General features: G+C 73.1%; 174 protein-coding genes (1 of these 174 only partly in view). 104 read left to right on the forward strand and 70 right to left on the reverse strand.

The window, feature by feature from the left end; translation table 11 throughout:
- The 5 genes from LBW97_RS17680 to LBW97_RS17700 form a co-directional block, all read left to right on the forward strand.
- On the forward strand, positions 1-435 hold the 3' portion of the coding sequence (locus LBW97_RS17680) for an NUDIX domain-containing protein (protein ID WP_224500674.1). 27 nt of this gene lie to the left of the window's left edge; only the last 435 of its 462 coding nucleotides appear in the window; its start codon lies off the left edge, out of view; its stop codon occupies positions 433-435.
- Positions 436-473: 38 nt separating this feature from the next.
- Positions 474-1,496, forward strand: coding sequence for an LLM class flavin-dependent oxidoreductase (locus tag LBW97_RS17685; protein WP_224500675.1), 1,023 nt, complete (start codon positions 474-476; stop codon positions 1,494-1,496).
- A 61-nt stretch (positions 1,497-1,557) separates the two neighbouring features.
- Positions 1,558-2,601 (forward strand): GGDEF domain-containing protein, encoded by a 1,044-nt coding sequence (locus tag LBW97_RS17690; protein WP_224500676.1) that lies wholly within the window; start codon positions 1,558-1,560, stop codon positions 2,599-2,601.
- 122 nt (positions 2,602-2,723) lie between these two features.
- Positions 2,724-3,257 carry a sigma-70 family RNA polymerase sigma factor gene (locus LBW97_RS17695; RefSeq protein WP_224500677.1) on the forward strand — a complete coding sequence of 178 codons (534 nt, stop codon included), beginning with the start codon at positions 2,724-2,726 and terminating at the stop codon, positions 3,255-3,257.
- A 218-nt stretch (positions 3,258-3,475) separates the two neighbouring features.
- On the forward strand, positions 3,476-3,946 hold the full coding sequence (locus LBW97_RS17700) for a hypothetical protein (protein ID WP_224500678.1): 471 nt from the start codon (positions 3,476-3,478) through the stop codon (positions 3,944-3,946).
- 64 nt (positions 3,947-4,010) lie between these two features.
- Here LBW97_RS17700 and LBW97_RS17705 read toward each other — a convergent pair whose 3' ends face one another.
- Both LBW97_RS17705 and LBW97_RS17710 read right to left on the reverse strand, forming a co-directional pair.
- Complete coding sequence (locus LBW97_RS17705) at positions 4,011-4,910, reverse strand: SMP-30/gluconolactonase/LRE family protein (RefSeq protein WP_224500679.1); 900 nt, start codon at positions 4,908-4,910, stop codon at positions 4,011-4,013.
- Between the two features lie 63 nt (positions 4,911-4,973).
- Positions 4,974-5,576 (reverse strand): restriction endonuclease, encoded by a 603-nt coding sequence (locus tag LBW97_RS17710; protein WP_224500680.1) that lies wholly within the window; start codon positions 5,574-5,576, stop codon positions 4,974-4,976.
- A 79-nt stretch (positions 5,577-5,655) separates the two neighbouring features.
- Here LBW97_RS17710 and LBW97_RS17715 point away from each other — a divergent pair, with 79 nt between their 5' ends.
- The 5 genes from LBW97_RS17715 (at position 5,656) to LBW97_RS17735 (ending at position 11,955) form a co-directional block, all read left to right on the forward strand.
- Positions 5,656-8,808 (forward strand): carboxyl transferase domain-containing protein, encoded by a 3,153-nt coding sequence (locus LBW97_RS17715; RefSeq protein WP_224500681.1) that lies wholly within the window; start codon positions 5,656-5,658, stop codon positions 8,806-8,808.
- A 93-nt stretch (positions 8,809-8,901) separates the two neighbouring features.
- A complete protein-coding gene (locus LBW97_RS17720) occupies positions 8,902-9,048 on the forward strand; it encodes a hypothetical protein (protein WP_224500682.1) in 147 nt (48 codons plus the stop codon).
- 173 nt (positions 9,049-9,221) lie between these two features.
- Entirely contained in the window at positions 9,222-10,268 is a 1,047-nt protein-coding gene (locus tag LBW97_RS17725) for a DUF3048 domain-containing protein (protein WP_224500683.1), read from the forward strand.
- Positions 10,269-10,277: 9 nt separating this feature from the next.
- Positions 10,278-11,228, forward strand: coding sequence for a D-2-hydroxyacid dehydrogenase family protein (locus LBW97_RS17730; RefSeq protein ID WP_224500684.1), 951 nt, complete (start codon positions 10,278-10,280; stop codon positions 11,226-11,228).
- 70 nt (positions 11,229-11,298) lie between these two features.
- Positions 11,299-11,955 carry a nuclease-related domain-containing protein gene (locus LBW97_RS17735; RefSeq protein ID WP_224500685.1) on the forward strand — a complete coding sequence of 219 codons (657 nt, stop codon included), beginning with the start codon at positions 11,299-11,301 and terminating at the stop codon, positions 11,953-11,955.
- Here the strand turns inward: LBW97_RS17735 and ilvA are convergent.
- Entirely contained in the window at positions 11,937-13,187 is a 1,251-nt protein-coding gene (ilvA, locus tag LBW97_RS17740) for a threonine ammonia-lyase IlvA (RefSeq protein WP_224500686.1), read from the reverse strand. The two genes, LBW97_RS17735 and ilvA, sit on opposite strands and share 19 nt — an antisense overlap.
- A gap of 42 nt (positions 13,188-13,229) precedes the next feature.
- Positions 13,230-13,664: an ATP-binding protein gene (locus tag LBW97_RS17745; protein WP_224500687.1), complete on the reverse strand. Its 435-nt coding sequence runs from the start codon at positions 13,662-13,664 to the stop codon at positions 13,230-13,232.
- A gap of 71 nt (positions 13,665-13,735) precedes the next feature.
- Between LBW97_RS17745 and LBW97_RS17750 the strand changes: the two genes are divergently transcribed.
- Positions 13,736-14,101, forward strand: coding sequence for an STAS domain-containing protein (locus LBW97_RS17750; RefSeq protein WP_224500688.1), 366 nt, complete (start codon positions 13,736-13,738; stop codon positions 14,099-14,101).
- Positions 14,102-14,110: 9 nt separating this feature from the next.
- Entirely contained in the window at positions 14,111-16,300 is a 2,190-nt protein-coding gene (locus LBW97_RS17755; RefSeq protein WP_224500689.1) for a SpoIIE family protein phosphatase, read from the forward strand.
- Between the two features lie 1,661 nt (positions 16,301-17,961).
- Here LBW97_RS17755 and LBW97_RS17760 read toward each other — a convergent pair.
- A complete protein-coding gene (locus LBW97_RS17760; RefSeq protein ID WP_224500690.1) occupies positions 17,962-18,294 on the reverse strand; it encodes a hypothetical protein in 333 nt (110 codons plus the stop codon).
- 110 nt (positions 18,295-18,404) lie between these two features.
- Positions 18,405-24,296 (reverse strand): DUF4011 domain-containing protein, encoded by a 5,892-nt coding sequence (locus LBW97_RS17765; RefSeq protein ID WP_224500691.1) that lies wholly within the window; start codon positions 24,294-24,296, stop codon positions 18,405-18,407.
- Between the two features lie 198 nt (positions 24,297-24,494).
- On the opposite strand from LBW97_RS17765, the gene LBW97_RS17770 reads away from it, so the two are divergent.
- The 4 genes from LBW97_RS17770 to LBW97_RS17785 all read left to right on the forward strand — a co-directional run bounded on the left by LBW97_RS17770 (position 24,495) and on the right by LBW97_RS17785 (position 27,399).
- A complete protein-coding gene (locus tag LBW97_RS17770) occupies positions 24,495-25,286 on the forward strand; it encodes an enoyl-CoA hydratase/isomerase family protein (protein ID WP_224500692.1) in 792 nt (263 codons plus the stop codon).
- A 224-nt stretch (positions 25,287-25,510) separates the two neighbouring features.
- Positions 25,511-25,729 (forward strand): hypothetical protein, encoded by a 219-nt coding sequence (locus tag LBW97_RS17775; RefSeq protein WP_224500693.1) that lies wholly within the window; start codon positions 25,511-25,513, stop codon positions 25,727-25,729.
- Positions 25,730-25,884: 155 nt separating this feature from the next.
- Positions 25,885-26,874 carry a ferritin-like domain-containing protein gene (locus LBW97_RS17780; RefSeq protein WP_224500694.1) on the forward strand — a complete coding sequence of 330 codons (990 nt, stop codon included), beginning with the start codon at positions 25,885-25,887 and terminating at the stop codon, positions 26,872-26,874.
- 114 nt (positions 26,875-26,988) lie between these two features.
- Positions 26,989-27,399 carry a hypothetical protein gene (locus LBW97_RS17785; RefSeq protein ID WP_224500695.1) on the forward strand — a complete coding sequence of 137 codons (411 nt, stop codon included), beginning with the start codon at positions 26,989-26,991 and terminating at the stop codon, positions 27,397-27,399.
- Between the two features lie 10 nt (positions 27,400-27,409).
- Here LBW97_RS17785 and LBW97_RS17790 read toward each other — a convergent pair whose 3' ends face one another.
- A complete protein-coding gene (locus LBW97_RS17790; RefSeq protein WP_224500696.1) occupies positions 27,410-27,691 on the reverse strand; it encodes a DUF427 domain-containing protein in 282 nt (93 codons plus the stop codon).
- 66 nt (positions 27,692-27,757) lie between these two features.
- Between LBW97_RS17790 and LBW97_RS17795 the strand changes: the two genes are divergently transcribed.
- On the forward strand, positions 27,758-27,922 hold the full coding sequence (locus tag LBW97_RS17795) for a hypothetical protein (protein ID WP_224500697.1): 165 nt from the start codon (positions 27,758-27,760) through the stop codon (positions 27,920-27,922).
- A 4-nt stretch (positions 27,923-27,926) separates the two neighbouring features.
- Here the strand turns inward: LBW97_RS17795 and LBW97_RS17800 are convergent, their stop codons facing one another.
- Positions 27,927-28,310 (reverse strand): PaaI family thioesterase, encoded by a 384-nt coding sequence (locus tag LBW97_RS17800; protein WP_224500698.1) that lies wholly within the window; start codon positions 28,308-28,310, stop codon positions 27,927-27,929.
- 164 nt (positions 28,311-28,474) lie between these two features.
- Between LBW97_RS17800 and LBW97_RS17805 the strand changes: the two genes are divergently transcribed.
- Positions 28,475-29,050 (forward strand): hypothetical protein, encoded by a 576-nt coding sequence (locus LBW97_RS17805; protein WP_224500699.1) that lies wholly within the window; start codon positions 28,475-28,477, stop codon positions 29,048-29,050.
- Positions 29,051-29,105: 55 nt separating this feature from the next.
- Here LBW97_RS17805 and LBW97_RS17810 read toward each other — a convergent pair whose 3' ends face one another.
- Positions 29,106-29,423 carry a hypothetical protein gene (locus tag LBW97_RS17810; protein WP_224500700.1) on the reverse strand — a complete coding sequence of 106 codons (318 nt, stop codon included), beginning with the start codon at positions 29,421-29,423 and terminating at the stop codon, positions 29,106-29,108.
- Complete coding sequence (locus LBW97_RS17815) at positions 29,420-29,866, reverse strand: GNAT family N-acetyltransferase (RefSeq protein WP_224500701.1); 447 nt, start codon at positions 29,864-29,866, stop codon at positions 29,420-29,422. Before LBW97_RS17815 ends, LBW97_RS17810 begins: the two co-directional genes overlap by 4 nt.
- A gap of 106 nt (positions 29,867-29,972) precedes the next feature.
- Here LBW97_RS17815 and LBW97_RS17820 point away from each other — a divergent pair, with 106 nt between their 5' ends.
- From LBW97_RS17820 to LBW97_RS17850, 7 genes are all read left to right on the forward strand, one after another.
- On the forward strand, positions 29,973-30,197 hold the full coding sequence (locus LBW97_RS17820) for a hypothetical protein (RefSeq protein ID WP_224500702.1): 225 nt from the start codon (positions 29,973-29,975) through the stop codon (positions 30,195-30,197).
- A gap of 90 nt (positions 30,198-30,287) precedes the next feature.
- The gene (locus LBW97_RS17825) at positions 30,288-31,307 is read left to right on the forward strand and encodes an iron ABC transporter substrate-binding protein (protein WP_224500703.1); all 1,020 of its coding nucleotides are present in this window, start codon (positions 30,288-30,290) and stop codon (positions 31,305-31,307) included.
- A gap of 206 nt (positions 31,308-31,513) precedes the next feature.
- Entirely contained in the window at positions 31,514-32,911 is a 1,398-nt protein-coding gene (locus LBW97_RS17830) for an iron ABC transporter permease (protein WP_224500704.1), read from the forward strand.
- Positions 32,908-33,966 (forward strand): ABC transporter ATP-binding protein, encoded by a 1,059-nt coding sequence (locus tag LBW97_RS17835; protein ID WP_224500705.1) that lies wholly within the window; start codon positions 32,908-32,910, stop codon positions 33,964-33,966. The genes LBW97_RS17830 and LBW97_RS17835 overlap by 4 nt, the downstream gene beginning before the upstream one ends.
- Before the next feature lie 55 nt (positions 33,967-34,021).
- Positions 34,022-34,813, forward strand: coding sequence for an aldolase/citrate lyase family protein (locus LBW97_RS17840; RefSeq protein ID WP_224500706.1), 792 nt, complete (start codon positions 34,022-34,024; stop codon positions 34,811-34,813).
- Entirely contained in the window at positions 34,810-35,661 is an 852-nt protein-coding gene (locus tag LBW97_RS17845; RefSeq protein ID WP_224500707.1) for an NAD(P)-dependent oxidoreductase, read from the forward strand. The genes LBW97_RS17840 and LBW97_RS17845 overlap by 4 nt, the downstream gene beginning before the upstream one ends.
- Positions 35,658-36,347, forward strand: coding sequence for a glycosyltransferase (locus LBW97_RS17850; RefSeq protein ID WP_224500708.1), 690 nt, complete (start codon positions 35,658-35,660; stop codon positions 36,345-36,347). The genes LBW97_RS17845 and LBW97_RS17850 overlap by 4 nt, the downstream gene beginning before the upstream one ends.
- An 8-nt stretch (positions 36,348-36,355) precedes the next feature.
- On the opposite strand, the gene LBW97_RS17855 is transcribed toward LBW97_RS17850, so the two are convergent.
- Genes LBW97_RS17855 through LBW97_RS17870 form a run of 4 tightly spaced genes read right to left on the reverse strand, consistent with a single transcriptional unit; the run spans position 36,356 to position 39,354 of the window.
- Positions 36,356-37,789, reverse strand: a complete 1,434-nt coding sequence (locus tag LBW97_RS17855; protein WP_224500709.1) for a glycosyltransferase family 39 protein — start codon at positions 37,787-37,789, stop codon at positions 36,356-36,358.
- Between the two features lie 41 nt (positions 37,790-37,830).
- A complete protein-coding gene (locus LBW97_RS17860; protein WP_224500710.1) occupies positions 37,831-38,346 on the reverse strand; it encodes a PGPGW domain-containing protein in 516 nt (171 codons plus the stop codon).
- A gap of 57 nt (positions 38,347-38,403) precedes the next feature.
- Positions 38,404-38,673 carry a DUF2277 domain-containing protein gene (locus tag LBW97_RS17865; RefSeq protein ID WP_224500711.1) on the reverse strand — a complete coding sequence of 90 codons (270 nt, stop codon included), beginning with the start codon at positions 38,671-38,673 and terminating at the stop codon, positions 38,404-38,406.
- 30 nt (positions 38,674-38,703) lie between these two features.
- Positions 38,704-39,354, reverse strand: a complete 651-nt coding sequence (locus tag LBW97_RS17870; RefSeq protein ID WP_224500712.1) for a hypothetical protein — start codon at positions 39,352-39,354, stop codon at positions 38,704-38,706.
- Between the two features lie 110 nt (positions 39,355-39,464).
- On the opposite strand from LBW97_RS17870, the gene LBW97_RS17875 reads away from it, so the two are divergent.
- The 8 genes from LBW97_RS17875 to LBW97_RS17910 all read left to right on the forward strand — a co-directional run bounded on the left by LBW97_RS17875 (position 39,465) and on the right by LBW97_RS17910 (position 47,284).
- The gene (locus LBW97_RS17875; RefSeq protein WP_224500713.1) at positions 39,465-39,854 is read left to right on the forward strand and encodes a hypothetical protein; all 390 of its coding nucleotides are present in this window, start codon (positions 39,465-39,467) and stop codon (positions 39,852-39,854) included.
- 81 nt (positions 39,855-39,935) lie between these two features.
- Positions 39,936-40,832: an SDR family oxidoreductase gene (locus LBW97_RS17880; protein ID WP_224500714.1), complete on the forward strand. Its 897-nt coding sequence runs from the start codon at positions 39,936-39,938 to the stop codon at positions 40,830-40,832.
- 124 nt (positions 40,833-40,956) lie between these two features.
- Positions 40,957-42,417 (forward strand): ethanolamine permease, encoded by a 1,461-nt coding sequence (eat, locus tag LBW97_RS17885; protein ID WP_224500715.1) that lies wholly within the window; start codon positions 40,957-40,959, stop codon positions 42,415-42,417.
- Entirely contained in the window at positions 42,414-43,826 is a 1,413-nt protein-coding gene (locus LBW97_RS17890) for an ethanolamine ammonia-lyase subunit EutB (RefSeq protein WP_224500716.1), read from the forward strand. Before eat ends, LBW97_RS17890 begins: the two co-directional genes overlap by 4 nt.
- Positions 43,823-44,557: an ethanolamine ammonia-lyase subunit EutC gene (gene eutC / locus LBW97_RS17895; RefSeq protein ID WP_224500717.1), complete on the forward strand. Its 735-nt coding sequence runs from the start codon at positions 43,823-43,825 to the stop codon at positions 44,555-44,557. Before LBW97_RS17890 ends, eutC begins: the two co-directional genes overlap by 4 nt.
- A gap of 115 nt (positions 44,558-44,672) precedes the next feature.
- A complete protein-coding gene (locus tag LBW97_RS17900; protein ID WP_224500718.1) occupies positions 44,673-45,080 on the forward strand; it encodes a YciI family protein in 408 nt (135 codons plus the stop codon).
- A gap of 4 nt (positions 45,081-45,084) precedes the next feature.
- On the forward strand, positions 45,085-46,233 hold the full coding sequence (locus LBW97_RS17905) for an RNA polymerase sigma factor (RefSeq protein WP_224500719.1): 1,149 nt from the start codon (positions 45,085-45,087) through the stop codon (positions 46,231-46,233).
- Between the two features lie 130 nt (positions 46,234-46,363).
- A complete protein-coding gene (locus LBW97_RS17910; protein WP_224500720.1) occupies positions 46,364-47,284 on the forward strand; it encodes a bacteriorhodopsin in 921 nt (306 codons plus the stop codon).
- Here LBW97_RS17910 and LBW97_RS17915 read toward each other — a convergent pair.
- Positions 47,271-47,819, reverse strand: coding sequence for a hypothetical protein (locus LBW97_RS17915; RefSeq protein ID WP_224500721.1), 549 nt, complete (start codon positions 47,817-47,819; stop codon positions 47,271-47,273). The two genes, LBW97_RS17910 and LBW97_RS17915, sit on opposite strands and share 14 nt — an antisense overlap.
- A gap of 80 nt (positions 47,820-47,899) precedes the next feature.
- On the reverse strand, positions 47,900-48,127 hold the full coding sequence (locus LBW97_RS17920; protein WP_224500722.1) for a hypothetical protein: 228 nt from the start codon (positions 48,125-48,127) through the stop codon (positions 47,900-47,902).
- A 20-nt stretch (positions 48,128-48,147) separates the two neighbouring features.
- Here LBW97_RS17920 and LBW97_RS17925 point away from each other — a divergent pair, with 20 nt between their 5' ends.
- Positions 48,148-48,777: a hypothetical protein gene (locus tag LBW97_RS17925; RefSeq protein WP_224500723.1), complete on the forward strand. Its 630-nt coding sequence runs from the start codon at positions 48,148-48,150 to the stop codon at positions 48,775-48,777.
- A 7-nt stretch (positions 48,778-48,784) separates the two neighbouring features.
- Here LBW97_RS17925 and cydC read toward each other — a convergent pair whose 3' ends face one another.
- From cydC to LBW97_RS17940, 3 genes are read right to left on the reverse strand one after another with little or no spacing between them, the layout of a single operon-like run.
- Positions 48,785-52,108, reverse strand: a complete 3,324-nt coding sequence (gene cydC, locus LBW97_RS17930) for a thiol reductant ABC exporter subunit CydC (RefSeq protein WP_224500724.1) — start codon at positions 52,106-52,108, stop codon at positions 48,785-48,787.
- Positions 52,105-53,124, reverse strand: coding sequence for a cytochrome d ubiquinol oxidase subunit II (cydB, locus tag LBW97_RS17935; protein ID WP_224500725.1), 1,020 nt, complete (start codon positions 53,122-53,124; stop codon positions 52,105-52,107). The genes cydC and cydB overlap by 4 nt, the downstream gene beginning before the upstream one ends.
- Positions 53,125-53,163: 39 nt before the next feature.
- Positions 53,164-54,720, reverse strand: coding sequence for a cytochrome ubiquinol oxidase subunit I (locus LBW97_RS17940; protein ID WP_224500726.1), 1,557 nt, complete (start codon positions 54,718-54,720; stop codon positions 53,164-53,166).
- 128 nt (positions 54,721-54,848) lie between these two features.
- On the opposite strand from LBW97_RS17940, the gene LBW97_RS17945 reads away from it, so the two are divergent.
- Together LBW97_RS17945 and LBW97_RS17950 are read left to right on the forward strand one after the other, a co-directional pair.
- Positions 54,849-55,202 carry a BlaI/MecI/CopY family transcriptional regulator gene (locus LBW97_RS17945; RefSeq protein ID WP_224500727.1) on the forward strand — a complete coding sequence of 118 codons (354 nt, stop codon included), beginning with the start codon at positions 54,849-54,851 and terminating at the stop codon, positions 55,200-55,202.
- A gap of 16 nt (positions 55,203-55,218) precedes the next feature.
- Entirely contained in the window at positions 55,219-56,142 is a 924-nt protein-coding gene (locus tag LBW97_RS17950) for a M56 family metallopeptidase (RefSeq protein ID WP_224500728.1), read from the forward strand.
- Here LBW97_RS17950 and LBW97_RS17955 read toward each other — a convergent pair.
- From LBW97_RS17955 to LBW97_RS17990, 8 genes are all read right to left on the reverse strand, one after another.
- Positions 56,128-56,493 (reverse strand): hypothetical protein, encoded by a 366-nt coding sequence (locus tag LBW97_RS17955; protein ID WP_224500729.1) that lies wholly within the window; start codon positions 56,491-56,493, stop codon positions 56,128-56,130. The two genes, LBW97_RS17950 and LBW97_RS17955, sit on opposite strands and share 15 nt — an antisense overlap.
- Positions 56,494-56,522: 29 nt before the next feature.
- Positions 56,523-57,140, reverse strand: coding sequence for an isoprenylcysteine carboxylmethyltransferase family protein (locus LBW97_RS17960; protein ID WP_224500730.1), 618 nt, complete (start codon positions 57,138-57,140; stop codon positions 56,523-56,525).
- Entirely contained in the window at positions 57,137-59,443 is a 2,307-nt protein-coding gene (locus LBW97_RS17965) for a cation-translocating P-type ATPase (RefSeq protein ID WP_224500731.1), read from the reverse strand. The genes LBW97_RS17960 and LBW97_RS17965 overlap by 4 nt, the downstream gene beginning before the upstream one ends.
- Positions 59,440-60,354 carry a hypothetical protein gene (locus LBW97_RS17970; protein WP_224500732.1) on the reverse strand — a complete coding sequence of 305 codons (915 nt, stop codon included), beginning with the start codon at positions 60,352-60,354 and terminating at the stop codon, positions 59,440-59,442. The genes LBW97_RS17965 and LBW97_RS17970 overlap by 4 nt, the downstream gene beginning before the upstream one ends.
- 13 nt (positions 60,355-60,367) lie before the next feature.
- Entirely contained in the window at positions 60,368-60,580 is a 213-nt protein-coding gene (locus LBW97_RS17975) for a heavy-metal-associated domain-containing protein (protein WP_308010506.1), read from the reverse strand.
- 37 nt (positions 60,581-60,617) lie between these two features.
- Positions 60,618-60,887, reverse strand: a complete 270-nt coding sequence (locus LBW97_RS17980) for a metal-sensitive transcriptional regulator (protein ID WP_208092307.1) — start codon at positions 60,885-60,887, stop codon at positions 60,618-60,620.
- A gap of 70 nt (positions 60,888-60,957) precedes the next feature.
- Positions 60,958-61,287, reverse strand: coding sequence for a helix-turn-helix domain-containing protein (locus LBW97_RS17985; RefSeq protein WP_224500734.1), 330 nt, complete (start codon positions 61,285-61,287; stop codon positions 60,958-60,960).
- An 81-nt stretch (positions 61,288-61,368) separates the two neighbouring features.
- Positions 61,369-61,854, reverse strand: coding sequence for an Hsp20/alpha crystallin family protein (locus LBW97_RS17990; protein WP_224500735.1), 486 nt, complete (start codon positions 61,852-61,854; stop codon positions 61,369-61,371).
- Between the two features lie 189 nt (positions 61,855-62,043).
- Between LBW97_RS17990 and LBW97_RS17995 the strand changes: the two genes are divergently transcribed.
- From LBW97_RS17995 to LBW97_RS18010, 4 genes are read left to right on the forward strand one after another with little or no spacing between them, the layout of a single operon-like run.
- Positions 62,044-62,481 (forward strand): STAS domain-containing protein, encoded by a 438-nt coding sequence (locus LBW97_RS17995; protein ID WP_224500736.1) that lies wholly within the window; start codon positions 62,044-62,046, stop codon positions 62,479-62,481.
- 47 nt (positions 62,482-62,528) lie between these two features.
- Positions 62,529-63,800 (forward strand): YibE/F family protein, encoded by a 1,272-nt coding sequence (locus LBW97_RS18000; RefSeq protein WP_224500737.1) that lies wholly within the window; start codon positions 62,529-62,531, stop codon positions 63,798-63,800.
- Positions 63,797-64,510: a class I SAM-dependent methyltransferase gene (locus LBW97_RS18005; RefSeq protein ID WP_224500738.1), complete on the forward strand. Its 714-nt coding sequence runs from the start codon at positions 63,797-63,799 to the stop codon at positions 64,508-64,510. Before LBW97_RS18000 ends, LBW97_RS18005 begins: the two co-directional genes overlap by 4 nt.
- Positions 64,507-64,851 (forward strand): TraR/DksA C4-type zinc finger protein, encoded by a 345-nt coding sequence (locus LBW97_RS18010; protein ID WP_224500739.1) that lies wholly within the window; start codon positions 64,507-64,509, stop codon positions 64,849-64,851. The genes LBW97_RS18005 and LBW97_RS18010 overlap by 4 nt, the downstream gene beginning before the upstream one ends.
- Positions 64,852-64,858: 7 nt before the next feature.
- On the opposite strand, the gene LBW97_RS18015 is transcribed toward LBW97_RS18010, so the two are convergent.
- Genes LBW97_RS18015 through LBW97_RS18025 form a run of 3 tightly spaced genes read right to left on the reverse strand, consistent with a single transcriptional unit; the run spans position 64,859 to position 67,954 of the window.
- Entirely contained in the window at positions 64,859-65,893 is a 1,035-nt protein-coding gene (locus LBW97_RS18015; protein WP_224500740.1) for a prenyltransferase, read from the reverse strand.
- 31 nt (positions 65,894-65,924) lie between these two features.
- The gene (locus tag LBW97_RS18020) at positions 65,925-66,707 is read right to left on the reverse strand and encodes a class I SAM-dependent methyltransferase (RefSeq protein WP_224500741.1); all 783 of its coding nucleotides are present in this window, start codon (positions 66,705-66,707) and stop codon (positions 65,925-65,927) included.
- Positions 66,701-67,954: a glycosyltransferase family 4 protein gene (locus LBW97_RS18025; protein WP_224500742.1), complete on the reverse strand. Its 1,254-nt coding sequence runs from the start codon at positions 67,952-67,954 to the stop codon at positions 66,701-66,703. The genes LBW97_RS18020 and LBW97_RS18025 overlap by 7 nt, the downstream gene beginning before the upstream one ends.
- Positions 67,955-68,038: 84 nt before the next feature.
- On the opposite strand from LBW97_RS18025, the gene LBW97_RS18030 reads away from it, so the two are divergent.
- The 3 genes from LBW97_RS18030 to LBW97_RS18040 all read left to right on the forward strand — a co-directional run bounded on the left by LBW97_RS18030 (position 68,039) and on the right by LBW97_RS18040 (position 70,288).
- On the forward strand, positions 68,039-68,332 hold the full coding sequence (locus LBW97_RS18030; RefSeq protein WP_224500743.1) for a Dabb family protein: 294 nt from the start codon (positions 68,039-68,041) through the stop codon (positions 68,330-68,332).
- Between the two features lie 34 nt (positions 68,333-68,366).
- The gene (locus tag LBW97_RS18035; RefSeq protein WP_224500744.1) at positions 68,367-69,113 is read left to right on the forward strand and encodes a hypothetical protein; all 747 of its coding nucleotides are present in this window, start codon (positions 68,367-68,369) and stop codon (positions 69,111-69,113) included.
- Between the two features lie 83 nt (positions 69,114-69,196).
- Entirely contained in the window at positions 69,197-70,288 is a 1,092-nt protein-coding gene (locus tag LBW97_RS18040; protein ID WP_224500745.1) for a DUF4192 domain-containing protein, read from the forward strand.
- A gap of 13 nt (positions 70,289-70,301) precedes the next feature.
- On the opposite strand, the gene LBW97_RS18045 is transcribed toward LBW97_RS18040, so the two are convergent.
- From LBW97_RS18045 to LBW97_RS18055, 3 genes are all read right to left on the reverse strand, one after another.
- Entirely contained in the window at positions 70,302-72,377 is a 2,076-nt protein-coding gene (locus LBW97_RS18045) for a S9 family peptidase (protein ID WP_224500746.1), read from the reverse strand.
- Between the two features lie 76 nt (positions 72,378-72,453).
- Positions 72,454-72,777, reverse strand: a complete 324-nt coding sequence (locus tag LBW97_RS18050; protein ID WP_224500747.1) for a hypothetical protein — start codon at positions 72,775-72,777, stop codon at positions 72,454-72,456.
- A gap of 16 nt (positions 72,778-72,793) precedes the next feature.
- Positions 72,794-73,519 carry a metal-dependent transcriptional regulator gene (locus LBW97_RS18055; protein ID WP_224500748.1) on the reverse strand — a complete coding sequence of 242 codons (726 nt, stop codon included), beginning with the start codon at positions 73,517-73,519 and terminating at the stop codon, positions 72,794-72,796.
- A gap of 153 nt (positions 73,520-73,672) precedes the next feature.
- On the opposite strand from LBW97_RS18055, the gene LBW97_RS18060 reads away from it, so the two are divergent.
- Together LBW97_RS18060 and LBW97_RS18065 are read left to right on the forward strand one after the other, a co-directional pair.
- The gene (locus LBW97_RS18060; protein ID WP_224500749.1) at positions 73,673-74,854 is read left to right on the forward strand and encodes an acetoin utilization protein AcuC; all 1,182 of its coding nucleotides are present in this window, start codon (positions 73,673-73,675) and stop codon (positions 74,852-74,854) included.
- A complete protein-coding gene (locus LBW97_RS18065) occupies positions 74,847-77,546 on the forward strand; it encodes a bifunctional GNAT family N-acetyltransferase/acetate--CoA ligase family protein (protein ID WP_224500750.1) in 2,700 nt (899 codons plus the stop codon). Before LBW97_RS18060 ends, LBW97_RS18065 begins: the two co-directional genes overlap by 8 nt.
- 93 nt (positions 77,547-77,639) lie before the next feature.
- On the opposite strand, the gene sigB is transcribed toward LBW97_RS18065, so the two are convergent.
- Both sigB and dtd read right to left on the reverse strand, forming a co-directional pair.
- Positions 77,640-78,626, reverse strand: a complete 987-nt coding sequence (gene sigB, locus LBW97_RS18070; protein ID WP_308010507.1) for an RNA polymerase sigma factor SigB — start codon at positions 78,624-78,626, stop codon at positions 77,640-77,642.
- A gap of 352 nt (positions 78,627-78,978) precedes the next feature.
- Positions 78,979-79,410 (reverse strand): D-aminoacyl-tRNA deacylase, encoded by a 432-nt coding sequence (gene dtd, locus LBW97_RS18075; protein WP_224500751.1) that lies wholly within the window; start codon positions 79,408-79,410, stop codon positions 78,979-78,981.
- A 178-nt stretch (positions 79,411-79,588) separates the two neighbouring features.
- On the opposite strand from dtd, the gene LBW97_RS18080 reads away from it, so the two are divergent.
- From LBW97_RS18080 to LBW97_RS18095, 4 genes are all read left to right on the forward strand, one after another.
- Positions 79,589-82,318, forward strand: a complete 2,730-nt coding sequence (locus tag LBW97_RS18080) for an endo-1,4-beta-xylanase (protein WP_224500752.1) — start codon at positions 79,589-79,591, stop codon at positions 82,316-82,318.
- A gap of 85 nt (positions 82,319-82,403) precedes the next feature.
- The gene (locus tag LBW97_RS18085) at positions 82,404-82,997 is read left to right on the forward strand and encodes an HhH-GPD-type base excision DNA repair protein (RefSeq protein ID WP_224500753.1); all 594 of its coding nucleotides are present in this window, start codon (positions 82,404-82,406) and stop codon (positions 82,995-82,997) included.
- A 94-nt stretch (positions 82,998-83,091) separates the two neighbouring features.
- The gene (locus LBW97_RS18090; protein ID WP_224500754.1) at positions 83,092-83,430 is read left to right on the forward strand and encodes a DUF3099 domain-containing protein; all 339 of its coding nucleotides are present in this window, start codon (positions 83,092-83,094) and stop codon (positions 83,428-83,430) included.
- Between the two features lie 136 nt (positions 83,431-83,566).
- Positions 83,567-83,794 (forward strand): DUF3039 domain-containing protein, encoded by a 228-nt coding sequence (locus tag LBW97_RS18095; RefSeq protein ID WP_224500755.1) that lies wholly within the window; start codon positions 83,567-83,569, stop codon positions 83,792-83,794.
- Positions 83,795-83,857: 63 nt separating this feature from the next.
- Here the strand turns inward: LBW97_RS18095 and LBW97_RS18100 are convergent, their stop codons facing one another.
- The 5 genes from LBW97_RS18100 to ppgK all read right to left on the reverse strand — a co-directional run bounded on the left by LBW97_RS18100 (position 83,858) and on the right by ppgK (position 90,411).
- Positions 83,858-84,925: a YihY/virulence factor BrkB family protein gene (locus tag LBW97_RS18100; protein WP_224500756.1), complete on the reverse strand. Its 1,068-nt coding sequence runs from the start codon at positions 84,923-84,925 to the stop codon at positions 83,858-83,860.
- A gap of 73 nt (positions 84,926-84,998) precedes the next feature.
- Positions 84,999-87,191: a VanW family protein gene (locus LBW97_RS18105; protein WP_224500757.1), complete on the reverse strand. Its 2,193-nt coding sequence runs from the start codon at positions 87,189-87,191 to the stop codon at positions 84,999-85,001.
- Positions 87,192-87,333: 142 nt separating this feature from the next.
- Positions 87,334-87,549: a hypothetical protein gene (locus tag LBW97_RS18110; protein WP_224500758.1), complete on the reverse strand. Its 216-nt coding sequence runs from the start codon at positions 87,547-87,549 to the stop codon at positions 87,334-87,336.
- A 497-nt stretch (positions 87,550-88,046) separates the two neighbouring features.
- Entirely contained in the window at positions 88,047-89,396 is a 1,350-nt protein-coding gene (locus tag LBW97_RS18115; protein WP_224500759.1) for an RNA polymerase sigma factor, read from the reverse strand.
- A gap of 271 nt (positions 89,397-89,667) precedes the next feature.
- Positions 89,668-90,411, reverse strand: a complete 744-nt coding sequence (ppgK, locus tag LBW97_RS18120) for a polyphosphate--glucose phosphotransferase (RefSeq protein WP_224500760.1) — start codon at positions 90,409-90,411, stop codon at positions 89,668-89,670.
- Positions 90,412-90,497: 86 nt separating this feature from the next.
- On the opposite strand from ppgK, the gene LBW97_RS18125 reads away from it, so the two are divergent.
- Positions 90,498-91,313, forward strand: coding sequence for an inositol monophosphatase family protein (locus LBW97_RS18125; RefSeq protein ID WP_224500761.1), 816 nt, complete (start codon positions 90,498-90,500; stop codon positions 91,311-91,313).
- 7 nt (positions 91,314-91,320) lie between these two features.
- On the opposite strand, the gene LBW97_RS18130 is transcribed toward LBW97_RS18125, so the two are convergent.
- On the reverse strand, positions 91,321-91,860 hold the full coding sequence (locus tag LBW97_RS18130) for a LytR C-terminal domain-containing protein (RefSeq protein WP_224500762.1): 540 nt from the start codon (positions 91,858-91,860) through the stop codon (positions 91,321-91,323).
- A gap of 65 nt (positions 91,861-91,925) precedes the next feature.
- Positions 91,926-92,972, reverse strand: a complete 1,047-nt coding sequence (locus LBW97_RS18135) for a phosphotransferase family protein (protein ID WP_224500763.1) — start codon at positions 92,970-92,972, stop codon at positions 91,926-91,928.
- 277 nt (positions 92,973-93,249) lie between these two features.
- Here LBW97_RS18135 and LBW97_RS18140 point away from each other — a divergent pair, with 277 nt between their 5' ends.
- From LBW97_RS18140 to LBW97_RS18165, 6 genes are all read left to right on the forward strand, one after another.
- Positions 93,250-93,549 carry a DUF4193 domain-containing protein gene (locus LBW97_RS18140; RefSeq protein ID WP_224500764.1) on the forward strand — a complete coding sequence of 100 codons (300 nt, stop codon included), beginning with the start codon at positions 93,250-93,252 and terminating at the stop codon, positions 93,547-93,549.
- 84 nt (positions 93,550-93,633) lie between these two features.
- A complete protein-coding gene (locus tag LBW97_RS18145) occupies positions 93,634-94,512 on the forward strand; it encodes a hypothetical protein (protein WP_224500765.1) in 879 nt (292 codons plus the stop codon).
- 107 nt (positions 94,513-94,619) lie between these two features.
- Positions 94,620-95,129 (forward strand): dUTP diphosphatase, encoded by a 510-nt coding sequence (gene dut, locus LBW97_RS18150; protein ID WP_224500766.1) that lies wholly within the window; start codon positions 94,620-94,622, stop codon positions 95,127-95,129.
- A 1-nt stretch (position 95,130) separates the two neighbouring features.
- Positions 95,131-95,838, forward strand: coding sequence for a DUF3710 domain-containing protein (locus tag LBW97_RS18155; protein ID WP_224500767.1), 708 nt, complete (start codon positions 95,131-95,133; stop codon positions 95,836-95,838).
- 64 nt (positions 95,839-95,902) lie between these two features.
- Complete coding sequence (locus LBW97_RS18160; RefSeq protein ID WP_224500768.1) at positions 95,903-96,280, forward strand: OB-fold nucleic acid binding domain-containing protein; 378 nt, start codon at positions 95,903-95,905, stop codon at positions 96,278-96,280.
- A gap of 46 nt (positions 96,281-96,326) precedes the next feature.
- Complete coding sequence (locus LBW97_RS18165) at positions 96,327-97,103, forward strand: DUF3159 domain-containing protein (protein ID WP_224500769.1); 777 nt, start codon at positions 96,327-96,329, stop codon at positions 97,101-97,103.
- Positions 97,104-97,166: 63 nt separating this feature from the next.
- Here the strand turns inward: LBW97_RS18165 and LBW97_RS18170 are convergent, their stop codons facing one another.
- Together LBW97_RS18170 and LBW97_RS18175 are read right to left on the reverse strand one after the other, a co-directional pair.
- Positions 97,167-97,847: a TrkA family potassium uptake protein gene (locus LBW97_RS18170; RefSeq protein ID WP_224500770.1), complete on the reverse strand. Its 681-nt coding sequence runs from the start codon at positions 97,845-97,847 to the stop codon at positions 97,167-97,169.
- Positions 97,847-98,515, reverse strand: coding sequence for a TrkA family potassium uptake protein (locus LBW97_RS18175; protein ID WP_224500771.1), 669 nt, complete (start codon positions 98,513-98,515; stop codon positions 97,847-97,849). Before LBW97_RS18175 ends, LBW97_RS18170 begins: the two co-directional genes overlap by 1 nt.
- Before the next feature lie 171 nt (positions 98,516-98,686).
- Here LBW97_RS18175 and LBW97_RS18180 point away from each other — a divergent pair, with 171 nt between their 5' ends.
- The 8 genes from LBW97_RS18180 (at position 98,687) to LBW97_RS18215 (ending at position 107,560) form a co-directional block, all read left to right on the forward strand.
- Complete coding sequence (locus LBW97_RS18180) at positions 98,687-100,726, forward strand: APC family permease (RefSeq protein ID WP_224500772.1); 2,040 nt, start codon at positions 98,687-98,689, stop codon at positions 100,724-100,726.
- On the forward strand, positions 100,719-102,050 hold the full coding sequence (locus LBW97_RS18185) for a class I SAM-dependent RNA methyltransferase (protein ID WP_255601424.1): 1,332 nt from the start codon (positions 100,719-100,721) through the stop codon (positions 102,048-102,050). Before LBW97_RS18180 ends, LBW97_RS18185 begins: the two co-directional genes overlap by 8 nt.
- Before the next feature lie 142 nt (positions 102,051-102,192).
- Positions 102,193-102,897 (forward strand): SGNH/GDSL hydrolase family protein, encoded by a 705-nt coding sequence (locus LBW97_RS18190; protein ID WP_224500774.1) that lies wholly within the window; start codon positions 102,193-102,195, stop codon positions 102,895-102,897.
- Positions 102,898-103,084: 187 nt separating this feature from the next.
- Positions 103,085-104,434: a L,D-transpeptidase family protein gene (locus tag LBW97_RS18195; RefSeq protein ID WP_224500775.1), complete on the forward strand. Its 1,350-nt coding sequence runs from the start codon at positions 103,085-103,087 to the stop codon at positions 104,432-104,434.
- A gap of 70 nt (positions 104,435-104,504) precedes the next feature.
- Entirely contained in the window at positions 104,505-104,735 is a 231-nt protein-coding gene (locus LBW97_RS18200) for a DUF4177 domain-containing protein (RefSeq protein WP_224500776.1), read from the forward strand.
- 53 nt (positions 104,736-104,788) lie between these two features.
- Entirely contained in the window at positions 104,789-105,157 is a 369-nt protein-coding gene (locus tag LBW97_RS18205) for a hypothetical protein (RefSeq protein ID WP_224500777.1), read from the forward strand.
- Between the two features lie 118 nt (positions 105,158-105,275).
- Complete coding sequence (dxs, locus tag LBW97_RS18210; RefSeq protein ID WP_224500778.1) at positions 105,276-107,192, forward strand: 1-deoxy-D-xylulose-5-phosphate synthase; 1,917 nt, start codon at positions 105,276-105,278, stop codon at positions 107,190-107,192.
- An 86-nt stretch (positions 107,193-107,278) separates the two neighbouring features.
- Complete coding sequence (locus LBW97_RS18215) at positions 107,279-107,560, forward strand: MTH1187 family thiamine-binding protein (RefSeq protein WP_224500779.1); 282 nt, start codon at positions 107,279-107,281, stop codon at positions 107,558-107,560.
- Between the two features lie 79 nt (positions 107,561-107,639).
- Here LBW97_RS18215 and LBW97_RS18220 read toward each other — a convergent pair whose 3' ends face one another.
- From LBW97_RS18220 to LBW97_RS18230, 3 genes are all read right to left on the reverse strand, one after another.
- Positions 107,640-108,047, reverse strand: coding sequence for a hypothetical protein (locus LBW97_RS18220; RefSeq protein ID WP_224500780.1), 408 nt, complete (start codon positions 108,045-108,047; stop codon positions 107,640-107,642).
- A gap of 310 nt (positions 108,048-108,357) precedes the next feature.
- Complete coding sequence (locus tag LBW97_RS18225; protein WP_224500781.1) at positions 108,358-110,442, reverse strand: 3-hydroxyacyl-CoA dehydrogenase NAD-binding domain-containing protein; 2,085 nt, start codon at positions 110,440-110,442, stop codon at positions 108,358-108,360.
- On the reverse strand, positions 110,439-111,644 hold the full coding sequence (locus tag LBW97_RS18230; protein WP_224500782.1) for a thiolase family protein: 1,206 nt from the start codon (positions 111,642-111,644) through the stop codon (positions 110,439-110,441). Before LBW97_RS18230 ends, LBW97_RS18225 begins: the two co-directional genes overlap by 4 nt.
- 220 nt (positions 111,645-111,864) lie before the next feature.
- On the opposite strand from LBW97_RS18230, the gene LBW97_RS18235 reads away from it, so the two are divergent.
- The 3 genes from LBW97_RS18235 (at position 111,865) to LBW97_RS18245 (ending at position 115,106) form a co-directional block, all read left to right on the forward strand.
- Entirely contained in the window at positions 111,865-112,950 is a 1,086-nt protein-coding gene (locus tag LBW97_RS18235) for a sugar ABC transporter substrate-binding protein (RefSeq protein ID WP_224500783.1), read from the forward strand.
- Positions 112,951-113,023: 73 nt separating this feature from the next.
- A complete protein-coding gene (locus LBW97_RS18240) occupies positions 113,024-113,824 on the forward strand; it encodes an ATP-binding cassette domain-containing protein (protein WP_224500784.1) in 801 nt (266 codons plus the stop codon).
- A 4-nt stretch (positions 113,825-113,828) separates the two neighbouring features.
- On the forward strand, positions 113,829-115,106 hold the full coding sequence (locus LBW97_RS18245; RefSeq protein ID WP_224500785.1) for a sugar ABC transporter permease: 1,278 nt from the start codon (positions 113,829-113,831) through the stop codon (positions 115,104-115,106).
- 141 nt (positions 115,107-115,247) lie between these two features.
- Here the strand turns inward: LBW97_RS18245 and LBW97_RS18250 are convergent, their stop codons facing one another.
- Complete coding sequence (locus tag LBW97_RS18250) at positions 115,248-116,486, reverse strand: ribonuclease D (protein WP_308010508.1); 1,239 nt, start codon at positions 116,484-116,486, stop codon at positions 115,248-115,250.
- A gap of 63 nt (positions 116,487-116,549) precedes the next feature.
- Complete coding sequence (locus LBW97_RS18255) at positions 116,550-117,173, reverse strand: DUF3000 domain-containing protein (RefSeq protein WP_224500786.1); 624 nt, start codon at positions 117,171-117,173, stop codon at positions 116,550-116,552.
- Between the two features lie 119 nt (positions 117,174-117,292).
- Between LBW97_RS18255 and hemE the strand changes: the two genes are divergently transcribed.
- The 4 genes from hemE to hemQ all read left to right on the forward strand — a co-directional run bounded on the left by hemE (position 117,293) and on the right by hemQ (position 121,668).
- A complete protein-coding gene (hemE, locus tag LBW97_RS18260) occupies positions 117,293-118,330 on the forward strand; it encodes a uroporphyrinogen decarboxylase (protein ID WP_224500851.1) in 1,038 nt (345 codons plus the stop codon).
- Complete coding sequence (gene hemG, locus LBW97_RS18265; RefSeq protein ID WP_224500787.1) at positions 118,327-119,691, forward strand: protoporphyrinogen oxidase; 1,365 nt, start codon at positions 118,327-118,329, stop codon at positions 119,689-119,691. Before hemE ends, hemG begins: the two co-directional genes overlap by 4 nt.
- A gap of 237 nt (positions 119,692-119,928) precedes the next feature.
- Positions 119,929-120,900 (forward strand): hypothetical protein, encoded by a 972-nt coding sequence (locus tag LBW97_RS18270; protein ID WP_224500788.1) that lies wholly within the window; start codon positions 119,929-119,931, stop codon positions 120,898-120,900.
- A 51-nt stretch (positions 120,901-120,951) separates the two neighbouring features.
- Positions 120,952-121,668 carry a hydrogen peroxide-dependent heme synthase gene (gene hemQ / locus LBW97_RS18275; RefSeq protein WP_224500789.1) on the forward strand — a complete coding sequence of 239 codons (717 nt, stop codon included), beginning with the start codon at positions 120,952-120,954 and terminating at the stop codon, positions 121,666-121,668.
- A 66-nt stretch (positions 121,669-121,734) separates the two neighbouring features.
- Here the strand turns inward: hemQ and msrB are convergent, their stop codons facing one another.
- Positions 121,735-122,151: a peptide-methionine (R)-S-oxide reductase MsrB gene (gene msrB, locus LBW97_RS18280; protein WP_224500790.1), complete on the reverse strand. Its 417-nt coding sequence runs from the start codon at positions 122,149-122,151 to the stop codon at positions 121,735-121,737.
- A gap of 133 nt (positions 122,152-122,284) precedes the next feature.
- On the opposite strand from msrB, the gene LBW97_RS18285 reads away from it, so the two are divergent.
- Positions 122,285-122,749, forward strand: coding sequence for a hypothetical protein (locus LBW97_RS18285; protein ID WP_224500791.1), 465 nt, complete (start codon positions 122,285-122,287; stop codon positions 122,747-122,749).
- 128 nt (positions 122,750-122,877) lie between these two features.
- Here LBW97_RS18285 and LBW97_RS18290 read toward each other — a convergent pair whose 3' ends face one another.
- Both LBW97_RS18290 and LBW97_RS18295 read right to left on the reverse strand, forming a co-directional pair.
- Complete coding sequence (locus LBW97_RS18290) at positions 122,878-123,081, reverse strand: cold-shock protein (RefSeq protein ID WP_014377016.1); 204 nt, start codon at positions 123,079-123,081, stop codon at positions 122,878-122,880.
- Positions 123,082-123,236: 155 nt separating this feature from the next.
- Positions 123,237-123,641 (reverse strand): hypothetical protein, encoded by a 405-nt coding sequence (locus LBW97_RS18295; RefSeq protein WP_224500792.1) that lies wholly within the window; start codon positions 123,639-123,641, stop codon positions 123,237-123,239.
- Between the two features lie 251 nt (positions 123,642-123,892).
- On the opposite strand from LBW97_RS18295, the gene LBW97_RS18300 reads away from it, so the two are divergent.
- On the forward strand, positions 123,893-124,141 hold the full coding sequence (locus LBW97_RS18300) for a hypothetical protein (RefSeq protein WP_224500793.1): 249 nt from the start codon (positions 123,893-123,895) through the stop codon (positions 124,139-124,141).
- 165 nt (positions 124,142-124,306) lie between these two features.
- Complete coding sequence (locus LBW97_RS18305) at positions 124,307-124,942, forward strand: PilZ domain-containing protein (RefSeq protein WP_224500794.1); 636 nt, start codon at positions 124,307-124,309, stop codon at positions 124,940-124,942.
- Between the two features lie 9 nt (positions 124,943-124,951).
- On the opposite strand, the gene LBW97_RS18310 is transcribed toward LBW97_RS18305, so the two are convergent.
- From LBW97_RS18310 to LBW97_RS18325, 4 genes are all read right to left on the reverse strand, one after another.
- Complete coding sequence (locus LBW97_RS18310) at positions 124,952-126,019, reverse strand: DNA polymerase domain-containing protein (RefSeq protein WP_224500795.1); 1,068 nt, start codon at positions 126,017-126,019, stop codon at positions 124,952-124,954.
- Positions 126,020-126,061: 42 nt separating this feature from the next.
- Positions 126,062-127,621, reverse strand: coding sequence for an alpha/beta hydrolase (locus LBW97_RS18315; RefSeq protein WP_224500796.1), 1,560 nt, complete (start codon positions 127,619-127,621; stop codon positions 126,062-126,064).
- Between the two features lie 84 nt (positions 127,622-127,705).
- A complete protein-coding gene (locus LBW97_RS18320) occupies positions 127,706-128,773 on the reverse strand; it encodes an ATP-dependent DNA ligase (RefSeq protein WP_224500797.1) in 1,068 nt (355 codons plus the stop codon).
- A 146-nt stretch (positions 128,774-128,919) separates the two neighbouring features.
- Positions 128,920-129,087 carry a hypothetical protein gene (locus LBW97_RS18325; RefSeq protein WP_224500798.1) on the reverse strand — a complete coding sequence of 56 codons (168 nt, stop codon included), beginning with the start codon at positions 129,085-129,087 and terminating at the stop codon, positions 128,920-128,922.
- On the opposite strand from LBW97_RS18325, the gene LBW97_RS18330 reads away from it, so the two are divergent.
- Positions 129,073-129,708 (forward strand): 1,4-alpha-glucan branching protein, encoded by a 636-nt coding sequence (locus tag LBW97_RS18330; protein WP_224500799.1) that lies wholly within the window; start codon positions 129,073-129,075, stop codon positions 129,706-129,708. The genes LBW97_RS18325 and LBW97_RS18330 overlap by 15 nt on opposite strands.
- A gap of 10 nt (positions 129,709-129,718) precedes the next feature.
- Here the strand turns inward: LBW97_RS18330 and LBW97_RS18335 are convergent, their stop codons facing one another.
- Entirely contained in the window at positions 129,719-130,459 is a 741-nt protein-coding gene (locus LBW97_RS18335; RefSeq protein WP_224500800.1) for a dihydrofolate reductase family protein, read from the reverse strand.
- A gap of 1 nt (position 130,460) precedes the next feature.
- Complete coding sequence (treZ, locus tag LBW97_RS18340; protein WP_224500801.1) at positions 130,461-132,215, reverse strand: malto-oligosyltrehalose trehalohydrolase; 1,755 nt, start codon at positions 132,213-132,215, stop codon at positions 130,461-130,463.
- 194 nt (positions 132,216-132,409) lie between these two features.
- On the opposite strand from treZ, the gene LBW97_RS18345 reads away from it, so the two are divergent.
- From LBW97_RS18345 to LBW97_RS18355, 3 genes are read left to right on the forward strand one after another with little or no spacing between them, the layout of a single operon-like run.
- Positions 132,410-133,426: an efflux RND transporter periplasmic adaptor subunit gene (locus LBW97_RS18345; protein ID WP_224500802.1), complete on the forward strand. Its 1,017-nt coding sequence runs from the start codon at positions 132,410-132,412 to the stop codon at positions 133,424-133,426.
- Entirely contained in the window at positions 133,423-134,151 is a 729-nt protein-coding gene (locus LBW97_RS18350) for an ABC transporter ATP-binding protein (protein WP_224500803.1), read from the forward strand. The genes LBW97_RS18345 and LBW97_RS18350 overlap by 4 nt, the downstream gene beginning before the upstream one ends.
- Complete coding sequence (locus tag LBW97_RS18355; protein ID WP_224500804.1) at positions 134,148-135,371, forward strand: ABC transporter permease; 1,224 nt, start codon at positions 134,148-134,150, stop codon at positions 135,369-135,371. The genes LBW97_RS18350 and LBW97_RS18355 overlap by 4 nt, the downstream gene beginning before the upstream one ends.
- Positions 135,372-135,476: 105 nt before the next feature.
- Here LBW97_RS18355 and treY read toward each other — a convergent pair whose 3' ends face one another.
- Positions 135,477-137,825, reverse strand: coding sequence for a malto-oligosyltrehalose synthase (gene treY, locus LBW97_RS18360; protein ID WP_224500805.1), 2,349 nt, complete (start codon positions 137,823-137,825; stop codon positions 135,477-135,479).
- Complete coding sequence (glgX, locus tag LBW97_RS18365) at positions 137,822-139,930, reverse strand: glycogen debranching protein GlgX (RefSeq protein WP_224500806.1); 2,109 nt, start codon at positions 139,928-139,930, stop codon at positions 137,822-137,824. The genes treY and glgX overlap by 4 nt, the downstream gene beginning before the upstream one ends.
- Positions 139,931-140,382: 452 nt before the next feature.
- Here glgX and uvrB point away from each other — a divergent pair, with 452 nt between their 5' ends.
- Complete coding sequence (gene uvrB, locus LBW97_RS18370; protein WP_224500807.1) at positions 140,383-142,500, forward strand: excinuclease ABC subunit UvrB; 2,118 nt, start codon at positions 140,383-140,385, stop codon at positions 142,498-142,500.
- Positions 142,501-142,549: 49 nt separating this feature from the next.
- Here uvrB and LBW97_RS18375 read toward each other — a convergent pair whose 3' ends face one another.
- Positions 142,550-143,611 (reverse strand): hypothetical protein, encoded by a 1,062-nt coding sequence (locus LBW97_RS18375; RefSeq protein WP_224500808.1) that lies wholly within the window; start codon positions 143,609-143,611, stop codon positions 142,550-142,552.
- 406 nt (positions 143,612-144,017) lie between these two features.
- Here LBW97_RS18375 and LBW97_RS18380 point away from each other — a divergent pair, with 406 nt between their 5' ends.
- From LBW97_RS18380 to LBW97_RS18405, 6 genes are all read left to right on the forward strand, one after another.
- Entirely contained in the window at positions 144,018-145,031 is a 1,014-nt protein-coding gene (locus LBW97_RS18380; RefSeq protein ID WP_224500809.1) for a TerC family protein, read from the forward strand.
- Positions 145,032-145,230: 199 nt separating this feature from the next.
- A complete protein-coding gene (locus LBW97_RS18385) occupies positions 145,231-145,806 on the forward strand; it encodes a TerD family protein (protein WP_224500810.1) in 576 nt (191 codons plus the stop codon).
- An 88-nt stretch (positions 145,807-145,894) separates the two neighbouring features.
- A complete protein-coding gene (locus LBW97_RS18390; protein ID WP_224500811.1) occupies positions 145,895-146,479 on the forward strand; it encodes a TerD family protein in 585 nt (194 codons plus the stop codon).
- A gap of 187 nt (positions 146,480-146,666) precedes the next feature.
- Positions 146,667-147,245: a TerD family protein gene (locus LBW97_RS18395; protein ID WP_224500812.1), complete on the forward strand. Its 579-nt coding sequence runs from the start codon at positions 146,667-146,669 to the stop codon at positions 147,243-147,245.
- Between the two features lie 78 nt (positions 147,246-147,323).
- Positions 147,324-148,502, forward strand: a complete 1,179-nt coding sequence (locus tag LBW97_RS18400) for a DUF475 domain-containing protein (protein WP_224500813.1) — start codon at positions 147,324-147,326, stop codon at positions 148,500-148,502.
- Positions 148,503-148,683: 181 nt separating this feature from the next.
- Positions 148,684-149,316 carry a hypothetical protein gene (locus LBW97_RS18405; protein ID WP_224500814.1) on the forward strand — a complete coding sequence of 211 codons (633 nt, stop codon included), beginning with the start codon at positions 148,684-148,686 and terminating at the stop codon, positions 149,314-149,316.
- Positions 149,317-149,352: 36 nt separating this feature from the next.
- Here LBW97_RS18405 and LBW97_RS18410 read toward each other — a convergent pair whose 3' ends face one another.
- Genes LBW97_RS18410 through LBW97_RS18430 form a run of 5 tightly spaced genes read right to left on the reverse strand, consistent with a single transcriptional unit; the run spans position 149,353 to position 155,121 of the window.
- Positions 149,353-150,768 (reverse strand): VWA domain-containing protein, encoded by a 1,416-nt coding sequence (locus LBW97_RS18410; protein WP_224500815.1) that lies wholly within the window; start codon positions 150,766-150,768, stop codon positions 149,353-149,355.
- Positions 150,769-150,795: 27 nt separating this feature from the next.
- The gene (locus LBW97_RS18415) at positions 150,796-151,644 is read right to left on the reverse strand and encodes a hypothetical protein (protein WP_224500816.1); all 849 of its coding nucleotides are present in this window, start codon (positions 151,642-151,644) and stop codon (positions 150,796-150,798) included.
- Positions 151,641-152,759, reverse strand: coding sequence for a cysteine protease StiP family protein (locus LBW97_RS18420; protein ID WP_224500817.1), 1,119 nt, complete (start codon positions 152,757-152,759; stop codon positions 151,641-151,643). The genes LBW97_RS18415 and LBW97_RS18420 overlap by 4 nt, the downstream gene beginning before the upstream one ends.
- Positions 152,756-154,024 (reverse strand): phosphoribosyltransferase family protein, encoded by a 1,269-nt coding sequence (locus LBW97_RS18425; RefSeq protein ID WP_224500818.1) that lies wholly within the window; start codon positions 154,022-154,024, stop codon positions 152,756-152,758. Before LBW97_RS18425 ends, LBW97_RS18420 begins: the two co-directional genes overlap by 4 nt.
- The gene (locus tag LBW97_RS18430) at positions 154,021-155,121 is read right to left on the reverse strand and encodes an HpcH/HpaI aldolase/citrate lyase family protein (protein WP_224500819.1); all 1,101 of its coding nucleotides are present in this window, start codon (positions 155,119-155,121) and stop codon (positions 154,021-154,023) included. The genes LBW97_RS18425 and LBW97_RS18430 overlap by 4 nt, the downstream gene beginning before the upstream one ends.
- A 425-nt stretch (positions 155,122-155,546) precedes the next feature.
- On the opposite strand from LBW97_RS18430, the gene LBW97_RS18435 reads away from it, so the two are divergent.
- The 6 genes from LBW97_RS18435 to LBW97_RS18460 all read left to right on the forward strand — a co-directional run bounded on the left by LBW97_RS18435 (position 155,547) and on the right by LBW97_RS18460 (position 162,910).
- Positions 155,547-156,767, forward strand: coding sequence for a toxic anion resistance protein (locus LBW97_RS18435; protein WP_224500820.1), 1,221 nt, complete (start codon positions 155,547-155,549; stop codon positions 156,765-156,767).
- 55 nt (positions 156,768-156,822) lie between these two features.
- Complete coding sequence (locus LBW97_RS18440) at positions 156,823-157,311, forward strand: hypothetical protein (protein ID WP_224500821.1); 489 nt, start codon at positions 156,823-156,825, stop codon at positions 157,309-157,311.
- A gap of 81 nt (positions 157,312-157,392) precedes the next feature.
- On the forward strand, positions 157,393-157,947 hold the full coding sequence (locus tag LBW97_RS18445; RefSeq protein ID WP_224500822.1) for a TerD family protein: 555 nt from the start codon (positions 157,393-157,395) through the stop codon (positions 157,945-157,947).
- A 176-nt stretch (positions 157,948-158,123) separates the two neighbouring features.
- Positions 158,124-159,020, forward strand: coding sequence for a hypothetical protein (locus LBW97_RS18450; RefSeq protein WP_224500823.1), 897 nt, complete (start codon positions 158,124-158,126; stop codon positions 159,018-159,020).
- Positions 159,021-159,069: 49 nt separating this feature from the next.
- Positions 159,070-161,028 (forward strand): S9 family peptidase, encoded by a 1,959-nt coding sequence (locus LBW97_RS18455; RefSeq protein WP_224500824.1) that lies wholly within the window; start codon positions 159,070-159,072, stop codon positions 161,026-161,028.
- Between the two features lie 295 nt (positions 161,029-161,323).
- Complete coding sequence (locus tag LBW97_RS18460; protein ID WP_224500825.1) at positions 161,324-162,910, forward strand: M28 family peptidase; 1,587 nt, start codon at positions 161,324-161,326, stop codon at positions 162,908-162,910.
- A 63-nt stretch (positions 162,911-162,973) separates the two neighbouring features.
- On the opposite strand, the gene LBW97_RS18465 is transcribed toward LBW97_RS18460, so the two are convergent.
- The gene (locus LBW97_RS18465; RefSeq protein ID WP_224500826.1) at positions 162,974-163,642 is read right to left on the reverse strand and encodes an MBL fold metallo-hydrolase; all 669 of its coding nucleotides are present in this window, start codon (positions 163,640-163,642) and stop codon (positions 162,974-162,976) included.
- 47 nt (positions 163,643-163,689) lie between these two features.
- Between LBW97_RS18465 and LBW97_RS18470 the strand changes: the two genes are divergently transcribed.
- The 13 genes from LBW97_RS18470 to LBW97_RS18530 all read left to right on the forward strand — a co-directional run bounded on the left by LBW97_RS18470 (position 163,690) and on the right by LBW97_RS18530 (position 179,841).
- Entirely contained in the window at positions 163,690-165,141 is a 1,452-nt protein-coding gene (locus tag LBW97_RS18470) for an amidase (RefSeq protein WP_224500827.1), read from the forward strand.
- 151 nt (positions 165,142-165,292) lie between these two features.
- Positions 165,293-168,190: an excinuclease ABC subunit UvrA gene (uvrA, locus tag LBW97_RS18475; RefSeq protein ID WP_224500828.1), complete on the forward strand. Its 2,898-nt coding sequence runs from the start codon at positions 165,293-165,295 to the stop codon at positions 168,188-168,190.
- A 182-nt stretch (positions 168,191-168,372) separates the two neighbouring features.
- Positions 168,373-168,681, forward strand: coding sequence for a hypothetical protein (locus LBW97_RS18480; RefSeq protein ID WP_224500829.1), 309 nt, complete (start codon positions 168,373-168,375; stop codon positions 168,679-168,681).
- A gap of 145 nt (positions 168,682-168,826) precedes the next feature.
- On the forward strand, positions 168,827-170,875 hold the full coding sequence (gene uvrC, locus LBW97_RS18485; RefSeq protein WP_224500830.1) for an excinuclease ABC subunit UvrC: 2,049 nt from the start codon (positions 168,827-168,829) through the stop codon (positions 170,873-170,875).
- Positions 170,876-170,889: 14 nt separating this feature from the next.
- Positions 170,890-171,846: an RNase adapter RapZ gene (rapZ, locus tag LBW97_RS18490; RefSeq protein WP_224500831.1), complete on the forward strand. Its 957-nt coding sequence runs from the start codon at positions 170,890-170,892 to the stop codon at positions 171,844-171,846.
- 38 nt (positions 171,847-171,884) lie between these two features.
- On the forward strand, positions 171,885-172,814 hold the full coding sequence (yvcK, locus tag LBW97_RS18495; RefSeq protein WP_224500832.1) for a uridine diphosphate-N-acetylglucosamine-binding protein YvcK: 930 nt from the start codon (positions 171,885-171,887) through the stop codon (positions 172,812-172,814).
- Positions 172,815-172,948: 134 nt separating this feature from the next.
- Complete coding sequence (gene whiA / locus LBW97_RS18500) at positions 172,949-173,929, forward strand: DNA-binding protein WhiA (RefSeq protein ID WP_224500833.1); 981 nt, start codon at positions 172,949-172,951, stop codon at positions 173,927-173,929.
- A 233-nt stretch (positions 173,930-174,162) separates the two neighbouring features.
- A complete protein-coding gene (gene gap, locus LBW97_RS18505) occupies positions 174,163-175,167 on the forward strand; it encodes a type I glyceraldehyde-3-phosphate dehydrogenase (RefSeq protein WP_224500834.1) in 1,005 nt (334 codons plus the stop codon).
- Entirely contained in the window at positions 175,167-176,360 is a 1,194-nt protein-coding gene (gene pgk / locus LBW97_RS18510) for a phosphoglycerate kinase (RefSeq protein WP_224500835.1), read from the forward strand. Before gap ends, pgk begins: the two co-directional genes overlap by 1 nt.
- Positions 176,361-176,371: 11 nt before the next feature.
- Positions 176,372-177,160, forward strand: coding sequence for a triose-phosphate isomerase (gene tpiA, locus LBW97_RS18515; RefSeq protein ID WP_224500836.1), 789 nt, complete (start codon positions 176,372-176,374; stop codon positions 177,158-177,160).
- Between the two features lie 48 nt (positions 177,161-177,208).
- Positions 177,209-178,984, forward strand: coding sequence for an ABC transporter substrate-binding protein (locus LBW97_RS18520; protein WP_224500837.1), 1,776 nt, complete (start codon positions 177,209-177,211; stop codon positions 178,982-178,984).
- A gap of 101 nt (positions 178,985-179,085) precedes the next feature.
- Positions 179,086-179,316, forward strand: a complete 231-nt coding sequence (secG, locus tag LBW97_RS18525) for a preprotein translocase subunit SecG (protein WP_224500838.1) — start codon at positions 179,086-179,088, stop codon at positions 179,314-179,316.
- A gap of 183 nt (positions 179,317-179,499) precedes the next feature.
- Positions 179,500-179,841, forward strand: a complete 342-nt coding sequence (locus tag LBW97_RS18530; protein WP_224500839.1) for an RNA polymerase-binding protein RbpA — start codon at positions 179,500-179,502, stop codon at positions 179,839-179,841.
- Between the two features lies 1 nt (position 179,842).
- Here LBW97_RS18530 and pgl read toward each other — a convergent pair whose 3' ends face one another.
- Genes pgl through zwf form a run of 3 tightly spaced genes read right to left on the reverse strand, consistent with a single transcriptional unit; the run spans position 179,843 to position 183,226 of the window.
- Complete coding sequence (gene pgl / locus LBW97_RS18535) at positions 179,843-180,655, reverse strand: 6-phosphogluconolactonase (RefSeq protein ID WP_224500840.1); 813 nt, start codon at positions 180,653-180,655, stop codon at positions 179,843-179,845.
- Complete coding sequence (locus LBW97_RS18540; RefSeq protein WP_224500841.1) at positions 180,652-181,680, reverse strand: glucose-6-phosphate dehydrogenase assembly protein OpcA; 1,029 nt, start codon at positions 181,678-181,680, stop codon at positions 180,652-180,654. Before LBW97_RS18540 ends, pgl begins: the two co-directional genes overlap by 4 nt.
- A gap of 25 nt (positions 181,681-181,705) precedes the next feature.
- Positions 181,706-183,226, reverse strand: a complete 1,521-nt coding sequence (gene zwf / locus LBW97_RS18545) for a glucose-6-phosphate dehydrogenase (protein ID WP_255601428.1) — start codon at positions 183,224-183,226, stop codon at positions 181,706-181,708.
- Positions 183,227-183,380 lie beyond the last annotated feature (154 nt).

Raw genomic sequence — 183,380 nt, forward strand, 5'->3', positions numbered from 1 at the left:
CTGCTCTACCGCCGCACCGAGAGCGGCGTCGAAGTCCTGCTCGGGCACATGGGCGGGCCGTTCTGGGCGAAGAAGGACGACGGCGCCTGGTCGATCCCCAAGGGTGAGCACGACCCGGACGAGGACGCCGAAGCCGCCGCCCGTCGCGAGTTCGCTGAGGAGATGGGCTCCCCGGCGCCGACCGACCTGCATCCGCTCGGCGAGGTGAAGGGCCGCAAGCTGCTGGCCGTCTGGGCAGGGGAGGGGGACCTGGACGCCGGCGCGATCACCAGCAACAGCTTCGAGCTGGAGTGGCCGCCGCGCTCGGGCCGGATGCAGAGCTTCCCCGAGATCGATCGCGCCGCCTGGTTCGACCTCGACACCGCCCGCGCGAAGCTGGTCAAGGCCCAGTTGCCGTTCCTCGACCGCCTGGCCGCCGCCTTGTCGGATTCCTGAGCGACCATGGCAGCTCCGCCGTCCCGAAGGAGCCGAGCATGCCCGCCGCTGGTACCCCGCTGGAGAAGCTCGGCTTCCTGACCATCGGCCTGTTCGACCCCGCCGACCCGCGCGCCGGCCACGAGAGCACCCTCGAGGTCATCGCCCTGGGCGAGCAGCTGGGCTTCGACAGCGCCTACCTCCGGCACCGGCACCTGCAGTCCGGCATCTCCTCACCGGTCGCCGTCCTCGCCGCCGCCACCCAGCGCACTTCCCGCATCGAGCTCGGTACCGCCGTCATCCCGCTCGGTTGGGAGAACCCGCTGCGGCTGGCCGAGGACCTGGCCACGGTCGACCTGCTCTCCGGCGGACGGCTCAACCCGGGCATCAGCGTCGGCCCGCCGATGCGCTGGGACGACGTCAAGGTGTCCCTGTATCCGGACACCGCCGACGTCGAGGACTTCAGCTACGAGCGCGTCGAGCGGCTGCTCCGGTTCGTCCGCGGCGAGCAGGCCGGCCCCGCCCGCGGGCGCCAGGGCATCGAGGAGTGGTCCGACCGGGTCGAGCCGCACTCGCCCGGGTTGCAGCACCGCCTCTGGTACGGCGGCGGCAGCACCCGGTCCGCGAAGTGGGCAGGCGAGCACGGCATGAACTTCCTGACCAGCAGCGTGGTGAGCGCGGAGAACGACTCCACCGACTTCGCCGAGATCCAGGCCGCGCAGATCCGCGCCTTCCGCGCCGCCTCCCCGAAGGGCGAGGCCGCTCGCGTCTCGCAGGGCCTCGTCGTCATCCCGACCGACTCGGCCACCCACGAGCAGCGGGCCCGGTACTCGGCCTACGTGGCGTCCCGTGCGGCGCGGGTCGGCACACCGCAGGGGCCGGGGCGGTTGCTGTTCGCCCCCGACCTGATCGGCACCTCGGAGCAGATCGCCGAGGCGCTCTACGCGCACGCCGGCTTCCGCGAGGTGCGCGAGGTGGTGTTCGCGCTGCCGTTCAGCTTCGAGCACGACGACTACGTGCAGATCCTCACCGACATCGCGACCCGCCTCGGGCCCGCGCTGGGCTGGGCACCCGCGGGGTGACGTCGGTCTCGCGAGGGTGCTGAGGGCTCACCCCGGTGGGTAGTGCCCGACGGTGCGAGCAGTGCGCCGGGTCAAGGAGCGGGCCCGATCGGCCGACCTCTTCCAGGTGAGCCGGTCAGCAGCGCCCGAGGTGGCGACGACGCGCGTCATGGCGCGCACGCTGTCCACCTTCTTCGCCTTCGGCGGGACCGCGGGCCTGTGCATCATCTCCAGCGCTCCGTCCGGTCCTCGGCGAACGGCGCTCCTCGCCCTGACCCTGACCGCGCTGGCGATGGCGGCGGTCGTCGGCCACTGGGGCGCCCGCTGGTCGCGCGATCACTTCCACCTGGCGGTGGGCTCGGCGACGACCCTGATCGTCACGGCGGTGCTCGTCGCGCCCGACCCGGTCAGCTCCCTGGCCGCGGCGGTGCTCATCGCCTTCGTCGTCGTCGACGCACACTCCTTCTTCCCCCAGTGGCAGGCGCTCGCGCACCTCGTGGCAGCCGTGGCCGGCGTCACCGTGGCCCTGCTGTTCTCCGACGTGGGCGTCGGGACCGCCCTGGGGCTCGACCTGGTGCTCATCGGGATCGGCATCGTCATCGAGCGGCTGGTCCGCCTCGCCTCGGCCGCCAACCTGGACCCGCTCACCGGGCTGGTCAACCGGCGCGGTTTCGACCAGGCCCTCGACGACCTCATCGGCACGGCCTCCCGGGCCGGCGAGCCGCTCTCCGCGGTGCTGATCGACGTCGACCACTTCAAGTCGGTCAACGACACCCACGGCCACGAGGCCGGGGACCGGGTGCTGCGACGGGTCGCCGAGGTGTGGCAGGGCGAGGTGCCGACCGCCGCGGTCATGGCCCGGCACGGCGGCGACGAGTTCTCGCTCCTGCTGCCCGGGGTGTTCGGTGCCGAGGCCCTCGCCCTGGCCCGGCGCGTGTGCGCGCTGCACCCCGACGTCTCGCTCTCCTGTGGCGTGGCCGAGCTTCGGGCCGGCTACAGCGCCTCGCAGCTGATGCGCAGCGCCGACCGCGCCCTCTACGACGCCAAGATCCTCGGCCGTGGCCGGGCGGAGCTCTTCGCAGGCGAGCGCCCGGCGGCCCAGCCGGACAACGCGCGCCACCGCTGACCGTCGAGGTCTGCGCAGGTCGATCGGGGGTGCAGGTCACGATCCGGTGTCATCGAGTTTGCGCAACTCAATAGCGCACCATCTAAACACGTGTGGTCCAAGCCAAGGATCGGTCCAACACAGTGGCCGAGTCCTTCCTCGTCGACAGAGTGGCCGACTACACGGCCCGCGCGCTGCACCTCGCCCGGCGGATCGTGGGTGATGACCGGATCGCCGAGGACGTCGTCCAGGAGGCTTTCTTCGCCTACTGGCGCAACCCGGCCGCCTTCGACGCCTCGCGCGCCGGCTTCGCGGCCTGGTTCCTGTCGATCGTCCATCACAAGGCCGTCGACGCCCTCCGTCGCGAGGTCTCGCTTCGCCGCCGGTCGGATGCGTTCGGCGAGCTCGAGAACGAGGTGTCACCACCCGACGTCGCTGACGTCGTGGTCGGCCGCATCGCGGACGCCCGCGTGCGCGCGGCCCTCGCGGACCTCCCGGCCGCCCAACGCGAGGCGCTCGTCCTCGCCTACTGGGGCGGCTACACGCAGCGGGAGATCGCCGAACGCACCGAGACACCGCTGGGCACGGTGAAGACCCGCACCCAGCTCGGGATGCGCCGATTGCAGGGCGCCCTCGGCTCGGTCGTGCCGGCTCCGCGGAGCCCGCTGCCTGCCTGACGGCTGTTCTTCCGCAGCACTCGTGGGCCGGATGGGACGACGCCGACGGCCTCCCGCCGTAGCGTCCGGGCGGAGCGCTCCCGCCGTGGCAGGTTCGCGGCAGTTGCCCGGCACAACCGTCCGGGCAGGAAGTGCTCCGGGGTCGATCCGGAGCGGTCGCACCCACGGGGAACTCCATGAGTCAGTCGTTGTCCAAGTCCGCTCTACCGTCGGAGCAGATGCCCTTCTACAAGCGGACGTGGGTCCTGGTCGTCGCCGGGCTCTTCATCGCGATCACCGCGATCAACGCGATCGGCGGCGACGAGAAGGAGTCGGCGAACGAGGCGGCCAGCACGTCGGCGGCTGCCACCACGACCGCCGCACCTACGACGCCGGCACCCACGACGCCGGCGCCGCTGGCCGCCGTCTCGCCGGTGCCCACGACCGCAGCGACGACGTCGGCCGCTCCCGTCGTCGACTTCGTGATGCCGAACCTCGTCGGCATCGACCTGCAGACCGCCCAGAACACGGTGCAGACCAACGGCGTCTTCTTCAGCGTCTCGCACGACCTGCTGGGCAGCCGGAACCAGGCGCTCGACTCGAACTGGATCGTCTGCGACCAGAACGTCGCGCCCGGCCAGCGGGTTACCGGCGACGTCGAGGGCGCCATCGACTTCGGCGTCGTCAAGCGCAACGAGGTCTGCCCGTGACGGACGCCGCTCCGACGAAGGGCCCGCCGGAACGCTCCGGCGGGCCCTTCGTCGGTTCAGCGGGTCACGGCAGTCCGGCGTGCGGGGCGGCGACCTCGGTGGACACCAGCACGGCCTCGCGCACCGGCGCCCGGGTGTGCTCGTAGAAGTCCGGCGCGCAGCACAGCAGCAGCGTCCGGCCGTCGTCGCCGCCCAGGGCGCAGGCGAAGACGCCCATGCCGGGGGGCGCTGCGATCTCGTCGACGATCCCGCCGCCGGGCGCCACCCGGACCACCCGGGAGTTCAGCCCGTCGGCCACCCAGATGTGCCCCTCGGCGTCCAGCGTGCAGCCGTCGGGGGCGACGACGACCTGACCGATGAGCTCCTCGACCGAACTGCCCACGGGTTCCGGCCCCAGCTCCGCCCACACGCGGCGGTTGCCCAGCGAGCCGTCCGGCGCGATGTCGAAGGCGGTGAAGCGGTTGCCCCACGTCTCGCCGACGATCAGCGTCCCGCCGTCCGGCGTGATCAACGAGCCGTTCGGGAAGCGCAGCCCCTCGGCGACGACGGTCACCGACCCGTCGAGGTCCACCCGCTTCACCGACGCCGGAGCGGGCGTGCCGCCGCCCATGAGGTCGAAGCCGAAGTCGCCGACGAACGCACGCCCCGAGGCGTCCACCACCATGTCGTTGAGGTGGCCGCCGCAGACCTCGGACAGATCCGCGTGCGTGGAGACCTCGCCGTCGGACACCCGCAGCAGCCGGTGGTCCTTCATCGAGACCACGAGCAGGGAGCCGTCGGGCAGCCAGCCCAGCCCCGAGGGCTGGTTCTCCACCTCTAGGACGACGGTCTCGCCGCCGCCGGGCTCGACCCGGCTGACGGTGTGCCGGTAGAAGTCCGACGCCCACCAGGCGCCCTCGTGCCACCGCGGCCCCTCGAAGTAGGAGCCGCCCTCGAGCACTGTCCGGAACTCTCGATCACCCATGGCCGGACCGTACGGCTCCTGGCGACTCCGGGGGAGTACCGGAAGCCCGACGGACCCGCGGTCTCAGCCCGGACGGCGCCGGTGTCTCTCCTGCGCCGCCCGGAAGTCCTTCCGGATCTGTTCCCAGGCGCTCAGTGGCTCCTCCGGGGCCGCAGCGCTCGTCGCAGTCCCCGGCGCAGGAGTTCGGTGGGCCTGTTGTGTCGGTCGTGGAGTGGTCGGTCGACGGAACGGGGCGGCAGTCTGTGTCGCGACCTCCCGGGCACGGGCGGCCTGGGCTTCCCGCAGCTCGACCCAGCTCAGGACGACGCGCGCTGCTTCGTTGACCGGAGACATCGCGCCATTCAGCGCGAACCGGAAGAGAGCGATCTCCATGTCGTCGGCGTACTCGATCGCCTGGCGGCTGAAGCCGAACCCGGAGAAGAAGAACAGCGCCTGGTCGTGGTTCCTACCGCGGGCGCCCACGAGACGTTGCAGCGCCGGCCGGCCGACGTTGTGCGCGTCGGTCTTGACCTGGCCCAGCGCCGTCTCGGCGCGTACGTCGATTCCGCCGTCAGCGCCCTGACCGGTGTCGCGAGCGTCGGCGTGGCCCCACCAGCGCATCCAGGCGGCTGCGTTCTTCTCGGCGCGCTGCCAGGTGTCGACCTGCGACGGCCGCGGTGCGGGCACGGGCACTCCTCGGGCGTGGGGACGTCGAGCGAAGAGTATGGGCACGGGCCCGGTGCACCGCGCGTGCGAGCATCGCCCGGTGGCCCGCTTGCTGATCGCCAACCGGGGCGAGATCGCCGTCCGCATCGCCCGCGCAGCGGCCGCCGAGGGGCTGGTCTCCGTCGCGGTCACCGCCGCCGACGAGCCGGATGCCCCGCATCTCGCGGCCGCCGACGAGACCTACGTCCTCCCCGGCAGCGGACCGGCCGCCTACCTCGACGCCGCGGCGATCGTGCAGGCCGCGGTCGCCACCGGCTGCGAGTACATCCACCCCGGCTACGGCTTCCTCTCCGAGAGCCCCGACCTCCCGCAGGCGTGCGAGGGCGCCGGGGTCGCGGTCGTGGGCCCCGGCGTCGCGACGCTCGCCGTCCTCGGGGACAAGGCGCGGGCCCGCGACGCGGCGGAGAAGGCCGGCGTGCCGGTCCTGCGCGCGGCGGACGAGGACGGAGTCGCCGCGCTGCTCGACGACGTCGGCGCGGTCATGCTCAAGGCGCGGTTCGGCGGGGGAGGGCGGGCCACCCGGATCCTCCGCCGGGGGGACGACGTCGTCGCCGCCGTCGCGGAGGTCGGCCACGAGGCGCAGGTCGCCTTCGGCAGCGCCGACCTGCTGGTCGAGCAGCTCGTCGAGCGCGCCCGCCACATCGAGGTGCAGCTGCTCGGCGACGCCCGGGGCGACGTCGTCGCGCTGGGGGACCGGGACTGCTCGCTGCAGCGCAATCGGCAGAAGGTCGTCGAGATCGCGCCCGCGCCGAACCTGCCCGACGACGTCCGCGCCCGAATGCACGACGCCGCCATCTCGCTCGCCCGGCACGTCGGGCTCCGCGGCCTGGCGACCGTGGAGTTCCTCGTCCCGGCCGACGATCCGCAGGCGTTCGTCTTCCTCGAGTGCAACCCCCGGCTGCAGGTCGAGCACACGGTCACCGAGGAGACACTCGGCCTCGACCTCGTCCGCTTGCAGTTGCGGGTCGCGGCCGGCGCGACGCTCGACGAGCTCGACCTCGTGACCACACCGCTGGGCTTCGCCGTCCAGGCCCGGGTCAACGCCGAGACCGTGACCGCCGACGGCGTCGTCCCGAGCGCCGGCACGATCACCGCGCTCGCGCTCCCCGGCGGGCCCGGCGTGCGGGTCGACACCGCCACCCGCCCCGGCGTGCAGCAGAGCCCGCGCTACGACTCCCTGCTGGCGAAGGTCGTCGTCTCCGAGCGGCGAGGGGGGCTCGATGCCGCGCTGCAGCACCTGCACCGGGCGCTCGGCGAGGTGCAGCTGGCCGGCGTCGCGACGAACACCGCCTTCCTCCGCGCGCTGCTCGCCCATCCCGAGGTCTCCCGCGCCACCACCACGTTCGTCGACGACCACCTCGCCGAGCTGGCCCAGACCGTCGAGCCACAGCCTGACGGCGAGGGGCTGCGCGCACCGGTTCCCGGCACCGTCGTCGCCGTGCAGGCGACCGCCGGGACGACGGTCCAGCCCGGGGGAGCGGTCGTCGTGCTCGAGGCGATGAAGATGGAGCACGTCGTCGCCCTGCCCGCCGGCGGCACCGTGCTCCGGGTCGCGGTGGCCGTGGGTGGCACGGTTGCCCAGGGCCAGCTGCTCGCCGATGTCGAGCACTTCGCCGCGGGGGAGCAGCAGGGAGCGACCGAGCTCGACCTCGACGCCGACCGTCCCGACCTCGCCGAGGTCCGCCGTCGCCACGAGATCGGCCTGGACGAGCACCGTCGCGAGGCGGTCGACCGCAGGCACGCCCAGGGGCGCCGCACTGCCCGCGAGAACCTCGCCGACCTCATCGACGAGGGCAGCTTCCTCGAGTACGGACCGCTGGTCTTCGCCGCGCAGGAGCGGCGCCGCAGCAGGGAGGAGCTGCAGCAGCGGACCCCGGCCGACGGCGTCATCGGCGGCCTGGCCGACATCAACGGCGGCGCGAGCGTCGTCGTCTCCTACGACTACACGGTCCTCGCCGGCACTCAGGGCATGCGCGGGCACCTGAAGAAGGACCGCCTCTTCGAACTCGCCGAGAAGCGCCGGCTGCCTGTGGTGCTCTTCGCCGAGGGTGGGGGAGGGCGGCCCGGCGACGTCGACATCCCGCTCGTCTCCGCGCTCGACACGCAGGCGTTCACCCTGTTCGGCCGGCTCTCCGGGCTGGTGCCCACCGTCGGCATCGCCAGCGGCCGCTGCTTCGCCGGCAACGCGGCGCTGCTCGGCACCTGCGACGTCGTCATCGCCACCGAGGACGCGAACATCGGCATGGGCGGCCCGGCGATGATCGAGGGCGGCGGCCTCGGCGTGGTCGCTCCCGAGGAGATCGGCCCGATCGACGTCCAGCACGCCAACGGCGTCGTCGATATCCGGGTGGCCGACGACGCCGCCGCCGTCGCCGCGGCCAAGCAGTACCTCTCGTACTTCCAGGGCCCGGTCGCCGACTGGACCGCACCGGACCAGCGGGCGCTGCGGCACCTCGTCCCGGAGAACCGCAAGCGCGTCTACGACATGCGCGCGGTGCTGCGGGCGTTGGCCGACGAGGACAGCGTGCTCGAGCTCCGCGACGGCTGGGGCGCCGGGATGATCACCGCGCTGGTCCGCGTGGAGGGCGCGCCGCTCGGCGTCATCGCGAACGTGCCGACGCACCTCGGCGGGGCCATCGACGCCGACGCCGCCGACAAGGCCGCCCGGTTCCTGCAGCTCTGCGACGCGCACGGGCTGCCGGTGCTCTCGCTCTGCGACACCCCGGGCTTCATGGTCGGCGTCGAGTCGGAGAAGACGGCGACCGTCCGCCACTTCTCCCGGCTCTTCGTCGTCGGGGCGAACCTGTCGGTGCCGATGGGGACGGTCGTCGTCCGCAAGGCCTACGGGCTCGGCGCGCAGGCGATGGCCGGCGGCAGCACCAAGGTCCCGCGGTTCACGATCGGCTGGCCGACCAGCGAGTTCGGCGCGATGGGACTGGAGGGCGCGGTGCGGCTCGGCATGCGCCGCGAACTGGCCGCGATCGAGGACGACGCCGAGCGGGCGGCCGCCTACGACGCCGCCGTCGCGTACGCCTACGAGAACGGGCGCGGGCTGAACGTCGCCGCGCACTGGGAGATCGACGACGTCGTCGACCCCGCCGAGACGCGCCGGTGGATCGGCACCCTCACCCGCGAGGCGGCCGAGACGCCCCGGCCGCCGGGGCGGGTCCGACCGCACGTCGACACCTGGTGAGCGTTGGCGCGAATGAGTGGTCGCCTGCGGACACGCGATTGACTTCCCGATCGTCGGGGCAGGAGAGAGGCCGACGATCGAAGGAGGAACACCATGGCAGGGATGCTCAGGAAGATGCTCGTGTCGGGGATCGCGGCGAAGGTGGTCCAGGAGGCCCGCAAGCCGCAGAACCAGGCGAAGATCAAGAAGGCCATCGCGGACTTCCAGAAGAGCCGCGGCGGCAACACCGGCCGTCGCTGATCTTCAGCTGACAGTCCAGCAGCGCCCCTCCCGGCATCCGGGAGGGGCGCTGCTGTCGTAGGGCGAGGTCACGCTCGGGCTCCGGACAGCCGATGACCCCTGCGGTGACGTCTGTGCGTCGCCCGAGGCCGCTCGCCGGGCGGACCCAGGCCAGCCGACGCAGGAGCCCGCCCGTGCACCGACCCCGCCGGACCCTCCGCGCCGCCGCTGCCGTGACCATCGCCGCCGGTCTCGCGCTGTCGACCGCGTGTGCCCCCAAGGCGACCGAGGCCGCGGCCCCGACGACGACGCCTGCACCGCCGCCCCCGCCGCCGACCTTCCCGTGGCCGCTGACCGGCGTGGAGACCACCGACCCGGTCGAGCGCCCGGCGTTGGCGGTGAAGATCGAGAACTCGCCCGAGTCGCGCCCGCAGTCCGGACTGAACGCCGCGGACATGGTGTGGGAAGAGGTCGTCGAGGGCGGCATCACCCGGTTCGTCGCCGTCTACCACTCCGAGCTGCCGCGGGAGATCGGCCCGATCCGCTCGGTCCGCCCCATGGACGCCGCCATCGCCGCGCCGCTGCGCGGCCTGTTCGCGTTCTCGGGTGGTCAGCAACCCTTCGTCTCGGCGGTCTCCGCCGCCGGCCTCCAGGTGGTGAGCCACGACGGCGGCGCCGGTGGCTTCTACCGGTTCGACGGCCGCTCCGCCCCGCACAACGTCTACGCCGATCCGGCGGACTTCGTCGCCCAGGCCGACCCCTCGCACACCGCGGACCCGATTCCGCAGTTCCGCATGGCCAGTTCCGCCGACCAGCCGAGCGCGCTGGGCACCGGCACCCCGGCCACCCTCCTCAAGCTGAAGCTCTCCGGCATGAGCAGCCCGACCTGGGCCTGGAACCCGGCGCAGCAGGCGTGGCTGCGCACCGAGGGCTCGGCGCCGGCGCTGCAGGCCGACGGCCAGCAGCTGAAGGCGACCAACGTCGTCGTGCTGCGGGTCGACATCGTGAACACCCGGTACACCGACCCGGCCGGCAACCCCGTGCCCGAGACCGACATGGTCGGCACCGGCGAGGCGCTCGTCGCCACCGGCGGACGCACCCTGCTGGCCACGTGGTCCAAGGCGTCCGACAGCGCCCCGGTCGTCCTCATCGACAGCCACGGCACGCCGATCCTGCTCGCGCCCGGCAACACCTGGGTCGAGCTGGTCCCCAACCGCACGGGATCGGTCACCGTCGGGTAGGACCAGGGCATGACCCGCATCGCCGTCCTGGACGACTACCAGTCCGTCGCCTCCGACTTCTGCGACTGGTCGCAGGTGCCGGGCGACGTCGAGGTCGTCGAGTTCCACGAACACCTGGGCGGTGAGGACGCCGTCGCCGCCGCGCTCCAGGGGTTCGACGTCGTCGTCGCGATGCGCGAGCGCACCGAGTTCCGGCGTGGCCTGCTGGAGCGGCTGCCGGACCTGAGGCTGCTGGTCACGACCGGCATGCGGAACAAGTCGATCGACGTGGAGGCGGCCGCCGAGCACGGCATCACCGTCTGCGGCACCGCCGCCAGCGCCGCGGCCACCGCCGAGCTGACCTGGGGGCTGATCCTCGCCGCGGTCCGGCACATCCCGCGCGAGGACGTCGGCATGCGGGCCGGCGGCTGGCAGCAGACGATCGGCGGTGACCTGGCCGGCGCACGGCTCGGCGTCATCGGGTTGGGGCGGCTCGGCAGCCGGGTGGCGACGGTCGGGCAGGCGTTCGGGATGGACGTCGTCGCCTGGAGCCAGAACCTCACCGACGAGCGCGCCGCCGAGGTGGGAGTGCGCCGGGTCGAGCGCGACGAGCTGTTCGCGAGCTCCGACGTCGTCACCGTGCACCTGCTGCTGTCCAAGCGGACCCGGGGGCTGATCGGGCCTGACGACCTCGCGCTGATGAAGCACACCGCCGTCCTGGTCAACACCAGCCGCGGACCGATCGTGCAGCAGCAGGCCCTGCTCGACGCCCTGACCGAGGGCCGGATCGCGGGGGCCGGCCTCGACGTCTACGACGAGGAGCCGCTGCCGGCGGACTCCCCGCTGCGGACGGCGCCGAACACCGTGCTCACCCCGCACCTGGGCTACGTCACCCGCGGCACCTACGAGGTCTTCTACGGCGAGGCGGTCGAGGACGTCGCCGCCTGGGCCAGCGGCAACCCGATCCGGGTGATCGCGTAGACCGCATGGCTCCTCGCCCGATGGAGGGGCAGCACTAGGTTGACACTCTGACATCCCCCACTCTCACTGAGTGACGACGATTCCGGTGCCGGCTGCGGACCTCGCCATGAACCGCCCGGGGGAGCAGGCCCGTCGGCAGGCCATGCTCGCGCGCGAGGCTGCGCCGGTCCGGTCGGTGCTCGCCCGGCTCGTGGGCGTGCACAACGAGGAACGAGCCTGGCGGATCGGCGCCGACGGCGAGGAGCTCGTCGCCCGGTCGCTGGCCCGGCTCGTCCGCAAGGCCCCTCGGTGGCGGGTGCTGCACTCCGTGCCCGTCGGTGACCGCGGGTCGGATATCGACCACGTCGTCATCGGTCCCGGTGGCGTCTTCACGCTCAACGCCAAGCACCACCCGGGCGCCCGGATCTGGGTCGCCGGGAACACGCTGATGGTCAACGGCGCGCGGCAGCCCTACGTCCGCAACTGCCGCCACGAGGCGGAGCGGGCGTCCCGACTCCTCACCGCGGCGTGCGGCTTCGACGTTCCGGCCACCGGCGTCGTCGTCCCGGTGCGGGTGGACCGGATCGACATCCGCGAGCGGCCGGCCGACGTGCAGGTCATGGACCGGCGTGCCCTGGTCCGGTGGCTCCGGCGACTGCCGGAGGTCCTCGACGACACCGCCGTCGAGGCCGTCCACGCGCAGGCGCGTCTGGCGTCGACCTGGGCGCCTCAGACCAGGAAGCGGTAGGCGGTCGACCCGGGCGCGACGAGCTGAATCTTGAGTGGGCTCGCCTCGATCCGCTCCATCAGCTCCGGCAGCCCGTCGGCGGAGCCGAGCTCGATGCCGGTCAGCGCCGCTCCGGTCTCCCGGTTGTCCCGCTTGATGTACTCGAACAGCACGATGTCGTCGTCCGGGCCGAGCACCTCGTCGAGGAACCGGCGCAGCGCCCCGGGCTCCTGCGGGAACTCCACCAGGAAGTAGTGCTTGAGCCCGCGGTGCACCAGCGAGCGCTCCACGACCTCCGCGTACCGGCTGACGTCGTTGTTGCCGCCGGACAGCAGGCACACCACTGTCTGGCCGGGCTCGACGCTCACGATCCCGCCGCTCAGCGCCGCGGTCGCCAGGGCACCCGCGGGCTCCGCGATCACGCCGTCGGCCTGGTACAGGTCGAGCATCTCGGTGCAGATCTGCCCCTCGGGCACGGCCAGCAGCTCTGCACCCGAGTCGCGCACCAGGGGATGGGTGACCGCGCCCACCCGCCGGACGGCGGCGCCGTCGACGAAGGTGTCGATCTCCGGCAGGTCCACCGGCTCCCCGGCCGCCAGGGCCGCGGCCATGCTGGCCGCGCCGGCCGGCTCCACGCCCACGAGGCGCGTGCCGGGGGAGTGCGCCCGCAGCCAGGTCGCGCAGCCGGCCAGCAGCCCGCCACCGCCCACCGGCAGGACGACGACGTCGGGCACGGACCCCAGCTGCTCGAGGATCTCCACCGCCACGGTCGCCTGCCCGGCCACCGTGGAGAGCGCGTCGAACGCCGGCACCAGCGTCGCGCCGGTGCCGGCCGCATGTGCCGCCGCCGCGGAGGCCGCCTCGTCGTAGGAGTCGCCGACGACCACCAGCTGCACCATGTCGCCGCCGAGCGCCGCGATCCGCTCGCGCTTCTGCCGCGGCGTCGTCCCCGGCACGAACACGTGCCCGTGCACCTGCAGCGCACGGCAGGCGTAGGCCACGCCCTGCCCGTGGTTGCCGGCGCTGGCGCACACCACGCCGGCGGCGCGCTCGGCCGGGCCCAGCCGGCTGATCGTGTTGTAGGCGCCACGGATCTTGTACGAGCGGCCGACCTGCAGGTCCTCGCGCTTCACCCACACGTCGGCGCCGGTGGACGCCGACAGTCGGGCGTTGCGCTGGAGCGGCGTCCGCTCGGCGACGCCGGCCAGCCGGTCCACCGCCGCGTGGACCTCGGCGTCGAAGGTCTCGGTCACGTGCTCATCGTCGACGACGGCCCCGTCGCCCGGAGACGCGGGTCAGTCGGAGTTCAGCAACCGCAGGTGCGGCTGCGGAGAGAGGCGCTTCTCCAGCGTCACCCGGTGGCGCCCGTCCTCGGCCTGCACGAACTGCAGCCGGTCGACCAGCGCCTGCATCAGGATCAGGCCGCGACCGCGGTCCGACAGGGGCGCCCGGTCGGAGGTGAGCGACGCCGGGTCGAACTCGAAGCCCTGTCCCTCGTCCAACACGCTGATCCGGCACAGGTCGTCGCTGATCGCGACGTCGACCTGGTACTCCTCCTGCTCGCCGGCGTGGTCGACCACGTTCGCGCACGCCTCGGTGAGCGCCAGCACGAGCTCCTCGATCCCGGTCTCGGCCACTCCGAGGTGCTCGAGAGCCTGCCGCAGCAGACCCCGCATGAGGGGCACGCTCTGGGCGTCTGTCGGCAACCGGACGCTGAACTCGAGGTTCACGCGGCTCACCTCCTCGGATCCGCGTGGCCTACCCTTCTCTCACCGGTTGGACGAGGGAGGGAGGCGGAACGGTGCTGTTCGACGTCGGACGTTCGACGGTCGCCGGACGTGCGGCCCTCACGGTACGGGGTGAGCTCGACCTGGCCACAGCCCCACAGCTGGCAGACGCCGCTGCGGCCCTGATGCAGTCCTCCCCGGAGGGCTTCGTCATCGACCTGAGCCCCACGAAGTTCCTCGACTCCTCCGGTGCGCGCACCCTCATGGTGATCGCCCGGGACGCCCGCGCGGCCGGCGTGCCGCTGCACGTCCTGGTGCCCCGCACCAACCGGCCGGTCCGCCTGCCCATCGACCTGCTCGACCTGGGCACCGCGGTGCCCCTGGTCGCCGCCGCCTCGGAGATCGGCTCGTCCGTCGCCCACAAGGACGCCGGCACGTAACGTCGCGGCGTGACCGCCCCCCGCGTCGACGAGGACGCCCTGCTCCGCTGCGCCGACGAGCCGATCGCGATTCCCGGGGCCGTCCAGCCGCACGGCGTGCTCCTGGCGGCGACCGAGCCCGACCTCGCCGTCGTCGTCTCCTCGGCCAACGCCGGAGCGGTGCTCGGCCGGTCCGGCGGCACCCTCGACGACTACCTCACCGCCGACGACGCTGCCCGGCTGCGCGAGGCGCTCGCCGGCGACCTCGCCGAGGTCAACCCGCTGCGGGTCACCGTGGCCGGCGCCGAGGTGGACCTCGTCCTGCACCGCGTCGACGGGCTCCTGATCACCGAGTGGGAGCTGGTGGCGGGCGCCGAGCAGGCCGGTGCGGCGTGGCACCGCCGGCTGCCCACCGTCCTGCAGCGGCTGTCGGCCAGCGCCACCCTCGAGGAGCTCAGCGAGGTGCTGGCCCGCGACGTCCGCACCCTCACCGGCTTCGACCGCGTGATGATCTACCGCTTCGACGACGCCTGGAACGGCGAGGTCATCGCCGAGGACCGCCGCGAGGACCTGGAGCCGTTCCTCGGACTGCACTACCCGGCCAGCGACATCCCCGCCCAGGCCCGCGCCCTCTACACGAGCAACTGGATGCGGATCATCCCGGACGCCGGCTACCAGCGGGTGCCGCTCGACCCGCCCATCAACCCGCTCACCGGCCGGCCGCTGGAGCTCTCGGGCTCGATCCTGCGCAGTGTCTCGCCGGTGCACCTGGAGTACCTGGCCAACATGGGCGTCGTCTCGTCGATGTCGGTCTCCCTGATCGACCGCGGCAAGCTGTGGGGCCTCATCTCCTGCCACCACTACGCCGGCCCGCACCGGCCCTCCTATCCCGACCGCCAGGCCGCGGAGTTCCTCGGCCGCACCGCCTCGCTGCTGCTGCCCACCCTGGCGGCGTCGGGTGAGACCGACGGCCTGGTCGAGGTGGCCCGGCGCACCGCGGAGCTGACCGCCGCCGTGGGCCGCACCCCCCGGGCGCTGGCGACCGCCCTGACCGAGGAGGACGTGACGGTCCTCGACCTGCTGCCCGCCGGCGGTGCCGCCGTCCGGCTCGACGGCCAGCTGCGGCTGCTCGGCACCACCCCGCCGGCCGAGCGGGTGCTGCCGCTGGTCCGCGCGCTGCTGGACGCCGGCATCGACGCCACCGACGCCGCCTCAACCCTGGTCCCCGACGCCGCCGACCTCGCGGAGAGCGCCAGCGGCGTGCTCGTCGTCCCCGTCGGCGGCGAGGACTTCCTCGCCTGGTTCCGGCCGGAGACGCTGCGCGAGGTCACCTGGGGCGGCAACCCGTACCAGTCGAAGACGGCGCAGACCGACGACGGCCCCCGGCTGAGCCCACGGCGCTCGTTCGACGCGTGGAGCGAGACGGTGCGGGAGACCTCGCGGCCGTGGCACGAGCACGAGGTCGCCGCCGCACGGACGCTGGCCGGCCACCTCGCCGCCGCGACGCTCAACCGCGCCTCCGAGGACAACCGGCTGGCCGGCGCCCTGCAGCGCACGCTGCTGCTCGAGGAGCTGCCGAAGGTGCCCGGCGTCGCGCTCGCCGCCCGCTACCGGGCGAGCGCGGACGACGTCGTCGGCGGGGACTGGTACGACCTGGTGCCGCTGCCCAGCGGCCGGCTCTCCATCGTGCTCGGCGACGTCGCCGGGCACGGCCTGGCCGCCGCAGCGGTCACCGCCCAGCTGCGGCACGCCCTGCGCGCGCACCTGCTCCGCGCCGCCGGCCCCGCCGCCGCCCTGGACGGGCTCAACGAGGTCATCGGCGCGCTGCTACCGGGGGAGATGGCGACCGTCGTCGTGGCCGAGCTCGACCCGGACAGCGGCGAGGTCGTTCTCGCCAGCGCCGGGCACCTGCCCGTGCTGCACGCCGGCTCCGTTGGTGCCGAGTACGTGATGGACGGCCGCGGTCCCGCGCTCGGAATCCTGGACGCGCCGTCCTATACCGAGACCCGGCTGACACTGGCCGGGGACGACCGGCTGCTGCTGTTCAGCGACGGACTGGTGGAGCGGGCGGCCGCGGGGCTCGCGGCCGGTCTCGACGCGCTGCGGGAGGCCGTCGGCACCGGGCCGACCGCTCCCGAGCAGCTCCTGGACGCCGTGCTCGGCGCCCTCAACCCCCCGAGCACCGACGACGTCACGCTGCTCGGGATCGCGCGGACCTGAGGGCCACGAGCGCTAGGGCACGGGCCACGAGCGCTGGGGCACGGGGGCGATAGGTGCGCTCTCGTCGCGGCGGACCGTGGTTCAGGACGTATTGCTAAGTGCGGGCTACAGGGCTGCGGTTGAGGACGCGCTTCGCGCTTCACGCTTCTACTCGAGGAGGCTATGTCCGTCCGAGAATGATGCTTAGGCACGCCTGCATCTCTGAGAGCACGTGATTGGCCTCTGATCGACTTGGCATCGCGCCGGCGCGATGCATGTAAGTGTTTCGTCGATCCACGATCTGGGCTTGATACGCCGACCGCTGAGCATCTGAGAGCACCCCGTGCTGCTTGAGCGTGGTCAAGTAGGCTCCTAGACTATTACCTGACTGAGCCCATCTCCGGAGTCTGATCAGCTCGCTTAGAGATGTATCGAGTGCGCGGGTGGTGTGGAGTAGGGCGAGGAGCCATCCGTTGTCGTTGGACAGCCGTCCAGCGCTCACAATTCGGTTGAACTCGCCGTATATGTCGGTCAGGAGGCTTGAGGCCGACAGAGTCTGGTGTGCTCCCACAATCACTCGGAGCGTGTCCACTCTACGACGGTAGGGCATCAGTTTCCTCGTTCAGCAGCTCCGGAAAAAATCCCGCGAAGGCGGCCGCTCGGAATGGTTTGTATGGATCGAATGTTCGGGACGGCTCTGTCCTGAGCGAAGCGAAGTTTCGGTGGAAAGCGAGCCTAAATGGCCCGTCAAGGATGGCTTCGGCAGACCTCTCGAGGCCCTCTTCGGGCTTTTCTAACCCGTAATCTAGTTCCGTCGCGTCGCGGATGGCGGTTTCGATATGGCGAAGCCATGTTGCTCGCGACAATTCGGAGGGAAGGTCTAATACCAATCCCAAGCTAGACTGGCTAAGGAACGGCTTGGATCGCACCGGTTTTCGGTCCCTTGAGTTCAGTTCGGCCGTCGTCCGGCGGGACGCTCGGTTGTCGCCTTTGAGTGGGGCCTTGGCCTTGATCCCCGGTGTCCAGCCTTGCGAGAAGCGGGAGTAATGCGCTGGCCGCAGTCCCTCGACCAGGTCCGCGCTGACCGCCCGTTCCGCGCTCGGACCCGATGGAAGCTGGTTAGCCCCCCGCTGGCCGAGTGGGTCGATATGGTCGATCAGCCCCGCCGTGCCCTCAATAGGTGCGAAGTGCGCCGCCTGGTGGTCGACGACGACTGCGAGTGACGTTCCCGCGGGCAGTGCCAGTCTCGATAGAAGGTAGCGGGCCGGGTGGTGTCGCCCTACGCCCCAACGGTCCTTCCCCGTGGCCAAGAAATATGCCGTCAGATGGCCTTGGTGCAGGGCTAGAAGATCGGGTCCGTCCAGCAGGAATGGGTGGTCGGGGTGAGGAACCTGCTGCGCGCTATTGGGCAGGCGACTTTGCAGCTGGCGTAGTGCATCCCTGCGTCCGCTCACTGCGCCAACGTACTGTCGGAAGATCACGTCTGGCACATACAGGCCTGGCGTGTTGCAGCGATAGCAAGTGCGCTTCGCCTACCTGACTCCCATGCGCCCCGAGGGCCAAGGTGGGTGCCCTCCGCGATCGGTACGGTGCACGGCGTGTGTCGGCCAGTGGTGCTCGGCGCCCTCAACCCGCCGAGCACCGACGACGTCACGCTGCTCGGGATCGCGCGGACCTGAGGGTCAGCCGCCCAGCTTGTGGACCTGGGCAGCGACCCAGCCGGACAGGCAGTACAGCGCCGCGTGCCCCTCGGGGGAGGCGTAGCCCTGCTCGAAGCGGATGGCCTCGAGCATCTCGGTGCTGTCGACGTCACCGCCGCGGAAGAAGCGGTCCATGAGCTGCCCGGAGTCGGTGGGGCTCACGAAGTAGCCCGCGATGCCCACGGCGACGTTGTCCGGGATGGTGAGGCTCACCGGCGCGTGCGCCATCGAGCCGCGGCGGTCGAGCAGCTGCTGGACCGCCGTCGTGATCTCCAGCTCGGTGGCCGGCAGCGTGCTTCGGCAGCTGATACGCATGGTGTCGCTCCCGAGTCGAGGTAGTCGTTTCCTGAAACTTACGGATACCGACCGGCCGGAATGAAGCCGGGCGGCGAGGCCGCGGGGTGAGGGCGCTCACCGCGGAGGCGTCAGACCGTCAGCAGTCCCGAACCCTGCTCGCTGAGCTGGCCGCTGTCCAGCGCGCTGCCCAGCGCCTTCTCCAGCACCGGAGTCACCGAGGGGGCGCGGCGCTTGTAGCCGAAGACCGCGGCGGTCGCCGTCAGCAGCTCGTCGCGGCGCATCCCCGCGGCGGCCCGGCACAGCGCGACCATGGCGTTCGCGATCTCCTCCGGCGCCACGTGCTCGATCGGCCGGTCGGTGCTGGAGACCTGCCGCCGGAAGCCGGTCCAGGTGTCGCGGTCGACGCCCTCGGGCCACAGCAGGTCGCCGTCCACGGCAGACGGTGGCAGCAGCGAGAGCAGCGTCTGCTTGCGGGCCTCGGTGACCCGGTTCAGCCCGAACGCGCCGACGGTGAGCTTCGCCAGCCGGTCGACGTGGATCGGCCCCTCGGCCTTGATCCCGGCCTGCAGCACCCGGCGGACGGCGCGGGCGGGCTTCGACGCGGGCAGCTCGTCCAGCACGCTCTTCTCGCCCGCGGTCTTCGGGATCCACGGCACGAACGGCGTCTCGCCCTCCAGCGCCACCGGTCCGGCCGGCTTCCGCGGGGCGGCCGGCTTCGGCGCCGGACGCGACGGGGTGGAGGGCACCGCCACCGACGCCGTCACCGCCGAGCGCAGCGCTGCGACGCCCTTGAACGACTCGACCGCGGCCGTGGGCAGCTGCAGCGGGGCGGCGACCGGACGGGACGGCGCCGGAGCGGCGTCCACGGCGGCGGCCAGCCGGTCGATCACCGGGGACGGGTCGGCGAGCCACGTCGGCAGCCAGACCCGCTCGACCACGGGCCAGCGGAGCATTCCGCCGAGCACCTCCACGGGCACGGCGTCCCGGTCGCCCACCGTGCCGCGGCGGGCCCACGCGGGACCGTCCAGCAGCACCGCCATCAGCGGCGTCTCCGGGTCGGCGGGCCGGGAGACCGAGAGGTCGACCCGGAACTCCGAGAGGCCCACGTCGGTGCGCACGACCAGACCGCGCTCGCGCAGGGCGGCGGCGATCTGCTCGCGGTGCCGGTCGACGACGGCGGCCGAGCGGGCCGACCGGGGCAGCACGTCGGTGCCCTGCTCGGCCATGTCGAGGTAGGCCCGCAGGTGCTTGATGCCGACCGAGGAGGTCTCCTCGGCGCGCAGCTGGTCGGGGTCGAAGGAGGAGAAGACGACGACCTGGCGGCGGGCGCGGGTGATCGCGACGTTCAGCCGCCGCTCGCCGCCCACCCGGTTCAGCGGGCCGAAGTTCAGCGGCAGGTTGCCCGAGGCGTCGGGGGAGAAGCCGGTGGAGAAGAAGATGACGTCGCGCTCGTCGCCCTGCACGTTCTCCAGGTTCTTGACGAACAGGCCCTCGCCGTCGGAGCGGTCGAGCGCTGCGGCCAGCCGGTCGTCGTCGGCGTCGCGCAGCAGCGCCTCGATGTAGGAGCGCTGCTGGGCGTTGAAGGTGACCACGCCGATCGAGGGCACGGTCGTGAGGCCCTCCCACTTGGGATGCGCGTCGAACCGGCGGCGGATCTCGGCGACGATCGCCTTCGCCTCGATCGGGTTGGTGCGCAGCAGCCGCCCCGCGCCGGACCGGTGGAACGTGCCCGGCACCCGGACCAGCGAGACGCCGCGGCCGTCGGGCTCCGCGGAGGCCCGCCCGTGCGTCGGCGCCGGGAAGGACGACAGCCGGTTCCCGTAGTACTGGGCGTTGGAGAACGCGATCAGCGACTCGTCCTGGCTGCGGTAGTGCCACGACAGCCAGTGCCGCGGCACCCGCGCCTGCACGCACTCGCTGAGGATCGACTCCTCGTCCTCGACGGCGGTCTCGACCTCGACCGCCTCGTCCGCGGTCGACGTCGTCGGCTCGAGGAACGACGTCGGGGGCATCTGCTTGGAGTCACCGACGACGACCGCGGCCTTCGCCCGGCCGAGCGCGCCCACGGCGTCGGCCACCCGGATCTGCGACGCCTCGTCGAAGACGACCAGGTCGAACTGGCCGGCGGCAGCGGGGAAGAAGCGGGCCACGGAGTCCGGCGAGACCAGCACGCACGGCATGACCGCTGTGATCAGCTCGCCGTACCGGGCGAGCAGCTGCCGCACGCCCAGCCCGCGACGCTGCTTGGCCAGCTCACGCTGCAGGGCGCCGACCTGGCCGGTCCCGATGGTCGCGTCGAAGGGGCGCGAGGTGAGCACCGAGGCCGGGAGAGCCGCCATCAGGTGCTCGCGCACGGCGTGCGACGCGGCGGTGAAGCGGTCGATCGCCGCGCCGTGCGCCTCGGCGTCGAAGGTGTCGAGCCCGGTGGCGTCCAGCCGCTCGGCGACCGACGCGATCGCCAGCCCGCGGTCGAGCGCGCGCACGGCGTCGTCGGCGGCGATCTCACCGGTGACCAGCAGCCGGCGGGCGTCGAACAGGCCCGCGTAGCGCAGCGGCTCGAGGGTGTCGAGGAAGGAGACCCACCGGCGCAGCGACATCAGCACGGTGCCTTCGGCGCCCCGCTCCGGCCGGGTCATCGACCAGCGCAGCGCGAAGCCGTCGTCCCCGGCCCAGGCCGCGAGCTGGTCCGCCGTGCTCCCGCACAGCTCCAGCAGGGTGACGACGGCGTCGCGCAGCCGGCCCACCGCGGTCGCCGCCTCGGGCGCGGCCGGCGTGCCCGCGACGATCAGCTTCCGCAGCGCCACGTGGAAGGCCGACCGGCCGTCGACGGCGGTGCCCGCGCGACGCAGCCAGGTGACCTCGCGCTCCAGCAGTGCGGGGTCGGTGAAGGGGTTCCAGCCCTCGGGCACCGAGAGGCCGGGCACCGAGTCGACCCGGGCGGCGATGCCCTGGACCGCCGTCTGCACCCGCCAGAGGTTCTCGACCAGCAGCGGCACGTCCTTCGGCCGCACCTTCGCGCCCGGACGCAGGCAGGAGGCGATCTCGTCACGCACGGCGATCAGCCGCTTGCGCCGGCCCCACCAGCCCGAGGCCGCCGCGGTCTGGGCCCGGACGTAGATGTCGCCCAGCGGCAGGGCGAGGGCCTCGGGGGTCGCGACGTCGAGGCCCGGGTGGCGGAAGGCGGTGAACGCCGCGACCTCGCCGATGATGGCGCCGGTCGCGGTGGTCCAGCGCCGGCTGAAGGTCTCGTCGAGGACGTCGAGTCCGACCGGCGGGCCGGACAACAGGTGCGCCAGGGCGTCGAGGTCCGACGGCGTGCGGGCGCGCCGCATGACGCCGCCGAGCTCGGCGAGAGCCGCGACCTCGCGCAGTGCGGCGTCGACCGCATTGGTGGCCTCGCGCGCCGCGGGGAGGTCGATCTCGGGGGAGTCGACGAACGCCCACGGGTGCCGTGGCGAGGGGCGGGTGAGGTCGGCGATGTCGGGCAGCAGCGCCAGCGCCCGCCGCACCGCCGTCAGCACCTCGGCCGGAGCGTTGGCCACGAACGGCAGCGGCATCGGCAGCGGCGCCACGTCGGTCCCGGCGGCGAGCTCGGCGGTGCGCGCCGAGTACAGGGACAGGCCGACGGCGTTCTCGTCGTGCAGCCGGTCGGCGTACCGGGCCAGCTGCCGCCGGGCCGACCGCAGGGTCTCGGACTCCGCGGCCAGACCCTGGTCGTCGACGGCGACGGCGTGCTCCATCGCGAGCCGGATCTGGGCGCGCACCATGGAGGCGCGGCTGCCCTTGTCGTGCAGGTCCAGGGCGAACATGCCCATGCCGACCGCGTCCAACCGCCGGGCGACGACGTCGAGCGCCGCGCGCTTCTCGGCGACGAACAGCACCCGCTTCCCGTCGGCGATCGCGCGGGTCAGCAGGTTGGTGATGGTCTGGGACTTGCCGGTGCCGGGCGGTCCCTCGAGCACGAAGGTGCGCCCGGCGCCCGCCTCCGCGATCGCCCGGAGCTGGGAGGCGTCGGCGGACACCGGCAGGTCGGCGGCCAGCGAGTCGAGGTCGACGGAGGCGGCGGAGCTCCGCGCGGGGTCGACGAAGGGCTCGGTCGGCTCGTGCACGAGGTGGTGCACCAGCGGGTTCGAGGCGAAGTCGGCCCAGTGCTCGTCGAGGTCCTTCCACAGCCGGAACTTGGCGAACTGCAGGATCGCCAGGTCCGCCGTCGCCTCGACCCGGTAGGGCAGGCCGTGGCCGACCAGCCCGACGCGCATCGCCTCCAGCGCGCCCTCCACGTCCAGCGCACCCTCGGCCGACTCCGCCAGCGACGGCACGGTGAGCCCGTGCACCTGGCGGAGCTTCTCCAGCAGGCAGTAGTTCGGAGTGCTTGAGCCCGACTCGTCCAGCGCCAGCCGGTAGGAGCCGGTGCGGCCGACCGCGGTGAGCACGACCGGGACCAGGACCAGCGGCGAGCGCAGCGGCCGGCCGTCGAGCTCCCACACCAACGAGCCCAGTGCCAGGTACAGGTTGTTGGCGCCGGTCTCCTCCTGCACGGTCTTCGCCCGGTAGGCGAGGTTGCGCAGGCGCGGGAGATAGCCGCCCGTGGTGACGTCGGCGTGCACCTCGCGCCGCTCCACGAGCAGGTCGGTCAGCTGCTCCGTGGGGAGTTCGGCGGCGGAGGTGAGCCCGCGCTCCTGCTGGACGGCGGCCAGCTGGTCGCCGGGGAGCAGGGTGAGCGGCGTGCCGTCCTGGACGAGGTTGTCGAGGATCGGCAGCGCGGTCGCGGGCAGCGTCAGGTGCAGTCCGGAGCGCTCGCTGTAGTTGATCAGCCGGTTGCGCAGGCTGAGGTCGAGCAGGGCGTTCTTCCACTGCTGCACCCGCGCCGGCGCCTCGGGGCGGGTCCCGGCCTGCGCGGTGGCGCCCACGGGGAAGGCGGCCACGCTGTGCTCGGCCGGCCGGTACTCGACCACCTGCAGGACGCCCTCGGGGGTCCGGGCGCGGGCCGGCAGCGGCACGATGCCGTCGCGACGGGCACGGTGGACGTCGGCGACGCCGACGATCCGGTCGAGCTCGCCGGTGAGCCAGCGCTCGTAGGCGGGGGTGTGCAGGTCGGCGACCGGCTCGCCCGTGCCGGTCAGGAGCGTGGTCTCGACCAGGCCGATCAGCCCGAGGTCGACGAGGTTCACCAGCGACGACGCGTCGGTCGTGGCGGCGCTCTCCGAGCTGCGCTCCTCCCGCCAGTAGCCGAGGAACGCGTGCCCGTCCGCGAGCCACAGCAGCGGCCGGATGCCGGCCTGCTCGCAGGCGGCCGCCAGCAGGACGACGGTGTCGAGCGGAGTGCCCACCCGCCAGGTGAGGACGTCGCCGGGGGAGCGCACCTGCTGGCCGAGGTCGGACCAGCTGGCGGGGGGCTCGGAGTGGCGGACGCCGCGGCGCTGCAGGGCCCGGGCGAGGGCCAGGACGACCTCGTCCACCCGCTCTGCGGTCGCCGAGTAGCCGACCATCGCGCCGCTGCCGGTGGTTTCCTCCAGCAGCTCCGACGCCGCGGCCACCAGTCCGGTGACGGCCGGGTGGTTGGGCATGACGTGGGCGGCCAGCATCTCCAGCGCCAGGGGCAGGGGAGTGGCCAGCCACTGGTTGGCGGCGAGCACCTGCACCGGGGTGGTCGCCTCGCCGATCAGCGTCTCGTCCAGCCAGGCCTCGACGTCGACGACGCCGGGGCGCTGCTCCTCGGCGTGCAGCATCGCGGCCGGGTCCATGACCAGGCCGATGTCGGTGAGCACCGTGGTGCGGCCGGCGTCGACGTCGGCCAGGAGCTCGACGGTCTGCGCGATCGCGCCCTCGGCGTCGCGGACCGACAGCCGGAGGGTGACCCCGCGCAGCGTCGCCTCGGAGGTCAGAGCCAGCCGGGAGACGACGGGGAGGCGGTTGTGGGCCAGCGCGTAGCTGAGCACGGGCGTGGCGGTGAGTTCGATGGAGACCGTCGCCGCCGGCGCGACGACGTCGCCGCGCTGGATGTCGGCAGTGCTCTCCATGTCACCTGTCTACCGGGTCGCACGGACTGGTCCTCCCATCGTCCCCGACGGGAGGGGCGGATGTGACGGGAGAGCATGATCGTTAGCGCGGATCACAGCTTCCCGGCACCCGGACGGTTCCGGTCCGGGCGGGTCCTGCCGATACGCCCGGACCGCCGGTTTGCCCCGTCCGCGGCGCGCGCGGAAGGGTGCCGGGGCATGAGGAACGCGCGACGGCACGAGTCGGGACTGCTGGTCGGGGACACGGAACACGTCAGGGTCCTGACCCTGGACCGCCCCGACCGGCGCAACGCGCTCTCGACCGCGCTGCAGGCCGACCTGGTCGAGGAGCTGCTCCGCGTGCCCGAGGACGGCGTGCGCGCGGTCGTGGTCACCGGCAACGGCCCGGCGTTCTGTGCCGGTTTCGACCTCTCCGAGATCCGCGCGGCCGACGAGCGGGGGGAGCCCTTCCGCCCGCCGATGGGCCGGGCCGGGCGGGCGGTGTTCGAGGTGGCGACAGAGGTTCCGGTTCCGCTGATCGCCGCGCTCAACGGCCCGGCGGTGGCGGGCGGGTTCGAGCTGGCCCTGGCGTGCGATCTCCGGGTGGCCTCGCCGGCGGTCCACTTCGCGCTGCCGGAGGCGGCGATCGGCATGGGCGCGAACTTCGGCTCGGTCGTGCTGCCCAAGCGGATTCCGATGGGCATCGCGCTGGAGCTGCTGTTCACCGGGGACCGGCTGCCCGTCGAGGAGGCGCAGCGGTGGGGGCTGATCAACCGGCTCGTGGAGCCCGAGGCGGTGCTGCCCACGGCGCTGGAGCTGGCGGAGCGGATCGCGGCGAACGCGCCGATCTCTGTCCGGCGGATGAAGGAGACGGCGGTCAAGGCGCTGGAGCTGCCGCTGTGGCAGGGGCTGCGGCTCGACGTCGGACCGAACCCCTACCTCAGCGAGGACCGCATGGAGGGGATCGCCGCCCGGCTGGAGAAGCGCAGCCCGCGCTGGACCGGCCGCTGATCGGCGCCATCCCGGGCGATGTGCACCGACGGCGCGTTCGGAGGTCCGGACCCCGCCGCGGACGCACATCGCCGGAGGCATTCGGTCGACCACAACGGAACTGCTCGGTTCTTTACGGTCGCGTAACGGCTCGTCACTCCAGCCATCACCCACTATCCGTCGGGTTGCCGAACTGCCAATGTCCCCCTCGTCCGCCCCAGCTCCGGGGCGCCGAGGAGGTCGTCATGAACTGTGCACACTGCGGGACCGGGCATCAGCGCGGCCGCTACTGCATCGGCTGCGGCAAGACCATGCCCCCGTCCACCCTGCTGCCCCGCCGCGTCCGGCTGGCGCCGCGCCCGTCCTACGAGATCACCGACGACATGACCCAGCCCGTGCTGCGGTTCGACGTCCGCCCGCGCCGCCCGGCCGTGCCTGAGCGGATGTCCGCCGACGCGAGCTGAGCTGTCCGTCCAGCGACGGCGCCGCCCCATCCGGGAACGGCGTCGTCGCTCATTCACCCTTCCGAGTGACGAGGCTCACTGCTAGCAATCTGCTTGCAGGAGTTAGCAGTCCGGATTTCGGGGCACATACGAGACCGTCAGGTCATCCCCAATCTTTGGAGCTGTTCTTCGTCATGACCGACAACAACAAGATCATCAACCAGCTGCGCGCCCTCGTCCTGCTCACGCAGACCGAGGAGCAGGTCGCACGGACGCGGATCTCCCAGGCACGTACCGACGCCGTCCGCCGCGAGCTCACGCAGAACGCCGACAACGCTGCGGCCCGGAGCCTCGAGATCACCGAGGCCCTGCGCTCGATCGGTGGCGTCCCGGACGTCCTCACCCCCGCCATCGGCCGGCTCTCCGCCGCGCTGAAGGCGACCTTCGAGCAGGCCTCGCCGATCGAGGAGGCGCTGCTGACCGACCTCCAGCTCGAGCACCAGCTGCTCGACCGCGCCACCTACCTGAAGGTGCTCGCCGACCAGGCGAAGCTGACCAAGGTGCGCTCGCTCGCCGAGAAGCTGATCACCGCGCACCAGGCCACCGTCGAGTGGCTGACCGTCGTGCTCGCCGAGGAGGCCCTGGGCGGCCCCGCCGCGCTGGTCGCCACCCCGGTGCAGAAGGTCGCCGGTGGCGTGGCCAAGGCCGTCAACGCCCCGGTCCGCTTCTGGGCCAACACGGTCAACAACGCCGTCGACACGGTGAAGCACGCCGGTGAGGAGACCTCCGACCGCCTCGCCGCCGTCACCGACCGCGCCGCCGCCCTGAGCGAGGCCGTGCGCGAGAGCCTCACCGCCGGCCGCAGCGCCACGCTGAAGCGCGCCGAGCAGGAGGCCGTCCGCGAGGGCAACAAGGATGTCGCCAAGGCCGCCAAGTCCGCCCGCGAGGAGCTCGGCGACGTCTCCGCCGACGAGCTGCCGATCAAGAACTACGACTCGCTCGGCGTGAACGACGCCGTCAAGGCGATCAAGGGCCTGACGACGGCGCACGACATCCGCGTGGTCATGCACTACGAGGAGGCCAACAAGAACCGGTCGAACGTGGCCAACGCCGCGCAGACCACGCTGGCCGGCCTCGCCAAGGAGGCCGTGGGCGTCGACAGCTGACACCCACGCTGACGCACGGAGGGCCCGCACCCCATGGGGGGTGCGGGCCCTCCGCGTCTGCGAGATAGGACTCCCCGGGTTTGCCACGCCGGGCCGGGCGGGGAAGCCTCGTCCATGAGCATCACACCCGAGGCCCTCGAGGCGGAGTTCTCGCTGACGACGGCCGCCACCCGGCTGGACTTCCTCAGTCGCCGCGACAACGGCGACACCGCGCTCAACACCGTCCGCGACGACGACGCCGACTCCTGGACGTCGCTGCTCCAGGACTCCACCCAGCTCGACGTGCACGAGTCGCTGGAGCTGCTCGCCCTCGGCGAGGTGATCGCGCGCAAGGCGCACGACAGCCAGCTCGTGGGCATCCGCGCCGCGCTGCGTGGTGGTGCGGACTGGGACGCCATCGCCGCCGCACTCGGCGTCGGCCCGCAGGAGGCCTGGGACTCCTACACCGAGTCGGTGGCCCGCCAGCTCGACGCCGACGCCGCAGCCTCGGCCCGGGAGCTCGCCGGCGCTCGTCCCGGCCGCTGAGCCGGCCGGCTCAGCTGACCTCGACGCCCTTCCAGAACGCCACCCGGCCGGCGATCTCCTTCGCGGCCGCCTTCGGCTCCGGATAGGTCCACGCCGCGTCCGCGTTCAGTCGACCGTCCACCTCCAGGCCGAAGTAGGACGCCGTCCCCTTCCACGGGCACACCGTGGACTTCTCCGACGGTCGCAGGACGCCCTCGCGGACGGAGTCGAGCGGGAAGTAGGCGTTGCCCTCGACGGTGACGATGTCGTCGGACTCGGCGATCACGGTGCCGTTCCACGTAGCGGTGGTCATGGACCGATGGTCCTCCCCGGAACGCGCACCCGCGCTCCGCCCCGCACGAGCAGTCAGGAGCACGACATGACCGACCACGGCCGAACTCCCGCACCCGAGGACGACGAGCCCGACAGCGCACCCTCCGAACGGAACACGCGCCGCGCGCGGGTGCTGATCCCAGCGGGCATCCTGCTGATCGCCGGGCTGCTCATCCTCTTCATGGTGCTGGTCAGCCAGCTGGGCCGCTGACGGCTCATCGCTCCAGGAGGGCGAACGTGGCGACGGCGTGCACGAGGGACTTCCCGTCCTGCTCGACGTCGGCCTCGCACACGGTGAGGTGCTCGCCGCGGGTGCGCAGTCGCGCCGTCACCTCGAGCCGCCCCGGCTTGCCCGGTCGCAGGTAGGTGACGGTCAGCTGACTGGTGGCCGGCACCTCGCCGTCGTCGGTCGTGGTGCGCACGGCCAACCCCATGGCGGTGTCCACGAGCGTCGCGAGGACCCCGCCGTGCAGCGTGCCGGCGGGGTTGAGGTGCTCGTCGGTGGCCTCGAACCCCAGCCGGGCCGAGCCGTCCTCGGCCGCCTCCGGTCGGGCGCCCAGTCGTTCCGCGAACCCGCCCGTGGCCATGTCGTCGCTCATCTGCGGCGCCTACCCGGGACGGCGCGCACGCACGCCTGACCTCGGCCGACGGCGGTTTCTGGCGGGCACGCGCGGCGGGTCTTCTGTGGATCGCTGTCCATAGCGACCGGCGATAGGACAGGATCCACCGGAACGATCGACTCCCCGCGATGTCAGGAGCCCCCATGAGCCACCCCGGACCCGGACCGGACATGAACCCGTCCGGCCAGCAGCCGGGTCAGCCCGGCCAACCCGCGCAGCCCTTCGGCCAGCAGGGTCAGCCCGGTCAGCCCTACCCGGGCGGGCAGCCCTACCCGGGCGGTCAGCCCGGTCAGCCCGGTCAGCCGTACCAGCAGTTCGACCAGCAGCCCGGTGCCTGGACCCCGCCCGGCGGCGCGAGCCCCACGGGAGAGCCGGCCAAGAAGAGCGGTCTCAAGAAGGCGCTGCCCATCGTCGGTGGCCTCGTCGTCGCCGGCGCGATCGGCGCGAGCGCGTTCAGCATGCTCGGCATGGGCGAGCCCGAGGTCGGCGACTGCGTGAAGGGCGGGTTCGGCGGCGTCGAGGTCGAGACCGTCGACTGCGGATCGGACGAGGCGGAGAACAAGGTCGTCGGCATCGACGAGGCGAAGATGACCTACGACGAGTTCATGTCGCCGGACCAGGAAGTCTGCACCGACTTCGCGAGCGCGATGTCGGCGCTCTGGTACGGCCCCGAGGACGACAACGCGGACGGCACCATCTACTGCGCCGAGCCGGTCTGATCGTCGCTGCTCTTCCGGGTGCCCCGTCGGTCGATCCGGCGGGGCACTCGTCGTCTCAGGCCTCGGGCAACCGGCCGAGCAGCACCCGGGCGACCGCGATGGCCGAGCGGTCCGGAGCAGCGGCGCCGGCGGTCGACCGGAGCCAGGCCGCGAGCGGGCCGGCGACGGCGGGGGAGAAGGCGGTGATCCACTCCGCCGTGCCGGCTCGCGCCTCGGCCACGTGCTCGGTGCCGCCGTCGGGTGCGTGCGCGATCACCTCCGGCCGGCTGGCGAGCAGCCCGCCTCCGCGCCAGTCGCCGGGCGTCGTGCGGGCGGCCAGTCGCTCCAGCCGGTCGGCCGCGGTGCGCAGGGTGCGCGCGTCCTCGGGGGTCACGCCGGCTCCCGCCGCATCGGCACGTGCGGAATGCCGTCCTCGAGGTAGCCGGGGCCGCTGCGCCGGAACCCGAAGCGGGCGTACCAGTCCTCCAGGTGGGCCTGTGCGCCGAGCGTGAGCGGCCCGTCCCCGTAGCTCTCCAGCGCGGTCTCGATCAGCCCCGCCGCGAGACCTCGACCGCGAGCGCCCACCGCGGTCGCCACCCGGCCGATCGCGCGCGAGGCGCCGTCGTCCAGGACCCGGATCGTCGCCAGCACCTCGCCGCCGTCCTCCCACCACAGGTGCTCGGTGGCCGGCTCCAGGTCGCGCCCGTCCAGTTCGGGATAGGGGCACTCCTGCTCGACGACGAAGACGTCGACCCGCAGACGGCACAGCCGGTAGACCTCGAAGGGCGAGAGGTCGGCGAACAGTGCACGCCGCAGGCTCGGCTCGGATGAGGTCATGCAGGAGTTCTAACCCAGGTGGTCCGGGCACCGTCGGCCGGGAGTCGGTGCGGTGAACACGGGTGGACGGACGGGTGCCACCGCTACGACGGGGTAGAGGCGGCGCATGTCGATGTCGAGCCCCCTGGAGCCGCACCTCGGACAGCCTGACGAGGGCATCCCCGCAGCCGACCCCGGGGCCGGGGCGCCGCCCCCGGCGGAGGGCTTCGGGGTCGGCGGCGAGGAGCCGGACCGCCCGGAGGAGACCGACGCCCCGACCCCGGCGGCGCAGGGGGAGACCCCGCCGTTCCGGACGCCGGACCCGCGTCAGCTGGGCCCTGCCGCCGACTGAGCGCCCCGCAGAACAGGGGGCCGTCGCGGCGGGTGGCGCGGGCCAGGCATGCTTAGGTGTGCCTTGCCTACTCCCAGGAGGATTGCCGACGTGACCAGGTCCGGGCGCGCGGCCGCCGGCGTCGTCTCCACCCTCGCCCTCGCCACGGCTCTGGCGGGGTGCGGTTCCGCCGGCTCGGACGCCGACACGCTCACCGTGTACAGCGCCCAGCACGAGAGCCTGGTCCGCACGATGCTGGAGGACTTCACCGAGGAGACCGGCATCGAGCTGGAGTTCCGCGACGCGAACGACTCCGAGCTGGCCAACCAGATCATCGAGGAGGGCGAGGCCTCGCCGGCCGACGTCTTCCTCACCGAGAACAGCCCCGCCATCGGCGTCCTGGACCGCGAGGGCCTGCTGGCCCCGCTGGACGAGGAGACGCTCGACCAGGTGGGGGAGGCCTACCGACCGTCGTCGGGCAACTGGGTCGGTTTCGCCGCCCGCTCCACGGCGCTCATCTACAACCCCTCGGAGATCGCAGAGGAGGAGCTCCCGGCCTCGATGCTCGACCTCGCCGGCCCGGAGTGGGAGGGGCGGGTCGCCATCGCCGCCGGCGGGGCCGACTTCCAGGCGATCGTCAGCGCGGTCCTGGCGCTCGAGGGCGAGGACGCCACCCGTGAGTGGCTCGCCGGCCTGCAGCGCAACGCCGAGATCTACGCCAGCAACACCGCGATCATGAAGGCCGTCGACGAGGGCGAGGTCCCCGTCGGCATCACGTACCACTACTACTGGTTCCGCGACCAGGCCGAGAACGGGCTGATCGGCGACGACGCCGAGCTGCACTACTTCGGCAACCAGGACCCGGGCGCCTTCGTCAGCGTCTCCGGTGCCGGAGTGCTCGCCTCCTCCGACAAGCAGGAGCAGGCACAGAAGCTCGTGGCCTACCTGACCGCGGCCAAGGCGCAGGAGCAGCTGGCCGGCAGCAAGGCCCTCGAGTACGCCGTCGGCACCGGCACCGCGTCCGCCGGGGACCTCCCGCCGCTGGAGGAGCTCGGTGCTCCCGTCGTCGATCCCGGTGGCCTCGACGCCCCGAAGGTCACCGAGCTGATGCAGGAAGCGGGCCTGCTCTGACCGCTCCCGTCCTCCGCCCCCCGGGCCCCGGGACCTCGGCTGCGCCCGAGTCCCGGGGCTCCGGCGCGCCCGCGGGACGACGGCGGCTGCGACGGGCCCCGGTCTCCCTGGCGCTGGCGGCGTGCGTCGCCGCGCTGGCCCTGCTGCCACTGGGCTACATCGCCGGGTACACCGTCGACGTCGGGTGGACCGGCATCCGCGAGCTCGTGCTGCGGCCGCGCGTCGGTGAGCTGCTGTGGAACACCACCCGCCTGGTGCTGGGCACGGTCGCGGTCTGCGCCGTGCTCGGCGTGGGCGCCGCCTGGCTGGTGGAGCGCTCCTCGGTGCCCGGCCGGAAGCTCTGGCACGTCCTGCTGGTCGCGCCGCTGGCCGTGCCGGCCTTCGTGAACAGCTACGCCTGGATCTCGCTGCTGCCCGGTCTGGACACCTACGCCGGTGCGCTGCTGGTCGTGTCGCTGTCCTACTTCCCGTTCGTCTACCTGCCCGCGGTGGCCGCCTTCCGCGGGCTGGACCCGGCGCTGGAGGAGACCGCCCGCGGGCTGGGGCTGTCGGGCTGGGCGGTGTTCCGGCGGGTGCAGCTCCCGCAGCTGCGGGTCGCGGTGCTCGGCGGCAGCCTCCTGGTCGCGCTGCACCTGCTCGCCGAGTTCGGCGCGCTGCAGATGCTGCGCTACCCGACCTTCACGACGGCCATCTACGACCAGTACCGCTCCACCTTCAACGGGCCGGGCGCCACCATGCTCGCCGGCGTGCTGGTGCTGCTGTGCCTGGTCCTGCTGCTCGCCGAGCTGCGGCTGCGCGGATCGCGCGGCTACGCCGGCAGCGGTCGTGGGGCCGCCCGGCCGGTCCGCCCGGTCGCGCTGCGCGGTCTCACCGTCCCGGCACTGCTCGCGCTCGCCGCCGTCGTCGGCCTGGCCCTGCTCGTCCCGCTCGGCAGCCTGGCGTACTGGCTGGGCAGCGGCGCCTCGGCCGGCCTCGACGGCGCGGACCTCGCCGCCACCACCGGCAGCACGCTGGCGCTGGCCGCCGCGGCGGCGGCGCTGACCACCGCCATGGCGCTGCCCGTCGGCTGGCTGGCCGTGCGGGCCCGCGGCCGGCTCGCCACGCTGCTGGAACGGGCCGCCTACGTGGGCAGCTCGGTACCGGGCATCGTCGTCGCCCTGGCGCTGGTGACCCTGAGCATCCGGGCCACGCCCTGGCTCTACCAGACCGTGCCGGTGCTGCTGGCCGCCTACGCGATCCTCTTCCTGCCCCGGGCGATCGTCACCGTGCGGGCCGCCGTCGAGCAGTCCCCGCCGCTGTACGACGACGTCGCCGCCTCGCTCGGCTCCTCCGGTGCGGACCGGCTGCGCCGGGTCACGCTGCCGCTGCTCGCCCCCGGCCTGGGCGCCGGGGCCGCGCTGGTCTTCCTGGCCGTGGTCACCGAGCTGACCGCGACCCTCCTGCTCGCACCCACGGGAACGGCCACTCTGGCCACCGCGTTCTGGTCGGCGAGCAGTGCCCTGGAGTACGGGGCTGCCGCTCCCTACGCCCTGGTGATGGTGCTGCTCTCGGCGCCTGCCACCGTGCTGCTCTCCCGCGACACCCGACGAGGTCTGACCCCATGAGCTCCCTGACCGTGACCGGCCTGACCAAGGCCTTCGGCGCCACCCAGGTCCTGGACGGCGTCGACCTGCACGTGCCCGCCGGCAGCCTGACGGCGCTGCTCGGGCCCTCGGGCTGCGGGAAGACGACGCTGCTGCGGCTGGTGGCGGGCTTCGACGACCCCGACCGCGGCGTGGTCGCGCTGGGCGACCGGATCGTGGTCGGTGCCGGCCGGGGCGTGCCGGCCCCGAAGCGGGGGATCGGCTTCGTGCCGCAGGAGGGCGGGCTGTTCCCGCACCTGAGCGTCACCGGCAACGTGACCTTCGGGCTGCCGCGGCGGCAGCGCGCCGACCGGGCGCGGGTGCGCGAGCTATTGGCCCTGGTGGGGCTGGACGGCGACCTGGCCGACCGGTCCCCGAACCAGCTCTCCGGCGGGCAGCAGCAGCGCGTCGCCCTGGCCCGGGCGCTGGCGCCCGAGCCCTCGATCGTGCTGCTCGACGAGCCGTTCTCCTCGCTCGACGCGGGCCTCCGCGAGGAGACCCGGCAGGCGGTCTCGGCGGCGCTGGCCGCGACGGGGGCGACCGCGGTGCTGGTCACCCACGACCAGGCCGAGGCGCTGTCGATGGCCGACCAGGTGGCGGTGCTGCGCGGCGGCCGGCTGGTCCAGCTCACCGACCCCCGGACGCTCTACCGGCGGCCGACCGACCTCGACGTGGCCGCGTTCGTCGGCGACGCCGTCGTGCTCGACGCCGACGTCCGGGACGGGGTCGCCTCCTGCGTGCTCGGCCGCCTCGCCGTGGCGGGGGAGCAGCCGGACGGCCCGGCGCGGATCCTGCTGCGGCCCGAGCAGCTGCGGCTGGTCACCCCCTCGCCGGCCGCCCTGACCGCCCGCGTCAGCGCCGTCGACTTCTACGGCCACGACTCCCGGGTTCGGCTGGACCTGCCCGGCGGCGGGAGCGTCGCCGCGCGGCTCGGCGGGCTCGACCTGCCCGCCGTGGGGGAGCAGGTCGCCATCGAGGTGACCGGCTCGGCGCTGGCCTTCCCCGCGACCGGGCCGGTGCCCGAACCCGCGCTCTGACGGCGCGCCGAACCCCACCGGGGGAGTTCGGTTAGGAAAGCCTAAGCTGCCCCGCATGGACCTGTTCCTCTTCACCGTCGACCCGGGGTGGGGCGCCGACGTCGTCGCCGCCGGGGCGGCCGGCATCGTCGTCGACTGGGAGCGCCGCGGAAAGGCGCGCCGGCAGGCGGGCGAGGGGACGCAGATCAACTTCGACACCCCCGAGGACCTCTCCGCCGTGCGCGCCGCCACACCTGGCCGCGTGGTGTGCCGGATCAACGGCGCCGGGCCGTGGACCGCGGACGAGGTCGACGACGCAGTCCGCCGCGGCGCCGACGAGATCCTGCTGCCGATGGTCCGCTCGGTCGAGGAGGTCGACCGGACGCTGGACGCCGTGGCCGGGCGCTGCGGGCTGGGGATCCTGATCGAGACGCAGGACGCCGTGGACCGGGCCGCCGAGCTCGCCGCGCGGCCGCTGTCCCGGATCTACGTGGGCCTCAACGACCTGCGCATCGACCGCCGCTCCACCGAGCTGTTCCGCCCGCTGGTCGACGGCACGGTCGAGCGGGTGCGGGCCGAGGTGCGGATGCCCTTCGGCGTCGGCGGGCTCACCCTCCCCGGCGGCGGCTTCCCGGTGCCCGGTGACCTGCTGGCCGCCGAGCTGGTCCGGCTGGGCACCGACTTCACCTTCCTGCGGCGGTCCTTCATCGCGGACATGGCCGGACGGGACCCCTTCGTCGAGGTGCCCCGGTTGCTCGCCGGCCTCGACGCGTTGCGGCTTGCCGGCGGACCGGCTGTCGCCGGTGCGCGCGCACGGTTCGTCGCTGCCGTCGAGGGGGCTGCAGACCGGGTGCCGGTCGGGGCGTGAGAGCCCTCGTGACCGGTGCCGGCGGCTTCGTCGGCCGGCACCTGGTGGCGCGGCTGGAGGCCGACGGCTGGCAGGTCACCGCGCTCACCCGGCACGAGGTGGACCTGGCCGACCCGGTCGCCGGTGCCGCCGCGGTCCGCGCCGCGGCCCCCGACGTCCTCTTCGGCCTCGTCGCCGGCCGGGCCAAGGCCACCCCGGCCGAGCGCGCGGCCACCACCGCGGTCAACACCACGCCGTGGCTGGTCGACGCGCTGCCCGACTCCTGCCGCGCCGTGGTCCGGCTGGGCTCCTCCACCGAGTACGCCGCCGCGCCGCACCCGCTGGCCGAGGACGCCGCGCTCGAGCCCCGCGGCTTCTTCGGCGCGACCAAGGCCGCGGGTTCCCTGCTCCTGCAGGCCGCAGCTGCCGAGCGCGGGGTCCGGGCCGCGGTCCTGCGCGCCTTCCAGGTCTACGGGCCGGGCGACCACGCCACCCGCCTGGTGCCCACCGTGCTGTCGGCGGCCCGCACCGGAGCCACCCTGCCGCTCCCGGCCCGGCTCAGCCGCCGGGACTGGGTGTGGGTCGGTGACGTCGTGGACGCCTGCGTGCGCGCCGCCGCCGACGACGACCTCCCGCCGGGGGTCGTGCTGAACATCGGCACCGGCGTGCAGACCAGCACCGAGGAGCTGGTGGCCACCGCCGAGCGGGTCACCGGCCGGTCGATCGCCACCGCGCCGGGTGCCCACCCCGGCCGCAGCTGGGACACCGAGGACTGGGTGTGCGACCCGGCCCGCGCGCGGAAGCTGCTCGGCTGGACGCCGACCGTGGACCTCGCCGAGGGGCTGGCACGGACGTGGGCGGCCGGATGACGTCCGGGCCGCGGATCGCCGTCGTCGTCCCGGTGTACGGCAACGAGGCGACCCTGGCCGAGCTCGCCGACCGGCTGGCGGCCGCCCTGGCCGGGCGCGACTGGCGGCTGCGGCTGGTCATCGACGCCTCGCCGGACGACAGCGCCACCGTGGCGCTGGCCCTGGCCGGCGACCGGCCGCACCTCTCGGTGACCGGGCTCACCGTCAACGGCGGGCAGCACGCCGCGATCGCCCAGGGGCTGGGCGACGAGCCCGACGCCGACGTGTGGGTGTGCCTGGACGCCGACCTGCAGGACCCGCCGGAGGCGGTGCCGGTCCTGCTCGACAGGCTCGCGGCCGGCGACGTGGAGGCGGTGTTCGCCGGACGACGGGGCAGCTACGAGTCTCCGCTGCGCCGGCTCACCGGTACTGCGCACCGCCGCGTGGCCGCACGGCTCACCGGGCTGCCACCGGACGCGGGTGCCTTCCTCGCGATGGGCCCCGCGGTGCGCGACGCGGTGGTGACAGCGGTGGGCGAGGGCGGCGCACCGAGCGTGGTCCTCGCCGTCGGACGGGCAGGCCGCCCGGTGACCAGCGTGCCGGTCGAGCGGGACCGCCGTCCGGTCGGGCGGTCGACGTGGACCGCGCGCGCGCGGGTGCGCCAGTCGGTGCAGTCGCTGTACTGGGCGTTCCGCTCGCGTCGCTGACCTGCGGGTCAGCGCGTCCAGAGCTGGACGACCAGCTGCGTCTTGCTGCCGACGAACTCGCGCTCCTGCGTGATCCGCAGGCCGGCGTCGAGCAGGATCCCGTCGTCGTCGGTGGGCACGGGCGCGCCGTCGATGACCCGGCGGACGAGCCAGACCCGGTCGGCGTCGGCCGGGGCGTCCTCGGGGGGCAGCACGACGTCGGGGCGCAGCTGCGGGGCCAGGACCCTCACGTAGTGGTCGAGGCCGAGGGCCGCCCGCTGGTCGGCGGCCACCACCGGCTCACCGCTGCGGTGCTCCTCGGCGAGCAGTCGGACGGCGTCGTCGGCGCGCTCCCGCGGCCCCCGGTCGGTCAGCGGCACGCAGGCGAGCAGGGAGCAACCCACGAGCACGACCGCCGCCGGCACCCGGGCGGCGCGGGGGAGCGCCATCGCGCCGGCCGCCGCCAGCACCGCGAGGCCGAGCAGGCCGGCGACGAGGTACCGCGGCAGGAACACCGGCCGGACCAGCTCGGCGGTCACCAGCAGCAGCAGCGGGACGACGACCCAGCAGGCGCCGACGACGCGCACCCTGGCGCCGCGGACGGCACCGACCACCGCAAGGCCGACGAGCACCCAGAGCATCGGCGTGCGCCCACCCGCCCACGCCTCCAGCGCCAGGCCGACCAGGCGGCCGTCGGTGTCGTTGAGGTGCTCGGCATTGCTCGACCCGGTGCCGTTGAGCACGGCCAGACCGACGAAGCCGACCGCGGGGAGCGCACCCAGGAACCCGGCGACGACCACCGGCAGGGCCCGGCGACCGCGGAGCAGCACCGCCGCGGTCACGAAGGCGGCGAGCACGGTGAGCGCGTACCAGTGCGCCAGGCCCATCCCGGCGCCCGCCAGGCCGAGGAGCAGCACCCCTCGCGGCGGCTCCTGCAGCCAGCGGACGAGGCCGAGCGCGGCACCGCCGGTCGCCAGGACCGCCAGCCCGTAGCTGCGCGCCTCGACCGACTGCTCGATCAGCAGCGGGCTGCAGGCGAGCAGCACCCCGGCCAGCACGCCCGTCGCGCGGCCGGCGAGGCGGCACACGGCGCGGGTGACCAGTGCGACCCCGCCGGCGGCGGCCAGGAGCGAGAGCACCCGCAACGACGTGTCCCCGCCCAGCCCGGGCAGCGCCATCCAGGCGTTGACGACGAGGTAGTAGGGAGCGTTGTAGGCCGGCGGGACGTTCGCCAGGTAGCTGGTGGTGCCCTGGCCGGAGCCGATCGCGGCGAGGACGTCGCCCAGCGGCCGGCGGGCCACCTCGGCGGTGAACAGCTCGTCGAACCACAGCCCGTGCCCGGGCAGGAGCAGGAGGACGCCGAACGCGACCAGCAGCAGGGACGGGAGCAGCTCCGCGGGCGACCAGCGGACCGGGCGGGGCGCGGACGGCGCGGGACGCTGCTCCACCGCCACCGTGCTCACGGGGTCAGGTTAGGCGACCCTCCCCGCCCGGTTCCCGCGGATCAGAACCCGAGGGCGGAGGTGGCCTTGTCGACCAGCTGGAAGTGACCGACCGCCCAGAAGGCGACGCCGGCCGCGGCCAGACCACCGATGGTGACCGCCAGCGAGCTCACCGGGTGCTGCTTGGCGTGCCGCCAGGCAGCCACGGCCTTCTGCTTGAAGACGGCGAAGAAGCGGCGGGCCCAGTCGAACTCCGTGGACCACACCCAGAGGCCGGCGAGCACCGGGGGAATGGTGAGCGGCCCGGGCAGCACGGTGAGCGCGATGCCCAGCATCACCAGGATCAGCCCGGCGGCGAAGACGCCGATCCGCCAGGCGATCGCGGTGCCGGGGTTGGCGTGCACCTTCTCGCGGAAGGACCCGGGCTTCAGCTCGCGCGGCTGCCCCAGCCCGTCGGTGCAGTGGGCGCAGACGGACGACCCGCTGCCACCGGTCGACCGGGGCTGCGGCGCGTCGGCGGCGCGGTTGCCGGTGACGCGGTACTCGGCCGGACGGGTGGTCTGCGGTGCTGGTGACATGCGTCGAGCACTACCCACCGCGCGGGGCGGTCATTCGGTCGCGCGCAACCCAATCCGTCAGGTGCCGTACCGCGCGGCGGCCCGGGCACGGGCCTTGGCGGCCTCCACCTCGCGGTCCTTCGGCGGGGCGGAGGTCACCAGCGACTCGAGCAACCGGGCCGATGCGGCGGTCACCTCGGCGACGGCACGGTCGAACGCCTCGGTGTTGGCCTGGGACGGCTTGACCGTCCCGCTGATCTTGCGGACGTACTGCAGCGCGGCGGCCTGGATCTCGTCGGACGCGGCGGGCGGCTCGAAGTTCGCGAGGGGGCGGATGTTGCGGCACATGCCCCGCAGCGTAGGAGCCGCCCGGCCGCTTCAGGCGAGATCGAAGCCCGCGCGGTCGATCTTGCGGTGGTAGCGCTCGCCGAGCTTGCCGCCCAGGATCGCGCCCAGGAGCGTGATCAGCAGGATCGCGACCAGCGTGATGATGCCCGCGGTGGTCGCGGTGCCCTCGTCGACGGGGATGCGCGGGAGGTTGAGCTGCTGCAGCACGTTGTACTGCGAGCCGAGGATCGCGCCGGCCGCGGCGAGCGCGAGCACGACGAGCAGGCCGATGATCCACACCGCGATGCCCTGGCGGGCGCCGTCGAAGCGCGCCATCCGGCCGGCGACGTACCCGCCGGCCAGGTAGGCCAGGAAGAGGATGACGAGGACGGCGATGCCGCCGCCGATGCCGATGCCGGTGGTCACCTCGTCCGCTGCCTGGTCGGCCGAGTCGATGCCCTGCGAGAGGCCCAGCGCGACGCCGGCCGCCGACAGCAGCGCGATGAGGATGACCGCCAGGCCGTTGGCCGACAGCCAGCCGAAGAAGGCGGCACCCCACTTGATCCCGCCGAAGCGGTCGTGCTGGGCGGTGACCGCGTCGCGGGCGGCGCCGCGGGTGACCGACGCGCCCTCGGTGGCGCCGGCACTGTGCGCGCCGACCGTCGCGTCGTGGTCGTGCCTGGTGTGGTCGTTCCCGGCCATGGTGGTTCCCTTCGTCCGAACGGAAGCCGCCTGTGTCCCCCCGGGCGGTGATCAGGTTGCATGCCCGAGGGGTCCGAGACGGAAACGAGGCCCGCCGGAAGGGTGAACGCGTGACGGTGCTGGTGGTGGACCTGGCCAACGTCGTGGGATCGCGCCCCGACGGGTGGTGGCGGGACCGGGCCGGTGCGGCGACCCGGCTGCTCGGGCGGCTGGCCGCGCTCCCCGTCGAGGTGCCGGGACCCGACGGCGGGGTGCTCCGGATCGCCTCGACGGTCGCCGTCGTGGAGGGTGCGGCCCGCGACGTGCCGGAGCCGGACGGCGTTCGCGTGGTTCGGGCGACGGGCAGCGGGGACGACGCGCTGGTCGCGGCCGTCGTCGAGCTGACCGCCGCGGGGGAGCAGGTGCTCGTGGTGACCGCCGACCGCGGGCTGCGGGCGCGGCTGCCCGACGGCGTGCGCTGCGCCGGTCCGGGTTGGTTGCGGGACCGGCTGGACGCGTGATCCCGCGGGCCACCGGGTAGCCCACCCCGGACACCGGACGACGTCGACGACGCCGTCCGCCCCCACTGGCGAGGAGAGCCCGTGCCGTTACCCGAGGGATCCGGACCCATCACCGCGCTGGTCACCGGCGCCTCGAGCGGGATCGGCCGCGCGACCGCCGTCCAGCTCGGCGAGCGGGGCGCCCGGGTGGTGCTCGTCGCCCGGGGGCGCGAGTCGCTGGAGGCCGCGGCCGTCGAGGTGCGGGCCGCCGGCGCCGCCGAGGTCGTCGTCTGTCCCGCCGACGTCCTGGACGACGACGCGATCTCCGCGGTCGTCCGGTCCACCGTGGAGCGGTTCGGCCGGCTCGACACGGTGGTCCACGCCGCGCAGGTGATGGCCTACGGCAAGGTCGAGGACGTGCCCAAGGACGTGTACGAGCGCGTCGTGGACACCGCCGTGCACGGCACTGCGACCGTGGCACGGCACGTGCTGCCGGTCTTCCGCCGCCAGGGCGCGGGTCACCTGGCCATCGTGAACTCGCTGCTGGGCAACGTCGCGACGCCGCTCATGGGCAGCTATGTCGCGGCCAAGTGGGGACAGCTCGGCCTGGCGCGGACGCTGCAGCTGGAGGTGCGCGACGTCCCCGGCATCTCGGTGTCGATCGTCCAGCCCGGCGGAGTGGACACCCCCATCTACATGCAGGGCGCGTCCTGGGCCGGCAGCACCGGCCGGCCGCCGCCGCCGGTCTACTCGCCGCAGCGGGTCGCCCGCCGGGTGCTCTCCACCCTGGACACCCCGGTGAGGGTGATCCAGGCCGGCATCTTCAACCCGGTGATCACCGCCGGGTTCCGGCTGCTGCCCGGTGTCTACGACCTGCTGGTCGGACCGCTGCTGCAGCGGATGGCGCTGGCGGACGACCAGGTCGGGCCGACCGAGGGCAACGTCTTCGAGTCCAAGCCCGAGGGCAACGCCACCGAGGGGCGCTGGCGCAGCATCTGAGCCGGCCCTGCGACGGTGGTGTGAACAGTCTGTTCCGTCCCGTCGCAGGGCGTTGTGCACCCGCCGGGGCAGGGCCAGGCTGGCCCCACCCGACCACGCGGGGGGCCCGACGGAGGGCCTGACGATGACCGCGGATCCAGGAGTTCGACCGGCACGTACCGGCACGCACCACGCCGGCGTCGAGGCCGAGGCGGTGGAGTCGGGCTACCTGCAGAAGCGGCAGCTGCGGACGGGGACCGCGGGCTGGGTGCTGCTCGCCGGCCTCGGGGTGGCCGCGGTCATCTCCGGTGACTACGCGGGGTGGAACTTCGGGCTGGCCGAGGGCGGCTTCGGCGGGCTGCTGATCGCCACCGTGCTCATGGCGGTGATGTACACGGCCATGGTGTTCGGCCTCGCCGAGCTGGGATCGGCGCTGCCGACGGCGGGTGGTGGCTACACCTTCGCCCGGCGGGCGCTGGGGCCCTGGGGCGGGTACGCCACCGGGGTCGCGGTCCTCATCGAGTACGCGATCGCGCCGGCGGCCATCGCCACCTTCATCGGCGCCTACGTCGAGTCGCTGGGGCTGTTCGGGATCACCGACGGCTGGTGGGTCTACCTCGCCGTCTACGCGCTCTTCATCGGCGTGCACCTCCTGGGCGTCGGCGAGGCGCTCAAGGTCATGCTGGTCATCGCCGCCATCGCCGTCGCCGGGCTGGTGCTCTACCTGGTCGGGGCGATCCCGGCCTTCGACTCCGGCAACCTGCTCGACATCGCGCCCACCGACGCCGCCGGTGCCTCGGACTTCCTGCCGTTCGGGCTGATGGGCGTGTGGGCTGCGTTCCCGTTCGCCATCTGGTTCTTCCTCGCCGTCGAGTGCGTGCCGCTGGCCTCGGAGGAGGCGCGGGACCCCGCCCGGGCGTTGCCGCGGGGGATCGTCGCGGCGATGGGCGTCCTCGTCGTCCTCGCCGTCCTCATGCTGGTGTTCACCGCCGGGGCCGGGGGCTCGCAGGCGATGTCGGCCAGCGGGAACCCGCCCGTGGAGGCGCTGCAGGTGGCCGGCTCGGGGCTGGCCGACGTCGTCAACTACGCCGGGCTGTTCGGCCTGGTCGCCAGCTTCTTCTCGATCATCTACGCCTACTCCCGGCAGACGTTCGCCCTGTCGCGGGCGGGCTACCTGCCGCGGGCGCTGTCGGTGACCAACGGCCGCAAGGCCCCGGTGCTGGCGCTGCTGGTGCCCGGCGCCATCGGGTTCGCCCTCTCCCTGACCGGCCAGGGCGCGATGCTGCTCAACATGGCCGTCTTCGGGGCGACGGTCTCCTACGTGCTGATGATGGTCAGCCACATCGTGCTGCGCCGTCGCGAGCCCGACCTGCCGCGGCCGTACCGGACGCCGGGCGGCACGGTCACGACCGGCATCGCCCTGGTCCTGGCCGCCGCGGCCGTCGTCGCCACCTTCCTGGTCGACGTCGAGGCCGCGCTCTGGACGCTGGCCGCCTACGCCGTCTTCCTCGGCTACTTCGCCCTCTACAGCCGGCACCACCTGGTCGCCTCCGCGCCCGAGGAGGAGTTCGAGCTGCTGGCGGCCGCCGACGAGGACGTGCGGTGATCCGGCGGACGACGCTGTCGGGGCGCACCTTCGAGTTCCCGTCGCTGGCCGACCTCCTGGCGAAGGCGACGCCGGCGCGCTCCGGTGACGTGCTCGCCGGGTGCGCGGCGGAGTCGGCCGCCCAGCGGGTGGCTGCGCAGCTGGTGCTGGCCGACCTGCCGCTGGCCACCTTCCTGGAGGAGCAGGTCGTCGGCTACGAGGAGGACGACGTCACCCGGCTGATCCTCGACACGCACGATGCGGCGGCCTTCGCGCCGGTCGCGTCGCTGACCGTGGGGGAGTTCCGCGACCGGCTGCTCGGCTGGGCGGCGACCGGCGACGAGGCGGCGATCTCCGGTCTCGCCCGGGGGCTGACTCCGGAGATGGTCGCGGCTGTGTCGAAGCTGATGCGCAACGCCGATCTGATCGCCGTCGGCCGCCGCACCCGGGTGGTCACCGGGCTGCGCTCGACCCTCGGGCTGCCCGGCAGGCTGGCCTCGCGACTGCAGCCCAACCATCCGACCGACGACCCGCTGGGCGTGACCGCGTCCATCGTCGACGGGCTGCTGCAGGGCTCGGGGGACGCGGTCATCGGCATCAACCCGGCGACCGACTCCCCGGCGCAGACGATCGCGCTGCTGGAGCTGGTCGACGCGGTGATCCGGCGCTACGACATCCCGACCCAGTCCTGCGTGCTGGCCCACGTGACGACGACGCTCCGGGCGCTGGAGCGGGGCGCGCCCGTGGACCTGGTGTTCCAGTCGGTCGCGGGCACGCAGGGGGCCAACCGCGGGTTCGGCGTGACCCTCGACCTGCTGGCCGAGGCGCGGGCCGGTGCGCTGGAGCTCGGCCGCGGCACGGTCGGGCGCAACGTCACGTACTTCGAGACCGGGCAGGGATCGGCGCTCTCGGCCGGCGCGCACCTCGGGGTCGACGGCCGGCCGGTGGACCAGCAGACGCTGGAGTGCCGGGCCTACGCGGTGGCCCGGCACTTCGAGCCGCTCCTGGTGAACACCGTCGTCGGTTTCATCGGGCCGGAGTACCTCTACGACGGCAAGCAGGTGGTCCGCGCGGGGCTGGAGGACCACTTCTGCGGCAAGCTGCTCGGCCTGCCGATGGGCGTGGATGTCTGCTACACCAACCACGCCGAGGTCGACGGCGACGACACCGACGCCCTGATGCTGCTGCTCGGGGCGGCGGGGTGCTCGTTCCTCATCGCCGTGCCGGGGTCCGACGACGTGATGCTGCACTACCAGTCGCTGTCGTTCTCCGACGTCCTCTCCGCCCGGCAGGTGCTCGGGCTGCGGCCGGCGCCGGAGTTCGAGGAGTGGCTGGCGCGGATGGACCTGCTCGAGGCCGACGGCCGGGTCCGGTCGCTCGCGCCTGACGCGCCGGCGGCTCGTGCACTGCTCGCGGCGGCGCAGTCGTGAGCGTCGTCGGCGACGACCCGTGGGCGGTGCTGCGGGGCGCCACCCGGGCGCGGGTGGCGCTCGGGCGGGCTGGGGACGGGCTGCCCACAGCGCGGGAGCTGGAGTTCCGGGCGGCGCACGCGGTCGCCCGCGACGCGGTGCACATGCCGCTGGAGCCCGACGTCGTCCGCGCGGCGCTGGGCGACCTCGACGTGGTGGAGGTGCACTCGGCTGCGGCGGATCGCGCGGAGTACCTGCAGCGCCCGGACCTCGGACGGCGACTCGCCCCGGGCACCGAGCTGCCCTCGGTCGGTGCGGACCTGGGCATCGTGATCGGCGACGGGCTCTCGCCGCGGGCGGTGCACGAGCACGCGGCGGGCACCGTGACCGCTCTGCTGGAGCGGCTGCCCGGCTGGTCGGTCGCGCCGGTGGTGCTGGCGCAGCAGGCGCGGGTCGGGCTGGGCGACGAGATCGGTGCCGCGCTGGGCGTGCGGGCGGTGGTGGTGCTGATCGGGGAGCGCCCGGGGCTGTCGTCGGCGGACTCGCTCGGGATCTACCTGACCTGGGACCCGCGTCCGGGGCGGGCGGACTCCGAGCGGAACTGCGTCTCGAACGTCCGGCCGCCGCACGGGCTCGCCTACGGGCAGGCGGCGGACACCGTGGCGGCGCTGCTGCGTGCGGCGCGCGAGCTCGGCGCCTCGGGGGTGGCGCTCAAGGACGAGGGGCCCGCGCTGACGTCGGGCGCCGACTGAGCAACGCGGCCGCGGCGCGCTGGAAAAGGTTCGGCGGGGATGTCGAGAACGGGCCGACGGTTCCGTCCCCGGTACGAGGCGGCCAGGATGGGCCGCACCGCACGAAGGAGATCCCATGGCCAAGTACCTGCTGCTCAAGCACTACCGCGGCGCACCGGCGGCGGTGAACGACGTCGCCATGGACCGGTGGACGCCGGAGGAGATCGACGCCCACATGGCCTACATGGACGACTTCGCGACGAAGCTCGGGGAGACCGGCGAGTTCGTCGACGGGCAGGCACTGCGGCCCGAGGGCGCGTGGGTCCGGTACGACGGCGAGGGGCGGCCGCCGGTCACCGACGGGCCGTTCCCCGAGACCAAGGACCTGATCGCCGGCTGGATGATCATCGACGTCGACTCCTGGGACCGGGCCGTCGAGCTGGCCGGCGAACTGTCCGCGGCCCCCGGGGCCGGTGGGAAGCCGATCCACGAGTGGCTGGAGGTCCGGCCCTTCTTCGACGCCCCTCCCACGTCCGGCGACTGATCGGGTGGACGAGCCGCGGCTGCGGCAGCTGATCCCCGAGGTGATCGGCGTCCTCGTCCGGCGCGGAGCTGATTTCGCGTCGGCCGAGGACGCCGTCCAGGAGGCGCTGGTCACCGCGATCCGGACCTGGCCGGAGGATCCGCCGCGGGACGCCAAGGGCTGGCTGGTGACCGTGTCCTGGCGCAAGCACCTGGACCTCCGGCGGTCCGAGTCCGCCCGCCAGGGCCGCGAGGTCGCCCTCGACCTGGAGCCGCCGCCCGGGCCGGTGCCGACCGTCGACGACACCCTGCGCCTGTACTTCCTGTGCGCGCACCCCTCGTTGACGCCCGCGTCGGCGGTGGCGCTCACGCTGCGCGCCGTCGGCGGCCTCACCACGCGGCAGATCGCCGAGGCCTACCTCGTGCCGGAGGCCACGATGGCTCAGCGCATCAGCCGGGCCAAGCGGCGCATCGCCCAGGTGCCGCTCGACCAGCCGGGCGACCTGCCCACGGTGCTGCGGGTGCTCTACCTGATCTACAACGAGGGGCACTCCGGAGAGGTCGACCTCGCCACCGAGGCGATCCGGGTGACCCGCCAGCTGGTGGGAGGGGCCGACGACCCCGAGGTCGCCGGGCTGCTCGCGCTCATGCTCCTGCACCACGCGCGCCGGGCCGCGCGCACCGACGCAGCGGGCCGGCTGGTCCCGCTCGCCGAGCAGGACCGGAGCCGGTGGGATCCCGCGCTGGTCGCCGAGGGCGTCGGGATCCTGCAGTCCGCCCTCGCCCGCGACCGGCTCGGCGAATACCAGGCCCAGGCGGCGATCGCCGCGCTGCACGCCGACGCGCGACGGTTCGAAGAGACCGACTGGGTGCAGATCGTGGAGTGGTACGACGAGCTCGTCGCGCTCACCGGCTCCGACGTGGCCCGGCTCAACCGGGCGGTCGCCGTCGGCGCGGCGGACGGCGCTCTTGCGGGGCTCGCCGCGCTGGCAGAGGTCGACCCGGCCATCCCGCGGCACACCGCCGCCTCGGCGTACCTGCACGAGCTGGCCGGGCAGCTCGCGGAGGCGGCCGACCTGTACGCGGCGGCGGCGCGGGCGGCCTCGAACCTGGCCGAGCGCGACCACCTCACCCGGCGGGCCGCCTGGCTGCGGCAGCGCACCGACCAGGGCTGATCCCGCCGTCCAGGTCAGGGCGGCCATCGGCGCCGCCCGCGACCCCCGACCGGACGGCGTCGCCGGTTGCGGCCGGGCGCCAGGGGTAGGGGCGGCGAGCCTCGTCGTCCCTTCCTTCCGCGGAGCCTCCATGGACACGCCCATGCCCGAGCTGCAGACCATGCCGCTCGGTCTCTACGACGTGGTGCAGCTGGCGCTGCTCGGCGCCTTCTTCGCACTGTTCGCCTACTTCGTGTACTCGTGGAACAGCTTGGACGAGGTGTCGCCGCGGTACCGGCCCTCGGTGCTCGCCGGGCTCTGCCTGTCGGGTGTCGCGATGCTGGCCTACGTCCTGCTCTACCAGGACTGGGACTCCGGCTTCCGGCTCGAGGGCGAGGTCTACGTCCCGAACGAGGAGGCGCGGAACACTCTCGGCACCCGGTACATCGACTGGTCGGTCACCGTTCCGCTGCTGACCGTCGAGCTGCTCGCCGTCTGCTCGGTGGCCGGCGCCGCCGCCCGGAGGCTGCGCTTCACCACGATGGCCGCGGCGTTCCTGATGATCGTGACCGGCTACATGGGGTCACAGGTGCTGTCGGAGGGCCGCGACACCACCGCGCTGGTGGTGTGGGGGCTGATCAGCACCGCGTTCTTCGTCTACCTGTACGTCGCGCTCATCGGCGCGGTCCGCGCCTCGCTGCCCACCATGGGCGCGGAGGCCGCGGCCAGCCTGCGCAACGCGACGATCGTGCTGCTCAGCAGCTTCGGGGTGTACCCCCTGGTCTACGCCGTGCCGGTGTTCGTCGACGTCACCCCGGCCTGGTTCACCGGGATGCAGGTCGGCTACTCGGTGGCCGACGTCGTGGCCAAGGTGGGCTTCGGGGTCCTGACCCACAAGGTGGCCAAGCTGCGCACGGCGGAGGACGTCGTCTCCGGCGTCGACACCCATCCGGAGGCGGTGTGGTCCGGCAACGTGCAGAAGAGCGAGGCGGTGCTACCCGCGGTGCGCGGGGCGTCGACCCCGGCCGGCGCGGGGCGCCGGCCGGGGGACGAAGGGGTCAGCGGGCGTTGATCCCGGCGGCCACCTCGCTGGGGCGCTGCTGCTCGCCGGCGTAGGAGCTGATCGCGACCAGCGTGCCGGTGAGCGCGGGGATGACCCACTGCAGGGTGTCCAGCTGCTGCTGGGCGGCGGCGACGTCGGCCTGCGCGACCTTGGTCCGCTTGCTCGGCTTCGTGCCCGACTTCGACGGCACACCGCCGGCGGCCGAGACGCGCGCGCCCAGGACCCGGCTGTAGGCGGTCGCGCCCAGGGCGGCCGCGGTGACCAGCGTCTTGAGGGCCGACATGCTGCCGACGCCCTGCTGCGCGGCGACCCGCTGCTTGTTGGCGCGCAGCTGGCCGACGCTGCCGATCAGGTGCGCACCGATGGCGGCGGCGTTGACCGGCGTCCAGCGGTCCCAGCCGGCGTTGGCGACCCGGCCGGTGGCCGAGTCCGATCCGGCTTCGCCCGCGGCGGCGTTCAGTGCGACTGCGTTGGCCAGCGTGCCGCCGAACCAGGCGGACAGGCCGAGGTCGTGCAACGAGCGGGACAGGGTGTTGCGAGCCATGAGGTCTCCTCGGCCGGGGATGGTCCCCGGTCCCTACCCCTCGTCGTCGAGCCCATGCCGATCGTGCACGACCGGACGGGTCAGCGACGGCGGAGCAGGCGGGCCAGACGGTGGTGGCGGCCGGCGGTGAGCTCGGCGGGAGGAGCCGGCTCCGGGGTGGCGGCCAGCGCCGCGTGCCGCTCGTGCAGCCGGCTGCGGACGTCGTCGGGTGTGTAGGCGCGGCGCTGCCGTTCGTTCCGGGCGAGGACCGCCCCTCCGGCTGCGACACCCGCGAGACCGGCAAGTCCGAACAGCTTCCAGAGGCGCACGGTCCGTAACGTAGCCGCTCGTGCCCGAGCTCTCGTTGGACGACTCGGTCGACCTCACCCGCACCGGCGACGTCTGGGTCTTCCGCGGCGCCTCCGTCGCCGACCGGGCCATCCAGACGCTGACCAACGCGCCGGTGAACCACGTCGGGATGGCCGTCGTCCTGGAGGACCTGCCGCCGCTGCTCTGGCACGCCGAGCTCGGCCGCTCGCTGCCCGACGTCTGGACCGGTCAGCACCAGCGCGGCGTGCAGCTGCACGACCTGCGCGACGCCGTCGTCACCTGGCGGCAGAAGTACGGGCAGCGGGCCTGGCTGCGGCAGCTGATCGGCCCGTCCGACGACGGCGGTGTGACCCCGGAGATGGAGGACGCCGTCCTGCGCACCATCGCCCGGATGGACGGCCGGCCGTTCCCGACCACCTCGAAGCTGGCGCGCGGCTGGGTCAACGGCCGGTTGCGGCGCGGGACCAGCACCGAGGCGATCTACTGCGCCGAGCTGGTCGCGGCCACCTACACCGCGATGGGACTGCTGCCCGCCGACCGCCCGCAGAACTGGTACGACCCCGGCAGCTTCTGGTCGGAGGACCACCTCGAGCTGCTGCAGGGCGCCCGGCTCGGCCCGGAGATCCCGGTGGACGTGGCGGCCGCCTAGAGGCGGCTCAGCCGATCCGGGCAGCCACCTTTCCGAGGCGGACGACGGTGTCGCCGGAGCGCTCCACGTCGTCGTCGTGGGTCACGCAGACGACCAGCCGCCCGGCCAGCGCCGTCCGGAGATCGCGCACCAGCGCGTCGGCCGTGGGGGCGTCGAGGTGCGCCGTCGGCTCGTCGAGCAGCACGACGTCGCGGTCGGCGAGCAGTGCCCGCGCCGCGGCCAGCCGGCGGCGCTCTCCGCCGGAGAGCGCGGTGCCGCCCGCGCCGACCTGGGTGTCGAGGCCGGCGGGGAGCGTGCCCAGCAGCCCGGCCAGGCCGGTGGCGGTCAGGGCCGCGTGCATGCGCGCCTCGCCGTCGGCCCCGGCGAGCTCGCCGCGGGGCGCGGCCAGCGCGAGGTTCGCGCGGATCGTCGAGGCGAAGACGTGCGCCTCCTGCGGCAGCCAGGCCATCCGGGCGCGCAGGCCCTCGCCCCGGAGCTGATCGGTGGGCAGCCCGTCCACGGTGTAGCTGCCCGACCGCGGCCGCAGCGACGCCATCAGCACCGCGAGGAACGTCGACTTCCCGGTGCCCGAGGGGCCGCGCAACACCAGCCAGCCGTCGCCGGCAGCGAGCGCGGCGTCGACACCGCGCAGCACGTCGGGGCCGCCGGGCCAGCCCGCGACGAGGCCCTCCGTCCGCAGGGACGAGATCGCGGCCGGAGCCGACAGCGGGGAGACCGGGTCGGCGGCGACCGGAGCCTCGATCACGGCATCCAGTCGGGCCTGCGCGTCGGCCAGGGCGCCGCGGCGTTGCAGCCCGCCGACCAGTCCGGCGAGGGGCTCGGTCAACGCCAGCGGCGCGAGCGCCAGGACCGCCAGCGACGGGCCGGTCAGACCGCCGGCGACCGCCACGGCGGTGCCGGCCACGGCGGCGAGCCCGGTGCCCAGCACGACGGCGCCGGTGCCCAGCGCGGCGGCCCGGACGCCGGTGCGCGCGGCGGCCGACTGCCGATCGGCCAGGGCGGCCAGGTCGGCGGCCGCGCGGGCGGCGAGACCGTGCGCGCGCAGATCCGGCAGCCCGTCCAGCACCGTCGCGGTGTCGCGCAGCGCGGTGATCCGCAGCGTGCTCTCGGTCCGGGCGGCGCCGGCGTCCACCCGGCGGTGGGCGAGCACCACCAGTGCGACGGTCGCCGCGAGCACCCCGCCCACGACGGCGCCAGCGGCCGGGTGCACCAGCACGAGGGCGCCGGCGGTCAGCACGGTGACGACCGCCGCGACCGAGATCGGCGGGCGCACCCGCACGGTCAGGTCCTGGACCACGCCCACGTCGCCGACCACTCGGGCCAGCGCCGAGCCGGGCGTGCGGTCGGCAGCCAGCCCCTGTCTGGCCAGCGCGCTCCACACCCGCACGCGCAGGGCGGCGGCCTGCCGGAACGCGGCGTCGTGGGAGACCAGTCGCTCCAGCCAGCGCAGCACCGCCCGGCCGATCCCGAAGAACCGCACGCCCGCGGTCGCGACGAGCAGCGTGAGCACCGGGGGCATCTCGGCCGCCCGCACGATCAGCCATCCCGAGACGGCGGTCAGCGCGATGCCGGCCGCCGAGGAGAGCGTGCCGGCGAGGACGGCCCGGCGCATCGAGCCGGCGACGGGCGCAGGGGAGGCTCCGGGCACGGGGAGTGCGGGAGCCGCGGCGACGGTCGCTGACACCGGGTGCGGGTCGTCCGCCGGCGCCCGGACGAGCGGGAGGTCGACGGTGCGGTCGGCCAGCGCCGCCAGCACCGGGTCGTGCGTGACCAGCACGACGGACACCGTGCCGCGCAGCCCGGCGAGGACGGCGGCGACCCGATCCCGGGCGGTGCCGTCGAGGTGCGCCGTGGGCTCGTCGAGCAGCAGCAGCGAGGCGCCGCGGCGCAGGCGCACCAGCGCCCGGGCCAGCGCCACCCGCTGCAGCTCGCCAGGGGACAGGGACTCCGGCGCCCGTCCCGCGAGGTCGTCGGCGCCGACCCGCACGAGGGCTTCGATCACGAACGCCTCGCCGGTGACCTCGTCCAGACCGGGCTCGGAGGCGGCGTGCCGGCGCAGCTCGTCGGCCACCGTGGCGCCGGTGGTGCGGGGGAACTGCGGCACGACCGCGACCTCGCCCACGCCGCGGACGGTGCCCCCGACCTGCGCGACGGGGTCGGTCAGCCCCGCCAGGGCGGCGAGCAGCGTGGACTTCCCGGAGCCGCTGGCTCCGCGCAGCACGAGCAGCTCGCCGGGCCGGACGACGAGGTCGGTGGGCGGGAGCGCTGCGACGCCTCGGCCGGGGTGGGCGACGGTCAGCCCGGAGACGACGACGTCGGCACCGCGGGGATCCTCGGCGGCGACCGCTCCCGCATCCGGCAACTCGGGGGCGGCGAGCACTGCCCGCGCCTCCGCGGCGGCCAGCGCCGCGTCCTCGGAGGCGTGGTGCGCGGAGCCGAGCGCCCGGAGCGGAGCGAAGGCCTCCGGAGCGAGCAGCAGCGCGGTGAGACCGACGGCGAGCGCCATGTACCCCTCGGCCAGCCGGACTCCGACGGTGACCGCGACCAGGGCCACCGACATCGTGGCGATCAGCTCGAGCACCAGTGAGGAGAGGAAGGCGACGCGGAGGGTGGCGAGCGTCCGGACGCGGTGGGTCTCACCGAGGGCGGCGAGCGCGGCGGTCTGCTCGGCGGCGCGGCCCAGCCCGACCAGGACGGGCAGCCCGCGGACCAGCTCGGCGACGTGCGCGGCGATCCGGTCCAGCGCCCGCGCGGAGTCCGCCGTCGCCGACTCGGTGTGCCGGCCGACCAGCACCATGAACACCGGGACCAGGGGCAGGGTGACCGCGACGAGCACCGCCGAGAGCAGGTCGGTGACGGCGAGCACCAGCAGCAGCGCGGGCGGCACGACGATCGTCTGCGCCAGCGCCGGGAGGTAGGTGGCCAGGGCCGGGCCGAGGTCGTGCAGCCGGGTGGTGGCGAGGACGGCGGCCGGTCCTGGCCCACCGGCAGTGGCGACGGCGGCGGGGGAGGTGGCCAGCCGGTCGAGCAGGTCGCGCCGGAGCCGGTCCTCCGCGCGGCGCGCGTCGCGTGCGGCCACCGTCTCGCCGGCGGCGCCGGCCGCCGAGCGGAGGGCCGCGCCGGACGCCGCGAGGACGAGCGGCACCGTCGGGGAGCCCTCGGCGAGTCCGGTCGCGCGGGCCACCCCGTGTGCCAGCCCGGCGGCGAGGAGCACCAGGCCGGCGGTCTGTGCCAGCGCGGCCAGCGCGGCGCGGACCAGAGCACCGACCAGCCCCGGCACACCGGCGAGCGCGCCGAGCGGGCCGCGACCGGCTGCCGTCGAGGTACTCACGCGTGCGCTGGTGCGGCCGGCTCCTCGTGCACCGGCTCGGCGGTCAGCCGCTTGCGGAACACCCAGTACGTCCACGCCTGGTATCCCAGCACGACCGGCAGCCCGACCGCGGCGGCCCAGGTCATGACCGTGAGCGTGTAGTCGCTCACGGAGGCTTCGGCGATGGTCAGGTCGAAGGCCGGGTCGATGGTGGAGGGCACCACGACGGGATACGCGGCGCCGAAGATGGTGGCCGCCGCGGCGACCAGCATCGCGCCCCAGGCGGCGAACGCCTGGCCCTCGCGGCCCACCCGGATCCGCGCCCAGGCAACCATCACCGAGAGCGCGGCGACCAGCCAGAGCACCGCCGTGACCGTCGTGCCGTACCGGAGGTGCGTGAGGCCCGCCCAGACGAGCAGCGGGATCGCGGCGACCGGCGTCCAGCGGACGGCGAACTGCCGGGCGCGGGTCCGGACGTCGCCGTCGACCTTGAGCGCCAGGAACAGCGCGCCGTGCACCAGCGAGAACCCGAGCACCGCGACAGCGCCGAGGAGGGCCGGCCAGCTGAGCCCGGAGAAGGCGCCGCCCACCCGGTTGCCGGCGTCGTCGATCGGCAGGCCCAGGGTGGTGGCCCCGAGCGCGGCGCCGATGCCCAGGGAGGCGATCAGCGACCCGGCGACGATCACCCGCGTCCACGTCGCGTCCCACTGCTCGGTGTGGTGCGAGTGCCGCCACTCGAAGGCCACGGCCCGGATGATCAGGCCGAAGAGCACCAGCACGAACGGCAGGTACAGCGAGGGCAGCCAGCTGGCGTACCAGCCGGGGAAGGCGGCGAACACCGCGCCGACGGCGGTGATCAGCCACACCTCGTTGCCGTCCCACAGCGGGCCGATGCTGCGCAGCATCAGATGCCGGTCGGCGGGCTTCCGACCGAGCACGGGCAGCAGGGCGGCGACGCCGAAGTCGAAGCCCTCCAGCAGCAGGAAGCCGATCCAGAGGAGGGCGACGGCGGCGAACCAGACGGTCTGCAGATCCATGGTGGCGGCTCCGGCGGGGTGGGTGGGGAGAAGCAGGTCTCAGTGGGCGAACTGGAGGACGTCGTCGTCGCGGTCGCGGCGTGGGGCGCCGTCGCCGGTGTCGTCGTCGGGCGGTTCGGGGCTGAAGCCGGGGGTGGCATGGCCGTCGCCGCTGGTCACTCCGCGGCGGACGAAGCGCACGATCAGCCAGAGCTCGACCACGGCCAGCGCGCCGTAGACCAGGGTCAGCCCGATCAGCGACGTCCAGACCTCGGCGGCGCTGATGCCGGGGGAGACCGCCTGGGCGGTGAAGAAGTAGACCTGGTCCTCGACCGCGACGTCGGGGTTCGGGTGGACGACGAAGGGCTGACGGCCCATCTCGGTGAAGATCCAGCCCGAGGCGTTGGCGACGAACGGTGCGCCGACGGCGAGCAGCGAGCCGTACACGCCGATCCGCGACGTCGGCACCCGCCCCCGGCGGGTCGACCAGAGCGCGTACGCCGCGACCGCGGCGGCGACGCCGCCCATGCCGATCATCAGCCGGAAGTTCCAGTAGGTGACGGCGAGCAGCGGTGTGTAGTCGATCGCCTCGCCCGCCTTGTTCCCGAACGACGGGTCGTCGGGGTAGGTCGCGCCGTAGACCTCCTCGTAGCGCTCCTGCAGCTCGTTGACCCCGGGGACGGCGCTGGAGAAGTCACCGTTGGCGAGATAGGAGAGCAGGTAGGGAACGGTGATCGAGTGCACGTCGTCGCACTCGTTGGACCCGAACTTGCCGAAGGCGAAGATCGAGAACGACGCCGGCGCCTCGGTCTCGCAGAGCGCCTCGGCCGAGCTCATCTTCAGCGGCTGCTGGTGGTACATCAGCTTGGCCTGGATGTCGCCGGTGACCGCGACGAGGACGAACGCGACCAGGGAGACCCAGCCGCCGAGGCGCACCGACTTCCGCCACACCTGGTGGTCGGGGTCGGTGGTCGAGGCCTCGGCGAGCTTCCGCTTGCGCAGGTGCCACAGGCCGATGCCGACCAGCAGGGAGCCGGCGACCATCAGCGCCCCGACGAGGGTGTGGGCGTAGGCGGCGAGCGCGGTGTTGTTGGTCAGGACGGCGAGGAAGTCGACCTGCAGCGGGCGACCGGTCTCGTCGTCGGTGACGACGCCGACCGGGTGCTGCATCCAGGAGTTCGCCGCGATGATGAAGTACGCGCTGACCCAGGAGCCGATGACCGCCGCCCAGAGTGCGGCCAGGTGCACCTTCTTCGGGATGCGGCCCCAGCCGAAGATCCACAGCCCCAGGAACGTGGACTCCAGGAAGAAGGCCAGCAGCGCCTCCAGCGCCAGCAACGAGCCGAACACGTCGCCCACGAAGCGGGAGTACTCGCTCCAGGCCAGGCCGAACTGGAACTCCTGGACCAGGCCGGTGGCCACGCCGAGGACGAAGTTGATGAGGAAGACGCGGCCCCAGAAGCGGGTCATCCGCAGCCACTCGGGCTTGTCGGTGCGCACCCACATCGTGTGCATGATCGCGACCAGGAGCCCCAGGCCGATGGTCAGCGGCACCATCAGGAAGTGGTAGACGGTGGTGATCCCGAACTGCCACCGGGCGATGTCCAGCACGTCCACGGGCCGGGCTCCTTCTCGTCGTCGGTGCGACCGTCGTACGATCGTCACGTTCTTTCTACGCCGCGTAGAAGACAAAGTTCTACAGCATGTAGAAGAGTGTCGTGTGATCCGGAGAACAGGAGGCCCCGATGGCATCGCTGGGGGAGCTGGAGCGCGCGCTCATGGAGCGGTTGTGGGCTGCCGACGGCCCGGTGGCGGCGACCCGACTGCGTGATGAGCTCGCCGACCGCGGCGTCGCGCTGACCACCGTGCACACGGTGCTGACCCGGCTGGAGCACAAGGGCTTCGTCCAGCACGACGACTCCCGCCCCCGGGGCTTCTCCGCCCGTGCCAGCCGGGCGGACCACGCCGCCGAGCTGATGCACGAGGTGCTCGGGCAGGCGGCCGACCGGCATGCCGTGCTGGCCCGCTTCGTCGGCAGCGTCAACGACGAGGAGGCCCGCCTGCTGCGCGAGCTGCTCGCCGGCGGCTCCACCGGCTGACCGACCGCCGCCTCCCATGCTGCCCGCCACCGCGGTCGCCCTCGCCGTCCTGGCCGCGCTGCTCGCGTGGCCGGTGCCGGCGCTGCTGGCCCGCGCGCACTGGCCCGGGCGGGATCCGCTGGTGGCGCTGGTCTGCTGGCAGGCCGTAGGTCTGGCCGGCGGGCTCTCGATCATCGGCGCGCTGCTGGTGCACGGGCTCGCCCCCTGGGGGCACTCGCTGCCGGAGGCGTGGTGGTCGTGGGTGCGCGACGAGCCGGCCGGTGACCCGGTGCGCGGTGACCACTGGGTCACGATGACCCTCGCCGCGGTGCTGGCGGTCGAACTGGTCGGCGTACTGGCCCTGTCGTGGTGGCGCACCGCCCGGGCCCGGCAGCGGCACCGGGAGCTGCTGGAGGTCGTCGTCCGGCCCGGCCCGCAGCCCGACGCGCGGCTGCTCGACCACCCGGCGCCGGTGGCCTTCTGCATCCCGGGCGCGCGTCCGCTGCTGGTGCTCTCCTCCGGCATGGTCGCCGAACTCGACGAGGGGCAGCTCGCGGCCGTCGTCGCGCACGAGCGGGCGCACCTGGCCGAGCACCACCACCTGCTGCTGCTGCCGTTCGTGGCGTGGAAGGCGGCGCTGCCGGTGCTTCCCGCGGCGGAGCGCGCCTACGGTTCGGTGCGGGAACTCGTCGAGATGCGGGCCGACGACGTCGCGCTCGGCTCGCTCTCCGGGGCGACGCCGCGGCGCACGCTGGCCGAGGCGATCGTCGCGGCGGCCGGCGGGACCGGGGGAGTGCCTTCAGGGGCGCTCGCCGTCTCCGGCGCCGGCGTGCGGGCCCGGGTGGTGCGGCTGCTCGAGCCGGCCGATCCGCTGCCCCGGAAGGCGCGCTGGGCCGCGCTCACCGGTGCGGTCCTGCTGCTGCTCCTACCGACGGCGCTGCTGCTGCTACCCGCGCTCTGAGGGCGCCATCGCAGGCCCGAGGACGGCGTAGGCCGCGGCCAGAGCGCCGGTGACCAGCGCGAACCGGCGGTACCGGGGGAAGGCCAGCACCGGCAGCATGCTGGCCGCGTGCAGGCCGTCGACCGCGGCGGCCACGCGGACGACCGCCGTCTCCGGCGCGGCGAGCACCAGAGCGTGCTGGGCGACCAGTCGGGCGCCGAGCACCCGGGCGATCCACAGACGTTCCCGCGGGAACGTCGGCGCGACGGCGGTGGTCACCGCGCCCGGGCGGGTGAGCAGTGCCGCACCGGCGAGCAGCCCGGCGCCGGCGAGGGCGCGGGTGAGATCCCGCCGCGCGGTGTCGTCGTCCATGGGTCGAGCATGCCCCGTCCCTTCCGGGATCACGATCGCTCCAGCGAGCCGCCGACGCGGCGACCGATTCCTGGCAGGAAGCGGCCGGTGCGTTCGGCATAGGCGGCATAGGTCTGTCCGTGCGCGAGGAGCAGGTAGGGCTCTTCCACGGCGCGCACCTGCAGCTGCACGGCGATGACCAGCGAGACCAGGGCGGCAGCACTGAGCCCGTTCGGCACCAGGAGAACCATGCCGAGCTGGGCCACCGCCATCGCGGTGAAGATCGGGTTGCGGACGTGGGCGAACACCCCGGTGGTGACCAGTTCGGTGCGTTCGCCGGGATCGACACCGACGCGCCAGGACGCTCCCATCCCCGCCTGTCCCGCCAGCGTCGCGATGAACCCGGCCAGAGCGAGGATCAGTCCGGCCGCGGCCATGACCGGTGTCTGGTCGACGGGCGCGACGCCCGCCACGGCCGACAGGGGCCCCGCCACCCCGAGGAGGATGGCGACGACGAACAGCACGCCGCCCCACCAGCCGGCGTCGGCGGGTGTGCCGGAGATGCCCCGGAACCCGGTGCTCCCGGTGCGACGGTGCTGCACCCACGACCGGACGCCGAACAGCACGACCAGTGCGCACACGTAGAGGACCAGTGCCACCGCGCTCATCGGAGGCGCCCGCCGGGCGTGGTGTGCGGTCCCTGCGACCTGGAAGCGGGCGCGCTGGTCGCCGCGTCGCGGTTCTCCGTCAGTGCCGCGAAGCCGCGCAGCCGCAGGCTGTTGGTCACCACGAACACCGAGCTGAACGCCATGGCCGCGCCCGCGATCATCGGGTTGAGCAGACCGGCCACGGCCAGCGGGATCGCCGCGACGTTGTAGGCGAAGGCCCAGAACAGGTTGCCCTTGATGACGGCGAGCGTCCGGCGGGACAGCCGGATCGCGTCGGCCGCCGCGCGCAGGTCGCCGCGCACCAGCGTCAGGTCGCTGGCCTGGATGGCGACGTCGGTGCCGGTCCCCATCGCCAGCCCGAGGTCGGCCTGGGCGAGCGCGGGGGCGTCGTTGACGCCGTCGCCGACCATCGCCACGACGCGGCCCTCGTCCTGCAGCCGCCGCACGACGTCGACCTTGTCCTGCGGCAACACCTCGGCGATCACCTCGTCGATGCCGACCTGGGCGGCGACCGCGCGTGCGGCGCGGGCGTTGTCGCCGGTGAGCAGGACCGGGGTGAGCCCGAGGTCGCGCAGCTGTCGGACGGCGGCCGCCGACGTCTCCTTGACCGCGTCGGCGACGACCAGCACTCCGCGCGCGGCGCCGTCCCAGCCGACCGCGATCGCGGTGCGGCCGGCCTGTTCGGCCTCGTCGGCGGCCCGGGTGAGCGCCTCCGGCAGGGAGAGTGACCAGTCGGCCAGCAGTCGCGGACGACCGACCACCACGGCCGCGCCGTCGACGACGCCCTGCACGCCGAGCCCTTCGACGTTGGTGAAGTCCTCGACCCCGGGCAGCGGGCCGCGCTCGGCAGCTGCCGCCGCGACCGCGCGGGCGATCGGGTGCTCCGACGCCGCCTCCAGTGCGCCGGCCAGCCGCAGCAGCTTCCCGGCGTCCTCTCCGTCGGCCGGGACCACGTCGAGCAGCGTCATGTGCCCGGTGGTGACGGTGCCCGTCTTGTCCAGGACGACGGTGTCGACCCGGCGGGTGCTCTCCAGCACCTCGGGGCCCTTGATCAGGATGCCGAGCTGCGCGCCACGGCCGGTGCCGACCATGAGCGCGGTCGGTGTGGCCAGCCCGAGGGCGCACGGGCAGGCGATGATCAGGACGGCGACCGCCGCGGTGAACGCGGCCGGCAGCCCCGCGCCGGCGCCGATCCAGAAGCCGAGGGTGGCCACGGCGAGCGCGAGCACCACCGGCACGAAGACGGCGGAGACGCGGTCGGCCAGCCGCTGCACGTCGGCCTTGCCGTTCTGGGCGTCCTCGACCAGCCGGGCCATCTGGGCCAGCTGCGTCTCGGTGCCCACGCGGGTGGCGCGCACCACCAGCCGGCCACCCGCGTTGACGGTGCCGCCGGTGACCGCGTCGCCCGGTCCGACCTCGACGGGCACCGACTCGCCGGTGAGCATCGAGGCGTCGACAGCGGAGGAGCCCTCGGTGACCTCGCCGTCGGCCGCGAGCTTCTCACCCGGCCGGACGACGAAGAGGTCGCCGGCCAGCAGCTGGTCCACCGGGACGCGCCGCTCCGTGCCGCCGCGCAGCACCGAGACCTCCTTGGCGCCGAGCTCCAGCAGTGCACGCAGCGCCGCCCCGGACCGGCGCTTGGACCGGGCCTCCGCGTAGCGGCCGGCCAGCAGGAACGTGGTCACGCCCGCTGCGGCCTCGAGGTAGATGTTCCCGGCGCCGTCGGAGCGGGCGACCGTGAACTCGAAGGGGTGCGTCATGCCGGGCTCGCCGGCGGTGCCCAGGAACAGCGCGTACAGCGACCAGCCGAACGCGGCGAGGGTGCCGAGCGAGACCAGGGTGTCCATGGTCGCGGCGCCGTGCCGCAGGTTCGTCCAGGCGGCGCGGTGGAACGGCAGCCCACCCCAGACGACGACCGGCGCGGCCAGGGTCAGCGAGAGCCACTGCCAGTACTGGAACTGCAGCGCCGGGACCATCGCCATCGCGATCACCGGCACGCTCAGCGCGAGCGACACCAGCAGCCGGGTGCGGAGCGCCGCGCTGGGATCGGCCTCCGGAGTGTCCTCCGGCTTCGGCGGCTCGGGGAGCGACGCGGTGTAGCCCGTCTTCTCGACGACGGCGATCAGCTCGTCGGTGGTGATCTCACCGGCGACGCTGACCCGCGCCTTCTCGGTGGCGTAGTTGACCGTGGCCGTCACACCGTCGAGCTTGTTGAGCTTCTTCTCCACGCGGGCGGCGCAGGACGCGCAGGTCATCCCCCCGATCAGCAGCTCGACATCGGTGGTGGTGCCGGCGGTGGTCATGAGCCGTGCTCCTCGTGCCCCTCGACGCTCACCGTGAACGCTGCTGTGCGGACGACGTCGCCGTGGCGGAAGTCGAGGAACAGTCGGTAGGTGCCCGCCGTCGGGGCGGTGGTGGCGAATCGGATGTGCGGGCCCGGCGCCGGCTGTCGTCCGTCGGAGGGCTCCACGGGGTGCACGTGCAGGTACGCCAGGTCGCCCTCGCGGAGCGCGACGAGGTGGCCGTAGGCACCCAGGTAGGGCTGGAGATCGGTGACCGGGACGCCGTCGCGGCTGACCGCCAGGGTCAGCTCGGACTCGGCACCCGGCGTGAGCTCGCCGTCGAGGACGACGGTGTAGCCGTCGACCTCGGCGACCGCCGACGGGGCGGGCAGCGGTCGCGGCTCGTAGGCGCCGGCGACGGCGAGATCCGCACCGAGGGTCCGGCTCGTCCCGTCGGCGGCCGGGGTGAAGTCGGCGAACAGCCGCCACGTACCAGGGTCCAGGGCGAGCGGCGCCCTCCAGACGCCGTCGGCGCCGAGCTCGGGGTGCACGTGCTGGTAACCGGTGAGGTCGCGGCGGACCGCGATCAGGTGCAGGTCGACGTCGTGGTCGCGGTCGTAGTCGGTGACCGCGTGCCCGTCGGGTCCGAGGACCTCGAAGGCGATCGGCGTGGCCGGGCCGGCCGGTGCCGTGCCCGCTGCGAGGGCCAGCGTGTAGCCGCCGTCGCTCACCTGGAGACCGCCGGGACCGGTGCCGGCCGCCTCGGCCCCTGCCTCGTCGTGACCGGCGTCGTGGCCACCCTCCGCGTGGCCGGCCATGGAGGTCTCGGGAGCGGTGCCCACGGGCCCGACCGCCGCGCCCACGCCGACGGCGGCGGCGAAGGTGGCGGCCAGGCCCAGCGCGAACGCGGCGATGCGGGTCGGGGTGTTCATGGCGCCGGCCGCATCAGCGGCCGCTCACCTCGTATCCGGCCTCTTCGACGGCGGCGCGGACGGCGGAGTCGTCGACCGGCTGCTCGCTGGTGACCGTCAGGCCGCCGGAGGCGAGGTCGACGTCGACAGCAGTGACCCCGGGAACCCCGGAGACCTCCTCGGTGACGGCGTTGACGCAGTGGCCGCAGGTCATGCCGGTCACGGTGTAGCTGGCGGTGCTGCTCACGTGAGTTCCTCTCGAGGGGGGGCGAACGGGGGAGTGGTCAGGAACGGACGAGCCGGGCGATGGCCTCGGTGGCCTCGCGCACCTTCTCCTCGGCCTCGCGGCCACCGGCCCGCGCCGCGTCGACGACGCAGTGGCTGAGGTGCTCCTCGAGCAGACCGAGGGAGACCGCCTGGAGGGCCTTGGTCATGGCCGAGACCTGGGTGAGGATGTCGATGCAGTACTTCTCGTCCTCGACCATGCGCTGCAGACCGCGAGCCTGACCCTCGATGCGGCGGAGCCGCTTGAGGTAGTCGTCCTTGCGGTGGATGTAGCCGTGCGCGTGGTCGTGGCCGGCGCACCCGTTCTCGTTCGTGTCCACGTCGAGGAACGATACCCCCCTAGGGTGTCTCGCGTCGACCCTCGAGCCGTGCCACATTGGCCAGCGCCGACGCGAGCTCGTCCTGCAGGCCGACGATGACCTCGGCCGAGGCGAGCGGATGCCCGTCGTCGAGCAGCACGCGCACCCGGGCGGCGAGCACGAGCTGCTGGCGGGAGTAGCGGCGGTGACCGCCCTGCGAGCGGTGCGGCTGAAGCACGCCCGAGCCGTCGAGGCTGCGCAGGAAGGCGGCCTGGACGCCGAGCAGTTCCGCGGCCTGGCTCATCGTCAGCGCCGGGTAGTCGGGGTCGTCGAGCCGGCGCAACGGATCGGCCGAGGGGTCGGTGTCCATGGCCGTGCTCCCGTCGTCGGAGGGGGGAAAGAAAAGGGGGCCGGGCCCGTGCGGGCCCGGCCCCTGTGGCGCGCGCGCCGGTCAGCTCTCGACCGCCGCCTGCTCGCCCTCGATCGTGCGGGCCTCGACGGCGGCCGGCGCGTCCGCGCGGGTCACCGTGATCTTGCGGGCCCGCGCCTTCTCGGCGACCGGGATGCTCACCGTCAGCACGCCGTCGTGGTAGCTGGCCTCGAGCCGGTCGGTGTCGAGACTGCGGCCGAGCACCAGCTGGCGGGTGTAGCTGCCGTAGGGGCGTTCGGCCGCCACCCACTCCGCGTTCTCCAGCTGCGGGATGGAGCGCTCGGCGCTGATCGTCAGCGTGGTGCCCTCGACCGACAGGTCGATCGAGCCCGGGTCGACGCCGGGGAGGTCGAAGTGGGCGACGAAGTTGTCGCCCACCTTGTACGCGTCCATCGGCATGCCCGAGAGGGCGCGAGCGGTGGTGGACCCGCTGCGGCCGGCGAGCTGGTCCAGCGCGCGGAACGCGGCGGACGTGGCGGCGAACGGGTCGTAAGCGGTCAGCATCATGGCTGGAACCTCCAGAGGATGAAGGAACGGTGTTCGCTGCCCGAGGTAGAACCTCTAATGGCGACTGGAGATTACCTCGTTGGCGCGGCCAGGTAAACGCGGCAGGAGAGAAAATGTTCCGGGCCTCCGGACCCGATCCCGTCGGCCCCCGCGTGCGTGAACCGGTGCACGCCGGGGCAGGAGGACGGCGTGGAGGAGACGACCGCCGCCCAGTCCCAGCCCTCCGGGAACGCACCCGGCTCCGAGCCGGACGTCACCCATGCCGTCGAGGGAGACACTGCCCGGCTCACCGTCAGCGGCGAGCTGACCGATGCCGCCCGCCGCCCCCTCGTGCGGACGCTCACCGACCTGCTGCTCGCCGAGCACGGGTTGCAGCGCATCGAGCTGCACCTGCGCGAGGTCGGGTTCATGAACTCGGCCGGCCTCGCCGTGCTGGTGCAGTTGCAGAAGATGGCGGTGCCGCGGGCGATCGAGATGATCCTGGTCGAGCCGCCGTCGACGGTGACCCGCCCGCTGCAGCTCACCGGTCTGTGGCACCGGTTCACCGTGGTGCAGGCCGACGGCGAGGTCACGGCCGAGGCGACCGGTGACGGCGGACCCCGAACCGGACCGGCCGACCACTCCTGAGCGGTGTCGCGGCGGTCCTCGGGTCGCCGGACTCCTAGCCTGACCCGGTGTCGTCTTCCGCTCACAACCACGGTCCCGACCCGGACGCCCCGCCGCCCACCGAGGAGGCACTGGGCCGTCGCCGTCGCGCGGTGTGGCTGATGCTGCTGCTCCTGGTCCCCGTCGGGCTGGCCACCGTGATCGGGCTGTTCGTGCTGTGGCCCGACGGCGAGCCGACCCGGGCCCAGCAGGCGGCCGCGGTCGCCCTGCCACCGGGCACGACCTATCCCGACGGGCAGGTGGTGTCGGTCGAGGAGTTCGACTGCAGCGTCGACCCCTCGGGCCCGTCGCAGACGTGCGCCACGGCGGTCGTGGAGGTCCTCGACGGCGACGGCGCCGGTGACTTCGTCCAGCTGGAGCTGGACGCCGTGGTCGTGGCCAACGGCGTGGCGGAGGGGGACACCCTCGTCCTCACCCGCGATCCCGCCGGGGAGGAGGGGACGACCTACGGCTTCTTCGACTACCAGCGAGACCTCCCGATCATCACGCTCGCCGTCGTCTTCGCGCTGGTGGTCGGCCTGGTGGCCAGGTGGCGGGGGCTGGCGTCGCTGGTGGGGCTGGCCTTCGCCTTCTTCGTCCTGCTGCAGTTCGTGCTGCCCGGGCTGCTCTCCGACGACTCCCCGGTGCTGGTCAGCCTCGTCGGCTCCGCGGCGATCATGTTCGTCGTCCTCTACCTGGCACACGGGTTCTCCGCCCGCACCACCACGGCCCTGGTGGGCACGCTCTTCGGGCTCGCGCTCGTGGCGCTCATGGGATCGATCGCCGTGGTCACGGCCCGGCTGACCGGGCTGACCGACGAGGAGACCGGGGCCCTGAACACCTTCGACCCGACGTTGAGCTTCTCCGGGCTGGTCCTCGCCGGCATCGTGGTCGCCGGGCTCGGCGTGCTTAACGACGTGACCATCACCCAGGCCTCGGCCATCTGGCAGCTGCACGAGGTCGACACCTCGATGACGTGGAAGGAGCTCTACACCCGCGGCATGGCCGTCGGCCGGGACCACATCGCGTCCACCGTCTACACGATCGTCTTCGCCTACGCCGGTGCGGCGCTCCCGCTGCTGCTGCTGTTCGAGCTCTACGACCAGCCCGGCTGGGTCGTGCTCACCAGCTCCGCGCTGGCCGAGGAGGTCATCCGCACCCTGGTCGGCGCCATCGCGCTCGTGCTCGCGGTGCCGGTCACGACCGCGGCCGGGGCGTTCTTCGCCAAGGCCGCCGACACCGAGGCCGGGGCGGCCACCGAGCGGAGCGTGTCTGCCCTGCGCGCTAGGTTCTCCCGATGACGATCGACCGGCTCCGTCCCGAGGCTCGCCCCGAGCTTGCGAGGGGGGAGGAGGACGGGGTCCTTTCGCTCCTCGCCGCCGCCCGAGCCGCCGAGGGCTTCATGCCCGACGACGAGGGGACCGCTCTCTACGAGGCCGCCCGCACCGTCGGCGTTCCCGGACCGCTGCTCGAGGTCGGCAGCTGGATGGGCCGGTCCGCCCTGTACCTGGCGGCCGCGGCGCGCGAGACCGGCCGGGTCGTCGTGACGGTCGACCACCACCGCGGTTCCGAGGAGCACCAGCCCGGCTGGGAGTACCACGACCCGTCGCTGGTCGACCCCGCCGTGGGCCGGATCGACACGCTGCCGAGGTTCCGCCGGACCGTCGCCCAGGCCGGCGCGGAGGACGTCGTGATCGCCGTCGTCACCCGCTCGGAGATCCTGGCCCCGCTCTGGACCTCGCCGCTCGCGCTGCTCTTCCTCGACGGCAGCCACACGGAGGAGTCCGCGCGCCGGGACCAGGACGCCTGGGTCGCCAAGCTCGCGGTCGGCGGCACGCTGGCCATCCACGACGTCTTCCCCGACCCGGCCGACGGCGGTCAGGCGCCCTACGGCGTCTACACCCGGGTGCTGGAGTCGGGCGAGTTCACCGAACTGCCCGGCGTCGGGTCGCTGCGGCTGCTGCGTCGCAGAAGGACCCCGTCCCACTCACCCCTCGCGAGCTCGGGGTGAGCCTCCGGACGGGGCCGCCCGATCCGCTCAGTGCGGAACGGGCCGCCGCGCTGGCCCAGATCGCGGCGCTGACCCGCATGTTCGACGAGGTCGTCGACGCCTCGAAGTCGTCCAACGCCGACGACGAGCACGATCCCGAGGGCGCGACGATCGCCTTCGAGCGGCAGCAGGTCGCCGCGCTGCTGGACCAGGCCCGCCGGCGGCTGGCCGACGTCGACGCCGCGGTCGCCGCCGTGGAGGGCGGCACCTACGGGCGCTGCGAGACCTGCGGCAGGCCCATCGCCCCCGAGCGGCTCGCTGCCCGGCCCACCGCGCGCACCTGCATCGACTGCGCCCGCTGAGCCGGGCTCACGGGATCTCGGCGGCCCTGGCCCGGGAGGCCGTGGGGTCGGGGAGCGTGGCAGGCGAGGCGAAGACGGCCGCCCCCGGTGTGGCCCCGGCGATCGCGTCCGCCGCCAGGATCACCGCGCCCGCCGTCCAGGTGGTGCACTCGATCGGCCAGCGGGTGTCGTCGGGGTAGACGAACCCGGTCCAATAGGCGCCGTCGTCGTGGCGCAGGTGCTGCATCGCGGCGAGCTGCTCGAGCGCCTCGTCCGGTCGTCCCGCCGCGGTCAGCGCGAGGGCCAGCTCGCAGGTCTCCGCGCCGGTCACCCACGGCCGGTCGGAGACGCACCGGATGCCCAGGCCCGGCACGACGAAGGTGTCCCAGGAGGCGGCGAGCCGGTCGTCGGCGGCGGCGCCGGAGAGCGCGCCGCCGAGCACCGGGTAGTACCAGTCCATCGAGAAGCGCGACCGGTCGCCGAACCGGTCGGGGTGCTCGCGCAGTGCGGTGCCGAGGTCGACGACGGCGAGTTCCCAGTCCGGCTGGGCCTCCCCGGTGAGCTCGGCCAGGGCCAGCCCGCAGCGCAGCGCCTGGAAGAGGCTGGCGTTGCCGGTGACCAGCGCGAGGTCGTCAGGTGTCCCGTCGGGCCGCAGCGCCCAGCTGATCGCCCCACCCGGCAGCTGCATCCGGGTGACCAAATCCAGCCCCCGGCGGACGACCGGCCACAGCTCGGCGACGAGCTCCTCGTCCCCGGCGACCAGCCAGGAGTGCCAGAGGCCGACGGCGAGGTAGCCGGCGTGGTTGCTCTCGACGGCGGGGGCGGTCTCCACCCCGTCGCGGTACTCGGCGGCCCAGCTGCCGTCGGCCCGCTGGCGACCGGCCAGCCAGCGGTAGGCCGCGGCGGCCCGCTGGTGCTCGGCGCCGACGTCGAGTGCCATGGCGGCCTCGACGGAGTCCCACGGGTCGAGCTGACCGCCGTCGAACCACGGCAGCGCACCGTCGGCGCCCTGCTGCGCGGCGATCCAGCCGACCGACTGCCGCAGCTGGTCCCCGGTGAGCACCCCGGGCAGCTCCGGGAGGAGCGCCGACCGGTCAGCCGGCTGCAGTGGACCGCTCCCGCGCCTCGGCGACGCCGAACGCCTCCGTCCGGAGGTCCTCCGCCGGCCCGGCGGGCTTGTCGGCGTAGACGACGAAGCTCTTGCCGATCAGCGGGTCGAGCACCTTCTCCGCGAGGCGGGTCACCAGCGGACGGGTGGTGAGGTCCCAGACCAGGAGCCGGTGGTAGGCGCGCACCAGCGCCGAGTCCTTCTCCACGCCGACGGCGCACTTCAGCCACCAGAACGGCGCGTGCAGCGCGTGCGCGTGGTGGCTCTTCCCCGGCGTGAGGCCGGCGGTGGCCAGCCGCGCGCGCAGCACGTCGCCGCGGTAGATGCGGATGTGCCCGCCCTCGTTGGCGTGGTACTCGTCCGACAGCGCCCAGCACACCCGCTCGGGGCCGTACCGGGGCACGGTCACCACGGCCCGGCCGCCGGGCTTGAGCACGCGGAAGATCTCGCGCATCGCGGTCGCGTCGTCGGGGATGTGCTCGAGCACCTCTGAGGCCATGACGCGGTCGACGCTGGCATCGGGGAAGGGCAGGTGCAGCAGGTCGCCGCGGACCACCTCGTACTGCGCACCGTCGGGGGCCTCGCCGGCCTCCGCGATCGCGCCGAGCCAGCGCTTCGTCGTCTCGACCTCCGACTGCCCCCAGTCGACGGCGACGATGCGGCCGCCGCGGCGGTAGGCCTCGAAGGCGTGCCGGCCCTCGCCACAGCCCAGGTCGAGGACGGTCATGCCGGGCCGGAGGTCCAGCAGGTCGTAATCGACGGTCAGCAAGGCCGCCCCTTCCGCTCGAGGGTTTCCGCGTACCAGTCGGCGGTGCGCTCGGCCGTGGCCCGCCAGGTGAACATCTCCAGGACCCGCCGGCGCCCGGCACGGCCCAGCTGCTCGGCCAGTGACGGCGAGTCGAGCACCAGCTGGAGCGCGGCGGTCAGCTCGCCGACGTCACCGGCCTTGACCCGGAGCCCGGCCTTGGTGCCGACCACCTCGGGCAGCGCGCCGGCGTCGGTGGTGACCAGCGGGGTCGCGCAGGCCATGGCCTCGATCGCGGGGAGCGAGAAGCCCTCGTACAGCGACGGGATGGCCATGACGGTGGCTCGCTGGATCAGGGACACGAGCTCGTCCTCGGGCACGGGGCCGGTGAACCGGACGGCGTCGCGCAGGCCCAGCCGCTCGAGTGCGGCCTGCGCCGGGCCGCCTGGCCGCGCCGTGCCGACGACGGTGAGCCGCACCTGCCGCTCGGTGCGCAGCTTGGCCAGCGCCTCCAGCAGGTGCACCAGCCCCTTGAGCGGGACGTCGGCGCTGGTGATCGCCAGGATCGAGTCGGTCTCGCGCGGCTGGTCGGCCGGCGGCGGGGTCAGCCGGTCGGGGTCGATGCCGACCGGGATGACCTGCATGCGCTCGGGGGGCAGTCCCATGTGCGTGGTGATGTCGCGGCGGGAGTTCTCCGAGACGGTGGTGACGCCGTCCAGCTGCTGCACCACCCGCGCCTGCATGCCGGTGAAGGCGTACCAGCGGCGCAGGGTGAGCCTCTTGCGGAGCGTGGGGGCGGCAGCCAGCTCCAGCTCGCGGTCGATCGCGATCGGGTGGTGCACGGTGGCGACCGTCGGGATGCCGGCCCTCGTCAGGCGCAGCAGCCCGTAGCCCAGCGACTGGTTGTCGTGGATGACGTCGAACTCGGCGCGGCGGGGGAGGAGGTGGCGGGCGGCGCGGAGGCTGAAGGTCAGCGGTTCGGGGAAGCCGGCGGTGCACATCGTGGCCCACTCGGCGACGTCCACCCAGTCGCGGAACTCCGACGGCCGCGGCGTGCGGAAGGGATCGGGCTCGCGGTACAGGTCCAGGCTCGGCACGGCGGTGAGCGGCACGCCGTCGTCCAGCTCCGGATAGGGCTGGCCGCTGAGCACCTCGACGCGGTGGCCGAGCTCCCTCAGCTCACGGGAGAGATTGCGGACGTAGACGCCCTGGCCGCCGCCGTGCGGCTTGCTCCGATAGGACAGGAGTGCGATGCGCAACGACCGTCCCATGGCAGCGGACTCTAGCCAGCCCGGTGCGGGGGACCGACGCCAGCCGGGCGGTGCCACCCGGTCGGGGCTGGCAGGGTGGGGGACATGATCCGTCACGTCGTGGTCTTCACCTGGTCCCCGGACGCCGACGCCGACCGGCGGGCGGCCACCCTCACCGCGCTGCGGAAGCTGCGCGAGGACGTCGGGGGCATGACCTCTCTGGTCGTGGGCGAGGACGCCGGCCTGACCGACGGCAACGCCGACGCGGTGCTGGTCGCCGAGTTCCCCGACGTGGAGGCCTTCCGCCGCTACGCCCAGGATCCCGTGCACCAGGCGGTCATCGCCGAGCACGTCCGGCCGATCCTGGCCGCCCGGAGCGCGGTGCAGTTCGAGGTCTGAGCGCGCGCCGCCGAGCGCGGTTAGCGTTCTCGGCATGTCGACTGCGCACCGCGTCCCCGGGCTGCTCGCCGCCGGGCTGATCTCCACCGCCCTGCTCGTCGGCTGCAGCGGCTCGGAGGAGGACGCGCCGGCTCCGGCCGCGTCGTCCTCGGCGGAGGAGACTCCCGAGGAGGCGGCGGAGTCCGACCTCGCCTCCGGACTCCTGCCGGCCGACGCCTTCGGGCCCGACTCCACCGTCGTCGCGATCTCGCCCGAGCAGTTGGGCCAGGCCGGGGGGCTCGCCGCGGCGGCCGAGGGGGCCGACATCCAGCCGGAGGAGTGCCGGGCCGCCGTCGAGGGGACCCAGCCGGACCTGGAGGCCTTCGAGGACGTCGCGGCGCAGAGCGCCAGCCTCGGGGCGGTGACGACCGTCGAGATGCTCGTCCGCGGCGGCCCGCTCGAGGACGTCGTTCCCCAGCTGGTGCAGGCCGCCGAGCGGTGCCCGCAGGCGCAGATCAGCATCCCGGGCCTCGGCCAGGCCGCCCTCACGTTCGAGAACCTGCCGGTCGACGACCTGGGTGACGGCGCGGCCCTGCTGCGCTACGCGGTGGTCGTCACCGGACCCGACGGCACGCAGACGTCGCTCCCCACGCTGGTCGGGGCGGTGGAGGACGGCGACCGGCTGCTCCTGCTGATCACGATCGTCGCCGACCCCGCGCAGCCGGGCGGGAGCGCCGACCCGGCCGCCTTCACCGCGCTCCTCGAGCAGGCCTACGAGACGCAGGCCGACGCGCTGGGCTGACCCGCTTCTCCACAGGGGGACGGAGCGTCCACAGATCACTGCGGAGCGCCCCGTCCGGGGCGCCGCGCGCACAGGGTCGGCGCATGGACACCCCGACCGCGCCCCCGACCGCCGACCGCCCCGAGGTGCGGCTCTCCGACCCCGGTGAGATCGCCGCAGCGCTGCCGCACCTGCTGGGCTTCCACCCACGGGAGTCGGTGGTGCTCGTCGGGCTGGGCGGGCCCTCCGGAGGACGGGTGGGGCTGACCGTGCGCGCGGACCTGCCCGCGCCGCACGACGCCGAGCCCGCCGCCGCGGTGCTGACACGGAGCCTGCGGACCGACCGGCCCGCCGCCGCGCTGGTGGTGGTCGTCTCGGAGGAGCCCGACGTGGTCGACCCGTGGGCCTGGGACGAGGAGTTCCCGGACGACGACCTCTGGGCCGAGGCGGCCCTGCCGCACCGGTCGGTGGTCCACGCCCTCGTCGTGAGCCTCGCCGCGGCCGACGTGCCGGTCCGCGACGTCCTGCTCGTGCGCGGCGGGCGGTGGTGGTCCTACGACTGCCCGCACGCGTGCTGCCTGCCCGGCGCCGGCACCCCGGTGCCCGGAGGGGTGAGCGCGCTGGCGGCCGCCGCGGTCACCACGGGGCAGGTCCTCGCGCGCGACCGGTCGGAGCTGGCGGCCCGGCTGAATGCACCGCCGGGCGCGCACGAGGGCATGCGAGCGGCCTGTCTCCGGGTGGCAGCCGAGCGGGCCGCGCGTGCTCGTGACGTCGGCTGGGCCGGGGTGGAGGACGAGTGCTGGACGGCGGTGGTCGCGGCGGTCGCCCGCTGCCGGCCGGAGCAGGCGCCGCTGTCCGACGACGAACTCGCCGGCGTCCTCTGGGCGCTGCGGCACATCCAGGTGCGCGACCGGGCGCTCTCCCTCGCCCTCGGGAACGACGCGGTCGCCGCAGAGATGCTCTGGACCGAGTGCACCCGCCGGGGAGTGACGCCGCTGGATGCCGCGCCGGCGACCCTCCTGGCCGTCAGCGTCTGGCTCCGTGGTGATGGCGCAACGGCCAACGTGGCGCTGGACATCGCACTGGACAGCGACCCCGACCACGGCCTCGCCCGGCTGCTGCGCCGGGGCCTGGACGCATGTCTGACGCCGGGCGACCTCCGGGAACTGGTCGCGCAGGCCGTCGGCCGCGGCTGATCCGGTGACGGCGTCAGAGGAGCGCCGGCCGCTGCCACTCCTCGCCCAGGACGTGCTCGGCCAGGAAGGCCAGCACCGCCTCGTACCAGACCTGGCTGTTCCCGGGCGTGAGCACCCAGTGGTTCTCGTCGGGGAAGTACAGGAACTTCGACGGCACCCCGCGCTTCTGCAGGGCGTACCAGAGCGCCAGGCCCTCGCCGATCGGCACTCGGTAGTCCTTGTCGCCGTGGATGACCAGCATCGGCGTGCGGATCGCATCGGCGAAGCGGTGCGGCGAGTTCTGCTCGTAGCGCTTCGGGTCGGTGAGCGGGTCGCCCCACTCCTTCTCCCAGTAGTAGGCCGCGTCGGTGGTGCCGAGGAAGCCCTCCAGGTTCCAGAGGCTGGCGTGGGTGACGATCGCCTTGAAGCGGTCGGTCTGGGTGGCGATCCAGTTGGCCATGTAGCCGCCGAAGGAGCCACCCATGGCGGCGGTGCGGGTCTCGTCGATCTCCGGGCGCTGCTCGGCCGCGTCCACCGCAGCCATCAGGTCGGTGTAGGGCGCCTCGCCCCACTCGCCCCAGCCGCGGCGCACGAAGTCCAGCCCGAAGCCCTGGGAGAGGGCGGGGTTGGGCAGCAGCACCGCGTATCCCCGTGCCGCGAGCACCCAGGGGCACCACCGCCAGGACCAGGAGTTCCAGCTCATCAGCGGGCCGCCGTGGACCCACAGCACCAGCGGAGCCGGGTTCTCGGCCGACGCGCCCTCGGGAAGCACCAGCCAGGACTGCACCTGCGCGCCGTCCGCCGCGGGAGTCGTGAGCTCCTGGAGGGTGCCGGGCAGCTCCGTGACCGTCGCCGGGCTGGGCAGCGGGGCCGGGTCCTGCATCGGCGCGGTCGGGTCCAGCCGGACGGGGACCGCCGGCGAGTCGTACGCCGAGCGCAGCGCGAACAGGGCACTGCCGTCCCGGGCGACCTGCAGATGGCTGTAGGCGCCGTCGCCGGTCAGCCGCACCGGCGCTCCGCCGTCGAGCTCCACCCGGAACAGCGCGTGCCGGCCCTCCTCGTCGGCGAGGAAGTAGACGGCGGTCCCGTCGGCGGCGAACTGCGGCGCGCTGGGCCACCGGTCGAAGTCCGGCGTGAGCTCGCACGCGGTGCCGTCGGCGACGTCGACCAGCAGCAGGGTGTAGTCCGGCGGCTCGGCGTAGGTCGACATCGACTCCCGCACGCACACCAGCCGGCTGCCGTCGGGGGAGAAGGCGGCTGCGTACACGTCGGCCAGCGGGTCGTCGACGAGCACGCGGGTCTCGCCGGTCGCCGTGTCGGTGACGACCAGGCGGCTGCGGCGGCCGGCGGGGCCGTCCGGCACGTCGTCCGCGCGGGCGAGGAGGCCCCCGTCGGGGGAGAGCGCGAGGTCGTCCCCGGCGCCGTTCGGCGGCAGCGCTTCCGGGGTCAGGTCGCGGAGCTCGACAGCGGCCGGTCGTGCCGGGTCCTCCTCGGCGGGCAGCTGCCCGGCCCAGAAGACGTGCGGCGCCGCGGGTCCCAGGTCGTGGTCCCAGTACCGCACCGGATAGGCCTCGTGCAGGATCGCCGTCACCCCGGCGTCGGCTCGCGCCTTGCGTCGCTCCTCGTCGGCGGCGGGCTCGGCGCCGCCGGGCAGGGTCGAGGAGACGACGACCACGTCACCGCTGTCGGAGGCCACGGCGAACGAGCCGATCCCGCCCGGCCGGGCGATCACCGGCCGCGCCTCGCCGCCGTCGGCCGGGAGCCGCCACAGCGCGGGCTTCGGTTCCTCGGCGGGCGCGGCACCCGGGTCGGGCCGGGCCGACGTGAACAGCAGCGAGCCGTCCGGGGCCCAGGCGGGGGAGGACTCACCGGGAGCGCTACGGGTCAGCCGCCGGGCGGGGCGCTGCCCGTCGGCGTCCAGCTCCCACAGCGCGGACTGCCACTTCTTGCCGTCGCGGTCCAGGGTGACCAGCGAGACGGCCAGCCGCCCGGTGGGCGAGAGCGCGAGCGCACCGATCCGCGGGATCGCGACGAACTCGGCCAGCCGGTGGAACGGGCTGGGCGCCGGCTCCGGGGACGGGTCGGCGGGTGCAGGCGCGGACGAGCTCACCGGGGCCTTCTCTCACGGGGGAGGGGGACGCGCCCACCGTAATGAGCCGTGCCGGTGCCCGCCCGGGAGCAGCGGGTCAGCGGCCCCGCCACGACCTTAGGAACTCCTCGACGGTCGACCGGTTCAGCTCCGCCCGTACGGCGGCCAGCAGGTCACCGGCCAGCATCGGCTCGCCGGCCGGCACGCGGAGCACCTCGGCGCCGTCGTCCCGCGCGGTCACCACCACGTCGTGCACCGAGGGTGCGGGCAGCAGCTGCCAGAAGAGCTCGTTCAGGAAGGCGCCGGCCACGCGGGCCAGGTGCGCAGGCCGCCCGCCCGGCCGCGGACGCAGCTCCGCGGTGAGGACGTCGGCGGCGCGGGGAGCGCCGTCGTCGTCCGGTCCCTGCTCCGTAGCGCCCACGCCCCGGCCCCCGCGATCAGAGCAGCGGAGCGGCCTCGAGCGGGGTCAGCTCGTCGTCGACCGCGCTCACGAACATGTGCTGGGCCACGCCGACGGGCAGCACGTAGCCGTCCAGGCTGACCGAGCCCTCCACCAGCTGGGCGGTCATCGTGACCCCCGGGCGCACGCCGTGGTCGGCGAGGGCGCGCAGCAGCTCGGCGTTCTCCTGCAGCTGCTCGCTGATCCGCCGGACCACCACGGGCCGGCCCTCCGCGCTGGCCGTCGTCGACAGCAGGGTCAGGGAGTCGAGGACGGCGGAGGTCTCGCCGCCCAGCGGCTCCTCGCCGCGCAGCGCTTCGAGGCCGGGGATCGGGTTCCCGAACGGGGACACCGTGGGATTGCCGAGCAGCGACAGCAGGCGGCGCTCGACCGCCTCGCTCATCACGTGCTCCCAGCGGCAGGCCTCCTCGTGGACGTCGGCGTAGTCCAGGCCGATCACGTCCACCAGCAGGCACTCGGCGAGGCGGTGCTTGCGCATGACGGCGGTGGCCACCTGGCGGCCCTCCTCGGAGAGCTGGAGGTGGCGGTCGCCCTCCACGGTGAGCAGACCGTCGCGCTCCATGCGGGCGACCGTCTGGCTGACCGTGGGGCCGCTCTGGTGGAGGCGCTCGGCGATGCGGGCGCGGAGGGGGGTGATCCCCTCCTCCTCCAGCTCGAAGATGGTCCGGAGGTACATCTCCGTGGTGTCGATGAGGTCGTTCACTCGCACTCCTCCGTGTCGGCGGACAGTCTACGGGGCCGAAGGCCTGTGACCGCGCCCTCGCAGAGTGGTCTCGGCGACCCGCGGCGCCATCGACGACCCGGTAGCGTCCGGCCCCGAGCGGGCGCGACGGGGCGCCGGCAGGGGAGGGGGCCCGTGAGCGACTCGATCAGCGTCGTCTGGGACGACGCGCTGCTGGGCTACACGATGGGCGGTGACCACCCGCTGCACCCGGTCCGTCTGGACCTGACCATGCGGCTGGCCGACAGCCTGGGCGTGCTCGCCAGCGACCGGCTGCGCGTCATGACCCCGACGCCGGCCGACACCGACCTGCTGACGCTGGTCCACGACCCCGCGTACCTGGAGGCGGTCCGCCGCGCGCCCTCCGACCCCACCGTGGGCCACGGGCTGGGCACCTCGGACAACCCGATCTTCGACGGCATGTACGACGCCGCGGCGCTGATCACCGGCGGCAGCGTGCTCGCCGCGCAGCAGGTGCACAGCGGAGCCGCGCAGCACGCGGTCAACATCTCCGGCGGGCTGCACCACGCGATGAAGGGGGCGGCGTCAGGCTTCTGCGTGTTCAACGACGCCGCCGTCGCGATCGCCTGGCTGCTCGGCCAGGGCTACGAGCGGATCGCCTACGTCGATCTCGACGTGCACCACGGCGACGGCGTGCAGACCGCGTTCTACGAGGACCCCCGGGTGCTCACGGTGAGCATCCACCAGACGCCGCTCACCCTGTGGCCGGGCACCGGCTATCCGGAGGAGACCGGCGACCCCGACAAGGCGCTGGGCAGCGCGGTGAACCTGGCGCTGCCCAACGGCACCGACGACTCCGCCTGGCTGCGCGCGTTCACCGCCGTGGTGCCGAGCGTGCTGAAGGCCTTCGAGCCGCAGATCATCGTCACGCAGTGCGGCTGCGACGCCCACCACGAGGACCCGCTCGCCGATCTCGCCCTCACCGTCGACGGCCAGCGGGCGAGCTACAAGGCCATGCACGAGCTCGCCCACCAGCTCTGCGACGGCCGGTGGATCGCCCTCGGCGGCGGCGGCTACGGGCTGGTGCGGTGCGTGCCGCGGGCCTGGACCCATCTGCTCGCCGAGGTCAGCGGCACCCCGCTCGATCCCGCGACCGAGATCCCCGAGTCGTGGCGCGACGACGTCGTCCGCCGCGGCCTGCGCACCCGGCCGCCCACGCACATGACCGAGGGCGGCTACACCGGCTTCTCGCGCTGGGACACCTTCACCGAGTCCCGCGTGGACCGGGCGATCATGCGCACCCGCCGCGCCGCCTTCCCCTACTTCGGCCTGGACCCGGACGACCCCCGTGACTGAACAGACCACTCCGCCCGCCGATGACGCCCCCACGCCGCCGCCGGGGTGGGAGGCCGACATCGTCGCCGCCGACGGCGGGACCGTGCACCTGCGGCCGATCTGCCCCGACGACGCCGAAGCGCTGACCGGGCTGATGGACCGCAGCAGCGACCAGACCCGCTACTACCGGTTCTTCGGGCCGATGAAGCGGCTCTCGGACAAGGACCTGCACCGGTTCACCCACGTCGACCACGACAAGCGCGTCGCCTTCGTCGTGCTGTTGGGCGACCAGCTCATCGCGGTCGGCCGCTACGACCGGTACCCCGGCACCGACGACGCCGAGGTCGCCTTCCTCGTCGAGGACGCCCACCAGGGCCGCGGCCTGGGCTCGGTGCTGCTCGAGCACCTCGCCGCGGCCGGCCGGGAGCGGGGCATCCGCCGCTTCGTCGCCGAGGTCCTGGCCCAGAACAGCAAGATGGTGCGGGTCTTCCGCGACGCCGGGTACAAGGCCGAGCGGTCCTACGAGGACGGCGTCGTCCACCTGACCTTCCCGATCGAGCAGACCGAGGACGCGCTCGCCGTCACCTACGAGCGGGAGCAGCGCAGCGAGTCCCGCTCGATCGGCCGGCTGCTCACGCCGTCGTCGGTCGCCGTGGTCGGGGCGAGCAACGACCCGGACAAGATCGGCAACGCGCTTCTCCGGCACCTGCTCGACTACGGGTTCGCCGGGCCGATCTACCCGGTCAACCCCGGCGCCCGGCACGTCCGCGGCGTTCCGGCCTACGCCGACATCGAGTCGATCCCCGACGACGTCGACCTGGCGATGCTGGCGGTGCCCGCCGACGAGGTGGCCCGCGTGGTCGAGGCCTGCCGGCGCAAGCGGGTCCGCGGGCTCGTGGTGGTCTCCGGCGGCTTCGGCGAGGCCGGTCCCGAGGGCCGCGCCGCCGAGCGGGCGCTGGTGGCGGCCGCCCGGGCGTCGGGCATGCGCGTCGTCGGCCCGAACTGCCTGGGCATCGTGAACACCGACCCCGAGGTGCGGCTCAACGCCAGCCTCGCGCCGATGGTGCCCGGGCGCGGCCGGGTCGGCTTCTTCGCCCAGTCCGGCGCCCTCGGCATCGCCCTGCTGGAGCGGGCCCGCAGCCGCGGCATCGGTCTGTCCACCTTCGTCTCCGCGGGCAACCGTGCCGACGTCAGCGGCAACGACCTGCTCCAGTACTGGGCCACCGACCCGGGCACCGAGGTCGTGCTGCTGCACCTGGAGAGCTTCGGGAACCCGCGCAAGTTCGCCCGGCTCGCCCGCACCGTCGGCCGCACCAAGCCGGTGATCGCGGTGAAGAGCGGCCGGCACGTCGGCGTCGCACCCGGGCTGGCCGGCACGTCGGTCGCGGTCCCCGAGCAGTCGGTGGCCGCGCTGTTCTCCTCCGCGGGCGTCATCCGCGTCGAGACGGTGGCGCAGATGTTCGACGTCGGCACGCTGCTGGCCCACCAGCCGCTGCCCGCGGGTGACCGGGTGGCGGTGGTCGGCAACTCCACGGCGATCGGGGTGCTGGTCACCGACGCGGTCCTGGAGGAGGGGCTGCAGCTGGCCCACGAGGCGCCGGTCGACATCGGTGTCCAGGGCACGCCCGAGGAGTTCCGGGCGGCGCTGCAGGCTGCCGTCGACGACGACCGCGTCGACGCGGTCGTCGCCGTCCACCTGCCGCCGCTGAAGTCCGGCTCGCACGACTACGGGCCGGCGCTGCGCGAGGTGTCGAGGAACTCGACGAAGCCGATCGTGGCGAGCTTCCTCTCCACCGAAGGCATCCCGCCGGAGCTCAGCGTCCCCGACGAGCACGGGATGCCTGCCCGCGGCTCGGTGCCGTCGTACAGCACTCCCGAGCGGGCCGTGATCGCCCTGGCCAAGGCGGCGGAGTACGCGCGCTGGCGGCGCCGGCCGGTCGGCGAGCTGCCGGAGCTCCCCGACGTCGACGAGGCGGCGGCGCAGGCGATCGTCCGTGGCGCCCTCGCGGAGGCTCCGTCCGGGCGCGAGCTGACCGACGTCGAGCTGCTGGGCCTGCTGGGCGCCTATGGCGTGCCGCTCCTGGGCACCCGGACCGTCACCGACGCCGAGGCCGCGGTGGCCGCCGCGGAGCAGATCGGCTACCCGGTGGTGCTGAAGTCGACCGCCCCCTGGCTGCGGCACCGCTCCGACCTCGGCGGCGTCCGGCTGGACCTGGTCGACGCCGAGGCGGTCCGGGCCGCGTTCGGGGCGATCCCGTCCGGTGACCCGGTGATCGTGCAGGAGATGGCGTCGCCCGGTGTGGCCACGGTCGTCGAGATCGTGGACGACCCGTCGTTCGGCGCCCTGGTGAGCTTCGGCGTCGGGGGAGTGGCGACCGAGCTGCTGGGCGATCGCGCCTTCCGGACGCTGCCGCTCACCGACCTGGACGCCGCCGAGCTGGTGCGGGCGCCGCGAGCCTGGCCCCTGCTCGACGGGTGGCGAGGATCGGAGCCGGTCGACACCGCCGCACTGGAGGACCTGCTGCTCCGGGTGGCCCGCCTGGCCGACGACCTCCCCGAAGTGCTGCGCCTGACGCTGGAGCCGGTGATCGTGGGGCCGCAGAATCCGTGGCACGGCGGCCGGTCGCTGGTCGTCGCCGGCGGCTCGGCGGTGGTCGGACCCCCGACCGCCCGGGTGGACCCCGGACCTCGCCGGATGCGCTCGCCGGTGTGAGACGACGAGAGCCCGCCACCTGGTGGTGGCGGGCTCTCGGCCCCCTGCAGGTCCGCCGCGAGCGTGCGAGTGGCGGGGGGCAGGGGTGTTTCTTCAGGCGAGATAGTCGCGCAGGGCGTCGGCGCGCTGCGGGTCACGCAGCTTGGCCATCGTCTCGCGCTCGATCTGGCGCACCCGCTCGCGGGAGAGACCGAACTGCTTGCCGATCTGCTCCAGCGTGCGGGGCTGACCGCCGTCCAGGCCGAAGCGGAGGATGACGACGTCGCGCTCCCGCTCCTCGAGCGTCTCCAGCACGTGCCGGACGTCGCCCTTCATCATCTGGAAGGCCACCGCGTCCTCGGCCACCGCGGCATCGGCGTCCTCGATGAAGTCACCGAGGCGGGACTCCTCGTCGGCGCCGACGGTCTGGTCCAGGCTGACCAGGTCACGGCTGTACTCGAGCAGCTCGGAGATCCGAGCCTCGGGGAGGTCGAGCTCCAGCCCCAGCTCCTCGGCGGTGGGCTCGCGCTCGAGCTCCTGGTGCATCCGCCGGCGGGTGCGCACGACCTTGTTGACCTGCTCGGCCAGGTGGACGGGCAGCCGGATCGTGCGGCCCGAGTCCGCCATGGCGCGGGTGATCGCCTGACGGATCCACCAGGTCGCGTAGGTCGAGAACTTGAAGCCCTTGGTGTAGTCGAACTTCTCGACGGCACGGATCAGGCCGACGTTCCCCTCCTGGATGAGGTCCAGGAACGTCATGCCGTGCCCGGTGTAGCGCTTGGCCACCGAGACGACGAGGCGGAGGTTGGCCTCGAGCAGGTGGGCCTTCGCGGCCTTCCCGTCGGTGGCCAGGATCTTGTAGTCGCGCTTCCTGGCGGCGGTGAGGTCCTTCTTCTCGCCGATCAGGCGCTCGGCGTAGAGACCGGCCTCGATCCGCTTGGCCAGCTCCACCTCCTGCTCGGCGGTGAGCAGCGCGGTCTTGCCGATGGTGTTCAGGTAGACGCGCACGAGGTCGGTGGAGACCAGACCGCTCGCGTCGGGCTCGCGGCGCGGGGCGCGCACGTCGAGCGTGTCGGTGGGGGAAGACTGCAGCAGCGTCACGATGGGTCTTCGTCCTTGCCTTGGATTCGGATGCATCCGCCGGGCATCGGTGGGCGACGGAAGGTCATCCAGGCGTTCGGCGGGGGATCGGCTCCGGGGTCACCGGCCGGTCCCGCCCTTCTCTGTCCGGTGTGGTACGCCCTGCACAACGGTCATCAGGGGGCCTGGTGTTCCAGGAACCCGGGCTTCACAGCAAACCGGCAGGGAGTGTCTTCGGTCACCCAGAGATACCCGGCGATCACGACTCCCAGACATGTAATTCGTAGGAGCACGTTCTGCGAGGTCACGTGCCCATCGCCTCGCTCCCGCGGCCCGCTCCGCTCCTCGCTGCGATGCTCACGGACCTGTCGGCTCAGACCTCCAGCAGCAGCGTCATCGGGCCCTCGTTGACCGACGCGACGCTCATGTCCGCGCCGAAGCGTCCTGTGGCGACCGTCGCACCCCGTCGCCGCAGCTCGGTAACGACCTCGTCGACCAGCGGCTCGGCGACCTCCCCGGGCGCGGCGTCCTGCCACGACGGGCGGCGGCCCTTGCGCGTGTCGGCGTAAAGCGTGAACTGGCTGACCACGAGCACCGGCAGCCCCAGGTCCGAGGCCGACACCTGGCCCTCCTCCCCGGGGAAGATCCGCAGCTCGTGGATCTTCCGGGCCAGGGCGCGCGCCGAGGTGACGTCGTCGTGATGACCGACTCCCACCAGTGACAGCAACCCGGGTCCGATCTCGCCGACGACCTCCCCGCCAACGGTTACAGCGGCTGTACTGACTCGACTGATCACGGCGCGCACCAGGGCATTCTCCCGTGGGTCGACGTGTCGGGCTCCCCGCCGGCCAGGACCGGTTGGCTGCATGAGTTTCGAAAACCATGGAAATCGTTGACGTAACAGATTGTGAGGCCGTTCACTCCTCTCGGTTGCGTCACGGCGAGGTCACGGTCTCGCCTCCGAGCGTTCGCGAGGGGTTCACATGTCAGGTCGTCGTCTGGCCGCCGGGGGACTCGTCCTCGGCATGACCACCGGGGTGGTGGCGTTCGCGGCACCCGTCGCGGTGGCTGCTCCGGCCACCGTCCACGAGACGAGTTTCGAGAGCGGCACCGATGGCTGGTACGGCCGCGGCAGCGCGAAGGTCGCCGCCACGGCGGGGGTCGCCCGTACCGGGGCGCAGAGCCTCGCCGTCACCGGTCGCACCCAGAACTGGGAGGGCCCGGGGCTGAACGCCCTGTCAGTCATGCCTGCCGGGACCTACGACGTCGAAGCCTGGGTGCGCCTGCCTGCCGGCTCCGGCAGCGACCAGGTGACCATGAGCGCGGCCCGCACGCCGAGCGGTGGCTCGACGGCCTATGACACCGTGGCCTGGCAGGTGGCCGTCAGCGACAGCGCCTGGACCAAGGTGAGTGGCACCTACACGCACGCGACCGCGAACAGCGGCCTCGAGCTCTACCTCGAGAGCCCCGACGCCACTCAGAGCTTCTTCGTCGACGACGTGAAGATCGTCGGCGAGGCGTCCGCCCCGGCTCAGCCCGGGACCATCCAGCCGGTCACGAGCGACTTCGAGAACGGGGTGCAGGGCTGGGGCCCGCGTGGCGACGCCAAGGTCGCGACCACGACGTCCGACGCTCACGGCGGCACCACGAGCCTGCTGTCCACCAACCGGCTGCAGAGCTGGCAGGGCCCGACGCTCGACGTCACCAAGAGCCTCGCGATCGGCAAGGCCACGCAGATCTCCTTCTGGGCGAAGCTGGCTCCCGGCCAGACGGCCGCCTCGGCCTCGATCCAGGCGTCGATCCAGCGCGACCGCACCGGCACCGCCACCGGGTACGACAACGTGGCGGGGGCCAGCGCCGTCGTGACCGACAGCGCGTGGACCAGGATCACCGGCCGGTACACCCTCGGCGCACCGATCGACAAGGCTCAGCTCTACGTCGAGGGGACCGCGAACGTCAGCTTCCTCATCGACGACGTCTCGATCGCGGAGTTCAAGGAGACGCCGATCCAGGACGTCCCGGCCCTCAAGACCGTCCTGGGTGAGGACGGCTTCGAGCACGTGGGGGTGGCGATCGACTCCCGCGAGACCGTCGGCCGGGCGTCGCAGCTGCTGCAGAAGCACTTCAACGCCTTCACCCCCGAGAACGACGGCAAGCCGGAGGTCGTCCAGCCGACCGAGGGGACCTTCAACTTCACCAACCTCGACCGCCTGCTCGACTACGCGGACGCGACCGGCGTGCAGGTCTACGGGCACGTGCTCGCCTGGCACTCGCAGACCCCGGCCTGGTTCTTCAAGGACGGCACCCGCGACCTGACGAACAGCCCCGCCGACCAGGCCCTGCTGCGCGCCCGCATGGAGGCGCACATCAAGGCGATCGCCGACCACGTGAACGCCCGCTACCCCAACGGGAACAGCCCGATCTGGGCGTGGGACGTGGTCAACGAGGTCATCAACGACAGCGACAACGCCAATCCGCACGACATGCGCGACAGTCGCTGGTTCCAGGTGCTGGGTGAGCGCTTCGTCGACGACGCCTTCCGCTTCGCCGACGAGTACTTCCCGCAGGCCCAGCTGTTCATCAACGACTACAACTCCGAGATGCCGGAGAAGCGGGCGGACTACCTCTCGCTGATCAAGGCCCTCCAGCAGCGGGACGTGCCGATCGACGGCGTGGGCCACCAGGTGCACATGGACTTCGCCCGGCCCATCGAGTGGCTCGACGACTCGCTGACCGCCGTGGAGAAGCTCGACCCCACGCTGCTGCAGGTGATCACCGAGCTCGACATCAGCACCTCGGCGGAGAACAACGGTGCCGACATCAGCGGCCCGAACACCCCGCAGCACCGCCCGGGCATGGCGAACCAGGCGGAGTCGGAGACGGAGAACGGGTACTACTACCGCGACCTGTTCGACATGCTGCGCACGCACTCGGACTCCGTCGAGTCGGTGACCTTCTGGGGGATCAGCAACGCCCGCAGCTGGCTGCGGACGTGGCCGGCGGCCCGCCCGTGGGAGGCGCCGCTGCCCTTCGACGACGACCTGCAGGTGACCCCGGCGTACTGGGGCATCGTCGACCCGTCGAAGCTCGCTCCGCGCCCGGCCGACCAGTTGGCTCCGCGGATCGCCGGCAAGGACCCCGTGCGGGTGTCCTCGACGAGCGTGAACGGAGCGAAGGTCTCCTACACCGTCATCGCTGGTGACACCCGGGACGGCGCCGTGACCCCGGTCTGCACGCCGCCGTCGGGGTCGCAGTTCCCGATCGGCACCACGAAGGTCAGCTGCACCGCGACCGACTCGGCCGGGAACACGTCGAACCCGGTGGCCTTCGACGTGGTGGTCACCCCGCCGGCCACCACGACGAAGCTGGTGCAGGACGTCAACCACGGGCCGGTCGTCCAGGCCAAGGTCGGCAAGCCGGTGAAGCTGATGGCGAACTTCGGCAATGCCGGCTCCGGCACGGTGCTCGGCAGCTCGTTGGCCTACAGCTGCGCGCAGACCAGCGGCAGCCCGATGGCGCTGAAGGCGGATCCGGCGTCGCTGCAGAAGGCGGCCAAGCGGAACTACACCGCCGGGCAGTACGGCGTCGTCGCGGTGGAGGGCACGCCCACCACGGTCGGCACCGCCCGCTTCACCTGCACGCTGACGACGACCGACAGCTTCGGCGCCCCGGTCACCGCGACCGACACGGTGACGGTCGACGTCCGTCGCTGATCGCTCGCTCTCCCGACCGGCCCCCGACCGCCTCCGCGGTCGGGGGCCGGTCTGCGTAACGGAGCGGTGCGGCAGGATCGTCGCCGTGCCGACCGTCACCATCGCCCAGGAACCTGCCGCCGACGAGCTGCTCGGCCGCGACCCGCTGGCCCTGCTGATCGGGATGCTGCTGGACCAGCAGTTCCCGATGGAGCGCGCCTTCGGCGCCCCGCGGCTGCTCGCCGACCGGCTCGGCGTGGACACGCTGTCGGCAGAGACGATCGCGGCGATGGATCCCGAGGAGCTGGTCGGCGTCTTCCAGGGGCCGCCCGCCCTGCACCGCTACCCGGGCTCGATGGCCGGGCGCGCCCAGGAGGTCTGCCGGGCGCTCGTCGAGCAGTACGAGGGTCAGGTGACCGGACTGTGGGCCGACGGGCCGGACGGGAAGACCCTGCTGAAGCGGCTCAACGCCCTGCCGGGCTTCGGCGCGCAGAAGTCGAAGATCTTCCTGGCGCTGCTCGGCAAGCAGTACGGCGTCACCCCGGCCGGTTGGCGCGAGGCCGCCGGCGACTACGGCGCCGAGGGCTCGCGGCGCTCGGTCGCCGACATCACCGGGCCCGAGTCCCTCGCCGAGGTGCGGGCGTTCAAGCAGGAGCAGAAGCAGGCCGCCAAGGCCGCTCGCGAGGCTCCGGCCGGCTGAACCGGGCGTCCCGCCGCCCCCCGGCGATCCGGTGGCACCATGGGGCCGGTCCGGGAGCGCCCCGAGCGACCCGGCCGGCGGAGAGAAGGTGCCCGTGGCCTCGAGCCAGCAGTCCCCGCGGTCGCGCAGGCCGGAGCCGGTGGTCATCACCGAGGCCCAGCCGAGCCAGACCGATCAGCACGCGGCCCGGAAGCGGCGCTACGCGATCACGATGCTCACCCGCACCATCGCCCTGATCCTGGCCGCCGTGTTCTACAAGGTCGTGTGGCTGATGATCATCTTCGTGATCCTGGGAACGGTCCTGCCGTGGGTGGCGGTCATGATGGCCAACGACCGGCCCCCGAAGAAGAAGACCGAGATGCGGGGCTACACGCCACCGCCGGACCGGGTCCTCGAGAACCCGTCACGGTCGTCGCGGATTATCGACGTCTGACCTGCTCCCGGTCGACGTCGACCCGGAGCGCGGCTCCGGGGACGGCGTCCTGTCATCATGGACGGCGGGTGCGGGAGCTCCACGACAGCCGTCGCGGATCAGCCCGCACGACACGACCGTCGAGCAGGGAGCCCGCATGAGCAGCAGCGACATCCTCGAGCGCCCGGACGTCCGCGACGCCGACACCGGCAACGCCAACGAGGTCTTCCACTACGTCCGGAAGAACAAGATCGCCGAGAGCGCCGTCATGGGCACCATGGTCGAGGCGCTGTGCGGCGAGGTCTTTCCCGTCACGAAGACCCCGAAGCCGGGCAGCCCGGTCTGCCCGGCGTGCAAAGAGGTCTACAACCAGCTCAAGAAGTAGAAGGACCCCGCTGCCCCCCACCGCTCGCCAGCTCGCGGCGGGCCCCTGCAGCGGGGCCGCGACTCAGTCCCTCAGGCCCAGTCGGCGGGCCTCGTCCTCGAGCTTGGCCGCCCGCCGCGCCCGCCGGCGGCGGTCGTGTCGCCGCAGCGGTGCGGGCCACCGCTTCTGGATCGTGGTGTTCAGCTCGGCCCCGAGCAGCACCGCCATGCCGAAGAAGAAGCAGAACAGCAGGGCGCCGATCGGGGCCGCGAGCGCGCCGTAGGGCAGCGCCGTGGTGAGGATGTCGCCGATGTAGGCGCGCAGCAGCAGTGCAGCGACGAGGAAGAACCCGAGGCTGAGGAACGCGCCCGGCAGGTGGCGGCGCCACGGCAGCCGGTGCGGCAGCACCACGTGGAAGAAGCTGGTCAGGGCCAGCAGTAGCCCGACGAGCACCGTCGGCCAGTACACGGCGTCGATCAGCATGCCTGCGGTCATGCGCCAGTTCGGCGGGGCGAGGGCGACCAGCACCTCGCGGCCGAGCACCAGCAACGGCAGCGTCAGCACCGCCATGACCATGCCGACGATGAACAGCCAGAGCGCCTTGAGCCGGGTGCGGATGGGTCCGCGGACGTCCCGCTGGTCGTAGGCGATGACGATGGTGTTCATGAACGTGGCGGTGGCCGAGGAGCCCGCCCACAGGGCGATCAGGAAGCCGACGCTGACGACGTCCAGCCGTCCCGAGCCGAGGATGTCGGCCAGGGTGGGCGCCACGAGGGAGTCGACGACGCCGGGGGTCAGCGCCTCGGCGGAGGCGTCGAGCAGCTGGTCCTCGATGCGGCGGACGGAGTCGGCGCCGATGACGTCGCCCAGGTAACCCAGGGAGCCGAGCAGGCCGATCAGCAGCGGCGGGATCGACAGGATCTGCCAGAAGGCCGCCTCCGCCGAGAGCCCCAGGATGCGGTCCTGCCACGCCTTCGCGATGGCCTGCCCGAGCACCTGGAACGGCACGCGCACGAGCTCCGGCCAGCGGGGCTGCCGGGACGGCGCCGGAGGATCGGCGCGCGTGGCTCCGCCGTCCTCCACCGCCTCCTCGGCCGGGGCGGCGTCCGTCCCGGGAGGTGCGACGGGGCCGCTGGGCAGGACGGCGCTCACGACGACAGTGTGCACGTCGCCGCCGCTGCGGTGCTGGTCGGAGTCGCCCCAGGCGGACGGATGTCCGCTCCGGTCACGCGTTCCGGGGACGGGCGGGACGGCGACCGCCCGGCGACGGCGGGCCGGGGGGCACCGTGCCGTCGGGGGCGGGCGGAGCCTCCGCCGGCGGTGCGATGCACCGGATGACGGCCTCGGCCGCGTAGCGGGTGTTGAAGCTCTCCCGCCTGATCTCCGCGCCCGAGTTCAGGTCCCGGAAGATCCGCGTGACGGTGATGTCGAAGCCGGGGACGCCGGACTGGGGGATGCAGTCGCCGGTGTCCACCTTCTCCTGCACGGCCGGCTGGCGAGGGTTCGTGCGAGCCGAGCTGACCGACTCGATCTCGAAGCGCCGGGTGCCGTAGAGGGTCACGGTGATCGATCCGGGCGTCCACCGCGTGTCGACGAAGACGCCGGTGTCGCTGTCGTTGCGCCACTGCAGATCGATGGCGCCCTCGTACACCGTGGCCTCGCGGCCGGCTGGATAGCGGCTGATGTAGAAGCTGTGCGGCTTGTGGAAGACGTCCTCGAGTCCGGCGAAGAACACCGCGTTGAACATCGTGGTGGCGAACTGGCTGATTCCGCCGCCGACCGCCGTGCCCAGCTCGCCGCCGCTGATGACCGTCGCCGGCACGTACCCCTGCGCCGTGCCGCGCGGGCCGGTGAATGTGTTGAGGCTGAACGTCTCGCCCGGCATGACCAGGGCGCCGTCCACCTCCTCGGCGACCACGCGGATGTTCTCGCCGCTCCGCGGGTTGCTGATGTTCGTGGTGAAGCTGCTGATCTCCTCGCGGATGCCCAGGGCCTCGGCTTCCTCGGTGGTGAACTCCGCCGGCACAGGGCCCAGCTCGGCGGTCACCGAACGCGGCGCGGGGTCGGTCAGCACGGGCAGCAGCTGTTCGACGAGGTGAGCGGGGTCGATCCCGGTGCCGTCCTGGGACGGCACGACCCGCACGGCGCCACCGGAGACCTCGAAGTCGGCATCCTTGGCCGGGACGCCGAACACGCCGAGCTCGTCGCCCAGCGTCTCCTGCAGCTTCACCGGGTCCAGGCCTACCTGCAGCTCGCCGTCGTCGGAGGGGGTGAAGGTCAGGGACGCGGCGATCGCGGCGACCGAGACCTCCGCGGAGGCGCCGGCGCCGGTGCCGGTGCCGGTGACGGTCACGGGGGCGGACAGGGCCGGCAGCACCGTCTCGTCGAGGACGCTCTGCGCCTCGTCGGTGCCGACCGCGAACGGCTCCACGTCGACGGGCAGCTCCACCCGTGCGTCGACCGCCGTGTCGGAGGACAGCGCCGAGACGAGGGCGCCCTCGGCGGCGTCGCGGTCGAGGGTCCGGCCCTCCGCCGGCTCCACCACCCGGGGGGTGGTGCCCTCGACGAGGATCGTGGCGTCGCTGGGTGCCCGGTCGACGGTCGCGGCGATGGTCTCCAGCTGCGCGTCCAGAGCCGTGCGGTCGATGTCGAGGACCGGGTCGACCTCGCGGTCGGAGAACAGGGTGGTCAGCCGGACCCAGGGGTTCAGCGGCTGGTCGTCGGCGACATCCAGGGTGCCCGGGACGTCGAGGGCGATGCCGGCGGCCGTGGGGGAGAAGGTGCCGTCGACGTCGGCGGCCGCAATGGGGCGGTCGGTCACCACGCGGGGAGCGAGCTGCTCGTCGAGCACGTCGGCGGCCCGCGCGGGGGAGAGGCCGCCGAGGTCGACACCGGCGACGACGGTGGACCGGGGGATCTCACCCGAGGTGGCCAGCAGGTCCACGCCGTAGGCGACGGCCAGGACGGCCACGGCGCCGGCCGGGACCAGGACGGCCGGGCGTCGCCACCAGGGGCCGCGCGGTCCGGTGGGGGCGTCCTTCGAGGGCCGCGGGGCGTAGGTGGGGACGTCGGACTCGTCGGCGACGGGCGGGATGGCGGTGGTCCGCTCGTCCTCGTCGTCGGTGAGATCGATCCGCTGGGTGTCCCCGGCCTCGACGGCTGCTGCGGGGGGAGCGGCAGGGGCGGCGGGCTGGGAAGCGGTGGAGGCCGGCTCGCTGGCGGGCGGCTCGGTGGCGGGTTCCGCGGGGTCGCTCGGAGCGGTCTCCGGCGCGCCCCGCTGCCAGTCACGACTCACCGGACGGGTGTCGTCGGGCTCGTCGCCGAAGCCCTGGGAGGGCACCGCCGGCGCCGAGCGGGCGGTGCCGCCGTCGGCCGGCATGCGCACCGTCTCGTCCGAGGACGGGTACTGCTGGGACATGGGGGATTCCTCCGGTCGCGCCGTGCCGGGGGTCCCCGGAGACGACGGAGCCGCCGGCCCGACACCCGCACGAGGCGGGGTGTCGGACGCGGCGGCGTCGTCAGGTGAGGCAGTCATCGCGGGCGCGACGATATCGCCTCTCTCACGCGGTCACGTGCTGCTCGCCATCCGTGTCGATGATGTCGACAGCGATGTCACGAAGCTTGCTCTCGTACTCACGGGCGTGGTGCCCGCAGAACACGAGGTCGCTACCGCTGGCGAGCACGACACGGACCTTGGCCAGGGCGCCACAACGGTCGCAGTGGAAGGGCACGACCAGGTCGTCGGCGGCGGGGGTCGTCGTCAGCGTCTGGGTCATCTGGTCATCACTCGCTCTCTAACCGCACGGACCCGCGGCTGCGGATCGGCCTCCTGCACAGCGCCAGGATGGCCCCTCGTGTTCCCGATCCGGAGGTGTTGGTCGCGGACTCGCCGAAAGAGATGAGTCCGTGACCGGTGGTGCGCCGGTCGGGTCCAGCAGGGGACGTCCTGGTGTCTTACGGGTGGTGCACGTACTGGTCGTCATCGGAGCCCCGGGTGGGAGACCGGAACGACCGTCGGTCCTCTGCTGTCCTTGCCTCTCCCACGCTACGCCGTCTACCCGACAGGTGTCGGAGTACACCGCTCGTCACCCAACCGACACCATGTGCTGCCCCGTAAGGGGGATGTCCGGAGAAGCACCACGGCCAGGCGCGTCCCCCGGACGTGAGCGCCGCGTTCGTCCCGAGTGGGCCCCGGAGGGGTCCGCGCAGGGGCGAAGCAGCGGCTCAGCGCATGTGGGGGACGGCACCTGGCCGCGGTGACGTCCGGAGGACGTCAGTCGAGGTAGTCCCGGAGGACCTGGGAACGGCTGGGGTGCCGCAGCTTGGACATCGTCTTCGACTCGATCTGGCGGATCCGCTCACGGGTGACCCCGTAGACCTGCCCGATCTCGTCGAGCGTGCGGGGCTGACCGTCGGTGAGGCCGAACCGCAGCCGGACGACGCCGGCCTCCCGCTCCGACAGCGTCTGCAGGACGCTGGTCAGCTGGTCCTGCATGAGCGTGAAGCTCACCGCGTCGACGGCCACGACGGCCTCGGAGTCCTCGATGAAGTCACCGAGCTGGCTGTCGCCCTCGTCACCGATGGTCTGGTCGAGGCTGATGGGCTCCCGGGCGTACTGCTGGATCTCCAGCACCTTGTCCGGGGTGATGTCCATCTCCTTGGCGAGCTCCTCGGGCGTGGGCTCGCGGCCCAGGTCCTGGAGCAGCTCACGCTGTATGCGGCCGAGCTTGTTGATGACCTCGACCATGTGCACCGGGATGCGGATGGTGCGCGCCTGGTCGGCCATCGCGCGGGTGATGGCCTGGCGGATCCACCACGTCGCGTAGGTCGAGAACTTGTAGCCCTTGGTGTAGTCGAACTTCTCGACCGCGCGGATCAGACCGAGGTTGCCCTCCTGGATGAGGTCCAGGAAGGCCATGCCGCGGCCGGTGTAGCGCTTGGCGAGGGAGACGACGAGACGCAGGTTGGCCTCGAGCAGGTGGTTCTTGGCGCGCTCGCCGTCGCGGACGATCCAGTTGAGGTCACGCCGCATCTGCGGGGACAGCTTCTGGTTCTCCTCCTCGACTTGGCGGAGGCGCTCGGAGCCGTAGAGACCGGCCTCGATCCGCTTGGCGAGGTCGACCTCCTCCTCGGCGTTGAGGAGCGCGACCTTGCCGATCTGCTTGAGGTAGGCGCGGACGGAGTCGGCGGAGGCGGTGAGCTCGGCGTCCTTGCGGGCCTGCCGGAGCGCCTCGGACTCCTCCTCCTCGTCCCACTCGAAGTCGCCGGAGGCGGCCTCCTCGGCCGCGGGGGCCTCGGCCTCGGGGCCGTCGGTGCCCGAGACGACCGTCTCGTCCAGCTTCAGGCCCTCCTTGCCGGCGGTGACGACGGCGACGGCAGAACCGTCGGTCGCGACGGCGGTGAGGACGGTGCCCTCGCCGGCGCCCGGGGAGGGAGCGATGGCCGGCTTGGTGCGGCTCTTGGCCGGCGCCTTGGCGGCGGCGGCGGTGGTGGCCGGGGCCTTCTTCCGGGCGGAAGTCGGCTCAGCGGCCGTCTTCTTGGCACGGGTACCGGTCGCGGCCGTCCTGGCGCGCGGGCTGGTGCTCGCGGCGGCTGCTTCCGGTGCTGGCTGGTCGGCGGGCACTCAGGTTCCTTCCCGTACTGGGTTCGTTCCCCGGGGGACCGTGTGGTCCGCGGGCAGCGGCTCCGGCCAGTGCCCCGGGCGGGGGAGGACCCGGCGGACCGACACGGCGTTTGGCCGCGATCGGGGCAGGGGATCCCTCCCGGCTGGAAGGGCGGCGGGCTGGGGCTTCACCATTGTAACGGCGTTTCCTGGCGAAACCATCGCCCCGGATACGAGACCCTCGCTCCGACGGGGCGGTCGGGTCTGACCCGGGCGGGTGAGGAGGGCTTGTTCAGGGGGCCAGTCGTTCCACGGCAGCCAGGGCCGCGCCGACGATCCCGGCGTCGTTCTGCAGCTCGGCCGGGACGACGGGGGTCCGCGTACTGAGCAGCGGCACCCACTTGTGGGCCTTCTTGCTCACCCCGCCACCCACGATGATGAGGTCGCACCACAGGCCGGCCTCGAGCACGTCGAGGTAGCGGTCCACCCGTCCGGCCCACTCGGGGTAGCTGAGCTCCTCGCGCTCGCGGGCGGCCGCCGACGCGCGTCGTTCGCCGTCCTCGCCGTCGACCTGGATGTGACCGAACTCGGTGTTCGGCACCAGGCGTCCGTCCACGAAGAGGGCGCTGCCGATGCCGGTGCCGAAGGTGAGCATGAGCACGACGCCGTCGCGGCCCCGGCCGGCGCCGTAGCGCATCTCGGCCAGACCGGCGGCGTCGGCGTCGTTCAGCGTCTGCACGGACCCGGGGATGCGCTGCTCCAGGCCGGCGTCGACGTCGGTGCCGATCCAGCTCTTGTCCACGTTGGCGGCGGTGTGCGCCACCCCGGCCTTCATCACGCCGGGGAAGGTGACGCCGACCTGTCCGTTCCAGCCGAAGGACTCGACGATCGTGGCGACCACGCCGTACACGGAGTCGGGAGTGGACGGCTGCGGCGTCTCGATCCGCATCCGCTCGCCGACGAGCCGTCCCTCGTCCAGGTCGACCAGGCACCCCTTGATGCCGCTGCCGCCGATGTCCACTCCGAAGCCCTGCACGCCGACAGCGTAAGGACCCCGTCGCCCCCCACCCCTCGCAGGCTCGTGGCGGGTCCCTGCGACGGGGCCTGAGGCAGGATCGGGTCGTGACCACCCCCGTCGAGCCGGATCCGGCTGCGCTGCTCGCACTGGCGGTCGCGGCCGCGCGGGAGGCTGCCGACCTGGTGTCCCGCGGCCGGGAGGGCGCCGGTGAGCACGTGGCGACCAAGTCCAGTCCGGTCGACGTCGTCACCGCCGTCGACGCCGCCAGCGAGGAGCTGCTCGTCCGCCGGCTGCTCGACGCCCGTCCGGACGACGGCGTGCTCGGGGAGGAAGGCGCTGCCCGGGCCGGCACCAGCGGCGTGCGCTGGATCATCGACCCGATCGACGGCACCACGAACTTCCTCTACGACATCCCTTCCTACGGGGTCTCGATCGCGGCCGAGGTGCACGGCTCGGTGCGCGCGGGCGTGGTCCTCAACCCGGCGACCGGTGAGCTCTTCACGGCGACGACCGGCGGCGGCGCGTGGTTGTCCGCCCCCGGTCGCCCCGAGCGCCGGCTCCGGGTCGGGACACCGCCGTCGCTGGACCGGACGCTCGTGGCGACCGGTTTCGGCTACCGGTCGGAGGAGCGGAGGGCACAGGGGCGGGTCGTCGCCGAGCTGCTGCCGCAGGTGCGCGACATCCGGCGGTTCGGCAGCGCGGCGCTCGACCTCTGCGCGCTCGCTGCGGGACGGGTCGACGCCTACTACGAGCTGGGGCTCAACGCCTGGGACCTCGCGGCGGGAGCGCTGATCGCCGCGGAGGCAGGTGCCGTGGTGAGCGGTCTGCGCGGAGCTCCGGTGGGGGAGCCGATGACGATGGCCGTCGCGCCGTCGGTGGCCGAGCCGTTCCTCGCGCTGGTGACCGACCTGCACCCGTGAACCGGGCTCAGCAGCCGAGCGGGGCGTCGGCTCCTTCGGCGACCGCGGCGGCGACCTCGTCGTTGGAGGCGAGGGCGGTGAACTCCGGCCCCAGCACCAGGTCGACCTCGGCGGTGGCGCGGGTGTCCTGGTGGTCGCCGGCACCGGGCAGGTGGGCGGCCACGAACCGGGCCTGGTCCCGGCCGCGCGAGCCGAACCGCACCTCGCCGACACCCTCGACCTCGCGCTCGCTGCGGTCGTTGGCCACCTCGCCGACGGTGAAGCCGCGACCCCGCAGGTCATCGGCCACCCGCTGGGCCAGGCCGCCCTCGTCGGTGGCGTTGTAGATCCGGATGGAGACGGTGCCCGGATCGAGCGCCGGCGGCGCCTTCTCGGCGTCCGCGCAGGCTGCGGCCTCCTCGGCGTTCCGGGCGTTGTCCTGGCGGACGACGGTCCACCAGACGGCCCCCGCGGCGAGGGCCAGCACCAGCAGGAAGATCAGCGGTGGCAGCGGACGGCGACCGCTCCTCGGGCGCACCGAGGGGCGGGCGGCGATGCGCTCGGTCACTGCGATCTCCTCGACGAGGTGCCGGTGGGCGGCTGTTGCCCGGAGCTTAGGGGCGCGGCCCGCTCCTAGATCGCACCGTCCTCCAGTGCGGCGCGTCCCAGCTCGACGCACGGACCGATCCGCTCTGCGTAGCCGGCCGTGTCCTTGCCGGCCATGGCGCCCGCGGCCGAGCGGGCGAGGATCCCGGCAATGATCGCGGCGAACTTGAAGAAGGCGAACCCGACGTACCAGTTGAGGTCGGACAGGTCGGTCCCGGTGCGGGCGGCGTACCGCTCGGCCACCTCGACCCGGGTGGGGAAGCCGGGAAGCGTCGTCACCGGGCTGAGCGTCGAGGGGCGCTGCTCCCCGGCCTCGGGCCAGTAGACGAACATCATCCCGATGTCGGTGAGCGGGTCGCCCAACGTCGACATCTCCCAGTCCAGGACCGCCTTGATGCGGCCGGGCTCGGACGGGTCGAGCAGGCAGTTGTCCAGGCGGTAGTCGCCGTGCGTGATCCCCGCGCGCCGGGTCTCGGGGACCGTGGCGGCCAGGCGGGCGGCGAGCGCATCCAGGTCCGGCCGGTCGCGGTCCCGGGTCGCCTCCCACTGGGTGGTCCAGCGGCGCACCTGGCGGGCCAGGAAGCCCTCGGGGCGGCCGAAGTCGGCCAGGCCGACCGCGGCGGGATCGACGGAGTGCAGATCGGCCAGGGTGTCGACCAGCACCTCGCCGATCGCGCGGCGCTGCTCGGGGGCGTCGGCGTGCCCGGCAGGCAACTCGCTGACGACGTGGATGCCGACGACGCGCTCCATGACGTAGAACGGCGCTCCGAGCACCGCGGTGTCGGTGCAGAGGTGCAGCGTGTGCGGCACCGGCACGGGCGTCGGACCCAGCGCGGAGATGACCCGGTGCTCGCGGGCCATGTCGTGCGCAGTCGCCAGCACCGCGCCGGTCGGCGGGCGCCGCAGGATCACGGCGTCGTCCGCCGACCCGCCCGCGGGCGTGACCACGTAGGTGAGGTTCGACATACCCGCGGCGATGAGGTCGACGGTGACGGAGCGCCATTTCTCGTCTCCCAGCACGGAGGCCAGGTACGGGCCGACGACGGCTGGATCGGCACCCGGGGAAGTCACCACGGCGGCAGGGTAACCTCTGCGGCTCCGCCGCCTGCCCGACCGTCCGCGGGCCCGATGTGTCGCCTCTCCGGAAGCGGGCACAAACCGGGCCCCGTCGGCGTTGGGGGGCTGCCGGGTCTCCGCGAGGAGGACCGGGTGGAGGGGGCCCCGAGAGCGGGCTCCGCTCACAGACCCACCGGCCGCCTACCGGCGACCGGAAGGACGACGACGCCGCACCCGGCGCCGCGTCAGACGAACGGGCGCGACGCCCGAGAAACCCGGAGGAGGGGCACCCCCCATGGCCACCGACTACGACGCCCCACGCCGCAACGAGACCGACGAGCTCGGCGAGGACTCGCTGGAGGAGCTCAAGGCTCGGCGAGCTGAGGCGCAGTCCTCCTCGGTCGACGTCGACGAGACGGACTTCAACGAGAACCTCGAGCTCCCCGGCGCCGACCTGTCCGGCGAGGAGCTCACCGTCCGCGTCCTGCCCAAGCAGGAAGACGAGTTCACCTGCTCGCGCTGCTTCCTCGTGCAGCACCGCAGCCGGCTGACCTCCACCAAGGGCAACCAGAACTTCTGCCGCGACTGCGCCTGAAAGGACCCCGGTGCCCCCCACCACTCGCAGGCTCGTGGTGGGGCCCTGCACCGGGGCCGTTCCATCCGTTTCTGAGGGGGCCCGATGAGCGAGGGAACGCGGCGCACCGGCGCGCCTCGTGACGTGCCGCCGCCTCGGCCGGTCTCCCCGCCTCCGCCGGAGCCGGCCGAGGAGAGCCCCCTCGCCCGGGCCGGGCGCGCGGTCGCGGAGGCCGTCGCCGGCCTGGCCGGCTCCACCTCCGCGCGCTCGACCGCCGGTGGGCTGCGCGACGTCGTCGGCGCGGTGGCCGGAGCTGTTGCCGGCGCCTTCGGGAACGCCGGTCCCGCGGGCGACACCGCGGCCGACCCTGCCGACGGCCCCGGGAAGACGCAGCCTTCCCCGGGTCGCAGCCCGGGCGCCCTCCTCGGCGAGCTGCTCGCCGTCACCGCGCCCCGGCTCCCGGTGCGCGACCGCGAGCGCCTGCAGGCCGCCCATCCCGGCGCCTCCGATGCGGAGATCGCCGACGCGCTGGTGCAGCGCGCCGCCCGGCTCACCTCCGGGGTCGGTGCAGCGGTCGGCGGGTTGTCGGCCGCGCACTGGTTCGCCCCGCCGTCCCTGGTCGCCGTGCCGCTGGAGCTCGGTGCCGAGACCGTGCTGGTCGCGGCCGTGGAGATCTCGCTGATCGCCGAACTCCACGAACTGCACGGCCACCGGCCACCCGGCGACGCCGCGGCGCGGGGCGAGGCCTACCTCGCCGCGTGGTCGGAGCAGCGGGCCGTCGGAACGCAGGGCACGGACCTGGGCTCGATCCTCGGCGCCGCGGGCATGCGTGCCCTGCGGCGCCGGCTGACCCGGCGGCTCGCCGGCGCCGTCCCGTCGGCCGCGCCCTTCCTGATCGGCGCCGCGCTCGCAGGGCGGGGCAACCGGCGGGCCACCGAGATCCTGGCCCGCCGGGTCCTGGCCGACCTCCGCCGGTACCTGTGAGGACCGGCGTCCCTGCGGGGCCGCGACCTCGGCCCCGTCCAGAGGCTCGCCCCCGAGCCTGCGAGGGGGGAGGAGGACGGGGTCCTTCTGCTTATAGGGTCGCCGACGTGCCCGAGCCAGTCACCGAGCCGGACGTCCCGGTCCTGCTCACCACCCCCGACGGTGCGGTGCCGCAGTACGCGATGCCCGGTGACGCCGGTGCCGATCTGACCGCGGCGGAGGACGTCGAGCTGGCGCCGTTCGAGCGCCGCCTCGTGGGCACGGGCATCGCCGTGGCCATCCCGGACGGGTACGCCGGCTTCGTCCATCCGCGGTCGGGGCTCGCGCACCGGCTGGGGCTGAGCGTGGTGAACGCACCGGGCACCATCGATGCGGGGTACCGCGGCGAGATCAAGGTGAACCTGATCAACCTCGACCCCCGGGCGACCCTGCGACTGAGCCGGGGCGACCGCATCGCCCAGCTCGTCGTGCAGCCGGTCGCCCGCGCCCGGTTCGTGCCGGTCGCCGAGCTGCCGGTCTCCGAGCGGGGCGAGGGCGGGCACGGCTCCACCGGCGGGCACCACTCCGCCGATCCATCAGCACGCCACGATCCATCAGCACGCGAGGGGCGGAACTGACATGCCGTTAGGACGACGGCGCAACCGCATCGACCGCAGCCTGCGCGAGCGCGGGGTGCCCCCGGAGCCGCAGCAGCGGGTCCGCGACGTCGAGGCCACCACCGGCCCGTGGGACGAGGCGGACGCACCGGAGGACGGACTGGCGCGCATCGACCTGGGTGCGCTCCGGCTCCCCGCGCTGCCCGGGATGGATCTGCGGGTCGAGCTCAACCAGCAGCAGAAGGTGATCGCGGCGACCCTGCGCTCCGGGGAGTCGCTGCTCCAGGTCTCGGCCTTCGCCGCCCCCCGGGCCGCGGGCATCTGGGACGACGTCCGCACGGAGCTCGCGCGCAGCGCCTCCGGTCAGGGGGCGTCGCTGCGCGAGATCGAGGGCCCGTTCGGGATCGAGCTGACCGGCACGATGATGGCGGCCGCCGCCGCGCAGCCCGGTCAGCCGGCGCCACAGCCGCTGCGACGGCACGCCCGCTTCTTCGGCGTCGACGGGCCGCGCTGGTTCCTCCGGGGCCTGCTCAGCGGACCGGTGGAGGACGAGGCGCGAGCTGCCGAGTCGCAGCTGGAGAACGCCTTCCGCGGCATCGTGGTCGTCCGCGGGACCGAGCCGATGCCGGTGCGCGAGCCGCTTTCCCTGACGCTGCCGGCCCAGGCGGCGGCGCAGCTGCAGCAACAGCAGCAGGCGGCCGGTCAGCAGCCCGGGGCCGGACCCGCCTGAGCGGCGCGCGACGACGGCGCCGGGGGACGGCCGCCTCCGCGCCCGACCGCACTACGCTGGAGCGGTGACGGAGACCCGATCCACCGGCTGGTGGTCGCGCACGATCCAGCGGATCACCGCGGACGACCAGGCGATCGACGCCCAGGAGCTGCGTGACGGGTCGGCCAGCGCCGGCTGCGACCGGGTCAGCGCCTGCCGCAAGGGCGAGGTCGTGACCGTGACCGGCCGCCTCAAGTCCGTCGTCTACACCCCGCGCGAGACGGTCCCGACGCTGGAGGCCGAGCTGTTCGACGGCTCGGGCTCGGTGACGCTGGTCTGGCTCGGCCGGCGGCGGATCCCGGGCATCGAGCCCGGGCGCTCGCTCACCGCGCGCGGCCGGTTCGCCGCCTTCGACGGCCGGCAGGTCATCTACAACCCCTGGTACGAGCTCGGCGCCGGTTGATCCACCCGGCACGGGAGCGGAGCCGGGGCAGGACAGGGAGACGAGCGTGACCTCAGCAGGCCCGGACGACGGCGTGGCCGACCGCGCGGCGGACGCGACGGAGCGGCCGGCCCCGCTGATGGACCGCGAAATGGTCCTCGAGCAGCTCGGTGGCTGGCGGGGCATGGTCGACGCGACCCTGCCCACCGTGGCCTTCGTCGTCGCCAACAGCATCGACGGGCTGCGGACCGGGGTCTGGGCGGCCGTCGTCGCGGCCCTGGTGGTCTTCATCCTCCGCCTGGTCCGCCGGGAGAGCATCCAGCAGGCGGTCAGCGGGCTGTTCGCCGTGGGCATCGCCGTCGCCATCGCCTCGGCGTCGGGCCAGGCACGCGACTACTTCGTCCTCGGCATCGTGCGCAGCCTCGCCGTCGGCGTCGTGCTGCTGGGCTCCATCCCGTTCCGCTGGCCGCTGGTCGGCGTGGCGGCGGAGTTCCTCGCGCCCAGCCACGTCGGATCCCTGGCCGGGCGCACCCGACCGTGGCAGCGGTCCCGGCCGGACGAGGACACGGAGAGCTCGGCCGACGCCGGGACGGCGGCCGACGCTGCGCCCGAGCGGCACTGGCGCGACGACCCGCGGCTGCTCCGCGCCTACGCGTGGCTGACGGTGCTGTGGGCGGCCAGCTTCTTCCTGCGCGCCGGCGTGCAGTGGATCTACTACCTGGCCGACGACGTCGAGCTGCTCGGCACGTTCTCCGTGATCCTGGGCCTGCCGCTCACCGCCGTCGTGCTGCTGGTGACGCTGTGGGTGGTCGCCCGGCTGCACCGCCACCGCACCGCGACCTGACCGGCGGCCCCCTCCAGGGCACCGCCGCGAGCGTGCGCGCGGTGGGGAGGAGGAGGTCCTTCGTCAGCCGGCGACGGAGCCCGGTCCGCCCGGCGCGAAGACCTGCTGGAGCTGGTCCTCGGTGTCACCGTGCGAGACGAACAGGAGCTCGTCGCCGGACTCCAGCGGCTCGTCCGGGCTGGGGGTGATGACCCGGTCGCCGCGCAGGATCGTGGTCAGCACCGTCTCGCGGGGGAGCGGCACGTCGCGCAGCGGGTGCCCGACCCAGGGCGTGTCGTCCCCGAGGGTGATCTCGACCAGGTTGGCGGCGCCCTTGCGGAAGCTCATGAGCCGGACGACGTCGCCCACGCTCACCGCCTCCTCCACGAGGGCGGCGAGCACCCGGGGGGTGGAGACGGCGACGTCGACGCCCCAGGCCTCCGTGTAGAGCCACTCGTTGCGCGGGTCCTTGACCCGGGCGACCACGCGGTTCACGGCGAACTCGGTCTTGGCCAGCAGGGAGACGACGAGGTTGGACTTGTCGTCACCGGTGGCGGCCACGACGACGTCGCAGGTCGACAGCTGGGCCTCCTCGAGGGAGGACACCTCGCACGCGTCGGCCTGCACCCATTCGGCACCCGGCACCGAGCGGGTCCGGACCTTGCGGCCGTCCTTCTCGATGAGCATGACGGCGTGGCCGTTCTCCAGCAGCTCCCCGGCGATGGAGCGGCCGACGGCGCCGGCCCCGACGATGGCGACCCGCATCAGTGCTCTCCTCCGCGCGGACCCTGCTCGACGACCTCGTGGACCTGCGCGGTCAGTTCGTCGGTGGCGGCGACGACGAGCTGGTCGCCGTCCTGCAGCACCGTGGTCGTGCTGGGCAGCTGGGCCTCCCCGAACCGGACCAGCCACGACGCGCGCGCGCCCGTCGCGGCCTCGAGCTCGGCGAGCCGGCGGCCGACCCACGCCTCGGTGACGGTGACGCGCATCAGGAGGACCTTGCCGGTGGGCTCTCGCCACAGCTCGCTGACCTTGACCGACAGCAGCTCGCGCAGCAGCCGGTTCACGGTCCAGGGGACCGTCGCGACGCTCGGGATGCCCATGCGCTCGTAGACCTCGGCGCGCTTGGAGTCGTAGATGCGGGCCACGACGTGCTGGACGCCGAAGGTCTCGCGGGCGACGCGGGCGCTGATGATGTTCGAGTTGTCACCGCTGCTGACCGCGGCGAACGCGCCGGCGGAGTCGATGCCGGCGTCGAGCAGGGTCTGGCGGTCGAAGCCGAGACCGGTGATCTGGCGTCCCGCGAACTCCGGGCCCAGTCGGCGGAAAGCCTCGGGGTCCTGGTCGATCACGGCCACGCTGTGCCCGATCTGCTCCAGCCGTCGGGCGATGGCCGAGCCGACACGGCCGCAGCCCATCACGACCACGTGCACGCGTCACTCCCTGCATCGGTTGCGCGGGCGCCGTCCGCCCGCGAAGTCACCGGGCGCGAAGCTACACCCGGACCACCTCTCCGAGGGCGCAGGTGGGCAGGTTCCCTCGGTCGGGGCGGGGTGTGCCGAGTCACCGCCGCGGAGGGGCCCGGGGTACGTACGATCGCCGCCGTGCCAAGCCTGTCCGACCTCGGACAACTCCCGAAACGCCTCGTGCTGGGGCGGCCCGTCCGCAGCGACCGTGCAGGGGAGTCCCTGCTGCCCAAGCGGCTGGCCCTGCCCATCTTCGCCAGCGACCCGCTCTCCTCCGTGGCGTACGCCACGCAGGAGATCCTCATCGTCCTCACGCTGGCCGGGACGGCGTTCCTGTACCTGGCGCCGTGGCTGGCCGCGGTGGTCGTCGTCCTGCTGGTGACGGTCGTGCTGTCCTACCGCCAGGTGGTGCACGCCTATCCGTCGGGCGGTGGCGACTACGAGGTCGCGATGAAGAACCACGGGCAGTTCGCCGGCCTCGTGGTGGCCAGCGCGCTGCTCGTCGACTACGTGCTGACCGTGGCGGTGTCGGTCTCGGCGGGCACCGACAACATCATCTCGGCGTTCCCGTCGCTGAACGAGCACAGGGTGCTCATCGCCGTCGGCCTCGTGGCACTGCTCGCCGCAGCCAACCTGCGCGGCGTCCGCGAGTCCGGCCGGGCCTTCGCCCTGCCGACGTACCTCTTCATCAGCGGCATCCTCGTGATGATCGTGACCGGCCTGATCCGGTACTTCGTCACCGACGGGACCCTGGCCGCCGAGAGCTCCGACTACTCGGTGACGCCGGAGCCCGAGTACACCCAGATGGCCGGCCTCGCGCTGGTCTTCTTCGCGCTGCGGGCCTTCGCCTCCGGTTGCACCGCGCTGACCGGCGTCGAGGCGATCGCCAACGGCGTGCCCGCCTTCCGGGCCCCGAAGAGCAGGAACGCCGCGACCACGCTCGCGCTGATGGGCGGCATCGCGGCCACCATGTTCGTCGGCGTCACGGCGCTGGCCCTGCTGGCCGACGTGAAGTACGTCGAGCACCCCTGCGACCTGAACGGCTTCGCCGACTGCGAGACCGAGCCGCAGCGCACCGTCATCGCACAGCTCGCCGCGGCGGTCTTCGGCGGCGACGGCTCGGTCGGCTTCTACGTCATCCAGGCCGCGACCGCCCTCGTGCTCATCCTGGCCGCCAACACCGCGTTCAACGGCTTCCCGCTGCTGGGCTCGGTGCTCGCGCAGGACCGCTTCATGCCCCGCCAGCTGCACACCCGCGGCGACAAGCTGGTCTACAGCAACGGCATCCTCGTGCTCGCCGGCTTCGCCGCGCTGCTGATCGTCGCCTTCGACGCCGACGTCTCCCGCCTGATCCAGCTCTACATCATCGGCGTCTTCACCAGCTTCAGCATCGGCCAGTGGGGCATGGTGCGGCACTGGAACCGGGAGATGAAGACGGCCGAGCCCGCGGCTCGAGGACGGATGCGCCGCTCGCAGATCATCAACGCCGTCGGTGGGTCGCTGACCACGACGGTGCTGGCGATCATCGTCGTCACCAAGTTCACCCACGGCGCCTGGCTGGTGCTGCTGGCCATGCCGGTGCTCTTCGTCCTGATGAAGGCGATCTACAAGCACTACTGCCACGTGTCCGACCAGCTGAAGCCCGACTCCGACTCGCGCACGCTGCCGAGCAAGGTGCACGCGGTCGTCCTGGTCTCCAAGGTGCACAAGCCCACGCTGCGCGCGCTGTCCTTCGCCCGCGCCACCCGGCCGGACGCGCTGACCGCGCTGACGGTCAACGTGGACGACGCCGAGACCCGCGCCCTGCAGACGCAGTGGGAGCGCTACGACATCCCGGTGCCGCTGACGGTCCTGGAGTCGCCGTACCGCGAGATCACCCGCCCGGTGCTGGACTACGTGATGGGCATCCGCCGCGACAGCCCCCGCGAGCTCGTCGTCGTCTTCGTGCCGCAGTACGTCGTCGGCCACTGGTGGGAGAACATCCTGCACAACCAGAGCGCGCTGCGGCTGCGTGCCCGCCTTCAGTTCCAGCCCGGCGTCATGATCACCACCGTGCCGTGGCAGCTGGAGAGCAGCATCGGGCAGGACGAGGTCGAGCTACGGCGGGGCGGACCGGCCCCGGGCGACCTGCGTCGCGGCTTCACCGACGACCAGACCGACGTGACGCCGTATGGCTGAAGGACCACCCTTCCCCCCACGACTCGCACGCTCGCCGCGGGGCCCTGAAGGGCGGCCGAACCGTGGGCTCGGGTGGGTCGGGCAGGAGTTCGAGGTGACGGTCGGGCCCGTCGCGCACGGCGGGCACTGCGTGGCCCGGCACGAGGGTCGGGTGGTCTTCGTCCGGCACACGCTTCCCGGCGAGCGGGTGCGGGTCCGGGTGACCGAGGACCGGCATCCCGGCTTCTGCCGCGCCGACGCGATCGAGGTGCTCGAGGCAGCCCCGGCGCGCGTCGAGCGGCCGTGCCCGTACAGCGGGCCCGGGAAGTGCGGCGGCTGCGACTGGCAGCACGTCGACCCCGACGAGCAGCGCCGGCTCAAGGCCTCCGTCGTCCGCGAGCAGCTGGTGCGCCTCGGCGGGCTGGACGCCGCGGACCCGGTGGTCGCCGAGCTCGTGGTCGAGGAGCTCCCGGGCGGACCGCTGCGCTGGCGGTCCCGGGCCCGGTTCGCCGTCGACGGGAGCGGGGCGCCGGGGCTGCGGCGGCACCGCTCGCACGACGTCGTCGTCCTGGACGACTGCCCGATCACCGTGGAGCCGGCCGCGCAGGCGGTGCTGGCCCGCAGCTGGCCGGGTTCCGGGGCGGTCGACGTGTCGATCGACTCCACCGGGGCCGTCACCACGGCGCGACTGGACCGCCAGGGGCGGCCGCAGCTCGCCGAGGTGCGGCAGGCGGGCGAGGAGCTCCCTGCCGAACCGGCCGGGCGGGCCGAGCGCCGGGCCGGCGGCCGTGACTGGGAGGTCGAGGGCACCGGCTTCTGGCAGGTGCACCCCGCCGCGGCCGATGCCCTCGTGGCCGCGGTCGAGGACTTCGCGGCGGTCACGCCGGGGGAGAGCGTGCTCGATCTGTACGCCGGTGCCGGATTGTTCGGCGGCGCGCTGGCCCCGCTCGTGGGCGAGGGCGGCCGGGTCGTCTGCGTGGAGTCCGACCCCGGTGCCTGCGCCGCCGCCGACGCCAATCTCGCCGCGCTCCCGCAGGCCGAGGTCTGGCAGGGGATGGTGGACGCCGAGGGGCTCGAGGAGCTGCTCGCCGAGCTGGGCGCGGCGCCCGACGTCGTCGTCCTCGACCCGCCGCGCGCGGGGGCGGGGAAGGCGGTCAGCCGGCAGATCGCCGGCACCGGTGCGCGGGCCGTCGTCTACGTCGCCTGCGATCCGGCGGCCCTCGGCCGGGACGTCGCCGCCTTCGCCGAGGCCGGCTACCGGCTCGCCGAGATCCGCGGGTACGACGCCTTTCCGATGACCGCCCATGTGGAGTGCGTCGCGCTGCTGGTGCCGACGTCGGCCTGAGCGGCCGCGGTCGTTCCTGCCGGTGAGCCGTGACGCACGGTGAGGTCTGTGCAATAGATCGTCGGTGATGGGCGCGGAGGAGCTGCCACGATGGGATGATCTGTCGTGACTCAGTGTGAAAACAGTGCCTACGGTCCTTGGCATGAGAGCGGAGCGTCGGGGGGCGCCGTGGTGGGTCGTGGTCGTCAGCGGGATCTGCGGGGCGCTCGTGGCCGCCTCTCTCGTCATGGCCGGTGCTCAGCCGGAGGTGCAGGCCGCGGCGGCCCAGCAGCCGGTGGCGGAGGTGGATGACCCGTCGGTCGTCTTCCTGGGCGACTCCTGGACCGAGGGGCGCGGAGCGACGGGGCTGCACGGCTACGCCCCCCGCACCGGCGAAGCGCTGGGCTGGGACTACCAGGTGCTCGGCGTCAGTGGCAGCGGGTACGCGCGGCCGGGCGAGGGGAGCACGTTCGCCCAGCGGATCGACCGGGCGGTGGCCCTCGACAGCGACGTCCTCGTCGTCCAGGGCAGCCTGAACGAGCGGCACAGCACGCTGGACGTGCTGGCGCCTGCGGCGACGGAGACGCTGGCCCGGCTCGCCGCCGAGGTGGGGGAGGACACCCAGGTGCTCGTCCTGGGCGCGTCGTACAACCCTGGCACCCCGGTCGAGACGATGGACGGGATCAACCGGACGATCGAAGCCGCTGCGACCGCGGCCGGCCTCCGGTTCGTCGACGTGGCGGCGCTGAACTGGACGGATCCGGCGGACCCCACGATCTGGGCCGACGCCATCCACCCCAACGACGCGGGGCACCAGCGCATCGCCGACCGCTTGGCGGAACTGCTCCGCGACGTCCCCGGCCGCTGAGTCCCCTACCCGGTCGTCGCGGCTCGCGTGTGACGTCCGGGACGAGCGGGACAGGGCAGGTTCGTTCGTTGCTGAACCGAGCGGTATCCGCATAGTGTCCCGGCGCCAGAAGGCGCAGGGGCAGGGGAGTCGCATGCAGTTCCGCAGGTCAGGTCACGCACGCCGAGCTCGTGCTCCGAGACTGGCGGTGGCGGCAGCGGTGGTCCTCGCGGCGCTCGCTTCGGGCATGCCGGCCGCGTCGGCGACCGCGTACTCCTCCCCGGCGACGGGGACCCACCACGTGGTCGGCTCCATCCTGCAGCGCTACCTGGCCCTCGGCGGTCCGGCCGGGAAGCTGGGCTACCCGACGACCGACGAGCTGGCCACGCCCGTGCCGGGCGGCCGGTACAACCTCTTCCAGGGCGGCGCCATCTACTGGACGTCGGCGACCGGTGCCCACCAGGTCGGCGGGGCGATCCGCGGCGCCTGGGGCGCGCTCGGCTGGGAGACGGGAAGGCTGGGCTTCCCGACGACCTCCGAGACGGCGACGCCGACGCGGCCCGGCGCCTACAACCACTTCCAGGGCGGCTCGATCATCTGGTCGCCGGCCACGGGTGCCCACCCGGTGTGGGGCGACATCCGGAACGTCTGGGCGGCGCAGGGGACGGAGAACGGTCCGCTCGGCTTCCCGACCACCGGTGAGGTGCGGACGCCGAACGGGCAGGGTGCCTACAACCTCTTCCAGGGTGGCGCCGTCTACTGGTCCCCGGCCACCGGCGCGCACAGCATCCTCGGCGCCATCCGCGGGCGGTGGGGGTCGCTGGGGTACGAGAACAGCGCGCTCGGTTTCCCCACCTCCTCGGAGTACGTCGTCCCGGGTGGGCGGGCGCAGAACTTCCAGTACGGGCGGATCACCTGGACACCCGCCGGCGGCGCCGTCGTCACGGGCGCACCGGTCGCCGGTGGCGGGGCCCTGCCCCTCGGGGTCAACCCGCCCGGAACCCAGGCGCTCACCGTCGTCGCGCCGTCCGCCGGCTCGACCACGGCGACGTTCACGGCCTGGGAGAAGCGGGGGAGCTCGTGGGTCGCGGTCCTCGGCCCCATCCAGGCCCGGGTCGGGAGCGCCGGGATCGGTACCGCGCGCGAGGGCAGTGCGCGCACCCCGGCCGGCACGTGGCGGATGTCCGAGGCGTTCGGGCGGCAGGCGAACCCGGGCACCGTGCTGCCGTACCGGCGGGTCGACGGCGACGACTGGTGGGTGAGCGACACCCGGAGCCCCCTCTACAACCAGTACGCGCAGTGCGCCGTGGGCCGCTGTCCGTTCGACGAGCGGGTCAGTGAGAACCTCCACCGCATCGGCGCCGTGTACGACCTGGCCGTCGTCATGGACTACAACCGCGCCCCCGTCGTGCCCGGCGCCGGCTCGGCCTTCTTCCTGCACGTCGCCAACGCCTCGGCGACCGGTGGGTGCGTCTCCATCGACCGGGCGAGCCTGGCCTCGGTGATGCGCTGGCTGAAGCCCTCGGCCGCGCCGGTCATCGCCGTCGGGATCGGCTGACCGCTGGTCCGACGGCTGGCCGGGGGCCTTCGCTGCAGGGCTGGGGAGCCGACCGGCTAACGTTCCGGATGTGCCCACGTGGGAATACGCCTCGGTCATCACCGCCAACGACGCCGAGTCCCAGCGCGCAGGGGTGAGCGTGAAGCTCCCCGGCGGTCAGTCGGAACGGCAGCAGGGCGACGTCAGTGCGGTGCTCAACGCGCTCGGCGCGGACGGCTGGGAGCTGGTCAGCTACCACTCCAGCGGCGCCGGCACCTGGGGCTTCGAGCAGTTCTGGCTGAAGCGGCAGTCCTCCAGCTGAGACACCGGCCCCGCGGTCGAACAGTTGTTCGATCGATGGGGCACAATGGTGCGGTGGACGGGACGGTGCCGCCGGGGTGGCCGGAGCAGGTGCGTCCGCCCGGTGCGCCCGACTGGGAGCGGACCGCCGTCTCCTGGCTCTACGACCTCGTGCCGCCCGACTACCGGGCGCACCAGGTGCTCCGCCGCTATCCGGTCCTGCTCGCGCGCTTCGCCGCCGACCACGTCGCCGCCGGCCTGGAGGCCGCCCGCCGCGGCTGGCGGACGGTCCGGGTCGAGCTCGCCGACCAGCTCCCGGCCGAGGCCATCGAGGCCGCCATAGCCGCCTACGAGCGGGAGGGTGCCCGGCTGGCCGCCGCCGGTCGCGGTGTCGAGGTGGTCGGGGGCGCTCTGCGCGGCGAGCGGTGGGTGCCCCGGCTCTGACCGGCGATGGTGCTCACACGGACCACGCTCACCGGGGCCAGGTCGCCTTCCGCGTCTACAGTGAACCGGCGGCCTGCGTCCGGGTCGCGCCGCCCCTGAGAGAGGACACCGCCGCGCCGTGCCGATCCTGCGATCCCTCCGGGGCCCGGAGGACCTGCGTGCCCTCCCGGCCGAGCAGCTGCCCGCCCTCGCGGCGGAGATCCGCGACGCCCTGGTCACCAGCGTGGCGAAGACCGGCGGCCACCTCGGCCCCAACCTCGGCTGCGTCGAGCTGACCATCGCGCTGCACCGCGTGTTCGACTCCCCGCGGGAGCCGATCGTCTTCGACACCGGGCACCAGTCCTACGTGCACAAGATGCTCACCGGCCGCGTCGAGGGCTTCGAGCGGCTGCGTCAGCGCGGCGGGCTGTCGGGCTACCCGAGCCGCGCCGAGAGCGAGCACGACTGGGTCGAGAACAGCCACGCCTCCACCTCGCTGTCCTATGCCGACGGCCTGGCCAAGGCCTTCGCCGTCCGGGACGACAAGCGGCCGGTCGTGGCCGTGATCGGCGACGGCGCGCTCACCGGCGGCATGGCCTGGGAGGCGCTGAACAACATCGCCGCCGCCCAGGACCGGCCGGTCGTCATCGTCGTCAACGACAACGGTCGGTCGTACTCGCCGACCATCGGCGGCGTCGCCGATGCGCTGGCCACCCTGCGGCTGCGTCCGGGTTACGAGAACGCGTTGCTGCAGGTGCGCCAGGCCCTGCACAAGGCGCCCGTCGTGGGCTCCGCCCTCTACGACGCGCTGCACGCCATCAAGAAGGGCCTCAAGGACGTCCTGTCCCCGCAGGGCATGTTCGAGGACCTCGGCATGAAGTACGTCGGTCCGGTCGACGGGCACGACGTCGAGGTCATGGAGTCCGCGCTGCGCCGGGCCCGCTCCTTCGGCGGCCCGGTGATCGTGCACGCGGTGACCACGAAGGGCTTCGGCTACCCGCCGGCCGAGACCGACCAGATCGACGCCTGGCACGCCACCGGCGTCTTCGACCCCGACAGCGGCGCCAGCGTCGCCGCGGCCCGCGACTGGACGACGGCGTTCTCCGACGAGCTGGTGCGGATCGGGGCCGAGCGCTCCGACGTCGTGGCCATCACCGCGGCGATGCTGCACCCGACCGGCCTGGCCGCCTTCGCCGAGCGGTTCCCGGAGCGGACCTTCGACGTCGGCATCGCCGAGCAGCACGCGCTGACCTCCGCGGCCGGTCTGGCCATGGGCGGCCTGCACCCCGTCGTCGCCGTCTACTCCACGTTCCTCAACCGGGCGTTCGACCAGCTGCTCATGGACGTCGCCCTGCACAAGCAGCCGGTGACCGTCGTCCTGGACCGGGCCGGCGTGACCGGTACCGACGGCGCCTCGCACAACGGCATGTGGGACCTGTCGATCCTGTCGGTGGTCCCGGGCATCCGCGTGGCCGCGCCCCGCGACGAGTCGACGCTGAGGGAGGCGCTGCGCGAATCGGTCGCCGTCACCGACGGGCCGACCGTCGTCCGCTTCCCGAAGGGCGCCCCGCCGGTCGACATCCCGGCACTGGAGCGGCGCGGTCCGGTCGACGTGCTGCGGAACGACGAGCGGCGCGACGTGCTGCTCGTCGCCGTCGGCTCGATGGTGCCGATGTGCCTCGCCGCCGCCGAGCGGGCCGCCGACCACGGCATCGGCGTCACCGTCGTCGACCCGCGGTGGGTGCTGCCCGTGGCGCCGCAGCTGCTGGACCTGGCTGCCGGCTACCGGCTCGTGGTGACCGTCGAGGACGGCGGCCGGGCCGGGGGAGTGGGCACCACCCTCACCCAGGCGCTGCAGGACCGCGGCGTCGACGTGCCCGTGCGGTCGATGGGGCTGCCGCAGCAGTTCTTCGACCACGGCAGCCGCGGCCAGGTGCTCGCCGACGCCGGGCTGACCGAGCAGGACGTCGCCCGCCGGATCGCCGAGTGGAGCTCGCGGCTCGTCGAGCGGACCGACAACCACGTCGTCGAGCCGGTGGACGGCGCCCAGCAGTAGGAGAAGGACCCCGTCGCCCCCACCACCCACAGGCTCGTGGTGGGCCCTGCGACGGGGTCGGTTCCATCGCCTCACCAGGAGTTCCAGTGATCATCGCGGAGATCCAGGTGGCACCGTCGCCTCCTGGCACTGACGAGGACCCGCACGCGCACGTGGAGGCGGCGATCGCCGTTCTCCAGGCGTCGGGGTTGCGCTACGAGGTCGGGGCGCTCGGCACCACGCTCGAGGGCGAGGCCGACGAGGTGTGGGCGACGCTGCGAGCCGCGCACGAGGCGATGCTCGCCGCCGGCGCGAACGCGGGCCTCTCCCACATCAAGGTCGCCTCGGTGAACCGCACCATGGACAGCCTCACCGCCAAGTTCCGCTGACGGGCTGCGGGCCCGGTCAGCCTCGGTCGTCGCGTACGCGTACCCGTCGCAACCATCGGGTTCCCGCGACCAGCCCGCGTCAGTCCGCCATGCGCATGTCCACCCACGTGTCGTCCTCCGACGTCGTCGTTCCCAGCACCGTTCGTCCGCGTCCATCGGTGAGGTGCAGGTCGACGGGCAGCGCGCGGGCCTGCCAGCGGTACATCGCGGGGCAGGCGCGGTAGAGCGTGCGTGCGACGTCATCGTCGTAGCGATACGTGCGGACGACGGATGGTGGCGCCCAGTCGGGGATCTCGGACCCCGGCCATGAGCGCGACTCCACCCGCCGGAGGAGCGCGTCACCCAGCGCCTCGGCGAGCGCCTCGGCCGCGGGCGTCGGGTCCGCGTCGTCCTGCACCAGCCCGACCGTCCGCGCCCTCGGCGTCAGGGCGAGCAGCAACTCGAGGAAGGCCGGCCCGCGCACCTCGTCGCGGAACGTCAGGGTCACGCGCCGATCGTGTCAGTTCGGAGGGCCGGCATGTGCGAGGGCAACGGTGCCGCGGTGCGGGCGCGAGTGCCGCGCTGCAGGGCAGCACTGGCACCCACACCGCGGCTCCCGCCGCGGATGACGGAGTGCGCCGTCTGTGGGTGGTCCGCCGGCCTCACTCCCATCTGGCCGCGGCCGGTGCCGCGGTACGGGCGCGAGTGCCGCGCTGCGGGGCGGCACCGGCGCCCACGCTGCGGCACCCGCGGTCCCCGGAACGACGAACGGCCCGGCTCCCTCCACGCTGAGGGGGCCGGGCCGTTCGGGTTCGGGATCAGGCGGGGAGCGAAGCCACGCCCTGCGGCAGGAACCGGGAGCCGGTCACCCGCTCGGAGACGCCGGTCCGGTCCAGGTAGGCGGTGATGCCGCCCAGCCAGAACGGCCAGCCCGCGCCGAGGATCATGCACAGGTCGATGTCCTGCGCGGCCTGCACGACGCCCTCGTCGAGCATCAGCCGGATCTCCTGCGCCAGCGCCTCGACCGCGCGGTCGTGCACCTGCTCCGCGGTGAGCGGGGAGTCGCCGGTGAACGCCTCGGCCAGCTCGGGGTCGACGACGCCCGGCTCGGTGAAGACGCTCGCCTTGCCCAGCTCGACGATCCGCTTGAGACCCTCGCCGACGGCGAACCGGTCGGGGAACGCCTCGTGCATGCGCTCGGCCACGTGCAGCGCCACCGCGGGGCCGACGAGCGAGAGCAGCTCGAACGGCGTCATCGGCAGGCCCAGCGGGTCGAGGGCGCGCTCGGCGACCTCCACCGGCGTGCCCTGCTCCACGGCTGCGGTGACCTCACCGAGGAAGCGGGTGAGGAGGCGGTTGACCACGAACGCCGGGGCGTCCGCGACCAGCACGCAGCTCTTCTTCAGCGACTTGCCGACGGCGAAGGCGGTGGCCAGCGACGCGTCGTCGGTCTGCTCGGCACGGACGACCTCCAGCAGCGGGAGGACGGCGACCGGGTTGAAGAAGTGCAGGCCGACCACGCGCTCGGGGTGCTGGAGCTTGGAGGCCATCTCGGTCACCGACAGCGCCGAGGTGTTGGTCGCCAGGACGCACTCGGGGGAGACGATCGCCTCCACCTCGGCGAACACCTGCTGCTTGACCGACATCTCCTCGAACACGGCCTCGATGACGAGGTCGGCGTCGGCGAAGACGTCCTTGGACAGCGAGCCGGTGACCAGGGCCTTGAGCTGGTTGAGCTTGTCCTGGTTCAGTCGGCCACGCAGGGCCAGCTTGTCCAGCTCGCCGTGCACGTAGGCCACGCCCTTGTCCACGCGGGCCTGGTCGATGTCGGTCAGCACGACCGGCACCTTCAGCTGCCGCACGAACAGCATCGCCAGCTGCGAGGCCATCAGCCCGGCGCCCACGACGCCGACCTTGCTGACCTTGCGGGCCAGCTTCCTGTCCGGCGCGCCGGCCGGCCGCTTGGCCCGCTTGTTCACCAGGTCGAAGGAGTAGAGCGAGGCCCGCAGCGGGTCGCTCATCAGCAGCTCGGTGAGCGCGTCGTCCTCGGCGGCGGTGCCGGTGGTGAAGGCCTCGCCGTCCACGCCGGCCTTCGCCAGCTCCAGCAGGTCCACCGAGCGCACGGCGCCGGGGGAGGCGTTCCGGGTACGGGCTGTGACGACGCCGCGGGCGCGCGCGATCGCGTCGTCCCACGCCGAGCGGTCCACCTCGGGGCGGTCGACCGACACCGAGCCGCCGAGCACGCCGACGGCCCACTCGAGCGAGCGCTCGAGGAAGTCGGCCGGCTCGAAGAGCGCGTCGGCGATGCCGAGCGACGCTGCCTTCGGCGCCGGCGTCATCTTGTTCTGCGCCAGGGCGTTCTCGACGATCACCGTGACGGCGGCGTCGATGCCGATCAGGTTCGGCAGCAGCTGCGTGCCGCCCCAGCCGGGGACCAGCCCGAGGAACGCCTCGGGGAAGCCGACGGCCGCGCCGCCGCTCATGGTGCGGTAGTGGCAGTGCAGCGCCAGCTCCAGGCCACCACCGAGGGCCACGCCGTTGACGAAGGCGAACGTCGGGACCGACGAGTCCTTCAGCCGGCGGAACACCCGGTGGCCGGTCCCGGCGATCTCGCGGGCGGCCGACTCGTCGGTCACCGAGGGAACGCCGGAGAGGTCCGCGCCGACGGCGAAGATGAACGGCTTGCCGGTCACGCCGATCGCCGCGGGGGCGGGGGAGTGTGCGGCGATCTCGTCCAGCGCGGCGTCCAGCGAGGCCAGCCCGCCGGGGCCGAACGTCGACGGACGGGTGTGGTCGTGCCCGTTGTCGATGGTGATCAGCGCGAACTCGCCGGAGAGCCCCGGCAGGTTCAGGAACCGGACCTTGGCCTCGGTCACGACCTCGTTCTCGAAGACAGCAGTCACTTCGCCGCCCCTTCCCAGTTGGGGTTCTCCCAGATCACGGTGGCGCCCATGCCGAGGCCGACGCACATGGCGGTGAGGCCGTAGCGGACGTCGGGGCGCTCGGCGAACTGCCGCGAGAGCTGGGTCATCAGGCGGACGCCGGAGGAGGCCAGCGGGTGGCCGACGGCGATGGCGCCGCCCCACATGTTGACGCGCTCGTCGTCGTCGGCGATGCCGAAGTGGTCGAGGAACGCCAGCACCTGGATGGCGAAGGCCTCGTTCAGCTCGAACAGGCCGATGTCCTCGATGGTCAGCCCGGTGCGGGCCAGTGCCCGCTCCGTGGAGGGGACCGGGCCGATGCCCATGACCTCGGGCTCGACGCCGACGAAGCCGTAGCCGACCAGGCGCATGCCGATGTTCAGGCCGAGCTCCTCGGCGACGTCCTCGGCGGCCAGCAGGCAGCTGGTCGCGCCGTCGTTGAGACCGGCGGCGTTACCGGCGGTCACGTTGCCGTGCGGGCGGAACGGCGTCTTCAGCGTGCCCAGGCCCTCGAGGGTGGTCTGCGGCCGCGGCGGCTCGTCGACGGTCGCGACGCCCCAGCCGTTCTCCGCCGAGCGGGTCGCCATGGTGACCAGCTCCGGGCCGATCTTGCCGTTGGCGAGCGCCTTGGCGTACTTCTGCTGGCTGGCCAGCGCGAACGCGTCGGCGCGCTCCTTGGTCAGGTGCGGGAACCGGTCGTGCAGGTTCTCCGCGGTGGAGCCCATGACCAGCGCGGAGGGGTCCACCAGCTTCTCGCTGATGATCCGCGGGTTGGGGTCCACGCCCTCGCCCATGGGGTGGTTGCCCATGTGCTCGACACCGCCGGCGATGGCGACGTCGTAGGCACCGAAGGCGATGCCCGATGCGGTGGTGGTCACCGCGGTCATGGCGCCGGCGCACATGCGGTCGATGGAGTAACCGGGAACGGACTTCGGCAGCCCGGCGAGCAGCGCCGCGGTGCGGCCCAGGGTCAGGCCCTGGTCGCCGATCTGGGTCGTGGCGGCGATGGCCACCTCGTCGACCCGGTCGGCGGGCAGCTCGGGGTTCCGGCGCAGCAGCTCGCGGATGCAGCGGACGACGAGGTCGTCGGCGCGCGTCTCGGCGTAGATGCCCTTGGGGCCGGCCTTGCCGAAGGGAGTGCGTACGCCGTCGACGAAGACGACCTCACGCAGCGAGCGGGACATGAGACCTCCGCAGGATTCGTAGCCGGCCCGGCAGGGTCCGGCGAGCTCCAAGTTACCCGTCGGTAACCGCGCGGCCAAGCATGGGACCGCCCCCGTTCGGGGGGCTTCCGGTCACGGTCCGGCAACGGGGACCGGGGGCGGTTGCGGCTTCGGCGGGACGGCGCGCAAGATGTGCCGCTGGAATTTCTCTGTAACCCCAACGAAATGGCAGGTCACCCTGATGGCGCGACGGCGCGCAGTGACGACGGCTCTCGCCGCCGGTCTGGTGTTCGGTCTGGCCGCGTGCGGCGGCGACTCGGGCAGCGGCGGCGGCGGCGAAGGCGGCAGCAACGCCGAGGGCAAGGTCGGCGTGATCCTCCCCGACACCGAGTCCTCGGTCCGCTGGGAGAGCTTCGACCGCCCCTACCTCGAGGAAGCCTTCGAGGAGGCCGGCGTCGAGGCCGTGATCCAGAACGCCGAGGGCGACGCCCAGCGGCAGGCCACCATCGCCGAGCAGATGATCACCGAGGGCGTCACCGTCCTGGCGATCGTCAACCTGGACTCCGCCTCGGGCGCGCAGATCCAGGAGAAGGCCGCGGCCGAGGGCGTGCGCACCATCGACTACGACCGGCTCACGCTGGGCGGGTCGGCGGAGTACTACGTCTCCTTCGACAACACCGAGGTCGGCCGCCTGCAGGGCCAGGGTCTCGCGCAGTGCCTCGGCGACGAGCCGGCGAACATCGCCTTCCTCAACGGCTCGCCCGACGACAACAACGCCACGCTCTTCTCCAGCGGCGCCCACGAGGTGCTCGACGAGATGACGCAGTACACCCAGGTGGCCGAGCAGGCCGTCCCCGAGTGGGACAACCAGGAGGCTGCGACGATCTTCGAGCAGCTGTACACCCAGGCGGGCGGCAACATCCAGGGTGTCCTGGCCGCCAACGACGGCCTCGCCAACTCGGTCATCCAGATCCTGGGCCGCAGCAACGCCGCGGGCGCCAACAACGTGACCGGTCAGGACGCCACGGTGGAGGGTCTGCAGAACATCCTCGCCGGCGACCAGTGCATGACGGTCTACAAGCCGATCCGTGAGGAGGCCACGGCGCTCGCCGAGCTGGCCATCGCCCTGATCAACGACGAGGAGCCCGAGACCACGGGCAGCGTGGAGGACGTCGAGGGCGACCGCGAGGTCCCGTCGGTCCTGCTGACCCCGATCTCGATCTTCCGGGACAACGTCAAGGACGTCGTCGACGACGAGTTCGTCACCGCCGAGGAGCTGTGCACCGGCGAGTTCGCCGCCGCCTGCACCGAGCTCGGCATCAAGTAATCCCCTGCAGTCGGGGCGCCCTCCGCATCCGGAGGGCGCCCCGATCCGCACGTCCCTCCAGAGAGGAAGCCTCGTGAGCGTGCCGCAGCCGGAGGACAGGACCCCGATCCTCGAGCTCCGTGGCGTCGACAAGAGCTTCGGCGCCAACCAGGTCCTGCACGGCGTGGACCTGAAGGTCTACCCCGGTCAGGTCACCGCGCTCGTCGGTGACAACGGGGCGGGCAAGAGCACGCTGATCAAGGCGATCGCGGGCATCCACCCGATCGACGACGGCCAGATCCTCTTCGATGGCACCCCCGTCGACGTCTCCGGTCCCCGGGACTCGGCCAAGCTGGGCATCGAGGTCGTCTACCAGGACCTCGCGCTGGCCGACAACCTCGACGTCGTCCAGAACATGTTCCTCGGGCGCGAGCGCAAGAACGGCTTCGTCCTCGACGAGGTCTCCATGGAGGAGGCCGCCCGCGACACCCTCAGCAAGCTGTCGGTCCGGACGCTCAAGTCCGTGCGCCAGCTCGTCTCGAGCCTCTCCGGTGGCCAGCGGCAGACCGTCGCCATCGCCAAGGCCGTGCTCTGGGAGTCCAAGGTCGTCATCCTCGACGAGCCGACCGCGGCCCTCGGTGTCGCACAGACGCGCCAGGTGCTCGACCTCGTCCGACGGCTCGCCGACACCGGCCACGCCGTCGTCTTCATCTCCCACAACATGGTGGACGTCTTCGAGGTGGCCGACCGGGTCGCCGCTCTCTACCTCGGTCGCATGGCTGCGGACATCCCGATCTCGGAGGTCAACCGCGGCCAGGTCATCGAACTGATCACCGCGGGCCGGTCGGGCGACATCGGCATCGCTCCCGCCACCGTCGCGGCCGTGGAGGTCTGAACGCATGTCCAGCAACACCATCACCGACTCCCCGAGCGCGCAGGAGCCCGGCGGCTTCGAGGGCGACCGCAGCGTCGACTCGCTCGGCGGCTCGGCCCGCGCCTACATCTCCCGGGTCCGGGGCGGTGACCTGGGGGCGCTGCCCGCGATCCTCGGCATCGTCGCCCTGGGCGTGCTGTTCTTCGTCCTTCGGCCGGAGACGTTCCTGACCCCCCGCAACATGGCCAACCTGGCCGACCAGGCGGCGCCGATCATCATCCTGGCGATGGGCCTGGTCTTCGTCCTCCTGCTCGGGGAGATCGACCTGTCCGCGGGCGTCGTCAGCGGCGTCTGCGCGGCCGTCATGGCCAAGCTGCTCGCCGACGCCGGCGCCCCCTGGTACGTCTCGGTGGCGGCGGCGATCGTCACCGGCGTCGCGATCGGCCTCTTCACCGGCAGTCTCGTCGGGCTGATCGGCATCCCGTCGTTCGTGGTCACCCTGGCGCTGCTCCTGGGCTGGCAGGGTGTGACCCTGCGGCTCATCGGCCAGGGCGGCACCGTGCCGGTGCGCGACGAGGTCATCTCGGGCATCAGCGACCGCAACGTGCCGGTCGCCCTGGGCTGGGTCCTCGCGCTCGTAGTGGTGGCCCTCTACGCGGCGCTCCAGCTCAACCGCTGGCGCACCCAGAAGGCCAAGGGTCTGGCCCACCAGCCCCTCGCCGTGATCGTGCTGCGCATCGCGGTCATCGCCGCGGTGGTCGTCCTCGTGACGGCCGTGCTCAGCGTCGACCGGGCGCCCTCGCCCGCGGTGGTGCTCGCCGGCATCCCGTACGCGATCCCGCTGGTGATCCTGCTCCTGCTGCTGCTGACCTTCGTGCTCGGCCGGACGAGCTTCGGGCGGCACATCTACGCCGTCGGTGGCAATGCCGAGGCGGCGCGGCGGGCCGGCATCAACGTCACGAAGATCAAGGTCTCGGTTTTCGTGATCGGGTCCACGCTCGCGGCCATCAGCGGCATCGTGGCCGCCGCGCGACTGGGCTCGGTGGCCCCGGGGTCCGGCGGCGGCAACGCGCTGCTGTACGCCGTGGGTGCGGCGGTCATCGGTGGCACGAGCCTCTTCGGTGGCCGTGGCCGCGTGCGCGACGCCGTCCTCGGTGGTCTGGTCGTGGCGATCATCGCCAACGGCCTGGGCCTGCTGGGCGTCGAGGCGTACCTGAACTACATCATCACCGGTGGCGTGCTGCTGCTCGCCGCGAGCGTGGACGCGCTGGCCCGCCGCCGGGCGGCGGCGACCGGCCACTGACCCCTGCCGCCCGCCGTGCTCAGCGCCGGCGGGCGGCAGGCGCTCCACGCGAGGGGACGAACGACCCCTCGAGATACGCCGAAAGGGGCTCTCGGACACGGTCCGGGGCCCCTGTCGGCGTATCTCGCCGCAGGCTGGGCGCTAGGCGCGGGTGAGGGCGTCGGTGAGCAGGTCGGCGGTCAGCTCGACCTGCCACTCCCGGGCGCCGGCGGCGCGCAGCGCGGCCTCGACGCCGGAGCGCTCCCGCGGCTCCGGCGGGCTCCACATGATCCGGCGCACGAGGTCGGGGGAGACGATGTTCTCCACCGGCACCGAGTGCTTCTCGGACAGCTCGGCGAGCCCCGCGCGGGCCGCCTGCAGCCGGGTGGCCGCGGCGGGGTCGCGGTCGGCCCACCGATTCACCGGCGGCGGGCCGTCACCGGGCTTGCTCTGCAGCGGCAGCTCGTCCTCGGGCAGCGCCCTGCCGCGGGCCAGTGCGGTGAACCAGTGCGCGACCAGGCGGCGGTTGGCCCGCCCGCGGAACACCGGCAGCTCCAGCAGCGCGCCCTCGTTCTTCGGGTCGGCCTGGACGGCGGCCACCATCGCGGCGTCGGGCAGCACGCGGCCGGGCGCGATGTCCCGCTTGCGGGCCAGCATGTCGCGGGCCTCCCAGATCGCCCGGAGCATGCCCAGCTGGCGACGGCTGCGCAGCGCGTGCATGCCGGAGGCGCGCCGCCACGGATCCAGCTTGGGGGCAGGCGGGCCGGCGGCGAGGATCGCCTCGAACTCCTGCCGGGCCCACTCGGTCTTGCCCTGCTCCTCGAGGATCGCGGCCAGGGCGTCCCGCAGGTCGACCAGCACCTCGACGTCCAGCGCCGCGTAGACCAGCCACTCCTCGGGCAGCGGCCGGGTGCTCCAGTCCGCGGCGGAGTGCCCCTTCTGCAGCGAGAACCCGAGCAGGGACTCCACGACGGCGCCCAGGCCCACCCGGGGGAGTCCGGCGAGACGGGCGGCCAGCTCGGTGTCGAAGATCCGCGCGGGGACCAGCCCGATCTCGGCGAGGCAGGGGAGGTCCTGGTTGGCCGCGTGCAGCACCCACTCGGCCTCGGCGATCGCCGCCTGGAGGACCGACAGGTCCGGCAGAGGGACGGGGTCGACCAGGCCGGTGCCGGAGCCGTTGCGGCGCAGCTGGACCAGGTAGGCCTTCTGGCCGTAGCGGTAGCCGGAGGCGCGCTCGGCGTCGACGGCGACCGGGCCGGTGCCCGCGCGCAGCGCCTCGGCGTACTCGACCAGCTGGGTGGACGTCTCGATGACCGGGGGGAGACCGTCTCGCGGGGCCAGGAGCGGGGTCGCCTCCGGAGCGGTGTCCTGCTCCGGTTCGGGAGCGGGGTCGGTGCTCAGTTGCCGTCCACCTTCTTGCCGGTCCTCGTCTGTCGGGCTGCTGCCCGTTCCGCCGGTCCGATGTTAGAGAGTCTCGCTACCGACCCGGTCGGAGGGACCCAGCAGCCGCACCCCGGGCGGCGGAAGACCGGCCGCATTGCCCAGGACCTCGAGCCACGCCTGCAGGTGCCGCCCGAGGTCGGTGTCCTCCGCGGTCCAGGAGGCGCGCATCTCGACGTCGACCGAGTGCTCGGGGCCGGCGAGCTCCCCGAAGCGGGTGGACGCCGTCCGGGTCACGGTGCCGCCGACGGTGTGGGAACCGGCGCCGGCCTCGGCGAGGGCGTCGGTGAGCCAGCTCCAGGCGACCTCGGAGAACATCGCGTCGTCGACCAGCTCCTCGTCTGTCTCCGCGGAGAGGTAGCCGACGCAGCGCATCGTCCCGTTCCAGGCCTCGTGGCCCTCGGGGTCGAACAGCACGATGAAGCGTGCGCTGGCGATGTCGTCCTCGGGGTCGTCGGGATCGAGGACGTTCGCCGCGACCGCGTGCGCGAACGGCGCCAGGCGCTGCGGGGCGGGGATGGGCTCGAGCTCGATCTCCGGCCGGACGACGACGGCGGCCAGGGATTCGAGGGCGGCGCGGAAGGCCGCCGGGACGTCAGGGACGTCCCGGGCGGGTTCCCCGGCGTTCGCCAGGTTGCGCGGCTCCACGAGCGCAGAGTAGGCCGGGTGGACGAGCGGGGCCGCAGACGCGCCGCACGTCCACCCGACGCGCCGGGAGACCGACTGGCACCCGTCTGGGAGAATCGACGTCCGTGAGTGCTGCTGCAGTGTCGGGGTCCCCGGCCGATTCCGATCTCGTCCGTGCCGCACGCGGCCTCCCGGTGAGCCGCACCCCGGTGTGGTTCATGCGCCAGGCCGGACGTTCGCTGCCCGAGTACCGGGCCCTGCGCGCCGGCACCAAGATGCTCGACGCCTGCCAGGACCCCGATCTGATCACCGAGATCACCCTGCAGCCGGTGCGCCGGCACGGGGTGGACGCGGCGATCTTCTTCTCCGACATCGTGCTGCCCCTCGTCGTCGCCGGGGTGGACATCGAGATCAAGCCGGGCGTCGGCCCGGTCGTGGCGAATCCGGTGCGCACCGTCGCCGACGTCGACGCGCTGCCCGACCTCCAGCCCGGGCAGCTGGGCTTCCTGGAGGAGGCGGTCCGCCGGCTCGTCGCCGAGCTCGGGTCGACGCCGCTCATCGGGTTCGCCGGTGCGCCCTTCACGCTGGCGACCTACCTGATCGAGGGCGGCCCGTCGAAGGAGCACGCCCGCACCAAGGCGTTCATGTACGCCGAGCCGGAGGCCTGGTCGCGGCTGCTGCAGAAGCTGTCGGTGTCCTCGTCCACCTTCCTGCGGACGCAGATCGACGCCGGCGCCTCCGCCGTGCAGCAGTTCGACTCCTGGGCCGGCGTGCTGTCCGCGGCCGACTACGCCGAGCGCGTGCTGCCGCACTCCCGCGCCGTGTTCGACGGACTGGGCGAGCGCGACGTGCCGCGGATCCACTTCGGAGTGGGCACCGGAGAGCTGCTGCCGCTGATCGGCGACGCCGGTGCCGACGTCGTGGGCGTCGACTGGCGGATCCCGCTCGACGAGGCCGCCCGCCGGGTGGGCCAGGGGCGGTCGCTGCAGGGCAACCTCGACCCCGCCGTCCTGCTGGCCGACCGGGAGACCGTCGACCGCGAGGTGTGCCGCGTCGTCGAGCAGGCGAAGGCGGCCCGCGGGCACATCTTCAACCTCGGCCACGGCGTGCTGCCCGACACCGATCCCGGCGTGCTCACCCACGTCGTCGAGCTGGTCCACGAGCTCACGACTCCATGAGTCGGCGCCTGGTCGTCGTCGGGGCCGGCATCACCGGCCTGGCCGCCGCCTTCGAGTGGCGCCGGCGCCGGCCCGACGACGAGATCGTCGTTCTCGAGGCGGGCGACCGGATCGGCGGCAAGGCACACCGGATCCAGCTGGCCGGGCACTGGTACGACACCGGCCCGGAGGCGATGCTCGCGCGGGTTCCCGAGGCGATCGCGCTGGTCGAGGCGCTCGGACTGGGGCATCGGCTGGTCGCGCCGGCGACCACGCAGGCGTCGGTGGTGCTGCCCGAGGGGCGGTTCCCGCTGCCGGCCGGCACGGTGCTCGGCGTTCCGACCTCGGCGGACGGGCTCGACGGCTTCCTGTCGCCCGCGGGCGTGGCGCGGGTGCGGGCGGAGGCGGACCTGCCGCCGCTCATCGTGGCCGGCGACGTCTCCGTGGGCGGGCTGCTGCGCGAGCGGCTCGGCGACGAGGTGGTCGACCGGCTGGTCGAGCCGCTGCTCGGCGGGGTCTATGCCGGCCGGGCCGACGAGCTCTCGCTGCAGGCGACGATGCCGGCGCTCTTCGCGCACCTGTCCGAGGGCTCGGTGCTCGCCGCGGCGGCGGCCGCCCGCGACGCCGGCGCCCGCAGCCGCGGCGACGTCGACGGGCCGGTGTTCATGACCGTCGACGAGGGCATCGGGTCCCTGCCCGCCGCGCTGGTCGCGGCCGCCCGCGCCGAGGTCCGGCTGCGCACCCCCGCTCACGGGATCCGACGCACCGCCACCGGGTTCGAGGTCTCGACCGGGCAGGTCGCCACGCCGGAGGTGCTGACCGCCGACGCCGTGCTGGTCGCCGCGCCCGCGGGGAAGGCCGCCCGGCTGCTCGGCCGGGTGGCGCCGGACGCCGTCGAGCCGTTGCAGGGGATCCCGTACGCGTCGATGGCCGTCGTCGCGATGGCGTTTCCCGCCCAGGACGTCGACGCCGGCTCCGGGCTGCTCGTGCCGCCGGTGACCGGGCGGCTGGTGAAGGGCGTGACCGTCTCCTCGTCGAAGTGGCCGCACCTCGGAGGGAACGTGCTGCTGGTGCGCTCGTCGGTGGGCCGGTTCCGCGACGAGTCCGAGCTGCAGCGCACCGACGAGGATCTCGCCGCCGCCGTGGTCGCCGACGTCGCCGACCTGCTGGAGCTCGCTCGCCCGGAGCCGATGGAGACGGCAGTGGTGCGCTGGGGTGGCGGGCTGCCGCAGTACCTCGTCGGCCATCCGGCCCGGGTCGACGCGATCCGCGCGGCCGTCGCCGAGGTGCCCGGGCTGGGCATCGCGGGCGCGGCGTTCGGCGGGCTGGGCATCCCCGCCTGCATCCGGGACGCCTCCCGCGCCGTCGACGCGCTGCTGTGAACCCCGGGCATCATCGGACGTCGGCCGGCGTTGGACTGCGGGTGAGCACGACGTATCACCCGAACCGCAGGAAGACCGTCCCTACGACCACCGTCCGATGCCTCCGCCACCACGTCTGGATGGCGTCGTGCGGTGACTGCCGCGAGGCACACGGACCCGCCCGTCCCGACGCGGGGCGGACGGCGGACTGAGCACCACGCGGTTGCAGGTGCGACTCCGGACCCGCAGGGTCGGAGGATGACCAGCACCTTCGTCCGCGGCCTGGCGGCCGGCGCCCTGGGCACCGTCGTCCTCGACGCCGTCAACTACCTCGACATGGCCGCGCGCGGCCGCGGTGCGAGCACCGTGCCCGACCGGATCGTCGATGCCGTCGCGTCGAGGATCGACCAGGACGTGCCCGGACGCGGCGCCACCCGCCGCAACCGGCGCAGCGCCCTCGGCGCGCTGGCCGGGATCGGGAACGGGCTGGCGACCGGGGTGGCCGCCAGTGCGCTGCGCTCCGCCGGCGTCCGGCTCCCCGCCCCGGTCGGCGCGGTCGTCGCCGGGGCGACGTCGATGGCGCTGACCGACGGCGCCATCGCCGGGCTCGGAGTGGACGACCCGCGCACGTGGACGACGCAGGAGTGGCTGGCCGACGCCGTTCCGCACCTCGCCTTCGGCGCCGCGGTCCAGACGGTCCTGGAGAACGTGCCGGCCGAGCAGGAGCGGGCCGACCCCCGCGGACCGGCGTCGGCCGGGATGGTCGTGCGGTCGGCGCTGCTGGGCGTGGCCACCGGCTGCCGGGGTTCGCTGGGGCTGGCGGGGCCGGCGCTCACCGCGCCGTCCCGGCCCGGGCTGCCGGGACGGACCTCGGGACTGCGCAAGGCCCTCGCCGTGGTGGCGGTCGGCGCCGAGCTGACCGGTGACAAGCAGCCGAGGACCCCCGACCGCACCACGCCGGGAGCGTTCTCCTCCCGGCTGCTCGGGGCGTCGACCGGAGCCTCGCGGCTGGCCGAGCGGGAGCGGGTCAACGGGGCGCTGCCGGTGCTGGCCGCGCTGGCCGGGGCCGCCGCCGGCTCCACCGGCGGCCTGGCCTGGCGGCGGTGGGCGAGCAGCCGCATGCCGGACCTGCAGGCAGCCCTCCTCGAGGACGGCGTCGCGCTGCTGCTGGCCGCGGCGGCCTGTCTGCCCGGGCGGTCGCGGCCGCCGATGGTCGCCGTCCCGGCCTAGATCACAGACCCGCGCGCCCTGCCGTGCGGCGCCGCGCGCGACAATGGCGGCATGAGCGACCAGGTCGACGAGCGCAGCATCGGCAAGCGGGCCAACGAGCTGAACGCCAGCATCCGGTACACGATGTGGTCGGTGTTCAAGCTGGCGCAGCCGTTCGGTGACGAGCAGCGGAGCGCCGCCGGCGACGAGGCGGCGGCCCTGATCGAGGAGCTGGCCGGCAAGGACGTCGTCGTCCGCGGCACCTACGACCTCAGCGGCCTGCGGGCCGACGCCGACCTGATGGTGTGGTGGCACTCCTCCTCGGCCGAGGCGCTGCAGGAGGCCTACACCCGGTTCCGGCGCACGGCGCTGGGCCGGCGGCTGGACCCGGTCTGGTCGCAGATGGCGCTGCACCGCCCCGCGGAGTTCAACCGCAGCCACATCCCGGCGTTCCTCGCCGACGAGGAGCCGCGCCGCTTCGTCTGCGTCTATCCGTTCGTGCGGTCCTACGAGTGGTACCTGCTGCCCGACGAGGAGCGGCGCGACATGCTCAAGGAGCACGGCATGCAGGCGCGGCCGTATCCCGACGTCCGGGCCAACACGGTGGCCTCGTTCGGGCTGGGCGACTACGAGTGGATGCTCGCCTTCGAGGCCGACGAGCTGCACCGCATCGTCGACCTCATGCGCGACCTGCGGGCCAGCCGCGCCCGCCGGCACGTGCGCGAGGAGGTGCCGTTCTACACCGGCACCCGCAAGCCGGTCGCGGAGCTGGTCCGAGACCTGCCATAACCGCGCGCAGACGCATGAGGGCGGCCACCGAGCACTCGGTGGCCGCCCTCATGCGTACGGATGCGGTTACTCGGCCGGCTTGAGCCGGATGGACACCGAGTTGATGCAGTAGCGGTCGCCGGTGGGCGTCTGCGGGGCGTCGTCGAAGAGGTGCCCCATGTGGCTGTGGCAGGTGCCGCACAGCACCTCGGTGCGGATCATCCCGTAGCTGCGGTCCTCGCGGAGGATCACGTTGTCCTCGGCGGAGGCCTCGTAGAACGACGGCCAGCCGCAGTGCGAGTCGAACTTGGTCTCCGAGCGGAACAGCTCGGCGCCGCAGGCGCGACACTCGTAGACGCCGACGGTCTTGGTGTCGACGTACTCACCGGTCCAGGCCCGCTCGGTTCCGGCCTGGCGGAGCACCGCGTACTCCTCGGGGGACAGCTGCGCGCGCCACTCCTCGTCGGTCCTGGCGACCTTGGGCTGCGATGCGGAGGTGGTCATGCCGGAACGAACGAGCGGGGCCGCAGCACCATTCCCGGGATCACCGCCGCGGGCCCGCCTCGCGAGCCGGCGCTCCACCGCCCCGCTCACCCGGACGGGTGGGCGGGGCGGTGGCATGCCGGACACTGGGGGAGTGAGCACCCCTGACGCACCGCTGCCCGACGCCTGGTTCACCCGCGACCTCCCGGTGCTGCGGGCCATCGCCCGGCTGGTCGACGGTCCCGAGCACGGTGGCTCGCCCTATCTGCTCGGCGCGGTGGTGCCCGCCAGCGGCCTGCCCAAGGCCGAGGTGGTCTCGGCGGCGAAGGCGCTGGCGGCCGCGGGCTTCATCGAGCCGATCACCAACCACGCCGGCGACATCGTGCGGATCACGGCCATCTCGGCCGAGGCGCGGCGGCTGGCCGGCCTGTGGCCGACGCCGCAGGGGGAGTGGGACCGGCTGCTGGAGCAGGTGGAGGCCCGGGCGGCGAACGCGCCCATCGACGTCGAGCGGCAGCGGTGGCGCGCTCTGGCCGATGCGGCGGTCGCCGTCGGACCGGATGCCGGCGCGCTGCTCATGCAGTCGCTCATCGGCGGGTACGTGCCGCGCAGGCGCTGAGCAGCCGCACGAACGACGGCACCACGAACGACGGCACCACGAACGACAGCACCACGAACGACAGCGCCCCCGCCCGGAGTTCCGGGCGGGGGCGCTGCGCTGATCAGACGATCAGACCGATCCGAAGATCAGAGGGGGGTGACGTTCGCAGCCTGCGGGCCCTTCTGGCCCTGCTCGATGTCGAACGCGATCCGCTGGCCCTCATCGAGCGAGCGGTACCCGCTGGACTGGATGGCCGAGTAGTGGACGAAGACGTCCGGTCCGCCGCCGTCGGGGGTGGCGAAGCCGAACCCCTTCTCCGCGTTGAACCACTTGACAGTTCCTTCGGGCATTGCTCGCTCCTAGCTGAGGTGGTGCATCGGGGTCCTGCCATAGCGCAGGGCCTTCCCGACGCCACGACCCTAGCGAATGTTCACCGGAAGGGAACACGCTGCCGCAGAACTGTGACCTGCGACTCTTCCGGGCGCGGCGGAACGCGGCTGACCGGTCACAGCAGGTGGCCGGGCTCCTCCGGGAAGGAGGGGGCGGTCCGGCGACGACGGCTGTACGCGCCGATCGTGTAGGTGCTGCCCGATGACGGCGCCGGCGCGGGGGCCGACGGGAGGGCCAGCGGCTCCGGACGCCAGGAGCGGACGCCGATCGGCGCCGCTCGCTCCCACTCGACCGGCTCGTCGCCGGTCAGTCGCGAGGCGACGGACCGGCCCCAGCGCTCAGCGCCCAGCTTGAGCCCGAGCAGTGCGGCGAGGGCCAGGGAGACGGTGAGGAACGCGTCGGTCACCGCCGTCGCCACGTCCAGGGCGGTGATCCGCGGCCAGCCGACGGTCGCGAGGGAGTGGCCGACCATCTCGATGACGACGTAGCAGACGCCGTACACCAGCAGCCAGGCCCTCACGATTTTCCCTCCGTCGGAACTCCTGACCCTGCATCGGCCCCGGTCGGGGGGTGCCTGAGGCCTGGAGGGGACGAAGGCAAGCCGCCTCACCCGTGCGGGGGAGGGGCGCCGGCACCGCGCTGCGGGAAGCAGCGACGGTCGGCTGTCTTGCGGTTTTCCTGCGGTTCTCTCGGCACCACCGTGCGCCTGGGGCCCCACGGTGAGAAAGCCGGACGGATCCGGCACTCAGCACCGAAACCAGGAGAACCTCGATGCGCACCGCAGCCGCCCCCTTCGCGCCCCTCCACCTCGCCGCCCAGGACGGGCTCGGCGTGCTCCTGCGGGACATCGACGACCTGCACGACGCCGACCTGGACCTCATCCTGGCCGACCGTCTCGCGGAGTCGGCGGTCGCGCTGCGGGCGGCCGTCGCGGCCGCGACCCTGGCGATGGAGGTGGCCGGTCCGGCTGCTCTCGCCGCGCACGCCCTCGGCGCGGGGGCCCACCGGCTCGCCTCCTGAGCGCCGAAACCGGGCCTCACCCCAGGGGGTGAGGCCTGTCCCGCAGGCGAAAACCTGCGGGACACGCCCGCCGATACACAGGGTGGCGGACGGCCTGTCGCTTAACTGTGGCCGACACGGTCACGAGGCCGTCCCGTTCCTTATGTGTGCAGGTGGAGGATCCCGATGAGCGACACCAACGCTGTCCGGCCGGAGGTGAGCACGTCCGCCGACGTCACCCTGGTGGCCCGCGGCATCACCGTGACGGCCTCCGTGGAGGTGTCGACGGAGTTCGTCATCTCGGTGCGTCCGCACGGCGAGGGCACCGCCTGGAAGACCTCGGTCAAGCCGGGTGACTCCGTGGAGCTCTACTGGGTCTCCGGCTACGAGGAGCGCACGCTCCCGGCCAAGATCACCGGGCTCGACGACGAGGGCGAGGACGTCCTCTGGAACCTGACGGCCACCGGTGCGGCCGAGCGCAGCCAGCGCCGCCGCGCCGTGCGCGCCCGCGCCGAGGTGCCGGTGACCATGCCGTGGACCGACGGCATGCTGTCGGGACTGACGGTCGACCTCAGCGAGGCCGGGCTGCGTGCCCTGGTCGACGGGTGGGGGCTGCCGCCGGACAACGGTTCCCGGCTCGACATCAGCGTCGCCCTCAACGAGCGCACGGTGCACCTCAGGGGCGAGATCGTCCGGCACACGGTGCAGGGGCCCCGGTGGCTGCTGTCCGTGAAGTTCCTCGACGTCCCCGAGGCCGACGGCGACTCGCTGCGCCGCCGGGTGTTCCAGGCGCTCCGCGAGGAGCGCGCGGCCGCCGACTGAGTCGCAGGGTCAGCCCTCGGCCGCCGCGGACTTCCGCGCGCGGCTGGGCTGGACCCGCATCGGCTCGCCCGGCATCTTCGGGTAGTCCGGGGGATACGGCAGGTCGCCCATCCCGGCGTCGGCCTCCTGCTTGTCCGCCAGCTCCAGCAACCCGGTGATGTCGAAGGCGTGCTCGGCGAGCCCGGCGTGCTTGTCACCGACCTCGCGGAACCGCGCCGGCATGGTGCGGACGTCGAAGTCGAACGGTGAGACGTCGGGGAGCTCGTCCCAGTCCACCGGCGCGGACACCGGGGCGTGCGGCTTGGGGCGGATCGAGTACGCCGACGCGATCGTGCGGTCCCTCGCCATCTGGTTGTAGTCGATGAAGATCTTCTCGCCGCGCTCCTCCTTCCACCACGACATCGTCACGCGGTCGGGCAGGCGGCGTTCCAGTTCACGGCCGAAGGCGATGACCGACCGGCGCACCTCGGTGAAGGTCCAGCGCGGCTGGATCGGCACGTAGATGTGCACGCCGCGCCCACCCGAGGTCTTCGGCCAGCCCTCCATGCCGAACTCGTGCAGCAGCTCGCGCACGTGCGGGGCCACCCACACGGCGTCGGAGAAGTCGGTGCCCGGCTGCGGGTCGAGGTCGATGCGGATCTGGTTCGGCGACTCGACGTCGGCCTTGCCCACCGGCCACGGGTGGAAGGTCAGCGTGCCGAGGTTGGCGCACCACGCCACGACGGCGACCGAGTCGGGGGCGATCTCGTCGGCGGTGCGGCCGCTGGGAAAGGTGATGTGCGCCGTCGGCACCCACGGCGGAGCGTTCTTGGGCACCCGCTTCTGGTAGAACGCGTCGCCGCTGTTGTCCATCCGCGTGGAGATCCGGGCGCCGTCGAAGACCCCGCCGGGCCAGCGCTCGAGCGTCGTCGGCCGGTCCTTCAGCGCGAAGAGGATGCCCTCGCCGACGGCGATGAAGTACTCGACGACGTCGATCTTCCGGATCCCCAGGTCCCCGAAGTAGGGCTTCTCCGGGTTGGAGACGCGCACCTCGTGCCCGTCGACGTCGAGGACGACGGCGTCCTTGCTGCTGGCCATGGCACCCGCTCCGCTCGTCGTTCCGTCATCAGGCCGGGCAGGTCAGGCCGGGCAGGTCAGCCCGTCCAGGGGAGCCACCAGGTCGATCAGGTAGGCGTTCACGGCCGCCGTGACGCAGTCGGTCTTCGGATAGGCCGTGTGGCCCTGACCCTGCCAGGTGAGCAGGACACCGCTGGTCAGGTCCTCCGCCATGTCGACGGCGCCGGGCAGCGGGGTGACGGGGTCGCCCTGGTTGCCCACCACGAGGATCGGGGCGCTGCCCTCGGCGTCCCGGTCCGGGAGGGGCGTGCGGTCGGCGTCCCAGACCGAGCAGGTGAACAGCCCGGCCGCGGAGCCGGCGCCGAAGAGCGGGTACTCCTGGCTCCACTCGGCGACCAGAGCCCGGATCTCGCTCTCCTCCACCGTCTCGTCGGTGTCGGCGCAGTTGATCGCGAGGTTGGCGTCCAGCAGGTTCGAGTAGGACTTGTCCTCGAGGCGGCCGGTGAGCTGGTCGGCCAGGGAGAACAGCGCCTTGGCGTCGCCGTCCCGGGCCGCACGCAGGCCCTGGGCCAGCTGCGGCCAGGAGGCGGTGTCGTACAACGCGGCCTGGACGGCGGTGACGACGACGCCCGGCGTCGCCTGCCGGGTCTCGCCCTCGGCGCTGCTGGGGATCGGGGCGCCCGCGGCCTGGGCCAGCAGGTCGTCCACGAAGAGGCGGGGGTCGGGGCCCAGGGGGCAGCCGGCGATGAGCGCCTTGCAGTTGTCGGCGAAGGCGTTGAAGCCCCCCTCGAAGCCTGCGGCGCTCGCCTCGGCGTCGCCGACGAGATCGGTGTCGGGGTCCACCGCGGCGTCGAGCACCATCGCCCGCACCCGGTCGGGGAAGAGCTCGGCGTAGGTGGAGCCCAGCGTCGTCCCGTAGGAGTAGCCGAGGTAGGTCAGCTGCTCGTCACCGAGGGACTCGCGCAGCTGCTCCATGTCGCGTGCGGTGTCGACGGTGTTGAAGGTGCCGAGGGCGTCGCCGTACTCCTCGGCGCAGCCCTCGGCCACCTCGCGGGTGAGGGCGAACACGTCGTCGAGCTGCTCGGCGGTGGTCGGCCGCGGCTCGGCGGCGACCAGCCGGTCCTTGAGCTGGCCGGGGATGCACTCCACCGGCGTCGAGAGCCCCACCCCGCGCGGGTCGAAGCCGACGACGTCGAAGCGCCGCAGCACGTCCTCGGGGAGGGTCAGCGCCAGTCCGATCGCCGCGTCGGCGCCGGAGCCCCCGGGACCGCCGGGGTTCACGACCAGCGAGCCGATCCGCTCGGTCTGCCCGGCGGGCTTGGCGCGGACGAGGAACAGCGGCAGCGTCGCGCCGCTCGGCTCGTCGTAGCTGATCGGCACCTCGGTGCGACCGCACTCGAAGAAGATGTCCCGCTCGCTGCCCTGCTGGCCCTCGATCAACGGCTGGATCTGGGCGTCGCAGTCGCTCCACTCGATCGGCTGCGGCTCGGCCTCCGTGGGCGTGGCACTGGCGGCCGCGGGGTCGGGGGAGCTGTCGCCGAAGGAGGTGCACCCGGCCAGTGCCAGCGGGAGGGCCAGCAGCAGGCTGGACGCGACGGCCGGGAGGCCACGGTGCAGACGCATGATCACGAGACTAGGAGGCTCGCGGTCCCCGTGCAGGCGCTCGCTCCCGATCGAGCGACCTGACGGTGCCGCCATCGCGCGCTGTCACCCCTCGAGCACCTCGGCCAGGTCGTAGCGAACCGGCACGTCGAGCTGGTCGTACGTGCAGCTGAGCGGGTCCCGGTCGGGGCGCCAGCGGAGGAACTGACCGGTGTGACGAAGTCGTCGCCCCTCGAGCTGGTCGTACTTGATCTCGACCACCAGTTCCGGGCGCAGCGGCACCCAGGAGAGGTCCTTCTTCGCGTTCCACCGGCTGACCGCCCCCGGCATGCGGTTCTCCCCGTTCTCCTGGACCTGGGCGTTGGCCCAGTCCTGCCACGGGTGCCCGTCGAGCGCCTCGGCGCGGTAGGGCGCCAGCTCCTCGACCAGCTCCGCTCGGCGCTTCATCGGAAAGGAGGCGGCGACGCCGATGTGCTGGAGGACGCCGTCGTCGTACAGGCCCAGCAGAAGGGAGCCGACGATCGGCCCGCTCTTGTGCCAGCGGAACCCGGCGACCACGCAGTCGGCGGTGCGCACGTGCTTCACCTTGGTCATCAGCCGCTGGTCGGGGCCGTAGGGAAGGTCGGCGGCCTTGGCGACGACGCCGTCCAGGCCGGCGCCCTCGAACGTCTCGAACCAGCGCTCCGCCGTCGCGGGGTCCCGCGTCGCCCCGGTCAGGTAGAGGGGGGCGTGCACCCCTGCCAGCGCCGTCTCCAGCCGGCTGCGCCGCTCGGAGAACGGCGCCTCCAGCAGCGACTCGTCGCCGAGGGCCAGCAGGTCGAAGGCGACGAAGGAGGCCGGCGTCTGCTCGGCGAGCAGGTTGATCCGGGACTCGGCGGGATGGATGCGCTGGAGCAGCGCCTCGAAGTGCAGCCGGTCCCCGCGCGGCACGATGATCTCGCCGTCGACGACGCAGCGCTCGGGCAGCTGCTCCTTGACCGCCGCGACCACCTCGGGGAAGTAGCGGGTCAGCGGGCGCTCGTTGCGGCTGCCCAGCTCCACCTCGTCGCCGTCGCGGAAGACGATGCAGCGGAAGCCGTCCCACTTGGGCTCGTACAGGAAGTCGCCGACGGGCACCTTCGTCGCGGCCTTGGCCAGCATCGGCTTCACCGGCGGCTGCACGGGGAGATCCATGCCGGTCAGTGAAGCAGTCGGGGGTGACGCCGACCGACCCGGCGGCCCTCGGATCAGCCCTCCTCGACGCCGGTCCAGGGCGGAAGGACCCGCGTCACCGCGTCGGGGGACGGGACCTACGGCCGCGACTCCTTCGATCCGCGGGGCTAGTCGACGCCGACCCCCTCCTCCCGGACCCCTCCGTCGCCCACCACGACGGACTCGTGGGCCCCGCCGGTGGCGATCGCGGTGACGACCTCGGTGAGCTGGTCCAGCTGGCAGAGGGAGCGTGCGCGCGGGCCGCGTGCGAGGGTGCGGGCATGGCGACGATCCACCGGACGACGATGGCCCCGGGCAAGCTCGAGCTGCTGACCGAGTGGCTGCCCGGTCGGCCCTGGTACCGGGGCGCCGGTCGCCCGGAGCTCGGCCGGGCCGGGGGGTTCCGCCTCGACGACCCCGCAGGTGAGGTGGGGCTGGAGTTCATGGTCGTCTCCGACATCGACGGCACGACGTACTTCGTGCCGGTGACCTACCGGGGTGCCGAGCTGCCCGGTGCGGAGCCGGGGCTGATCGGCACCTCCGAGCACGGCGTCCTCGGCACCCGCTGGATCTACGACGCGGCGCACGACCCGGTGGCGGTCGCCCAGCTGCTGGCCTTCCTGGCCGGCGACGTCGAGGCACAGCACCAGAGCGAGAGCGACACGCTCGACCCCTCCGTCGGCCGCCGCTGGGGCCTCGACGCCGTGGCCGGCGCGACGGTCCTGCGGGTCACCGACGACGAGGCCGAGCGCACCGTCGTGAGCCTCGCCGTCGACGGCGGGCGCGAGCTCTCGCTCGACGTCGTCCGCGTCCTGCAGCCGGCCAACGACGAGCAGCCGGGCGTGGGATCGGTGACGGCGCAGTGGACCGGAGCGGACGGCGCCCCGATCCGCGGAACGGTGGTCGTCGTTCGCTGAACCCGTCGGCCTACGGGAGGTTCGAGCCGCCCACCGTGTAGCGGGTGAAGAGCATCCCGTCCTCCTCCAGCACCTGACGGAGGCAGAGGCGCACGGGCCCGGCCAGCGCCCCGTCGAGCAGCCGGGTCTCACCGCCGATCAGGGTGGGGGAGAGCGAGAGGTCGAGCTCGTCGACGGCCCCGGCGGTCAGGGCCGTGCGCAGCAGCTGCGGGCCGCCCTCGCTGGTCACCTGCTCGAGCCCGCGGTCGGCGAGGGCGTCGAGGGCCGCCGGCAGGTCGACGTCGTCGTCGCCGCAGACGAGCACGTCGACTCCGGCGGCGGTCAGCGCCGCGCGACGGTCCGGATCGGAGGCCCCGCAGGTGACCAGGATCGTGGGGGAGACGGCGTCGGCGACCAGGGCGCCCGCCGGGTCGAGCGATGCCCGCCGGGACACGACGGCGACCGGCATCGAGGGCGTGCGGCCCAGCGACTCCCGGAGCCGGCCGACCGCGGAGCCGGGCAGCACCGGGTGGTACCCCTCGGCGGCGGCGGTGCCGTGCCCGACGAGCACGACGTCGGCCAGCGCCCGCAGCGTCCGGAACACCCGCCGGTCGCCCGGGGAGCCCAGACCCTCGCTCACCCCGTCGACGGTGATGGCGCCGTCGTGCGAGGCGATGAAGTCCATCCGCAGCCAGCGGCCGGGCGGGCAGCGGTAGGCCGCGACGAGGGCGTCGTCGTCGAGCTCGGCCGGGTCCGGGAAGAGCCGGCGCACGTCAGCGGGTGCTCAGGATCGCCGCGCTCTCCGCGGGGAGGGTCACGGTCGTCCCGTCCAGCTGCGGCTCGTCACCGGTGGAGAAGACCACGCCGACCGCGGCCCGGTCCAGGGCGATCTCCCGCGGCTGACCGGCGAGGTTGGCCACGACCCGCAGCGCGCCGCGGTGCACGGTCATCGTCCGGTCCTCGTCGTCCCAGCTGACCTCGACCGCGGTCAGATCGGGGTCGACCAGGTCGGGCTGCTGCTTGCGGAGCGCGAGCAGTGCCTTGTGCACCGCGAGCAGGCGGGCGTGCGGCTCCTTCTCCGGCTCGGCCCAGTCGAGCTTCGACCGGGTGAAGGTCTCCGGGTCCTGCGGGTCCGGCACGACCGCCGGGTCCCAGCCGTGCTCGGCGAACTCGCCGATGCGGCCCTTCGCCGTCGCCTCGCCGAGCTCGGGCTCGGGGTGGCTGGTGAAGAACTGCCAGGGGGTCGTCGCGCCCCACTCCTCGCCCATGAACAGCATCGGCGTGAACGGGGTGGTGAGCACCAGCGTCGCGCCGACGGCGAGCAGGTCGGGGGAGAGGGTCTCGGAGATGCGGTCACCGGTCGCCCGGTTGCCGATCTGGTCGTGGTCCTGCAGGTAGCCGAGGAACTTCCAGCCCGGCAGGCGGGCGGTGTCGACCGGCCGGCCGTGCGAGCGCCCGCGGAAGCTGGACCAGGCGCCGTCGTGGAAGAAGGCGCCGGTGAGCGTCTTGGCCAGCCCGCCGAGACCGGCCTCGGCGAAGTCGGCGTAGTAGCCCTGGCCCTCACCGGTCAGCGTGGTGTGCAGCGAGTGGTGGAAGTCGTCGCTCCACTGCGCGTGGATGCCGCTGCCGCCGGCCTCGCGGGGGGTGACCATCCGCGGGTCGTTCAGGTCGCTCTCCGCGATGAGCGTGAGCGGTCGGCCGACGGCGACCGAGAGCTTGTCCACCTCGGCCGACATCTGCTCGAGGATCGGGGTGGCGCGCTCGTCGACGAGGGCGTGCACGGCGTCCAGCCGCAGCCCGTCGACGTGCATGTCGCGCAGCCACATCAGCACGTTGTCGAGGATGTAGCGACGGACCTCGTCGGAGTCCGGGCCGCTGAGATTGATCGAGTCGCCCCAGGTGTTCGAGCCGCCCTCGGCGAAGATCGGGAAGTACAGCGGCAGGTAGTTCCCCGACGGGCCCAGGTGGTTGTAGACGACGTCCTGGATCACGCCGAGGCCGCGCTGGTGGCAGGCGTCGACGAACCGCTGGTAGGCCTCCGGGCCGCCGTAGGTCTCCTGCACCGCGTACCAGAGGACGCCGTCGTAACCCCAGTTGTGCGTGCCGTTGAACGCGTTCACCGGCAGCAGCTCGACGAAGTCGACGCCGATCCCGACCAGGTGGTCCAGGCGCTCGATGGCCGAGTCGAGCGTGCCCTCGGGGGTGTAGGTGCCGATGTGCATCTCGTAGACGACGCCGCCGGCCAGCGGGCGCCCGGTCCAGGCGGAGTCCCCCCAGGAGTACGCCGAGGGATCGAACCGGCGGGACAGGCCGTGCACGCCCTCGGGCTGACGGCGCGACCGCGGGTCGGGCCGGGGCGTGTCGTCGTCGCCCAGGAGGAAGCCGTAGTCGGCGTCCGGGCGCGCCTCGATCTCCGCGCGCCACCATCCGCCGTCGTCCCGGCGCAGATCGTGGACTGTGCCGTCGACCTGCACTCGCACGCGTTCGGGCAGGGGCGCCCAGACGGCGAATTCGACGGGAGCGGGCATGCGGGAGCCTCCGATGAGGGGGGGAACGGCGAGGGGGCGGAGGGGTTCTGCCCGCGTGCGGCCGACCCAACCCTTCACGGAGGCCGATCTCGGTCACCCGCGTGCCGCGAACGAAACGGTCTGTGACCGGCCCCTCACCCACTATCGTCCGGCGCCACCGGTACCGATGGGTGCCCGAACTGTGGAGGCCGCTCGTGGGCACGGTCCGCACCCTCGTCTTCCCGGCGCTGCGCCTGCTCGTCTGGGCGGTGATCGCCGCGGCGCTGGTCGTGCTGGCCTTCCGCGGCGGAACCGATCCCGCCGCCGGCGGCCCCGACGCCCCGATGCTCGACCTCACGTCGCCGGCGCTGCCGGTGGCCCGCGGCACCGTCGCGAACACCGTCACGGTCAGCGGCACCGTCGTCGCCGACAGCCCGGTACCGGTCCGGGCGACCGCCGCCGGGACCGTCCGCCGGATCCTGGCGCCCCAGGGGAGGGGCGTTCCCCCGGGACAGGGCCTGCTGGAGATCCGGGTCGAGGAGCAGTTGCAGGCGACGACGGGCACCGACGCCGAGGGCAATCCGACGGTGACGCCGCGGCCGCCGCGGATCCGCACGGTCACCGTGCCCGCGCCCGCGGGGGGCACCGTCTCCTCGATGGAGGCGCTCGTCGACCAGGTCGTCTCGGTGGGCGACAAGCTCGGCGAGATCGCGCCGGGCACCCTCTCGGTGACCGCGACACTGACCCAGGCCGAGCAGTTCCGGCTGCTCGCGCCGCCCGCCACCGCCGAGGTGACGGTCGAGGGCGGCCCGGCCCCCTTCACCTGCACCGGGCTCACGCTGGGTGCGGCGCCGGCGCCCACGAGCGGCGACACGGGCAACGGCGACTTCATGGGGCCGCCGACCTCCGGGGGAACCACCGCCACGTGCGCCGTGCCGCCGGGCGCCACGGTGTTCGCGGGCATGGCGGCGACGGTCGCGGTGAACGCCGGCATCGCGGAGAACGTGCTCGTCGTCCCGATCACCGCCGTCCAGGGCTCGGTGCAGCAGGGCAACGTGTGGGTGGTCGGCGAGGACGGGTCCCAGGAGGAGCGGCCCGTCGCCCTCGGCCTGAGCGACGGCGACCAGGTCGAGGTGCGCGAGGGGCTGGCCGAGGGGGAGCAGGTGCTCCAGTTCATCCCGGTGCCCGACGACACCGTCGACGACGAGATGATGGGCGGGCCGTACGGATGAACCTGCTGTCGCTGAGCGGCATCAGCCGGGAGGTCGGCCTGCCCGACGGCAGCCTGCTCCCGATCCTCACCGGTGTGGACCTGGAGGTCGCGGCCGGCGAGCACATCTCGATCGTCGGGCGTTCGGGGTCGGGAAAGTCCACGCTGCTCAACATCCTGGGTCTCCTCGACACCCCGACCGCCGGTGAGTACCTGCTCGACGGCGAGCCGACCGACCACCTCCGCGCCCGGCGGCGGTCGCGGCTGCGCGGCGAGGTGTTCGGATTCGTCTTCCAGCAGTTCAACCTGCTGCCGCGGCGCACGGCGGTGGAGAACGTGGCCGCGCCGCTGCTCTACGCCCGCGGCCGCGACTTCCTCCGTCGGCGGCGCACCGCGGCGGAGATGCTCGACCGGGTGGGGCTGGGCGCCCGCGCCGACCACGTGCCCGAGCGGCTCTCCGGCGGCGAGCAGCAGCGGGTGGCGATCGCCCGCGCGCTGGTGCGCAGCCCCCGGGTGGTGCTCGCCGACGAGCCCACCGGTGCCCTCGACGTCGAGACCGGCGCGCAGGTCATGCAGCTGCTGGCGCAGGCCACGGCGGAGAACGGCGCCGCGCTGATCACCATCACCCACGACCTGTCGGTGGCTGCCCTGGCGAGCCGGCGCTACCGGCTGGACGGCGGACGCCTCTCGCCGCTGGTCGAGGCCGGGTCGCTGGGCGCCGCGACGTCGGACCGGGGCACGGCGTGATCGGCGTCCTCGGCGCGCTGTCGGAGGCCTGGGACGAGGTCCGCGTGCACAAGAGCCGCGTGGTGCTCTCGCTGGTCGGCGTCTTCCTCGCGGTGTTCGCCATGACGTCGGTGACGGCGATCGGGCAGCTCGCCGCACAGGTGCAGCAGGAGACAGCAGAGCGGACGGGCGGGCGGCCGGCGACGATCGGCGTCTCCGCCTACGACCCCGCGACCGGCATGCCGCCGGACTCCGAGGCGTGGGACGCGGCGGTCGCCGACCTGACCGACCGCTACGGCATCACGACGTCGGCGAGCATCTCCTACGGCGAGGGGCTGTACCGCATGCCGGGCGGCACCCAGCGGGCGCAGACGATGCGAGTCTCGCCGTCCTACGGCGAACTGCACCGCAAGGAACCGATCGAGGGCCGCTGGCTCCGGGAGGGCGACCGCACGTCGCTGAGCCCGGCGCTGGTTGTCAACGAGGCATTCCTCGAGGCCCTCGGGGTTGCGGACCTCTCCTCCCGTCCCACCGTCGTGCTCGGCGGGCCGACCCCGGTCCGCGCGACGATCGTCGGCGTGCTCCGCGAGGGGTACGGGTCCGACCTGCTGGCCTACCGCGTCGACCGGTCCGGCGGCGCCTGGGGCGACGCAGGGACCGTCGATCCGATGCAGGCGATGTACGGCGGGCCCAGCACGCTGGAGGTCTGGGTGAATGCCGATCAGGCCGACGAGGTCATGGAGACGGTGCGCCGGGACCTGGGCCTCGCGCTCGGCGGAGCCCAGGTCGACCCCTACCGGATGGACGCCGAGGGCGTGGAGAAGTCGCTGGCCGTGCTCCGGCTGGCCATCCGCGGGGCGGGGATCGTCGTGCTGGTGCTCGGCGGCCTCGGCGTGCTCAACATCGGGCTGGTGACCGTGCGCCAACGGATCCGCGAGATCGGCGTCCGCCGCAGCTTCGGCGCGACCTCAGGGCGGGTGTTCGCCGCGGTGATGCTGGAGAGCGTCTGCGCCACGGCACTGGCCGGCGTGGTCGCGGTCGGCGCGGCGATCGTGCTGGTCCGCAACCTGCCGGTCGTCGCGTGGTTCAACGACGGCATCCCGCTTGCCGACGCACCGGGCTTCCCGGTGGCGGCGGCGATCGAGGGGATGATCGCCGCCACCGCCGTCGGTGCGCTGGCCGGTCTGCTGCCCGCGATCATCGCCGTCCGCGCCAAGGTCATCGACGCGATCCGCTTCTGACCGGGACGAGCGGGGGCCGGAGGCTCCCCGAGGAGCGGTCGAGGGGGCTCCGCTCGCTCGGGGACGGCTCCTGGCCGCGGTGTCGTCCGGAGGACGACGATGTGCTCAGGCGCGGACGAGGAGGGCGACCGGGAGCTTCGTCAGCAGGGCGTCGGCGGCCACGCCGGCGACGTCGGAGACCACCCGCTCGCCGGTGAGCAGGTCCCGCCAGGCGCCGTTGGGCAGCTGCAGCGCGGTGTCGCCCCAGCCGCTCTCCGCGAGCGTCGCCGGCAGTCGGGTGGCGACGACGACGACGCCGTCGCCCTCCTCGCCGCTCCGGTCGAAGGCGACCACGTGGTCGGCGCCCGAGCCGATGACCTCGATGGGGGAGTAGCCGGCGAACCACTCGGGGTGGTCGCGCCGGGCCCGCAGCACCCGCGAGACCACGAGCAGCTTGGCCGCGCCGGTCTCGTCGACCTCGGGCACCTCGCCGGCGTCGAGCCGGGCCAGGAGCTGCCGCCGCAGGTCGTAGTCGACCGGACGCCGGTTGTCGGGGTCCACCAGCGAGTAGTCCCACAGCTCGGTGCCCTGGTAGACGTCGGGCACGCCCGGCATCGTCAGCTGCAGCAGCTTCTGGGCCAGCGAGTTCGACCGGCCCAGCGGCGCGATGCGGGCGACGAACGCCTCGATCTCCGCCGTCGTCGTCGGGTCGTCGTAGGCGGCGTCGACCAGCGCGTGCAGCTGCTCCTCGAACTCCTGCACCGGGTTGGTCCAGGTGGTCGAGGTGCCGGCCTCGCGGGCGGCCTTCTCCACGTAGGCGTGCGCCCGCTCCCGGGAGAGCGGCCAGGCGCCGACGAGGTTCTGCCAGACGAGGTGCGCCAGCGAGCGGTCAGCCAGCGGGTGGCGGGCCAGCCAGCCGCGCACCAGCTGCCCCCACTCGGACGGGAGCTCGGCGAGCACGGCCAGCCGGGCGCGCACGTCCTCGCTGCGCTTGGTGTCGTGCGTGGAGAGGGTCGTCATCGACCGCGGCCGCTTCTCGAGCCGCCGCTGCTGCCGCTCGTGGAACTCGGCGACGCTGCTGCCGAACTCGGCCGGATCGCCGCCGACCTCGTTGAGCGCGACGAAGCGGGCCCAGCGGTAGTAGGCGCTGTCCTCGACGCCCTTGGCCATGACCGGACCGCTGGTCTGCTCGAAGCGGGTGGCCGCCTCGGTGCCTGCCTGCGACAGCGCGGAGTGCAGCGCGTCGACCGCCGCGGTGAGGTCCGGACGGCGCTCGCGGACCGCGGCGACGGTGCTGTCCAGGTGCTCCCGTCCGTCGGGCAGGTAGCTGCGGTAGACGTCGAAGCTCGCCAGGAGCTCGGCCAGCGCCTCGGTCTGCTGCGCGGCGTCGATGCCCGGGAGCTCGCCGATCACCCGCACCAGGCGGGCGACCTCGGAGCCGAGCATCCCGTCGGTGACCTCGCGCTTGCAGTCGTGGACCAGCTGCGCGTAGTCGATCTGCTTCCCGGCGAGCTCGGTGTCCAGCGCCGTCAGCGCCGGCTCGCCGGCCGGGTCGATCAGCACCTCGTCGACCTCGGCGAGCGCGTCGTAGCCGGTCGTGCCCGCCGTCCGCCAGGACTCCGGCAGGTCCTCGCCGGGCTCCAGGATCTTCTCGACGACCGTCCACCGGTTGCCCGATGCCTCGGCGAGCCGGTCCAGGTAGCCCTTGGGGTCGGCCAGTCCGTCCGGGTGGTCGATCCGCAACCCGTCGACGGCGCCGTCGCGCACGAGCTGCAGCACCAGCTCGTGGGTGGCGTCGAAGATCGCCGGGTCCTCGACCCGCAGGCCGGCGAGGGTGTTGATGGCGAAGAAGCGCCGGTAGTTCAGCTCGTCGTCGGCACGGCGCCAGTCGACCAGCTCGTAGTTCTGCCGGGCGTGCACCTCCTGCGGCGTGCCCTCGCCGGTGCCGGGCGCGATCGGGAAGCGGTTGTCGTAGTACCGCAGCTCGCCGTCCACCACCTCGAGCTTCTCGACGTCGTCGGCCGACCCCAGCACCGGGATGCGGACCTTGCCGCCGCCGAACTCCCAGTCGATGTCGAACGCGCCGGCGTGCGTCGAGGCCTGACCGTGCTGCAGCACGTCCCACCACCACGGCGCGGCCGACGGGTCGTCGACCCCCATGTGGTTGGGCACCAGGTCGAGCACCAGCCCGAGGCCCTGCTCGTGCAGCGCCTCGACGAACCGGTCGAAGCCCTCGCGCCCGCCGCGCGCCTCGTCGATGTGCGCGTGGTCGACGGTGTCGTAGCCGTGGTTGCTGCCCGCGGCCGAGCGCAGGAGGGGAGAGGAGTACGCGTGCGAGACGCCGAGGTCGGCGAGGTAGCCGGCGAGCTCGGCCGCGTCCTGCAGCCGGAAGTCGGCGTGCACCTGCAGCCGGTAGGTCGCCACGGGCACGCCGCGGCGGGGCTCCTCGTCCTCGGCGAGAACGGGTCCGGTCACGCCGAGGGTCCCGTCAGCACGATGATCGCCCGCCCGTCCACGGTGACGGTCTCGCCCGGCTTCAGCTCGACCGGCTCGACCTCGTTCATCTCGGCGGTGTCGAGGACCGTCGACCAACCCTGGCAGTAGTCCTCGCCGGGGAGCGTGAACTCGATCGGGCTGTCGGAGGCGTTGAACGCCAGGTAGAAGTGGTCGTCCTTCACGAACTCGCCGCGCTCGTCGGTCTCCCGGATGCCCACGCCGTTGAGGTAGACGGCCAGCGACTTCGCGTAGCCGACGTCCCAGTCGTCGTCGCCCATCTGCTCGCCCTCGGGGGTCAGCCAGGCGATGTCCGGCACCGGCTCGCCCAGGCCCCGGCGCACCGGGCGGCCGTGGAAGAACCGGCGACGGCGGAACGTCGGGTGGTCGCAGCGCAGCTGGGTGACCTTCTTGGTGAACTCCAGCAGGCCGTCGTCGACGTTCTCCCAGTCGATCCAGGTCAGCGGCGAGTCCTGGCAGTAGCCGTTGTTGTTGCCGCCCTGGCTGCGGCCGAGCTCGTCCCCGTGCAGCAGCATCGGCACGCCCTGGCTGAGCATCAGCGTGGCGATGAAGTTGCGCTGCTGACGCGCCCGGATGTGCAGGATCTCGGGGTCGTCGGTGTCGCCCTCGACGCCGCCGTTCCAGCTGCGGTTGTGGCTCTCGCCGTCGTTGTTGCCCTCGCCGTTGGCCTCGTTGTGCTTCTCGTTGTAGGAGACGAGGTCCCGCATCGTGAAGCCGTCGTGGGCGGTGACGAAGTTGATGCTGGCGACCGGACGGCGGCCGGAGTGCTGGTACAGGTCGGCCGAGCCGGAGATCCGGTCGGCGAACTCACCGATCGTCCCGCCCTCGCCGCGCCAGAAGTCGCGGACGGTGTCGCGGTACTTGCCGTTCCACTCGGTCCACAGCGCCGGGAAGTTGCCGACCTGGTAGCCGCCGTCGCCGATGTCCCACGGCTCGGCGATGAGCTTCACCTGGCTGACGACCGGGTCCTGGTGGACCAGGTCGAAGAACGCGGACAGCCGGTCGACCTCGTGGAACTGGCGCGCCAGGGTGGAGGCGAGGTCGAAGCGGAAGCCGTCGACGTGCATCTCGGTGACCCAGTACCGCAGCGAGTCCATGATCAGCTGCAGGGACTGGGGGACGCGGACGTTCAGCGAGTTCCCGGTCCCGGTGGTGTCCATGTAGTACTGCTCGTCGCCCTCGACCAGCCGGTAGTACGTCCGGTTGTCGATGCCCTTGAACGACAGGGTCGGGCCCAGGTGGTTGCCCTCGGCCGTGTGGTTGTAGACGACGTCGAGGATGACCTCGATGCCCGCCTCGTGCAGGGCCCGGACCATGCCCTTGAACTCCTGCACCTGCTGGCCGTTGGAGGCCTGGGCGTACTCGTTGTGCGGCGCGAAGAAGCCGATCGTGTTGTAGCCCCAGTAGTTTCGCAGGCCCTTCTGCTCCAGGGTGTCGTCCTGCACGAACTGGTGCACCGGCAGCAGTTCGATGGCGGTGATGCCCAGGTCCTGGAGGTGCTCGATGACCGCCGGGTGCGCGATGCCGGCGTAGGTGCCGCGCAGTTCCTCGGGGACCCGCGGGTGGGTCATCGTCAGGCCCTTGACGTGGGCCTCGTAGATCACCGTCTTGTTGTAGGGCGTCTTCGGCGGGCGGTCCACGCCCCAGTCGAAGAACGGGTTGACGACGACGGACTTCGGCATGTGCGCCGCGGAGTCGTCGTCGTTGCGCTCCTTGGTCTCGAAGTCGTAGCCGAACACCGACGGGTCCCAGTCGATCTGGCCGTCGATGGCCTTGGCGTAGGGGTCCAGCAGCAGCTTGCTGGGGTTGCAGCGCAGCCCCTGCTCCGGCTCGTAGGGACCGTGCACGCGGAAGCCGTACTTCTGGCCGGGGTGGACGCCGGGGAGGAAGGCGTGCCAGACGTACCCGTCCATCTCAGGGAGCCGGATCCGCTCCTCGTTGCCCTGCTCGTCGAAGAGGCACAGCTCGACCTTCTCGGCCACCTCGCTGAAGATCGCGAAGTTGGTACCGGTGCCGTCGTAGGTGGCGCCGAGGGGATAGGCGCTACCGGGCCATACCTGGGTCATCGTGTGGAGTTCCTCCTGCGCAGGGGCCCCGAGGGCTGGGGGCGGGTGGCCGGCGCGCGTGCTGACGCCACCGACCGAGGACGGACGTCGGAGACCGCTTGCCCGCGCGGGGGGCCCGCCACACCTGGACCCGGTGTGAGACCTGCCCCGTTCCCGACCAGGGCGGATGCGCCACCGCTCCCGGGGACGACGACGCCCCCCGCGGCAGGGCCGCGGAGGGCGTCGTGCGCAGGTCGGGCCGGGGTGGTGCGCGCAGCGGGGGCCGACCTCGCCCGGGTGGAGGCCCGGGTGGCGCTGGTCCCCGACGGTGACCGCTCCTGCGTCCCGGCACGCTAGGGCCGGACGGCGGAACGGGCAAGTACCCGCCTCCCGGCCAGGTGCCCCGGCCGTCGCACCGGTCGCACGAGGCGCTCGCGGCGCGTTCTGTCACACCGCCGACGTACCTTCGTCCCGTGCGCACGTCCACCGACATCCGGCCCACCCAGGGGCGCTTCCGCGTCGTCAGCGAGTTCCAGCCCGCGGGCGACCAGCCGGCGGCCATCAAGGCGCTGGCCGAGCGGGTGAACTCCGGCGCGGAGGACACGGTGCTCCTCGGGGCCACCGGTACCGGCAAGTCGGCGACGACCGCCTGGCTGATCGAGCAGGTGCAGCGGCCCACGCTGGTCATGGCCCCGAACAAGACGCTCGCGGCGCAGCTGGCCAACGAGTTCAAGGAACTGCTGCCCGACGCGGCGGTCGAGTACTTCGTCTCCTACTACGACTACTACCAGCCCGAGGCGTACGTCCCGCAGACGGACACCTACATCGAGAAGGACTCCTCGATCAACGAGGAGGTCGAGCGGCTGCGGCACTCGGCGACGAACAGCCTGCTCACCCGGCGTGACGTCGTGGTGGTCTCGACCGTCTCCTGCATCTACGGCCTGGGCACCCCGCAGGAGTACGTCGAGCGTGCGCTGAAGATCAAGCTGGGGGAGGAGCGCGACCGCGACGAGCTGCTGCGCACCCTGGTGACCGAGCAGTACACCCGCAACGACCTCTCGTTCACCCGTGGCACGTTCCGGGTCCGGGGCGACACCATCGAGATCTTCCCGGTCTACGAGGAGCTCGCCGTCCGCATCGAGATGTTCGGCGACGAGGTCGAGCGGCTGTACTACCTGCACCCGCTCACCGGCGAGGTCGTGCGCGAGGTCGAGGAGCTCTTCGTCTTCCCGGCGAGCCACTACGTCGCGGGCCCGGACCGCATGGAGCGGGCGATCCGCGGCATCGAGGCCGAGCTCGAGCAGCGCCTGGCGGAGCTGGACCGGCAGGGCAAGCTGCTGGAGGCGCAGCGGCTGCGCATGCGCACCACCTACGACATCGAGATGATGCGCCAGGTCGGCTTCTGCTCCGGCATCGAGAACTACTCGCGGCACATCGACGGCCGGAAGCCCGGCTCAGCCGGCGCCTGCCTCATCGACTACTTCCCCGACGACTTCCTGCTGGTCATCGACGAGTCGCACGTGACCGTGCCGCAGATCGGCGGCATGTACGAGGGCGACATGAGTCGCAAGCGGACCCTGGTCGAGCACGGGTTCCGGCTGCCGTCGGCGATGGACAACCGCCCGCTGAAGTGGGAGGAGTTCACCGACCGGATCAAGCAGAGCGTCTACCTGTCCGCCACCCCGGGCGACTACGAGCTCGGCAAGGTCCAGGGCGATGTCGTGGAGCAGGTCATCCGGCCCACCGGCCTCATCGACCCGGAGGTCGTGGTGAAGCCGACCAAGGGCCAGATCGACGACCTCGTGCACGAGATCCGCATCCGCACCGAGAAGGACGAGCGGATCCTGGTCACCACGCTGACCAAGAAGATGTCCGAGGACCTCACCGACTACCTGCTGGAACTCGGCATCAAGGTGCGGTACCTGCACTCCGAGGTGGACACGCTGCGCCGCGTCGAGCTGCTCCGCGAGCTCCGGCAGGGCGAGTACGACGTGCTGGTCGGCATCAACCTGCTGCGCGAGGGCCTGGACCTGCCGGAGGTCTCGCTCGTGGCGATCCTCGACGCCGACAAGGAGGGCTTCCTCCGGTCGGGCAAGTCCCTGATCCAGACGATCGGCCGCGCCGCCCGCAACGTCTCGGGCCAGGTGCACATGTACGCCGACAAGATCACGCCGTCGATGGCCCAGGCGATCGAGGAGACCAACCGGCGGCGCGAGAAGCAGATCGCCTACAACACGGCGCACGGCGTGGACCCGCAGCCGCTGCGGAAGAAGATCGTCGACATCCTCGACGGCATCTACAAGGCAGCCGAGGACACCGAGGCGGCGACCGAGATGCTGGGCGGCTCCGGGCGGCAGCAGTCGCGTGGGAAGTCGCCGGTGCCGGGGCTGTCGTCCAAGTCCAAGGTCAAGGCCGGATCGATCGACGTGCAGGGTCTGCCCCGGGCCGAGCTGGCCGACATGATCCAGACGATGAACGACCAGATGCTGTCCGCCGCCCGGGAGCTGCAGTTCGAGGTGGCGGCCCGGCTGCGCGACGAGTTGAACGAGCTGAAGAAGGAGCTGCGCCAGTTCGACGCCGCGCACGCCTAGGCGACTGCTGCGTCCTCGCCCGGGTCCCGGCAGGGGTCGGGCCGGACGGTCACGGGTGCGGCGGGCTGAGCGTCCGGGGTGCGCAGGTGTTGGCCAGCGCCTCGGTGTTCAGGTGCGGATAGGCCCGCGCGCACCACGTCTCGACCTCGCCGCTGCTGGTGAAGCCGGCGTCGACGAGGGTCACCCAGTAGGGCTTCCCGTCGGAGGCGAACGAGCGCTTCCCGAAGTCCGTGGAGTCCAGGACCAGGACCGGGTTGCCGTCGGCCACCGCGAACGCGGCGTTGCTCTCGGCGAGGATGTCGGCCGCGTAGAAGGTGTGCGTCCCGTTCTGCGCCGTCTGCAGGCGGTCGGTGATGCCGACGCTCTTGGAGGCGACCTGGGCCACCCAGCGCTCGTCGAGCACGAGCCCCTGCAGGGAGTCCGCCCGCGCCGCCGACAGCTGGAGGAGGGCGTCGTCCTCGTCCACGCTCGACGATCCGTACGAGGACGACGACCCGTACGAGGACGACGGCGCGGTGGAGGACGTCGAGCCTGACGCTCCCGGGACCCGGGTCCACGGTGACGAGGTCGTGGGCGTGGACGGAACGGTGGACCGCGTGGACGGGCGGGTGGGCGTCGGGCTCGCGTAGGGCGCCGGGTCGGCGGGCGCCTCCGTCCCGAGGTGGTTCGCGTCTCCGGACGGTGCGTTCGCCGCCTGCGCGGCGACGGCGAGGTTCGCGCAATAGGACTGCACGGGCTGGAGTGCGACCATCACCTCGCCCATCGAGATGCTGTCCCGGTCGGCGAGCGACTCCAGGCCCGCGGCCGAGTCGTGCACGGAGGAGACGGCGCCCGGTGCGTCGTCGTCCAGCCGTTCGCTCTGCCCGGCGAGGGAGTCGAGCCCGTCGAAGACCGCGTTGTTCGTCGAGCTGCCGAAGGAGACCGCGAGTTCGTTCTCCAGCTCCGAGACCGACGCGCACAGGGACTCGGGTGGAACCGGGCGCGTGCTGATGACCAGGAACCAGACGCCGGCGGCGACGACCAGCACTCCCAGCGTGCTGAAGACGCGGATGGCGCGGCGGCGGTTGTCCGTCGCCCAGTCCCAGACGACCTCTGCGATCGCTCCCAGCATCCCGGCCCCCTGCGGCGAGTGCGGCACCGGTCGAGGAGGAGCGGGCCGTCGAGCCGCGGACGCTAGCCAGACCCCGGGCGTCGGACCAGGGGTGCCGCTCCGGCGTGCGCCGGTGTGCGCTGCCGTGCGGGCCGGCCCCGATCGTCGTCACGTGGAGTGAGGATCCGAACCGTTCGGGTCGGACCCGGGAACCCCGTGGACGGGTGCGCCGTTGAGGAGTGAAGAACCGCGGACCGGTCGGGCGATGTCGTCTGCCCGGCTGCGGTTCCGGAGGGGAGTATCCCCGAACAACAGCGTCGTCAACACGAGGGCCCGTGTCCTCCGGCGCTGCCGGCCGAAGGTTCCGACCGCGGCGGGAGAGACCTCCGGTGGCTGACCACTGACAGTTCTCCGGAGGCACGAGTACATGGACGTCCCGTTCTGGGTGTGGGCCCTCACGGTCGGCGCGATCCTCGCGATGATCGCGTTCGACTTCTTCGGCCACGTGCGCACGCCGCACGCGCCGACCCTGCGCGAATCGGCCACCTGGTCGGCGGTCTACGTCGCCATCGCCGTCGTCTTCGGGCTGCTGGTGCTGTGGTTCGCGGGCGGCCAGTACGGAGGGGAATACTTCGCCGGCTACATCACCGAGAAGAGTCTCTCGGTGGACAACCTCTTCGTCTTCGTCCTCATCATGGCCAGCTTCGCGGTACCCCGGGAGCTGCAGCAGAAGGTGCTGCTGTTCGGCATCGCCTTCGCGCTGGTCCTGCGCACGATCTTCATCTTCCTCGGCGCCGCCGCCATCGAGAACTTCAGCTGGGTCTTCTACATCTTCGGCGGCTTCCTCATCTACACCGCCTGGGCGCAGGCACGTGGTGCCGCGAAGGACGAGGACGAGGAGGAGTTCCAGGAGAACTTCTTCCTCCGCCTCACCCGTCGGACCGTGCCGACGACGGAGGAGTACCACGGCGACCGCATGGTCACGAAGATCAAGGGCAAGCGGCACATCACGCCCCTCGCGATCGCCCTCGTCGCCATCGGCAGCGCCGACCTGCTGTTCGCCGTCGACTCCATCCCGGCGATCTTCGGCCTGACCCAGGAGACCTACCTGGTCTTCACCGCCAACGCGTTCGCGCTGCTGGGGCTCCGTCAGCTCTTCTTCCTGATCGACGGCCTGCTCGACCGGCTGGTGTATCTCGCCTACGGGCTGGCCGTGATCCTCGGCTTCATCGGCGCGAAGCTGGTCATCCACGCGCTGCACACCAACGAGCTGCCGTTCATCAACGGCGGTGAGCACGTCACGCTCATCCCGGAGGTCCCGACCTGGCTGTCGCTCTCGGTCATCCTGGTGACCCTCGTGGTCACGACCGTGGCCAGCCTCGCCAAGTCGAAGCGCGACCGCGCCGCCCATGCGCCCGTGGCCGAGGGCGATGCCTCCTAGGAACAGTCGCCCGGTAACGGCTCGGGGCCGGGCATCCCGTGAGGGTGCCCGGCCCGTGCCCAGGTGTGGAGGTCGTGGCCGTGCCATTCGCCGGGGGACATCACGGCAGCTCCACGCGTTGCTGAACTTGGATACCGTCACCAGGCCGTCCGGTCGCGAACGGCGCCGGCTACGCACGACGAATGGGGAACAACACGTGGTGAGTCTCAGCAAGGGGCAGACCGTCTCGCTGGAGAAGCGCGGTGGCGGCACCTTGACGCGCGTCCGGATGGGGCTGGGCTGGGATGCCATCAAGAAGAAGGGCATGTTCGGCAAGCTCAAGGACCAGTCGGTCGACCTCGACGCCTCGGCGCTGCTCTTCGACGCCGGCGGCCGGCTGGTCGACCAGGTCTGGTTCCAGCAGCTGCGCAGCAAGGACGGCTCCGTCCAGCACACCGGGGACAACCGGACCGGTGCCGGCGACGGCGACGACGAGTCGATCGTCGTGGATCTGCAGGCGGTGCCCGCCTCGATCACGCAGATCGTCTTCGTCGTGAACTCCTTCACCGGCGAGAACTTCAGCCAGATCGAGAACGCCTTCTGCCGGCTGGTCGACTCCACCGCGAACGACACCGAGCTCGCCCGCTACGAGCTCACCGGCTCCGGCACGCACAACAGCCAGGTGATGGCGAAGGTGTCGCGCGCGGGCAGCGGCTGGAGCATGACCGCCGTCGGCGCGATCGCCAACGGCCGCACCTTCCAGGACCTGATGCCCACGGTGAGCCAGCACCTCTGACCCCCGCCGGCCGGCACAGTGGGCCGGTCGGTTCGACCTTCTCTCAGCAGACATCCGGGCGACGAGCCCGCAGGAACATGGAGGAACAGTGAGCGTCAGCCTCAGCAAGGGCGGCAACGTCTCCCTCACCAAGCAGGCCGGCTCCGCCGGTCTGTCCGCCGTCACCGTCGGCCTGGGCTGGGACGTCCGGACGACGACCGGCACGGAGTTCGACCTGGACGCCTCGGCGCTCCTGGTGAAGGCCGACGGCAAGGTGCTGTCCGACCAGCACTTCGTCTTCTACGGCAACCTCAAGAGCCCGGAGAACGCCGTCGAGCACACCGGCGACAACCTGACCGGTGAGGGCGCCGGTGACGACGAGCAGATCTCGGTCACCCTGGGCAGCGTGCCTGCGGACGTCGACAAGATCGTCTTCCCGGTGAGCATCTACGAGGCCGAGCAGCGCAACCAGAACTTCGGGCAGGTCCGCAACGCCTTCATCCGCGTCGTGAACCAGGCCAACACCGAGGAGCTGGCCCGCTACGACCTCTCCGAGGACGCCTCGACCGAGACCGCCATGGTCTTCGGCGAGCTGTACCGCAACGGTGCCGAGTGGAAGTTCCGCGCCGTCGGCCAGGGCTACGCCTCGGGCCTGGCCGGCATCGCCAAGGACTTCGGCGTCAACGTCGGCTGACCTCCCGCGCGCGGGCGCCGTCCTCCGGATCGTCCGCTCCTGCTCACCCGCGGCCGTGTCGCGTGTCCCTCGGTCGCGGGGCGAGACACGGCCGAGCCGTGACAACTACTCTGCGAGAGGCTGCACGTGGAAGCACGGCCGCAGCCGTGCGGTCGCAGCCATCCGCAGGACCCGAGGAGGAGCACACGTGGGCGTCAGTCTGACCAAGGGCGGCAACGTCTCGCTGACCAAGCAGGCACCCGCCATGACGGCGGCCCTCATCGGCCTCGGCTGGGACGCGCGTTCCACCAGCGGCGCCGCCTTCGACCTGGACGCCTCGGCCCTGCTGCTCGGGGTGGACGGCCAGATCCTCTCGGATTCGCACTTCGTCTTCTTCAACAACCTGGCCAGCCCCGAGGGCTCCGTGGAGCACACCGGGGACAACCTCACCGGCGAGGGCGAGGGCGACGACGAGGCCATCAAGGTCGACCTCGCCGGGGTGCCCGCCGAGTGCGACAAGATCGTCTTCCCGGTCAGCATCTACGAGGCCGACCAGCGCAACCAGAACTTCGGTCAGGTGCGCAACGCCTTCATCCGCGTCGTCGACCAGGCCGGGGGCGAGGAGATCGCGCGCTACGACCTCTCCGAGGACGCGTCGACGGAGACCGCCATGATCTTCGGCGAGCTGTACCGCAACAACGGCGAGTGGAAGTTCCGCGCCGTCGGCCAGGGCTACGCCTCGGGTCTGGCCGGCATCGCCAAGGACTTCGGCGTCAACGTCGGCTGATCGGCCGGGGCAGCCAGACCCCGGCACCCTGCACTTCTCCGCGGCGGCCGTGCGGCCGCCCATGACCCAAGGAATCACGTGCTCCTTCGAACGTTCGGGTGGTCCATCGGGGTCACCATCGCCAGCCTCGTCGTGGCGTTCATCTACGGCAGCTGGGAAGCCTTCGCGCTCTGCATGATCCTCGGCGTCCTCGAGGTCTCCCTCTCGTTCGACAACGCCGTCGTGAACGCGAAGGTGCTCGAGCGGATGAGCGACTTCTGGCAGAAGATCTTCCTGACCATCGGCATCCTGATCGCCGTCTTCGGCATGCGCCTGGTCTTCCCGCTGCTGATCGTCGGCGTCACCGCCAACCTGGGGCCGGTCGAGGCGATCCAGCTGGCGATGGAGAAGGGCGACCCCGAGACGCCGGGCACCTACGGGTTCCTGCTCAACGAGGCGCACCCGCTCATCGCGTCCTTCGGCGGCATGTTCCTGCTGATGCTCTTCCTCGACTGGCTGTTCGAGGAGCGTGACATCACCTGGCTGACCTGGATCGAGCGCCCCCTGGCCCGCATCGGCAAGCTCGACGCCCTCTCGGTGATCATCGCCGCGATCCTGCTGGTCCTCGCCGCGGAGTTCCTGGTCGAGGGCGAGGAGCGGGAGTCGGTGCTGATCGCCGGCCTGCTCGGTCTGATCACCTACCTCGCCGTCAACGGCCTCGGGTCGCTCTTCGAGGGCACCCAGGCCGGGGTGGACGACGACGAGTCGACCGCCGGTGTCGTGCACGGCGAGCAGGGCAAGGCCGACGACGCCGCGACGACCGTCGCCGCGCCCGAGCGCACCGGTGGGCCGTCGACGCTGGCGCGGGCCACCGGCAAGGCGGGCTTCTTCCTGTTCCTCTACCTCGAGGTCCTGGACGCGTCGTTCAGCTTCGACGGCGTGATCGGCGCCTTCGCCATCACCTCCGACCCGGTCATCATCGCGCTGGGCCTGGGCCTGATCGGCGCCATGTTCGTCCGGTCGATCACCGTCTACCTGGTCCGCCAGGGCACGCTGAGCGAGTACGTCTACCTCGAGCACGGGGCGCACTGGGCCATCGGCGCGCTGGCGGCGATCCTGCTGCTGAGCCTGCAGTGGCACATCCCGGAGCTGATCACCGGCCTGATCGGGGTCGCCTTCATCGGTGTGGCCTTCGCCGGTTCGCTGATGCGGCTGCGCAAGGACCCGCCGGAGGCGCACGCGATCCACGTCGGCACCGACGAGCACCAGAAGGTCTGACGCACACGACGGCCGGTTCCCCGCACGGGGAGCCGGCCGTCGTCGTTCCCGGGGGCCCGGGGCAACCAGCAACGCGAGCCAGAGCGACGAAAGGGACGTAGGGATGGGCATCGACTACACGAAGCGGCCACCGGCCGGAGGAGGCGCGCCCGCCGGAGGGGGCGCACCCGTCGGAGGAGGCGTGGACCTCGGCAAGGTCACGCTGACCAAGAGCGCGCCGAGCGTCTCGCTGACCAAGCGGGGCGCCACCGGCGGCGAGCTGCGGGTCAACCTCAACTGGAACGCGCGGCCGGCCGCCCCGGCCGGAGGCGGATTCCTCAAGCGGATGGCCGCCGCCGCCCAGGGCGGAATCGACCTCGACCTCGGCTGCCTCTACGAGTTCACCGACGGATCCAAGGGCGTCGTGCAGGCGCTGGGCAACGCGTTCGCGTCCCGCAACGCCTCCGGCCGGCCGATCATCACTCTCGACGGCGACGACCGGTCGGGCACCAACACGGCGGGGGAGAACCTCCGGATCGACCTGTCCCGGGTCACCGAGATCCGCCGCGTGCTCGTCTTCGCCTTCATCTACCAGGGCGTGCCGAACTGGGCCGCGGCCGACGGCGTCGTCACCATGCACCCCGCGGGCGGCGCTCCGATCGAGGTGCGCCTGGACGAGTCCGACCCGAAGGCGCCGATGTGCGCCATCGCGCTGCTGACGAACAGCGGCAACGACCTCACGGTCAACCGCGAGGTGCGCTACGTGCAGGGCGGTCAGGACGTGCTCGACCGCGAGTACGGCTGGGGCATGGAGTGGGGGCGAGGGCGCAAGTAGCGCCCCCGCCCACTGCTCCGGGCTTGTTCCCGCCGCTCAGCGCGGCGGGAGCAGCCCGCGCTCGCGTGCCTGGGTGAGCCAGCCCGGGTACTCGGTCATGAGCAGCTCGAACAGCTCGTCGTCGCTGAGCTGCATCGGGTCGTCCACGCTGAAGAAGTCCGCGTTGTCGATGAAGCGGCCGCTCATGTCGTCCAGCTCCTCCAGGAAACGGAACTCGCGGGAGGTGCCGCCGCCGCCGCCCCCGCCGCCGAAGAGGCCGCGTCGGCGGCCGCCGCCGGCGCCCAGGGCGCGGGACGACTTGCCGATGGCCATGAACTGCCAGAACAGCGGCTCGTAGCTCGAGGAGCGCACCTGCTCGCGCGTGACGTCCTCGTCGAACGTGGCGCCGTCGGTGACGAACATGACGTACACCGGCACGCGGTCCTGATAGGGAGCCTTCCGGCGCTCGTCGGAGCCGAAGTAGTGCCGGCGGATGAGGCGCATCGCCGAGCCGTAGTAGGTGCTCGACTCGAGGGGATGCCGGCGCAGGACGTCGACGGTGTACTGCCGGACGTTGCCCAGGTTCATCGTGTCGGCCTGGTGCCCCTCCCGCCCGAACAGGAAGATGTCGACCTCGCCGTCGTCGTCGAAGCGCAGCCCCAGAGCGAGGATGCGCTCCGCGAGCTGCTGGATCTTGCCGGACCGGTAGAGCCCGGCCATCGAGCCGCTGATGTCCAGGCAGAGGGCGACCCGCGCCGTGTGCTCGCCGAGCCCCTTCTTCTCCAGGCTGACGGCGGCCTTCTTGACCAGGTCCACGAGGTGCGGCGCCTCGGTCGCGGCGCGCTTCTCCAGCGAGATCTGCTTCTGCTTCTTCAGCGAGACGGCGCCTGCTGCCGGCGGGGCCGGGGGAGGAGTGCTCGCCGCGGGAGTCGCGGCCGCAGGAGCCGCAGCGGCGGGCTCCTCGGCGACGTCGATCCCGAAGTCGGTCGCCAGGCCGCCGAGGCCCGAGGCGTAGCCCTGGCCGACGGCGCGGAACTTCCACTGCCCGTTGCGGCGGTAGAGCTCGCCGAACACGAACGCCGTCTCGGTCGTGGCGTCGGAGATGTCGAAGCGGGCGATCTCCGATCCGTCCGCGGCGTCGGTCAGCCGCAGGTGCAGGCCGGGGATCTGGCCGAAGGTGCCGCTGCCGACGCTGGCCGCGACGGCGACCTTCTCGATCGCCTCCGGGAGGCCGTCGAGGTCGACCTCCACCGAGTCCTGTCCGGCAGCCCCCGCGCCGCCGGTGTGCCGGACCCCGCCCTCGGGGCTGCGCGGTTGGTTGTAGAAGACGAAGTCGGCGTCGGAGCGCACCTTGCCGTCCGAGGTGAGGAGCAGGGCGGAGGCGTCCACCTCGACGGCGGAGGCCCAGCCGAGAGAGGCGCGGACCCGCGCTGCGGTCACCGGCAGGTTGGCGCCCTTGGACATCGTCGTCATGCAGGCATCCTGCCAGCGCCGATCCGCTCAGCGGCGGGGGCGCTCACCGACCTCCGCGGCGTGCTCGAGCCAGGCGCCCACGATCTCCGCGGCAGCGGAGTGCCCGGGGGTCGCCGTGAGGATCACGTGCGGCCACGGCGGGGGTCCGGACCGGGAGATCTCGCTGCCGGCCGGCACCCAGCCCCGGTCGGCGAGCTCGAGCATCTCCGCGTCCAGCCAGGTGTCGCCCGCGGCCAGCAGTTCGGGAGCCGTGCCCAGCTCGCCGGCCAGGCGCTCGCGGACGTGGCCGATGGCGTACGCCTTGTGCAGCGCATCGGGCAGCAGGTACACCTTCGTGCCCTGGTGGGCCACCCGCCAGGAACGGGGAAGCAGCCGGGCGGTGAGCCGCTCGACCTCCTCGACGCCGAAGCGCGCGGGATCGACGATCGCGTAGCAGAACAAGTCCTCGGCGGTGTGCGCGCGCAGCACGACCTCGTCGGCGACGAGGTCGTCGAGGACTGCCCGCACCTCGGCCACCGGGGCGCACCCGGCCAGCCGGGCGGCGGTGGCCCGGGCCCAGTCCTCGTCGACGCGGCCGTGCTCGAGCACCACCCCGCCGGAGGCGGCGATCAGGAACCGCGGGGTGAACGGCAGCTCGATCCGCTGCAGCTGGCGGACCGTGCGGGTCGTCGTCGGCACCACCGTGACGGCGTCGGCGGGCATCCGGCCGAGCTCCGCCAGCCCGCTCCGCACGACGTCGGCCATCTCGCTGATGACCCGGCCCTCGTGCACCTCGACGACCGAGCGGGGGAGTCCTCCTCCCAGCACCTCGGTCGCCCGCGGGCTGAAGATCAGCGTGCGGTCGAGGTCGGTGGTCACCAGCACCGGTCCCGTCACGAGTCGGCACCTCCGAGCGGCTGGACGAGCCCGACGCAGCTGTAGGGCATGTCGGCGTGGTCGACCACCGGCACGCCGCGGGCCTCGGCGAGCATCAGCACGTGCCGGAGGGCCTCCCGCCGGTCGGGGCGGACCAGCACCTGCCAGGGCAGTCGGCGCAGCAGCACCCGGGTGGTCTCGCCGACGCTGGGCTTCACCAGGTGCCAGTCCGGCAGGCCGAACTCGGCCTGCAGCCGGCGGACGACGTCCCGGCCGGCGAAGGTCGGCGTGCGGTCGGCGGCGTACTCCGCCGGCCACCGGGCCTCGACGGCGGGGGCGACCTCGCCGAACCGCCGCGAGACGGTGTCGAGGAAGTGCGCGGAGCGGTCCTGGTCGGCGAGCTCGCGGTAGACCTTGGCGCCGTGGAACATGCCGGGCCCGATCAGCTCGTCGTTCAGCACGGTGCGGCTGACCAGCCCGCAGACCGTCGCGTTCAGGCAGGCGGAGGGGATGAGCACGTCCTCGCGGGTGCCGAAGAGCGTGGCGCAGTGCCCCGGGTCGGCGACGACCGCGAGGTCGCGCGGCAGTCGCGGTCCGCCCTCGGCCTCGTAGGCGTCGAGCGCCGAGGCCAGCTCGGTGACGATCGCGCCCTTGCCGGTCCACCCGTCGACGAAGACGACGTCGCGCGGGTCGTGCCGGGCGACGATGGAATCGAGCGCGACGGTGTCGATGCCCCGGCCGCGGACGATGCTCACCGAGTAGTGCGGCAGGTCCACGCCGTGCGCGTGCCGGGCCCAGCGCCGCATCAGGATGCCCACCGGAGTGCCGGCGCGGGCGAGGGAGACCAGCACCGGGTGCCCGTCGCGGGCGGCGAGAGCCATCTCGGTCACGACGCCGACGTGCTCGGCGATCTCCGCCGCCGAGTCGGTCAGCACCGCTTCGAACAGCTCGAGGTAGGCGTCGTCCGGGCTGTACTCGACCGGCAGCATCTCGGCGTAGTTGCGGCCGGCCTGGATGCGGGCCTCGCGCTCGGCGAGGTCGAGCTCCAGGCGGACGGAGGAGAGGTCGGTCAGCAGGAACGTGACCTCCGCCGGGTCGTAGCTGCTGCGCAGTCCCTCGGCCGGTCCGGCGGTCACGGCGTTGCCGCCGGGCAGACCTGGACGACGTGCACCGACCGGCGGGCGCTGGCGGCGAGCAGGCCGATCAGCACGTCGGTGTGCGGAGCGGCCGGCGCGTCGGTGACGAGGACGACGTCGTCGAACCCGGGCGCGTTCCCGGGCTCCGGCCGGGCGCTGGGGGCGACGTTGTACGCGTACGCCGTGCGATCGGGATCCTCGGTGGCGGGGAAGCAGAGCACCGTGCGCAGCGGATAGCCCGGCTCGTCCACGACGGCGGCCGGGCTCCGCGTGGTGGTCGACGTGCGCACGTCCTCGCCCAGGGCCGCGGCCAGCCGCTGGGGGAGGTACATGAACTCCTCGTCGCCGAGGACGAGGGTCCGCGCGTCCCGGTGGACGGGGAGCGCCGCGGCGACGGCGCCGACCGTGTCGGCCAGCAGCCCCTCGCAGGCGCCGTTCCAGCCCTGTGCCGCGAGGGTCGGCAGCCCGGCGGGGAGGTCGAGGGTCCACCGCAGCACGGGAACCGGCTCGCCGGCCGGGAGCGGTGCGGCGGGCAGGGAGTCCAGCAGCCGGGCCGCACGGTCGAGCACGTTCGCCGGCGTGCGCACCGACCCGGAGAGCAGCGCGACGCTGACGACCGAGGCGCCCAGGCCGGCGGCGAACGCGTCGAGGTCCCGGTGCTGCTCGTCGGTGCGGGAGTCCAGCAGGCTGGCGACGACGTACCGGCTGCGCGGCCAGACCGCGTGCAGGGCACGGATCGCGTTGATCGCCGTCCGGCCGGTGCTGATCTCGTCGTCGACCAGGACCAGCGGCGCGTCGGCGCGCATGGCGGTCTCGTCGACGACGCCGTCGGGCAGGAGTGCGAGGCCCTGGAAGGTGGCGTGGCTGTGCTCCTCGCGGAACTCCAGGACGGCGGCGCCCGCGGGGGTCGGCCGGCGGGTCGTGTGCAGGTAGGGAGCCTGCCGGCCGTCGACGTCCGCGACGGCGGCGACCGCGTGGCCCAGGGCGGTGGCGGTCTCGGCGAACCCGACGACGACCGGCGTCCGCCCGTCGCAGGCCGCTCGGACCAGGTCGCCGAGCAGGTGCCCGGTGCCGAGCACGTCGGCCACCCGGGCGGGCACGTGCTTGCCGAGGAGCCGGGAGACCAGCAGCTGCGCGCGCAGCGGGTTGCGCCGCAGGCCCAGCTCGATGCTGTCCGCGACCCCGGCTGCGGCCCCGCCGGCACGCGCACGGACGTCGAGATCGATGTCGAGCCGGGTGGCGACCCAGCCCGCCTTTCCGCTCACGCCTGACCCTCGTCGACGTGCAGGAGGTCGACGAACGTCCGGTCCTCGTGCAGCGCGCCGAACACCGACGCGCGCCGCAGCGTGTGGGTGGCCCAGCGGGCGTGCGGCCGGCTCTCGATCATCCTGGTCGCGCCGACGTTGCCGGTGACGCCGCCGCCGGTCATCTGGAGGGTCGTGCGCGCGTCCTCCAGCTCCTCGTGGGTGACGACGTAGAGGGCGTGCACCGGCCGGACGTGCGAGGGGTGGATCACCGTCTTGCCGACGATGCCGGTCGCCTTGTCCAGCACCACCTCCCGCATCAGGCCGTCGAGGTCGTGCCGGATCAGGTCCCCGCGCAGCTCCGGGGCACCGGGGAGGTCCGGGCGGCCGAACGGCGTCTGGCGCAGCTGCGGCTTGAAGAGGCGCTGGGTGCCGGTGAAGTGCTCCCAGACGGCGCCGGTGACGGTGAAGCGGTCGTCCCGTGCGAAGACGTTCACGATGTCGGCCAGCGCCTCGCGGACCAGGGCGAGGTCCCAGATCGTGAGGTCGCGGCCGCGCCGGAGACCGTAGAGGCCGCAGAGGTCGGTGGCGCCGATGCGCACGGCCAGCACCGAGTCCTCGTGCTCGGCCAGCAGGTCCCGCAGGCGGAGCAGCTCGGGCAGGCGGGTCTCGGCGAAGAGCACCTCCCCGGTCTCCAGGACAGGCATGCCGTAGAGCGGGAGCGCCGTGGCGGCCCGGGCCTCGGCGAGCGCCGTCAGGTAACCCTCGGCGACGGCGGCGGTGAACTTCGGGAAGACGAAGCCGGTCAGCACGGCGGCGGCCGGCCCCAGCTGCGCGACGAGGGTCCGCACCTGGTCGGGGTGGCGCACCCGCACGAACAGCTGGGGCAGCTCCTCGTCGCTCCCGTGCAGGGTCCGCAGCTGGGTGACGACGTTGCGCTCCGCGGCGAGGACCTCGTCGTCACGGATCGCGTCCTCGAGGCAGAGCACGGCGGAGGCGACGCCCTCGTTCACCAGGTGCCCGATGCGCGCGGCGTAGTCCTGGCGCGTTCCCGGGGTGTAGAGCGTCGCCCCGAGGGCGACGGCGAGGGTCCGCCGGTCGGTCCGGGCGTCGAACACCTGTGGAGGTTCTTGGAAGAGCGCGGCCCGTTGCTCCGGTGTCAGGAACCCGAAATGCCGCACTCTTCCTCCTCTCGTCCGGCGCGCGGATGCCCGCCGGTGGAGCACGGTGGCCGGTGATTCCGGCTCCTGATGCCCGGAGCGAGACTACGGGCGGGGGCACCGGCGCCGGTCCCCGTCGAGGTCGTCCCGGAGGTGAGGACCGCGCGGAGGTGATCGGGCGGGCGTCCGGCGCCCCGGGGAGCCGTGACACCGGTCGTATCCTGCGTCGAAAGAGTTCGAATCGTCCGCGTCGCGTGTTAGACAAACGGTTGCAGGCCGGATGCTCCCGTCCTGCAACCGACTGTCCGCTGCCGCACCCCGTCCACCCGGGCGGAGCGGCGTCGACACGGCCGGCGCCACCGCGTCTTCGAGGAGTGACCTCCATGTCCGAACTGGACCTCGGCTCCACCTCCGCCCCCAACGCGGGGACCGGCGCGGCTCCCGCGGCGGGCGGCCTGGTGCTGGCGCCGCCGCAGGCAGTGGTCGTCGTCGCGCCCGACCAGGCGCCCTCCGCCGTGCCGATCGAGGACGCGAAGCAGGCGGAGCTGCAGGCCAAGGCGACGGCGTTCGTCGCCGACCTGGTGTCGCTGGACACGAAGTCGCCGGCGTTCTCGGAGAAGGTCGGGTCCATCACCGCCCTCGGCGAGCGCGAGATGCGGGCCTCGGCCTCCGTCTCCAACCGCATGCTCGAGCGCCCGGCCGCGGCGATGGGCAAGGGCAAGGTCGACGCCCAGACCAAGGTCTCGAACACCCTCGTCGACCTCCGCCAGACGGTCACCGAGCTGGACCCGAACCGCGCCGACCTCACCGGCGTGAAGAAGGTCCTGAAGTGGCTGCCCGGCGGCGACAAGATCGACCGGTACTTCGCCAAGTACCAGTCGGCCCAGTCGCACCTGAACTCGATCATCAAGGCCCTGGACTCCGGTCAGGACGAGCTGCGCAAGGACAACGCGGCCATCGAGACCGAGAAGGCCAACATGTGGTCGATGATGGGCAAGCTGCGGGAGTACAACGAGCTCGCCGCCGCCCTCGACGCCGCGCTGGAAAACAAGGTCGCCGAGCTGGAGGCGGCAGGGCGCACGGAGGACGCCAACACCGTCCGCTCCGACGCGCTGTTCCCCGTCCGACAGCGGCGGCAGGACATCATGACCCAGATGGCGGTCGCGGTTCAGGGCTACATGGCGCTGGACCTCATCCGCCGCAACAACCTGGAGCTCATCCGCGGCGTGGACCGCGCGCAGACCACCACCATCGCGGCGCTGCGCACCGCCGTCATGGTCTCCCAGGCGCTGAGCCGGCAGAAGCTGGTGCTCGACCAGATCACCGCGCTGAACACGGTGACCTCGCACCTCATCGAGTCGACGTCCGAGCAGCTGCGGATCCAGGGCACGGCGATCAACCAGCAGGCCGCGTCCTCGACCGTCGACGTCGCCAAGCTGCAGGCCGCCTTCGACAACGTGTTCGCGACGATGGACGCCGTCGACACGTTCCGGGCGCAGGCGATCGACTCGATGGCGCAGACGGTCCAGGCGCTGGAGGGGCAGATCCAGCGGGCCCAGCCCTACCTCGAGCGCACCCGACAGAACGAAATCGCCGGCAACTGAGCGCGGCCCGTCCCGCGGCGCCGCCGGGGGACGGCACGAGAGGGGTGAGCAGGGCGTGGCGTGGTTCCGGCGGTCCCAGGCGCCGGCTGTCTCCCCGCAGGGTCCCGTTGCGGACCCCGGGGACAGCCCGGACGCCCTGCGGGCAGCGCTGGCGTCGGTCAACCGCCTGATCAACGCCTCCGCCGGGCGGCTGCCGCTGCGGGCCGTCGTCACGGCCCGCCGGATCACCGACGTCCTGGCGGAGGTCGTCGACACCTCGGAGATCCGGCCGCTGGACGTCTACGCCACGATCTCGGTCCGGGGCGCCGTGGGCGACTACCTGCCCACCACGCTGCGCAGCTACCTGGCCGTGGACGAGGACCTCGTCGACGTGCCGCGGCCGTCGGGGGCCACCCCCACCCAGTCGCTCCTCGAACAGCTGGACGCGCTGGAGGACTCCGCCGTGGCGGTCCTGCAGGCGACCCAGGCCCAGGACGTCGACGCGCTCATGACGCAGGGCAGCTTCCTGCGAACCAAGTTCTCCGGATCGGACCTTGACCTGTGATGACCGACCTTGTGATGACCGACCCTGTGATGACCGACCTGTGATGACCAGCCCTGTGACGGCTGACCGCTGATGCCTCCGATGAGCCGCGGGGCGAACGTGCCCCTCACGCGCGAGATCCCTGGACTGAGGCAGATCGTCGTCGGCGTCTCGTGGAACGGGAACGCCGAGCCGGTGCTGCAGGACAACCTGGTGATGGCCGCCGTCCTCTGCGACCAGACGAACAAGGCACTCTCCGCCGAGCACTTCGTCTTCTTCAACCAGCTGACGTCGCCCGACCTGTCCGTGAGCCGGCTGGAGAAGGCGCTGGCCGACGAGCAGGAGCAGGTGGAGATCGACCTGCCGGATGTGCCGCCCGAGGTGAACCGGGTGGCGTTCGTGCTCTTCGTGAACGAGGGGACGGCGGCGCGGCGGACCCTGGGCCAGCTCCGGCAGCTCACCGTGGGCGTCCGTGACGGATCCGACAACCGCGAGCTGGTCCGCTCGGAGAACCTGGCGCCGGCGCTGTCCACGGAGACGGCCCTGGTCCTCGGCGAGGTGTACCGCCACCGCAGCGACTGGAAGTTCAAGGTCGTCGGGGAGGGCTACGCCAGCGGGATCACCGGGGTCGCCTCGGACTACGGCCTGCCGCTGTGACCGGTCGCGATCCGGCCACCGCACCTCGACGCACCGACCTCGGCTGGCTCCGCCACCGGAGCCTGCGCCCGGCTCCCGGCGCGGCTGCGCCAGCGGTTCCGCGCCGTGCTCCGTCCCCGACGCCCGCTCCGACGCCGACGCCTGCTCCGCCTCCGCCACCTTCGCCGGCCCGGCCGGTGAGCAACGATCTCGACCTGTCCGCGTCGGCCACCCCCGCTCCCCGGCGGGGAAGCGGGGACCTCGACCTGTCCGCCCCGGCAGCTCCGGCGGCTCCGGCGCCCTCGTCGGGGCTCGACCTGTCCGCCCCCGCGCCGTCCGCCGATCTCGACCTGTCCACGTCGACGCCTGCGCAGCCCGCCCCGTCGGCCGGCGCCGGCTTCCTCGACCTCTTCCCGGACCCGCCCGCCGCAGCGCCGCCCACGCCCGCGCCGGGGGCCGCGACCCCGGCCGCCGCGCGCCGTCCCGGCCGGTCGACGCGGGAGAAGCCGACGTCCTGGCGCCCGGTGCCGCGGGTGGCTGCCCGCGGGCGGGTCATCCTCACCCCCCGGGACCCGACGGTGACCCTGAACCGGCTGCAGAGCGGGATCGGAGCCCTCACCGTCGAGGCGATCTGCTCACCGGCGGTGGGCGACGTCAGCCTCGGGGCGCTGTTCGAGCTCGCGGACGGCTCGTCGTCGGTGGTCGAGCGGCAGCGCGGGCTGGTCACGGGCCCGCCGGGCTCGGTCTCGCCGGTCCTGACCGCCGACCGCGAGGAGTTCGAGCAGCTGATCGTGGACCTGCGGCAGACGCAGCGCCTGCGCCGGCTGCTGGTCTACGCCGTCTCGGAGTCCGGCCGGGAGCTGAACTGGGGCGGCACGCTGCTCACCCGCACCTTCGGAGGGGCGCGGGTCGAGCTGCCCCTGGACCTGGGGGTGCACCGCGGCCCGGTGGCGCTTCTCTCGCTGTACGCCGTCGACGGCGAGTTCGTCCTGCGGGCGGAGACCGAGCGGATCACCGGCGCCGTCCGGGACGTCGCGCGGGCCTACGGCTACGACCGGATCACCTGGGCCGACGACCGGACGCCCGTCGTCTGAGCCGCGGAGCGGACGAGGGGCGCTCGGGCCGGGCGGATAGCGTCCTGGCATGCGCCCGAACGATCTCGCGCTCCTCCGCGTCCCTGGGACGCCGACCGTCTCGCCGGACGGACGCATCGCCGTCGTCGGCGTGAGCTGGCCGGATCTCGAGGCGGACGAGTACCGCAGTCAGCTCTGGGCCGTGCCCACCGACGCCTCCGGTCCGGCCCGGCCGATCACGTCGGGGCAGCGGGACACCGACCCCGCCTTCTCCCCGGACGGCCGCTGGCTGGCCTACCTCGGAGCCGAGCCCGGCGGAAAGCCGCAGGTGCTGCTCCTGCCCGCGGCCGGCGGCGCGCCCCGGCGGCTCACCTCGCACCACCTCGGCGCAGGCGCCCCCGTGTGGTCGCCGGACTCCCGCCGGCTCGCCTACGTCGCCCGGGTTCCCGAGCACGGCCGGTACGGCACCGTCGAGGAGGTGACGCCCGCCGCGGAGCCCCCGCGGCTGATCACCACGCTGCAGTACCGGCGCGACGGCGTCGGCTTCACCGGCGACCGCCCGAGCCAGGTCTTCGTCGTCGAGCTGCCGGCGGACTTCGCCGACGACACCGCGCCGTCGCCCGAGCCCGTGCAGGTCACCACCGGCACGGCCGACTGCGAGGACGTCACCTGGCACCCCGACGGCGCCGGGCTGGCGTTCGTCTCCTCGCGGCATCCGCGGGCCGAGCGCGACCTGGTGACCGACGTCTACGCCGTCGCCGTCGACGGCACCGGCCTGCGCCGGCTGACCGAGGCCCGGGGCGGTTGCTCCCGTCCGGCGTACACGGCCGATGGTGCGTCCGTCGTGCTCACCGCCATGCCCGACCTCGGACCCGAGGGACTGGACTTCGTGGCCCGGCAGGCGGTGCCCTGCGTCGTGCCGGCCGACGGCGGTCCTCTGCGGCCGCTGCTGGACCCGGAGGAGTACCAGCGCGGTGACGCGACGCCGACGACCGTGCTCGCCGGGGACGCCGTGCTCGTCGGCGTGGAGCGGCGCGGAGCGGTGGAGCTGCTCCGGGTTCCGTTGGCGGGCGGCGGGCCCGGGACGGTCGTCGACGGAGCGTTCGCCGTCCGCGGGGTCGCGGCCGCGGGCGATGTCGTCGTCGCGACCGTGGCGCACGACCGGTCGGCGGGGGAGCTGCTGGCGATCACGCCGGGCGGACGGCGACTCCTGACCGGCTTCGGCCGCGAGCTCGGCGCCACCGGGCGGCTGCACCGCCCGAGCGAGCGGACGGCTTCGGCGTCCGACGGGTATCCGGTCCACGGCTGGGTCACCACGCCGCCGGGACCGGGTCCCCACCCGGTGCTGCTCACGGTGCACGGCGGCCCGTTCGCCCAGTACGAGCGCAGCCTGTTCGACGAGACCCAGGTCTACGTCTCCGCGGGATACGCCGTGGTGCAGTGCAACCCGCGCGGGTCCTCCGGCTACGGCGCCGCACACGGCCGGGCCATCCGGGAGGGCTGGGGCGGTCTCGACGCCGACGACGTGCTCGCCTTCCTCGACGGGGCGCTCGAGGACCAGGCCCTGGACGCTGACCGCGTCGGGATCATGGGCGGCTCGTACGGGGGCTACCTCACCGCGCTGCTGCTGAGCCGGACCGACCGGTTCGTGGCCGCCGTGGTGGAGCGGGCGTTCACGGATCCGGTGAGCTTCGTCGGCTCGTCCGACATCGGGTGGTACTTCGCGGACCAGTACCTGGGCACGGATCCGACGCGGATCGCGGCGCAGAGCGCGATGGCGCAGGCATCGGCCGTCACGACGCCCACGCTGGTCATCCACTCGGAGGAGGACTGGCGGACGCCGCTGGAGCAGGGGCAGCGGTTCTTCGTGGAGCTGCAGCGCCGCGGTGTGCCCTCCGAGCTGCTGGTGTTCCCCGGCGAGGGGCACGAGCTGTCCCGGTCGGGACGGCCGCGGCACCGGCTGGCCCGCTTCGAGCACATCCTGCGCTGGTGGGCGCGTTGGCTGCCGGCGACACAGTCCGGAGAGTGACCGAACGTGACCCTCGGCTACTGAGCGTCCGACCGACCCGGATGGCGTGTCGCCCGCGACCGAGGCCCGAAAGTCCAGCTCAGCGCCGCGGTTCGGGGCTGACGAGAAGCGGTCGCAGCGCTGGGTGACGATTTCGTTCCGGTGTGCGACCGGTCGCTGCGCGGGTGAGGGTCGATCACCGACCCAGGTCGGCCCGGCGCGGTCCCCCCGCGCCGGAATCCGAGCGAAGGGACCCAGCGTGAGCGAACGACGGACCACGTCCGCACGGCGGACGACATCCCGAGCCGTTGCGGTCGTGAGCAGTGGAGCGCTGCTGGCGATGGCACTGCCCGCGACGATGGCCACCGCGGCACCGGGCAACGCCTGCGACAACCGGAGCAACAACTCCTACGACAAGCTGCTGCAGTGCGTCACGACCGAGGGCGTGCTCGAGCACATGCAGGCGTTCCAGCGGATCGCCGAGGAGAGCACCGATCCGGTCTACCCGGGCTCGCGGGCCTCCGGCACCACCGGTTACCAGGCCAGCGTCGACTACGTCGCCGGGCTGCTCGAGGACGCCGGCTACACGGTCACCCTGGACGAGGTCCCGATCACCTTCGACTACCCCTCGACGCTGACGCAGCTCTCCCCGACGCGGGCCGAGCACCCCAACGCGATCGCGGCCGGCTCCGGCTACACCACCGTCGAGGGCCGGGTCATCCCGGTGGATCTGAACCTGGAGGGGGACCGGGCCAACACCAGCGGCTGCCAGGCGGACGACTTCGCCGGCCTCGACTTCACCGGCGACCAGGACATCGCGCTCGTCCAGCGCGGGACCTGCAGCTTCGAGGAGAAGGCCACCTTCGCCGAGGCTGCCGGCGCCGAGGCCGTCGTCATCATGAACCAGGGCAACACCCCCGCGGACGACCGGCAGGGCGTCATCAACCCGACGCTCGGGACCTATCAGGCGGAGGGCCCGGTCGTCGGCACGAGCTTCGCCGCCGGCGAGGCCCTGGCCGCGCCCGGCGCCACCGCGCGCATCGTGCTCGTCGAGCCGGATGAGCGCATCGACTACAACGTGATCGCCGAACTGCCGGGGAAGAACGCCGACAACGTCGTCATGGCCGGCGCCCACCTCGACAGCGTGGCCGCCGGGCCGGGCATCAACGACGACGGCTCCGGCTCCGCGGCCCTGCTGGAGACGGCGCTGCTGATGGCGAAGTCCAACACCCCGAACACGCTGCGGTTCGGATGGTGGGCCGCCGAGGAGTCCGGCCTGATCGGCTCGACCGACTACGTCACCGGGCTCTCGCCCGAGGAGCGCGAGCGCATCGCGCTGTACATGAACTACGACATGGTCGCCTCACCGAACTACTACCTCGGTGTCTACGACGCGAACGAGTCGACCTTCCCCGCCCCGGTGGTCGTCCCGCCGGGCTCCGAGGCCATCGAGGCCGTCTACGAGGGCTACTACACCGAGGTCGGCCAGCCCTACGACGACAGCGAGTTCTCCGGCCGCAGCGACTACCAGGCGTTCATCGACAACGGCATCCCGTCCGGTGGTCTCTTCACCGGCGCCGAGGTGCGGAAGACGCCGCAGCAGCAGGCGATCTGGGGCGGCACGGCGGGGGAGCAGTTCGACCCCTGCTACCACCTGGCGTGCGACGACATCACCAACTACGACGCCGAGGCGCTCGAGGTGAACAGCGACCTGATCGCCTACGCGATGCTGCACTTCGGCTACTCGACCCAGGCCGTGAACGGCGTTCCGGGCCAGAAGGTCCCGGGCCGGGCGTCCACCCTTCCGGCCCCGGCCGGGCCGGAGTACACCTTCGCCGGCGGCGGCGGCGGTCTCGCGCACGACCACCTGCACGATCACGACGTCGAGCGCGACAGCGCCTGACGATCGGGCGAGCAACGGCGGCGGGGTCGGTCTGCGGACCGGCCCCGCCGTCGCGTGCCCGGGCTACCAGCCGCGCTCGCGCCACTCCGGCAGCGACGGGCGCTCGGCGCCGATGGTGGTGTCCCTGCCGTGCCCCGGGTAGACCCACGCGTCGTCGGGCAGGGTGCCGAACAGCCGCTGCTCCACGTCGTCGATCAGGCTGGCGAACCGCGCCGCGTCCTTCTGGGTGTTGCCGACGCCGCCCGGGAAGAGGCTGTCGCCGGTGAAGACGTGCACTCCGGCGTCGCCGGGGCCCCGCCAGACGAGCGCGATGCTGCCCGGGGTGTGCCCGCGGAGGTGCACGACCTCGAGGACCTGGTCGCCCACGGGCACGGTGTCGCCGTGCTCGACGGGGCGCTGCACGGGGACCGGGAGGTCGGCGGCGTCCGCGGGGTGCGCCACCGGAACCGCCCCGGTCGCCTCGACGACCTCGGGCAGTGCGCGGTGGTGGTCCCAGTGCCCGTGCGTGGTGACGACGGTGCGCACGTCGACGTCGCCGATGAGCGCGCGCAGGGTGTCGGGCTCGGCGGCGGCGTCGATCAGCAGCGCCTCGCCGGTGGCGGTGCAGCGGAGCAGGTAGGCGTTGTTCGCCATCTCGCTGACCGCGACCTTGGTGATGGTCAGGCCGGGCAGTTCGCGGACGTCGGCGGGGCCGCCCACCTCGACGTCCCCGGTGTAGGTGGAGGTGCTCATCCGGACTCCGTTCGGAAAGTGTCGGCGGACGCCGTTACGGTCCAGTCATGGACGCTAGCGGAGGTGTCGGCACTGCTCGGGACACTGCTCAGGGCATTGCTCAGGACACTGCCGGGACACGGGCAGGGATCGTCGGGCTGTCGGCCACGGAGATCGCCGCGCGGGTGCACGCCGGGGAGCTGACCGCGGTCGAGGTCGTCCGCGCGCACCTGGACCACATCGACGCGGTCGACGCGCGCATCGGCGCCTTCCGGGTGGTCCGCCGGGAGGCGGCCCTGGCCGAGGCAGCGGCGGTCGACGCCAGCCCGGCCCGCTTCGCGCTGCCGCTGGCCGGGGTGCCGGTGGCGATCAAGGACAATGTCGCGGTGTCGGGGGAGACCTGCACCGACGGGTCACCCGCACGTACCGCCGGCCCCGAGGACCGGGACCACCCGGTGGTCCGGCGGCTGCGCAAGGCCGGTGCCGTCGTCGTCGGCATCACCCGGGCACCCGAGCTCTGCCTCTACGCCGCCACGGACGGGCCGGGGACCGTGACCCGCAACCCCTGGGACACCGCGCTCTCACCCGCCGGCAGCTCCGGCGGCAGCGCCGCGGCCGTCGCCTCCGGCTCGGTGCCGATCGCGCACGGGAACGACGGCATGGGCTCGCTCCGGCTGCCGGCCGCCGCCTGCGGCCTGGTGACCCTCAAGCCCGGCCGCGGCGTCGTCCCCGGCGGCATCGGCGCCGACGACTGGTCCGGCATGGCGGTGAACGGCGCCCTGGCCACCACCGTGGCCGACCTCGCCGTCACCCACGCGGTCATGGCGGGGGAGGAGCCGGGCGGATCGGGCGACCCGGGCCGGCCGCTGCGGATCGCGGTGAGCAGCCGCTCACCGGTCCCCGGAGTGCGCGCCGACGCCGCGACCCGCGCCACCCTCGACGCCGTCGTCGCCCAGCTGCGGGCCGCCGGGCACGTCGTCGTCCGCCGGAACCCGCCGATCACGCCCGCGGCGGCGGCCGGCGCTCTCGTCCGCTGGATGGCCGGCGCGGAGGACGACGCCGAGTTCCTGGGCATCGACCGCGCCGCCCTCCAGCCGCGCAGCCGCACGCACGCCCGGCTCGGCCGCGTGGTCCGCCGCCTCGGTCTGGTCCGCCCGAGCACGCAGGAGCGCTTCCGCGAGCAGATGATCGGCTTCTTCGACGACGTCGACCTGCTCCTCACCCCGGTGACCACCGGCCCGCCGCTGCCCGCCCGGCCCTGGCACGAGCGCGGCTTCCTGGCCAACATCACGGCCAACGCCCGCTGGGCGCCGTGGACCGCCGCCTGGAACCTCGCAGGGCTCCCGGCGACGGTCCTCCCGGCCGGCACGCGGCCGGCCGGGCCGCCCGTGCCCGTCCAGTTCGTCGGGCCGCCGGGTGCCGAAGGCCGACTACTGTGGATGGCCGGAGAGCTGGAGCGGCGGCTGCCCTGGCGGCGGTACGCCCCGACCTTCGACCCCACCACCGCTGCGACCGGCTGACCGCCGTCCGGGCGGTGACCCGGGCGCAGCTCACACCTCCGGGCGGACGACCGCGGCCTGCCCCGTCGTTGCTCCTGGAGGACCGCGACCGGGCCCCGACGGCCGCCGCACCGCAGCACCGCGACATCAACCAGCGACCGACAGGGATCACATGGACCGGCTCGTCGTCCGCGGCGCCCGAGAGCACAACCTCAAGGACGTCACCATCGACCTCCCCCGTGACGCGCTCATCGTGTTCACGGGGCTCTCCGGCTCGGGCAAGTCCAGCCTCGCCTTCGACACGATCTTCGCCGAGGGCCAGCGCCGGTACGTGGAGTCGCTGTCGGCCTACGCCCGCCAGTTCCTCGGCCAGATGGACAAGCCGGACGTCGACTTCATCGAGGGTCTGTCGCCCGCGGTCTCGATCGACCAGAAGGCGACCAACCGCAACCCGCGGTCGACCGTCGGCACCATCACCGAGATCTACGACTACCTTCGCCTGCTCTACGCGCGTGCCGGTCAGCCGCACTGCCCGAACTGCGGCAAGCCGATCTCCCGGCAGACCCCGCAGCAGATCGTCGACCAGGTCCTCGGCATGGAGGAGGGCACCCGCTTCCAGGTGCTCGCCCCGGTCGTCCGGGCACGGAAGGGGGAGTACGTCGACCTGTTCAGCTCGCTGCAGACCCAGGGCTTCTCCCGCGTCCGGGTCGACGGCACGGTCCACTCGCTGACCGAGCCGCCGAAGCTGAAGAAGCAGGAGAAGCACACGATCGAGGTGATCGTCGACCGGCTCACGGTCAAGGAGAGCGCCAAGCGCCGTCTGACCGACTCGGTCGAGACCGCCCTCGGGCTGGCCGGCGGTCTCGTCGTCCTCGAGTTCGTCGACCTGCCGGAGGACGACCTCCACCGGGAGCGGACGTTCTCCGAGCACCTCGCCTGCGTCGACGACGGCCTCTCCTTCGAGGCGCTCGAGCCGCGGTCCTTCTCCTTCAACTCGCCCTTCGGCGCCTGCCCTGAGTGCACCGGCATCGGCACCCGCAAGGAGGTCGACCCCGAGCTCGTCGTCCCGGACCCGGGCAAGAGCCTCGGCCAGGGCGCCATCGCGCCGTGGTCGAGCTCGATGAGCAACGAGTACTTCACCCGGCTGCTCTCCGGGCTGTCCCAGCAGATCGGTTTCTCCATGGACGAGCCGTGGGAGCGGCTGCCGGCCAAGGTGCAGAAGGCGATCCTGCACGGCTCGCCCGACCAGGTGCACGTGCGCTACAAGAACCGGTACGGCCGCGAGCGCAGCTACTACGCGGCGTTCGAGGGCGTGCTGCCGTTCCTGGAGCGCCGCCACGACGACACCGACAGCGACTACATGCGGGACAAGTACGAGGGCTACATGCGCGACGTCCCGTGCGCCGTCTGCCATGGCACCCGGCTCAAGCCGGAGATCCTCGCCGTCAAGCTGAGTGGCCGCTCCATCGCCGAGGTGACCGATCTGTCGATCGGCGAGGCGTCGCAGTGGCTCGACGCCCTCGAGCTGGGGGAGCGGGAGAAGGTGATCGCCGACCAGGTGCTCCGCGAGATCCAGGCCCGGCTCTCCTTCCTCGTCGACGTCGGCCTGGACTACCTGTCCCTCGACCGGCCGGCGGCCACGCTCGCCGGTGGCGAGGCCCAGCGCATCCGGCTGGCCACGCAGATCGGCTCCGGCCTCGTCGGCGTCCTCTACGTCCTGGACGAGCCGTCGATCGGTCTCCACCAGCGCGACAACACGCGGCTCATCGAGACCCTGGTCCGGCTGCGCGACATGGGCAACACGCTCATCGTCGTCGAGCACGACGAGGACACGATCAAGGTCGCCGACTGGGTGGTCGACATCGGCCCGGGTGCCGGTGAGCACGGTGGCGAGGTCGTCGTCAGCGGCACCGTCGAGGACCTGCTCGCCTCCGAGCGGTCGCTCACCGGCGCCTACCTCTCCGGGCGCAAGCAGATCGTGGTGCCGGAGAAGCGGCGCGAGCCGGAGCCGGGGCGCGAGCTCGTCGTCAAGGGCGCGCGGGAGAACAACCTGCGCGGGATCGACGTGACGTTCCCGCTCGGCGTGCTGGTCGCCGTCACCGGGGTGTCGGGGTCGGGCAAGTCGACCCTGGTCAACGACATCCTCTACACGACCCTGGCCAACCAGCTGAACCGGGCGCGCCAGGTGGCCGGACGGCACCGCACGATCACCGGCCTGGAGCACCTGGACAAGGTCGTGCACGTCGACCAGTCGCCGATCGGCCGCACCCCGCGGTCCAACCCGGCGACGTACACCGGCGTCTGGGACCACGTCCGCAAGCTCTTCGCCCAGACCACCGAGGCGAAGATGCGCGGCTACCTGCCGGGCCGCTTCTCCTTCAACGTCAAGGGCGGGCGCTGCGAGGCGTGCTCGGGCGACGGCACGCTGAAGATCGAGATGAACTTCCTGCCGGACGTCTACGTGCCCTGCGAGGTGTGCAAGGGCGCCCGGTTCAACCGGGAGACCCTCGAGGTGCACTACAAGGGCAAGACCGTCGCCGAGGTCCTCGACATGCCGATCGAGGAGGCCGCGGACTTCTTCGAGGCGATCCCGGCGATCGCCCGGTACCTGCGCACCCTCACCGAGGTCGGGCTGGGTTACGTCCGGCTCGGCCAGCCGGCGACGACGCTCTCCGGCGGTGAGGCGCAGCGCGTGAAGCTCGCCAGCGAGCTGCAGAAGCGCTCCAACGGCCGCAGCATCTACGTGCTCGACGAGCCGACCACCGGCCTGCACTTCGAGGACATCCGCAAGCTGCTCCTCGTCCTGCAGGGCCTGGTCGACAAGGGCAACTCGGTGATCGTCATCGAGCACAACCTCGACGTCATCAAGAGCGCCGACTGGCTGATCGACATGGGACCCGAGGGCGGGTTCCGCGGTGGCACGGTCGTCGCCGAGGGCTCGCCGGAGTTCCTGGCGACGGTGCAGGAGAGCCACACCGGCCGGTACCTCGCGCCGCTGCTGGACGCCGACGCGGTCGCCGCGGCGGCCGCCGGCCCGGTGAAGAAGCGGGTTCGCAAGAAGGCCAGCTGAGCGGCGGGTCGGGGCGGGGTCGGGAACCCTCGCCCCGGCGTTCGACGCTCGACGGCGGTCCGCCGTCCACGCAGCGTCACGAGCGGTTAGCAGATTCGGGCTTGTGAGGGAAGTCACCTGGGGCGTACGCTGCGTGTGACCAACGTCACCAGGCCGCAGCTGCGGCCTACGAGGAGGCCGCGATGAGCGCACTCACGCCCGACTGCGACCCGGACATGGCCCACTGCGGCGAGCCCTGGAAGGGCAAGGGGTCGCGAGGGTCCGGGATCCTCTCCACCGTCGTCCTGCTCGCCCTTCTGGGCGTCTCCCTCGCTGCTGTCACGAAGGACGCGGTCGTCGGCGGCTTCGATTTCGTCGCCGTTCCCGTCGGGGTGCTCGCGGCCGCGGTGCTGGCACGTCGCGCGGCCCGGCTGACCGCCCGCGGGGCATCGGTCGTCGCCGCCCGCGTGCCCACCAGCGTTCCGGTGCGGCGGTCGCAGCCGGTCGGCTGATCCGCTCGTCCGCACCCACTCCGGAGCGGGGCCCTCGGGCTCCGCTCCGGCGGCATGCCCGGGCGTCGTGCGCGCGGCTGTGACGCGTGGGACGGACGGGTACGTCCGCTGACGGCGTGTCGGTGCCGCGACCTAGGGTGGGGACATGGCCGATCCGTCCACGTACCGCCCAGCGGTCGGCTCCATCCCGGAGAGCCCCGGGGTCTACAAGTTCCGCGACGCCAACGGTCGCGTCATCTACGTCGGCAAGGCCAAGAGCCTGCGCCAGCGGCTGAACAGCTACTTCGCCGACGTCGCCGGCCTGCACCCCCGCACCCGCCAGATGGTGACGACGGCGTCGAGCGTCGAGTGGACCGTGGTCGGCACCGAGGTGGAGGCGCTCCAGCTCGAGTACAACTGGATCAAGGAGTTCGATCCGCGGTTCAACGTCCGCTACCGCGACGACAAGAGCTACCCCTCCCTGGCGGTCACCCTCAACGAGGACTATCCGCGGCTGCAGGTGATGCGCGGACCCAAGAAGAAGGGCGTCCGCTACTTCGGCCCCTATGCCCACGCCTGGGCCATCCGCGAGACCCTGGACACGCTCACCCGGGTCTTCCCGGCGCGCACCTGCTCCAACGGCGTCTTCAAGCGGGCCGGGCAGATCGGCCGGCCGTGCCTGCTGGGCTACATCGGCAAGTGCGCCGCGCCCTGCGTCGACCGGGTCAGCGCCGAGGAGCACCGCCAGATCGTCGACGACTTCTGCGACTTCATGGCCGGGCGCACCGACTCGATGATCCGGCGGCTCGAGCGCGAGATGGCCGAGGCCGCCGAGGCGATGGAGTACGAGAAGGCCGCCCGGCTGCGCGACGACCTCGGCGCGCTGAAGCGGGCCATGGAGAAGCAGGCGGTCGTCCTCGGTGACGGCACCGACGCCGACGTCGTCGCCTTCGCCCAGGACGACCTGGAGGCCGCGGTGCAGGTCTTCCACGTCCGCGGCGGGCGGGTGCGCGGGCAGCGCGGCTGGATCATCGACAAGGTCGAGGAGGTCAGCACCGGCGAGCTCGTCGAGCAGTTCCTCCTACAGGTCTACGGCGGGGTCGACGAGCAGACCGGCACCGGCGAGGCGGGGGAGGCCGTGCCCCGCGAGGTGCTCGTGCCGGAGCTGCCCGAGGACGCCGACGTCTACGTGGAGCTGCTCGAGGAGCTCCGGGGCGGCCGGGTGTCCCTGCGCGTGCCGCAGCGGGGCGACAAGCGGAGCCTGATGGAGACCGTCGAGCGCAACGCCAAGGAGTCCTTCGCCAGGCATCGGGTGAAGCGCTCCAGCGACCTCACCGCGCGTTCCCTGGCGCTGTCGGAGCTGCAGGAGGCCCTCGAGCTGCCGGACGCGCCGCTGCGGATCGAGTGCATCGACATCAGCCACGTGCAGGGCACCAATGTCGTGGCCTCGATGGTGGTGTTCGAGGACGGGCTGGCGAAGAAGTCCGACTACCGCCGGTTCTCCGTCACCAACGGCACCGACGACACCGCCGCGATGGCGGAGGTCGTCCGGCGCCGGTTCGCCCGGCACCTCAAGGACGAGGCCGACCGCCGTGACGAGCAGGGGAACGCCGCCGAGGAGGGCCGTCCCCGCCGCTTCGCGTACCCGCCCAACCTGCTCGTCGTCGACGGCGGTGCCCCGCAGGTGGCGGCGGCCGCACGGTCGCTGGACGAGCTCGGCATCGTCGACGTCGCCGTCTGCGGCCTGGCCAAGCGCATGGAGGAGGTGTGGCTGCCGGGGGAGAGCGACCCGGTGATCCTGCCGCGCACCTCCGAGGCGCTCTACCTGCTGCAGCGGGTGCGCGACGAGGCCCACCGCTTCGCGATCACCTATCACCGGCAGAAGCGGTCGACGAGCATGCTGGTGTCCCTGCTGGACGACGTCCCGGGTCTCGGCGAGACCCGGCGGAAGGCGCTGATGAAGCAGTTCGGATCGCTCAAGAGGCTGCGCGCGGCCACGGTCGAGGAGCTGATGGAGGTTCCCGGCATCGGACGGCGGACGGCGGAGGCGGTCCAGACGGCGATCGCCGAGCCGGCCGACGCCGGAGCCACCGACGGCGCCGCGGTCGAGGACGCTGCCGTCGAGACCACTCTCGGCCCGCAGGGCGTCGCGGAGCAGGGCGATCCCCAGGTGGGGGCCGGCGCGACCGCCGAGGTCGGACGGGTGGCCTCGTGACGAACGGACCCGACGTGACCGAGGGAGCGGAGCGGCCGATGGCCGACGACCCGGCACCGGTCGGACCGCAGAACGGGCTGTCCACGGCGCTCGACCCGGCGTCCACCGAGACGCCGCCGCTCGAGGTCGTCGTCGTCACCGGCCTCTCCGGGGCGGGCAAGAACAGCGCGGGGCGGGTGCTGGAGGACCTCGGCTGGTTCGTCGTCGAGAACCTGCCGCCGGCGCTGCTGCTCCCCATGGTCGAGCTCGGCGCCCGCGGCGACGTGCGCCGGTTCGCCGCCGTCGTCGACGTGCGCAGCCGGGCCTTCTCCAGCGACCTGCAGGAGGCCATCCGGGTCATGTCCGAGGCCGGTCACCGGCCCCGCGTCGTCTACGTGCACGCTCGCGACGAGGTGCTGGTCCGGCGGTACGAGTCCAACCGCCGCGAGCACCCGTTGCAGGGCACCGGCACGCTGACCGACGGGATCACCGCCGAGCGGACCCTGCTCCGGGGCATCGCCGGCGAGGCCGACCTGTGGGTGGACACCAGCGACCTGAACGTCCATCAGCTGCGGGCCACCCTGGAGAACGCCTTCGCCCGCGAGGGCCGCACCCCGCCGCTCACGGCGACGGTGATGAGCTTCGGCTTCAAGTACGGGCTGCCGCTGGACGCCGACCTCGTCGTCGACGCGCGCTTCCTGCCCAATCCGCACTGGATCCCCGAGCTGCGCGCGCACAGCGGGCGCGACGCCGACGTGCGCGACTACGTGCTGGGGCAGCCCGGCGCCGAGGACTTCCTCGACCGCTACATCGAGGTGCTCCGCCTGCTCGTGCCCGGCTACCGCCGCGAGGGCAAGCGCTATCTCACGCTGGCGGTCGGCTGCACCGGGGGGAAGCATCGCAGCGTGGCCATCGCCGAGGAGTTCGCCCGCCGGCTCAGCGCCGAGGGCGTGGCCGCGGTCGCCCGGCACCGCGACCTGGGTCGCGAGTAGTGGCCGGCGCACCGGTGTCCGGGCAGCCGCCCCGGGTCGTGGCGTTCGGAGGCGGCCACGGGCTGGCCGCGGCGCTGGCCGCGTGGGCGCGGATCACCCCCGAGCTGACGGCGGTGGTGACGGTCGCCGACGACGGCGGCTCGTCCGGCCGCATCCGCCGGGAGATGCCGGTGCTGCCGCCGGGGGACCTGCGCATGGCGCTGACCGCCCTCGCCGGGCAGGACGCGCGCACCCGGCTGGTCGCGGACCTGCTCCAGCACCGGCTGGGCGGGAGCGGCGCCCTGGCCGGCCACCCGGTCGGCAACCTGGTGCTCACCGGCCTTGTGGAGATGCACGGCGGGGATACGGTGCGTGCCCTCGACGAGCTCGGCGGCATGATCGGCGCCCGAGGCCGGGTCCTGCCGATGGCCGACGTCCCCCTGGACCTGGTGGCCCGGGTGGAGAGCACCGACCCCGACGACCCTGCCCGCACGCGCCGGATCCGCGGGCAGGTGGCGATCGCGACGACGCCCGGACGGGTGCGCGACATCGCGCTCTCGCCGGCGGACCCGCCGGTCAACCCCGCGGTGCTCGAGGCGATCGCGGCGGCCGACGTCGTCTCCCTCGGGCCCGGATCCTGGTACACCTCGGTGTTGCCGCACCTGCTGGTTCCGCAACTGCGGGCCGCGCTGGCCGTGGCGCGAGCGAAGGTGGTGGTGGTCCTGAACCTGGAGCCCCAGCCCGGTGAGACGGACGGTTTCTCCCCGGAGGAGCATCTGTCCGTGCTGCAGGCGCACCTCGGCGGAGTGGCGTTGCACAGCGTGATCGCGGATGCTGACTCGGTAGTTGACCGCCGTGGTCTGCTGGACGCAGCGAGAACCTGCGGCGCCGAACTCCTGCTGGCTCCTGTGGCCGAGCCGGACGGGGCGCCGCGGCACGATCCCGAACGTCTGTCGGCCGCGCTGGCGTCGGTGGTCGGTCGGCGGTGAAGGAGTAGAGCTGTTCGACCGGGTAACGGTAGGCACGGCCGCCTGGGCGGCACGAGGGGGAAGGGGACGGCGTACATGACGCTGACCCGAATGCTGGGGACGGGATGCCCCGGCGCGACGTGGGGGTGGACAGCATGGCGATGACCGCCATGGTGAAGGACGAGCTCTCCCGGGTGGAGTGCACGAAGACCTCCGAGCGCAAGGCCGAGGTGACCGCGCTGCTGCGGTTCTCCGGCGGCCTGCACATCGTCGGCGGCCGGGTGGTGATCGAGGCGGAGCTGGACACCGGCTCGGTGGCCCGGCGGCTGCGCCGCGACATCAGCGAGGTCTACGGCTACACGAGCGGCGTGAGCGTGCTCGCCGGCGGGAACATCCGCCGCGGCGTGCGCTACCTCGTCCGCATCGCCAAGCACGGAGAGGGGCTGGCCCGGCAGACCGGGCTGGTCGACCAGCGGGGCCGGCCCGTCCGCGGACTGCCCCCGGCCGTCGTCTCCGGGAGCATCCCCGACGCCGAGGCCGCCTGGCGGGGCGCCTTCCTGGCGCACGGCTCGCTGACCGAGCCCGGGCGCTCGTCGTCCCTCGAGGTGACCTGCCCCGGCCCGGAGGCCGCGATGGCGCTCGTCGGTGCCGCCCGTCGTCTCGGCATCGCCGCGAAGGCCCGCGAGGTCCGCGGGGCCGATCGCGTGGTGGTCCGGGACGGTGACGCGATCAGCGCGCTGCTCACCCGCATGGGCGCGCACGACGCCGTCCTCGCGTGGGAGGAGCGGCGGATGCGCCGCGAGGTCCGGGCGACCGCCAACCGGCTGGCCAACTTCGACGACGCGAACCTGCGCCGCTCGGCCCGGGCCGCCGTCGCCGCCAGTGCGCGCGTGGAGCGGGCGCTGGAGATCCTCGGCCAGGACGCGCCCGAGCACCTGCTCGTCGCCGGCCGGCTGCGGCTGGAGTTCGGTCAGGCGTCCCTGGAGGAGCTCGGCCAGCGCGCCGACCCGCCCATGACGAAGGACGCTGTTGCCGGGCGCATAAGGCGTCTCCTGGCGATGGCGGACAAGCGGGCCAAGGACCTCGGCATCCCCGACACGGAGTCCGTCGTCACCGACGACATGCTCGCCCAGTAGCGAAACGGCCCACAGCTTCTCGTCCTGGCTCACCTTCAAGCGTCCTGGCTCATCGTCGATGATGAGCCAGGACGCTTTTTGATCAGGTGGGCTGATCAACAGGGTGAGGTGCCGTCGCCTGATCGGGCGTGCGGGAGCCAGGCACCGGCGAGCCCGCTAGGGTTCGGATCCGGAGCGAGGCGGCGCGCTACGTGCTGCCCCCCGCAGATTCGACGCGACAGTGGAGGTCAGCAGTGACGGTCCGGGTAGGCATCAACGGATTCGGCCGGATCGGCCGCAACTTCTGGCGGGCCGTCGCGGCCAGCGGCCAGGACATCGAGATCGTGGCGGTGAACGACCTCACCAGCAACGAGGCCCTGGCCCACCTGCTGAAGTACGACAGCATCCTCGGCCGCCTGCCGCAGGACGTCGTCGCGAACGGCGACAGCATCACCATCGGCGGCAAGCAGATGAAGGTGCTCTCCGAGCGCGACCCGGCGAACCTGCCCTGGGCCGACCTGGGCGTCGACGTCGTCGTCGAGTCCACCGGCTTCTTCACCAAGGCCGCCGACGCGCGCAAGCACGTCGACGCCGGTGGCGCCAAGAAGGTCATCATCTCCGCGCCCGCGACCGACGACGACATCACGATCGTCATGGGCGTCAACGACGAGCTCTACGACGGCTCTCAGACGGTCATCAGCAACGCGTCCTGCACCACCAACTGCCTCGCGCCGCTGGCCAAGGTCCTCAACGACGCGTTCGGCATCGAGCGCGGTCTGATGACCACGATCCACGCCTACACCGCCGACCAGAACCTGCAGGACGGCCCGCACAAGGACCTGCGCCGCGCCCGCGGTGCCGCCCTGAACATGGTGCCGACCTCGACCGGCGCCGCCAAGGCGATCGGCCTGGTCCTGCCCGAGCTCAAGGGCAAGCTGGACGGCTACGCCATCCGCGTCCCGGTCCCGACCGGCTCGGCCACCGACCTCACGGTGCAGCTCAAGACCGAGGCGACCGCCGACCAGATCGACGCCGCCTACCGCGAGGCCGCTGCCGGCCCGCTCGGCAAGTACCTCACCTACACCTCGGACGAGATCGTCTCCTCCGACATCGTCACCGATGCGTCGTCCTGCATCTACGACGCGAAGCTGACCAAGGTCTTCGGAAACATGGCCAAGGTCCTCGGCTGGTACGACAACGAGTGGGGCTACTCCAACCGTCTCGTCGACCTCACCGCCCTGGTCGGCTCGAAGCTCTGATGCGCTCCGTCGACGACCTGATCGCCGAGGGCGTCTCGGGTCGGCGCGTGCTCCTGCGCGCCGACCTGAACGTCCCGCTGGACAAGACCACCCGCGAGATCACCGACGACGGCCGGATCCGCGCGAGCCTGCCGACGCTGCAGGCGCTGCGCGACGCCGGCGCCCGCGTGATCGTGGCGGCCCACCTCGGCCGCCCGAAGGGCACGCCGGACCCGCAGTTCTCCCTCGCGCCGGTCGCCGCGCGCCTGGGCGAGCTGCTCGGGACCGAGGTGCCGCTGGCCGCCGACGTGGCCGGGGACGACGCCCGCGCCAAGGTCGAGGCCCTGGCCGACGGCGGCGTCCTCCTGCTGGAGAACGTCCGCTTCGAGGCCGCCGAGACGTCGAAGGACGACGCCGAGCGCGGCGAGCTGGCCGACCGGTTCGCCACGCTGGCCGACGTCTACGTCGACGACGCGTTCGGCGCCGTGCACCGCAAGCACGCCTCGGTGTTCGACGTCGCTCAGCGGGTGCCGCACTACGCCGGGCGGCTGGTCGCCCGCGAGCTCGAGGTGCTGACCCGGCTGACCACCGACCCCGAGCGGCCCTACGTGGTCGTGCTCGGTGGCTCCAAGGTCAGCGACAAGCTGGCGGTCATCGAGGCGCTGCTGCCCAAGGTCGACCGTCTCCTGGTTGGCGGCGGCATGTGCTTCACGTTCCTCGCCGCGCAGGGTCACGGCGTCGGCTCCTCGCTGCTCGAGGTCGACCAGGTGGAGACCTGCCGCCGGCTGCTGGCCGAGGCCGACGGCCGGATCGTGCTGCCGGTCGACGTCGTCTGCGCGGATCGGTTCGGTGCCGACGCCGAGACCAGCCTGACGCCCGCGGACGCGATCCCGGACGACCTCATGGGGCTGGACGTCGGACCTCTGACGGTCGACCTCTTCACGGCCGAGCTGGTCGACGCGCGCACGGTCTTCTGGAACGGCCCCATGGGCGTGTTCGAGATGGCCCCGTTCCAGGCCGGCACCCGCGGTGTCGCGGAAGCGGTCGGTGCGGTCGACGGTCTGTCGGTCGTCGGTGGCGGGGACTCCGCGGCCGCCGTACGGGTGCTCGGGCTGGACGAGGACGCCTACGGACACATCAGCACCGGCGGCGGCGCGTCGCTGGAGTACCTCGAGGGCCGGGAGCTCCCGGGCCTCGCGGTGCTCGCGGACTGAACGGGGAGATCATGGCCACCGCCACCCGCCGGCCGCTCATCGCCGGCAACTGGAAGATGAACCTGAACCACCTGGAGGCCATCGGGCTGGTCCAGAAGGTCGTGTTCAGTCTGAAGGACAAGGAGATGGAGGCGGCCGAGGTCGTCGTCCTCCCTCCGTTCACGGCGCTGCGCAGTGTCCAGACCCTGGTCGCCGGCGACAAGCTGGCCATCGGGTACGGCGCGCAGGACCTCTCCACCCAGGACTCCGGCGCCTACACCGGCGAGGTCAGCGGCAGCATGCTGGCCGCCCTCGCCTGCGCCTACGTCACGGTCGGCCACTCCGAGCGCCGTGCGCTGCACGGCGAGGACGACGCCGTGGTGGCCACCAAGGTGCAGGCCGCCATGCGGCACGGTCTGGTGCCGATCCTGTGCGTGGGGGAGGGGCTGGACATCCGCAAGGCGGGCACCCACGTCGCCCACTGCACCGCGCAGCTCGACGCCGCGCTCGAGGGGCTCACGGCCGAGCAGGTGCAGGGCTTCGTGATCGCCTACGAGCCGGTGTGGGCCATCGGGACCGGTGAGGTCGCCACCCCCGAGGATGCGCAGGAGGTCTGCGGGGCACTCCGGGAGCGGCTCGCCGGGCGATTCGGACCGGAGACGGCCGCTGTCGTCCGTATCCTCTACGGCGGGTCGGTGAAGGCCGCGAGCACGGCCGGGATCCTGGCCGGCGCGGACATCGACGGCGCGCTCGTCGGTGGTGCCAGCCTGGACGCCGACGAGTTCGCACAGATCTGTCGGATCGCCGCCGGCGGTAGCTGAAACCCTGCTGCCCGCCACGGCCGGACACGGGGTGGGGGCGGGCAGCAGGTGCAGCAGGCCCTGGAACGACTGGCCGAGCGCCTTCCGACGTGGGCCAGGGGCTGGTCCCGACGCCGGATCCTGGCGTCCGGGGCGGTGCTGCTGCTCGTCGTCGTCCTCGCGGTCAGCTGCCTCGGCGGCGCCGGAGGACGGGCGGACGTGCCGGTCCTGGCCGACGGCGCCGACGTCGCGGTCGACGGCAAGCGCTCGCCGTCGGACAGCACCGGTGGCACGTTGCGCCTGGTCGCTCCCGAGATCGACAGCCTCGATCCCCAGCGCTCCTACTCCCCGGGCGTCTGGAACCTGATGCGGCTCTACACCCGCACGCTCGTCACGTACTCCGCCGAGCCGGGGAAGACCGATCAGGTGGTGCCCGACCTGGCCACCGACCTCGGCACCGTCTCCGAGGACGGCCTGCTGTGGACCTTCACCCTGCGCGAGGGCATCCGGTTCGAGAACGGCCGCGAGATCACGGCCGCGGACGTCAAGTACGGCATCCAGCGGTCCTTCGCCTCGGACGTGATCGTCGGCGGGCCCACCTACGTCGTCGACCTCCTGGACGACCCGGCCAACCCGTACCCGGGGCCGTACTCCAAGGAGGAGGACGACCCGGACCTCGTCTCGATCGCGACGCCCGACCCGCGCACCATCGTCTTCCGGCTGCGCGTTCCGCAGCCCGACTTCCCGTACGTCCTCGCCCTGCCGTCGAGCAGCCCGGTGCCGGCCGAGGTCGACACCGGTGCGCAGTACGGCGTGGACCCGGTGTCGTCCGGCCCGTACGCGATCACCTCGGTCGACCCCGAGGCCGGCATCCTGCTGGAGCGCAACCCGGCATGGGACGCCGCCACCGACGAGGTGCGCACGGCCCTCCCGGACAACGTCGTCGTCCGCACGGGGCTGTCGGGGCTGGAGCGGGACCAGGCGCTGCTCGCCGGCTCCGCCGACATCGACATCGCGGGCACGGGAGTGCAGGCGCCGACCTCCGCCCGCCTGACCAGCGACGACGACGAACCGCTGCGGGACCGGGTCGACGACGTGACCACCGGGGCGTTGCGGGTCCTGGCGCTCCCCACCGACGTCGCGCCGATGAACGACGCGAACTGCCGGGCGGCCGTCGCCGCGGCCATCGACCGGAAGGGCGTGCAGACGGTCCTCGGCGGAGCGACGGAAGCGGTCCGGAGCTCGCAGCTGTGGCCGCGAGGGCTGGACGGCGGCCCCGAGCAGAGCGACGACGGGCCGGATCCCGGTGCGGCGCGCGCGGCCCTCGAGAGCTGCGGCCAGCCGGAGGGCTTCAGCACGGTGCTCGCAGTCGCCGACGTGGCGGCCAGCCTGGAGCTCGCCGAGGAGATCGCCGGGCAGCTCGGGGAGGTGGGCATCGACGTCGAGGTGCGCCCGCTGGATCCGGCCGCGTTCTACGCCACCGAGGTGGGCAACCCGGACAGCGTGGCACGCAACGGGTACGGCATCGTGCTCGCGACCCGCACCACGGACTTCCCGACCCCCGGCTCGTTCCTGGTGCCGCTGGTCGACGGCCGCAGCGTGCGCACGGTGGGCAACACGAACTACGCCCGGCTGAACGACCCGGCCGTCAACACCCTCGTCGACGAGGCGCGGGGGAGCGGTCCCGGCTCCTGGCGTGACGTCGCCGAGGCGGTCCGCGACACGGCCGCCTACGTGCCCCTGGCCGAGACCCGGATCCAGTTGGTGGCGGGACAGCGGCTGCGCAACGGCGTCGTGATGCGGCCCTACGCCAGCTACGACGTCGCCACCGCCGGCGTCCGCTGAGCCTGCAGCCTCACCTCGCCGGTCTCCGCAGGGTCGTCGGCTAGGCTCTGGGGCGAGAGCTGGCGTCCCTCGCCGGTCGTCGAGCGTTTCCGGAGAGGTCAATGGAGCTGGTGCTCAACGTGCTGCTGGTGCTCACCAGCACGCTCCTCGTGGTTCTCATCCTGCTGCACCGCGGCAAGGGTGGCGGTCTGTCCTCGATGTTCGGCGGCGCCGCGTCGTCCTCGCTGTCGGGCTCGTCGGTCGTCGAGAAGAACCTGAACCGGCTGACCGTCTTCACCGCCCTGGTCTGGACCGTCTGCATCGTCGGCCTCGGGATCCTGATCAAGATCTGATCGAAGGACCCTGCTACCCCCCTCGCTCGAGGGCTCGCGCCGGGTCCCGGCAACAGGGCCGGTCCAGGACGTCCTGATCGAACGGGACGAAATCGTGACCGGAGGAACCGCTTCGAACCCCTAGACTCCCTCTACGCGGTGATCGGCGTCACCGCAACCTGGGGCGACGATCAGGGGGCGCACGTGGCTGGTGGCAATGCGATCCGGGGGTCCCGGGTCGGTGCGGGTCCGATGGGCGAGGTCGAACGGGGCGAGGCGGCACCACGGCGCCGCATCCCGTTCTGGTGCGCCAACGGGCACGAGACGCGGGTGGTGCTGGCCAGCGAGGCCGACGTCCCCGAGTTCTGGGACTGCCCGCGCTGCGGGCTGCCCGCCGGGCAGGACCGCGAGGAGCCGCCGGCGGCTCCGCGGAACGAGCCGTACAAGACGCACCTGGCGTACGTCCGCGAGCGGCGCACCGACGCCGATGGCGACGCGCTCCTGCAGGAGGCCCTCGACCGGCTGCGGATGCGCCGCGGGGGCTGAGTCAGTCCTCCGATCGCGGTAGCCGGCTCGCGGCCGCCGCATCGAGCAACCACCGGGTGGCCCGGGTGCCGTGCACCCCGGCTGCCGGGAGCTCCTGGGAGGAGGCTCCGGCCAGCGCACGGGCGACGGCCGGCGCCTTCTCCGCACCGGAGGCGATCATCCAGATCTCCTCCGCGGTGTTGATCGCGCTGAACCCGAGGCTGATTCGGGTGGGTGGTGGCTTGGGGCAGTCGCGCACCGCGAACACGGGGCGCTGATCGGTCGCGGCCGGCGAGTCCGGGAAGATCGAGGCGGTGTGGCCCTCGGGGCCCATCCCCAGCAGCAGGACGTCGAACCGCGGCAGGTCCCGACCCTCGGCCGCGTACTCGCGCAGCTCGCCGAGGTGGTCCTCCGCCGCCTCCTCGGGCGTGCCGAAGGCGTCCGACGCGGGCATCGCGTGCACCCGGAACGACGGCAGGTCGAGCCGGTCGAGCAGCGCCTGGCGGGCCTGTCGCTCGTTCCGCTCGTCGGAGTCGGCGGGCACGAAGCGCTCGTCGCCCCACCAGAAGTCGACGGCGGACCAGTCGACGACCTCGCGCACCGGCTCGGTGACCAACCCGGCCACGTGCTCCAGGACGGCGATGCCGATCCCGCCGCCGGTCAGCACGACCGACGCGGTGCCGTGCACCGCCTGCGCGGCGGCGAGCCGGGCCACCAGCGCCTGCGCGACCGATCGCGCCAGCCGGTCGGCGTCGGGCTCGATGACGACCTGCGGGGTCGGTCGGCCGTCGTCGCCCAGCTCGGCGGCGACGCGGTCGCCGGGGGAGAGGCTCACGAGGTCACCGCGTCCTGCCCGGTCGTACGGTCCTCCGCAGCGGGGTCGAACCACACGTGCTCGCGGACCTGGGCCCGCTCGGACAGACCGCTGAGACCGGTGGTGGCCTCCAGGGCCTCGCTGTAGGGCTCGTCCGGGTCCAGCCGGCGCAGCTCCTCGCTGAGCAGGTCGCCCAGTGCGCGTTCCGGGAGGGCGAGGGTGGAGTCCGGCCGGTAGGGCTGGGTGATGACGGCGCCGCGGCGGTGGTCGGCGCGGACCTCCAGCTCCTCGTCCTGGTCCAGCTGGAGGCTCACCGCCTCGACGCCGCTGGGCCCGGGGTTCCGCGAGCCCTCGACCACCTCGACGGGACAGCCGCACCGCGAGGAGATCCAACCGGCAAGCAGCTGCGCGGTGGCGTTCTTCGGGTCGCCCTCGATCCGGCCGCCGCGGACCTGCACGGCGTCGCTGCGCCGTCCGGACACCGAGTCCAGGGTGGACGCGAGCACCGCGCGCCAGGCTGTGCTGCGGGTCCACGCGAGGTCGGAGTCGCCGGGCGCGTAGTCCTCGGCCCGCAGGTGCAGCGCGGCGATCGGGTCCTCGGCGAGCGAGCTGTCGGTGATCCGCCGGTCGGCGAGGACACCCAGGGCGTCGGTGGTGATCCGGTCGGGTGCGACGCCGTGCCACCACGTGACCACGGGCGCGTCGGCAGCCAGCAGCGGCAGCACGACGGACTCCGCGTGCAGGGCGAGCCGGCCGTACATCCGCATGACCACCGCCTCGCCGGGGCCGAGGCGCCCACCGATCTGCACCTCGGCGTCGAGCCGCGGCACGGGGGCGTCGATCTGCCGGCGGACCACGATGAGCACCCGGCAGGGGTGCGCCTCCGCGGCGTGGGTGGCGGCCTCCTCGGCCTCGGTCACCCGGCTCTCGTCGGCGACGACGACCAGGGTCAGCGCCACCCCGGAGAGGACGGCGCCTCCGGTCCGCCGCTGGGCGGCCAGCTCCTTGACCACGGCCGATCCGGTGGTGTCCCAGAGCGTCGTCACGGGGTCTCCTCCTGGTCGTGCCCGGTCATGGTCGCCGCCACCGTCGTCCCTCGGCGGCGAGCATCTCGTCGGCGGCCCGCGGGCCCCACTCGCCGGCCCGGTAGGGATAGGGCTCCGTGCCCTGCCAGAACTCCTCCAGCGGGTCGATCACCGCCCAGGAGGCCTCGACCTCCGCGTTGCGGGGGAACAGCGTCGCGTCGCCGAGGAGGACGTCGAGCAGCAGCCGCTCGTAGGCCTCGGGGCTGGACTCGGTGAACTGCTCGCCGTAGAGGAAGTCCATCGACACGTCGCGGACCTCCATGACGCTGCCCGGCACCTTCGACCCGAACTTCAGGGTGACCCCCTCGTCGGGCTGCACGCGGACGACCAGCTGGTTGTTGCCCAGCTCCTCGGTGTCGGTGTCGGCGAAGGGCAGGTGCGGCGCCCGCTTGAACACCAGCGCGATCTCGGTGACGCGGCGGGGGAGGCGCTTGCCGGTGCGCAGGTAGAAGGGGACCCCGGCCCAGCGCCGGGTCTCCACGCCGAGGCGGACGGCGGCGAAGGTCTCCGTCGTCGACTCCTCGTCCACGCCCTCCTCCTGCCGGTAGCCGCAGGCCCGCTGGCCGGCCAGCCAGCCCTGCTCGTACTGCCCGCGGACGGCGAAGGTGCGCATGTCCTCGGGGATCGAGATGGCGCGCAGCACCTTGAGCTTCTCTGTGCGGATCTCCTCGGCGGAGAACTCGACCGGCTCCTCCATCGCGGTCAGCGCCAGCAGCTGGAGCAGGTGGTTCTGCAGCACGTCCCGGGCGGCGCCGGTCTTCTCGTAGAAGCCCGCCCGGCCGCCGATGCCGACGTCCTCGGCCATGGTGATCTGCACCGAGTCGACGTTGTGGCCGTTCCAGATCGGCTCGAACAGGGTGTTGGCGAACCGCAGCGCCATCAGGTTCTGGACCGTCTCCTTGCCCAGGTAGTGGTCGATGCGGAAGACGTCGTCGGCGGTGAAGACCGAGTCCACGAGCTCGTTGAGCTCCCGGCTGGATGCCAGGTCGGTGCCGAACGGCTTCTCGACGACGACCCGCCGCCACCGGTCCGACGTGCTGTCGGCCATGCCGGTGCGCTGCATCTGCTTGAGGACGACCGGGAACATCGACGGCGGGATGGAGAGGTAGAACGCGGCGTTGCCGCCGATGCCGTGGCTGCCCTCGAGCTCGGAGAGGTGCTCGGCGAGCTCGTCGAAGGCGTTGTCGTCGTCGAAGCTGCCCTGGACGAAGCGGACGGTGGTGGCCAGCCGCTCCCAGACCTCCTCGCGCCACGGGGTCCGGGCGTTCTGCCGGGCGGCGTCGCGGGCCAGCTCGGCGAACTCGGTGTCGCCCCAGTCGCGGCGGGCGAAGCCCAGCAGCGCGAAGTTGGTGGGGAGCAACCCGCGGTTGGCGAGGTCGTAGACGGCCGGCAGCAGCTTCTTGCGGGCCAGGTCACCGGTGATGCCGAAGACGACGAGGGCGCAGGGTTCGGGCACCCGGGGGAGGCGCCGGTCCCGCGGATCGCGCAGCGGGTTGGGGATCATCATCCGTCCTCGTGGTCGGAGTGTGCCGTGGGGGGGGCCCCCGCGGGGGGGGGGGGGGGGGGGGGGGCGGGGCCCCCCCCCCCCCCCACGCCCGACGGCGTCCAGGCCGCCGTCCGACGTCTGCGCGAGGAGGAGCACGGAACCGAGGTGTCGGGGA

This window comes from Blastococcus sp. LR1 (genome assembly GCF_020166105.1).
In the GTDB taxonomy this organism is placed as follows: domain Bacteria; phylum Actinomycetota; class Actinomycetes; order Mycobacteriales; family Geodermatophilaceae; genus Blastococcus.

What these genes read in the sequence shown, in the direction of transcription:
- LBW97_RS17685 (WP_224500675.1), top strand. Translation starts at nt 474, where the DNA reads ATGCCCGCCGCTGGTACCCCGCTGGAGAAGCTCGGCTTCCTGACCATC.
- LBW97_RS17700 (WP_224500678.1), top strand. Translation starts at nt 3,476, where the DNA reads ATGCCCTTCTACAAGCGGACGTGGGTCCTGGTCGTCGCCGGGCTCTTC.
- LBW97_RS17705 (WP_224500679.1), bottom strand. Translation starts at nt 4,910, where the DNA reads ATGGGTGATCGAGAGTTCCGGACAGTGCTCGAGGGCGGCTCCTACTTC.
- LBW97_RS17720 (WP_224500682.1), top strand. Translation starts at nt 8,902, where the DNA reads ATGGCAGGGATGCTCAGGAAGATGCTCGTGTCGGGGATCGCGGCGAAG.
- LBW97_RS17730 (WP_224500684.1), top strand. Translation starts at nt 10,278, where the DNA reads ATGACCCGCATCGCCGTCCTGGACGACTACCAGTCCGTCGCCTCCGAC.
- LBW97_RS17760 (WP_224500690.1), bottom strand. Translation starts at nt 18,294, where the DNA reads ATGCGTATCAGCTGCCGAAGCACGCTGCCGGCCACCGAGCTGGAGATC.
- LBW97_RS17765 (WP_224500691.1), bottom strand. Translation starts at nt 24,296, where the DNA reads ATGGAGAGCACTGCCGACATCCAGCGCGGCGACGTCGTCGCGCCGGCG.
- LBW97_RS17770 (WP_224500692.1), top strand. Translation starts at nt 24,495, where the DNA reads ATGAGGAACGCGCGACGGCACGAGTCGGGACTGCTGGTCGGGGACACG.
- LBW97_RS17775 (WP_224500693.1), top strand. Translation starts at nt 25,511, where the DNA reads ATGAACTGTGCACACTGCGGGACCGGGCATCAGCGCGGCCGCTACTGC.
- LBW97_RS17785 (WP_224500695.1), top strand. Translation starts at nt 26,989, where the DNA reads ATGAGCATCACACCCGAGGCCCTCGAGGCGGAGTTCTCGCTGACGACG.
- LBW97_RS17790 (WP_224500696.1), bottom strand. Translation starts at nt 27,691, where the DNA reads ATGACCACCGCTACGTGGAACGGCACCGTGATCGCCGAGTCCGACGAC.
- LBW97_RS17795 (WP_224500697.1), top strand. Translation starts at nt 27,758, where the DNA reads ATGACCGACCACGGCCGAACTCCCGCACCCGAGGACGACGAGCCCGAC.
- LBW97_RS17800 (WP_224500698.1), bottom strand. Translation starts at nt 28,310, where the DNA reads ATGAGCGACGACATGGCCACGGGCGGGTTCGCGGAACGACTGGGCGCC.
- LBW97_RS17805 (WP_224500699.1), top strand. Translation starts at nt 28,475, where the DNA reads ATGAGCCACCCCGGACCCGGACCGGACATGAACCCGTCCGGCCAGCAG.
- LBW97_RS17815 (WP_224500701.1), bottom strand. Translation starts at nt 29,866, where the DNA reads ATGACCTCATCCGAGCCGAGCCTGCGGCGTGCACTGTTCGCCGACCTC.
- LBW97_RS17820 (WP_224500702.1), top strand. Translation starts at nt 29,973, where the DNA reads ATGTCGATGTCGAGCCCCCTGGAGCCGCACCTCGGACAGCCTGACGAG.
- LBW97_RS17835 (WP_224500705.1), top strand. Translation starts at nt 32,908, where the DNA reads ATGAGCTCCCTGACCGTGACCGGCCTGACCAAGGCCTTCGGCGCCACC.
- LBW97_RS17840 (WP_224500706.1), top strand. Translation starts at nt 34,022, where the DNA reads ATGGACCTGTTCCTCTTCACCGTCGACCCGGGGTGGGGCGCCGACGTC.
- LBW97_RS17850 (WP_224500708.1), top strand. Translation starts at nt 35,658, where the DNA reads ATGACGTCCGGGCCGCGGATCGCCGTCGTCGTCCCGGTGTACGGCAAC.
- LBW97_RS17860 (WP_224500710.1), bottom strand. Translation starts at nt 38,346, where the DNA reads ATGTCACCAGCACCGCAGACCACCCGTCCGGCCGAGTACCGCGTCACC.
- LBW97_RS17865 (WP_224500711.1), bottom strand. Translation starts at nt 38,673, where the DNA reads ATGTGCCGCAACATCCGCCCCCTCGCGAACTTCGAGCCGCCCGCCGCG.
- LBW97_RS17870 (WP_224500712.1), bottom strand. Translation starts at nt 39,354, where the DNA reads ATGGCCGGGAACGACCACACCAGGCACGACCACGACGCGACGGTCGGC.
- eat (WP_224500715.1), top strand. Translation starts at nt 40,957, where the DNA reads ATGACCGCGGATCCAGGAGTTCGACCGGCACGTACCGGCACGCACCAC.
- LBW97_RS17900 (WP_224500718.1), top strand. Translation starts at nt 44,673, where the DNA reads ATGGCCAAGTACCTGCTGCTCAAGCACTACCGCGGCGCACCGGCGGCG.
- LBW97_RS17910 (WP_224500720.1), top strand. Translation starts at nt 46,364, where the DNA reads ATGGACACGCCCATGCCCGAGCTGCAGACCATGCCGCTCGGTCTCTAC.
- LBW97_RS17915 (WP_224500721.1), bottom strand. Translation starts at nt 47,819, where the DNA reads ATGGCTCGCAACACCCTGTCCCGCTCGTTGCACGACCTCGGCCTGTCC.
- cydB (WP_224500725.1), bottom strand. Translation starts at nt 53,124, where the DNA reads ATGGATCTGCAGACCGTCTGGTTCGCCGCCGTCGCCCTCCTCTGGATC.
- LBW97_RS17945 (WP_224500727.1), top strand. Translation starts at nt 54,849, where the DNA reads ATGGCATCGCTGGGGGAGCTGGAGCGCGCGCTCATGGAGCGGTTGTGG.
- LBW97_RS17950 (WP_224500728.1), top strand. Translation starts at nt 55,219, where the DNA reads ATGCTGCCCGCCACCGCGGTCGCCCTCGCCGTCCTGGCCGCGCTGCTC.
- LBW97_RS17955 (WP_224500729.1), bottom strand. Translation starts at nt 56,493, where the DNA reads ATGGACGACGACACCGCGCGGCGGGATCTCACCCGCGCCCTCGCCGGC.
- LBW97_RS17960 (WP_224500730.1), bottom strand. Translation starts at nt 57,140, where the DNA reads ATGAGCGCGGTGGCACTGGTCCTCTACGTGTGCGCACTGGTCGTGCTG.
- LBW97_RS17965 (WP_224500731.1), bottom strand. Translation starts at nt 59,443, where the DNA reads ATGACCACCGCCGGCACCACCACCGATGTCGAGCTGCTGATCGGGGGG.
- LBW97_RS17970 (WP_224500732.1), bottom strand. Translation starts at nt 60,354, where the DNA reads ATGAACACCCCGACCCGCATCGCCGCGTTCGCGCTGGGCCTGGCCGCC.
- LBW97_RS17985 (WP_224500734.1), bottom strand. Translation starts at nt 61,287, where the DNA reads ATGGACACCGACCCCTCGGCCGATCCGTTGCGCCGGCTCGACGACCCC.
- LBW97_RS17990 (WP_224500735.1), bottom strand. Translation starts at nt 61,854, where the DNA reads ATGATGCTGACCGCTTACGACCCGTTCGCCGCCACGTCCGCCGCGTTC.
- LBW97_RS18005 (WP_224500738.1), top strand. Translation starts at nt 63,797, where the DNA reads ATGACGATCGACCGGCTCCGTCCCGAGGCTCGCCCCGAGCTTGCGAGG.
- LBW97_RS18025 (WP_224500742.1), bottom strand. Translation starts at nt 67,954, where the DNA reads ATGGGACGGTCGTTGCGCATCGCACTCCTGTCCTATCGGAGCAAGCCG.
- LBW97_RS18030 (WP_224500743.1), top strand. Translation starts at nt 68,039, where the DNA reads ATGATCCGTCACGTCGTGGTCTTCACCTGGTCCCCGGACGCCGACGCC.
- LBW97_RS18035 (WP_224500744.1), top strand. Translation starts at nt 68,367, where the DNA reads ATGTCGACTGCGCACCGCGTCCCCGGGCTGCTCGCCGCCGGGCTGATC.
- LBW97_RS18040 (WP_224500745.1), top strand. Translation starts at nt 69,197, where the DNA reads ATGGACACCCCGACCGCGCCCCCGACCGCCGACCGCCCCGAGGTGCGG.
- LBW97_RS18080 (WP_224500752.1), top strand. Translation starts at nt 79,589, where the DNA reads ATGTCAGGTCGTCGTCTGGCCGCCGGGGGACTCGTCCTCGGCATGACC.
- LBW97_RS18095 (WP_224500755.1), top strand. Translation starts at nt 83,567, where the DNA reads ATGAGCAGCAGCGACATCCTCGAGCGCCCGGACGTCCGCGACGCCGAC.
- LBW97_RS18105 (WP_224500757.1), bottom strand. Translation starts at nt 87,191, where the DNA reads ATGTCCCAGCAGTACCCGTCCTCGGACGAGACGGTGCGCATGCCGGCC.
- LBW97_RS18110 (WP_224500758.1), bottom strand. Translation starts at nt 87,549, where the DNA reads ATGACCCAGACGCTGACGACGACCCCCGCCGCCGACGACCTGGTCGTG.
- LBW97_RS18140 (WP_224500764.1), top strand. Translation starts at nt 93,250, where the DNA reads ATGGCCACCGACTACGACGCCCCACGCCGCAACGAGACCGACGAGCTC.
- LBW97_RS18145 (WP_224500765.1), top strand. Translation starts at nt 93,634, where the DNA reads ATGAGCGAGGGAACGCGGCGCACCGGCGCGCCTCGTGACGTGCCGCCG.
- LBW97_RS18155 (WP_224500767.1), top strand. Translation starts at nt 95,131, where the DNA reads ATGCCGTTAGGACGACGGCGCAACCGCATCGACCGCAGCCTGCGCGAG.
- LBW97_RS18170 (WP_224500770.1), bottom strand. Translation starts at nt 97,847, where the DNA reads ATGCGGGTCGCCATCGTCGGGGCCGGCGCCGTCGGCCGCTCCATCGCC.
- LBW97_RS18185 (WP_255601424.1), top strand. Translation starts at nt 100,719, where the DNA reads ATGGCTGAAGGACCACCCTTCCCCCCACGACTCGCACGCTCGCCGCGG.
- LBW97_RS18190 (WP_224500774.1), top strand. Translation starts at nt 102,193, where the DNA reads ATGAGAGCGGAGCGTCGGGGGGCGCCGTGGTGGGTCGTGGTCGTCAGC.
- LBW97_RS18230 (WP_224500782.1), bottom strand. Translation starts at nt 111,644, where the DNA reads ATGTCCCGCTCGCTGCGTGAGGTCGTCTTCGTCGACGGCGTACGCACT.
- LBW97_RS18235 (WP_224500783.1), top strand. Translation starts at nt 111,865, where the DNA reads ATGGCGCGACGGCGCGCAGTGACGACGGCTCTCGCCGCCGGTCTGGTG.
- LBW97_RS18245 (WP_224500785.1), top strand. Translation starts at nt 113,829, where the DNA reads ATGTCCAGCAACACCATCACCGACTCCCCGAGCGCGCAGGAGCCCGGC.
- hemG (WP_224500787.1), top strand. Translation starts at nt 118,327, where the DNA reads ATGAGTCGGCGCCTGGTCGTCGTCGGGGCCGGCATCACCGGCCTGGCC.
- LBW97_RS18270 (WP_224500788.1), top strand. Translation starts at nt 119,929, where the DNA reads ATGACCAGCACCTTCGTCCGCGGCCTGGCGGCCGGCGCCCTGGGCACC.
- hemQ (WP_224500789.1), top strand. Translation starts at nt 120,952, where the DNA reads ATGAGCGACCAGGTCGACGAGCGCAGCATCGGCAAGCGGGCCAACGAG.
- msrB (WP_224500790.1), bottom strand. Translation starts at nt 122,151, where the DNA reads ATGACCACCTCCGCATCGCAGCCCAAGGTCGCCAGGACCGACGAGGAG.
- LBW97_RS18290 (WP_014377016.1), bottom strand. Translation starts at nt 123,081, where the DNA reads ATGCCCGAAGGAACTGTCAAGTGGTTCAACGCGGAGAAGGGGTTCGGC.
- LBW97_RS18300 (WP_224500793.1), top strand. Translation starts at nt 123,893, where the DNA reads ATGCGCACCGCAGCCGCCCCCTTCGCGCCCCTCCACCTCGCCGCCCAG.
- LBW97_RS18305 (WP_224500794.1), top strand. Translation starts at nt 124,307, where the DNA reads ATGAGCGACACCAACGCTGTCCGGCCGGAGGTGAGCACGTCCGCCGAC.
- LBW97_RS18310 (WP_224500795.1), bottom strand. Translation starts at nt 126,019, where the DNA reads ATGGCCAGCAGCAAGGACGCCGTCGTCCTCGACGTCGACGGGCACGAG.
- LBW97_RS18315 (WP_224500796.1), bottom strand. Translation starts at nt 127,621, where the DNA reads ATGCGTCTGCACCGTGGCCTCCCGGCCGTCGCGTCCAGCCTGCTGCTG.
- LBW97_RS18320 (WP_224500797.1), bottom strand. Translation starts at nt 128,773, where the DNA reads ATGGATCTCCCCGTGCAGCCGCCGGTGAAGCCGATGCTGGCCAAGGCC.
- LBW97_RS18330 (WP_224500799.1), top strand. Translation starts at nt 129,073, where the DNA reads ATGGCGACGATCCACCGGACGACGATGGCCCCGGGCAAGCTCGAGCTG.
- treZ (WP_224500801.1), bottom strand. Translation starts at nt 132,215, where the DNA reads ATGCCCGCTCCCGTCGAATTCGCCGTCTGGGCGCCCCTGCCCGAACGC.
- LBW97_RS18350 (WP_224500803.1), top strand. Translation starts at nt 133,423, where the DNA reads ATGAACCTGCTGTCGCTGAGCGGCATCAGCCGGGAGGTCGGCCTGCCC.
- glgX (WP_224500806.1), bottom strand. Translation starts at nt 139,930, where the DNA reads ATGACCCAGGTATGGCCCGGTAGCGCCTATCCCCTCGGCGCCACCTAC.
- LBW97_RS18375 (WP_224500808.1), bottom strand. Translation starts at nt 143,611, where the DNA reads ATGCTGGGAGCGATCGCAGAGGTCGTCTGGGACTGGGCGACGGACAAC.
- LBW97_RS18380 (WP_224500809.1), top strand. Translation starts at nt 144,018, where the DNA reads ATGGACGTCCCGTTCTGGGTGTGGGCCCTCACGGTCGGCGCGATCCTC.
- LBW97_RS18410 (WP_224500815.1), bottom strand. Translation starts at nt 150,768, where the DNA reads ATGACGACGATGTCCAAGGGCGCCAACCTGCCGGTGACCGCAGCGCGG.
- LBW97_RS18435 (WP_224500820.1), top strand. Translation starts at nt 155,547, where the DNA reads ATGTCCGAACTGGACCTCGGCTCCACCTCCGCCCCCAACGCGGGGACC.
- LBW97_RS18445 (WP_224500822.1), top strand. Translation starts at nt 157,393, where the DNA reads ATGAGCCGCGGGGCGAACGTGCCCCTCACGCGCGAGATCCCTGGACTG.
- LBW97_RS18455 (WP_224500824.1), top strand. Translation starts at nt 159,070, where the DNA reads ATGCGCCCGAACGATCTCGCGCTCCTCCGCGTCCCTGGGACGCCGACC.
- LBW97_RS18465 (WP_224500826.1), bottom strand. Translation starts at nt 163,642, where the DNA reads ATGAGCACCTCCACCTACACCGGGGACGTCGAGGTGGGCGGCCCCGCC.
- LBW97_RS18470 (WP_224500827.1), top strand. Translation starts at nt 163,690, where the DNA reads ATGGACGCTAGCGGAGGTGTCGGCACTGCTCGGGACACTGCTCAGGGC.
- uvrA (WP_224500828.1), top strand. Translation starts at nt 165,293, where the DNA reads ATGGACCGGCTCGTCGTCCGCGGCGCCCGAGAGCACAACCTCAAGGAC.
- LBW97_RS18480 (WP_224500829.1), top strand. Translation starts at nt 168,373, where the DNA reads ATGAGCGCACTCACGCCCGACTGCGACCCGGACATGGCCCACTGCGGC.
- uvrC (WP_224500830.1), top strand. Translation starts at nt 168,827, where the DNA reads ATGGCCGATCCGTCCACGTACCGCCCAGCGGTCGGCTCCATCCCGGAG.
- whiA (WP_224500833.1), top strand. Translation starts at nt 172,949, where the DNA reads ATGGCGATGACCGCCATGGTGAAGGACGAGCTCTCCCGGGTGGAGTGC.
- pgk (WP_224500835.1), top strand. Translation starts at nt 175,167, where the DNA reads ATGCGCTCCGTCGACGACCTGATCGCCGAGGGCGTCTCGGGTCGGCGC.
- tpiA (WP_224500836.1), top strand. Translation starts at nt 176,372, where the DNA reads ATGGCCACCGCCACCCGCCGGCCGCTCATCGCCGGCAACTGGAAGATG.
- secG (WP_224500838.1), top strand. Translation starts at nt 179,086, where the DNA reads ATGGAGCTGGTGCTCAACGTGCTGCTGGTGCTCACCAGCACGCTCCTC.
- zwf (WP_255601428.1), bottom strand. Translation starts at nt 183,226, where the DNA reads ATGATGATCCCCAACCCGCTGCGCGATCCGCGGGACCGGCGCCTCCCC.